General features: G+C 73.0%; 165 protein-coding genes, 1 tRNA gene and 9 pseudogenes (1 of these 175 only partly in view). 98 read left to right on the top strand and 77 right to left on the bottom strand.

Annotation, left to right across the window (positions count from 1 at the left end):
- Window positions 1-7018, bottom strand: a pseudogene (locus tag ACWDAS_RS16360) (hypothetical protein); the annotation flags it as partial.
- 182 nt (window positions 7019-7200) lie between these two features.
- Here ACWDAS_RS16360 and ACWDAS_RS16355 point away from each other — a divergent pair.
- Window positions 7201-8067 (top strand): hypothetical protein, encoded by an 867-nt coding sequence (locus ACWDAS_RS16355; protein WP_450390635.1) that lies wholly within the window; start codon window positions 7201-7203, stop codon window positions 8065-8067.
- 48 nt (window positions 8068-8115) lie between these two features.
- Window positions 8116-8415, top strand: a complete 300-nt coding sequence (locus tag ACWDAS_RS16350; protein WP_450390632.1) for a hypothetical protein — start codon at window positions 8116-8118, stop codon at window positions 8413-8415.
- Between the two features lie 106 nt (window positions 8416-8521).
- Here ACWDAS_RS16350 and ACWDAS_RS16345 read toward each other — a convergent pair whose 3' ends face one another.
- Genes ACWDAS_RS16345 through ACWDAS_RS16335 form a run of 3 tightly spaced genes read right to left on the bottom strand, consistent with a single transcriptional unit; the run spans window position 8522 to window position 14785 of the window.
- On the bottom strand, window positions 8522-13018 hold the full coding sequence (locus ACWDAS_RS16345) for an FtsK/SpoIIIE domain-containing protein (RefSeq protein ID WP_450390631.1): 4497 nt from the start codon (window positions 13016-13018) through the stop codon (window positions 8522-8524).
- Window positions 13019-13037: 19 nt separating this feature from the next.
- Complete coding sequence (locus ACWDAS_RS16340) at window positions 13038-14195, bottom strand: hypothetical protein (RefSeq protein ID WP_450390628.1); 1158 nt, start codon at window positions 14193-14195, stop codon at window positions 13038-13040.
- Window positions 14192-14785, bottom strand: a complete 594-nt coding sequence (locus ACWDAS_RS16335; RefSeq protein WP_450390625.1) for a sigma-70 family RNA polymerase sigma factor — start codon at window positions 14783-14785, stop codon at window positions 14192-14194. Before ACWDAS_RS16335 ends, ACWDAS_RS16340 begins: the two co-directional genes overlap by 4 nt.
- Before the next feature lie 172 nt (window positions 14786-14957).
- Between ACWDAS_RS16335 and ACWDAS_RS16330 the strand changes: the two genes are divergently transcribed.
- Window positions 14958-15905, top strand: a complete 948-nt coding sequence (locus ACWDAS_RS16330) for a ricin-type beta-trefoil lectin domain protein (RefSeq protein WP_450390623.1) — start codon at window positions 14958-14960, stop codon at window positions 15903-15905.
- A gap of 83 nt (window positions 15906-15988) precedes the next feature.
- On the opposite strand, the gene ACWDAS_RS16325 is transcribed toward ACWDAS_RS16330, so the two are convergent.
- Both ACWDAS_RS16325 and ACWDAS_RS16320 read right to left on the bottom strand, forming a co-directional pair.
- On the bottom strand, window positions 15989-16918 hold the full coding sequence (locus ACWDAS_RS16325; RefSeq protein ID WP_450390620.1) for an SIS domain-containing protein: 930 nt from the start codon (window positions 16916-16918) through the stop codon (window positions 15989-15991).
- A gap of 168 nt (window positions 16919-17086) precedes the next feature.
- Window positions 17087-17875, bottom strand: coding sequence for a DeoR/GlpR family DNA-binding transcription regulator (locus ACWDAS_RS16320; RefSeq protein WP_450390618.1), 789 nt, complete (start codon window positions 17873-17875; stop codon window positions 17087-17089).
- A 119-nt stretch (window positions 17876-17994) separates the two neighbouring features.
- Between ACWDAS_RS16320 and ACWDAS_RS16315 the strand changes: the two genes are divergently transcribed.
- Entirely contained in the window at window positions 17995-18828 is an 834-nt protein-coding gene (locus tag ACWDAS_RS16315; RefSeq protein WP_450390615.1) for a class II fructose-bisphosphate aldolase, read from the top strand.
- Window positions 18829-18850: 22 nt separating this feature from the next.
- On the opposite strand, the gene ACWDAS_RS16310 is transcribed toward ACWDAS_RS16315, so the two are convergent.
- From ACWDAS_RS16310 to ACWDAS_RS16300, 3 genes are all read right to left on the bottom strand, one after another.
- Complete coding sequence (locus tag ACWDAS_RS16310) at window positions 18851-19441, bottom strand: hypothetical protein (RefSeq protein ID WP_450390612.1); 591 nt, start codon at window positions 19439-19441, stop codon at window positions 18851-18853.
- Between the two features lie 248 nt (window positions 19442-19689).
- Window positions 19690-20403: an SDR family NAD(P)-dependent oxidoreductase gene (locus tag ACWDAS_RS16305; RefSeq protein WP_450390609.1), complete on the bottom strand. Its 714-nt coding sequence runs from the start codon at window positions 20401-20403 to the stop codon at window positions 19690-19692.
- Window positions 20404-20507: 104 nt separating this feature from the next.
- Window positions 20508-21422, bottom strand: coding sequence for a LysR family transcriptional regulator (locus ACWDAS_RS16300; protein ID WP_450390606.1), 915 nt, complete (start codon window positions 21420-21422; stop codon window positions 20508-20510).
- A gap of 292 nt (window positions 21423-21714) precedes the next feature.
- Here ACWDAS_RS16300 and ACWDAS_RS16295 point away from each other — a divergent pair, with 292 nt between their 5' ends.
- Complete coding sequence (locus tag ACWDAS_RS16295; protein WP_450390603.1) at window positions 21715-22335, top strand: TetR/AcrR family transcriptional regulator; 621 nt, start codon at window positions 21715-21717, stop codon at window positions 22333-22335.
- Window positions 22336-22437: 102 nt separating this feature from the next.
- Here ACWDAS_RS16295 and ACWDAS_RS16290 read toward each other — a convergent pair whose 3' ends face one another.
- The 6 genes from ACWDAS_RS16290 to ACWDAS_RS16265 form a co-directional block, all read right to left on the bottom strand.
- Window positions 22438-22881, bottom strand: a complete 444-nt coding sequence (locus ACWDAS_RS16290) for a VOC family protein (protein WP_450390601.1) — start codon at window positions 22879-22881, stop codon at window positions 22438-22440.
- Window positions 22882-23089: 208 nt separating this feature from the next.
- Entirely contained in the window at window positions 23090-23875 is a 786-nt protein-coding gene (locus tag ACWDAS_RS16285; protein ID WP_450390598.1) for an alpha/beta hydrolase, read from the bottom strand.
- Between the two features lie 68 nt (window positions 23876-23943).
- Entirely contained in the window at window positions 23944-24135 is a 192-nt protein-coding gene (locus tag ACWDAS_RS16280) for a hypothetical protein (RefSeq protein ID WP_450390595.1), read from the bottom strand.
- On the bottom strand, window positions 24135-24380 hold the full coding sequence (locus ACWDAS_RS16275; RefSeq protein ID WP_450390593.1) for a hypothetical protein: 246 nt from the start codon (window positions 24378-24380) through the stop codon (window positions 24135-24137). Before ACWDAS_RS16275 ends, ACWDAS_RS16280 begins: the two co-directional genes overlap by 1 nt.
- Window positions 24381-24606: 226 nt before the next feature.
- Window positions 24607-25944, bottom strand: a complete 1338-nt coding sequence (gene lysA, locus ACWDAS_RS16270) for a diaminopimelate decarboxylase (protein WP_450390590.1) — start codon at window positions 25942-25944, stop codon at window positions 24607-24609.
- 13 nt (window positions 25945-25957) lie between these two features.
- Window positions 25958-26248 carry an SAV_915 family protein gene (locus tag ACWDAS_RS16265; protein WP_450390588.1) on the bottom strand — a complete coding sequence of 97 codons (291 nt, stop codon included), beginning with the start codon at window positions 26246-26248 and terminating at the stop codon, window positions 25958-25960.
- A 350-nt stretch (window positions 26249-26598) separates the two neighbouring features.
- Between ACWDAS_RS16265 and ACWDAS_RS16260 the strand changes: the two genes are divergently transcribed.
- Window positions 26599-27129, top strand: coding sequence for a universal stress protein (locus ACWDAS_RS16260; RefSeq protein ID WP_450390586.1), 531 nt, complete (start codon window positions 26599-26601; stop codon window positions 27127-27129).
- On the opposite strand, the gene ACWDAS_RS16255 is transcribed toward ACWDAS_RS16260, so the two are convergent.
- Entirely contained in the window at window positions 27119-28690 is a 1572-nt protein-coding gene (locus tag ACWDAS_RS16255) for a Na+/H+ antiporter (RefSeq protein WP_450390584.1), read from the bottom strand. The two genes, ACWDAS_RS16260 and ACWDAS_RS16255, sit on opposite strands and share 11 nt — an antisense overlap.
- A 221-nt stretch (window positions 28691-28911) precedes the next feature.
- On the opposite strand from ACWDAS_RS16255, the gene ACWDAS_RS16250 reads away from it, so the two are divergent.
- The 6 genes from ACWDAS_RS16250 to ACWDAS_RS16225 all read left to right on the top strand — a co-directional run bounded on the left by ACWDAS_RS16250 (window position 28912) and on the right by ACWDAS_RS16225 (window position 33636).
- Window positions 28912-29568, top strand: a complete 657-nt coding sequence (locus ACWDAS_RS16250; RefSeq protein ID WP_450390583.1) for a DUF1707 SHOCT-like domain-containing protein — start codon at window positions 28912-28914, stop codon at window positions 29566-29568.
- 465 nt (window positions 29569-30033) lie between these two features.
- Window positions 30034-30435 carry a hypothetical protein gene (locus ACWDAS_RS16245; RefSeq protein ID WP_450390580.1) on the top strand — a complete coding sequence of 134 codons (402 nt, stop codon included), beginning with the start codon at window positions 30034-30036 and terminating at the stop codon, window positions 30433-30435.
- 110 nt (window positions 30436-30545) lie between these two features.
- Window positions 30546-31190, top strand: a complete 645-nt coding sequence (locus ACWDAS_RS16240; RefSeq protein WP_450390578.1) for a DUF3105 domain-containing protein — start codon at window positions 30546-30548, stop codon at window positions 31188-31190.
- The gene (locus ACWDAS_RS16235; protein WP_450390575.1) at window positions 31187-31828 is read left to right on the top strand and encodes a DUF305 domain-containing protein; all 642 of its coding nucleotides are present in this window, start codon (window positions 31187-31189) and stop codon (window positions 31826-31828) included. The genes ACWDAS_RS16240 and ACWDAS_RS16235 overlap by 4 nt, the downstream gene beginning before the upstream one ends.
- Before the next feature lie 269 nt (window positions 31829-32097).
- A complete protein-coding gene (locus ACWDAS_RS16230) occupies window positions 32098-32403 on the top strand; it encodes a hypothetical protein (protein ID WP_450390573.1) in 306 nt (101 codons plus the stop codon).
- A 216-nt stretch (window positions 32404-32619) separates the two neighbouring features.
- On the top strand, window positions 32620-33636 hold the full coding sequence (locus ACWDAS_RS16225; protein ID WP_450390570.1) for a cation diffusion facilitator family transporter: 1017 nt from the start codon (window positions 32620-32622) through the stop codon (window positions 33634-33636).
- 9 nt (window positions 33637-33645) lie between these two features.
- On the opposite strand, the pseudogene ACWDAS_RS16220 reads toward ACWDAS_RS16225, so the two are convergent.
- Window positions 33646-34047 (bottom strand): annotated as a pseudogene (locus ACWDAS_RS16220) (potassium-transporting ATPase subunit B); the annotation flags it as partial.
- Window positions 34048-34061: 14 nt separating this feature from the next.
- Here ACWDAS_RS16220 and ACWDAS_RS16215 point away from each other — a divergent pair.
- Window positions 34062-34409 (top strand): annotated as a pseudogene (locus tag ACWDAS_RS16215) (GNAT family N-acetyltransferase); the annotation flags it as partial.
- A gap of 6 nt (window positions 34410-34415) precedes the next feature.
- Here ACWDAS_RS16215 and ACWDAS_RS16210 read toward each other — a convergent pair.
- From ACWDAS_RS16210 to ACWDAS_RS16165, 10 genes are all read right to left on the bottom strand, one after another.
- Window positions 34416-35051 carry a maleylpyruvate isomerase N-terminal domain-containing protein gene (locus tag ACWDAS_RS16210; protein WP_450390568.1) on the bottom strand — a complete coding sequence of 212 codons (636 nt, stop codon included), beginning with the start codon at window positions 35049-35051 and terminating at the stop codon, window positions 34416-34418.
- A 117-nt stretch (window positions 35052-35168) separates the two neighbouring features.
- Window positions 35169-35852: a response regulator gene (locus ACWDAS_RS16205; protein ID WP_450390566.1), complete on the bottom strand. Its 684-nt coding sequence runs from the start codon at window positions 35850-35852 to the stop codon at window positions 35169-35171.
- A complete protein-coding gene (locus tag ACWDAS_RS16200) occupies window positions 35849-38308 on the bottom strand; it encodes an ATP-binding protein (protein WP_450390670.1) in 2460 nt (819 codons plus the stop codon). Before ACWDAS_RS16200 ends, ACWDAS_RS16205 begins: the two co-directional genes overlap by 4 nt.
- Before the next feature lie 205 nt (window positions 38309-38513).
- Complete coding sequence (gene kdpC / locus ACWDAS_RS16195) at window positions 38514-39137, bottom strand: potassium-transporting ATPase subunit KdpC (protein ID WP_450390563.1); 624 nt, start codon at window positions 39135-39137, stop codon at window positions 38514-38516.
- Between the two features lie 19 nt (window positions 39138-39156).
- Window positions 39157-41274 carry a potassium-transporting ATPase subunit KdpB gene (gene kdpB, locus ACWDAS_RS16190; protein WP_450390560.1) on the bottom strand — a complete coding sequence of 706 codons (2118 nt, stop codon included), beginning with the start codon at window positions 41272-41274 and terminating at the stop codon, window positions 39157-39159.
- The gene (gene kdpA, locus ACWDAS_RS16185; RefSeq protein ID WP_450390557.1) at window positions 41274-42938 is read right to left on the bottom strand and encodes a potassium-transporting ATPase subunit KdpA; all 1665 of its coding nucleotides are present in this window, start codon (window positions 42936-42938) and stop codon (window positions 41274-41276) included. Before kdpA ends, kdpB begins: the two co-directional genes overlap by 1 nt.
- Complete coding sequence (gene kdpF, locus ACWDAS_RS16180; RefSeq protein ID WP_450390555.1) at window positions 42938-43027, bottom strand: K(+)-transporting ATPase subunit F; 90 nt, start codon at window positions 43025-43027, stop codon at window positions 42938-42940. The genes kdpA and kdpF overlap by 1 nt, the downstream gene beginning before the upstream one ends.
- A gap of 649 nt (window positions 43028-43676) precedes the next feature.
- A complete protein-coding gene (locus tag ACWDAS_RS16175; protein ID WP_450390552.1) occupies window positions 43677-43835 on the bottom strand; it encodes a hypothetical protein in 159 nt (52 codons plus the stop codon).
- A gap of 109 nt (window positions 43836-43944) precedes the next feature.
- Entirely contained in the window at window positions 43945-44964 is a 1020-nt protein-coding gene (locus ACWDAS_RS16170; RefSeq protein ID WP_450390550.1) for a helix-turn-helix transcriptional regulator, read from the bottom strand.
- Between the two features lie 128 nt (window positions 44965-45092).
- Window positions 45093-47924, bottom strand: a complete 2832-nt coding sequence (locus ACWDAS_RS16165; protein ID WP_450390547.1) for a M4 family metallopeptidase — start codon at window positions 47922-47924, stop codon at window positions 45093-45095.
- 549 nt (window positions 47925-48473) lie between these two features.
- Between ACWDAS_RS16165 and ACWDAS_RS16160 the strand changes: the two genes are divergently transcribed.
- Together ACWDAS_RS16160 and ACWDAS_RS16155 are read left to right on the top strand one after the other, a co-directional pair.
- Window positions 48474-49226 (top strand): SDR family NAD(P)-dependent oxidoreductase, encoded by a 753-nt coding sequence (locus tag ACWDAS_RS16160; RefSeq protein WP_450390544.1) that lies wholly within the window; start codon window positions 48474-48476, stop codon window positions 49224-49226.
- Window positions 49227-49537: 311 nt separating this feature from the next.
- A complete protein-coding gene (locus tag ACWDAS_RS16155; protein WP_450390542.1) occupies window positions 49538-50287 on the top strand; it encodes a glucose 1-dehydrogenase in 750 nt (249 codons plus the stop codon).
- A gap of 588 nt (window positions 50288-50875) precedes the next feature.
- Here ACWDAS_RS16155 and ACWDAS_RS16150 read toward each other — a convergent pair.
- The 3 genes from ACWDAS_RS16150 to ACWDAS_RS16140 form a co-directional block, all read right to left on the bottom strand.
- Complete coding sequence (locus ACWDAS_RS16150) at window positions 50876-51310, bottom strand: Rrf2 family transcriptional regulator (RefSeq protein WP_450390539.1); 435 nt, start codon at window positions 51308-51310, stop codon at window positions 50876-50878.
- 86 nt (window positions 51311-51396) lie between these two features.
- Entirely contained in the window at window positions 51397-52035 is a 639-nt protein-coding gene (locus ACWDAS_RS16145; RefSeq protein WP_450390536.1) for a TetR/AcrR family transcriptional regulator, read from the bottom strand.
- 52 nt (window positions 52036-52087) lie between these two features.
- Window positions 52088-52675 carry a TetR/AcrR family transcriptional regulator gene (locus ACWDAS_RS16140; protein WP_450390533.1) on the bottom strand — a complete coding sequence of 196 codons (588 nt, stop codon included), beginning with the start codon at window positions 52673-52675 and terminating at the stop codon, window positions 52088-52090.
- Window positions 52676-52916: 241 nt separating this feature from the next.
- On the opposite strand from ACWDAS_RS16140, the gene ACWDAS_RS16135 reads away from it, so the two are divergent.
- The 3 genes from ACWDAS_RS16135 to ACWDAS_RS16125 are packed head-to-tail and all read left to right on the top strand — an operon-like array spanning window position 52917 to window position 55440.
- Window positions 52917-54581, top strand: a complete 1665-nt coding sequence (locus tag ACWDAS_RS16135) for a SulP family inorganic anion transporter (RefSeq protein ID WP_450390667.1) — start codon at window positions 52917-52919, stop codon at window positions 54579-54581.
- Window positions 54578-55024, top strand: coding sequence for a pyridoxamine 5'-phosphate oxidase family protein (locus ACWDAS_RS16130; protein ID WP_450390530.1), 447 nt, complete (start codon window positions 54578-54580; stop codon window positions 55022-55024). Before ACWDAS_RS16135 ends, ACWDAS_RS16130 begins: the two co-directional genes overlap by 4 nt.
- 11 nt (window positions 55025-55035) lie before the next feature.
- Window positions 55036-55440 carry an ATP-binding protein gene (locus ACWDAS_RS16125; RefSeq protein ID WP_450390527.1) on the top strand — a complete coding sequence of 135 codons (405 nt, stop codon included), beginning with the start codon at window positions 55036-55038 and terminating at the stop codon, window positions 55438-55440.
- A 14-nt stretch (window positions 55441-55454) separates the two neighbouring features.
- On the opposite strand, the gene ACWDAS_RS16120 is transcribed toward ACWDAS_RS16125, so the two are convergent.
- A complete protein-coding gene (locus tag ACWDAS_RS16120; RefSeq protein ID WP_450390525.1) occupies window positions 55455-55610 on the bottom strand; it encodes a DUF6126 family protein in 156 nt (51 codons plus the stop codon).
- The gene (locus ACWDAS_RS16115; RefSeq protein WP_450390664.1) at window positions 55607-55981 is read right to left on the bottom strand and encodes an ArsR/SmtB family transcription factor; all 375 of its coding nucleotides are present in this window, start codon (window positions 55979-55981) and stop codon (window positions 55607-55609) included. Before ACWDAS_RS16115 ends, ACWDAS_RS16120 begins: the two co-directional genes overlap by 4 nt.
- Window positions 55982-56132: 151 nt before the next feature.
- Here ACWDAS_RS16115 and ACWDAS_RS16110 point away from each other — a divergent pair, with 151 nt between their 5' ends.
- The gene (locus ACWDAS_RS16110; protein ID WP_450390662.1) at window positions 56133-56642 is read left to right on the top strand and encodes a DinB family protein; all 510 of its coding nucleotides are present in this window, start codon (window positions 56133-56135) and stop codon (window positions 56640-56642) included.
- 16 nt (window positions 56643-56658) lie between these two features.
- On the opposite strand, the gene ACWDAS_RS16105 is transcribed toward ACWDAS_RS16110, so the two are convergent.
- Window positions 56659-56805: a hypothetical protein gene (locus tag ACWDAS_RS16105; protein ID WP_450390522.1), complete on the bottom strand. Its 147-nt coding sequence runs from the start codon at window positions 56803-56805 to the stop codon at window positions 56659-56661.
- A 188-nt stretch (window positions 56806-56993) separates the two neighbouring features.
- Between ACWDAS_RS16105 and ACWDAS_RS16100 the strand changes: the two genes are divergently transcribed.
- From ACWDAS_RS16100 to ACWDAS_RS16065, 8 genes and pseudogenes are all read left to right on the top strand, one after another.
- The gene (locus ACWDAS_RS16100) at window positions 56994-57803 is read left to right on the top strand and encodes a DUF427 domain-containing protein (RefSeq protein WP_450390519.1); all 810 of its coding nucleotides are present in this window, start codon (window positions 56994-56996) and stop codon (window positions 57801-57803) included.
- A 119-nt stretch (window positions 57804-57922) separates the two neighbouring features.
- Window positions 57923-58435: a molybdenum cofactor biosysynthesis protein gene (locus ACWDAS_RS16095; protein WP_450390517.1), complete on the top strand. Its 513-nt coding sequence runs from the start codon at window positions 57923-57925 to the stop codon at window positions 58433-58435.
- 200 nt (window positions 58436-58635) lie between these two features.
- Window positions 58636-58758, top strand: a pseudogene (locus ACWDAS_RS16090) (endonuclease/exonuclease/phosphatase family protein); the annotation flags it as partial.
- A gap of 371 nt (window positions 58759-59129) precedes the next feature.
- Window positions 59130-60020 (top strand): LPXTG cell wall anchor domain-containing protein, encoded by an 891-nt coding sequence (locus ACWDAS_RS16085; RefSeq protein WP_450390514.1) that lies wholly within the window; start codon window positions 59130-59132, stop codon window positions 60018-60020.
- 205 nt (window positions 60021-60225) lie between these two features.
- Complete coding sequence (locus ACWDAS_RS16080; RefSeq protein ID WP_450390659.1) at window positions 60226-61806, top strand: alpha/beta hydrolase; 1581 nt, start codon at window positions 60226-60228, stop codon at window positions 61804-61806.
- A 132-nt stretch (window positions 61807-61938) separates the two neighbouring features.
- Window positions 61939-62823, top strand: coding sequence for a DMT family transporter (locus ACWDAS_RS16075; protein ID WP_450390511.1), 885 nt, complete (start codon window positions 61939-61941; stop codon window positions 62821-62823).
- Window positions 62824-62914: 91 nt separating this feature from the next.
- Window positions 62915-63118 (top strand): hypothetical protein, encoded by a 204-nt coding sequence (locus ACWDAS_RS16070; RefSeq protein ID WP_450390509.1) that lies wholly within the window; start codon window positions 62915-62917, stop codon window positions 63116-63118.
- A 145-nt stretch (window positions 63119-63263) separates the two neighbouring features.
- Window positions 63264-63473, top strand: coding sequence for a hypothetical protein (locus ACWDAS_RS16065; RefSeq protein WP_450390507.1), 210 nt, complete (start codon window positions 63264-63266; stop codon window positions 63471-63473).
- Window positions 63474-63510: 37 nt separating this feature from the next.
- On the opposite strand, the gene ACWDAS_RS16060 is transcribed toward ACWDAS_RS16065, so the two are convergent.
- Entirely contained in the window at window positions 63511-63726 is a 216-nt protein-coding gene (locus tag ACWDAS_RS16060; RefSeq protein ID WP_450390504.1) for a hypothetical protein, read from the bottom strand.
- A gap of 279 nt (window positions 63727-64005) precedes the next feature.
- Window positions 64006-64128 (bottom strand): hypothetical protein, encoded by a 123-nt coding sequence (locus ACWDAS_RS16055; protein WP_450390501.1) that lies wholly within the window; start codon window positions 64126-64128, stop codon window positions 64006-64008.
- 364 nt (window positions 64129-64492) lie between these two features.
- Here ACWDAS_RS16055 and ACWDAS_RS16050 point away from each other — a divergent pair, with 364 nt between their 5' ends.
- The 3 genes from ACWDAS_RS16050 to ACWDAS_RS16040 all read left to right on the top strand — a co-directional run bounded on the left by ACWDAS_RS16050 (window position 64493) and on the right by ACWDAS_RS16040 (window position 66118).
- The gene (locus ACWDAS_RS16050) at window positions 64493-64900 is read left to right on the top strand and encodes an ArsR/SmtB family transcription factor (protein ID WP_450390498.1); all 408 of its coding nucleotides are present in this window, start codon (window positions 64493-64495) and stop codon (window positions 64898-64900) included.
- On the top strand, window positions 64897-65538 hold the full coding sequence (locus ACWDAS_RS16045) for an SRPBCC family protein (RefSeq protein WP_450390495.1): 642 nt from the start codon (window positions 64897-64899) through the stop codon (window positions 65536-65538). The genes ACWDAS_RS16050 and ACWDAS_RS16045 overlap by 4 nt, the downstream gene beginning before the upstream one ends.
- Window positions 65539-65671: 133 nt before the next feature.
- A complete protein-coding gene (locus ACWDAS_RS16040; RefSeq protein ID WP_450390493.1) occupies window positions 65672-66118 on the top strand; it encodes a winged helix-turn-helix transcriptional regulator in 447 nt (148 codons plus the stop codon).
- A 166-nt stretch (window positions 66119-66284) separates the two neighbouring features.
- On the opposite strand, the gene ACWDAS_RS16035 is transcribed toward ACWDAS_RS16040, so the two are convergent.
- Window positions 66285-66731, bottom strand: a complete 447-nt coding sequence (locus ACWDAS_RS16035) for a nitroreductase family deazaflavin-dependent oxidoreductase (protein WP_450390490.1) — start codon at window positions 66729-66731, stop codon at window positions 66285-66287.
- Window positions 66732-66833: 102 nt separating this feature from the next.
- Here ACWDAS_RS16035 and ACWDAS_RS16030 point away from each other — a divergent pair.
- From ACWDAS_RS16030 to ACWDAS_RS16015, 4 genes and pseudogenes are all read left to right on the top strand, one after another.
- Window positions 66834-67636 (top strand): annotated as a pseudogene (locus ACWDAS_RS16030) (DNA glycosylase AlkZ-like family protein); the annotation flags it as partial.
- A gap of 134 nt (window positions 67637-67770) precedes the next feature.
- A complete protein-coding gene (locus tag ACWDAS_RS16025; RefSeq protein WP_018561957.1) occupies window positions 67771-67938 on the top strand; it encodes a hypothetical protein in 168 nt (55 codons plus the stop codon).
- A 333-nt stretch (window positions 67939-68271) separates the two neighbouring features.
- On the top strand, window positions 68272-68787 hold the full coding sequence (locus tag ACWDAS_RS16020) for a hypothetical protein (RefSeq protein ID WP_450390487.1): 516 nt from the start codon (window positions 68272-68274) through the stop codon (window positions 68785-68787).
- A 117-nt stretch (window positions 68788-68904) separates the two neighbouring features.
- Window positions 68905-70710, top strand: a complete 1806-nt coding sequence (locus ACWDAS_RS16015) for a S8 family serine peptidase (protein WP_450390484.1) — start codon at window positions 68905-68907, stop codon at window positions 70708-70710.
- 58 nt (window positions 70711-70768) lie between these two features.
- Here the strand turns inward: ACWDAS_RS16015 and ACWDAS_RS16010 are convergent, their stop codons facing one another.
- The 3 genes from ACWDAS_RS16010 to ACWDAS_RS16000 form a co-directional block, all read right to left on the bottom strand.
- The gene (locus ACWDAS_RS16010; RefSeq protein ID WP_450390481.1) at window positions 70769-71311 is read right to left on the bottom strand and encodes a hypothetical protein; all 543 of its coding nucleotides are present in this window, start codon (window positions 71309-71311) and stop codon (window positions 70769-70771) included.
- Between the two features lie 95 nt (window positions 71312-71406).
- On the bottom strand, window positions 71407-72537 hold the full coding sequence (locus tag ACWDAS_RS16005) for a PP2C family protein-serine/threonine phosphatase (protein WP_450390479.1): 1131 nt from the start codon (window positions 72535-72537) through the stop codon (window positions 71407-71409).
- 431 nt (window positions 72538-72968) lie between these two features.
- On the bottom strand, window positions 72969-73400 hold the full coding sequence (locus ACWDAS_RS16000) for an ATP-binding protein (RefSeq protein WP_450390476.1): 432 nt from the start codon (window positions 73398-73400) through the stop codon (window positions 72969-72971).
- A 795-nt stretch (window positions 73401-74195) separates the two neighbouring features.
- Here ACWDAS_RS16000 and ACWDAS_RS15995 point away from each other — a divergent pair.
- Window positions 74196-74960 carry a YqjF family protein gene (locus ACWDAS_RS15995; protein WP_450390473.1) on the top strand — a complete coding sequence of 255 codons (765 nt, stop codon included), beginning with the start codon at window positions 74196-74198 and terminating at the stop codon, window positions 74958-74960.
- Between the two features lie 45 nt (window positions 74961-75005).
- Here ACWDAS_RS15995 and ACWDAS_RS15990 read toward each other — a convergent pair whose 3' ends face one another.
- From ACWDAS_RS15990 to ACWDAS_RS15955, 8 genes are read right to left on the bottom strand one after another with little or no spacing between them, the layout of a single operon-like run.
- Entirely contained in the window at window positions 75006-75404 is a 399-nt protein-coding gene (locus ACWDAS_RS15990) for a gas vesicle protein K (RefSeq protein ID WP_450390470.1), read from the bottom strand.
- Window positions 75401-75616 carry a gas vesicle protein gene (locus ACWDAS_RS15985; protein WP_450390467.1) on the bottom strand — a complete coding sequence of 72 codons (216 nt, stop codon included), beginning with the start codon at window positions 75614-75616 and terminating at the stop codon, window positions 75401-75403. Before ACWDAS_RS15985 ends, ACWDAS_RS15990 begins: the two co-directional genes overlap by 4 nt.
- Window positions 75613-76419, bottom strand: a complete 807-nt coding sequence (locus tag ACWDAS_RS15980; RefSeq protein WP_450390464.1) for a GvpL/GvpF family gas vesicle protein — start codon at window positions 76417-76419, stop codon at window positions 75613-75615. The genes ACWDAS_RS15985 and ACWDAS_RS15980 overlap by 4 nt, the downstream gene beginning before the upstream one ends.
- Window positions 76412-76864 carry a gas vesicle protein gene (locus tag ACWDAS_RS15975; protein ID WP_450390461.1) on the bottom strand — a complete coding sequence of 151 codons (453 nt, stop codon included), beginning with the start codon at window positions 76862-76864 and terminating at the stop codon, window positions 76412-76414. The genes ACWDAS_RS15980 and ACWDAS_RS15975 overlap by 8 nt, the downstream gene beginning before the upstream one ends.
- A gap of 14 nt (window positions 76865-76878) precedes the next feature.
- Window positions 76879-77133, bottom strand: coding sequence for a gas vesicle protein GvpG (locus ACWDAS_RS15970; RefSeq protein ID WP_450390458.1), 255 nt, complete (start codon window positions 77131-77133; stop codon window positions 76879-76881).
- Between the two features lie 12 nt (window positions 77134-77145).
- Window positions 77146-77859 (bottom strand): GvpL/GvpF family gas vesicle protein, encoded by a 714-nt coding sequence (locus ACWDAS_RS15965; protein ID WP_450390656.1) that lies wholly within the window; start codon window positions 77857-77859, stop codon window positions 77146-77148.
- Window positions 77860-77864: 5 nt separating this feature from the next.
- Window positions 77865-78329: a gas vesicle structural protein GvpA gene (locus ACWDAS_RS15960; RefSeq protein ID WP_450390455.1), complete on the bottom strand. Its 465-nt coding sequence runs from the start codon at window positions 78327-78329 to the stop codon at window positions 77865-77867.
- A 27-nt stretch (window positions 78330-78356) separates the two neighbouring features.
- A complete protein-coding gene (locus ACWDAS_RS15955; RefSeq protein ID WP_450390452.1) occupies window positions 78357-78695 on the bottom strand; it encodes a gas vesicle protein GvpO in 339 nt (112 codons plus the stop codon).
- A 112-nt stretch (window positions 78696-78807) separates the two neighbouring features.
- Here ACWDAS_RS15955 and ACWDAS_RS15950 point away from each other — a divergent pair, with 112 nt between their 5' ends.
- Entirely contained in the window at window positions 78808-79545 is a 738-nt protein-coding gene (locus ACWDAS_RS15950) for a histone protein (RefSeq protein WP_450390450.1), read from the top strand.
- Between the two features lie 39 nt (window positions 79546-79584).
- Window positions 79585-80348, top strand: a pseudogene (locus ACWDAS_RS15945) (SRPBCC family protein); the annotation flags it as partial.
- Between the two features lie 87 nt (window positions 80349-80435).
- On the opposite strand, the gene ACWDAS_RS15940 reads toward ACWDAS_RS15945, so the two are convergent.
- The gene (locus ACWDAS_RS15940; protein ID WP_450390447.1) at window positions 80436-81104 is read right to left on the bottom strand and encodes a class I SAM-dependent methyltransferase; all 669 of its coding nucleotides are present in this window, start codon (window positions 81102-81104) and stop codon (window positions 80436-80438) included.
- A gap of 149 nt (window positions 81105-81253) precedes the next feature.
- On the opposite strand from ACWDAS_RS15940, the gene ACWDAS_RS15935 reads away from it, so the two are divergent.
- A complete protein-coding gene (locus ACWDAS_RS15935) occupies window positions 81254-82420 on the top strand; it encodes a MalY/PatB family protein (RefSeq protein WP_450390444.1) in 1167 nt (388 codons plus the stop codon).
- Between the two features lie 412 nt (window positions 82421-82832).
- Here the strand turns inward: ACWDAS_RS15935 and ACWDAS_RS15930 are convergent, their stop codons facing one another.
- Window positions 82833-83789, bottom strand: coding sequence for a YihY/virulence factor BrkB family protein (locus ACWDAS_RS15930; protein ID WP_450390441.1), 957 nt, complete (start codon window positions 83787-83789; stop codon window positions 82833-82835).
- A 104-nt stretch (window positions 83790-83893) separates the two neighbouring features.
- Window positions 83894-84415, bottom strand: a complete 522-nt coding sequence (locus tag ACWDAS_RS15925) for a hypothetical protein (RefSeq protein WP_450390438.1) — start codon at window positions 84413-84415, stop codon at window positions 83894-83896.
- Window positions 84416-84660: 245 nt separating this feature from the next.
- Here ACWDAS_RS15925 and ACWDAS_RS15920 point away from each other — a divergent pair, with 245 nt between their 5' ends.
- The 5 genes from ACWDAS_RS15920 (at window position 84661) to ACWDAS_RS15900 (ending at window position 89009) form a co-directional block, all read left to right on the top strand.
- Window positions 84661-86133 carry an AlkA N-terminal domain-containing protein gene (locus ACWDAS_RS15920; protein ID WP_450390435.1) on the top strand — a complete coding sequence of 491 codons (1473 nt, stop codon included), beginning with the start codon at window positions 84661-84663 and terminating at the stop codon, window positions 86131-86133.
- A 95-nt stretch (window positions 86134-86228) separates the two neighbouring features.
- Entirely contained in the window at window positions 86229-86744 is a 516-nt protein-coding gene (locus ACWDAS_RS15915; RefSeq protein WP_450390432.1) for a methylated-DNA--[protein]-cysteine S-methyltransferase, read from the top strand.
- An 11-nt stretch (window positions 86745-86755) separates the two neighbouring features.
- Window positions 86756-87493 (top strand): 2OG-Fe(II) oxygenase, encoded by a 738-nt coding sequence (locus ACWDAS_RS15910; RefSeq protein ID WP_450390429.1) that lies wholly within the window; start codon window positions 86756-86758, stop codon window positions 87491-87493.
- Window positions 87490-88326 carry an Ada metal-binding domain-containing protein gene (locus tag ACWDAS_RS15905; RefSeq protein ID WP_450390426.1) on the top strand — a complete coding sequence of 279 codons (837 nt, stop codon included), beginning with the start codon at window positions 87490-87492 and terminating at the stop codon, window positions 88324-88326. The genes ACWDAS_RS15910 and ACWDAS_RS15905 overlap by 4 nt, the downstream gene beginning before the upstream one ends.
- A complete protein-coding gene (locus ACWDAS_RS15900) occupies window positions 88323-89009 on the top strand; it encodes an alpha-ketoglutarate-dependent dioxygenase AlkB family protein (RefSeq protein ID WP_450390423.1) in 687 nt (228 codons plus the stop codon). Before ACWDAS_RS15905 ends, ACWDAS_RS15900 begins: the two co-directional genes overlap by 4 nt.
- On the opposite strand, the gene ACWDAS_RS15895 is transcribed toward ACWDAS_RS15900, so the two are convergent.
- Window positions 88963-90183 (bottom strand): MFS transporter, encoded by a 1221-nt coding sequence (locus tag ACWDAS_RS15895; protein WP_450390420.1) that lies wholly within the window; start codon window positions 90181-90183, stop codon window positions 88963-88965. The genes ACWDAS_RS15900 and ACWDAS_RS15895 overlap by 47 nt on opposite strands.
- Before the next feature lie 117 nt (window positions 90184-90300).
- On the opposite strand from ACWDAS_RS15895, the gene ACWDAS_RS15890 reads away from it, so the two are divergent.
- The 3 genes from ACWDAS_RS15890 to ddaH all read left to right on the top strand — a co-directional run bounded on the left by ACWDAS_RS15890 (window position 90301) and on the right by ddaH (window position 92779).
- Window positions 90301-91272, top strand: a complete 972-nt coding sequence (locus ACWDAS_RS15890) for a transcriptional regulator (RefSeq protein ID WP_450390417.1) — start codon at window positions 90301-90303, stop codon at window positions 91270-91272.
- A 44-nt stretch (window positions 91273-91316) separates the two neighbouring features.
- Entirely contained in the window at window positions 91317-91820 is a 504-nt protein-coding gene (locus tag ACWDAS_RS15885; protein WP_450390414.1) for an Lrp/AsnC family transcriptional regulator, read from the top strand.
- A 122-nt stretch (window positions 91821-91942) separates the two neighbouring features.
- On the top strand, window positions 91943-92779 hold the full coding sequence (gene ddaH, locus ACWDAS_RS15880) for a dimethylargininase (protein WP_450390412.1): 837 nt from the start codon (window positions 91943-91945) through the stop codon (window positions 92777-92779).
- 10 nt (window positions 92780-92789) lie between these two features.
- Here the strand turns inward: ddaH and ACWDAS_RS15875 are convergent, their stop codons facing one another.
- Together ACWDAS_RS15875 and ACWDAS_RS15870 are read right to left on the bottom strand one after the other, a co-directional pair.
- Window positions 92790-93209, bottom strand: coding sequence for a PaaI family thioesterase (locus tag ACWDAS_RS15875; protein ID WP_450390409.1), 420 nt, complete (start codon window positions 93207-93209; stop codon window positions 92790-92792).
- Between the two features lie 35 nt (window positions 93210-93244).
- Complete coding sequence (locus tag ACWDAS_RS15870) at window positions 93245-94834, bottom strand: MFS transporter (RefSeq protein ID WP_450390406.1); 1590 nt, start codon at window positions 94832-94834, stop codon at window positions 93245-93247.
- Window positions 94835-94934: 100 nt separating this feature from the next.
- On the opposite strand from ACWDAS_RS15870, the gene ACWDAS_RS15865 reads away from it, so the two are divergent.
- On the top strand, window positions 94935-95420 hold the full coding sequence (locus ACWDAS_RS15865) for a winged helix-turn-helix transcriptional regulator (RefSeq protein WP_450390404.1): 486 nt from the start codon (window positions 94935-94937) through the stop codon (window positions 95418-95420).
- A 501-nt stretch (window positions 95421-95921) separates the two neighbouring features.
- Here the strand turns inward: ACWDAS_RS15865 and ACWDAS_RS15860 are convergent.
- Window positions 95922-96268 (bottom strand): annotated as a pseudogene (locus ACWDAS_RS15860) (LacI family transcriptional regulator); the annotation flags it as partial.
- A gap of 507 nt (window positions 96269-96775) precedes the next feature.
- On the opposite strand from ACWDAS_RS15860, the pseudogene ACWDAS_RS15855 reads away from it, so the two are divergent.
- The 3 genes and pseudogenes from ACWDAS_RS15855 to ACWDAS_RS15845 all read left to right on the top strand — a co-directional run.
- Window positions 96776-97165, top strand: a pseudogene (locus ACWDAS_RS15855) (glycosyl hydrolase); the annotation flags it as partial.
- Window positions 97166-97331: 166 nt separating this feature from the next.
- Window positions 97332-98735: a Si-specific NAD(P)(+) transhydrogenase gene (gene sthA / locus ACWDAS_RS15850; protein WP_450390401.1), complete on the top strand. Its 1404-nt coding sequence runs from the start codon at window positions 97332-97334 to the stop codon at window positions 98733-98735.
- A 266-nt stretch (window positions 98736-99001) separates the two neighbouring features.
- Window positions 99002-99778: a class I SAM-dependent methyltransferase gene (locus tag ACWDAS_RS15845; protein WP_450390397.1), complete on the top strand. Its 777-nt coding sequence runs from the start codon at window positions 99002-99004 to the stop codon at window positions 99776-99778.
- 115 nt (window positions 99779-99893) lie between these two features.
- Here the strand turns inward: ACWDAS_RS15845 and ACWDAS_RS15840 are convergent, their stop codons facing one another.
- A complete protein-coding gene (locus tag ACWDAS_RS15840; protein WP_450390394.1) occupies window positions 99894-100154 on the bottom strand; it encodes a hypothetical protein in 261 nt (86 codons plus the stop codon).
- A gap of 188 nt (window positions 100155-100342) precedes the next feature.
- Here ACWDAS_RS15840 and ACWDAS_RS15835 point away from each other — a divergent pair, with 188 nt between their 5' ends.
- On the top strand, window positions 100343-101770 hold the full coding sequence (locus tag ACWDAS_RS15835) for an alpha/beta hydrolase family protein (protein WP_450390391.1): 1428 nt from the start codon (window positions 100343-100345) through the stop codon (window positions 101768-101770).
- A 22-nt stretch (window positions 101771-101792) separates the two neighbouring features.
- On the opposite strand, the gene ACWDAS_RS15830 is transcribed toward ACWDAS_RS15835, so the two are convergent.
- The gene (locus ACWDAS_RS15830) at window positions 101793-102725 is read right to left on the bottom strand and encodes a ketopantoate reductase family protein (RefSeq protein WP_450390389.1); all 933 of its coding nucleotides are present in this window, start codon (window positions 102723-102725) and stop codon (window positions 101793-101795) included.
- 122 nt (window positions 102726-102847) lie between these two features.
- On the opposite strand from ACWDAS_RS15830, the gene ACWDAS_RS15825 reads away from it, so the two are divergent.
- Window positions 102848-103468: a CGNR zinc finger domain-containing protein gene (locus ACWDAS_RS15825; RefSeq protein ID WP_450390386.1), complete on the top strand. Its 621-nt coding sequence runs from the start codon at window positions 102848-102850 to the stop codon at window positions 103466-103468.
- A gap of 57 nt (window positions 103469-103525) precedes the next feature.
- Window positions 103526-103876, top strand: a complete 351-nt coding sequence (locus ACWDAS_RS15820) for a hypothetical protein (protein ID WP_450390384.1) — start codon at window positions 103526-103528, stop codon at window positions 103874-103876.
- A gap of 60 nt (window positions 103877-103936) precedes the next feature.
- On the opposite strand, the gene ACWDAS_RS15815 is transcribed toward ACWDAS_RS15820, so the two are convergent.
- Window positions 103937-104398 carry an ATP-binding protein gene (locus ACWDAS_RS15815; protein ID WP_450390381.1) on the bottom strand — a complete coding sequence of 154 codons (462 nt, stop codon included), beginning with the start codon at window positions 104396-104398 and terminating at the stop codon, window positions 103937-103939.
- Window positions 104399-104570: 172 nt separating this feature from the next.
- On the opposite strand from ACWDAS_RS15815, the gene ACWDAS_RS15810 reads away from it, so the two are divergent.
- Complete coding sequence (locus tag ACWDAS_RS15810; protein WP_450390379.1) at window positions 104571-104807, top strand: DUF397 domain-containing protein; 237 nt, start codon at window positions 104571-104573, stop codon at window positions 104805-104807.
- Window positions 104808-104896: 89 nt separating this feature from the next.
- Window positions 104897-105805: a helix-turn-helix domain-containing protein gene (locus ACWDAS_RS15805; protein WP_450390377.1), complete on the top strand. Its 909-nt coding sequence runs from the start codon at window positions 104897-104899 to the stop codon at window positions 105803-105805.
- A 51-nt stretch (window positions 105806-105856) separates the two neighbouring features.
- Here the strand turns inward: ACWDAS_RS15805 and ACWDAS_RS15800 are convergent, their stop codons facing one another.
- A complete protein-coding gene (locus tag ACWDAS_RS15800; protein ID WP_450390375.1) occupies window positions 105857-106672 on the bottom strand; it encodes an SAM-dependent methyltransferase in 816 nt (271 codons plus the stop codon).
- Between the two features lie 229 nt (window positions 106673-106901).
- Between ACWDAS_RS15800 and ACWDAS_RS15795 the strand changes: the two genes are divergently transcribed.
- Complete coding sequence (locus ACWDAS_RS15795) at window positions 106902-107189, top strand: DUF1905 domain-containing protein (protein ID WP_450390373.1); 288 nt, start codon at window positions 106902-106904, stop codon at window positions 107187-107189.
- A gap of 290 nt (window positions 107190-107479) precedes the next feature.
- Here ACWDAS_RS15795 and ACWDAS_RS15790 read toward each other — a convergent pair whose 3' ends face one another.
- The 3 genes from ACWDAS_RS15790 to ACWDAS_RS15780 all read right to left on the bottom strand — a co-directional run bounded on the left by ACWDAS_RS15790 (window position 107480) and on the right by ACWDAS_RS15780 (window position 110669).
- Window positions 107480-109477, bottom strand: coding sequence for a LysM peptidoglycan-binding domain-containing protein (locus ACWDAS_RS15790; RefSeq protein ID WP_450390370.1), 1998 nt, complete (start codon window positions 109475-109477; stop codon window positions 107480-107482).
- Window positions 109478-109698: 221 nt separating this feature from the next.
- Window positions 109699-110223: a hypothetical protein gene (locus ACWDAS_RS15785; RefSeq protein WP_450390367.1), complete on the bottom strand. Its 525-nt coding sequence runs from the start codon at window positions 110221-110223 to the stop codon at window positions 109699-109701.
- Window positions 110224-110594: 371 nt separating this feature from the next.
- Window positions 110595-110669, bottom strand: a tRNA-Trp gene (locus tag ACWDAS_RS15780).
- A 576-nt stretch (window positions 110670-111245) separates the two neighbouring features.
- Here ACWDAS_RS15780 and ACWDAS_RS15775 point away from each other — a divergent pair.
- The 7 genes from ACWDAS_RS15775 to ACWDAS_RS15745 all read left to right on the top strand — a co-directional run bounded on the left by ACWDAS_RS15775 (window position 111246) and on the right by ACWDAS_RS15745 (window position 116296).
- The gene (locus ACWDAS_RS15775) at window positions 111246-111524 is read left to right on the top strand and encodes a DUF6510 family protein (protein WP_450390365.1); all 279 of its coding nucleotides are present in this window, start codon (window positions 111246-111248) and stop codon (window positions 111522-111524) included.
- Window positions 111525-111588: 64 nt separating this feature from the next.
- Entirely contained in the window at window positions 111589-112023 is a 435-nt protein-coding gene (locus tag ACWDAS_RS15770; protein WP_450390362.1) for a nuclear transport factor 2 family protein, read from the top strand.
- Window positions 112024-112095: 72 nt separating this feature from the next.
- A complete protein-coding gene (locus ACWDAS_RS15765; RefSeq protein WP_450390359.1) occupies window positions 112096-113292 on the top strand; it encodes a PP2C family protein-serine/threonine phosphatase in 1197 nt (398 codons plus the stop codon).
- 405 nt (window positions 113293-113697) lie between these two features.
- The gene (locus ACWDAS_RS15760) at window positions 113698-114417 is read left to right on the top strand and encodes a VanZ family protein (RefSeq protein ID WP_450390356.1); all 720 of its coding nucleotides are present in this window, start codon (window positions 113698-113700) and stop codon (window positions 114415-114417) included.
- 159 nt (window positions 114418-114576) lie between these two features.
- Window positions 114577-114843: a DUF6400 family protein gene (locus tag ACWDAS_RS15755; protein WP_450390354.1), complete on the top strand. Its 267-nt coding sequence runs from the start codon at window positions 114577-114579 to the stop codon at window positions 114841-114843.
- Complete coding sequence (locus ACWDAS_RS15750) at window positions 114830-115060, top strand: hypothetical protein (protein WP_450390654.1); 231 nt, start codon at window positions 114830-114832, stop codon at window positions 115058-115060. The genes ACWDAS_RS15755 and ACWDAS_RS15750 overlap by 14 nt, the downstream gene beginning before the upstream one ends.
- 114 nt (window positions 115061-115174) lie before the next feature.
- Window positions 115175-116296, top strand: coding sequence for a baeRF3 domain-containing protein (locus ACWDAS_RS15745; RefSeq protein WP_450390351.1), 1122 nt, complete (start codon window positions 115175-115177; stop codon window positions 116294-116296).
- A gap of 105 nt (window positions 116297-116401) precedes the next feature.
- On the opposite strand, the gene ACWDAS_RS15740 is transcribed toward ACWDAS_RS15745, so the two are convergent.
- Window positions 116402-116845 (bottom strand): SRPBCC family protein, encoded by a 444-nt coding sequence (locus tag ACWDAS_RS15740; protein ID WP_450390348.1) that lies wholly within the window; start codon window positions 116843-116845, stop codon window positions 116402-116404.
- 250 nt (window positions 116846-117095) lie between these two features.
- Between ACWDAS_RS15740 and ACWDAS_RS15735 the strand changes: the two genes are divergently transcribed.
- Both ACWDAS_RS15735 and ACWDAS_RS15730 read left to right on the top strand, forming a co-directional pair.
- Window positions 117096-118586 carry a S1 family peptidase gene (locus ACWDAS_RS15735; RefSeq protein ID WP_450390345.1) on the top strand — a complete coding sequence of 497 codons (1491 nt, stop codon included), beginning with the start codon at window positions 117096-117098 and terminating at the stop codon, window positions 118584-118586.
- Between the two features lie 71 nt (window positions 118587-118657).
- Window positions 118658-119388 (top strand): annotated as a pseudogene (locus ACWDAS_RS15730) (class I SAM-dependent methyltransferase).
- Here the strand turns inward: ACWDAS_RS15730 and ACWDAS_RS15725 are convergent.
- A complete protein-coding gene (locus tag ACWDAS_RS15725) occupies window positions 119355-120281 on the bottom strand; it encodes a DMT family transporter (RefSeq protein ID WP_450390344.1) in 927 nt (308 codons plus the stop codon). The pseudogene ACWDAS_RS15730 and the gene ACWDAS_RS15725 overlap by 34 nt on opposite strands.
- Window positions 120282-120352: 71 nt before the next feature.
- On the opposite strand from ACWDAS_RS15725, the gene ACWDAS_RS15720 reads away from it, so the two are divergent.
- Entirely contained in the window at window positions 120353-121300 is a 948-nt protein-coding gene (locus ACWDAS_RS15720) for a LysR family transcriptional regulator (RefSeq protein WP_450390342.1), read from the top strand.
- A 54-nt stretch (window positions 121301-121354) separates the two neighbouring features.
- Window positions 121355-121870, top strand: a complete 516-nt coding sequence (locus tag ACWDAS_RS15715; protein ID WP_450390339.1) for a mycothiol transferase — start codon at window positions 121355-121357, stop codon at window positions 121868-121870.
- Between the two features lie 6 nt (window positions 121871-121876).
- Here the strand turns inward: ACWDAS_RS15715 and ACWDAS_RS15710 are convergent, their stop codons facing one another.
- The 3 genes from ACWDAS_RS15710 to ACWDAS_RS15700 form a co-directional block, all read right to left on the bottom strand.
- Entirely contained in the window at window positions 121877-122458 is a 582-nt protein-coding gene (locus tag ACWDAS_RS15710; protein ID WP_450390336.1) for a dihydrofolate reductase family protein, read from the bottom strand.
- 68 nt (window positions 122459-122526) lie between these two features.
- On the bottom strand, window positions 122527-124026 hold the full coding sequence (locus tag ACWDAS_RS15705) for an MFS transporter (protein WP_450390334.1): 1500 nt from the start codon (window positions 124024-124026) through the stop codon (window positions 122527-122529).
- Window positions 124027-124150: 124 nt separating this feature from the next.
- Window positions 124151-125122, bottom strand: a complete 972-nt coding sequence (locus ACWDAS_RS15700; protein ID WP_450390331.1) for an aldo/keto reductase — start codon at window positions 125120-125122, stop codon at window positions 124151-124153.
- 272 nt (window positions 125123-125394) lie between these two features.
- On the opposite strand from ACWDAS_RS15700, the gene ACWDAS_RS15695 reads away from it, so the two are divergent.
- From ACWDAS_RS15695 to ACWDAS_RS15685, 3 genes are all read left to right on the top strand, one after another.
- Complete coding sequence (locus ACWDAS_RS15695) at window positions 125395-126039, top strand: peptidoglycan-binding domain-containing protein (protein ID WP_450390329.1); 645 nt, start codon at window positions 125395-125397, stop codon at window positions 126037-126039.
- A 95-nt stretch (window positions 126040-126134) separates the two neighbouring features.
- A complete protein-coding gene (locus ACWDAS_RS15690) occupies window positions 126135-127418 on the top strand; it encodes a PP2C family protein-serine/threonine phosphatase (protein ID WP_450390327.1) in 1284 nt (427 codons plus the stop codon).
- Between the two features lie 115 nt (window positions 127419-127533).
- Entirely contained in the window at window positions 127534-129732 is a 2199-nt protein-coding gene (locus ACWDAS_RS15685) for an FUSC family protein (RefSeq protein ID WP_450390324.1), read from the top strand.
- Here the strand turns inward: ACWDAS_RS15685 and ACWDAS_RS15680 are convergent.
- Both ACWDAS_RS15680 and ACWDAS_RS15675 read right to left on the bottom strand, forming a co-directional pair.
- The gene (locus ACWDAS_RS15680) at window positions 129680-130213 is read right to left on the bottom strand and encodes an HD domain-containing protein (RefSeq protein ID WP_450390321.1); all 534 of its coding nucleotides are present in this window, start codon (window positions 130211-130213) and stop codon (window positions 129680-129682) included. The two genes, ACWDAS_RS15685 and ACWDAS_RS15680, sit on opposite strands and share 53 nt — an antisense overlap.
- A gap of 44 nt (window positions 130214-130257) precedes the next feature.
- A complete protein-coding gene (locus ACWDAS_RS15675; protein ID WP_450390319.1) occupies window positions 130258-130953 on the bottom strand; it encodes a type 1 glutamine amidotransferase domain-containing protein in 696 nt (231 codons plus the stop codon).
- A gap of 106 nt (window positions 130954-131059) precedes the next feature.
- On the opposite strand from ACWDAS_RS15675, the gene ACWDAS_RS15670 reads away from it, so the two are divergent.
- Together ACWDAS_RS15670 and ACWDAS_RS15665 are read left to right on the top strand one after the other, a co-directional pair.
- Window positions 131060-132016, top strand: a complete 957-nt coding sequence (locus ACWDAS_RS15670) for a LysR family transcriptional regulator (protein WP_450390316.1) — start codon at window positions 131060-131062, stop codon at window positions 132014-132016.
- 97 nt (window positions 132017-132113) lie between these two features.
- On the top strand, window positions 132114-133049 hold the full coding sequence (locus tag ACWDAS_RS15665; RefSeq protein ID WP_450390313.1) for a MerR family transcriptional regulator: 936 nt from the start codon (window positions 132114-132116) through the stop codon (window positions 133047-133049).
- An 18-nt stretch (window positions 133050-133067) separates the two neighbouring features.
- On the opposite strand, the gene ACWDAS_RS15660 is transcribed toward ACWDAS_RS15665, so the two are convergent.
- Window positions 133068-133637: a PadR family transcriptional regulator gene (locus ACWDAS_RS15660; protein ID WP_450390310.1), complete on the bottom strand. Its 570-nt coding sequence runs from the start codon at window positions 133635-133637 to the stop codon at window positions 133068-133070.
- Window positions 133638-133767: 130 nt separating this feature from the next.
- On the opposite strand from ACWDAS_RS15660, the gene ACWDAS_RS15655 reads away from it, so the two are divergent.
- The gene (locus tag ACWDAS_RS15655) at window positions 133768-134202 is read left to right on the top strand and encodes a nuclear transport factor 2 family protein (protein WP_450390308.1); all 435 of its coding nucleotides are present in this window, start codon (window positions 133768-133770) and stop codon (window positions 134200-134202) included.
- Window positions 134203-134231: 29 nt separating this feature from the next.
- On the opposite strand, the gene ACWDAS_RS15650 is transcribed toward ACWDAS_RS15655, so the two are convergent.
- A complete protein-coding gene (locus tag ACWDAS_RS15650; RefSeq protein ID WP_450390305.1) occupies window positions 134232-134402 on the bottom strand; it encodes a hypothetical protein in 171 nt (56 codons plus the stop codon).
- A 30-nt stretch (window positions 134403-134432) separates the two neighbouring features.
- On the opposite strand from ACWDAS_RS15650, the gene ACWDAS_RS15645 reads away from it, so the two are divergent.
- A complete protein-coding gene (locus tag ACWDAS_RS15645; RefSeq protein WP_450390302.1) occupies window positions 134433-134585 on the top strand; it encodes a hypothetical protein in 153 nt (50 codons plus the stop codon).
- Window positions 134586-134595: 10 nt separating this feature from the next.
- Here the strand turns inward: ACWDAS_RS15645 and ACWDAS_RS15640 are convergent, their stop codons facing one another.
- Window positions 134596-135570 (bottom strand): lytic polysaccharide monooxygenase auxiliary activity family 9 protein, encoded by a 975-nt coding sequence (locus ACWDAS_RS15640; RefSeq protein ID WP_450390299.1) that lies wholly within the window; start codon window positions 135568-135570, stop codon window positions 134596-134598.
- A 185-nt stretch (window positions 135571-135755) separates the two neighbouring features.
- Here ACWDAS_RS15640 and ACWDAS_RS15635 point away from each other — a divergent pair, with 185 nt between their 5' ends.
- The 16 genes from ACWDAS_RS15635 to ACWDAS_RS15560 all read left to right on the top strand — a co-directional run bounded on the left by ACWDAS_RS15635 (window position 135756) and on the right by ACWDAS_RS15560 (window position 155823).
- On the top strand, window positions 135756-137375 hold the full coding sequence (locus ACWDAS_RS15635) for a serine/threonine-protein kinase (protein ID WP_450390296.1): 1620 nt from the start codon (window positions 135756-135758) through the stop codon (window positions 137373-137375).
- On the top strand, window positions 137372-138265 hold the full coding sequence (locus ACWDAS_RS15630) for a hypothetical protein (protein ID WP_450390293.1): 894 nt from the start codon (window positions 137372-137374) through the stop codon (window positions 138263-138265). The genes ACWDAS_RS15635 and ACWDAS_RS15630 overlap by 4 nt, the downstream gene beginning before the upstream one ends.
- Before the next feature lie 439 nt (window positions 138266-138704).
- On the top strand, window positions 138705-141296 hold the full coding sequence (locus ACWDAS_RS15625) for a Pls/PosA family non-ribosomal peptide synthetase (protein WP_450390651.1): 2592 nt from the start codon (window positions 138705-138707) through the stop codon (window positions 141294-141296).
- 31 nt (window positions 141297-141327) lie between these two features.
- Window positions 141328-144570: a non-ribosomal peptide synthetase gene (locus ACWDAS_RS15620; protein ID WP_450390291.1), complete on the top strand. Its 3243-nt coding sequence runs from the start codon at window positions 141328-141330 to the stop codon at window positions 144568-144570.
- Window positions 144567-145601, top strand: coding sequence for a TauD/TfdA family dioxygenase (locus tag ACWDAS_RS15615; RefSeq protein ID WP_450390288.1), 1035 nt, complete (start codon window positions 144567-144569; stop codon window positions 145599-145601). The genes ACWDAS_RS15620 and ACWDAS_RS15615 overlap by 4 nt, the downstream gene beginning before the upstream one ends.
- The gene (sbnB, locus tag ACWDAS_RS15610; protein WP_450390285.1) at window positions 145598-146668 is read left to right on the top strand and encodes a 2,3-diaminopropionate biosynthesis protein SbnB; all 1071 of its coding nucleotides are present in this window, start codon (window positions 145598-145600) and stop codon (window positions 146666-146668) included. The genes ACWDAS_RS15615 and sbnB overlap by 4 nt, the downstream gene beginning before the upstream one ends.
- A 223-nt stretch (window positions 146669-146891) precedes the next feature.
- Window positions 146892-147983, top strand: a complete 1092-nt coding sequence (gene sbnA / locus ACWDAS_RS15605; RefSeq protein WP_450390282.1) for a 2,3-diaminopropionate biosynthesis protein SbnA — start codon at window positions 146892-146894, stop codon at window positions 147981-147983.
- Between the two features lie 231 nt (window positions 147984-148214).
- Complete coding sequence (locus tag ACWDAS_RS15600; RefSeq protein WP_450390279.1) at window positions 148215-148409, top strand: hypothetical protein; 195 nt, start codon at window positions 148215-148217, stop codon at window positions 148407-148409.
- A 234-nt stretch (window positions 148410-148643) separates the two neighbouring features.
- Window positions 148644-150041, top strand: a complete 1398-nt coding sequence (locus ACWDAS_RS15595) for a phospholipase (RefSeq protein ID WP_450390277.1) — start codon at window positions 148644-148646, stop codon at window positions 150039-150041.
- Between the two features lie 2 nt (window positions 150042-150043).
- Window positions 150044-151975 (top strand): glycoside hydrolase family 5 protein, encoded by a 1932-nt coding sequence (locus tag ACWDAS_RS15590; RefSeq protein ID WP_450390275.1) that lies wholly within the window; start codon window positions 150044-150046, stop codon window positions 151973-151975.
- Window positions 151976-152082: 107 nt separating this feature from the next.
- The gene (locus tag ACWDAS_RS15585) at window positions 152083-152262 is read left to right on the top strand and encodes a hypothetical protein (RefSeq protein ID WP_450390273.1); all 180 of its coding nucleotides are present in this window, start codon (window positions 152083-152085) and stop codon (window positions 152260-152262) included.
- Window positions 152263-152361: 99 nt separating this feature from the next.
- Window positions 152362-152964: a DUF4328 domain-containing protein gene (locus ACWDAS_RS15580; RefSeq protein ID WP_450390270.1), complete on the top strand. Its 603-nt coding sequence runs from the start codon at window positions 152362-152364 to the stop codon at window positions 152962-152964.
- Window positions 152965-152978: 14 nt separating this feature from the next.
- Window positions 152979-153713 (top strand): PhzF family phenazine biosynthesis protein, encoded by a 735-nt coding sequence (locus ACWDAS_RS15575; RefSeq protein WP_450390268.1) that lies wholly within the window; start codon window positions 152979-152981, stop codon window positions 153711-153713.
- A gap of 74 nt (window positions 153714-153787) precedes the next feature.
- Complete coding sequence (locus ACWDAS_RS15570; RefSeq protein WP_450390265.1) at window positions 153788-154888, top strand: M20 family metallopeptidase; 1101 nt, start codon at window positions 153788-153790, stop codon at window positions 154886-154888.
- Window positions 154889-155009: 121 nt separating this feature from the next.
- Window positions 155010-155297: an ATP-dependent Clp protease adaptor ClpS gene (locus ACWDAS_RS15565; RefSeq protein ID WP_450390264.1), complete on the top strand. Its 288-nt coding sequence runs from the start codon at window positions 155010-155012 to the stop codon at window positions 155295-155297.
- Window positions 155290-155823 (top strand): hypothetical protein, encoded by a 534-nt coding sequence (locus ACWDAS_RS15560; RefSeq protein ID WP_450390261.1) that lies wholly within the window; start codon window positions 155290-155292, stop codon window positions 155821-155823. Before ACWDAS_RS15565 ends, ACWDAS_RS15560 begins: the two co-directional genes overlap by 8 nt.
- 22 nt (window positions 155824-155845) lie before the next feature.
- Here ACWDAS_RS15560 and ACWDAS_RS15555 read toward each other — a convergent pair whose 3' ends face one another.
- The 4 genes from ACWDAS_RS15555 to ACWDAS_RS15540 form a co-directional block, all read right to left on the bottom strand.
- Window positions 155846-156205 carry a nuclear transport factor 2 family protein gene (locus tag ACWDAS_RS15555; protein WP_450390258.1) on the bottom strand — a complete coding sequence of 120 codons (360 nt, stop codon included), beginning with the start codon at window positions 156203-156205 and terminating at the stop codon, window positions 155846-155848.
- Between the two features lie 77 nt (window positions 156206-156282).
- The gene (locus ACWDAS_RS15550) at window positions 156283-157926 is read right to left on the bottom strand and encodes a M4 family metallopeptidase (protein WP_450390255.1); all 1644 of its coding nucleotides are present in this window, start codon (window positions 157924-157926) and stop codon (window positions 156283-156285) included.
- 225 nt (window positions 157927-158151) lie between these two features.
- On the bottom strand, window positions 158152-158925 hold the full coding sequence (locus ACWDAS_RS15545; RefSeq protein WP_450390253.1) for a crotonase/enoyl-CoA hydratase family protein: 774 nt from the start codon (window positions 158923-158925) through the stop codon (window positions 158152-158154).
- Between the two features lie 36 nt (window positions 158926-158961).
- Window positions 158962-160158 carry an alginate lyase family protein gene (locus tag ACWDAS_RS15540; protein WP_450390250.1) on the bottom strand — a complete coding sequence of 399 codons (1197 nt, stop codon included), beginning with the start codon at window positions 160156-160158 and terminating at the stop codon, window positions 158962-158964.
- Window positions 160159-160439: 281 nt separating this feature from the next.
- Between ACWDAS_RS15540 and ACWDAS_RS15535 the strand changes: the two genes are divergently transcribed.
- Window positions 160440-161234, top strand: coding sequence for an SDR family NAD(P)-dependent oxidoreductase (locus ACWDAS_RS15535; RefSeq protein ID WP_450390248.1), 795 nt, complete (start codon window positions 160440-160442; stop codon window positions 161232-161234).
- A gap of 134 nt (window positions 161235-161368) precedes the next feature.
- On the opposite strand, the gene ACWDAS_RS15530 is transcribed toward ACWDAS_RS15535, so the two are convergent.
- Window positions 161369-161806, bottom strand: a complete 438-nt coding sequence (locus ACWDAS_RS15530; protein WP_450390245.1) for an SSI family serine proteinase inhibitor — start codon at window positions 161804-161806, stop codon at window positions 161369-161371.
- Window positions 161807-162135: 329 nt separating this feature from the next.
- On the bottom strand, window positions 162136-163704 hold the full coding sequence (locus ACWDAS_RS15525; RefSeq protein ID WP_450390243.1) for a cellulose binding domain-containing protein: 1569 nt from the start codon (window positions 163702-163704) through the stop codon (window positions 162136-162138).
- A gap of 319 nt (window positions 163705-164023) precedes the next feature.
- Here ACWDAS_RS15525 and ACWDAS_RS15520 point away from each other — a divergent pair, with 319 nt between their 5' ends.
- The 7 genes from ACWDAS_RS15520 to ACWDAS_RS15490 form a co-directional block, all read left to right on the top strand.
- Window positions 164024-165736 (top strand): hydrogenase maturation protein, encoded by a 1713-nt coding sequence (locus ACWDAS_RS15520; RefSeq protein ID WP_450390240.1) that lies wholly within the window; start codon window positions 164024-164026, stop codon window positions 165734-165736.
- Window positions 165737-165973: 237 nt separating this feature from the next.
- Window positions 165974-167038 (top strand): NADH-quinone oxidoreductase subunit B family protein, encoded by a 1065-nt coding sequence (locus ACWDAS_RS15515; protein ID WP_450390649.1) that lies wholly within the window; start codon window positions 165974-165976, stop codon window positions 167036-167038.
- Window positions 167039-167104: 66 nt separating this feature from the next.
- Window positions 167105-168889 (top strand): nickel-dependent hydrogenase large subunit, encoded by a 1785-nt coding sequence (locus ACWDAS_RS15510; RefSeq protein WP_450390237.1) that lies wholly within the window; start codon window positions 167105-167107, stop codon window positions 168887-168889.
- Entirely contained in the window at window positions 168886-169407 is a 522-nt protein-coding gene (locus tag ACWDAS_RS15505; protein WP_450390234.1) for a hypothetical protein, read from the top strand. The genes ACWDAS_RS15510 and ACWDAS_RS15505 overlap by 4 nt, the downstream gene beginning before the upstream one ends.
- Window positions 169404-170066 (top strand): DUF5947 family protein, encoded by a 663-nt coding sequence (locus ACWDAS_RS15500; RefSeq protein ID WP_450390232.1) that lies wholly within the window; start codon window positions 169404-169406, stop codon window positions 170064-170066. The genes ACWDAS_RS15505 and ACWDAS_RS15500 overlap by 4 nt, the downstream gene beginning before the upstream one ends.
- Window positions 170063-170713, top strand: a complete 651-nt coding sequence (locus tag ACWDAS_RS15495; RefSeq protein WP_450390229.1) for a DUF6084 family protein — start codon at window positions 170063-170065, stop codon at window positions 170711-170713. The genes ACWDAS_RS15500 and ACWDAS_RS15495 overlap by 4 nt, the downstream gene beginning before the upstream one ends.
- Window positions 170710-171705, top strand: the 5' portion of a protein-coding gene (locus tag ACWDAS_RS15490; protein WP_450390227.1) for a hypothetical protein. 366 nt of this gene lie beyond the right edge of the window; 996 of the gene's 1362 nt are visible here — the first part of the coding sequence; the start codon lies at window positions 170710-170712; its stop codon lies beyond the right edge, outside the window. Before ACWDAS_RS15495 ends, ACWDAS_RS15490 begins: the two co-directional genes overlap by 4 nt.

The following is a 171705-nucleotide window of genomic DNA, read 5'->3' as shown; positions in this document are numbered from 1 at the left end:
TCGGCGCCGCCGCACCACGCGCCGCATCCCAACCCGCGTCCAGCGTCAGATCCACCCGCCCGGCACCCGGACCCGCACCGTGCAGGACGTCACCCATCACACCGGCGGGCACCGGGACGGCGGGCGCCGACACACCCCCGGAGTCACCTCGGACGGGGAACGACTTGTCGCCCTGGAAGTGAACCCGCACGTCCTCCGCGCCGGAGCCGTGGACGACGGCGTGCCGCACGTCGTCCTGGAACCGGTGGAGCGTGTCCAGCAGTTCGCCCGGCGGGAACCGGTTGTCGAGCGCCTCGATGAGCTTCTGTTCCGAGACGCCGAGGGCCTGCGCGAGGTTCCTGGTGTTCCCCGGCCTGCTGTTCCAGCCGGACGACAGGGCGTTGCTCGGCCCCACGTGGATGGACTTCGACGCGGTGTCGCTGGAGGCACCGTGCAGGTCGATCAGGCTCTGGTCGGTGTGCGGCCGCGCGGTGAGGTGGAACTTGCTCCCCGTGATCGTGACTTCCGTCGTGTTCGCGACCTTCTTCCCCGCGACCGTCACGTCGGCCTCGTGGCCCGAGCTCAGCATCACGTTCAGGTGGACGGCCACCTGCGCTTCCGTCCCTCCGTCCTTGACCGTGACCACGATCGGCCGGGAAACGAGGTTCTTGCCGTTGTTGTTGCGGGTGCCCGCGCCGAACTCGAAACCGCCGAGCGTACGGCGTTCCTCGCCGCCGTTGCGCCCACCCGTGCCGATGACGACGTCCAGGATCTCGTCATCGGTCAGCTTCGCGGAGCCCCCCGAGGCGGACGGTGCCGCCGGGGAGACGAACGAGGCGTCGCCGGACCGTTCGATGCGCGCGGCCGTACCCGTGAAGAGGCCGTCGCGGGGCACGCCGTCGCGGTCGAGGAGCGAGGCGGTGAAGACGAGGTCGTCGTAGCTGTCGTGCACGCCGTCGACGGCCCCTCCGGCAGCGCCCTCACCGGGTGCCGAAGACGGTGCCGGTGCGTGCGCCGGCGAGGGACCGGGGCCCGGGACGTGGCCACCGCCGGACCCGGAGGGCGACGGCCCGGGGCCACCCGAGTGGGCTCCGCCGGATCCCGGCGGAGCCGGGTGCACGCCGGGGGCGCGGCCCGCGCCCAGTCGAGCGTCGTGGATCTCGACGGTGAAGGAGTGCCCGTTGGCCTGGGCGAACCGCTCGAGCTGCAGCTTCTGCGCCTGCAGCGCCGGATCGAACCCGTCGTCCACGAGCACGACGCGGTTGAGGTCGCCCCACTTCACGCCGCCGTGGATCTGGGCCTCGAAGTACCTGCCCAGTTTGTTCTCGAGCGTCCCGGCGTCCCGGAAGCCGCGGAAGGCGCTGTCGTACTGGAAGTCGGTCGCCTCGGCGAAGGCGAGCCGGACCAGGGGCTCGGGGCCGTGGTTGAGCAGCGGGAGCATGTTTCCGCGGCCGGTGACGCTCCGGGCCCCCTCCAGGCCCTCGATGAAGCTGTCCGCCGGCGTGAACGTGGCGCGCTGCATCACGTCGGGATTCAGGTGGAAGACCGCCCGCCCGTACATCCTCGCGCCGCCCGGCCGGTACTTGGACGTGAGGGCCGCGTAGTTCGGCAGGTCCGCGAGGTCGCCGGCTGTCGGGGCGAACGGCACGCCCTGCGGACCCGGGTAGATCCCGGACGCCTCCGTCGTCCGCTTCACGGACGCCGGCAGTCCGAGCGTCTCCTCCGTCTTGCCGCGTGTGACGTAGTACCCCGCGTTGGCGTTGTTGGTCTCCCACGCGTTGCGCAGCAGCTGCCCGTCCGAGGTCAGTGCGTCCAGCAGCCTCCCTCCGCCCGGTGTCATGTCACCGAGCTTGAGGTTCACCGTGAGTGAGAGGTCTTCCTGCAGGTGCCTGTGGACCTTCGCGATGAGGTCGTCGGCCTGCGCTCCGTCGAGCGGGTACTTCTTCGCCCACGTCCACTTGCCGCCGCGCAACTTGGTGGCCAGCAGGTCCGTGTCCGCCGCCAGCGTGCGCAGCGCGCGCCGTTCGGCCATGACGATCGCGGAGAGCTGCGGCATGCGCAGGTTCCGAAGCTCCGTACGGCCCTCGAGGGCGTGGAACAGCCGCACGTTCTCGTCGAACGACTTCTGCTGCTGCAGCAGCACCGACTTCAGCGCGTCGTCGTGCTCCGCGCCGGCCAGGCCCTTGGACAGGATGTCCTGGTGGGCCTTGAGGTCGCCCTCGTAGGCCTCCTTGCCCTGGCCCTTGGGCCAGCCGTGGGCCGACTGCGGTTCGCTCAGCCAGTGGGCCACCGTCAGGTCCTGGCCGCTGGGCACCAGGGCGTGGCTGAACTTGCCGCCCTCCAGCGGGGTGACGACGTGGGTCGCCGACGGGACGTGGTCCACGGACTGCAGGACTCCCTCGGGAGCCGGGGGCACCGACACCGCGTCGCCCCTGCCCTTGAGGTGCAGCAGCGAACGCAGCCCTTCCGGCAGGCGCGGCGCGCCGCCGCCGAGACCGTGGCCGGCGTAGGACTGCACCTCGGGGAGCGGAGCTCCGCCGGTCAGGTCGTTCCAGTGGGCCTCCGCCTGGGCCAGCGCGGCGTCGGCCTGCCTGACCTGCTGCCACGACTCGAGGTAGCGGACGCCGTCGGCCTCGGCCGAGGTGCCGACGCCATCCACGTAGCGGGTCTGCAGGTCGTCGAGGGCCGTCCGGGCGTTGATCACCTCGCGGCGGGCGTCGGTGATGGCCGCCGCAGCGTCGATCTCCGACAGGTCGTCCCCGAAGTCCCCGCGCACGCCGTCGGGGCCCGACCAGGTGCCGGTGGAGCCGGAGGTGTCGGCCGGCGCCTTGCCCTTGCCCTTGTCCACGGACGGGGCATGCGGCTCCCCACCGGGGGCGACGTGGACGTCGCCCTCGCCGGTCCCCGGGTGCACGGGCGACGGAGGCCCGGACGGCAGGTCGTCCAGCGACGTCCGGAACAGGCCCATCTCGTGCAGCATGTCGTCGATCTCGCCGAACATGTGCTGCACATCGGGCGCGTACTGCACCGGGGACTCCACCGGGGACTGCGGCAGGTGTCCGGCGGAGTCCTCCGCGGCCGACCCGCCGGGACTCGGCACCGGCTCCGGCTCCGGCACGCTGTCCACGGAGCCCCGCCCGATCCCCGGGAGGGAGTCGCCGCTGACGGACACGGTCACCGAGGGGCCCGGCAGATCGGACAGCCCCGGACGGAGCGTGCCGTACGTCTCGCCGAGCTGGCGCGACAACTGGCGTCCGGCGTCGTCACCCGAGGTGAGGATGGTGTGGGTGATCATCTTCTCGAACTGGTCGAGGATGAGAAGACGTTCCTTCTGCGGAGCCGTCGCGAGATTGCCGTCGATCAGGGGACGCTGGTGGTCGAAGAGCACGAAGGTCTTCGCCTGGTCGGTGGCGGCCTGGAACCGGCCCTGGTCGTGGATCCGCCAGTCCTCCACCTCGCCGAAGGCGTTCTGGTACCGGATCGTGTCGTCGGCGGTCAGCTTGGCCACGGGCGACGTGCCGTCCGCCCAGTGCCAGGCGCCGTCGCGGTGCAGCATCGTGTCTACCAGGCGGTACGGGGCCGCCACCCACAGGTCCGCCACGGACTTCCCGAGCGCGGCCGAGACGAAGCCCTCGGCGAACCGCACGCAGTTGTAGCGGAACAGGTCGTACACGGCACCGGAGTTGGCCATCGCGTACCGGTACGCGTCGAACAGCTGCGCCGCGGTGATCCGGTACGTGCCCAGTACGCGGACGTGCCCGGAGAGGAGGTATTCGGCGTCGTTGACGATGGCACCCGGGTTGCCGAAGAGGTGTCCGTCCTCGGGGTAGAAGCCGATCGTGAGCGGCTTGCGCTCACCCGGCAGCATGACGGACACCATGGCGTGGCCCACGTCGTCGGAGAACTCGCGCCAGGTCCGGCCTCCGGGGCTGGCCACGAGGGCCACCTCGATGTCCGCCGCGGGGTTGTCGAAGGCCCGTTCCACGTGCTGCCGCAGCGGGCGGATCAGGTCCACGAACTCGGAGAAGCCGTCGAGGTCCTCGGTCCCGTGCTCGCTGACCGGGGACCCCGGCAGCGAGTCGTCGTCCATGTCGAGGTGCGAGCGCATCGGTGCGCCGGTGTCGTCCAGGACCACGTCGTCGAGCCCGTCGAGCAGGCCGCTCTCCGGCCGCGGAGGCCTCGGCGGGACGGGCGGCGCATGGTGCCCGCCCGGCCCCGGGGTGACGGGCGCGTCGTCGGCGAGGTCCGCGTCCCTGACGCCGCCGGGGAGTTTCCCGCGTTCCGGGCCCGCGAGGTGCACGGCCAACTGGTCGGCCTGCGCCCGGACGTCGACCTTGGTGAAGGCGGCGCCGCGCAGGTCCTCCAGCACCTGGCGGGCGGCGGTGACGGTCTCCACGGTCACCGCGTCCGCGCCCATCTTGCCCAGCTTCAGGTTGACCTCGTGGAGCAGTTCCGTCTGGTGCGAGTGCACGCGCCCGCCGCCCGACGCCGCGGGCGACACCGGCGCGGGGTCCTGGCGCAGCGGCACCGCGACGTGCCCGTCGCCGGTGACGGCCACCTTGTCGTGCGTGGCCGGGGTGACGACCGCGTCGTCGGTGTTCCGCGCGGGTGCGCCGGCGAACGCGTGGCCCGCGTCGACGTCCACGGTCTTCCCGGCCCCGGCCCCGGCTCCGGTCCCGGGCGCGCCGGCGAAGGCCGGGCCGTCGACGGGACGGACGCCCCGGCCGTCGTCGAGGAGGTCGAGTGCGGAGCGGGCCGTGTCCTTGGGGGGCGTTCCGTGCACGCCGCCCTTGGGCAGGCCGGGAGCGGGTGCGCCGTGGGCGGCGGAACCGGGCGCGGTGTCGGTGACCACGGAGCCGGGACGGCCGCTGCCGGCGGGGCGCACGATCTCGTCGAGGGTCAGGTGGGCCTGGTGGGCGCGTGCGGCATCGGCGACGTTGTCGCCGAGGGCGGACCCTATGTGCGTGGGCACCGGGTTGCTCGGCGTGGCCTTGGGGCCTGCCGCCAGCAGGTCGAACGCCGAGCCTCCGGCGCCGGCGCCGTTCTGGTGCCCGGGGGCACCGTTGAGCGGGCCGTGTGCGCCGCCCGTTCCGCCGGGCGCCGCCAGGAGGTCGTGGGCCCCGGCCCCGCTCGGCGGGGCCTGGACGTCGGTCAGCGCGGTGTGCGCGGCGCCCGAGCCCGCGCCCGGGGTACCGGGGGCGGCGAGCAGGTCGTGGAGCGCCGTGGTGCCAGGAGCGGGCGCGGGCACCCCGGTGAGGGCGGTGTGCAGCGCGCCGGTGCCCCCGTGCGGTGCCGTCAGCAGGCCGATCGGGCCCTGGGAGAGCAGGCTCCCGTTGCCCTTGGCGGCCAGGGCGGTGATGTCGACGCCCTCCTGCACGGCCGGGGCGCCCGCGGACCCGGGCACGTACAGGCCCGAGGAGTGCGTCACGTGGCCGCCCGGGGCCGCCGCGCTCACGCCGAGTCCCCCGCTCATCTGACCGGGCGTCACGTCGAAGGCGTCGATCTTCATCCGGTTCAGCTGCGTACCGGCGATGTCGACCACGTCGTCCATGTGCCGGACGGCCCGGAAGCCCGCCGTCGAGCCGTCGACCACGGAGGTCGCCCCGTGCACCGAGACCGGGTTCATCGTGCCGACCCGCAGCCCGGACAGGTCGACGGTGTCGATCGGCGCCACGGAGAAGGAGGCCGGGCGGATGGACGTGTGCGCGTCGCCGAAGTTGCCGAGGCGTACGTCGGACAGATCCATCCGGGCCATGTTGATGTTGGCGTGCGCGACGTCGAAGTGCGGGGTCGCGCCGTGCGGGCCGATCGGCACGGCGCTCGCGGTGTGCGCCGCCGTGCCGCCCACCGGCAGGTCCCACACGCCACGGCCCATGACGCCGCGGTCCCAGAAGCCCATGCGCAGTGCGCCCTTGAGCCCGTACTCCGCGATGTCGGTGTGCGTCACGGGGAGGATCAGGCGCGTCCACTTGGCGCCGCCCATCTGGCTGCTCCAGGTCTCCTGGGCGAAGAGCCGGAAGTTCTGCCACGCCCCGGGGGCGCCGGCCCTTACCGCCGTCGTCCAGCCGCGGACCACGACGGGGATGGAGCGGACGCCCTGGACGACGACGAGCCCGTTCTTGACGAACACCGAGCCGGCGAGCGCGGGCAGGTTGTGGAAGTTCTGCATGACCCACAGGCCGCCCTGGCGCACCCAGGTCAGGCTGATCCGCGCGACGTCGCGGAGGCCGGTGAAGACGGTGGCGAACCGGAACCCGCTGATGATGTCCCGCAGGGACAGGATGCTGCCGCGGCCCCACTGGATGCCGGCGGTGACACCGCTCTTGATGAGCTTGCCGATGCTGAAGATCGGCAGCGCCTTGGTGGTGGGGGCGATGATGCCGAGCCCGGCGAGGAACAGGTCGAGGAAGCCGATGTCACCGCGGGCGAAGTCGATGGCCGCCTTCACGAACAGCGTCATGTTGACGCCGAAGGCGAGCAGGGCTACCGGACCGCCGAAGATCAGCGCCGGGACGATGAGGATGATCGCCAGGATCTGGAACATCTCCCAGAAGACCTGGCACTCCGAGATCGGCAGCCGGATGTCGGAGGCTTTGTTGATCACGCCGGCGACGGTGTTGCCGTGCTCACTGAGTTCCGCACCCGCGCTCTCGGCGGTCTGCCGGTGCACCTCGATCTGCGGGTCGTCCTTCGGCAGGCCGCGGGCGGCCGACAGGGCGCCGTCGGCCTTGCCCTGGGCCTCCTCGACCCAGTTCGCCCAGTCGCCCAGGGTGCGGGAGACCTCCTCGAAGGAGTCGGCCACGTCGTTGATGTGGTTGCGCAGCCGGTCGTCGATCTTGCCGCGCAGGGCGTCCGCGGTCTTCCCGGCGAAGACACTGCTGTCCGCGGTGTTCATCACCTGGTCGATGGCCGTCGCGATGAACCTCGCCTGCGAACCGATTGTGGCCAGGTCGGTGACCAGCTGACGGATCTGGACCGGGTCTCCGGGCGTCGGGTCCCCGTGGAGACCGACCACGTTCCAGTCGCTCGGGCGAGGCATGCGGGGGATCCCTCCCAGTTCGGAGCGGAGGAGCACGGCAGAGCTCTCCACGTGGACCACGCGCGGGGCACGCGAGTGGTTCATGTGACGTGCGTCAAACCTGCGCGCGGCGGTGAACCGGCGGGGGGCGTGGTGCGTGGTCGAGGTGACCGGATTCTCCAAGGGCCGTCCGGAGGTCCCCCGTGCCCGAGATCAAAATCGACTACGACGTCCTCAACGACGCCAAGCAGCGCCTGGAAGCCCTGGCGGGCGAGATCGACCCGCTCATCAAGAAGGGCATCTTCGGCCGGCTGAGCTCGGGCTACGGCGAGGCGCAGGCGGTCCTCGGCCATGAGGGCGTGGCCACCGCGATGTCCACCTTCCACACCAACGCCACCAGCACGATGGGGCGCGCGGACAAGGGCATCAAGGAGCTCGCCGCGGCCTTCGGCTCCGTGGGCGAGGCCTTCCGGGAGTTCGACTCCGAGCTGGGCGCCCAGATCGGTGTGATGAGCGCCAACCTGCACGTGCAGAACTGGAAGCAGCAGAAGGCCCAGTGGGAGTACAAGCAGCAGCACCTGAAGGAGTGCGAGGGGCCGGGCGAGCTGCCGGACTTCTGCTCCGCCACGGACCCCGGTGACACGCCGCCCAACTTCCACCTGGACACCAACCGCGGTCACATCGACTCGCACGTGGAGGTCGACAAGGACGGCAACGTCACCAAGGAGGTGACCACCGTCGAGTACGACGGCAAGAAGTACACCTCCACCACCACGTACAACGGCCCGAGCTACACGACGGACACCACGTATCCCGACGGCAGCACCGCCCACACGGTGGCGAACATCAACGGCGACGGCAGCGGCACCATGACCGTCACCAACAGCGACGGCGGCCACACCGAGTACACCCGCGGCCCCAAGGGCTCCGACGGCAAGACGCCGGAGTGGACGTGGTCCGGCGGCAACAAGCCGGGCGAGGACCCGAACAACCCGAAGAACCCCAACAACCCGGACACCCATCCGCAGAACCCGGGTACCCACGGCGGCACCAACCCGAAGATCGCCTGATCGGGGACACCACCCCCAGGCCAGTCATCAGTACAGAAAGGCGATGCAATGCCTGCGATTCACATCGTTCCCGAGGACGTCCGGCAGCGGGCCTCGGCGCACGCGTCCACCTGCAGCGAGTGGATGGCCCGCCTCGAGGGCCTCAAGGGCCAGGTCGAGAACATGCTCAACGACGAGCTGGTGCTGCCCCAGGCCAGCCCGGCCATCCGTGACGCCTACCAGCAGTTCACCGGCAGCCTGACCCAGGCCATCCACGGCCTGGAGAACTTCGGCGAGGCGTTCACCTCGATCGCCAAGGGCGCCGAGGACTTCGACACCCAGGTGGCGAACAACTTCAACAAGAAGTAGCCGCCGCACGCGAAGGGCCGGGCGGGACATCGTTCCCCGCCCGGCCCTTCGTCGTCGCCGGGGCGCGTTCCGTGGCCGGCACCCGGTGCCGGCCACGGAGCGGGCGTCACTCCGTGCGGAGCGAGGTCAGCGGCACCTGCAGCGCCATCACCTCGTTGCCCCGTCCGGCGGTCCAGCCGCGGCCGGCGTGGGGTGCCACCCGTGTGACGGCGTGCGGAAGCCGTACGCCGATCAGGTCTCCCTCGGTGATGCTCTTCGGCCCCAGCAGCAGGCCGCGGCGGGCCTTGCGGGCGCTGGACATCCAGCCGCTCATGCCGCCCTGGATGCCGTCGGCGGTCGCGGCGTAGACGAGGCCGAGGCCCTGGTCGCGGCCGGACACCGTGATCTCCTTGAGGAGTTTGTCGGCGCCGGACATCGCCAGCAGGTCGGCGTCGTCGACCATGACCACCCGCGGTCCGGGCAGCGCGGCGAGCGCCGAGCGCACCGCCTCCTCGGTCGGCTCGCTGTCGGTGATCACCCGCACGGTGGTGTGCCGGCTGAGCCCGCGCAGCGGGGACTCGCGCGGAGTGATGACGACCAGTGAGGTGCCGCCCGCGAGCAGCGAGACCGCCAGCGAGGCCAGGGTGTTGCTGCGCCCGGACCCGGTGGGGCCGATGACGCCGAACACCGCGGACGCGCCCGCGAGGTCCACGCCGACCGGTTCGCCCTCGTCGCCGCCGATGCCCAGCAGGCCCCACAGGGGCCGCCGCCGCTCGGCGGGCACCTTGTCGTAGACGTCGGCGAACTCCGCCGACCGCGGCAGCGAGGCCACCTTGAAGGGGCGCCGTGCCTGCGGCACCCGCGCGTCGCGCTTGAGCGCTGCGGCGCCGATCTTGCGGAGCGCCTCGACCTGCTCGGTGCCGCCGCCCGGGGCGAGCAGCGCGACCTGGGTCTCGGTGCCGGTCAGGACGTGCCAGCCGCGGCCGGGCGGGATGTCCGCCGGCAGCTTGCCGGGCTTCATGCCGATGGCCTGGACGTCGGAGCGGTCGCCGGGCCGCAGCAGCAGCCGGTGGTCGTTGTGGGCCGCCATGCGGCCGCCCAGCAGGGAGCGTTCGGAGGTGCCGACGAAGTGGATGCCGGCGCCCGCGCCTTCGCGTACCAGGCGGACCATGTCCTGGTACATGTGGCTGTACTCGTGCTCGTCGAGCATGGCGGACAGGGCGTCCCAGCCGTCGACCAGCAGCAGGATGTGCGCGGGGCGTTCCGCCTTCGGCAGCACCTTGCGCAGTTCGCCGATGCCGGTGGCGTTGTGCTGCTGCGCCAGCTCCTGGCGGTTGACGAGTTCCTGGTTGAGGCGGCGCAGCAGCCGTTCCAGGCGTTCGGTGTCGTGCCGGGGGACGACGGCGCCGCAGTGCGGGAGCGTGGTGAGCGCGGCCAGGCCGCCGCCGGCCGCGTCGATGCCGTAGAGGTGCACATCGGCGGTGCTCTGGTGGCGGGCGGCGGAGCCTGCCAGGGTGCGCAGCACCTGGGTGCGGCCGGACCGGGGTGCGCCGATGACGTACAGGTGGCCGAAGCTGCTGAGGTCGGCGGCGGCCACGTGGCGCCGCTGCAGCTGCGGCACGTCCTCCAGGGCGTACGGGATGAGCAGGCGTCCCTCGCGGACGGGGTTCATCGCGTCGAGGTCGTCGAGCAGGACCCGGCGCTCCAGCGCGGGAAGCCAGGGGCTGGGCTGCGGGGTGTAGTCCTCCAGCCGGTCCACGGCCGTGCGGATCTCGTCGACCAGGACCTGCAGGTCGGTCGGGGCGGGCGCCTGGGCGCTCTGGGTGAGGACGACTTCGGAGGCGGCCGGCGCCGCGGCACGTCCGAGCGCGTCCCAGGACAGTTCCGCCGCCACGACGGGCTTGCGGGCGCCGCTGTCGGCCTCGGTCTCCTCGTCGGTCCTCGGCCGCGGCCGCTCGGCGCCGACCCAGGCGGTCTGGAAGGGCTCCGCCGACTTCGGGCCGCGCCGCACCAGGGCGCGGCCGGGGGTGGTGGCGGAGATGTCGACGGCGTCCGTGACGTCGATGACGTCCTGGCTCTCGGACTGGTCGGTGACCCGCAGCGCGATCCGCAGGTTGGTGTTGGCCCGGATGTCGGCGGTCACCACACCGGCGGGACGCTGGGTGGCCAGGACCAGGTGGATGCCGAGCGACCGGCCGCGCTGGGCGATGCTGATGAGCCCGGGCACGAAGTCGGGTACCTCGCGTACCAGCGTGGCGAACTCGTCGATGACCAGCAGGAGCCGGGGAAGCGGCGCGAGCGTGGGGTCGGCGGCACGCTTGGCCTGGTACTCGGGGAGGTCCTTGGCGTTGGCGGCGGCGAGGACGTGCTCACGGCGCATCAGCTCGGCGCCCAGCGACTCCAGGGCGCGTTCGACCAGGTGGGCGTCGAGGTCGGTGACCATGCCGAGGGTGTGCGGCAGCTGCGCGCACTCCTTGAAGGCGCTGCCGCCCTTGTAGTCGACGAGGACGAAGGTCAGTTCGTCGGGCCGGTTGGCGGCGGCGAGGGAGGCGACGAAGGTCTGCAGCAGTTCGGACTTGCCGGAGCCGGTGGTCCCGGCGACCAGTCCGTGCGGGCCGTCCTGGACGAGGTCGAGGGAGAACGGGCCCTCGAAGCCGCTGCCGAGGACGAAGGACGTGGTGGAGGGCCGGGCTCGCCAGCCCGCCAGGATCGTGTCGGCGCTGGGCGGTTCCTGGTTCAGCAGGTCCAGCAGCTTCACGCGCTGCGGCAGTCCCGCGTCGTGCTCGGGGCTGACGTCGCGGACCGGCGCGACGGCGCGGGCGACCTGCTCGCACCACTCGGGCGTGACCTGGTCGGCGCGGACCGCCGGGACGTCGGGCGTGCCGGGGCGCTTGACGGTGAGCCGGCCGGCCTCGGCGAGCACCACTCCGGTGCTCTCCTCGGGCAGCAGCCGCTCCTGCTCGTCGAGGCACACGCTGAAGACGCGCGCGGCCGGGCCCTCGGTGAGGACCTGGACCATGCCGGGTACGTCGCGCAGCCGCCGGGCGCCGTCGGCGATCACCAGGATGTCGGGGCCGATGAGGGCGGCGTTGCGGTCGGAGGTCGTGGCCCGCTTGCGGACCTGGATCTGCGCGACCAGTTCCGAGACGCGGGCCGCGGTCGACTCGGGGTCGTTGCCGATGAGGACGAGCGGGCCGCCGGGCGCGGCGGGCCGCACGTGCGGGAGCCAGCGCACCCAGGCCCAGTCGTCGGCGCGCCCCGGCTCGGTGAGCAGCACGATCCGCAGGTCGCGGGGGCTGTGCAGCACCGCAGCCTGCACCGCCATCCAGCGGGCGAGCGGCTGCACCTCGGCCGCGGGGCCCGCCACGCCCACCACGCCGTGGCCGGTGAGGTCCATGCCGATCGGGGCGTCGGGGATGTTCCATCGGATGGTGCGGTGGTTCTCGTCGCGGGCGGGGTCCTCGAGTTCGCGCAGCGAGGGCTGGTCGGCGGTGCCCAGGCGCAGGACGAGGTGGTCGGGGTCGTGGCGGCGCCGCTCCCACAGCCGGCTTCCCGGGCCGGTGGCCATGAGGGCGACGGCGGCGGGGTCGGGGCCGGTGACGTGGCGTACCCGGCGCTCGCGGGCGACGGCCTCGCGGACCCCGTCCTCGACCGCGGTGCGGCGCCGGTTGTACTGCCGGTCCGCCTCCTCGAAGTCCTTGCGGGCTGTACGGCGGCCGGTGACCCAGTTGGAGACCATCATCATCGGGCCGAGCGCGATGAAGACGACGAAGTAGTACGACTTGAAGATGGCGATCATGAAGAAGCCCATGATCACCGGGGCGATCATCATGGCCGCGGGGAAGGGCCGCTTGCCCGGGGCCGAGGGCGGCGAGGGCAGCCGGACCCGCTCGCCGTCCAGGTGCGGGGCGATCCGGGGCGGGCGGTTGTAGTCGATGCCGAAACCGTCCGCGGACGCGGTGACGGCGGCGTCCGCCTCGACCGGCGCGCTCATCCTCAGCAGCACGGAGCCCACGGTCAGGTCCTCGCCGGGCGGCCACGGCACCGGCTGTCCCGGGGCTGCGGTCCGCTCGGTGGCGACCCGCTGCGGGCGGGTGCGGCGCAGCGCGGTGACGGCGTCGTCCGGCGGGGGCGCGGCGACCCGGCCGCGCACCTCGTCGCCGGGCGAGGTGCGGGTGCGGTGCCAGTGTGCGGAGCCGTCGGCGCCGACCGTCACCCACAGCCCGCCCTCGGGAACGCCGTGGCCTTCGAGGCGGATCGCGCACAGCGGTCCGGAGCCGACCTCGTGGCTGCCGAACCCGAGCCGCCAGGTGCGCCCGGCCTGCGGTCCGGAGACCACGTGGACCTCGGCGAGCACCGGCCCGGCGTCCGTCTCCGCGCCGACCCGCACCCGGTCGGGGTCCGTGCCGGCGGCGCCGAGGCCCAGGACGCCGCCTTCGCGCAGTCCCGCCGAGGCGACGGGCGCGTCCGGGTCGAGCCGGCGGCCGTCGAGGTAGAGGTCGCGGGTGCGCGTCCCGTCCACGGCCTCCGCGAGGTCCGCGACGGTGGTGCGCGCGGGCAACTCTACGAGGTGGTCGCGGCGCGCACCGTCCGCGCCGTCGACGGTGGTGATGGTGAGGTTCACGGTCTTCCCAGTTCGGGCGTCACGAGGACGAGGAGCGTGCGGTGGCGGCGGAGACGCCCGCCGGTCCGAATGCGGTCGGCTCGGCGAGGTCGTCGTCCTCGTCGCCGTGTTCGGGGGCGGCGGGGGCGGCGGGGGCCGGGGCGGGCTCCGGGCGGGGGGCGGTCGCGGACACGGCCATGGCGGTGGGCGGGAGCCCGGTCTCGACGAGGTCGTCGTCGGCTGACAGCGTGTCGAGCGACTTCGGCGGGTAGGGGCCGGCGCCTGCCTCGTCCGCGGGGACGGGCGGCAGGGTGCGCACCAGCCGGACGACGGCACGGGCCAGCGGCAGCGCGTCGACGGTGAGGGCGGGCGGGCCACCGTGCAGGCGCAGATGGCCGTCCCGGTCCGCTTCCAGGATCAGGGTGCTGTGGTGGGCCACGCCCAGGGTGAGCAGGCGCACACCGGCCGGCCGGTTGCGTTCCGGTGCCTCGGCGCTCACCGCGTAGCCGGTGCCCAACCGTTCGAAGACGTCGGTGGGGCCGTCGTGCCGGGGGTGCACTCCGGCGCCGACCACGACGTGACCCGCGGGGAGGCGGGCATCGAGCTGGGCGGCGAGGGCCTGGAGAACCGCGCGGGCGGTGCGCCGCTCGCCGGTGACGGAGACCGCCGGGGGAACGGCCGTCAGGTCGAGGAGCACCGCGTCGGTACCGGCCCTGCCGAGGCAGACGAGCACGGGGGCCTCGCCGCCGCGCCCGGTCTCCGGCGCGGAGCCGAGGTCGGCGCGGCCGATCCACCACAGGCGCGGTTCGGCCGCGTCGCGGGCCCACGGTTCGGGCAGCGCGCCCTCGCCGTGGGCGTGGGCGACGTACACGCCGACGACGTCGGTGCCGAGGAGCGCCGCGTAGGGCCGGGCGCCGGGCCGCTCGGCGGCGGCACGGCGCAGCGCGGTCGCGGCGTCCGTCCAGCCGGCGCCGTCGCGGAGCACGCGGGCGAGCACACGCAGGCCGCCGCGGTGCCGCAGTTGCGTGCGGACGGGCGTGGCGAAGGCGCGTGCGGCCGTCGTCAGTTCGCGCACGACGCGCCGGCGCAGTGCGCCCCAGCCCCCCTTGCGGCGGACGAGCCAGTGCGCCACCACGACGACAAGGATCAGCAGGCCGATGAGTCCGATGAGCCGGGTCCAGCCGGCGGGGACGTTCACGCGGCTACTCCGTCCACGCCACGGCGGGCGAGTTCGGCCCTCAGGGCCCGCACTCCGTGGTGGGTCCGGGACTTGACGGTGCCCCGCGGCACGCCCATCTCGGCGGCGGCGTCGGCCCCCGTCTGGTCCATGACGTGCACCCGGACCACGGCCTCGCGGTGCGCGGGCGGCAGGGCGCTCAGCGCGGCGAGGAGCACGGAACGGTCCTCGACGAGACCGGCGTGGTCACCGGCGTGCTCGAGCGCCGTGCCCGCGAAGTCCGCGGCGGTGATGCCGACCGGCACAGCGCGGTCGCGGCGGCGGTGGTCGACGACGAGGTTGCGGGCGACCCGGAAGAGCCACATGCGGACCGGACGCTCGTGCACGTCCAGCCGCCCGGCGCGCTGCAGGGCACGCAACAGGGTCTCCTGCAGCACGTCCTCCGCGGCGTGCACGTCGCGGCCCATGAGGCCGGTGACGAACCTCCGCAGGCTGTCCCGCTCGGCGATGATCAGGGTGGCGACAGCACTGTGTTCGTCCGCGCCGCCGGTGTCGTGGTCCGCGAGGATGCCCGCCTCGCCCTCACGACAGTCGGACTCGTTCACACACATGGCGTAAAGATTAAGCTGCTGAACGAGATGCTCCGAACGCAGTGTTGGCGCATATTCGATCATTCGCCGTCACACTTGGTGAAATCTTAAACTATTATTCACCTTGCCGAAATCGAAGGGCGGACGCGCGCCCTACGCTTCCGCGCAGATTCCCGAGCCGACAGGAGACCACGTGCCTCCCCATCCCGATCCACGGGACCCCGAGGTTCTCGACGGGGCCGCGCCCCGTTTCGCGGACACCTTCGCCCGACGCCCCTCCCTGCCGCACCGGCGGCTGCTGCCGGACCGGCGGGCGTGGAGCGTACTGGCGGCCACGTCGGCCGTCATCGGCTGCGCGGTGCTCGTCGTGCCCTTGATGGCGAGAATCGACGTGCTGCCCGACGGGAGCGGCAAGGGTGACCCGGTGGCGGCCGCCGCGCCCAGCGCTTCGCAGAGCGGCGTCCTGCCGGCCTCACCCGGCACGAACGGCTCCAAGAGCTCCCCCGCCGCGGGCGGCAACGTCCCGCCGGCCTCCGGGTCCCAGGGACGGCCCAACGGCGGCGGGTCGGCGGGCGGCACCGGCACCGGCGGCGGCCTGCCGGCCGTGGGCGGCGCACCCGGCAGTTCCGGAGGCAGCGGGAGCAGCGGCGGCGGCGGTTCGGCCACCGGCGGCTCCGGCGGCTCGTCGGCCTCCGGATCGGGCTCGTCGGCCTCCCAGCCCACGCCGAGCAAGACGCAGGAGACCGCCACCGTGCCCGGCGTGCGGATCCGCAGCTCGGCAAGCGGCCGCTGCATCGCGGTCAGCGGTGCCAAGGACAGTCCCGGCCGCGACGGCGCCCGGCTGCAGATCCAGACCTGCGACGACGGCGCCTGGCAGAAGTGGGACTTCCGCTCCGACGGGACGATACGCGCCTTCGGCATGTGCATGGACCTGGCCAACGCCGCGTTCACGGACGGGACGGTCGTGCAACTGGCCCGCTGCAACGGCGGCTGGGCGCAGCAGTTCAGGCTCAACACGTCCAACGACCTGACGAACAAGAACAAGTGCGTCGACGTGGTCGACAAGGGCACGGCCAGCGGCACCCCGCTCCAGCTGTGGACGTGCTATGGGACGAACAACCAGAAGTGGTACAAGTCCTGACAATCTTCGCGTGATGCCGTCCCCGCCCCGCCTCGGGGCGGGGACGGCATTCAGCTTCCTGCGTACGGGCCCCGGTCCGGCCGTCAGCTCCGGTCGTGCGCGAGGACCACCGAACGTGTGAGGTGGCGGGGCGCGTCCGGGTCGAGGCCCCGCGCGGCTCCGAGCGCGGCGGCCAGTCGCTGGACGACGACCAGGTCGGCGAGCGGGTCCCGGCCCAGGGCCACCAGGCGTCCGCCGGTGCGCTCGATCTCCCCTTCCAGCCCCGCCGGGAGATCCGCCGGATCACCGAACCACCACGCCACCCGGCCGGGCCCGGTGACGCTGATCGGGCCGTGCCGGTACTCCATCACCGGGTACGCCTCCGTCCAGGCGCCCGCCGCCTCCCGCATCTTGAGCGCCGCCTCCTGCGCGACGCCGTAGGCCCAGCCGCGGCCGAGGAAGGTGAACTGCTCGGTCTCCAGCGCTCCCTCGGGCAGCGGCGCGGCGAGCGCCGCCTCCGCCTCGGCGGGCAGCTCGGCCAGGTCCTCGCCCAGCAGGGCGCGCAGGAGGACGAGTTCGGTGGTGGCGAAGCGGGTCTGGACGACGGAGGTCTCGTCGGCGAAGTCCAGGACGACGGCCGCGTCGGCCAGTTCCATGACGGGGGTCGCCGGATCGGCGGTGACCGCCACGGTGGGTGTCGTGCCGCGCAGCCGGGCGAGCAGCGCCAGCACCTCGGTCGTGGTGCCGGAACGGGTGAGGGCGAGCACGCGGTCGTAGCGCCGGTCTGCCGGGAACTCCGAGGCGGCGAAGGCGTCGGTCTCCCCTTGCCCGGCGGTCTCGCGGAGCACCGCGTAGGCATGCGCCATGAACCAGGAGGTGCCGCAGCCGACGACGGCCACCCGCTCCCGGGGCCGGGGCATCGCGGCCCGCCACGGGGCCTCCGCGCCGGCCGCGAGGGCGATCGCGCGACGCCAGCAGTCGGGCTGGGTCGCTATCTCGGTCTCGGTCCGGCTCCGGTTCTCGCTCTGGCTCATCGATGGACTCCGTCCCTGTGCTGCGGCCCTTGACACCGAGCACGCCCGGTCGAGCATCATGTGTGAAGTTGCTCGACTCTAGCAATTTTCGCGCAGAAAGTTGCACGATGCTTCATGGGACGGCGGGACGGCGGAAGGAGGCGGTGGCCCGTGCGACGGCACGCCCGGTCAGGCGCGGACGACCTCCACACCGGCCGCCGCGAACGGCTCGGTGAGCGCGGCCGGGGCGTTCCCGTCCGTCACCAGGACGTCGATGTCCTCCACCGGGCAGATCCGCGCGAAGGCCCGCTTCGCCAGCTTGGACGCGTCGGCGACCACCACGACCCGCTGGGCGCGCCGGGCGAGCGCCCGGTTGATGCTCGCCTCGCCCTCGTGCCGGGCCGCCGCGCCATGGGGGACGTCGACGGCGTCCACGCCGAGGAAGACCAGGTCCAGGGTGATCTCCGCGAGCAGTTCCGCGGCCAGCGGGCCGATCAGCTCGTACGAGGCCGGCCGGGCGACACCTCCGGTCACCACCAGTTTGACGTGCCGGCGGACCGCCAGCTCACCGGCGATGTTCAGCGCGTTGGTGACGACGGTCAGCGCGGTCTCGGCACCGCTGTCGGCGAGGTCGGCGCGACCGGCGAGCGCCCGGGCGACCTCGGTGGTCGTGGTGCCGCCGTTGAGCCCCACCACCGCGCCGGGCTTCACCAGGGCCGCCGCGGCCTGGGCGATGCGCTCCTTCTCCGGGGCGTGACGGGCGGCCTTGTAGCGCAGCGGCAGGTCGTAGGCGATCGCGTTGATCACCGCGCCGCCGTGGGTGCGCGTGACCATGTTCTGCCGGGCCAGCTCGTCGAGGTCGCGCCGGATCGTCGCGGCGGAGACCGCCAGTTCGGCCGCTGCGGCCTCGACCTCGAGGCGTCCGTCGCGCGTCAGCATCTCCAGCAGCGCGCTCCATCGGGCCTGCGGTGCCGCCATCTCCTCGCCCCCTGTCGGTGGGTGTGCCGACCCATGCGCGATGACGCATTTTTCTGCGCCTTTTCAGGATCGAATCATCAAGTTCACGCAACATCATTCTATCGAGAGGTCGCCGCGTCATGCCGCTGGTCCCCACCGCCGAACTCGTCCGGGCGGCGTATTCCGACGGGCGCGGGATCGGCGCGTTCAACGTCATCACGCTGGAGCACGCCGAGGCGGTCGTCGCCGGGGCGGAGGCCGCGGGGCGGCCGGCGATATGCCAGATCAGCGAGAACGCGGTCCGTTTCCACGGCGGTTCCCTCGCCCCCCTCGCGGGTGCGACGGCCGCGGTGGCCGAGGCCGCCGCGGTCCCCGTGGGTCTCCACCTCGACCATGTCACCGACGACGCCCTGCTGCGCCGTGCGGCGGACTGCGGCTTCGGCTCGGTGATGTACGACGCGTCCGCCCTTCCCCACGACCGCAATGTCGCCGCCACCCGCGCCGCGGCGGACTGGGCGCACGAACGGGGTCTGTGGCTGGAGGCCGAACTCGGCGAGATCGGCGGCAAGGACGGCGTGCACGCCCCCGGCGCCCGCACCGATCCCGGGCAGGCCCGGGCCTTCGTTGCCGCCACCGGCATCGACGCCCTGGCCGTGGCCGTCGGCAGCTCGCACGCCATGACCACCCGTACCGCGCGGCTCGACCACGGACTGATCGCCCGCCTGCGCCAGGCCGTTCCCGTCCCGCTGGTCCTGCACGGCTCCACCGGCGTCCCCGACGACGAACTGCGGCGTGCCGTCTCCGGAGGCATGGTCAAGATCAATATCGGCACGGCGCTGAACATCGCCTTCACGGGCGCGGTCCGCGATTTCCTCGCGGCGGACGCCGGCACCGTCGACCCGCGCCGCTACCTGTCCACCGCGCGCACGCAGATGGCCTCGGCGGTCGAGAGCGCCCTGCGCGTCCTCGGCTGACACCGCGCCCGTCCCTGCCGGCTCAGCGCCGGCCCGCCGCCTGGAGCTGCCGCAGTGTCCATCCGCGCCCGTCCGGATCGAGCGGGCGCGTCGCGGCGGTGAACAGCTCGGCCGCACGGCGGTACGACAGCCGGCCGCGGCCGGTGCGGAACAGCGGCCCGTCGACACGTCCGAGCGTCAGCAGCGGAAGCAGCCGGGCAGCCCCCTCGCCCCAGCGCAGCGGTGTCCCCGAGCGCTCCCGCCTGCGACGGCCGGGCAGGTCGAGCTCGTCGACGTCGAGTGCGAGAAGCCGTTCGATGGGCGCCCCGGTCTCGTGGAGCAGATGCCAGAACGTCTGCTCCCGCAAGGGGACGGGCGGTCGGAGGACCCCGCGCACCCGTTCCGCGTCGAGCCCGGCCGGCGCCGCCCGCCCCTTGGGCACGGGCAGCGCGCGCAGGCCCTCCGTCGGGTCCCGGGACAGCCGGCCCTGCGCGCGCCACCAGGTCACGGCGCTGCACAGGACGGACAGTTCGCGGTTGGCGGTGCGGGCGCCGACGGCCGCCGACCGTGCCGCGAAGGCGTCACGGAGCCGCTGTGTGGCCTGCGGTGCGTCGAGCAGCGCCAGCGGGACCACGGGCGGCGCGGCGTTGCGGCGGCCCTCACCGACGGGCGGGGTGCGCTCGACGAGGCCCCAGGCCCAGGTGGTGAGGGCGATCCGGTAGACGCGACGCGAACCCGTACCCAGCCCCGTGGCGGCGAGGAAGCAGTCGACGGCGCGCGGGTCTCCACGGGATCCACGGGGCCTGCCGCCGGGGAGGGCACCACGTCCGGCTTCCTCCCCGGCGGCAGGCCCCGGCCCCCGGCGAGGGCGCGCCCCGCGGCTCAGCGGCCGGCGGACTGTCCTCCGTCGACGGGCAGGATCACACCGGTCACGAACGGGGCGTTCTCCAGATAGACCACCGCGTCGACGATGTCGTCGATCTCGCCCATCCGCCCCACCGGGTGCAGCCCGGCCAGCATCTCGTGGTACTCCACCGCGTGCATCGGCGTCTTGATCGTCCCCAGCGCCACCGCGTTCGCCCGGATCCCCCGCGACGCGTACTCGGTCGCCAGCGACTTCGTCGCCGACTGCAGACCACCCTTGGTCAGCGACGCCAGCACCGACGGCACCTTCGCGTCCGGCTGGTCAGCCAGGCTGGTGGTGATCTGCACGACATGGCCCCCGCCCTGCTCCAGCATCCGCTCCACCGCCAGCTGCGTGATCCGGAAGAAGCCGCCCACGTTCACCCCCAGCACCGCCGCGTAGTCCGCCTCGGTGTACTCGGTGAACGGCTTCCCCACGAAGATCCCCGCGTTGTTCACCAGCGTGTCGATCCGCCCGAACCGCTCCACACCCGCCGCGATCACCCGCTCCGCGGTGTCCCACTCGGCGATGTCCCCCTGCACCGTCACCACCCCCGGATCCGCCGACGGCGCGATCCCCCGCGACGTGGCGACCACGCCGTAACCCAGCTTCCGGTACGCCGCGACCAGCCCGGCGCCGATGCCCTGCGAAGCACCCGTGACGACCGCGACCTTCTGACCCTGACTGCTCATGACCTGCTCCCGATGAATGGGGTGGGGGTGACGGCCGGAAACTAGCCGACCGGTCACCTATAAGGCGGACGATCGGCCGACAATTCCCCGGAAAGCAGTCGAATCTATCCCTTGTACGGATCGCCGTCGGGCAGCCACGCGTCCGGGCCGTGAATGCCGAGGTCCCCCACGCCTTCGGTGAGCGCGTCGACCACGGCGAGCACCGTGGCCCGGACCTCGTCGCCGCGCCACACCAGCGACCAGGTCCAGTGGACCTCAGGCGCCAGGACCGGCCTCTTGACCAGGTCGGGCGGCAGCGGGGTGGTCTGCCCCTTGGGGCTGTTGAGGACCGGGCCGTTGCAGCGGCGGACGTGGTCGAAGAATCCGGTACCGGTGATCCCGCCGTCGGAGATGCGGACCGCACGCGCTCCCGTGTCGCGGGCGAGCTCCTCGGCGTAGAGATTCCACGACAGCCAGGAGGTGGTGTCGTCGTCGAGGAGGACGGCGGTGTCCTCGGCGCGGACGGCGCCGGTGTCGTCCCCGGTGGAGACCGCGTAGAGCCGGTCGGCCCCCAGGAGCCGGGCGCGCAGGCCGTACCGCTCCAGGTCCTGTGTCCGGACCCAGCACACCGCCAGGTCGAGACTGCCGTCGGCGACCCGGGCGGCCTGGGTGTGGGAGGGGGCGACCCACGCGTCGACGTGCACCTGCGCCACCGCGGACGCCCTGGCGGTCAGGTCGGCGGGGAACCAGTTGACGTAGCCGAGCCGCACCGCCTCGGAGCCGGCCAGCTGCTTCGCCCGGCGCCCCAGGTCCTCCGCGCGTTCCAGCAGCACCCGGGCGTCCGGGAGCAGGGCCGAGCCCGCGGGGGTGAGCGACACCGAGCGACGGTCGCGGTCGAACAACCGCACCCCCAGGTCGCGCTCGAGCGCCTTGATCTGCTGGGACAGGGAGGGCCCGGCGATCAGCAGCCGTTCGGCCGCCCGTCCGAAATTCAGCTCCTCGGCGACCGCAACGAAATACCTGAGTTGACGCAGCTCCACGCCGCCATGCTAGGCGCGGTGGGAGGCTGCGCCTGACAGCAGGGGGAAAGCCCGGTCGTGGCCGCCACACCGCCTGCGGGCCCAGGATGGGGCCCATGGACAACCCGCAGGACGCCAGGGGGCGAGACCGTTCCGCCAACGGCCGCGCCGCCCAGGTGAGTGCCGCCGCGACAGGCGCGACGAGGCCCGGGCCCCCGCCTCCCGTGTAGCCCGGGGCCTCGCCCGTCCAAGGCAGGAGACGGAAATCCAGCCGATCGACCACACAATAGTCGATCGGTCATATACTGCTGTCATGGGACGTACAAGTGACGCCAGGGAGAAGATCATCACCGCCGCGCAGACGCTCATCGAGCTGCGTGGCTACTCCGCCCTGGGCGTGGCCGAGATCTGCAAGGCGGCCGGGGTGCCCAAGGGCAGCTTCTACTACTTCTTCGAGTCCAAGGAAGCCCTCGCCCTGGCCGTCATCGACGAGCACTGGGCGGAGCAGAAGCGGGACTGGACCCGCATCCTGCACGGCGACGCGGCCCCCCTGGAACGGCTGCACATGCTGTTCGAGGCGACCGAGGCCACGCAGCAAGCGGGCCAGCAGACCTGCGGCACCGTCTCGGGCTGCATGTTCGGGAACCTGACCCTGGAGATGAGCAACCAGACGGAGTCCATCCGCCGGCGGCTGCAGGAGATCTTCGACGCTCAGGTCGACATGGTGGACGAGGTCGTCGCCGAGGCGCGCGAACGCGGCGAGGTCACCGTCGCCGACACGCACGCAGCCGCGGCGTCCGTGGTCGCCCAGCTGGAGGGCCAGGTGCTCTTCGCCAAGCTCTACAACGACACCGGGCGGCTCAGCCCGCTCTGGGCGAACTGCCTGGCCATCCTCGGCGTGCGCGTGCCCCAGGAGGCCGCGGCCACCGCGTGAGACGACCCGCGGTGCGCGCGGACGAAGTCCCCGGACGGCCCCGTGCCGCGGGTGCGGTGCCCGGGGTGCGGGGCCGTCCGGCGGCCAGGCCGGGGGCGGGGGTCAGCGGCCCGGGAGCCGCTGTGTGATCTCCTGCAGCACCCAGCCGTTCCCGTCCGGGTCGCTGAACGACGCGAACGAGCCGTAGCTCTGCCGCTCCGGGTCGGGGCCGGACACGCGTCCCTGCGTCCCGGCCCGGTGGAAGACCCCGCCGGCGTCGTGGAACACCTCGCTCACGTCGACCCCGCGGCCGACGAGCTCCTCGCGGGCCGCCTCGACGTCCGACACGATCAGGTGGAGGCCCTGGGCCGAGCCCGGCTCGGCCGCGCTGACCCCCGTCCCGAAGATGAGCGAGCACGCCGAGCCGGGCGGGGTCAGCTGGACGACACGGAAGTCGTCGCCGGCCGGGACGTCGGCGTCCAGCCGCCAGCCCAGCCCCTCGTAGAAGGCCCTGGCCCGGTCGACGTCGGCGACGGGCACCACCACGACCTCGAGTTTCATGTCCACAGCGATCGCTCCTCATCCCCTGCCCCGGCGGGTAGGCGGGGCACATCGGACGGCCTTGGTCCGCGGGATGATCCCTACCACACGTGCTGGCGAACGTTCGGCGCACGCGGGAACGGCCACCGCCTTGGCGGTGTGCCGGCCGAAGGCCCGGGAAGTGCCGGGCCCGGGGCACTACCCCCGGACCAGCGGAGAAACGGGCCGACAGACTCTAGCGAGCGAGGAACGGCAGCAGCGCCGCGGTCAGCTCGTCGGGGGCGTCCAGGGCGATGAGGTGGGCCGCGGTCGGGAACTCGACCAGGGTGGCGCCGGGGATGCCCGCGGCGTAGCGGCGGGCGATGTCCTGGAAGTCCGGGACGTCGAGCAGGCCGACTCCGACCAGGGTGGGGACGGGGATCGCGGCGATGTCGCCGTCCGCGCGACCGCGGGAGTACTCCTCCGCCGCCCCCTGGTTCGCCAGCGCCGTCCGCAGCGGCTCGCGCAGCCGGTCTGCCAGTCCGGCGGGGACCTCGTCCCAGCCCCGGGCGGGGCCGCGCAGCCACATGTCGAGGTTCACGCTCACGGCGGTCCCGAGATCGCCCGCCACGAGCGCCTCGGTCTCGGCCGCGTCATAGGCGATCATCTCCGGCGACCAGTCGTATCCCGGCCACGGCGGGGAGAACACGGCCAGCGAGTGGACCCGCCCGGGGTGGGTGAGTGCGAAGTCCACGGCCACGCGGCCGCCGAAGGAGGCGCCCACGACGCGGACGCGGTCGTGGCCGAGGTGGTCCAGGAGGCGGCACAGGTCGTCGTGTTCGCTGAACGGGCCGGTCGCCGGCGGGGACTGGCCGAAGCCGCGCATGTCGTAGCGGATGACGGTGTGGTGTTCTGCGAGGCCGGGTACGACCGCGTCCCACATACGGTGGTCGGCGACGCCGGCGTGCACGAGGACGACGGCCGGCCCCTCCCCAGTTACGGTGCAGGCCAGAGGGCCGAGTTCGTCGGCGAGTATGAGCATCCGCAGATACTGGCAGGGCGGCTCCGCGCGTGCCAGCGAATTGTGCGGGGCGGCGGGCGGTCCCGGTGTCAGCGCGTGGTGTACGCCGGATAGGCGAACCGGCCGACCTGCTCGACGCCGGCCGGCCGCAGCCGAGCCTTGGTCGGCCGCCGGGGCAGCAGCGGCGCGCCGGCGCCGAGGGGCACCGTGGCCACGCCGAGGATCAGCTCGTCCAGGAGTCCGTGGCCGGCGGAGCCGCCGACGGGTTCGCCGCCGCCCACTAGCCGAACACGGTCGGGTGGGCGATGGCGAGCCCGGTGGTCAGGGCGGCGCCGATCTCGGTGACGAACATGACCGGGTTGCGGAACAGCGTCACGGGGTTGAGCTTGCGCAACGCCTCGGGGACCGCGAGCCACAGCTGCTCGGGGTCCAGCAGACCGGCGCCGACACGGCGTTTCCCGGCCGGCTCGGGGGCAAAGACAGGGCTCTCGCGGTCCGGCCGGACCGGTGCGGGCGCGGTGGTCATCGGATGTGCTCCGCAACACTCAGGCCGACGGTGTGTTCCACACTCACCGGACTCTCTCTTCTCGTGGACCAATAGGGATGAAGGGGATATGACAGGACGGGCGTAGGCGCGTTGAGGGCATGACGCACCTCCGGGCAGGGGGACGCGGGGACGTCGCCTGCCCGGAGGGCGTTCATGGGAGGGGCGCCAGGACGCCCGCGGCTGAGCGGCCTCGGTGCGAGGGCGATCAGAGGCCGATGTCGCGGTTGCGGTAGTCGGCGAGCGACTCGCGGCGCACCAGCAGTCGGGCCCGCCCTTCGTGGACGGCGACCACGGGCGGGCGCCCCACCATGTTGTACGTGGAGGCCATCGACAGGTGGTAGGCCCCCGCGACCGGGACGGCCAGCAGGTCGCCCGGGCGGATGTCGGCGGGCAGCGGCACCGCGGAGGCGAGGATGTCACCGGCCTCGCAGTGCCGGCCGACGACCGTCATCAGGGCCGGCTCCTCCGTGGAGTGACGGCCGATCAGCCGCGGGGTGTAGCGCACCCCGTACAGCGCCGGGCGGGGGTTGTCGCTCATGCCGCCGTCGACGGCGACGAAGGTCTGGCCGCCGGTGCGCTTCACCGACAGCACGTGGTAGAGCGCCACTCCGGCGGGTCCGGCGATCGCGCGGCCCGGCTCCACCGTGAGCCGCGGCACGGCCAGGCCCGCGGCCGCGCAGCCCTCGGCCAGCTCCGCGCGGATCCGCGCGGCCAGCGTCGTCAGGTCCATCGCCGCCTCACCGGGCCGGTACGCGACGCCGTGGCCGCCGCCGAGGTCGAGCTCGGGCAGCATCACGCCGTGCTGCCGGCGGATGGCCGCGAGCAGGCCCACCAGGCGGCGCACCGCCGCGAGATACGGCTTGACGCTGCTGATCTGCGAGCCCAGGTGACAGTGCAGGCCCACCAGTTCGAGCCGGGGCTGGTCCAGCACGCGGGCGATGGCGTGCTGCGCGGAACCGTCGGCCAGGGACAGCCCGAACTTCTGGTCGTCGGTGCCGGTGCGCACCGCGTTGTGGTGCCCGGCGGCGATGCCCGGCACGATGCGCAGCAGCACCTTCTGCCGGTCGCCGGGCGGGACATAAGCGGCGAGCCGGGCGATCTCACCGGTGCTGTCGATGACGATCCGGCCCACGCCCAGCCGCAGTGCGGTGGCCAGGTCCTGCGGGCTCTTGGCGTTGCCGTGGAACACGATGCGCTCCGCGGGGAAACCGGTGACCACGGCGAGCTCCAGCTCCCCGGCCGAGCACACGTCGAGGCCCAGGCCCTCCTCCTCGATCCAGTGCACCATGGCACGGCACAGGAAGGCCTTCGCCGCGTACAGGACGTCGGCGTCGGGGAAGGCCGCGCGGTAGGCCCGGCAGCGGTCCCGTACCTCGCCCTCGTCGAGGAGGTACGCGGGGGTCCCGAAACGCTCGGCGATCTCCGACAGTGCCACTCCGCCCACCGTGACCTGCCCGTGCGGGGCGGCCGTGGCGGACGCGGGCCACACCGACAGGTCGGCGTCGGGGGAGGCGGTCTCCAAGTGCTCGGTGACGAGAGTCATGACGGCGCTCCTTTCAGCCGATCCACAGGGCCAGGGCGTCGACCAGCGCCACCGCGCCGGTGACCCGCAGGACCCCGAGAGTCTGGGGGTCGAGTCGGCGGCCGGTGTCCGGCGCGTCCGACACGGCGGGGGCGGCGAGCTGCGGGTCCACGGTCAGCGCGGTGACGCCGAGCGGCCGGGCCAGCGCCCGCAGGCCGTGTTCCGACAGGGTGATCCACCGCTGGTCGGAGCCGAGCGTCTCGGCGAGCCGCTCGGGGGTGGTGAAGCCGACGGCCGTACGGCCGCCCAGAGGGGTGCGGAACATGCGTGCGACACACCCCACGGGTCCCGACCGGACAGGGACGTACAGCGTCTCCCGGTGTCCGGCCGGGGACGGATCCGAAGGTTCCGGGTCGTCCCCGTACATGAGTTCCGACATGGCTTCCTCCTGGTGCGAGACCTGGTGCGAAAGATGAGGCGCCCCGGCCGGGGCCGGCGGTCCGGGACGCACCAGGGACGCTATGCCCGCCGTCAGGGGGGAGGGGGGCATCCCTGACGCGACGTTGACGGCGGGCGGGCAAACGTTAACGGCGCAGCTCACGGGGGTGGTGCGGGCGGCGTCAGGATCGCGGCAAGGCCCCCTGGTCCGGGCCCTTCCAGGCGTTTCATGGAGCCATGGACGAGGTCGGCGAAGAGTGCGTCGTGGTGGGCGTCAGCGGCTCCCCCGGGAGCCTGGCGGCACTGCGCCGGGCCGCCGCGGAGGCGCGGCGCCGGCGGGCCGTGCTGACGGTGGTGACGGCCTGGGAGGCCACCGCCGTCGAAGGCGTCGCCCAGCCGGTGGCCGCCGGCCCCGCCCGGGCCGGACCGGTGGCGCAGCCTCGCCCGCCGCCGATTGCTCACCGCCCTGGACGACGCCTTCGACGGCGATCTCCCTCTGGACCCGCCTCTGCGGCCGGTCCTCGCACTCGGCCGGGCGGGGCCCGCGCTGGTCGAGGCCGCCGGCACCGAGGCGGGCCTGCTCGTGGTTCCGGCGGCGTGCTGCGCCGCGTCCTCGGGCCGTCCGTCGCGGACCACTGCTTCGCGCACGCCAAGTGCCCCGTCCTGGGCGTACCGCCGGAGCCGGGGGAGCCGGGTGCGGCACGAGGCCGCGGCGCCGGCCGGCGGTCCGGTGCCCGCCGGCGTCCGCCCGGCTTCGTCACCCCATGAGCCCGGCCTCCTCGAGGTCCAGGGCCCGCTGGATGCTGCGGCGGGTGGCGTCACTGACCTGGTTGCCCTCGTAGAGCCTGCGCAGTTCGCGGCTCTGCACCCCTATCAGGGCGCGCCGCAGGTCACTGTGGGCGGCGACGAGTTCGGCGGGGTCCTGGGGCCGGCCCGGGCTCGCCTCGTCCTCCACCCGGTCGAGCCCCGCCTCCAGGTGGCGGCGCAACTGCACGATCACGGAGGCGGGCACCGCCTCCAGTTCGTCGAGCTGGTCGAGGTAGCGCAGTCCGGCCCGGGACAGCGCGTCCCGGGCGCGGGCCTCCTCGCGGACGGTGTGCTCGGGTTCCAGCGCGATGCCCGAACGCCGCACCACGGGCGCGAGCGTGAAGCCCTGCACCACCAGGGTCAGGACGACCACGCCGGTGGTGAGGCTGAGCGCGAGCGAGCGGTGCGGCAGCGGTGCCCCGCCCGCCGTGGCCAGCGGGATGGAGAGCGCGGCGGCCAGCGGCATGACACCGCGGGTGCCCGCCCAGGAGGCCACCAGCGGCACCCGCCAGGAGACCGGACCGTCCTTGCGCCGGTACTGCATCACGGCGGACAGCGGGAACACCCACAGCAGCCGTACGACGACGACCGTCGCGGCCACCGCCACGACTCCGGCCACCAGCGGCCATCCCCGCTCGGCAGGGTCGAGTTCGCGTACGAGGGTGGGCAGTTGCAGACCGATGAGCGCGAAGACCACGCTCTCCAGGAGGAACACGACCGTCGCGTAAACGGCGTGGACCTGGAGCCGGATCGGCGCGTTGGTGAGCCGGTGACCGGTGCTGCCCATGACGACGCCGGCCACGACGACGGCCGTGACGCCCGAGGTGTGCAGGTCCTCGGCGAGCACGTAGGCGGCGTACGGGGTCACGAGGGAGACGACCGTCTCCAGGACGGGGTCCTCGGTCCGCCTGCGTATGAGTGCGACGAGCCCGGCGACCGCGGCGCCGACGAGCGCGCCGCCACCGCCGAGTTCGGCGAACCGGCCCGCCGCGGCGGGCACGGCGAAGGCGCCCGCGGCGACCGCGGTCCCCACGGCCACCTTGAACAGCACCAGGCTCGTCGCGTCGTTGAACAGGCTCTCCGACTGCACCAGGACGCGCACCCGGGCCGGCAGTGCCAGCCGCCGGCCGAGCGCCGTCACCGCGACGGGGTCCGTGCTGGCCAGGACCGCGCCCAGGACCAGCGCCATCGGCGCGCCCAGCGGGGTCAGACGGGCCGCCACCGCCGCGACCGCGGCGGCCGATGCCAGGACGAGGCCGAACGCGAGAACGGTGACCGGACGCCACACGCGCCGCAGTTCCCGCCAGGAGATCTCCTCGGCGGAGGCGTAGAGCAGCGGCGGCAGGACGACGACGCTGATCACCTCGGGCGCGACATGCACCGCCGGGACCCAGGGCAGCAGTCCCACGGCGAGCCCGGCGACCACGAGCAGCGACGGCGCGGGGACCCGCCAGTGCCTGGCACCGGTGGCCACCGCGGTGGCGAGTGCCACGAGGAGGAGGACGGCGGTCAGGACGGTCATGTGAGGGTCCCCACGAGAAGAGCCGGCAAGGCTGACGATGTGCACTTTCCGCCGACCAGACTTCCCGGCACTCCACTGGGGAATTTACACGATCCTGACGGCGGCCCGAGCGCGTTGCGGCGGGTGCGGGCTTGGCCTGCGGCCATAACGCGATATAGCGTTAGTTCGCGAATCGTGTATCGCGTGTCACCGAAAGCCGCCAACCCGAACGGGGTGAGGACATGCCGGGAGAGATCTCGCCCGCCGGTGGACCGTCCGGAGCGGGCGCGCCGCCCGCGCTGCGCGCCTCGCACGCGGACCGGGACCGGGTCGTGGACATCCTGACCGCCGCCGCGGGCGACGGGAGGCTGACCGCCGCCGAGCTGGACGAGCGCCTGGAGGCCGCCCTGTCCGCCCGGACCCTCGAGGAACTGGCCCCGCTCACCGCCGACCTCCCGGTGTCCCCCGCGGCACCGGGCGTGGCCGCGGGGGACGTCAAGGAGGTGGTCCGGGTGGACCACCGCGGCGGCTCGTTCCGCCGCGTCGACCGCTGGGTCGTGCCGCGGCGTATGGAGATCGAGTCGGAGTGGGGCGAGGTCGTGCTCGACTTCACCCGCGCGGTGATCACACAGGACGCCCTCCGCATCGACATGGACGTTCGCGGCGGCTCCCTGGTCCTGGTCACCCGGCCGGGCATCGTGGTGGACACCGACGCGCTGGCGGTCCGCTACGGCAAGGTCGACATCCGGCCCGCCGCCTCGGCCGGCACACCGGTCGCGCTGCGGGTGGAACTGGTCGGCGACATCGAGTTCGGCAAGGTCGTGGCACGCCCGCCCCGGCGGACGTTCCGGCAGTGGCTGCTCCGCCGCCCCGCCGCGCTCCCGGCGCCCACCGGCTGACCCACCCGGCGCACGGGCGCGGTGCGAGCGCCCCCGTACCGGCCGACTCGGCCCGCGACGGGTCCGGACCCGCGATACTGACCGGCGACGAGCCTCCCGCCCCCGGACGCCCGGTCCCGCAGCATGCCCGGCGTGCCCCGGCGCCGGGGCCCGTGACCTGCGGTCGCAGCCCGAACCGAAGCCGACGTCCGGAGCCCCGCATGCCTCCCCTCACCCTCCTCCGGCTGTACGGCGCGCCGACCGCTCGGCGAACTGCTCTTCTCGGCCGAGACCGTGGCCCTGTGCGTCGTCGCGGCCCTGCTCGTCGTCTTCCTCGTGACCGACCTGAGGTCCGGCGGGCGGCGGGCCCGCCATCGCCGCTGACACCGCGACGTACAGCCGGCCGAACCCTCACGCGGATGTGCCCGGGGGAGTCCGTGCACCCACCGGCGGTGTACGTCACGAAGGCCGGTACGATCTGCAGCGATGCGCAGTGACGGACGAACCGGCCGAGGCGGTGCGATACCCGCCCGCCTGAGCGGTGTCGTCCTCGTCCTGTTCGGACTGCTCGCCGTGCTGGGGGTATGCGGCCACGCCGGGACCCCGGACGAGCGGCACGGACCGCCGCGGACCGTCGTCTCCTCCCCGGTCGCGTCCGTCGCCGCCGAGGTGTGCACGGACGCCCACGACCCCGCCGAGCGGGGCAACGGCTGCTCCCCCGCCGAGCACACACCCGTGACGCTGGGTCCCGCTCCGCTCCCCCATCTCGCGGGCGCCGGGCTGCCGTCGGGGTGGCCCCCCGCGGCCGCCGCCGCGGGACTCAACGCGCCGTCCCCCGGGACCGTGCGCTCTCTCGACCTGCACATGCTCCAGGTTCAGCGGACGTAGAAGGATCACCCGCACCGGCGCCAGCCGCCGGTGCGCACCGTGACATCACCCCACCTTCACCTCCACCACCACCGCCGCGTCGCCGACGCGGCGGGGAATCAGGACATGCCATGGGTTCCGCCGATTCCAAGGCCAGGACCGCCGACCGCCGTGCCCGCGTCGAGGAGAGCCGCCGCCAGGAGCAGGCCCGCGAACGCCGCAACCGGATCATCACCATCACCGCCTGCACCGCGATCCTCGCCGGACTGGTGGGCGGCGGCGTCTACCTCGTGAACTCCGCAGGCGGCGGCAGCGACGACAAGACCGCCGCCGCGGGCTCCATCAACGGCGAGAAGACCTGGTCCGGCCTCACCCAGAACCACGTCACCAAGAACGTCGACTACCCCATGAGCCCGCCGGCCGGCGGCGACCACAACCCCGTGTGGCAGAACTGCAACGGCGACGTCTACGACAAGCCGGTCACCGACGAGAACGCCGTCCACTCGCTGGAGCACGGGGCGGTGTGGGTCACGTACACCGCCAAGGCGACGGACGCCGACCTCAAGACGCTCAGCGCCCGTGTCTCCAGGACCCCGTACTCCCTGATGAGCCCCTACGCGGACCAGGCCTCGCCGATCACGCTCACGGCGTGGGGCCACCAGCTCGGCGTCACCAAGGCCGAGGACCCGCGCGTGGCGCGGTTCTTCGACACCTATGTGCAGGGCGACCAGACCCCGGAGCCGGGTGCCCCCTGCACCGGGGGCAAGGCGTCATGACCACGCTTCGGGGCACGGGCAAGCCGCTGCTCGCGCTCGGCGGCGCCATGGTGCTGGTCGTCCTCGCCGCCCTCGCCTTCTCCCTGCTCACGGCCAGGCATGGCGGCGGCAGCGGGACCCCGGGCACGGACTCGGCGGACGCCAGCTTCGCGCGGGACATGGCGATCCACCACCAGCAGGCGGTGGAGATGTCCCTCGTCGTCCGCGACCGCACCGACGACGAGGACGTCCGCAGGCTGGCGTACGACGTGATCAACACCCAGGCCAACCAGCGGGGCATGCTGCTCGGCTGGCTGGAGGTCTGGGGGCTGCCCAAGTCCTCGTCGAAGCCGCCCATGACGTGGATGGGCCACGACATGGCCTACACACCGCACGACGGCTCGCTGATGCCGGGCATGGCCACGAACACCGAACTGGCCCGGCTGAGCGCGGCGAAGGGCGAGGCCGCCGCAGTCCTCTACCTCCAACTGCTCACCGCCCATCACAAGGGCGGCGTGGCGATGGCGGCGTCGGCCGCGGACCTGGCCCGCACCGAGGAGGTGAAACGCCTCGCGGCGGGCATGGTCCGGGGCCAGGATGCGGAGATCGAACTGATGGCCGACATGCTCGCGGCGCGCGGCGCGAGCGCCACGGCCTGACGACCCGTCCGGGGTGCCGGGGGGCCGTCCTCCTCGCTGCACCCCGGGGACGGCCGCGGACGGTGCTCCTTTCCGCGCCCGGACGTGATCACACCGGCCGACGCCCGCTGTAGCATCGACCGCCCGCGCGACAGGGCGGCCGAACGCCGGGCCGGGAGTGGCGAATCCGTGCGCACTTCGGACGTACCGCACTCCGCTGCAGGGAGGAAGGCCGAGTACAGCGCCGCCGCCTGGCTGATCGGGTGGGCGGTCTCCTGGGCTCGGGGCTGGTGACCTCGGTGCTGCTGCTCGGCTCCTGGGCGGACTGTCATCTCGGTCGTGATGCCGCCTACCAGTTCATCTGGCCGGCGGTGGCGGCGACCGGTGCGGCGACGCTCTCGACCGTGCTGTGGGCCGTGATGCGCAAGGCGACCGGGCGCCGGAGGCTGTTGCCGCCGCTGGCGTTGACCGTACTCGCCACGACGGTGATGCTATGGCCGGAACTGGCACTGTGGTACGTCTCGCCGGGCCACCCGGCCGGCGCGTGCGAGCAGGGCGGCGCGCCGCCGTGGTGGCCGGGTGGGCTGCCTCTGTGACAGCGGCGTGGACCGGCACGGGAGCGTGCCGCGGCTCCCGCGGGCGATACCAAGGCTCGCCGGGGCCGTTCCGGACGCTTTTGATCCCCCGCGCGTCGCCGCAGGTCACTGCCGTCTTATCGAAGTTGACAACGGTCACCGGTGCAGTCTTTGCCGATCGGCGTGCCCGTGTGTTTCCCTGCCGTTGTCGTACCTGATCGGGGAGGTCGCCGCACCATGAACGCACACGGCCACGGCCACGAGCACGGCCACGGGCAGCACCAGGGGCATGGGCACGGGGTGGCCGAGGACGCGGACCGACGGTGGCTCGGGCTGGCGCTGGGCCTGATCGCCGGATTCATGGCCGTCGAGGTCGTCGTCGGTTTGCTGGTGGGGTCCCTCGCGCTGCTCTCCGACGCCGCGCACATGCTCACCGACGCCGCCTCGATCGTGCTGGCGCTGGTGGCCATGCGGCTGGCGGCGCGGCCCGCGCGGGGCGGTTTCACGTACGGGCTCAAGCGGGCCGAGATCCTCTCGGCGCAGGCGAACGGCATCACCCTGCTGCTGCTCGCGGTGTGGCTGGCCTACGAGGCCGTACGGCGGCTCGTCTCGCCCCCGGACGTGGCGGGCGGCCCGGTCCTGGTCACCGCGCTGGCCGGGGTGGTCGTCAACATCGGCGCGGCCTGGTGCCTGTCGAGGGCCAATCGCAGCTCGCTCAACGTCGAGGGTGCCTTCCAGCACGTCCTGAACGATCTGTACGCGTTCATCGGCACCGCGGTGGCGGGGCTGGTGGTCCTGCTCACCGGCTTCGTCCGCGCGGACGCCATCGCGACGCTCGTCGTGGTCGGCCTGATGCTCAAGGCTGGTTGCGGGCTGGTCCGCGAGTCCGGGCGGATCTTCCTGGAGGCCGCTCCGGCCGGCCTCGACCCGGACGAGGTCGGCGACCGGCTGGCCGCGCACGACGCCGTCACCGAGGTCCACGACCTGCACATCTGGGCCATCACCTCCGGCCAGCCGGCGCTGTCCGCGCACGTCCTCGTCCAGCCGGGCGGGGACTGCCACGCGGTCCGCCGCGACCTGGAGCACCTGCTCGACGCGGACTACGGCCTCAGCCACACCACCCTCCAGGTCGACCACGCCCCGGCCGAACTCCTCACCGTGGGCGGCGGTCCGGCCGACGGGGGCCATACGGCGGCGGGCCACTGCGGCGAGTCCCACGGCCCGGTGCACCACGCCGGGCCGCACGGGCACTGACCGGCCCGCTCATCCGATGCCGGGCACGAACTGCACCACGGCCATGTCGATCAGCTTGATCCCGAGGAACGGCAGGATCAGCCCGCCGAGGCCGTACACCAGCAGACTGCGCCGCAGCAGGTCGCCGGCCGAGGACGGGGTGTAGCGCACGCCGCGCAGCGCCAGCGGGATCAGCGCCACGATGATGAGGGCGTTGAAGATGATCGCCGAGGTGATCGCCGACGTCGGGCTGTGCAGCCGCATGATGTTGAGCCCGCACAGCCCGGGATAGGACACCGCGAACATCGCGGGGATGATCGCGAAGTACTTCGCCACGTCGTTGACGATGGAGAAGGTCGTCAGGGCACCCCGGGCGATGAGCAGCTGCTTGCCGACCTCCACGATCTCGATCAGCTTGGTGGGGTTGGAGTTGGGGCGACGCGGACGAACTCGCCGCCTCGGGGCACGCCTGGGGTGCGTTCCGCTCGGGGCGTCTGGTCTCGCTCGCGTGCACCTATTTCCTCGGCGGCGACTACGAGGACCTCGCCGTCGTCACCCTGCGGGACCACCGCCGGGAGGGCCTGGCGCTCGCGTGCCTGGCGGGACTGTGCGACGACGTCGCCGCGCGCGGTCGTACGCCCAGCTGGACGTGTTCCCGCGGCAACCGGCCCAGCCGGCGGCTGGCGTGGACGGCGGGCTTCCGCCTGTTCGGCGAGTATGTCCACTACGCCGTCGGCCGTCCCGCCGGGTGGGGTCACCCGGGAGGGATGACGCGCGCCCTCAGAGCGCGTTGACGCCCCTCAGAGCGCGTTGACCGCCGACGGGGCGCGCTCGGCACGGGCCAGCGCCCGCAGCAGGGCCGCCTGGCCGTGCCTGCGGGCGGAGAGCCGTACGAGCAGCGTGAGCACGGAGTCGAAGGCGGCGTCGGGGAGTTCGGGACCGGGCACGCCGACGCTGACGGCGAGGTCGTCCATGTGGACGGCGAGCTCCATCATCCGCGTGACCAGGAAGTCGTCCAGGCTCAGCGCCCACCCCGTCTGGGGCAGGTACACGCCTCGGTCCCCGCTGAGCGCGGGAAGCCCGTCCCGCTGCTCGGCGAGGGCGTCCCACGCGCGGTCCAGCACGGCCGCGGCCCCCGCGGAGGCGATCCCTTCGCCCTTCGCCCGGATGCCCGCGTTGACCTCGGTGTCGTGCGGCGCGCCGAGCCAGGCGGCACGTGCGTAGTGCTCCAGCAGGGGGATCGGTGCCTCCTCCGAGGCCGGCTCCCGCAGCACGGGACCGACACTGAGGATCTGGTACGCAAGGTGCCCGGCCAGGCCGCCGGTCGTCATCTCCGGCAGGGCGCTGGGCCCGTTCCATGACGCGGCTACCTCCGGGGCGCCGAGCAGTGCCACCGCCCGGGCCGCCGTGTCCAGGTAGGCAGGGCTGAGACTCATCGGACCCCCGTGATCGGCGAGCTCTCATTGTGCGCCACCGTGGGACGCGGGGGGAACAGCCCGCGCGCTCCGTCCGGTGCGGCCGGCGGGCGGGCGGGCGGGCGGGGTGACGACCGCTCAGGGTTCGAAGCGGTAGCCCATGCCGGGGACGGTGATCAGGTGGCGGGGGTGGGCGGGGTCGGGTTCCAGCTTGTGCCGGAGGGTGGCGAGGTACACGCGCAGGTAGTTGGTGCGCTTCTCGTTGCCGGGACCCCACACGTCCCGCAGCAGCCGGCGTCCGGTGACCAGCCGGCCGGGGTTGCGCAGCAGCGGGGCGAGCAGCCGCCACTCGGTGGGCGTGAGCCGTGGAACCTCGCCCTTGCCGGAGCGGCGCACGACGGTGAACGCGCCCAGGTCGACGCGGTAGTCCGCGATGGTGACCGTCTCCGGCTCCTCCAGGACGGGTGGCCGGCGCAGCACGGCGCGCAGGCGGGCCGCCAGCTCGTCCATGGAGAAGGGCTTGGTGACGAAGTCGTCGGCTCCGGCGTCGAGGGCCTCGACCTTCTCCTTCGGGTCGGTCCGACCGGACAGCACGATGATCGGCAGCGGGCTCCAGGCCCGTACGCCGTGGATGATGTCGGTGCCGGCCATGTCCGGCAGTCCGAGGTCGAGGATGATCGCGTCGGGCGGCCGGCGGGACACCAGCAACAGGGCCGTGGTCGCGTCGGGGGCGGTGGCGACCGCGTAGTGACGTGCCGTCAGGTTGATGTCGAGCGCCTTGAGGATCTGCGGCTCGTCGTCGACGATCAGGACGCGCCTCATGTCAGCGCCTCCTTCTCGCCGGCGGGCGCGGCGGGCACCTCGGCCGCACCGCGGGCGGCGGGCAGGGACAGGACCATGGTGAGACCTCCGCCGGGGGTGTCCTCGGGGGTGAGGGTTCCGCCCATTGCCTCGGTCAGGCCACGGGAGAGGGCGAGGCCGAGACCGAGGCCGGTGGTGTTGTCGGTGTCGCCGAGCCGCTGGAAGGGCTCGAAGACCCTGTCCCGGTCGGCGGGCTGGAGGCCCGGACCCCGGTCGGCGACACGGAGTTCGATGCGCGGGCCGAGGGCGCTCGCGCTGAGCAGGACCGCCGTGCCCTCGGGGGCGTACCGCTGGGCGTTGGTCACCAGGTTGGCGATGACGCGCTCCAGGAGCGGCGGGTCGGCCAGGGCTTCCGGTATGTCCTCCAGTCCCTGGGTGATGACGGGGATCGGGCTCTCCGCGAGGCTGTCGAGGGCGAGCGAGGCCACCTCGGCGACGGAGGCCGGTTCGAGGGCCAGGCTGAGCGCCCCGGCCTGCAGCCGGCTCATGTCGAGCAGGTTGTCCACCAGCCGGTTGAGCCGGTCCAGGGACACCTCGGCGGTGGCCAGCAGCTCCTCCTGGTCCTCCGCGGAGAACTCGACCTCGCGGCTGCGCAGCGAACTGACGGCCGCCCACGCACCGGCCAGGGGCGTGCGCAGGTCGTGGCTGACCGCCGCGAGCAGGGCCGTCCGCAGGCGGTCGGCCGCCTTGACCGGCTCGATCTCCGCGGCGGCCTCCGCGAGCCGGGCCCGCTCGAGCGCGGAGGCCACGTGTCCCGCGAAGGCGATGAGCACGCGCCGCTCGGAGGCGGCGAGCCGGCGGCCGCGCAGGACCAGTACGTCCTCCGGCCCCACGGGCACCGCCACCACCCCGTCCGACGCGTCGGCCGGTGTCCCCGCGGTGTCGGCGGTGCCGTGGACGAGTTCGGCGGAGTCCATGCCGAACGCCTCGCGCGTACGCTCCAGCAGCGCGTCCACGGCCTGGTCGCCGCGCAGGATGCTCCCGGCGAGGGAGGACAGCGTCTCGGCCTCGGCCGTGGCGTTGGCGGCGCGTCTGGTCAGGCGCAGGGAGCGGTCCACGATCGTCGCGACGGTGACGGCGACGACCGCGAAGACGGCGAGCGCCAGCACGTTGTTGGTCTCTCCGATGGTGAACCGGCCGATGGGCGGTATGAAGTACCAGTTGAGCAGCAGCGACGCCGTGACGGAGGCCAGCAGCGCGGAGACGACGCCGCCGATGCAGGCGACGCCGACGACGGTGAGCAGGAAGAGCAGGGCCTCACTGGTGAGGTTCAGATGCCCGCGGGAGTTCGCGAGCACCGTGGTGAGCAGCACGGGGAGGACGAATCCCGCGACCGGTCCGGCCACCTTGCGCGACAGCGGCAGGCTGCTGCCCGTCGTGGGCAGCAGGCGGCCGCGTCCGGCGCGTTCGTGGGTGACCATGTGGACGTCGATGTCGCCGGAGCGTTCCACGATGGTCTCTCCGACGCCGCGTCCGGTGAGGAACTGCGCGAGCCGGCCCCGCCGGCTGGTGCCCATCACCAGCTGGGTGGCGCTCTCGGCCCGCGCGAAGTCCAGCAGCGCTTCGGGGACGTGGTCGCCGACGACGGAGTGGAAAGTGCCGCCGAGGCTCTCGACCAGGGCCCGCTGCCGGGCGAGGGCGGCGGGCGAGGCGTCCACGAGACCGTCGCTGCGCGCGATGTGGACGGCGAGCAGGTCGCCGCCGGCCGAGCGGTCGGCGATGCGGGCCGCCCGGCGGATGAGGGTCTCGCCCTCGGGGCCGCCGGTCACGGCGACCACGACGCGTTCCCGGGTCTCCCAGACGCGTCCGATGCCGTGTTCGGAACGGTACTTCTGCAGTGCCTCGTCCACGCGTCCGGCGACCCAGAGCAGGGCGAGTTCACGCAGCGCGGTGAGGTTGCCGACGCGGAAGTAGTTCGACAGGGCGGCGTCGACCTTCTCCGGCGCGTAGACGTTGCCGTGGGCCATGCGGCGGCGCAGGGCCTCGGCGGGCATGTCGACCAGCTCGATCTGGTCGGCGCGGCGGACGACCTCGTCCGGGACGGTCTCCCGCTGCGGCACTCCGGTGATCTTCTCGACGACGTCGTTGAGCGACTCCAGGTGCTGGATGTTGACCGCGGTGATGACGTCGATCCCGGCCTTGAGCAGCACGTCGATGTCCTGCCAGCGCTTGGCGTGGCGTCCGCCGGGGATGTTGGTGTGGGCCATCTCGTCGACGAGCGCGACCTGCGGTGCGCGGGCCAGGACCGCGTCGAGGTCCATCTCGGTGAAGGCGGTGCCCCGGTATTCGCGTTCGGCGCGGGGCACGGTCTCCAGGCCGTCGAGCATCTCCTCGGTGCGCGGCCGCTTGTGGCACTCGACGTAGCCCACGACGACGTCCGTCCCGCGCGCGGCCCTGCGCCGGGCCTCGTCGAGCATGCGGTACGTCTTGCCGACTCCGGGGGCCGCCCCGAGGAAGACCTTGAGTCTCCCGGGCCGTCCGCGGGGGGTGCCGGCCGAGGCCGGGACGACTGGCTGCGTCACCGGGAGTCCCTCCTTGTACGGGTGTTACGCCGCCCGGCGACGCAGGGGGTCCCTGCGCCGCCGGGCGGCGTGGTGCGAGCGGTAGGGCCGTGACGCAAGGTCACTTCAGTTCGGTCAGCGCGTGGTTGAGTTCCACCACGTTGACCCGCTCCTCGCCGAGGAAGCCGAGTACCCGGCCCTGGACGTGGTCGTCGACCAGCTTGCGCACGGCGGCGCCGTCCAGGCCGCGGGCCTTGGCGACCCGGTCGGCCTGCTCACGGGCGTACTCCGGCGAGATGTGGGGGTCCAGGCCGGAGCCGGAGGCCGTGACGGCGTCGACCGGCACGTCCTCGGGGGCGACGCCGTCGAACTCGGCGACCGCGGCCCGGCGCTCCTTGATGGTCTTCACCAGTTCCTCGTCGTTCGGGCCGAGGTTGGAGGCACCGGTGACGAGCGGGTCGTAGCCGCCGGGCCGCGGCTGGAACCACTTCGGGTCCGGCTGGGCGACCTCGTCGGCGTCGTCCGGGTTCTTCTTGGGCAGGTTGAAGCTCTGGCCGATGAGGCTGGAGCCGACGGTCTTGCCGTCCTGGGTGATCGTGGAGCCGTTGGCCTGGTCGGAGAACGCCGCCTGGGCGACGCCGGTGACCGCCAGCGGATAGACGATGCCGGCGATCACGGTGAACACCAGCAGCATCCGCAGCGCGGCCACGTGGTTGCGTACCACGGTGGGCAGGGAGCCGAACATGATGGATTGCCTTCTTCTGTCAGCTGAGGCCGGGGATGAACTGGATGATCAGGTCGATCACCTTGATGCCGACGAACGGCAGCACGAGACCGCCCAGGCCGTAGACCCAGATGTTCCGGGTCAGCAGCGCAGAGGCCGATGACGGCCGGTAGCGGACGCCGCGCAGCGCCAGCGGGATCAGCACGACGATGATCAGGGCGTTGAAGATGATCGCCGAGGAGATCGCCGACGTCGGGCTGTGCAGCTGCATGATGTTGAGCTTGTCCAGGCCCGGGTAGGCGATCGCGAACATCGCGGGGATGATCGCGAAGTACTTCGCCACGTCGTTGGCGATGGAGAAGGTGGTCAGGGCGCCGCGGGTGATGAGCAGCTGCTTGCCGATCTCCACGATCTCGATCAGTTTGGTGGGGTTGGAGTCCAGGTCCACCATGTTCCCGGCCTCCTTGGCGGCCGAGGTACCGGTGTTCATGGCCACGCCCACATCGGCCTGGGCCAGCGCCGGGGCGTCGTTGGTGCCGTCGCCGGTCATCGCGACGAGCTTGCCGCCCGCCTGCTCCCGCTTGATCAGCGCCATCTTGTCCTCGGGCGTCGCCTCCGCCAGGAAGTCGTCGACCCCCGCCTCCTCGGCGATCGCCTTGGCGGTCAGCGGGTTGTCACCCGTGATCATCACCGTGCGGATGCCCATCCGCCGCAGCTCGTCGAACCGCTCCCGCATGCCCTGCTTGACGACGTCCTTCAGGTGGATGACACCGAGGACCCGGGCCGCGCTGTTCTCCTTGACGGCGACGACCAGCGGCGTGCCGCCCGACTGCGAGATGCGGTCGACCAGCGACTGCACCTCCTCGCCGGCCCGGCCGCCGTTCTCGGCGACCCACGCGGTCACCGCGGACGCGGCGCCCTTGCGGACCTGGCGGCCGTCGACGTCGACGCCGGACATGCGGGTCTGGGCGGTGAAGGGCACGAACTCGGCGTGCCCGAGCTCGCCCTCGTGCCGGGCCCGCAGGCCGTACTTCTCCTTGGCCAGCACGACGATCGAGCGGCCCTCGGGCGTCTCGTCGGCCAGCGACGACAGCTGCGCCGCGTCGGCGAGCTCCGCGTCCCCGATGCCGCCGACCGGGAGGAACTCCGCGGCCTGGCGGTTGCCCAGGGTGATGGTGCCGGTCTTGTCCAGCAGCAGGGTGTTCACGTCGCCGGCGGCCTCGACCGCGCGGCCGGACATGGCGAGCACATTGCGCTGGACCAGGCGGTCCATGCCCGCGATGCCGATGGCCGACAGCAGCCCGCCGATGGTCGTCGGGATGAGCGCGACGACGAGGGCGGCGAGGATGACGATGCTCTGCTCGGCGCCCGCGTAGATCGCGAACGGCTGCAGGGTGACGACCGCCAGCAGGAAGACGATGGTCAGCGAGGCCAGCAGGATGTTGAGCGCGATCTCGTTGGGCGTCTTCTGCCGGGAGGCACCCTCGACCAGGGCGATCATGCGGTCGATGAAGGTCTCGCCCGGCTTGGACGTGATGCGGACGACGATCCGGTCCGACAGCACCTTGGTGCCGCCGGTGACCGCCGACCGGTCACCGCCGGACTCCCGGATGACCGGGGCCGACTCACCGGTGATCGCCGACTCGTCGACCGACGCGACGCCTTCGACGACATCGCCGTCACCGGGGATGATCTGCCCGGCCTCGACGACCACGTGGTCGCCGAGCCTCAGCCCGGAGGCCGCGACCTCCTCCTCGCGGGGCGAGCCGGCGCCCGGCCGCCAGTCGGTCAGGCGGCGGGCGACCGTGTCGGTCTTGGTCCGGCGCAGGGTCTCGGCCTGCGCCTTGCCGCGGCCCTCGGCCACGGCCTCGGACAGGTTGGCGAAGACCACGGTCAGCCAGAGCCACACGGTGATGACCCAGGCGAAGACACTCGGGTCCTTGATCGCCGAGAGGGTGGTCAGGACCGCGCCGACCTCGACCACGAACATGACCGGGTTCTTGATCATGACCCGCGGGTCGAGCTTCCTGACCGCGTCGGGCAGCGCCTTCAGGAGCTGCTTCGGGTCCAGCATGCCGCCGGAGACCCGGTGCGGCTGCTGCGGCCCGGTCGGTGCGTCCCCCGGCGAGGCGGGGGGTTCGAGGGTGGTCAGGGACATCAGGACAGACCTTCCGCGAGCGGACCCAGCGCGAGGGCCGGGAAGTAGGTGAGGCCGACGACGATCAGGATCACGGCCGTCAGCAGGCCGACGAACTGCGGCCGGTGGGTGGGCAGCGTGCCCGCCGTGGCCGGCACCGGCTGCTGCCGGGCCAGGGAGCCGGCCAGCGCCAGGACGAACACGATCGGCAGGAAGCGGCCGAACAGCATGGCCAGGCCGAGCGCGGTGTTGTACCAGTCGGTGTTGACGGTCAGACCCGCGAAGGCCGAGCCGTTGTTGTTGGCCGCCGAGGTGAACGCGTAGAGCACCTCGGAGAAGCCGTGCGCACCGCTGTTGAGCATGCCGGCGCGCTCACCCGGCAGGGCCATGGCCAGGCCCGCGCCGACCAGCACGATCGCCGGGGTGGTGAGGATGTAGAGGGAGGCGAACTTCATCTCCCGGCCGCCGAGCTTCTTGCCCAGGTACTCCGGGGTGCGGCCGACCATCAGACCGGCCACGAAGACCGCGATGATCGCCAGGATGAGGATGCCGTAGAGGCCGGAACCGGTACCACCGGGGGCGATCTCACCGAGCATCATGTTGAAGATCGTCATCCCGCCGCCGATCGGCGAGAACGAGTCGTGGAAGGAGTTGACGGCGCCGCATGACGTGAGCGTGGTCGAGACCGCGAACAGCGCCGAGGCCCAGATGCCGAATCTCTGCTCCTTGCCCTCCATCATGCCGCCCGCCGCGTGACCGGCCTGGCTGCTCACGCTGTGCAGCTCGTTCGCGGTCACGATGCCGACCGAGGCGATCCAGATCACGGCCATCACGGCGACGATCGCGTAGCCCTGGCGGTTGTCGCCGACCATACGGCCGAAGGTGCGCGGCAGGGAGAAGGAGATCACCAGCAGGAGGTAGATCTCCAGCCAGTTGGTGAAGGCGTTGGGGTTCTCGAAGGGGTGGGCGGAGTTGGCGTTGTAGAAGCCGCCGCCGTTGGTGCCGAGCTCCTTGATGACCTCCTGGGAGGCGACCGGGCCACCGGTCAGGCTCTGGTGGTCACCGACGAGGGTCGAGATGGACTCCACGCCGTGGAAGTTCTGGACGACGCCACCGGCGACCAGCACGATCGCGAAGACGAAGGCCAGCGGGAGCAGCACCCGTACCACGATCCGCGTGAGGTCCACCCAGAAGTTGCCGATGCGGTCGGTCTTCTTGCGGGTGAAGCCCCGGATGAGAGCGGCCACGACGGCGATGCCGACGGCGGCCGAGACGAAGTTCTGCACCGCCAGACCGGACATCTGCACCAGGTGGCCCATGGTGGACTCACCGGAGTAGGACTGCCAGTTGGTGTTGGTGACGAATGAGGCGGCCGTGTTGAACGACACGCCGGGCGTCACGGCGGGCATGCCTATGGACAGCAGCAGGTGGTTCTGCAGCCGCATGAAGCCGTAGAGGAACAGGACGGAGACGGCCGAGAAGGCGAGCACGCTCCGCAGGTAGACGGACCACTTCTGGTCCGCGTCGCCGTCGACCCCGCCGAGCCGGTACGCGAGGCGCTCGACTCTCAGGTGCTTGGCGGAGGTGAGGACGTGGGCCATGTAGTCGCCCAGCGGCCGGAAGGTCAGGGCCAGCGCGCCGACGAGCGCGAGGATCTGGAGCCAGCCCGCGAGGGTGTCGTTCACTAGAACTTCTCCGGGTAAATCAGCGCCAGCACCAGGTAACCGACCAGGGCAACGGCGACGACGAGTCCGACGACGTTTTCGGCGCTCACAGCCGCTCCGCCCCCTTGGCCACGAGGCCGAGTACGGCGAAGACGACGACGGTGAGGACGATGAAGGCCAGATCTGGCATGCGGAGGCACCCCGGTAGTCGAATGGGGACAGGCCGCGCGCCCGGTCGGGCTCACGGCGCCGGCGAAGCACCGGCCTCTGTAGCGAATCGCCCCGCGGTTCTCCTGACGAGGTCTGTTAGCGGGTTCCTGACGCGGCCCCCGAGCGGCTTGACGGCACCTTGACGTCGGCCGGGCCGAACGGGGGACAGGGTGGGAGAGGTCTTCCCGTGCCGCCGGCAGGGCTCAGAGCCCGGGCACCAGCTCCCCGGGCGGGGGCGGGGGACTGCGGCGGACCCCCGGACGTTGACGCGCGCGAGAGGGAACGCCCTGCCGTCGCTCGGCGCCGCCTCCCGGGGCCGGTTCCCGGCGGGGTGCCGCGCACCGCGCCGGATGTCCGGCCCGTCCTCGCCATGGGCGGTCTCACCTGCGGCATCGGCCGCCACGCACTGCCGGGCAGCCCGTCCGGGCCGTCGCTCCCGCCGGACACGCTGCCCGCCACGACCGACGCCGTCGGGCCCGGGCACAACGGTGATCGCCGCTGCTCCGCGCCGCACGACGGCGGTGCTCCCGTACTCCCCGGAGCCGGGGCTCAGTGGCCCGCCGTGGCCTCGCCGACGGGCTGGTCGAGTACCCGCAGGCCGGCGGCGAGGTGCGTGCTCACCGCGATGGCGGCGAGGACCCCGCCGAACGCGAGCGTCGCCGCCGTCGGGACGTGGCCGGTGACCACCACGACCACGACGGTGCTCACCGCGGCCGTCGATCGGCGTGGGCATGGATCCACACAAGTCCGGGAACGGTCACGGCCGGCCCGCCGGGCGACGGCCCACCTGACACCTGCGGCAGCGCGCGAAGTGCGGTCAGCCGTCCAGCCAGCCGCGTTCGTGGGCGAGGAGCGCGATCTGGAACCGCGTCCGGGCGCCGAGGGCGGTGCCCGCCTCGCTGACGTGCTTCTGCACCGTCCGGCGGCTCACTCCGAGCACCCTGGCGATTGCGTCGTCCTTCATCCCCGTGGCCATGAGGTGCAGGATCTCCCGCGTCCGTTCGTCGGTCTCGACCGCCTCACGCTCGCGCCGCGGGACGGGCCAGTCCTGCCGGCTCTCCAGCGATACCGGTGTCGCGCGTTCCCAGAGGCTCTCGAAGAGTGCGACGAACACCTCGATCAGGGCCGGGGAGTGCACCACCAGTGATCCCGCCGAGGGCCGGTCGCCGTGGAGCGGGAGGAGGGCGGCGGTCCGGTCGAAGAGGGCCAGCTTGACGGGGAGCCGGGTGCCGAGGCGGAACTCACCGCCCACCGCGGTGCCGCGGATCGCGGTCTCCAGGGAGACCTCGTCGGTGAAGCCGTCGGCCTCGTACACCGACCGCAGCCGCACTCCCGGGGCGACGGCGGTGCGGTCGGGGTCCCGGTGCCCCGAGTCGTCCTCGGTGCCGGTCACGTAGGGCGGCTTCGCCAGGTGCAGCACCTCGCTCCTGCTGCCCTTCAGCAGGTGCGCGTAGCGCGCGGCTACCTCGTCGCCGTGTTCCAGGACCTCCACCAGGTTCGGCGCGCCGGGGCGCGCGACGGAGTGGTAGAGCTCGTCGAGCTGTTCCATGAACAGCTCCGTACGGGCCAGTTCGCTCCGCCGGCGCGCGAGCAGGGAACCCAGCGAGGAACGCGGCGGGCCGGCCTTCCAGCGCGGGGACCCGCCGGGGATACGGATGACCAGGAGCTCGTCCTCCAGGGACCGCAGCACCCGTTCGGCCTCGCCGGCGGTCGTGCCGGCCGCATCGGCCACCGCGGCGGCGTCCGCCGAGGGGTGGCCCACCAGGTATTCCAGGATCCGGCCGCCCAGGGGGTCCAGCCCCGTCCCCGCCCAAGGACCGCCCGATGAGACACCCATGCAGCCTGCCACCCCTGTACGTCCGCGCCCCGCTTGATGATCGTACGCCTCGCGGAACGGCCGGCGGGGGCCCGGTCCGGCGTGTGCCGGTCCAGGCCCCCGTCGGGGTGGTGCGGTGTCGCGGCCGCTCAGCGGCAGGTGCCCGCGGGGCGGGCGCGGGTCACCAGGTCGGTGTCCGTGGTGGTGGTGTCCATCCACAGGACGCGGCTGCCGGTCCCGGCGGCGGCGTTCGACTGCTGGCCCTTGCTGCAGGAGACCCGGCCCAGCGGGGTGCCCTGCGGGGTGAACTGCCAGAGCTTGGCCAGCGAGTCGTTGTAGTCGTCGAAGACCTGCGAGAACGAGGCGTACACGGTCAGCGTGACCGCGGTGTCCGACGCCGTGAGGCCGAACGCCCGGACGGGGCGCGGGCCCTTCTCCGCGATGAGGTCGGTGACGGCGGAACCGTCGAGGGACGCCCGGCGCAGGGTGGTGAAGTCGTCGTCGGTGTAGTCGGTGTCGATCAGCCAGTACACACCGGCCGCGGTGATCACCGGCGTGCTGATCCACTCCGGCTGCGAGGGCGCGCCGAGGGTCGTGGTCTTCCCGGTCCCGGTGTCGAAGACCTCCACGGCGACCCCGTAGGTGCCGTCGAACATCCCGTCGTGGATGTACGCGATGCGCCCGTCCTTGACGGCGGGCTCGACGGCCTGGTTGTAGTCCCGGCCGAGCGGCACCTGCCGCGGGGTGGTGTCGCCGCCCTTCAGGTACAGGACCCGCTGCAGCGAGGTCGCCTCGTCGCGGCGGGACCAGGCGACCGTGTCGCCGTCGACGCTCAGACCGCTGATCTCCGAGGTGGTGCTGTACAGCGTCTTGACGGCGCCGCCGCCCACGGGCGCGGACAGGATGTCGTAGGTGTGCACCCAGGGGTCGTCCCCGGGGACGTCGCCGACGGCCACCCACACCACGCGCTTGCCGTCGGTCACCGGGCTGAGGTGCGAGCGCCCGTCGACCGGGGAGATCCGGTGGGCCTTGCCCTTGCCGTCGGTGCGGCCGGTCCAGACGGCGTAGGGCTCGGTGCCGTCGGCGCTGGACTTGGGCGCCGCCCACCAGTCGCCGCCCGCGGCGGGGCTGTTGCCGGTGCCGACGTACGACATCAGGGTGCCGAGCCGGCCGAGCAGGACGTCGCTGTCCAGGCCGAGGTTCCGCTCCCAGCCGGGGACGATGCCGTGGGCGTCGAAGGCCTTCTTCACCTCGGCCATGCGGTCGCCCTTGACGTGCAGGGACTTGGCGGCGGCGATGACCGCGTCACGGCCCTCGTCGAAGCCGTCGAGGGGCGTGATGTAGGAGGTGAGGGCCTTGTAGACGATCTTGTCGGCCAGGTCGCCGCCCAGGCTCTCGCGGATGTCCCAGAGCGCGCCGCTGAAGATCGTGGAGTTGACGTGCACGCCGCCGTTGTCGTAGGCCGAGCCGAGGGGCAGGCCGAGGAAGCCCTTCGTGGTGGCGCCGTCGTTGAGGTCGCGGAAGGCGCAGTCCTTCGGCGCCCGGGTCCGGCAGAGGTCGCCGCCGATCAGGCCGGCCTCGGGGTCGGTCATGGAGGTGTGGTTGACGGTGACGTCGATGACGTTGCCGAAGTAGTCGGCTATCGCCTCGTTCATGGCGCCGGACTGGCCCGCGTAGACGAGGTCCGCGGTGTGCTCGACGACGCCGTGGGTCATCTCGTGGCCGACGACGTCGAGGTCGGAGGCGAGCGACCGGTACTCGTCGTCGCCCGTGCCGTAGACCATCTTGGTGTGGTCCCAGAAGGCGTTGACGAACGGCGAGCCGAAGTCCGTCACGCCGACCAGCGAGTTGACGGCCATGCCCTCGCCGTCGAGGCTGTCGCGCTCGAAGGACTGGCGGTAGAAGTCGTAGACCTTGCCCGCCGCCCAGTGCGCGTCGACCGCGCCGGTGTCGGTCAGCTCCTGACCGGCCTTCGGGGTGGGAATGGCGAACGGCACGATGCCCTCGGGCCATTGGCCGGCGACGTCCTGGTACCAGACGCTGGATGCGTCCCAGGTCTGGATGACGTTGTGCTGCTTGCTGTCCGCCATGTGCGCCGAGTCGCGCAGCAGGTACTGGCCGGTGGCGGCGTCCTTGGTCAGGTACAGCGGCACCGTCGTGCCGTTGAGGAGGGTGCCGCTGCCGGTGACGCCCGCCGGGCCGGTGGCGGGTGAACCCGGCTTGCCCGACGTGCCGGTCGACCTCATCGAAGTGCCGCTGCGGTGTGCGGCGGCGCCCTGCGCCGGGGCCGCCGGCGCGAAGGTGGGCAGCCCGCCGTACTCGAAGAGCGCGACACCGGTGGCGGCGTCGACGTAGACCTCCTGGACCACGGGGGCGCCGGTGGACGGGTCTGTGCCGCGCACGGTGACGTGGCGGGTCAGCACGCCCTTGCCGGTGGGCAGCACGGTCAACCCGCGGTCGGTGCCGGACAGGGTGTCCGCCCCGCTCTTCGCGTGGGCGGGGCGGTAGCCGCCCCTGGCCAGTTCGGTGCGGACCTGCCGGACCGCGGCCTCCACGGCCCGGCCGGCGGGGAGCTTCGCCTTGGCGGTGTCGACGTCGAGCGCGGTGAAGTAGGAGCCCGAGGTGCCGGTGACGGTCCGCTTGCCGTCCTTGTGGCTCATGCGGACCACGTACTGGGCGCCGAGTACGGGCACGCCGCGGTACTTCTGGCCCAGGCGCACCGTCTCGGTGCCGTCGGCCTCCGTGTCCACGGAGTCGGTGACCAGGTCGCGGTCGGGCGACGGGATGCGGTAGCGGTCCTTGTGACCGGCCAGGTGGGTCCGGGCCGCGGTCGCGGCCGGCACGGATGCGTCGACCGGGTCGGTCAGCCCCTCCACCAGGGCGGGAGTGCCGGTGGACGGCTCGGGGTCCGCGACCGGCACGGCCGGTTCGGCGGCGTGCGCCGGGGCGGACAGTCCGGTGACGCCCAAGGCGGCGGTCACGGCCAGGAGGACGGACAGACCGGCGCGGCCTGGCCCATGAACCGGCCTACGCCGTATGCGTGATGACATGAACAAGTGCCTCCGACGGCCCGGCACAGCCGGGCTCGGTAGTGGGACATCAGACGTTCGGCGCACCATCGCGCCCGCGGCTCGCCCTGCACCCTCGCCGCCGCACGGACGGATGACAAGACGAAATCCGGGGGGAGTACGCGCAGTTGCGCACATGAGAAGCCTTCGCGGAGCGCACCGCACACAGGCCGTATGCGGTGGGCGATGCCGTTGCCGCCCGGTCGGTCCCCGCGCACGAGCGGACGGCGGCCGGTGACCGGGCCGCCCGGCGGACGCGTACGAGCAGAGCGTTCACACCGGGGCGCCGGCCGTTCCCGGCCCCGCCCTGAGGCCGGGAACGGTGACGAGGACGTGTTCGAGGACGGGCACGCCGAGGTACACGCCCCGGAACCCCTCGTCGGCCGCCCCCGGCCGGCCCCGCCCGCCGTGCGCCGGCGGCCCGGCCGCCGGATACTTCAGACGGGAACGCGGGAGGTCGGTATGGGCCGTTTCGATGGGAAGACCGCGGTGGTCACCGGTGGCACGAGCGGCATCGGCCTGGCGGCCGTCGAACGCCTCGCGGCGGAGGGTGCGCACGTGTTCGTCACCGGCCGCCGGGAGCCGGAACTGCGGGACGTGGTCGCGGCGGTGGGCGCGGACAAGGTCACGGGAGTGCGCGGCGACGTCGCGGTCCCGGCCGAGCTGGACCGGCTGTTCGCGCGGATCGCGGAGGCCGGACGGCGGATCGACATCCTCTTCGCCAACGCGGGCGGGGGCGAGTTCGCCCGCCTGGAGGACGTGACGGAGCGGCACTTCGACGACACGTTCGGGGCGAACGTGAAGGGCCTGCTCTTCACCGTGCAGAAGGCGCTCCCGCTCCTCAACGACGGCGCCTCGGTCATCCTCACCGGTTCGACGGCGGGCAGCGGCGGGGTCGAGGCGTTCGGCGTCTACAGCGCCTCGAAAGCCGCGGTGCGCTCCTTCGCCCGGACCTGGGCCAACGAGCTCAAGGACCGCGCCATCCGGGTCAACACCATCAGCCCGGGGCCGATCGAGACCCCGGGGATCAACAGCCTGGCCCCCGACCCCGAGCAGAACCGCCGCCTCTTGGACACCCTGGTCGCCAGTGTGCCGCTCGGCCGCATGGGGCGGCCCGAGGAGGTCGCAGACGCGGTAGCTTTCCTCGCCTCCGACCAGAGCACCTTCGTCACCGGTGTGGAGCTCTTCGTCGACGGCGGCCAGAACCAGGTGTGACGCCGTTGACCGCGCCCTCCGCGGGGGGACGCACGCAGGTTATGGACTTTGTGGTACAAAATAAGAGTTCCGTACCGCGCGGTCAAAATCCTCGAGAGGGTGCGCCGTGGAGACCGGCCGAGGGGCGCGCTTGACACGGCACCCTGGGCGACCTAATTTCATATCGACCACTACATAACTCACCACCGCCTCCCTCGCAGCCCCCCACGGGCGGCACGCGAGACGCCGAGGGCATCCCTGCCGAGTAATGTAATAAAACTTGTTACATCGGCTGGGCGCGGTGGTCACCCATTGCGATTCGGAGAAACACCATGGGACAGCTTGACGGCAAGACGGCCATCGTCACCGGCGGCACCAGCGGCATCGGCCTGGCCACCGCGCAGCGGTTCGCCGCCGAGGGCGCGCACGTGTTCGTCACCGGCCGCCGCCAGGACGCGCTCGACGCCGCCGTGGCCGGGATCGGCCCGCGTGCCACCGGCATCCTCGGCGACGTCTCCGACCTGGCCGACCTCGACCGGCTCTACGACGCCGTCGCCCAGCAGGGCCGCCGCGTCGACGTGCTGTTCGGCAACGCCGGCGGCGGCAGCTTCGCCTCCCTGGAGCAGGTCACGGAGGAGCACTTCGACCAGACCTTCGGCAGCAACGTCAAGGGCCTGCTCTTCACCGTCCAGAAGGCGCTGCCGCTGCTGAACGACGGCGCGTCGATCATCCTCACCGGCTCCACCGCCGGGTCCGTCGGCAACGAGGCCTTCGGGGTGTACGGCGCGTCCAAGGCCGCGGTGCGCTCCCTCGCCCGGACCTGGGCCAACGAGCTCAAGGGCCGCGCCATCCGCGTCAACACCATCAGCCCCGGCCCGATCGACACCCCCGGCATCGACGGCCTCGCCGCCGACGCCGAGCAGAGGGCACAGCTGAAGGGCTTCCTCGCGGGCCAGGTGCCGCTCGGCCGGATGGGCCGCCCCGACGAGGTCGCCTCCGCGGCCGTCTTCCTCGCGTCGGACCAGAGCACCTTCATCACCGGCATCGAGCTCTTCGTCGACGGCGGCGTCAACCAGGTCTGACCGTCCGCGGTCTCCCCGCCTCGGGGCGGGGCGCGGGGGACGGCAGGGGGGCCGGTCCGGCAGGCGTCGGTTGCTGCCGGACCGGCCCCCCTTCCCGCAGTACAGCCGTCGGCTCGAACCCGAAGCGCCGGCGGAACCAACACGGACCGGACGTATGCCATGGACTCGGGACGGACGGGAATCCGGGGCATCGAACTGCCGACCGCCGCTCCCGGAGCGATCCGGCACGCCGCGGCCGAACTCGATGCGATGGGCTGGGGGGAGCCCTGTGGATCCCGGGACTCGGCGGCGGCGAGATCCTCGGCGACCCGGAACGGCTGCTCCGCACCACCCGCACCGCGAAGGTCGCCGGTCGGCGTGCTGAGCATCTGGTGCCACCAGGCGGCCGAATGCGGCCCGGCCCCGCTGGTGGCCGCCTCCCATATCGCGCCGGCGGCGGGCTCTCTTCGGCGGGGCCGTCGTCGACGCCTACGGCTCCGGGCCCACGTTCGCCCTGGGTGCCGCCCTCGCGGCACCGCCCAGCGCCGGCACCGCGCATCGCGCATCCGAGTAGCGCGTCCGGCGCACGGGGCCCGCCCAGCGGGCGGCTCAGCGCTGCCGGGCGAGGGTGTCCCGGAGCACGTCGGCGATGGTGGTGGCGGCCAGTTCCCGCTCGATCCGCTCGTGGAGCCCGTCGTAGACCTGCTGCAGGGCGGGGCCGACGCCGAAGCCCACGGGGCAGTCCGCGTTCGGGACGCCGGGGTGCAGGCGGAACAGCGTGCCGTCCTCGACCGCCCGGTAGACGGCCAGCAAGGTGATCTCCTCGGGTTCGCGTACGAGGTTCCAGCCCGCTCCCGCGCCGCGTCTGGACTCGACCAGTCCCGCCCGGCGCAGGTCCCCCAGGCAGCGCCGGATGACCACGGGATTGGTGTTGACGCTGCCCGCGATCCGGTCCGACGTGGCCGGCGGCCCGTCGTTGCGCCGGTCCAGGGCCATCCACGTGAGGACGTGCACGGCGATGGTCAGCCTGCTGTTGGCGCTCACGGCCCACCTACCTCCTCACGGGCAACACGGCTCGCCCGTCCCACAAGGTCGATCCCACACCCATCGTAGGCGGCCGGGACGGGCCGTCAGCCGGCCGCCGACTCCGCGGACTCAGCAGACGGAGCGGACTCCGGGGGTGCCACCGGCCAGGCCCCCAGGGCGAGATCGACGACCCGGTGCAGTTCCTCGCGGCTCGCGCCGCCCGCGGCCTGGACGGCGACACCCTGGTACACGGTGATGAAGTAGCGGGCGAGATCGGCGGGATCGGCCCCGTCGGGGAGTTCCCCGTCGGCCCGGGCCTTCTCCAGTCGCAGGCGCAGCGCCGCCTCGCCGGCCGCCCGGCGTGCGGTGAGTTCGTCGCGCACCGCCTCGGCCCCGGGAGAGGAGGCGAGCCCGCCCTGTACGGTGAGGCAGCCCGGAGGGCACTCGGGCCTGGTCGTGGCATCGGCGGCGCCGTGCAGCAGGCGTTCGACGACGCGGCGCGCGTCACTCTCGGCGAACGCCTCCCGGATGTACCGGGCGGGGCCGTCGGCGTAGTGGTCGAGGACCCGCTTGAACAGCTCCTCCTTGTTGCCGAAGGCGCCGTACAGGCTGGGCGGGTTGATGCCCATGGCCCGGGTCAGGTCCGAGATCCCGGTGCCCTCGTAACCCTGACGCCAGAACACCTCGAGCGCCCGGTCGAGCACCTCGTCGACGTCGAAGGCACGTGGCCGTCCTCCCGCCATCCTGGCCTCCTACTCCCAAAAATCTGTAGCGTCCACTATAATATCGCGCCGGTCAGGGGCGGGGGAGGCGGGCCAGCGCGGCCCGGCCGATCTGCAGCAGCGCCGGGGCGTCCATGCGCGTCTTGGCGAGGAACTCCATCCCCTGCAGGACGGCCAGCAGCAGCCGGCCGAGTTCCTGCGGGTCGGCCCCCGGATCGAGGTCGCCCTCCCGTTGCGCCTCCTTCACACACCCCGCCAGGAGGTCCTCCACCTCCCGGTAGGTCGCGCGGGAGCGCTCGACCACGTCCGGTTCCTGACCGTGGAGCTCGGACGTGCTGTTGACCAGGAAGCAACCGCGCCGCCGGACGTCCGACCCGTATCCCTCGGCGGCGCCCTCCAGCAGACGGTTCAGCCGCCCGATCGCCGGGCCCGGCCCGCTCAGCGTTTCCCGGACCGAGGCGAGCTGCTCGGCGCGGTAGTCGTCCAGCACATGGAGGAACAGCCGCCGCTTGTCACCGAACGCCCCGTACAGGCTGCCCTTGCCCAGCCCGGTGGCGCTCGTCAGGTCCTCCAGCGAGGTGGCGGCGTATCCGCGGTCCCAGAACACCTCGCGGGCAGCCCGCAGCACCTGCCGCTCATCGAAACTCCGGGGACGTGCCATGCGCCGATGATACGGATTCTTGACCTAACGGTCCATTTTCGTCCCGGCCCGCCGAACCTCCACGGCGCACTCATCCACAAATTGCAAAAATCTTCAATTCGCTACATGATGATGTCGCTGTGCCACGGCCGGACGTGTCGGGCACAGCGACAGGCCGCCCCTGGCAACCGGCCGGGGCGATGGACGACGGGGCCGGGGTCGGCGCACGGTGAGTTGGCTGGCACAGCGGGTGCGGGGCCGGATGCGGGAACTCCTTCCCGCGCGAGCGGATCTGGCGGTGATGCGGCGGCAGCCGCGCCGGGACCTGCTCGCCGGGCTGACCGTGGCGGTCGTGGCCCTGCCGCTCGCGCTCGGCTTCGGGGTGTCCTCCGGGCTCGGGGCGGAGGCCGGGCTGGCCACGGCGGTGGTCGCGGGGACGCTGGCGGCCCTGTTCGGGGGGTCCCAGGTGCAGGTCTCGGGTCCGACCGGGGCGATGACCGTGGTGCTGGTCCCGATCGTCGCCCGGTACGGCCCCGCAGGGGTGCTGACCGTCGGCCTGATGGCAGGCGTGCTGCTGATCGGGCTGGCGCTGCTGCGGGCCGGACGGTACATGCGCTACGTGCCGGCGCCGGTGGTGGAGGGCTTCACGCTCGGGATCGCGTGCGTGATCGGCCTGCAGCAGGTGCCCGCGGCGCTCGGGGTGCCCACGCCGGACGGCGAGAGGGTCGTGGCGGTGGCCTTCCGGGCGGTGCGGGAGTTCCTGGCCCATCCGCACTGGACGGCCCTCGCGGTCTCCGCCGGGGTGGCCGGGGTGATGCTGGTGGGTGCCCGGTGGCGTCCGACCCTGCCGTTCTCCCTGCTGGCCGTCGCCGCCGCCACGATCGTGGCCGAAGCCGCGGACCTCCGACTGGCGCGCATCGGGCACCTGCCGTCCGGGCTGCCCGCGCCCTCTCTGGGCTTCCTCGACCCGGCCGCGGTCTCCTCGCTGCTCGCGCCGGCCGTGGCGGTGGCCGTACTGGCCGCGCTGGAGTCGCTGCTGTCGGCGACCGTCGCGGACGGGATGACGGTGGGGCAGCGCCACGATCCGGACCGCGAACTGTTCGGGCAGGGCCTGGCGAATCTGGCCGTCCCGCTGTTCGGCGGAGTGCCGGCGACCGCGGCCATCGCCCGCACCGCGGTCAACGTCCGTACCGGGGCGGGATCGCGGCTGGCCGCGCTGACCCATGCCGCGGTCCTCGCGGTGATCGTCTTCGTCGCCGCGCCGCTGGTGGGCAGGATCCCGCTGGCCGCGCTGGCGGGGGTGCTGCTGGCCACCGCGATCCGGATGGTCGAGGTCGGTTCGCTGCGGGCGATGGCCCGGGCGACCCGTGCCGACGGTGCGGTGCTGGTCCTGACCGCGGGCGCCACGCTCGTCCTCGACCTGGTGTACGCGGTCATCATCGGGCTCCTCGTGGCCGGAGCGCTGGCGCTCCGCGCGGTGGCCCTGCACGCGCGGCTGGACCAGGTGCCGCTCCACGAGGACCTGCCGGGCGAGCACAGCGCCGAGGAACACGCCCTGCTCGCCGAGCACATCGTGGCCTACCGCATCGACGGGCCGCTGTTCTTCGCCGCCGCACACCGCTTCCTGCTGGAGCTCACCGAGGTGGCCGACGTGTCGGTGGTCATCCTGCGGCTCTCCCGCGTCACCCACATCGACGCCACCGGCGCCCTGGTCCTGAAGGACGCGATCGACAGGCTGGACCACCGCGGCATCACCGTCCTGGCGTCCGGCCTCCGGCCCGGACAGCGGCAGGCGCTGGACTCGCTGGGGGTGCTGGACGCACTGCGGGCCGCGGGACGGGTGTACTCGACCACCCCGGAGGCCATCGAGGCCGCGCGCGACCGGTTGCGCCGCGCGGGAGTGCTGCACGGGGAGGCCGCCCGATGACCCCCGCGTACCGCATGACCGACCTGTCCGGAGCCGAGGCCCTGTGGCTGCTGGAAGGGGCCCGCGACGGCCGCCTGGTCTATGTGCTGCGCGGCACCGCGACCGTCCGCCCCGCCGCCCTCGTCCTGGAGTACGGCGCACTCGTCGTACGCGCTCCGGTCCCGCTCGCGGTGGTCACCCAGGGCGGCGAAGTGACGTACCACTGCGACCGGTTCCACCGCACCACGGGGACGGGCTGGTCGGTCACGGCCACCGGGCCCGTCCAGGCGCTCACGAACACGCACGAGGCCGCCCACTACCTCCGTACGCTCACCGGCTGGGTCCACGGACCGCACGACGCCCTGCTCCGGATCCACCCCCTCACCATCCAGGGGCACCGGCTCGGCGGACCGCTCGGCGCGGGCGCCCGCGCCGGCGACGACGGCAGGCCCGGCACCCGGTGACCGGTCGTGCGATGCTGCAACACCGCCATGTGCTGACGCTGCCGACCGCGCCCCTGTCCGTGACCCTGGCCCGCAGGACGGCCGAGTACGTCTACGCCTCATGGGGCGTCAACCCGGCCGACCCCGTGCTCGGGCGGGCCCTGCTGATCCTCAGTGAACTGGTCACGAACAGCGTCCGGCACACCGCCGGCGTCCCCCCCAGCCTGGACGTCGTCTACGCGACGGGAGGCGGCGTACTCGCCTTCGCCGTCTACGACCGGCATCCCCACCGGCCTGATCTGCTCCGCGCCGCCTCGGCGGGCGGTGGGCTGGGCATGGTCGCCGAGGTGACCGCCGAGTGCGGCGGCACCGCGACCGTCCGCCCCGACCCCGGCACCGGCGGCAAGAGCATCTGGGTCACCCTGCCGCTGCGGTGAGCCCGGCGGGGCGCTCACTTGGGGGCGTGCTGCCCCAGGTAGAACAACAGGGTGATGAAACCGGCGATGAAGTGGGTGACGAAGACGTAGACGAGGACGCGCAACAGCACCGCCCGCTGCTTGTACTTCTCCGCCCCCGTGTCCTTGCCGCCGCCGGCCGCGGTGCTCACGCGGCGCCGCCCGCCGTGCCGGGCGCGGGCACCGCGGCCCCCTCGTCGGTCTGCCGCAGCTCGGCCAGCAGGTCCTGCTGGCCGGTGAGCAGTTCCGTGAGGATCCGGCGGGCGGCCCGCAGCAGTTCCGCGACATCACCGCCGGCCAGCTCGTACACCACGGTGGAGCCGCTGCGCGTGGCGGTCACGATGCCGGAGCGGCGCAGCACGGCGAGCTGCTGGGAGAGGCTCGAGGGTTCGATCTCGATCGCGTTGAGCAGGTCCCGCACCGGCTTGGGGCCGTCCTGCAGGAGCTCCAGGACGCGGATGCGCACAGGATGCCCGAGCATGCGGAAGAACTCCGCCTTGGCCTGGTAGAGCGGCACCTGCACTCCGACCACCCCACCTTCTGAAGAGACTTGCAAAATGAAGAACTCTTCAATCCTAGTCCACGGCGGGCCCACGGCCGCCGGCTGGCCGGAGGAGCCGGAGGCCGGGATGAGAGGCTTTCACCCGCAGTTCGCCACGGACGAGGAGCAATCAGTGATCGACGACGACCGCGTGGGCCCGCCCCTTCTCGGCGGCGAGCGCGAGACCCTCCGGGCCTTCCTCGACTACCATCGCGCCACGCTGGCCATGAAGTGCGAGGGACTCACGGACGAGGAACTGCGGCAGCGCTCGATGCCCCCGTCCACGCTGTCGCTGCTCGGCCTCGTCCGGCACATGGCGGAGGTCGAACGCGCCTGGTTCCGCCGGGTGTTCGAGGATCACGACGCGCCCATGGTCTGGTCCGACAGGATCGACTTCCAGGCGGCCTACGACGCGAGCGCGTCCACCCGCGCCGAGGCATTCGCGGCGTGGGAGGCCGAGGTGGAGAACTCCCGGCGCATCGAGAGGGAGGCCGGGTCACTGGACCTGGCCGGGCACCAGCCGCGCTGGGGCGAGGACGTGTCCCTGCGGATGGTCATGGTGCACGTGCTGCTGGAGTACGGCCGCCACAACGGGCACGCGGACTTCCTGCGCGAGGGCGTCGACGGCACCGTGGGCGCCTGACCGGCGGGGCACGCCGTCAGGGCACGGGCCGCATGCCCGCGCCGTACGCGGTGCGGTGGCCGGGGACGACGACCCGCGCCGCCGGGGACTCGCGGCGGACCTGGGCGGCGTGCGGCACGCCTCCGGCCCCGAGTTCCTGCCGGACCTGGTCGCGGCGGGCCACGGCATCGCCTTCGGCCAGGGGCCGGCGGCCCGCGAGGCGCACGGGCCACCCCGTCCGTGGCCGGTGGTGTTCGAGCGAGGGGGCGGGCACCCGCGGCCCGGGCGGGGTGGCCGTTCGAGCGGACGCCGGAGAAGCTGGGCGTGGGGGAAGAGCGCGAACGCGGGGCGAGTGGACCGAGGTGATCACCGATGGCGGACGAGAGCGTGAACTACCCGGGTCCGATCGTCCCGGTCGGGCACGTCGAGCCCGTCCCGCGGCGCATCCGGGCGCTGGTCGGCGGCCGTCCCGTCTTCGACACCCGGCACGCCCTGTACGTGTGGGAGTGGCCCGGCTACCCGCAGTACAGCATCCCGCTGCGGGACCTGGCCGACGGCGTGCTGACCGACGACGGCCGGATCGGCCGACTGGGCCCCGGGCCAGCGCGGCGCCATTCGCTGCGCGTCGGGTCCGAGGTCCGGGAGGGCGTGGCATGGGTCTGGGACGAAGGGGCCCCGGAGCCGCTCCTGGGCACGGCCCGCTTCCGCTGGGAGGCGCTCGACGCCTGGTACGAGGAGGACGAGCAGGTCTTCGTGCACCCGAGGAGCCCCTACACCCGGGTGGACGCGCTGCGCTCCTCCAGCAGCGTCCGCGTGGAGGTGGACGGCACAGTCCTGGCGGACGCGCCGACCTGCGTGACGCTGTTCGAGACCGGTCTGCCGACCCGCTACTACGTCTCCCGGGTGCACGTGGACTGGACCCGGCTGCGCCCCACCGACACGGTGACGCGCTGCCCGTACAAGGGAACGACCAGCGGCTACTGGTCGTTCGGCAGCGAGGTCACCACCCACGCCGACCTCGCATGGACGTACGACTTCCCGACGGTGGCGTGCGCCCCCATCGCGGGCATGGTCGCGTTCTACAACGAGCACGTCGACCTGTACGTCGACGGATCGCCGCTCCCGCGGCCCACCGCCCTGTCGCGCGCCGTGTGGGACAGGCAGCGCCGCGCCCGCCCCTGAGGCCCCGCCGCGCCGCGCCGCGTCCCGCCCGGGGCGGGCGTGGCCTGCCCGGGGCGGGCGTGGCCTGCCCGGGGCGGGCGTGGCCTGCCGGGCCGGGCCGCCGGATTAGGCTGTTGCGCATGACCGTGGTGGTGGAAGTGGTGCAGCTCCTGGTGTCGCCCGCGCACCGGTACATGGGGCGGCCGTCCGAGGGGCCGTCCGCGGCGCACGAGGGCGAGCTGGTGCGGAGCGCCGAGGTGCGCAAGGGCCTGGGGATCGTGGGCGACCGCTACTACGCGCGGCCGGCCCATCGCGACGCCGCGATCACCCTCATGGCGGCGGAGAGTCTGCCACTGGACATCAACCCCGCGACGGACCTCCGGCACACCCGCCGCAACGTCCTGCTCCGCGGTGTCGACATCGATGCGTACGTGGGCTCGACCGTGTCGCTGGACACGGGCGCCGGGCCCGTCCTGCTGGCCGTGCGGCGCCCCGCCAGACCGTGCGCCTGGATGGACGCCGTCATCGGGCCCGGCGCGCAGCGCGCGTTGCGGGGCAAGGGCGGGGTGCGGTGCACGCCCCTCACCGACGGCGTACTGACGCTGGGGACGGCGGAGTTCGCGGTCGTCGCGGACGAACGGAAGGCCTCGTAACGGGGGCGTGTGGTCGGGCCCTCCGGGGTCGCGGCGGTGGGACCGCGTCCCGGTGGCACTCTCCGCCCTCCCGGCCCTGCTGCTCACCCGACACTCGGCGGTGCCGAACGCAGCCGGACGCCGGGGAAGCCTGCTGGAGACGTTCCTGCCGTGGCTCGGGCTGGGCGTTCCGGCTCTGCTGTGCACCGCCCTGCTGTGCCGCGCGGTTCCCGACGGCCCGGATCGACCAGATCATGGTCCGGTCCGCCACCGTCATCGACGTGCGTCCACTGCCCGCGACCGGGAGCGATCATCTGCCCGTCGCCGCCCGCATTCACTTCTGACGGTACGTCAGCAGGTATGTAAAGCCATGACCGAACCCATGTCGGCGCACGGGGCGGTGAACTGACGATCCATCAGCTTTGCCCCTCCAGGCGGGCGAGCTCACCGGTGCCTGCTGAAGCAAGATTAGCTGATGCTTCGTCACCCGGTTGGACATCTCTTCACATTTTTCTTATGCGCCCCTACCCATTGCCTCTGACCTGCGGAAATGCATCGAGCGATGCCACGGCCCCTCCCCATTCGGCCGTACACCACCGCCGGTCTCGGGGTGCGGAGCGGCTGCGGATGATCGCCATATAGGTCTCGAGGACGCGGTAGCAGTCGTGCCGGGGGCCACATCCCGCCTGCCCCGTCCACAAGGAGGTTCAGCTCCATGCGTGGTGCTCGCATCCTGGCGATGGCGACGATGACCGCTGCGGCGGTCGTCCTTCCGAACTCGCAGGCCTTCGCCGTGGTCGACGTCAACGTCGCCCAGAACGGACGATCCGTCACCGTCACCGCCAGCTCCGAGGTTTGCCAAGCGCCCGGCGCGATGGTGAACGCCAACGCCTTCCCCTCCGGCCTGCTGCGCAACGCCCTGTCCCTGAACGCGACCACCCCGGGCGGTCCGCTGACGGGCACGTTCACCATCCCCGACGACGCTCCGGCGAACACGTACACCATCACCGTCAGCTGCATGATCGGCCCGAAATCCGACCAGGGCAGCGTCGGCACCCTCACCGTGCCCGCCGGAAGCAGCACGACCGGTGACCGCGACGGCGGCACGACGACCGACAACCCCAGCACCGTCCCGGACGACGGCCACGACAACGGAGACGACGAGTACGGCGACGACTACGAGGACGACTACGGCAACTACGGCCGCGGCCGGGACAAGTGCTCCTGGTGGGGCGGCGGGCACGGGCGCGGCGGCCACGGCCGCGGTGACGACCGGGGCGACCGCGGGGACCGCGGCGACGACCAAGGCGACGACCACGGGCGCGGCGGCTACGGGGACCGGGGTGGCTACGGCGACCACGGCGGTTACGGCGACCGGAACCGCGACCACGGCCGCAAGTGCTACAAGCGCCACCACGGCCGCGGCTACGGCCGCGACTACGACCGCGACAACGACCGCGACTACGGCTCGCCCGACACGGGCCTCGGCGGCTCCACCGGGATGAACGTCACCGAGAGCCTCACCGGTGCGTCCCTCCTCGTCACCGCGGCCGCCGGCGGCGTGTACTTCCTGCGCCGGCGTCGCGAGAACCGCGGCGAGGCCTGATCGACCCCGCATCACCCCGTACGGCACTCCGCCCCGGGCCCGGACACGGGCCCGGGGCGGGCCGCTGTCCGCCCCCCTCCCGGACCCTGACGCAACCCGCTCGGTGCCCGGCGCGGTTCACTCCTCCGGCCTAAGCGGACCGTCCGGCCGGACACGCTGCGTGGTGCACTGATCACGCACCGCAAGGTGAACGAGAGGCGTGGTGATGAAGGCAGAGCGCTCCCCCGGCCGAATATCCCGCACGTCCCGCCGCAGGTTCCACGGGGCACTCGCCGTGCTCGGCACCTGCGCGATGCTGCTGACCGCCTGTACGGCCACGCACCCGCGGCGGACCGCCGCGCAGGCTCCCGCCGGAGCGGCGGGCACCGCCGCCGCGGCCGTGCCGCCCGGTCCGGCCCGCCACTACCGGCAGAAGCTCGCCTGGAAGCGCTGCGCGGACAAGCCGTCGTTCCAGTGCACCACCCTCAGCGCCCCGCTGGACTACGCCCACCCGGAAGCGGGCGACATCCGCCTGGCCGCCACCCGGCTGAAGTCCACGGGAAGCGGCGCGGAACGCATCGGCTCCCTGCTCTTCAACCCCGGTGGCCCCGGCGCCCCGGCCATCACCTCGCTCTGGTCCTACGCCGGCGCCTTCTCGCCCGCCGTGCGCGCCGCCTACGACCTCGTCGCGGTCGACCCGCGCGGGGTCGGCGGCAGCACCCCGGTGGACTGCGGCACCGGCGCGGCCGGCAGCCCGCTGGGGCTGCGCGCGCCGCGCGCGCTCCGCGCGGACGACGCGCCGCACTTCCTGGCGGCGGACGAGGCGGCCCGGGACACCGCCGCCGCGTGCGAGCGGCACGCCGGGCGCCTGCTGCCCCACGTCGGCACGCTCGACACGGCCCGTGACATGGAGCTGCTCCGCGTCCTGCTCGGCGACGAACAGCTGCACTTCCTCGGCTTCTCCTACGGCTCCTACCTCGGCGCGAGCTACGCCGGCCTCTTCCCGTCCCACGTGGGCCGCATGGTGCTCGACGGGGCCGTGGACCCCACCCTCGACGGCTACCACAGCCTCCTGGACCAGGCGCGGGGCTACCAGATCGCATGGGACGCCTTCGCGTCCGACTGCGCCGCTCGCCGCGGCTGCCCGGTCGGAGACTCCCCGAGGGCGGCGGGACACCTCCTGGACGACCTGGTGGACGCCCTGGACCGCACTCCGCTGCGGCAGGGCAAGGACGTCGTCGTCACCGGCGCCGACCTCCTCAACGCGGTCATCACGGGGCTCATGGCGCCGGAGTGGAAGACGCTGCGTGCCGCGCTGCGCGAGGTGCGGTCCGGCGAGAGCACCGCCGTGCGGCGACTCACCGGAGCCGAGGAGGACAACGGGCCGAGCGGCGACGCGTTCGTCGCGATCAGCTGCCTCAGCGGCACGCTCGGATCGCGCGCCACCCCCGCGCGGGCGCGGGGGTGGCTCCCCGAATTCGTCCGCGAGTCGCCCCAGTTCGGCGAGGTCTTCGCGGAACAGCTGTCGTCCTGCGCCCACTGGCCGGTCCCCGTGGACCAGCCGGCACGGCCGATCACCGCACCCGGCGCCGCCCCGATCCTGGTCGTCGGCACCACCCGCGACCCGGCGACCCCCTACGCCGAGGCCGAGGCGCTGGCCCGCCGGCTCTCCTCGGGCCACCTCCTCACCTACGACGGCGACGGGCACGCCGCCTACCTCAGGGCCGCCGACGACTGCGTCGACACCGCCGTCGGCCGCTATCTGACCAGCGGCCGGCTCCCGCCGGCCGGCAAGGTCTGCGCCTGACATCCCCGACAAGGGCTGGGGGGCGGTTCGGGGTGGACCCTGATGCCGTGGGGGCGGCACACACGATGTGCTGGAGGTCCTCGCCATCCCCGCATCCAGGAGGAGCCCCATGCCCGTACCGAGGGCGATCGCATGAGCGGCGGAGCGCTGTCCCTTGCGGCGGCCCTGCTGTCGGCGGTGTGCTACGCGACGGCGGCGGTCGCGCAGGAGCGGACGGCGGCCGCCGGGCGGACCCCGTCCGGCGCGCTGTGGACGCTGGCGGTGACGCTCCAGGCGGCCGGGGCGGGGCTGCACGCGGTCGCGCTGCGGTACGGCACCCTGACGGTGGTGCAGGCGCTGGGCGCCCTGACGTTGGTGCTCGCGCTGCCGCTGCACGCGGCGGTCGGCCGGCGCAGGGTGCGGTCACGGGAATGGCGCGGGGCGGGGATGACCGTACTGGGACTGCTGGCGCTCCTGCTGTCGACCGCGCCGCCCGGTGCGCAACGGGCGCTGGGAGGAGCCGAGTTGACACTGCTGGCCGCGGTGACCGGGGCGGGGGCCGTGGCACTGGTCCGGGCGCCGTGGGGGACCGGCCGACCCGTACTGCGCGGACTGCGGTTCGCCACGGCGGCGGGGGCGGCGTTCGGGATCGCCTCATGCCTGACCCAGAGCCTGACGGTGCACCTCGCCGAGCACGGGCTCGGCGCCGTCGTCACCGACCCGATGCTCGTGCCCGCGGCCGCGTGCACCGGCGCGCTGGCGATCGCCGGGATGGTGTGGTCGCAGGAGGCGTACCGCGGCGGGCTGGGTGCCGCGCTGGCCACGGTCACCCTCGCCAACCCCGTCGTCGCGGGATGCGTGGGCGTCCTGCTGCTCGGCGACGGCTTCCGGGGCGGTGCCGTGGGCCTCGCGGTGGCGCTCGCGGGGGCCGTGGCGGCCGTCCGGGGCGTGGTCGCCCTGTCCCGGCCGGCGCCCGCCGCGGCCCGTCGGCACCGGGTGCCCGCGCCCCGGACGGCATCGCCCGCGGTGGCGGAGTAGCCGATACCCCGGCGCGGCGGGGCCCGGCGGGTGCGGCATGTGCGCGGTCCGGTCGGGTCCGGGGCCGCGCGCCTCGTCCGAGGAGGGTCCCATGATGCTCCGCACCTGTGCCGCCGCACTGCCGCCCCGCCACCGCCCGTGCGCGCACACCCTCCCCCGGCTCGCCGCCACCGCGCTGATGGTCCTCGCCGTCCTCGCCTCCGTCTGCGTGGCGTTCGCCGTGCACCGGGCGGAGCGCGCGCACGCGCCGGCGGAACGGGACCACCGCCGCCTCGTCGAGGGCACCGCGCGCTGACCGCGACCGGAACGGTCCTCCAGGACCACGGCTTCCGGTCCACGCCCCCGGTACGCGCCGCGTGGGAGTACCCGCGCGGCCGTGCGCGCACCGGCGAGGTGCCGCCCGCGCGGCCCGTCGAGGCGGGCGAGCGGAGACGGACCGGGTGGACGACCGGGGCTCGCTCGCGCCCCGCACCACGGCGGGAGCGCGCGGCGCGGCCCTCGTGCTGGGTGTCGTGTGCTTCCTGCTCTGCTCCGGGGCTGCCTGGGGCGCGCACCACGCCGTCGCCGCCGTCCTGATGCGCGTCCGTCTGCGGACGTGGGAGCGGGAGTGGGCACGCGTCGAACCGGTGTGGTCCGGCAGGGCGGGCTGACCGGCCACTCGTCACCGCGCACGGCGGGTGACCGGCGTCAGTGGAACAGGCGAAGGACCCGCAGGCCGCGCTCGTGTTCCTCGCCCGGACCCGCCTTGAGTTCCTCCGGGGGCTTCCAGTCGGCGTGCAGGGCCGTCCAGAAGTCGGTCCACGCCTGGGTCTCCGTCGGCCCGCGGCCGACCGCGTCGGTCCCCGGGCAGGTGACGACGTAGCCGTCGCCGTCCTGCCGGATGGTCACCGCTGGCTCGACCACAGTCCACCTCGCGTTCCGGTGCACCCGAATCACGTCAAGGGTCACCCGGTCGGCGCCGGCGCGCAACACCGCTCCGCGTGGGCCGTCCGGGGGACCTCGGAGCAGGTCGGAGGCGGGTGAGCCAGGCCGTCACGGACGACACCCGGACCGCGGCCTCCTGTCCCCCGAAGAGGAGGACGAGGGCCGCCGCGGGCGCCAGCACCATCGCGGCGGCCGCCCGGGGACTCCTGGGGCCGGAGGGCGGCTCGCCTGCCGTGTCGTCCCGCTCCACCGGCTCCGTCACCCGGCCAGGGCCGCGCGGCGGAATCCGCCGGCGAGGTAGCGCAGGCGCCTGACCATGTAGGAGAAGACCGGGCGGAAGGCCGGGACGGTGCTCCCGGGCCGGTGGGTCGTGTCGCTCATCTCGGGGCGACCCTTCTGGACGTGCACGGTGTGCGTCGGGGTTGGCGTCAGTAGGGCAGGGGCTTTCCGGACGGGGTCCGCAGATCGATCGGAGGGCGTGACGGCGCCGGCTTCCTCGGTCGCTGTACGCGGATGCGGCGCATGGTCATCACTCCTTCGGAACCGCGGCCGTTTCCGGCCGGACGCTTCAGTCCTACGCCGGGGACCCTGGGGCCCGCGTCAGGGAACGCCCCTGAAGCCACCCCTATGCCCGGTTCCTCCCTCGTCTCTTGGAGTGACCGCGAGGTGTGCGGGAGTAGTCGCCGCTCAGGCGGCCCGCGCCAGCCTTTCTAAGTCGTTGCTTATATAAGTAGCTGGTGAGACAGTGGGGGACGTGCACGCATTCGACGTACTCGGGGATCCGGTGCGACGCCGCATATTGGAGCTCCTCGCCTCCGGGGAGCAGCCGTCCGGTGCGATCACGGAGGTGATCCGGGAGGAATTCGGCATCTCGCAGCCCGCCGTGTCCCAGCACCTGCGGGTGCTGCGGGAGAACGGCTTCGCCGTCGTACGGGCGGAGGGGACCCGGCGGCTCTACGCCGTCCAGGCCTCGCCGCTGCGCGAGGTGGACGCGTGGCTGGAGCGCTTCCGCGGTTTCTGGGAACAGCGGCTGGACGCGCTCGGCACGGAGCTCGCCCGCGGGCGCCGGGAGCGGCGCCTCGCACAGGAACAGCAGCGACCGGGGACGGGACAGGCCCAGGGCTCCGGGAAGGAACAGGAAGAGACGCCATGAAGGACATCGTCGACGAGATCAACGCCATCCACCGCGAGGTCGGCCGCAGGGAGGTCTCCGGCGAGGAGGCGCGCACGGTGCTCCTGCGCCGCACGTACGACGCCGCCGCCGAGGACGTGTGGGACGCCTGCACCACCGCGGAGCGGATCGGGCGCTGGTTCCTGCCGGTCAGCGGCGATCTGCGGCTCGGCGGCCGCTACCAGCTGCACGGCAACGCCGGCGGCGAGATCCTGCGCTGCGAGCCCCCGAAGCTGCTCCGGGTCAGCTGGGTCATGGGCGAGGCACCGGGGTTCAGCGAGGTGGAGGTGCGGCTGACCTCGCAGGGCGAGGAGCGGACGGTCCTGGAGCTGGAGCACGTCGCCGTGGTGCCGCCCGGGATGTGGGACCAGTTCGGGCCCGGCGCGGTCGGCGTCGGCTGGGATCTCGTCCTGCTCGGCCTCGGCATGCACCTGGCCGGGGGCGGGATCAGCCCCGAGCAGGCGGAGCAGTGGCAGTTCACGGACGAGGCACGAGAGTTCATGACCCGCAGCAGCCGGGCCTGGGGCGCGGCGTACGCCGCCTCGGGCGCCTCGGAGGAGACCGCGGCCGCCGCGGTGACCGCCACGACCGGATTCTACGTCCCGCCCCGTCCCGAGTAGGCCCCTTTGGCGGGCCCCTCCTCCGGATCGCTCCGCGCCGGACCCGGGCCCGCCCGGATGTTCGCCCCGGGTGGCTGTCCGGAGTGCTTGCCCCGCCCGCCCTCTCGGTTTAATGTTGCAACCGGGAGACGACATGCAGAAGAAGGACTTCAGTGACGGAGCGTGCCCGGTCGCACGCACCCTGGGCGTCGTGGGCGACTGGTGGTCGCTGCTGATCGTCAGGGACGCCCTGAACGGGGTGCGCCGGTTCAACGACTTCCAGCGCAGCCTGGGCTGCGCGAAGAACATCCTGAGCGCCCGCCTCGCCAAACTCGTGGAGCACGGGGTGCTGCGCACCGTGCCCGCCGCGGACGGAAGCCCGTACCGGGAGTACGAGCCCACCGAGGAGGGCAAGGGCCTGCGGCTGATCCTGCTCGCCCTGCGCCAGTGGGGCGAGGCCAACCTCTTCGAGCCCGGGGAGGAGCGGATGGGCATGGTCGACAAGGCGACCGGGCGACCGGTGGCCCCGCTGGAGGTGCGCGACGCCGACGGCCGCAGGCTCGGGCTCGACGACATCGAGATGCAGAGACTGCCCGGCTGACCGGTGCACCGCCCCGGTCCGGCGGCGAGCCGGGGGTGCCGGACCGCGACGGGGGAAACGCGGTCCGGCACCCACACCGCACGTCTGACCGCGACGGCGCGGTTCATGCACATCGGCACCCGTCGATCCGAGCCCTGCGAGCCGCCCGGACGCGGGACGCCCGCGGTCAGTGGCCGCCGGCCGCCGGTTCCAGGACGAAGACCGGGATCTCGCGCTCGGTCTTCTTCTGGTAGTCCGCGTAGTCGGGCCAGGCCTCGACCGCGCGGTCCCACCACTGGGCCTTCTCCTCGCCGAAGACCTCACGCGCCGTCATGTCCCAGCGCTCGGGGCCGTCCTGGAGCTCGACCCGGGGGTCGGCGACGACGTTGTGGTACCAGACCGGGTGCTTGGGGGCGCCGCCCAGCGAGGCGACCACGGCGTAGCGGCCGTCGTGCTCCACCCGCATCAGGGGGGACTTGCGGATCTTGCCGCTCTTCGCGCCGCGGGTCGTCAGGATGATCACGGGCTTGCCCCGCAGTGTGGTCCCGTCAGTGCCCCCGGAGCTCTCGTACCGCTCGACCTGCTCGCGCACCCAGCTCTCCGGGCTCGGTTCGTACTCGCCCACCAATGGCACGGGATCCTCCTCCGTCTCGGTCGTACTGTCGTTGCACATCCTCGCCTGCCCACGGTCGCGCGGCGACTCACCCCTTGGCGGCCGCGCGCACGCACCGGCACAATCCGGGGCGAGGAGATCACCGCGCGGGAACTCAACCGGGCCACGCTCAGCCGTCAGCTGCTGTTGCGACGCGAGTCGCTGGGCGTCGCCGAGGCGGTCCGCCGCGTGGTCGCCCTGCAGGCGCAGACCCCCGCGTCGCCGTATCTCGCGCTGTGGAACCGGCTCACCGCCTTCGAGCCGGCGGAGCTGGACGCGGCCTTCGCCGGCGGCGAGGTCGTCAAGGCGACGCAGATGCGGATCACGATGCACGCCGTGCACGCCGAGGACCATGGGGTCTTCCGCTCGGCGATGCAGCCGACGCTCTACATGGCACGGCCCGGCCACCGTTTCGCGGCGGCCGGGCACCCCCGCGGACGCCGGTCCGCGCGGTGCTGCGCGCGCTGGACGGCGCGGTGGAGCAGCTCAAGGGACCCGACGGCACGGCGCTGTTCGACGTCCCAGGCGCCCCGCGGCCGCCCGCGGACACGCCGGCCCCGCCCCGGCTGATGGCCATGTGGGACAGCGTCCTGCGGGCCCGTGCCGACCGCGGCCGGGTGATCCCCCCGGCCCTCCGCCCGCTGGTGACCCGAGCCAACGGGGACGTGCTGCCGACGCTGCTCGTCGACGGCTACGTCGCCGGCGTGTGGCGCCCGGCCGACGGCGGCGTCGCGGCGACGGCCTTCCACGACCTGGCGCCGGACGTGTGGGACGGACTCACCGCGGAGGCCCGCTCCCTGACGGCACTGCCGGCCGGCCGTAGACCCGCGGGTCTACAGCGCTACGACCACTGGTGGGCGAAACTCCCCCGCGCGCGGGTGCGGATCTCCCGGGCTTGGGCGTGCGGCCGGGCCGGGACACGGTCACCTCCGCGCCGGCGGAGCCGCGCTCGATCGCGGGAGAACGGGTGACGCATAGTGACGGCGAGGCAGGGCACACGCGGAGTCAGGAGGTTGACGACATGGTTCCCTTGCTCCTTGTCCTGCTGCTGGCCCTGATCCTCTTCGGGGCGGGCTTCGCCCTCAAGGCCCTGTGGTGGATCGCGATCATCGTGCTGGTGGTCTGGCTGCTCGGTTTCGTGTTCCGGGCGGCCGAGGGTGGCGGACGCCGCCGCTGGTACCGATGGTGACCTGACGCTCCATCGCGGTCCCCGGTGGGGTTCCGGCCGTGAACGGCGGCCGGGACCCCACCTTTCGCATGCCCGCCGGCGCGCTCGCCTCACCGACCCGTCGCGGTCCGCGTCCCGGTCATCGGGCGCCCCCGTCGTTGAGCCGTACGGGTGAGGGGGCCACACGGAGGTTTCCAGCTCGGACACCACACACCCTCTGGTGGCGGTATGTCATGGGAAGCGGTTTTTGTCCGGTGGTGGTTTGCTGCGCATGGCGGCGGACCGGTTCTGGGAGCCCCCTCCGCGGTGCCGCCGTCCGAACCCCTTACCCGCCACAGCTCAAGGAGGAGCTTGATGTCGGTCTACACCCCCCAGCAGTACGGTCAGCAGCTGCAGCAGCCGCAGTGGCAGCAGTTCGGGCAGCAGCAGTCGCAGCCGTGGGCAGGCCAGCAGGGCTACGGCCAGCCGTTCGCGGGCCTGCAGGGCTACGGGCAGCAGCAGCACATCGGCCAGCCCGGCATCGGGCAGGGCCAGCAGCAGCTGCCGCTGCTGGTGACCGAGCTGTCGCTGCGATGTGCGGCCACGGCGGTCAACGCCATGGTCGAGCAGGTTCGCATCGACCCGCAGATCATGATGGGCATCCAGGCGCAGGGCCAGATCCCGCCGCACGCCTGGAGCAGCGTTCTCACCGAGTGCGCCCGCCGTATCGCGCCGGTGGTGCACAGCGCGCTGAGCCAGATCGCCCAGGGGCAGATGCACAACGGCCAGTACGCCCAGCAGTACGGCCAGTACGGCCAGTTCCCGGGCCAGTTCCAGGGCGGCCAGTCGCAGTACGGGCAGCACTTCGGTCAGATGCCGCTCGGCATCTGACCAGTCTCCCGGTCGGCCGGGGCGGCCCTCGTGGCGGCCCCGGCCGGCCGGGCCGTTCGGCCACGGCAGCGGCGCTGTGTGGTGAATCGCAAGGTGATGGGTGAAGGCGGAAGCGTGATGAGTGAGCAGCAGGGCAACGGCGGCATGGCGGCGAAGGGCCACGGCGGTGCGAAGGGCGGCCGCAAGCCCGGCGCCGGAGCAGATGCGGGCGGGGCGTACGGAGCGGCCGCCGGACCGGGCGGGAAGCAGGGCCAGGAACAGTTCGCGGGGCAGGACGGGAAACGGCCCGGGCACCCGGTGCGCGCCGGGTGGGGACGGTACCTGGTGGCCCCGCGGCCGGCGGCCTGGCTGACCGCGGGCGTACCGCCGGTCGAGGCCTCGGCACTGTTCACCCTGCTGGAGGAGGACCCGGACGTGGAGGTGGTCGCGCAGGTGCGCCCCTCCCGCTCACGTGGTCTGGAGGCGATCGCCGAACCGCACCCGGTCTGCCCCCGGGTGGCCGTCGTGACGATGCCCCACGAACGCGCCCGGGCGCTGGCCGCCAACCCCCAGGTGGTCGTCGAGGCCGACCAGCCGCTCGCCTACACACCGGCGCCGTCGACGCGGCCCGCCTTCCCGGCCGTGGACCCCGCGCTGGAGGTCAGCCTCCAGCAGCCGCCCAGCATCACGGTGCGGGTGACCAGTCGCGGGCAGGCCGTGCCGGACGCGCAGATCTGGGCGACGGGCACCGGTTCGACGGCGTACGCGGTCACCGGCGCCGACGGCCGGGCCACCCTGGTCCTGCCGGCCGACACCCCGGCCACCGTCCGGTCCCTCTACGTGCGCCCGTCGGGCGACCACTGGCCGGTGCGTACGGGCCGGCCCTTCCCGGACGACGACACCCTCTCCGGCGCCGAGGTGGAGGTGGTGGTCCGCTCCCTCGCCGAGACGTTCGAGGGCTTCCCGGACCGGCCGCTGACCGCCTGGGGCTGGCAGGCGATGCGCCTGCACGAGATCCCCCCGACCTACCGCGGCCACGGCGTCTCCGTCGCCCTGCTGGACTCCGGGGTCGACACCGCGCACCCGGACCTGAAGGACACCGTCCGCGCCGGGGCCGACTTCACGCCCGCCGCCGACGAGGGCAGCTGGCGGACCGACGCGACCGGGCACGGCACCCGCTGCGCGGGGATCGTCGCCGCCGCCGACAACCGCACCGGGGTCACCGGCATCGCCGCGGACGCCACGGTGCACGCCCTCAAGCTCTTCCCCGGCGGCCGCGTCAGCGACCTGCTGCGCGCCGTCGACCACTGCATCTCCCATGACATCGACGTCGCGCAGATCAACGTCACCTACGACCAGCCCTCGCAGCTGGCGGCGTGGAAACTGATGGACGCCCACGCGGCCGGGATCGCCGTCATCGCCCCCGCGGGCGACACCGCCGGCACGCTGAGCCCGCTCGCGGCCCTGCCCACCGTGCTGGCCGCCGGAGCCCTCGCGCACACCGGCACCTATCCGCCGGACAGCCCGGCGGCCGCGACCCAGCCCCCATGGCCCGGCCCCTACCCGGCGCCCTTCACGCCCACCGGCCCCGGGGTCGATCTCACCGCGCCCGGAGCTGCGGTCGTCACCACGGCGCTCGGCGCCACCTACACCGTCTCGGAGGGCACCGCGATCGCGGCGGCCCATCTCACCGGTCTGGCCGCGCTGGTGCTCGCCCACCACGATCAGCTGCGCGCCACGCCCCATACCCGCAGCGCCGCCCGCACGGACCACCTGATGGCCCTGCTCCGCGGCGCGAGCCGCCCACTGCCCGTCACCGAACCGCTCCGCATCGGCGCCGGGCTGCCGGACGCCCCGACCGCGCTGGGGCTGGGCGCTTCGGCGGCCGCGATGTTCGATGCCGGCGCCGACCCCATGTCGGCGGGGTCGCCCTCACCGAACTGAGGCGCGCACACCGCGGACCGGCGGTGGTCCGGGTCCCATCTCCCGGACCACCGCCCGCTCACCTCCCGCCGGCCGTACCGGCGCCGGTCGCGAGTGCGTCGGCGTGCGCCAGCAGGGCCCGGTCGAGTTCCTCGAGCAGGTCCCGGTCCTCGCGGTGGATGGATCCGAGCAGCCGGGAGCCGGCCGTGTCACCCGCGGTGCGGGCGATCTGCTCGCCGGCCCGGCTCGCGGCCAAGGCGTAGGCGGTGACGGCGTACTCCTCCTCGGTGTGCCGCAGCAGCTGCCGCTGCGCGGCGGCGGTCCTGCTCCGCACGGCGGCCGGCACGGCCATCGCCGTGTTCAGGGGCAGGCGTGCGGCCTGGCGGGTCAGGTGCCAGGCGTCACCGAGGATCTGGGTGAGCCCGGGGGGCTGCAGTGCGTTCATGTGCTCGTCGAGGCGCCGGATGTGGGTGCGGGCCTCACCGATGCGGCGTTCCAGGGCCATCCGGTCGTCGCCCGCGGGGGTCACCACGGCGTGCGCCCTGAGCCGGTCGGCGACCGCGGCCTCGGCCTCACGGGCCTCGCGCAGCGCCGGTACGAGCACCTGCGTCGTCTGGGGCATCATGCTTCCCTGTCGCTGGCATGTGCGATTGTCGCCCCTCTCCCACTGTGCGCCCGGCCGCGGGCCGGTGCATCCGCTCCCGTACGCGGAATCGGTCACAGCTCCCGGCCGGCGTGCCGGAAGCCCCGGTCAGGGGCGTCGGCTTCCGCATGGGCCCGGGCATGCGGCGGTCGTGCCCCCGGAGCGTCCCGCACGACCGCGACCACGGCCATGTCGTCCTCCAGCGGGGCCGCGACGTACGCCAGCAGGTCGTCGGTCATCTCCCGCACGAGCTGCTCCGGACCCCGGTCGCCCCATGCCGCGGCCCGCTCCAGGAGCGGGTAGAAGTCGCCGTCGCGGTTGCGGGCCTCGGTGACGCCGTCGGTGTAGAGCAGAAGCCGGTCGCCGGGGGCGAACGTGAAGGTGGTGGGGGTGTAGGCGCTCTCCGTGAGACCGCCGAGGCCCAGCGGGGGCGCGGGCTCGGGGACGTCGAGGGCGGTGGCCGTTCCGTCGTGGAGGAGGACCGGCGGCAGGTGCCCGCAGCTGACCACACGCACGTACGGCTCGTCGTCGGGGATCTCGACGACGGCTGCGGTCACGAAGCGCTCGCCGACGTCGATGTCGCACGCCGAGCCGTCGCACGAGTGCGTCAGCTCCCAGCGGACGCTGCCCTCCAGGGACGCCATCAGCTCGGGCAGCGGCGCCTGCCGGTGGGCGGCGGCGCGGAAGGACCCGAGGACGGTCTCGGTGTCGCCGATGGAGCGGAGCCCCTTGCCGCGCACATCGCCGATGAGGAACCGGGTGGCGTGCGCGGTACGGGCGACCGCGTACAGGTCGCCGCCGATGCGGGCCCCGTCGTCCGCGCTGCGGTACGCCGAGGCGATGGACACCGGACCGGCGTGCGCGGGCAGTGGGCGCAGCACCACTCCCTGGGTCGCCTCCGACACCTCGCGCAGTTCGGCGAGCTCACGTCTGCGGCGCTCGCGCAGCGCGCTGATGAGCACGAGCAGGACGGAGAGCAGCACCAGGGAACCGAGCTGGACGAGCACGTTCTCGGTGGTGAGGGAGTGCCGCTCGGCGCCCGCGGCGACGAGGGCGAGCACGGCGGCGAGGGCCGTCGCGGCACCCCGTACGGCTCCGGCGAAGGCCGAGGCGAGCGCGACGGGAACGACGAGCAGGTGGGCCAGGTGGATGTCGGCCGGCAGGAAGAGGTCCGCGACCGGCACCGCAGCGATGATCGCGATCATCACGGTGAGAAACCCCTTGCACCCCGTTCGGCTGGGATCCTGCAGCGCCGAGAGTCGGGGCCTGAGGTCCATGCGGCCGTCTCCCTTCCCGCACCCGGACCGGGTGCGATGCCGAGAATCCCCGTACTGCGGGTTCCAACATATGGCCTATTCGTTTTCTTCCGGACAAAATTCGCACATGGCTCCCGTCCCGCGATGTGCCGCCGCCACCCTCATGGCCGACTCCCTTGCGCGGGCGTGCCGGCCGGCACGCGGCAACCCGGGCGCGCGGCCGAGCGACGATTCCACAAGAAAAGGACGGGCGGCGCGGCACCACCGGATGCCGGGCGGGACCGGCCCTCGGGTGCGGTGCGCGGCATCACGGGCCGGGCGCGTGTCCCACGGCCGGCGGGTGCGGCTGCCCCGGCGACTGCCGGTTCGGTGATCCGGGCTCAGGCGGCGATCAGATCCGCCCAGCGCCCGCCACCGCGGCTTCGGCCGCCGATGCCGGTACCGACGCCGAGGCTGTCGACGATGCGGGCCCCGCGGCCGTGCTCGTCGGGGCCGCAGCTCGCGATCCACGGACCCTGCCGCGGTGCGGGGCCGCCGTCCGTCACCTCGACGCGGATGATCGCGGTGCCGTCGGCCTCACCTCGGTACAGGCGCAGCGCGACCGGCGGCAGCGCGTGCTCCACGGCGTTGGTGACCAGTTCGGAGACGACGAGGACGGCGTCGTGGACGACCCCGTCGGGCACGGCCCAGCCGGTCAGCACGGTGCGGGCGGTGCGCCGCGCGACAGCGACCGCCACGGCACGGTGCTCGATCTGGCACACGTACACGTCGGTACGGAGAGCCTCCGTCGAGGCGGCTGACCAGTGCGTCATCTCCATCGCTTTCCCGGGGGCCGGAGGTGCCGGGTCATCGGTTCCCGGCCGTCCGCTCCACCGCGTCGCCCGCATGGGGGAAAGGACCAGTCCGTCCCCGTGCGGCTGCGGGTACCCCGGCACCCGCACCCAGGGGTGTACCCCGGCGGGATCACCCGAACCCCACCCGTCACAGGAGTGGCGACCATTCTCCACGGCATCACGGTGGCCCCGGGGGCTCACCGTCCGTGCTCGCCGCACGGAACCAGGCCGTCACGGCGCGGGGAACGCGATCCGGACGTCGTAGCCCCGCTCCAGGCGGCGCAGGGCGGGCACCAGGGGTGGTGCGCAGCGCGCGGATCCCTGCGGCGGGCCGGTGCTGCACCGGGAGCACCCCACGGTGGCCCGCGACCTCTGTCTGCGCGGCCGCGGGCTGCCGCTGGTGCCCTCGCACCTGTGCCGGCCGCACGGCAGTGCCGCCGGCCGACCCCCGGCCGCCGCCGGTGCCGGTGTACCCGCTGCACCGCGCGCTGCGGCGCGGCGCCACCGAGAAGGACGCGGCGGCCGCCCCGCTGGACGCGCTCATCGGACGCACCCGCACGATGGCCCTGCGCTGCGTCGCGTACGGCGCGACCACCGGCGGACCGGCCCGCGCGGTGGGCGTCTCCGCGTCCTGCGCCGGCCGGCACACCTCCGTCCTGCGCGACAGCGGCCTGATCGTGAACCGCCGGCACACGGGGGGGGACGCTCCACACCCTCACCCCGCTCGGCGCGACCCCCCTCCGGCGCCCCTGACCGGTCTGCGATCCTGGTCCCGTGCCGCCCTCGCCGATCGCCCCGGAACCGATAACCGCCGACCCGCCCCACGCGACCGACAGTCCGCTGCTCACGCAGTCGTGGCTCGACCTGGCCTTCCTGCACTGGGCGGCCGATCCCGCGGACGTCGCGCCCCTCCTGCCCGCCGGCACCGTCCCCGACACCCTCGACGGACTCACCTACGTCGGCCTCGTCGCCTTCCGCATGCACCGCGTCGGCTGGTTCCGCCTCCCCGGCATCCCGTACCTCGGCACCTTCCCCGAGACGAACGTCCGGCTGTACTCCGTGGACGCCCACGGGCGGCGCGGTGTCGTCTTCCGCTCACTCGACGCGTCCCGGCTGATCCCGGTGGCGGTCGCGCGCGCCGCCTTCCGCCTGCCGTACCTGTGGTCGCGGATGGGGATCCGCCGCGACGGCGACACCCTCACGTACACCAGCACCCGTCGCTGGCCCGGCCCGCGCGGGGCGCACTCCAGGATCACCGTGCGCGTCGGCGAGCCCGTCGAGGAGCCCACCGAGCTGGAGCACTTCCTGACCGCCCGCTGGGGCCTGCACAACACCTTCTTCGAGCGCCAGATGTACCTGCCGAACTCCCACCCCCGCTGGCCCCTCCACCGCGCCGAACTGCTCCACTGCGACGAGACCCTCGTCACCGCGGCCGGCCTCTCCCGGCCCTCCGGCGCCCCGGTCAGCGTCCTGTACTCCCCCGGCGTGCCCGTCCGGTTCGGCCGCCCGGCCCGGCCCGGGGGCATCCCGACGCCCTGAACGGAGCCGGCTGCGGCACCCGCTCCGCCGGGACCGCGGGCGGGGTCACTCCGGCGGGAGCAGGGTGCCCAGGGGGCCGAGGTCGAGGTTGAGATCGGACATGGACAGGCCGTACTGGTCGCAGAGGCCCGCCATCCGGTCGTGGAGGATCATCAGGGTGGCACCGAGGCGTTCTTCCTCCTCCTCGGTGAGGTCGCCCGCGTCGACGCGGTGCAGGGCCTGGCGTTCCATGAGCTGGCGGAGGAGTTCGACCAGGGTCAGGACGAGCTTCATCAGGTCGCGTTCGACCGTGTCGGGGTCGGTGCTGATGCGGCGCGCGGGGCGGGGGGACGGGGCGTCGCGGGGGACGGCGGGGAGGAGGCGGAAGGCGCGGTCGGCGGCGTCCGCGACCTCGCCGAGGCGGTCCGGGGGCTGGTCGTCGCCGGGGGGTGCGGGGGATGTCATGGGCCGGGCCCCGGGCCCCACGGGGAGGGGGCGCGTTCGCTGATGGAGACGATCAGCGCGCGCAGGGAGATGCGGACGAGGTCGATGTCGGCGATGGACAGCACCACGTCGCCGGTGAGGACGACTCCGCCGCTGAGCAGGCGGTCGAGCAGGTCGACGAGGGCCACCTGACGTTCGGCCAGGGGTTCGGGGGCCCGGTCGGACGCGGTCATGGCGCCGCGTCCGCCGGGTCCGCCTCGGGCCGGGTGGTACCGGGGAGGACGGCGAAGGAGTACGGAGCCCAGGGGCCGGTGACGTCGACGCGCACCCCGGGGAGTCCTTCGCCGGCGGCGAGGGCGCGGGTGCGGAAGGCCTCGGCCTGTGCGTCCGCGACGAGGAAGGCGTCGTTCAGGACGTTCTCCCCCGCACCGGCGGCGAGTTGGCCCTGCTGCACGCGGTGCCGGGCGTGTCCGGCGGCCAGTTCGCGGCCGATCGACTCGACGCGCACGGCGGCTTCCTCCGCCGCGTGGTAGGCCTCGTCGCGGGAGTGCCGCTGGGCGCGGCGGGCCCGCAGGTAGGCGCGGCCGGGGCTGAGGTCCTCGGCGGCGGCGGGTTCGGTGGCCGCCGCCGGGGCGTCCACGTAGATCTTGACGCCCCATTCGAGGTGGCCGGTCAGCCGATCCAGGACCTCCGTGAACCCCGCGTCGTCGTCCCTCAGCACCTGGCGGACGCGCTCGTCGTCCAGGTAGACCGTGGCCAGGCGGAGCGGCAGCACGGTGGTGTGCGCGGAGAGTGCCTCGATGACGGTGTGGTGGGCGCGGGCGACGGCCTCCAGCCAGTCCAGGTCCTCCAGGTGCCGGCGGAGGGCGTCCTCCTGGAAGTCCGTGGCGGGCACCGGGCTGACGGCGGCGGCCAGCGGACCGGACGTCACGAGCCGTACGGGGGCCCCGGCGACGCCGGCCAGCGCCTCCAGGGCGCCGTCCGGCACGCCACCGACACGCAGCACGGCGTACGCGTAGCTGACCCGGTCATTCATCGTCGTCCGTCCCGGTACCGCGGCGGCGGCGGTGCGTCGCCGAGGAGGACCGCGTGCGGTGGCGGGAGGCCACGCTGCCGCGTGGTGTGTCCGTCAGCTCCCGTCCCTCCTTCAGCGCCTCGATCTCCTCGCGCAACCGCCGGTTCTCCTCCGCGAGCGAACTCTCCCCGTGGGCGCGCGAGGACAGCGACGGGTCGTGTTCCCACCAGTCGATGCCCATCTCCTTGGCCTTGTCGACGGAGGCCACCAGGAGCCGCAGCTTGATGGTGAGCAGTTCGATGTCGAGCAGGTTGATCTGGATGTCGCCGGCGATGACGATGCCCTTGTCCAGGACGCGCTCCAGGATGTCCGCCAGGTTGGCCGACGACCCCTGTCCGTAGGGGGACGGCTGGGGAGCGGCCCTCGTGGGGTACGAACCGAGCCGGCCGGCCGGGGAATCCGTCACAGCGTCACCTCGTCTCAGGGCGCGGCGTCGCCGCGCCTGAAGGCCGCGATCTCGTCCAGGCGGTCGAGCAGTTCCTCCTCGCGTGCCTCGAAGGTCTCTTCGTCGATCCGTCCGGCGAGCAGCTCCCGCTCCAGCGCGGCGAGTTCGCGTTCGACGGGCTCGGGGTCGTAGTACTCCTGCTCGGCCGCGTCCAGCACGCGCTCGACCACCCAGCCCACGCCGCGCACCGGCGCCAGCGGGAGGGTGACGATCTGGGTGAACAGCCCCATGACCACGCCTCCTCACACGAAGCTGTACGGGGGCAGCGGGCCGAACAGCCGGAAGTCGCATTCCTCGCCGACCTGGTTGGCCAGACTTAGCTGGGTGGCGAGGAACATCTCCTCCTTGCTGTCGTCCACCAGGAAGGAGACGCTGAGGAAGTCCTGTCCCGCCGGCGCGGAGGCCACGTCGTTGCGGGCGAAGGGGCGCAGCGCCTCGACGATGCCCGCGCCGAGGGCCTGCTGGCGGGCCTGCACCTCGGAGGAGATCAGCTCGCCCAGCACGAGCGGCTGGTCGGGGGAGGCGGTCCCGCCGCGGATCTCCTCGTTCAGCCGGCGGGCCTCGTCGTTCTCCTCGAGGATCCGGCGCAGCAGCGAGTCCTCGTCCCAGGAGACCTTCAGGTGGTACTCGGCGCAGCCCTCCAGGTTCTTCAGCTGCTCCCGGTACTCCCCCGCGCGGTCCTCCAGCACGCCGCGCACGGCCTCCTCGTCGGGCGCGGTGAAGCCGAAGCGCAGCGGGAGCACGGCACCGTCGGCCATCAGCCGTTCCTGGACCTCCTGATGGGCGAGCACGTCCCTGCGCCGGGGACGCAGGTCCTCGGGCGCTTCGCTCACGACCGCGGACAGTTCACCGGTCGTCACCGTGCGCAGCGGCTCGTCCGATCCTCCGACGGCGGTGAGGCCGTCGAGGCGCATCGGGTGGTCCTTCGAGGTGATGGAGTAGACGTAGACGGCCATGGTCATCACCTCTCCCGCCGGGAGGTTCGCCCGGCGCTCCGGCGCCGCTCCCGGGGCTCCTCCTCGTACTCCGCTTCCTCCTCCTCTTCCGGCTCTTCCTCGTACTCCTCCTCCTCGTCATCGCCCTTCAGGGCGCCGGTCACGGCCTCCACCGCGCCGGACAGCGCGCCCTTGGACTTGCCCTTGGCCCCGCTCTCGGTGATCTCGCCGACGAGGTCGGTGAGCTGGGCGGGCTGCTTGCGGCCGGATTCGAGGTCGAGGCGGTTGCACGCCTCGGCGAACCGCAGATAGGTGTCGACGCTGGCCACGACGATGCGGGCATCGATCTTCAGGATCTCGATGCCCACCAGGGACACGCGGATGAAGACGTCGATGACGAGTCCTTTGTCCAGGATCAGCTCGAGGACGTCGTACAGGCTTCCCGTTCCGCCTCGCGACATACTGCCGCCGCCCTGCGGCACCACGGTCATGGCGCCTCCTTTCAGCGCCTCGTCGTCTCAGACGCGACGGTCGATCTGCCCCCGCGCGTAACGGCGGGTGCGTTCGTACGCCACCAGGTCCCCCTCTTCGTCGAGCGTCACGTGGTAGGTGGCCATCACGCTGGTGGTCTCGGGCACGCGCTCCAACTCCAGCACCTCGACATCGGCTTCCCACCCGTCGTCCACCGGCTTGATTGCCGACACCGACTCCGGCCTGCGGCCCAGGAGTTCGAAAAGCTGCTCGGCCGCGGAGCGCATGGCCCACGCGGCGGAGCGTTTGCGCGGCCGCCTGGCCCGCTCTCCGTCCCGGCTTCGCCCCGTACCCTCACGCCGGGCGTTCCTGTCGCTTGCGGCCATCCATTTCTCCGGTTCCGAAGCGGCGCTACCCCTATGAAGAAACGTACTATTTAAGCATATACACCCCTGCAAAAATGCGCGGCGACGGGTCGCTTTCCGAAGGGAACGGCTGATGAAGGACACGACCAAGATCGCTCTTGCCGCCGCAGTCGCCGGTGGCTACGTGCTCGGTCGCGCCAAGAAGGGGCGGCTCGCCTTCGCGATGGCGACCTTTCTCGCCGGTCGCCGCGTCGGACTCGATCCGCAACAACTGGTCACCGAGGGTATTCGCAGGCTCCAGGAAGTACCGCAGTTCGCGGAGCTCAAAGAGCAGGTGGGCGGCGAACTGATGGACGCCGGCCGCAAGGCCGTCGCGGCTGCCGCCGACCGCAAGCTGGCGGATCTGGCGGGCTCTTTGCGCGACCGCACGGCCCGGATCGGCGCCGAGAAGGGCAAGCGCGAGGACGAGGAACCGGAGGAGGAGTACGAGCCGGAGGGCGAGGAGGAACCCGAAGAGGAGGAACCCGAAGAGGAGCCCGAGGAGAAGCCCAGCTCGAGGCGGCGGCGCGCCGTCCGCGAGGAAGAGCCGGAGGAAGAGGAGGAAGAGGAGGAGGAAGAGGAGGAACCCGAGGCGGAGGAGCGTCCACGACGGCGCCGCACCGCCGAACGGCAGCCCCCGCAGCGCAAGCCCGCGGCGAAGAGGGCACCGGCCAAGAAGGCGCAGCCCGCGAAGAAGGCCGCCGCCAAGAAGAGCGCGGCACCGGCCGAGCGCACGGCGAAAAAGGCCCCGGCGCCCGCCAAGAAGAGCGTGGCGCGCAAGGCTCCGGCGAAGAAGACGGCGGCCAAGAAGACATCCACACGGCGGAGGTAGCCCGATGGCCAGGACACCGGTAACGGTAAGGCCTCCGGCCTGGACCAACTGCGCGGCGAGCTTGTCCACTTCGTCGGTGCCCAAGTGGAAAACCCGGCCGACAAGGCGGGTGACGGGGTCTCGGACCTCACCGACCAGCTGATGAACGTGGCCGAGAACGGCGGCGTGCTCCCCAAGGCGGGCCTGCGCATCCCCAAGGGGGACTTGCCGCTCAAGGCGAACGGCGGCGGCAAGGGCAAGGACCGCAAGTCCGGCACACAGAAGGTCATGAACATCGTCGAGGTCCTGGACGTCGGCATCCCGATCCGGAACGCCTACGACCACTGGACCCAGTACGAGGAGTTCAGCGGCTTCACCAAGGGCGTCCGCAGCGTCTCCAAAGGTGACGACACCTCAAGCGACTGGAAGGTCAAGGTCGGTCCGTCCACCCGCGGCTGGAAGGCCGCGGTCGTGGAGCAGATCCCCGACGAGCGCATCATCTGGAGATCCGAGGCGCCAAGGGCACTGCACGCGGCTGCGTCAGCTTCCACGAGTTCACCCCCACCCTGACCCGCATCCTCGTCGTCGAGTACTGCGCCTCGGGTTTCTTCGAGAAGACCGGCAACCTGTGGCGCGCCCAAGGGCGCCGCCTGCGGGTCGGCTTCAAGCACTTCCAGCGGTACGTCTCCCTCACCAACGAGGAGCCCGAGGGCTGGCGCGGCGAGATCCGCGACGGCGAGTTCGTCCGCACCCACGAGGAGGCCCTGGAGGCCGAGGAGGACGAGGAGTACGAGGAGTACGAGGAGTACGAGGAGTACGAGGACGCGCGGCGATGACGATTCGTCGCATCCCCCGGAGGGCCCGGCCCCCGGACGACGTACCGACAAGGCCGGCCGGGGGCGCACACCACGTCACCCCACCAGGCGGCGGATCTCCAGCGTGTTGTCCAGACGCGTCGTGGGCTGTCCGTCCGGGCCGTTCTGGACCCGCTCGTGCTCGTCGGTGAGCAGCACCTCCCACTCCCCCTCGGGCAGTTCCAGGCTCTCCAGCACCTCCGCCGGAGTGGGGAAGTGCATCTCCGGGTGCGGGTTCGTCTCCCAGGCGGGGAAACCGGCGTGGCCGACCACGAGGAGCACGCCCCCGGGCGCCACGGCCGCCGCCGCGGCGCGCAGGATGCGCTCGCGGGGCATGTCGTTCGGCGAGTGCAGGAACTGCGCGGAGACGAGGTCGTAGGTGCCGTCGGGGAACGACTCCCCCAGGTCGTGCCGCTGCCAGTCGATGAGCCCGTCGGCGATGCCCTCGGCCGCCGCGTGCGCGGCCGCGCGGTCCAGGGCCACGCGCGAGATGTCCACGGCGGTGACGCGCCACCCCTGCCGGGCCAGCCAGACCGCGTCGGCGCCCTCCCCGCAGCCCAGGTCGAGTGCCGTACCGGGCTTCAGGCGACCGACCTCGCGGACCAGGACGCCGTTGGGGTTGCCGCTCCAGACGCGGTCGCTCCCGGCGTACCGTGCGTCCCAGAACTCCGCCTCCGACGCGGCGTCGGCGGTGCCGGTCGTCGTGCTGGTCGTGCCGTCTGTCATGGGTGCTGTCTCCTTCGTGCGTGGACGTGGATGTGCCTCCGACCATGCGGGTCCGCTCCGCCCCCGGGCAAGCTTTCTTGCCGGTTCGGCAAAACGTCCGGGTGTCCGTCCCCTGCCGCGACAGGCGATCCACACCTATGTTTGGTGTCATGGACACCACGTCGCCGGTCGACCACCCGCTGCGCCGCCTGACGCTCGACGAGCTCCGGCTCCGCACGAGCATGAAGTGGCGCGTCCATCCGGAGGACGTGCTGCCCCTGTGGGTCGCCGAGATGGACGTGCCGCTCGCCGAGCCGGTGGCGCGCGCGCTCACGGAGGCGATCGCGCTCGGCGACACGGGATATCCGGCGGGCACCGCCTACGCGGAGGCCCTGGCGGCCTTCGCCCGTGAGCGCTGGGGCTGGGAGGGCCTGGCCGTGGAGCGCGCGGCCATCGTGCCCGACGTCATGCTGGGCGTCGTCGAGATGCTCAAGCTGGTCACGGGGCCCGGTGACCCGGTGATCGTCAACTGCCCGGTGTACCCGCCGTTCTACCACTTCGTGACGCACATGGACCGCCGCGTGGTGGAGGCACCGCTCGGCCCCGATCTGCGGCTGGACCTCGCGGCGCTGAAGGAGGCCTTCGCGCGGTGCGCGGCCGGCGGTGGACGGGCCGCCTACCTGCTGTGCAGCCCGCACAATCCGACGGGCACCGTGCACAGCGCCGAGGAGCTCACCGCGGTCGCCGCGCTGGCCGGGTCGTACGGGGTGCGGGTCGTCGTGGACGAGATCCACGCGCCGCTCGTGGCCGCCGGGGCGGCCTTCGTGCCGTACCTGGCGGTGCCCGGCGGCGAGAACGGCCTGTCGCTGATGTCGGCGTCGAAGGCGTGGAACCTCGCCGGCCTGAAGGCCGCGCTCGCCCTCGCCGGGCCCGCCGCGGCGGAGGATCTGGCGCGGATGCCGGAGGAGGTCAGCCACGGACCCAGCCACCTGGGCGTCATCGCGCACACGGCTGCGCTGCGCGACGGCGGGCCGTGGCTGGACGCCGTACTCGACGACCTCGACCACAACCGGCGGCTGCTCGCCGGCCTGCTGGCCCAGCACCTGCCGGCCGTGGGCTACCGCCCGGCGCCGGGCACGTACCTGGCCTGGCTGGACTGCCGGAAGCTGGGGCTGGGTGACGACCCGGCAGCCGCCTTCCTCGCCCGCGGCCGGGTCGCCCTCAGCGCGGGGCCCGACTTCGGCACGGGCGGCCACGGGCACGTACGGCTCAACCTCGCGACGACGCCCGAGGTGATCACGGAGGCGGTGCGCCGGATGGCCGCGGCGCTCGACTGAGGCTCACGGCCCGAGGTCCGTATCGCCCCGCCCGGAGACCGGGGCAGGCGGGCGACGGGGGGCCCACGGGACGCCGGCTCGCGGGGCGTCAGGCGCCCGGCAGGCAAGGCGGCGGGCGGGCATGGGCGCGAAAGCCCGCGCCGTCGCGTGCCCGTCGCGACGTGCCGCCGTACGGCCGACGGCCGTGCCCCGGCCCATCGCGGCAGGCCCCGGGCACCCCGGCGGCCACAGGGAGGCGAGCAACGTGACCCACGCCCCCGCACCCGGCGACGGGCGCGCCCTGCGCGTCGTCGCGCAGGGGTGACCGGCAATGTCGGCATCAGCCTGGTCCGGACCCTCGGCGAGGACCCGGCGGGGCCGGTGGCCGGGTGCACGGGGTCGCCACCGGCACCGGCCCCCGGCCGTGACGGCGTCATGAAGCCGGCCGGTGGTCACCGCGGAGCCTCCCGGTGTCCCGGGGCTCGGCATACTCCGCGTCCTCGGGCCGGCCGCCCCGCATCGACCGGGCCCGTTCGAGTTCGGCGTTGAATTCCAGGCCGAGGAGTACGGCGATGTTCGAGAGCCACAGCCAGATCAGGAAGACGATGATCGCCGCCAGGCTGCCGTAGAGCCGGTTGTAGTTGCCGAAGTTCGACACGTACAGGCTGAACAGCGCCGAGGCGGCGGCCCAGACGACGACGGCCACGAGACTGCCGGGGCTCACCCAGCGGAAGCCGTGCTTCACGTTGGGGGCGACCCAGTACAGCAGGGCCAGGATCAGGCTGAACAGGATCAGCATGACCGGCCACTTGGCGATGCCCCAGACCCTGAGCGCGGCGTCACCGGCCCCCAGCACCTGCCCCGTCCGGCCGGCCAGGGCACCGGTGAACACCACGCCGATCGCGATGAGGGCCGTGACCACGAACATCACCACGGGGATGACGAACCTGGTGGTCAGGGTCTTCCACAGGGGCCTGCCCTCGCCGATGTCGTAGACCGCGTTGGCGGCCCGCATGAAGGTCCCGACGTAGTTCGACGAGGACCAGACGGCGACCGCGATCCCGACGGCGAGGGCGAGACCCCCTCGGCCGAGGCCGCTCTGCAACTGGCTCAGCACGCTGTTCAGCGTGTCGCGGACCGGCCCGGGGGCGAGTCCGCTCACGTTGACGATCAGTGGTTTGACGCTGGGGCCGCCCAGCAGGCCGACGGCCGAGACGACGACGAGGAGGGCGGGGAAGACGGACAGCACGCTGTAATAGGTCAGCGCCGCCGCCCAGTCGGTCAGATGGTCCGCCCAGAACTCCTTCACGGTACGCCTGAGCACCGCGCGCCAGGATTCCTGGGGGAGTTCGGTCGGCTTGCGGGCACCGGTTTCCGTGTGGCGAGCCATGCGCGTTCACCGCCTCGGAACGCACCTGCCCCGGATGAATCACCACAAACCAGCACACAGGACACCGCCGTGATGTCCGCACGTCCGCCCCGGCACGGTTCCGGTCAGTGCTGGAGCGCAACCTTCGCCGCCACGATCACCAGGCCCAGCAGCAGGTTGACGACGCCCACGGACACCACCGCCCACCACGACGCGCCGACCCGCACGACCGCGGCACCGGCCCAGCCGACCTGCTGGGCGACGGCGATGCCGAGGGCCAACCACGCGGCCCCCTCAAGCCCGAGCCCGAGCAGCGGGCTGACCGCGACGGCGGCGGCCGGCAGCACGGCCGCCTGCACGATCGGCCACTCGCGGACGCAGACGTGGCGGATCTCGCGCCAGGTCACCTTCTCCTGCCGAAGCCGGTCCCCGACGAACCCGGCGTAGACGTGGGCGGCCCAGAACACCAGCCCGGTACAGAGCAGGAGCAGCACGAGTTCGAGCCGCGGGTACGGGCCCGCAGAGCCGGCCCCGGCCACCACCGAGGCGGCGAGGAGCGAGCCGTAGACGGCGCCGCCGTAGTTGGCACGGCCCGTGCCGGGCGCTTCCCGGGCGGTGGTCTCCCGCGGTGAGGAGCTGGCTGTCACCCCTTCAGGATCAGCGAGGCCGCCGGGTCGCGCACGACCGCGAAGGGGCCGGGTGGAGGCCGGTCCGGAGGGGCGCCCGCCGTACCGCCCCCGCGGCGAGTCGGGCCGTCCGTGACCGAGCGTCGCCGAATCGTCCGGACAGCGCCCATGACGACGACTCGCCGAGGCGCCGCCGGAGCCGATGCGGCGGCAGCTCGGCCGATGGGAGTGTGACGTCCGAATCCCGCCAGCGCCGGGCTGGCGCGATGCCGCACAGTGGAGGGGTGACGACCGACGAGGACAGCAGATACGAGGCGGTGTGCAGCCGCGACGCGCGCTTCGACGGCGAGTTCTTCTTCGCGGTGACCACGACGGGGATCTACTGCCGTCCCAGCTGCCCGGCGGTCACCCCCAAGCGGCGGAACGTGCGCTTCTACCGCACGGCGGCGGCCGCCCAGGGCTCGGGCTTCCGGGCCTGCCGGCGCTGCCGTCCGGACGCGGTGCCCGGGTCCGCGGCGTGGAACGCGCGGGCCGATGTGGTCGGCCGCGCGATGCGGCTGATCGGCGACGGCATCGTGGACCGCGAGGGGGTCGCCGGGCTGGCCTCGCGACTCGGCTACAGCGCGCGGCAGGTCCAGCGGCAGCTCAATGCCGAGGTCGGGGCGGGGCCGGTCGCGCTGGCGCGGGCGCAGCGGGCGCACACCGCGCGGATCCTGCTGCAGACCACGGACATGCAGGCCGCGGAGATCGCCTTCGCGGCCGGTTTCGCGAGCGTGCGGCAGTTCAACGACACGATCCGCGAGGTGTACGCCCTCACGCCGACCGGGCTGCGCCAGGCGCGCCCCGCCCGGCACGCCACGGCCGACGCGGCGGCCGGGGTGCCGCTGCGGCTGGCGTACCGCGGGCCGTACGACGCCGGGCAGGTCTTCGACTACCTGGAGCGGCGCGCGATCGTGGGCGTCGAGGAACTCATCGGCACCCGCGGCCGGCGGGTCTACCGGCGGACACTGCGGCTGCCGCACGGACCCGCGGTCGCGGAGGTGGAGGAGGCGGCGCCCGGCGGGGACGGCGGCTGGCTGGAGGGCCGGCTGCACCTGGCCGGGCTGCGCGACCTGACCACGGCGACACAGCGGATTCGGCACCTCTTCGACCTGGACGCCGATCCGTACGCGGTCACCGAACGGCTGTCCGCCGACCCGTCGATGGGCGCCCTGGCGCGGGGGCGCCCCGGGCTGCGCGCTCCGGGGGCGGCGGATCCGCACGAGCTGGCCGTCCGCGCGGTGCTGGGCCAGCAGGTCTCCGTGGCGGCGGGACGGCGGCTCGGCGAGGCGCTGGTCGCCGCCCACGGCGAGCCGCTTGCGGCGCCGAGCGGCGGGCTGACGCATGTGTTCCCCGACGCGGACACGCTGGCGGGGGCGTCGCTGGAGGCGGTCGGCATGCCGGACGCCCGCCGGGAGACCCTGCGGGGTCTGGCCCGCGCGCTCGCCGGCGGCACGGTGGTACTGGACCCCGGCGTGGACCGGGACGGAGCGGAGAAGTCGCTGCTGGCGCTGCACGGCGTCGGCCCGTGGACGGCCGGATACATCCGGATGCGCGCCCTGGGCGATCCCGACGTGCTGCTGGAGGGCGATGCCGCCGTACGCGCCGGGGCCCGCCGGGCCGGCGTCCCGCTGGAGGACGCCGAGGCCTGGCGGCCGTGGCGCACCTACGCGACGCACCTGCTGTGGACCGCGCGATGAGCGGGAATGCGACGTCCGAATCCCGCCGGACATACACCGCGAAAGACCGCAAACTCATGAATGTCACTGAGTGTTGCGAGGAAAGGGAAGGACCGATGACGGTCTACACGACGCTCGACAGCCCGCTGGGCGAACTGCTGCTGGTCGGCGAGGAGTCGCCGACCGCGAGGGGCGGCACCGCGCTCGCCTCACTGTCCGTACCGGGCCAGAAGGGCGGGGTCGTCACGGACGACCTGGCGGACGGCGCGCGTGCGGACGCCGCCGCCTTCACCGAGGTCATCCGCCAGCTCAGGGCGTACTTCGCCGGTGAACTGACCGACTTCGACATCGAGTTCACCAGCGCGGGCACCGCGTTCCAGCAGCAGGTGTGGAAGGCGCTGGAGACCATCGGCTACGGCACGACGCTGACCTACGCGGACGTCGCCGACGTGATGGGGATCCCGCGGACCTCGTCGCGGGCCGTGGGCGCCGCGATCGGCCGCAATCCGCTGCTCGTCGTCCGTCCCTGCCACCGTGTGGTCGGCAGCAAGGGCGCGATGACCGGGTACGCGGGGGGTCTGGAGCGCAAGCGACTGCTGCTGGAGCTCGAGGCCGGGCGCGGGACGGCGTGAGGACGGCGACCATGACCACCACCGCCGTGCAGCCCACGACGCCCCTGTCCGAACGGGTCGACGCCGTCGGCTGGCCCGCGCTCACCGCCGAACTCGAGGCATACGGAAGCGCCCTGAGCCCCCGTCCGGTCCTCTCCCCCGCCGAGTGCCGTGCCGTCGCCGCGCTCTACGACGAACCGGAACGCTTCCGCTCGACGGTCGACATGGCGCGGCACCGCTTCGGTTCGGGCCGGTACCGCTACTTCGCGTACCCCGTCCCCGAGCCCGTCGGAGCCCTGCGGGAGGCCTTCTACCCGCATCTGCTGCCGGTCGCCCGCGACTGGGCGGCCAGGCTGCGGCAGCCCGCGCCGTGGCCCGACACGCTCGGCGAATGGCTCGCCATGTGCCACGCGGCGGGCCAGAGCCGGCCGACCCCGATCCTGCTCCGCTACGGCGCGGGCGACTGGAACGCCCTCCACCGCGACCTGTACGGGGACCTCGTCTTCCCGCTGCAGGTGGTGATCGGTCTCGACGTCCCCGGCCAGGACTACACCGGCGGCGAGTTCCTGACGACGGAGCAGCGGCCGCGTGCCCAGTCGCGGGGCTCGGCCACGACCCTGCTCCAGGGCCACGCGCTGGTCTTCACCACGCGCGACCGGCCGGTGCGCTCGGCGCGCGGCTGGTCGGCCGGACCGATGCGGCACGGTGTCAGCACGGTGCGCGGCGGCCGCCGCCACACGCTGGGCCTGGTCTTCCACGACGCCGCATGACGTACTACGTGCTGACCGGCCCGGACGGGACGCCCGAGCGCAGCGCCGTACCGGGGACGCTCGGCGGGCACCGGCGCGGGCGGGTCTACGGGCGCCTGGACTGCCCTGCGGCCCTGCGGGCGCTGGCGCGCGGCGGCTACGCTCGGGAGCGGGTGTTCTTCGTCGACGAGGCGACGGCGGTCGCCGCCGGCTACCGGCCCTGCGCCCGCTGCCTGCCCCAGCGGTACCGGCGATGGAAGGCGACATTGATGGAGCGGACCGCCGTGCCGGTCCACGACGTACCCGCGGCGGCCCCGGCCTCGCCGCTGGTCCCGCCGGAGGTGCTCGCCGCGCTCGGCGGCGTGCCATGGCCGCAGCCGCACTCGGGGGCCGAACTCGCCGCCCTGCTCGGGCTGCTCGGAGCCGCCCGCCCCCGGGTGCGCGCCGTCGCCGTCGGCCACAGCCGCGACGCCGCCTCCCGGGCCGCCGCGGGTGCCTTCGTCACCGCCTGGCGGGCGGCGGGCGGCACCGTGGTGGCCGTCGTGGACTGGCCCGAGCGGGCCGCGTCCTGGTTGCGGGCCGCCCGCAGGCTGACCGGTCCGGCGCCGGACGCCTGGGTGGTCGCCGCGGCCCCGGCCGGATGGGCGCAGCTCTCGCGCCGGCTGCGCCACAGCACGGCCTGGGACCCGGCCCGTACGTACGGCTTCGGCTCCCTCGGCGACGCGCGGGTGGTCGCCGCCGCCGGGGCGGGGACCGTCCAGGGCCTGCGCGGTGCGACCGCCGGTGGCGGGACCTGGCAGGTCGATCGTGGCTGGGTGACCGCGACCGCACCGGGAGAGGGGAGTTCCCGGTGAGCGCGCTCATCCCCCGGCCCCGGCTGACGGTCGCGCCCGGCGCGGTCCACGTCCCCGGCTGGCTCACCCTCGACGAGCAGCGGGAGCTGGTCACCGCCTGCCGCGCGTGGGCCATGGGCCCGGTCCCGATCCGGCACACCCGCCTGCCGCGTGGCGGGGTGATGTCGGTGCGCACGGTCTGCGTCGGCTGGCACTGGCAGCCGTATCGCTACACCCGTACCGCGGACGACGTGAACGGCGCGCGAGTGGCCCCCTTCCCGGACTGGATGGTGGACCTGGGCCGCCGCGCGCTCGTCGAGGCCTACGAGGACCCGGCGGCGGGCGACGGCTACACGCCCGACACCGCTCTGATCAACTTCTACGACGGCGAGGCGAAGCTGGGCATGCACCAGGACAAGGACGAGCGCTGCGACGCGCCGGTGGTGTCGCTGACCGTCGGCGACACCTGCGTCTTCCGCTTCGGCAACACCGACAACCGCAACCGCCCCTACACGGACCTGGAGCTGGCCTCGGGCGACCTGTTCGTCTTCGGCGGTCCGTCGCGCTTCGCGTACCACGGTGTGCCGAGGATCCTTCCCGGCACCGGCGATCCCGCCACCGGCCTCGCCTCGGGCCGCCTGAACATCACCATGCGCGTCACGGGACTGGACGACGGGTCCCGGGGGCCGGGGCGGCGGGCGTGACGGCGAGCGGGCCGGGCGTGCCCGGCCGCAGGCCCGGTGCCAGCAGCAGCGTGACGGTGACGGAGACGGCGGCCATCACGGCCATCGCGGTCGCCGGCGAGGTGTGCTGGGCGACGGCGCCCGCGAGGGCGGCGCCCAGGCCCTGCCAGGCGAGCATGCCCGAGGAGTGCAGTCCGAGGGCGTGACCGCTGAGTTCGTCCGGGGTGAGGGCCATCAGCCGTTCCTGCAGCAGCAGGCTCGCCGCGTAACCCACCGAGGCGAGGGCGACGACGGCCGCCGCGAGGGGCAGCGCCGGGTGGAGGGCGAAGACCAGGTAGGGGGCGGCGAGCAGGAGCCGCAGCGCGGCGCCCGCCCGCTCCCGCCACCGCGGCGGCACGAACCGGCCGGCCGTCGTGTCGCCGGCGAGCATGCCGCAGGCCGCGGAGGCGAGGAGCAGCCCCGCGTGGTCGGGCGCGTAGGGCACGAAGAGCGACTCGCAGCCGACGATCAGGCCGTTGGGCACCCAGAGCGCGAGGTACACGTAGCGGCGGGGCCGGGCGGACCACAGCAGCACGTTGGTCCGCCAGGTCTCGGCGGCCGAGGGACGGCCGGTCGCGCGGGGCGGCCTGGCGCCCAGACCGAGGCGGGCGACGGTCGCGGCGGCCAGGTACAGGGCGGCCCCGGCGAGCAGGACACCGCGCGGCGACAGTGCGGACAGCAGCAGACCGCCGGCGGCGAAGCCGCAGATCTGCATGGTGCCGGTCGACATGTTCAGCACGGAACGTCCCAGCAGGAAACCGCCCTTGGGCAGGATCTCGTGGAGCAGCCCGTAGCGCACTCCGCCGCCCAGGGAGGCCACCAGGCCCTGGGCGGACAGGATGACGAAGACGGCCCACACCGGCAGACCGGGGAGGGCCAGGGCGCCGGTGCCGAGGGCGAAGAGCAGGGTCACGGCGGTGAGGGCGGCCCGCGGCGGGAGGCGGTCCGCCGCCGACAGCAGGGTCGTCGCCCCCACCACCTGCGCGAGGGACGGCCCGAACATGGCGAGGGCGGACAGCAGCGGTGAGCCGGTCGCGTCGTAGACCAGGGTGCTCAGGGCCAGTCCGCTCACCGTCTGCGCCGCCACCTGGCCGGTGGCGATCAGGAACAGCGGGGTGAACTCCGGCGTGCGGAAGAGCTCTTGGTAGGTGCGCATGGACGGGAGTCTCGGGGGCGCGCGACCGGGCGGTTAATGTTTCGCGCGGGCGCGAAACGACGCGGGCGCGGAACCACGCCGGCGCAGAACCACGCGGCACGGCAGGAGGACGGTGGCATGGGCCTGTGGGTGGTCGACACGGAGACGCTGGTGGGCAGCCGGTTCGTCGTCTCCCCGCTGGCCGAGGCCATCGCGGCCCTCAAGCTCCTCGACCGGGGCACCGCCGCGCACCCCGGCGAGCAGGCGTGGCTCGGCGCCCACCTGCCCGCCTACCGGGAGCGGCTGGCCGGCGACCCGGTGACCGGACTGCTGGTCCGCGCCGCCCTGGGGCGCGCCTGGAACGCGGACTTCCTCACCCCCACGCCCGCCGGCGAGGGCAGCCCCGGCTTCGAGGAGGAGCTGTCCCGGATCCGGGAGACCCCGCCGGACAGCGCCCTCGAGCATCTGGCCGTGTCGCTCGGCGGCCCGCTCCCCGGCCGGCTGCGCCGCCCGGACCTCCCGCAGCGCGCGGCGGACATCGTCGCGTGGGTGTGGACGCACACGGTGCTCCCCGACTGGCCGCGGCGCCGGCGGATCATCGAGGCCGATGTCGTCGCGCGTACCGCGCAGTTGAGCCGGGGTGGCTGGGCGCGGGCGCTGGACGACATGCGTCCGGGAATGCGGTGGCTCGGCGGGGGCCGGCTGCAGATCAACACGCGTGACCACCCGCCGCGCGACCTGTCCGGCGGCCGGCTGATGTTCGTCCCCGTCACGCCGCGCGCCGGCTGGGTCTCCTGGGACGAGCCGGAGCGGTACGCGGTGGTGTACCCGTGCTCGGGGGCGCTGGCCGAGGCGGGACGTCAGCAGGTGCCCCGGGCGCTGGGCGCGCTGCTCGGTCCGGCACGGGCCGCGGTCCTCGTCCTGCTCGCCACCCCCAAGAGCACGACGCAACTGGTCGCCCTCACCGGCCAGGGGCTGGGGTCGGTGGGGCGCCATCTGAAGGTGCTGCTCGACGCCCGTCTGGTGCGGCGGCGGCGCGCCGGGCGTTCCGTGCTCTACTACCGGACGGAGACCGGCGACGCCCTGGTCGGGGTCGAGCAGGACGGCTGAGGGGCCGGGGCCCGGCAGGACGGCTGAGGGAAGGAGCACGGGGCATGGTCCACAGATCCGTGCCGTTCGACGACCTGGACCGCAAGATCGTCGCGGCCCTGATCGCGAACGCCAGGACGAGTTTCGCGGAGATCGGCGCGGACATCGGCCTGTCCGCGACCGCCGTCAAGCGCCGGGTCGACCGGCTGCGCGAGACCGGGATCATCACCGGCTTCACCGCCACGGTCCGGCCCGCCGCCCTGGGCTGGCGGACGGAGGCGTACGTGGAGGTGTACTGCGAGGGCGCGGCGCCGCCCCGTCGGCTGGCCGAGGTCGTCCGCAACCACCCCGAGATCACGGCGGCCATGACGGTGACCGGCGGCGCGGACGCCCTGCTGCACGTCAGGGCCACCGACGTCGAGCACTTCGAAGAGGTGCTGGAACGGATCAGGACCGAGCCGTTCATCCGGAAGACGATCAGTTACATGGTGCTGTCGCACCTGCTGCCGGAGAGCCCCGAGGCGGGGGCGGGGCGGCCCGCCGCGGAAGGCGCAACAGACCTGCGCTGAAGCGCCCTTCGACGCAGCATCGTTGCGCCTGCGCGCAGCGCCCGGATCTTGTCGCGCGCGCTCCCCGCTTCCTACCGTTGAGGCATCCCAGGACCGTCCCGCAGAAAGCGGAGGAATTCGCCGTGCCCGAGAACCGTGTGGCTCGCCCCCGGCGCTATCTGGTCTGCCCGCCGGAGCATTTCGACGTGCGCTACGCGATCAACCCGTGGATGCGGGAGGGCGTGCGGGTCGACACCGCGCGCGCCCGGGTGCAGTGGGCCGCGCTGGTGCGGGCCTACCGGGAGCACGGCCACACGGTGGAGTCCGTCGAGCCGGTCCCGGGGCTGCCCGACATGGTGTTCGCCGCCAACTCCGCGCTCGTGGTGGAGGGCCGGGTGTTCGGCTCGTCCTTCCACGCGCCCGAGCGGCGCCCGGAGGCCGACGAGTACGCGGCCTGGTTCAAGGCGGCCGGATTCGACGTGCACCGCCCGGTGTCGGTCTGCGAGGGCGAGGGCGACCTCGTCCCGGTCGGCGGGTTCGTCCTGGCCGGTACGGGCTTCCGCACGGTCCGGGCGGCCCACCACGAGGTGCAGGAGTTCTTCGGCGTGCCGACGATCGGCCTGCAGCTCGTGGACCCTCGCTTCTACCACCTGGACACCGCGCTGTTCGTCCTCGACGACGGGGCCGGCGGCGGCCCCGGGAACATCGTCTACTACCCGGAGGCCTTCTCGCCCGGGAGCCGTGAGGTGCTGCGGCGGATGTTCCCCGACGCGGTGACCGCCACGTCGGGCGACGCGATGGCGTTCGGCCTCAACTCCGTGTCGGACGGGCGGCACGTCTTCGTGGCGCCCGCCGCGACCGGGCTGATCGAGCGGCTCACCGTGCTCGGGTACGTGCCCGTCCCCGTCGACCTCACGGAGTTCCACAAGGCCGGCGGGGGCATCAAGTGCTGCACGCAGGAGCTGCGTCCGGCGGGCTGACGGCCCCGGTTCAGCGCCCGGGCAGGGACCGGTTGAAGAGCCGGACCTGCCCGCGGGCGATCGCCCGGCCGTCCGCGTCGGAGATCTCCACCAGCCAGAGCTGGAGGCTGCCGCCCTGCTGGATGGCCGTGCCGCGGACGTCCAGGCGGCCCTTGACGTGCGGCCGCAGGAAGTCCGTCTGGTTGCCGACACCCACCGCGAAGCGACCGTCGTCGCGCACCGCGTACGAGGCGCCGACGCTGGCGACGCTCTCGACGACGGTGGTGTAAAGGCCGCCGTGGGTGATCCCCCACGGGGTGTGGTGCTCTTCGCCGACCTCCAGGTGGGCGGTGACCTCCTGCGCGGTGATCGAGTCGAAGCGCAGGCCGACTGCCTTCAGGAACGCGCCCGCGCGCTCCGGGTCGAGGACGGGGTCGGGGGCTTCCGGCATCGTGGCTCCTGTTCGTCTGTCGTGCCCGGTCGGGGTCAGTGGGCCTGCGGGGCGGGGCGGTTGCCGATGAGGAGGACGGCCGCGACGGCGGCTGCCGCCAGGCCGACGCCCGGGATGAGCACGGCCAGGTGCAGGGCTCCGGTGAAGGCGTCACCGACGGACGCGGTGACGGTCTCGCGCAGCGCGGCCGGCAGCGCGGACCCCTGCGCGCCGCTGCCGACGGCCTGGGTCACCCGCTCGGCCACGTCGGACGGGACGCCGCGGTCGCCGAGTTCCCCGGGCAGCCGGGAGACGAGTCCACTGGTGAGGACGGTGCCCGTGACGGTCGCCCCGAGCGTGCCGCCGACCTGCCGGAAGAGGTTGACGGTGCCGCTGGCCATGCCGCCGTCGGTGTGCGGGACGCTGATGACGGCCACCGCCGTGCTCGGCGGCAGGACGAGACCCGCGCCGGTCCCGAACATCGCCATCAGCACCGCGATCACGGGTATCGACGAGGTGGCGGTCTGGGTGGTCATCAGCAGCACCCCGGCCGCGGCCAGCAGCGCGCCCGCGCCAAGGGTCGCCTTGAAGCCGATCCGGCGCGCGATCGCCGCCGCCACATAGCTGACCAGCACGTAGGAGCCCATGATCGGCAGCAGCAGCAGTCCGGCGTGGAGGATCGACTCGTGCCGGATCCGCTCGAAGTACAGCACCTGGGCGAAGGCGGTGGCCACGAAGCCGTACTGGGCGATCATCGCGACGACGTTGGCCGTGGTGAAGGACCGGCCGCGGAAGAGGCGCAGCTTCAGCATGGGTGTGCGGGTGCGCGCCTCGTGCATGACGAAGACGGCAAGCGACGCGGCGGCGACGGTGAACGCCGTGATCGACTTGGTGGAGCCGAAGCCGGTGTGACCGCCCTCGATGAGGCCGTAGTTCAGCGCGCCGATGGCCGCGACGCCGAGCACCAGGCCCGGCGGGTCGAGGTGACGGCCGGGCTGCCGGCTCTCGGTGACGAAGCGGGGCGTGAGCAGCAGCACCAGCACGACCAGCGCCACATTGACCAGGAACACCGCGTGCCAGGACCAGCGCTCCAGGATCAGCCCGGCGGCCACCGGGCCGAAGGCGAGGCCGACACCGGAGACGGCGACCCAGATGCCGACGGCCCGGGTGCGGGCGTGCGGGTCGGCGAACATGTGCGTCACCAGGGACAGGCTGTTCGGCAGGATCGCCGCGCCGCCGATGCCCATCAGGGCCTCGCCGACGATGACTCCCGTGGCGCCGGTGGCCAGGGACGTGACGAGGCTGCCCACGCCGAGCAGCAGCATGCCGAGGGCGAAGACGCGGCGCCGGCCGTAGCGGTCGCCGATGGTGCCCGCGGAGAGCACGAAGCTGGCCACCATCATCGAGTAGATGCCGGCGATCCAGACGAACGCCGCGCCCGACACGTGCAGGTCCTGCTGGAGCGGGGCGAGGACGGCGGCGGTCTGGGTGATGTTCACGAACATCGCCATCTGGCCGAGGCTCGCGACGACGAAGCCGATCCAGCGCCTCCTCACCTCCCGCGGATCGGGTGTCCTCGCGGTGCTCCCTGTGACGGTCGCACCCACGGTCGTGGCCTTGGCCGTGGCGGCGCTCAGGCTCGTCATGAGCTGTTCCCTCCAGCGCTGAGTCCGACTTTCGAACTTAGCTACGGAGAGCACGCTACCATGCCTGAGTTCTACTGGCGAACTCAGTTAGGATCTGGTCATGGAATACCTCAACCAGGACGTCTCCAACTGCTCCGTCGGGCGCGCCGTGGGCCTCGTCGGCGACTCCTGGGTGCTGCTGATCCTTCGCGAGGTCACCCGGGGGGTCACCCGCTTCGGAGAGATCCAGGAGCACCTCGGCGTGTCCCGCTCGGTCCTCAGCGACCGGCTGAACGGCCTGGTCGCCCAGGGCCTCCTCGAACTGCACACGTACCAGGAGCCCGGTGCCCGGCGCCGCTCCGAGTACGTGCTCACCGAGAAGAGCCGCGACCTGTACCCGCTGCTCACCGCGCTGCGGCAGTGGGGCGACAAGTACCTCGCCGACCCCGAGGGCCCCTCCCTCCTGGCCACCCACCACACCTGCGGCGCGCCCGTGCGGGCCCGGCTGGTCTGCGACGAGGGCCACGTGCTCACCTCCGCCGACGAGGTCGACCGCACCCCCGGGCCCAGCGCCCGCCCCCGCCCCACCGCGGGCGCGACGGCCTGAGCCACCGGGGGCTGCCGGCGCTGCGGGACTTCCGGCCTTCTCCCGGCCGGATCGCCCGGGGCGACGGCATGGTGGGACACGCCGTCGGTGCGTTCGATCGCGGCCTCGCCGAGGCGTCCCGCGATGTCGCAGCCCTCGCAGTACAGGCCGCTCATGGCCGACCGGCCGCGGGACCGTGGCCGGTCGGACCGTCGTCGCGGCACCCGGCCGCGGGGCCCGATCCCAGGACCGGCGGGGTTTGCCCGCCGCCGCGATCCAGCCCGTCGTGATCATCCCGTCCCGGGAGAGAGAAGCGACGCGCGGCGTCGTCGACCGACGACGCTCGCGAGCGCCGACGCCAGGGCACACGACACCGCGGAGATCCGTCAGGCAGACCCTGACCACCGGGGGCGACCGCGAGCCCCCCGGCGGGGCCTGCTGCGGCACCGTACCCGAAGCCGAGCCGTCACGGGACGGGCCCCTGCGGCGCGCAGTCCGCGTCGCGGCCGCCGACCACCACCGCGGCAGGCCGAGGGAGTCCAGGAGCCCGGGCCGGGGATCGCCGAGCAGCGGGTCACCACCTGCGGTAGACCGCGCACTCGTCCGCGGTGTCGGCCACCACCCTGAAGAGCAGACCGAGGTGACGGCCCGACAGCACTTCCTGGATGCCGGAGACCAGCTGCAGGAAGAACGACTCGATGCCCAGCGAACCCGCCGGGCGGGCCGGCACCAGCCCCACGGTCGCGGCGCCCTCCCCGGACAGGGCCCGCGCGGCCGTACTGGCCTGCCGGCCGAGCTGGTCGGCGACCTGGCGCACCCGCGCGTGGGTGGTCTCGGAGACCCCGGCCCGCCGGGGCGATGTCCTTCATCGTGGGACGCCGGGCGGCAACACGCCGGCCGGTCCGGGCAGGGGGCGGCGGCTCCACCGGTGGCTCGTGCGCCGCGATCGTGGGCCCCTCGCCTCGTCCTCGTGTCCCGTACGCGTCGGGCCCCGGGCGGCGCGGCGCGGGGACCAGCATCCCCCAGCCGAGGCGGGACGTGCACTGACGCGCTTGAGCAGAGGCGCTAAAGCGCATTAGTGCTGACGCCCGAATTCCCTTCACATGCCCGTTGACCTGCTGCTTCCCGACCCCAAAGCACAACGTCACGGCGCGAGTTGACTTTCCCCGGGCACGGATGCCACCTTGTCGTGGGCGCCGGCGGCGACTCCCCCGCCGAGCCGTTCACGGGACGGACGTCCCCCGACCGCCCCGCGACAGCCGGTACGCCGCCGCGCGCCCGTCCCCGCTCGTACGACAACGGGACCTGCCATGAGACCGCGTTTCGGCGTCAACTACACGCCCAGCCAGGGCTGGTTCCACCACTGGCTCGACTTCGACGTGTGGGGCGTCGCCTGGTGGTGCTCGCACGACGTCGCCCGGTCCCTGGCCGACTTCCCCGAACTCGAGTACACCCTCGGACTCCTCACCAACGACCGCGAGGTCAAGCCCTCGGGCGCCGCCGTCGCCCGCGCCGTCGCGGACCTGCGCGACCGCGGGTACGCGCCGCGGCCCCGGACGACCGCACTCGTCGTCGACGTCGGCGACAGCGTGACGGCACCCCACCGGGCCTGCTGCGCCGCCGGCGGCGAGGTCTTCGAGGCGTGGGCGGCACTGACCGCCCAAGGCGTGCGGCCCGCCCTGGTGCTCGCCGACCGGGCCGAGGACGCGGCCCACCTGACCGCACGCGGCATCACGGAGGTCGTGACGGCCGCTGAGGCACGCTGACCCACAGGCCCGTCCCCCGGCGGACCCCCGGGCACGGGTCACGCACCCGTGCCCGGGCGGCTCCGGGGCGCCGCAGGAGCTCCGCCGGGGTGTGTCAGTTGGAGCGCCCTGCCCACATCACCGGCAGCCCTTTCCCGGGGGCGTCGTGGCCTGACAGACTCGTCGGGTGACCGAATTCGACCTGCTCGTCATCGGATCCGGCCCGGGCGGCCAGAAGGCCGCCATCGCCGCGGCCAAGCTCGGCCGCCGGGTCGCCGTCGTCGACCGCCCCGACATGGTCGGCGGGGTCTCCATCCACACCGGCACCATCCCGTCGAAGACGCTTCGCGAGGCCGTGCTCTACCTGACCGGGCTCACCCAGCGGGATCTGTACGGCCAGAGTTACCGCCTCAAGGAGGACATCACCATCGCGGACCTCACCGCGCGCACCCAGCACGTGGTGAGCCGCGAGGTGGATGTGATCCGCAATCAGCTCTCCCGCAACCGCGTCGCCATGCTCACCGGCACCGGCCGCTTCGCGGACGACCACACCGTCGCCGTGGAGGACGCGACCGGCCGGGAGGTGCTGGTCACCGCCGAGAACATCGTCATCGCCACGGGGACCCGGCCCGCCCGCCCGTCGACCGTGGAGTTCGACGACCGCACGGTGATGGACTCCGACAGCGTGCTCAATCTGGACCGGGTGCCGCGCTCCATGGTCATCGTCGGCGCCGGGGTCATCGGCATCGAGTACGCCTCGATGTTCGCCGCGCTGGGCAGCAAGGTGACGGTGGTCGAACAGCGCGAGGGGATGCTGGACTTCTGCGACGTCGAGGTGGTCGAGGCGCTCAAGTACCACCTGCGGGACCTCGCCGTCACCTTCCGCTTCGGGGAGACGGTGGCGGCCGTGGAGCGGCACCCCACGGGCGCGCTCACCGTCCTGCAGAGCGGGAAGAAGATCCCCGCTGACGCGGTCATGTACTCGGCCGGACGGCAGGGTCTCACCGAAAGCCTCGACCTCGGCAAGGCGGGTCTCGCCGCGGACAAGCGCGGCCGCATATCCGTCGACGAGCACTACCGCACCGCCGTGCCGCACATCTACGCCGTCGGTGACGTCATCGGTTTCCCGGCGCTCGCCGCCACCTCCATGGAACAGGGCAGGCTCGCCGCGTACCACGCCTGCGGCGAACCGGTGAACGCGATGGACGGCCTGCAGCCGATCGGCATCTACACCATCCCGGAGATCAGCTTCGTCGGCCGTACGGAGGACCAGCTCACCGATGACAACGTGCCCTTCGAGGTGGGCATCTCGCGCTACCGCGAGCTGGCCCGGGGCCAGATCATCGGCGACTCGCACGGCATGCTGAAGCTGCTGGTCTCGACGGAGGACCGCAAGCTGCTCGGCGTCCACTGCTTCGGCACGGGCGCGACCGAGCTGCTGCACATCGGCCAGGCGGTGATGGGCTGCGGCGGCACGGTCGACTACCTGGTCGACGCGGTGTTCAACTACCCGACCCTCGCCGAGTCGTACAAGGTCGCCGCGCTGGACGCCACAAACAAGCTCCGCCAGATCAACCGCCTCACCGGCTGAGCCGCCGGTCCGCGTGGGGCGCCCCGGCCGGGGTGCCCCACGCGTCGGCGCCGCCACGGCCACAGGTGCGTGGCGTCAGCACGAGCCCGCCCGCCCGAGTCGCCGTGCCGCGCGTGCTCGCACGCACGTGCGGGTCGGAGCCCCGTCGGGCGGGTCGGCGGCGCCCACCACCCGTTCGGAGGGGGAGGGACGCGGGCGCTGCGTGGCAGCCTCCCGGGAGGGGACGAAAGACGCGTGCCCCGTGACCCTCCGAGGGAGCACCCGCCATGGCCACCAGGAAGAACCTCCGGGTCGACCGGACAAGCCTCACGCACAAGGTCGGCTACGCCCTCCGGCACCCCACGCGTGTCGCCGCGTACGCCCGCCGCGCCGCCCGCGACCTCCGGCTCGCCCACCGGCACCGCGACCACGTGGCGTACTACCGCGCCGTCATGGCCAGTGACACCGCCAGGGATCCTGAGGCCGCCGTGGGCAGCCGCAGCCACGAGCGCTGGCTCGCGCTGGGCGAGATGCAGTTCGACTATCTGCGGGAGCACGGCCTGACGCCCCGGCACCGGCTGCTCGACATCGGGTGCGGCAACCTGCGCGCGGGCTGGCGCCTGATCGAGTACCTCGACACCGGGCACTACTACGGCATCGACATCTCACCCGACATCCTGATCGCCGCCAAACGCACCCTTACCACGCAGGGCCTGCAGCACAAGCTCCCCCACCTCACCCTCACCCAGGACCTGACCTTCGACTTCCTGCCCGACCGCCACTTCGACGTGGTCCACGCGCACAGCGTCTTCTCCCACTCGCCGCTGGAGGTCATCGACGAGTGCCTCGCCCATGTGGGGCGGATCCTGGCCCCGGGCGGGTGGTTCGACTTCACGTTCGACCGCACCGAGGGAGCGGAACACCAGGTACTGCGCGAGGACTTCTACTACCGCACCGAGACCCTGGTGGAGCTCGCGGCCCGGCACGAGTTGCGCGCGTGCTTCATGGAGGACTGGGAGCGCCGCGACCACGGGCAGTCGAAGATCCGCGTCCACGCGGGCTGACCTCGGCGCGGGAACGTCCCGGCACGCGGAAGACGGGTCCGGCGCTGGGGACGGGCTCTTCCACTCCCGTCCGACGCCCTGAAGCACGCGGAGGCCGGCCTGCGGTCCTCGGCCGTCAGCGCGCCTCGGCGTCCTCCTGCTCGGCGCGCTTGCCGGTCACGTGTTCGACGAGGTCGCACACGGTGCCCATCCGCTCGACCTCGTCGGCGAGCAGCATCACGCCGACCTCGCGCTCGACGGCGTCGGCGGCGCGCTGCTTCGCGTGATCGCCCAGACGCAGGTGGACGAACGTGGTGTCCGGCCCGATCTCCTCCGGCGTCACGCCCGCGCATCCGGCGACCACCCTGCGCACGATCCCGGCGACGTCCTCGGTCATGTTCCGCTCCGTCCTCATCCCCTCCGGCGACTGCTCGATGCGTATACCCCACCGGCGCCGGATACTCCGGGGAACCCCGCGCCCGCCTCCCGAGCGGCCGTGCCGGGCGCGCCTGTCCCGGTCCGTTCGGGGGAACGGCCGGTGTCGTGGGGCGGGGCGCCGGGCGGCGGCTCGTACGTTCGGCTGGCATGACGCACGTTTCCCGTGACCGCGCTCCCGTGCCCACCCGTCGTACCGCGCTGGCCGGGCTCGCGGCGGGCGCCGGGGCCCTGCTCGCGGCCGGATGCACGCCCTCGGACGCCTCCCCCGCGGGCTCCCCCTCGCCCGCCGGCTCCCGCCCCTCCCCCACGGCGTCGGCTTCGGGCCCGGAGGGTGGCCCCACGCCCGGGGTGATGACGCTCTTCGACGACCCGGGGTTCGACTTCAACGCGCTCCTCGCCCTCGGCGGATCCGGTTTCGGCTCCGCGGAGGTGGGTGAGGTGCTCACCGCCGTGAACGCGATCAACAAGGCCGGTCTGTCCGCGCAGACGTACACCCGCGTCTTCAGGGAGCTGGGCGACCGGTTGCTGACGACACCCAAGGGCAGCCCGCCCGGACGCCAGACCGCGCGGTTCCGGGCGCTGCGGGCGGCGCAGTACTACGGGCAGGCGCTGTTCTTCGTCCTCGGCTCCGACGACCCCGGCGGCGAGTTGCAGCTCTACCGTGCCGGGCGCCGGGCCTGGGACGCCTTCTGCGAGCGCTGCGACCCGGCCCCGGTGACGACAGGAGTGCCGTACGGGAGGACGCTGATGCCCGTGTGGTTCTTCCGGCCGGACGGGGCGGACCGGCGGCGGCCCACCGTGATCCTCACCAACGGCAGCGACGGACAGAACGTCGACATGTGGACTTACGGCGTGTCGGCCGCCATGGACCGCGGCTGGAACGCGCTCGTGTACGACGGCCCGGGCCAGGGCCAGTTGCTCTTCGTGAACCAGGTGGTCTTCACACCTCGCTGGGAGAAGGTCGTCACCCCGCTCGTCGACTGGCTGGCCGCCCGCTCCGACGTGGACACCGGCAGGATCGCCCTCACCGGGCTGAGCATGGGCGGGGACCTGGCGCCACGGGCGGCCGCATTCGAGCACCGGATCGCCGCCCTGGTGGCGATGCCCGGCACGGTGTCGCCGTGGCGGGGGTTCCCGCCGGAGATCCGGGCGATCCTCACTCCGGACAAGGACCGGACCAACACCGTCTGGAACAAGGAGGTCGTGCCGGCGCTCGGCCCGTCCGACGCGGCGACGCTGAAGAAGCGCTTCGAGCCCTTCTCCGTCCAGGCGATGACCGAGGCGCGGGAGGGCAGGATGTTCACCGACTTCTGGACCCCCGCCCGGCTCATCGCGTCCTTGGACATCGGCGATGTGGTGGGCCGGATCAAGGCGCCCACGCTGGTCCTGGACTACGAGTTCGAGCAGTTCTACCCGGGCCAGCCGCGCCAGATGTACGACGGGCTCACGGCGGCCAAGGACTACGTGCGGCTGACGGCGGCCACCGGGGCGCAGCTGCACTGCTCCCCGATGGCCCCTCAGGAGCACTGCGAGGTGGTCTTCGACTGGCTGCAGGAGAAGCTCTCGGTGCGCTGACCGAGACCCGCGCGGGCGCCGTTCACCGCCCGTGCGGCCGGCCGAGCACGTAGGGGGCGAGGATGTCGGCCACGGTGCGGTTGCGGGGCGTGGGAACGCCCAGCTCGCGGCCGAGGTCGGCGACGCCGCCGCTCAGCCAGGGCAGTTCGAGGCGGTTGCCCTGCTCCAGGTCGTTGTGCATGGAGGAGGTCATCGTGGTGGGGAGCGTGTCGCAGAAGGCCAGTTGCCCGTCGACGAAGGACTCGTCGAGGCGTACGCCGGAGGCCCGTCCGACGGCGACGACCTCCGCCATGACGTCGCGCAGCAGGGCGCGCGTCGCGGGGTTGCCGCGGACGACGCCGATCGGCCCGCGCACGGCCGAGGTGGTGCCGGACAGGCCCGTGAGGAACACGAACTTCTCCCACACGACCCGCGCGATGTCAGCGCTGACCTCCGCGTCGAGGCCCGCCTTCTCGCACACCCCGCGGAACTCCTCCGCCCGGGTGGTCCCCTCCTCGCCGTAGGGTCCGAAGACCAGCTTCTGCATCGTGCCCCGGTGGGAGACGACGCCGGGTTCCCCGATGACGGCGGAGATGTAGCAGACCCCGCCCCACACGGCCTCGGGCGGCAGGTGCTCGCGCAGGACGGTGTCCTTGTGCACGCCGTTCTGCAGGGAGATCACCCGTGCCCCGGCGGTGGCGAGGCCGCGCAGCTGGGCGGCGACGGCCTCGGTGTCCCACAGCTTCACCGCGACCAGCACCACGTCGGCGGGGCCCAGGTCGCCGATGGCCGGAACGAACCGGTCGGACGGCGCCCGGAACTCCCCCAGCGGGCTGCGGACGACCAGACCGCCGTTGGCGCGGATGGCCTCCAAGTGCCGCCCGCGGGCGACGAAGGTCACCTCGTTGCCCGCCTCCGCGAGACGGGTGCCGAAGTAGCCCCCGACCCCGCCCGCTCCCACGACCGCTATGCGCATGACGCGTTTCCTTCCCGGTTCGGCGAGGCCGGCGAGGCGGGTGGCCGCGGACGCCGCCATGCGTGTCCGGCCCCGCCTCGCGTCAGGTTCTTAGTAACCGTCTTTAAGGTTACTATGGTCACATGAGCGAGCGTACCCCGGCCACTCCCCGCACCCGTGTCACGGCCAAGGTCCGTGAACTGCGCTTCGACGCGGGCTCGCTGTCGCTCGACCTCGTCGCCACGGTCGGCCGCCGTCCCGGCACCCCCGTCGAGCGGCTCGGTGACACCGACCGGCTCCGTACCTGGTGCCGGGGCGTGGGCCTGACCCTGCGGGACGGGGAGGACGAGACGGCGCTGCTCGCCGCGCTGCACGAGCTGCGAGGCGCCGCCTACGACGTCCTCGTCGCGGTCCTCGACGGCCGCGCACCGCTCCCGGGGTCCGTGCCGTTCCTCAACGACATCGCCCGCGTCGAGCCGCCCACGCCGCTGCTCTGCGTCGACGCCGAGGGACGCCCCGGTGGCGGGCCGGGAGCACGGCTGTCGGCCGCCCAGCTGCTCTCCGCGGTGGCCCGCGACCTGATCACGCTGGTGACCCGGCCGCACCTGCGCGAGCGGCTGCGCACCTGCGACGCGGAGATCTGCCGCATGGTCTACCTCGATCCCGGGCACGGCAAGCCGCGCAAGTGGTGCTCCATGGAGCGGTGCGGCAACAACGCGAAGGCCGCCCGGCGCCGGCGCCGAACGTCCGCGTCGGCACCGTAGGCCCGGCAGCCGGGAAGCCGGACCGGCTACGGTGACGCGGGCCAGCCGAATGCGGCGATGAAGTGGCCGAGGTCGCGCCGGCGCGAACTGGCCGGCCACACCGCCCAGGTCCTGCGCATCAGGGCATTCCCCCACCAGGGGCGACGACACGACCTCAACGCCGCGTTCGCCCTCGCCACCCTGGTCTGGGGCGTCCTGTCCGACCGAATCGGCTACAGGGCCACCTTCGTCCTCGGCTCCGCCCTCATGGTGGCCGCGTCCGCCGTCAGCGCCGTCGCCCCGAACCTGGCGACGCTCGACAAGACGTCGCGGCCGGACCCCTGCAGCAGGACACCATGGCGTCCGTCCGACCGCGGACCGTGCGGCCGCGGCGGGGCATCCCCCCGGTGCCCCGCCGCGGCGTCCTGATCCCCCGTTCCTCACACCGCGCGCGGCACCCGGCCCTTCGGAACGCCGCGGCGCGCCACGTCACATGGGCCCGGAGATCAGCGCCCAGACGGACTTGCCCGCCTCGTCCGGCGGGGTCCAGCCCCAGGACTCGCTGAGCGAGTCGATGATGTGCAGCCCCCGTCCGGTCTCCGCGAGCCAGTCGGGCTCCTTCACCACCGGAATGCCCGTGCCGGGGTCGGCGACCGTGCAGAGCACGGACTCGCCGCGGCGGAGCAGGCCCAGCCAGACCGGCCGGCCGGACAGCGGCGCGTAGGCCGGGTCGTCCAGGCCGTAGCGGACGGCGTTGGTCAGCATCTCCGACACCACGACCGAGGCGGTGTCGACGATCGCGAGCATGCCCCAGTTGCTCAGGGTCACGCGGGTGAACTGCCGCGCCGCGCCTGCCGCGAGAAGGTCACCGCTCAGGCCGCAGGCGGCGAAGCGTGACCCGGAGTCCTCGGTCAGGCCGTAGTCGAGGGGGATCGCCGGATGCGTGGTCATCGGGAACTCCGCAGAGCTGTCGGGCGGGGGCGCGTTGCTGTCTGCGCGATCCACTATCCCCGCCGGATCCCTACCCGTGCAAGCACATCTGCAATTACAGTCGTAAGTGCAAGGGTAAGTACATCTGCACGTGCAGCTGCACGTGCAGATGGGCCGTCAAGGAGGCGTTGCCATGCGGGAGTTCGACAACGGCGTACCGGCCACCGACATCGAGGGCGCGGTCTGGAGGAAGAGCGGCCGCAGCAACCCGAGCGGCAACTGCGTCGAACTCGCGGCACTGCCCGGTGGGGCGTTCGCGGTGCGCAACTCCCGCCACCCCGGAGGACCTGCGCTCATCTACACACGCGCGGAGATCGAGGCCTTCCTCGGCGGCGTCAAGGACGGGGACTTCGACGACATGGCCGGCTGACAAACCGTCGGCATGCCATGGGATGCGGCTGTATTCGGACGCCACTCGGTGAGACACTGGCTGTCCGCCCAGTCACCACGGGAGCCGGCATGACCGCGATGCGGCCGAGCAACGAACCGTCGATAAGGCAGTACTTGGAGCACCCGCGCGGTGGTCCGACCGTGCTGCGTATCGTGCTCGGCACCCAGTTGCGAAGGCTGAGGGAGTCCCGGAAGATCACCCGCGAGGAGGCCGGTGAGGCGATCCGCGGCTCCCATGCCAAGATCAGCCGTCTGGAACTGGGCCGCGTCGGCTACAAGGAACGCGATGTCGCCGATCTGCTCTCCCTCTACGGGGTGACCGACGAGACCGAGCGCGCCGATTTCCTGAAGCTCGCCCGGCAGGCCAGCACACCCGGCTGGTGGCACCGGTACGCCGACGTCCTGCCCGGCTGGTTCGAGACGCTGGTGGGCCTGGAGGAGGCCGCCTCCGTCATCCGTACCTACGAGGTGCAGTTCATCCCCGGTCTGCTGCAGACCGAGGAGTACGCGCGTGCCGTCATCCGGCTGGGCCACCCCCGCGCGTCCGGGGTCGAGGTCGAGCGCCGGGTCGCGCTGCGCATGGAACGCCAGCATCTGCTGACCGCGCCCAACGCTCCCCGGCTGTGGGCGGTCGTGGACGAGGCGGCTCTGCGCCGCCCCATGGGCGGCGTCGACGCGATGTCCCGCCAGCTGGAGCGGCTGATCGAGGTGGCCGCCCTGCCGAACGTGACACTGCAGATCGCGCCGTTCAGTGTCGGCGGGCTGGCCACCGCGGGCGGGCCCGTCACGATCCTGCGTTTCCTGGAGCCGGATCTGCCGGACATCGTCTACCTGGAGCAGCTGACCAGCTCGCTCTACCTGGACAAGCAGGAAGACGTCGACAACTACCTGGCCGTCATGGACCGGCTGAGCGCGGAGGCCGAGCCGCCCGTCCGGACGCCGGGATTCCTGCGCGATCTCCTGGAGCAGTTGTCGTGAAGTGACGCGGGTCCCGGGCCGGCACGACCGGCCCGGGCACCCCGCGCGGGCTCAGGACTTCCGGCCGACGCCGCCGAACTCGATCCACTCCTGCGTGGCCTGGCGCGGCGCCAGGTCGGTGTCGGGACGCCAGGTGGACACCTCCACCAGACCCGGCTCCAGGATCGCCAGGCCGTCGAGGAAGCCGTGGACGTCGCTCTCCTGGCGCACCCGGCCCCAGTTCCCCTGAGTGCTGGCGTCCATGAACTCGGTGACGAAGTCGCGCACCGCCTTGTCCTCGCTGACCAGCTGGCACACCACGAGGAAGCTGCCCGGCGCCAGCCGCTCCGCGACACGCTTGACCAGGCCCGCCGGGTCGTCCTCGTCGGGGATGCAGTGCATCACCGAGACGAACAGGGCCGCGACCGGCTCGCTGAAGTCGATCAGCCGCTCGACCTCCGGGTGGCCGAAGATGCCGTCGGTGTCGCGGAAGTCGGCCTGGATGACGGCGGTGTTCTCGTTCTCCTCGAGGAGCGCGCGGCCGTGGGCCAGCACGATCGGGTCGTTGTCGACGTACACGACACGGGAGGCCGGGTCGACACGCTGGGCGACCTGGTGGACGTTGTCCTGCGTCGGCAGGCCGGAACCGTGGTCGAGGAACTGCCGGATCCCGTACTCGCGGGCCAGCACGCCCACGACGCGCTGGAGGAACCGGCGGTTGTTGACGGCGAGTTCCTTCGTGCTCGGGACGACCTTCAGCAGCTCCTCGGAGGCCTCGCGGTCGACTGCGTAGTTGTCCTTGCCGCCGAGCAGGAAGTCGTACATCCGAGCGACGCTGGGAATCCCGGTGTCGATCGCGGTCGGCAGCGGCTCTCGGTCCTGGCTCATCCGGCCCCTCACAGTCCTGCCCCACGCCCTTGACGCGGGGTGATCGCGGAACTCCCAGTCTAGGCGCAAGTCACCTTGTCGCCGGGGGGTTTCACTCATGGGAAGTCAATTCATCGACCCGCGGTTTGAGTACTGAAACCCCATCAGGTAGCCCCCAACCGGGCTTTTCCGCCGTCCGGTCCGGGTACGCTGAGGCGCACGCCCCTCCTCCAGCAACGGGACTGGTCCCATGGAACTCGTCTTCGCCGGCCGCGTGATCGAATGGCGTGGGCCGTCGCCGTACTACTTCGCCGCCGTGCCCGACGAGGAGTCCGCCCACATCCGAGAGGTGGCCGCGATGGCCAGCTACGGCTGGGGCGTGATTCCCGTCGAGGCCCGGATCGGTGGGATCGCCTTCACGACCTCGCTCTTCCCCAGGGACGGCGGCTACCTCCTGCCGCTCAAGAACGCCGTGCGCGATCCGCAGGGCCTCGCGGCCGGTGACGAGGTGGCCGTGGAGATGACGGTGCGCCTCTAGCTAGCTGGGGACGCGGAGCTCCGGTCCGGGAACACCTGCGGTAGATGTTGCAGCCATGGGCTGGAGCTGCATTGAATCGCTCGCTGCTCTCTGATCGTCACCCCCGAAGGGTAGCCGCGGATATTCGGCAGCTACCTGACCGAACCCCGCCCGGCCAACTGTCGTGCGCGCTCCGGTCGAAGACAAGGACGAGCCCTCCCCGCCTCATCGTTCGCGGATGAGACTCGGATCCAACAAGGGCTTCGTCGTCCTGTCAGTTCAACGTCTCCATGCCTCTGAGACTTGGCAGGTCAGCCGAGGGTGATGGTCTGACCTGGGAAGATCAGGTCGGGGTCGGGCCCGAGGACGTTTCTGTTCTTCCGGTACAGCCTCGGCCAGGATTGGCCGTGTGCCCGGCCGATGCTGCTGAGGGTGTCTCCCCTGCGGATGATGTAGTGACCGGTGCGGTCCTTCTCTGCGGTGCTGCCGAGGGGTGGGCTGGCTGCGGAGGGCTGCTTGCTGCACCCGTTGGCCGAGGGCCGTTCAGGCAGGGGCGTCAGGGGGGTGCACACTGGACTGGCGAGGCCGATGAGTTCGACCAGGCCCACACCGCCGGTGGGCGGGATGACCTTGGACCAGTTGTTGGTCAGCCAGAGGTTGCCCGAGGAGTCGATCTGCACCGCCGTGGGGTGCTGAAGCGCCTCGTTCCGGAAGCCTGTTTTCGGGGACAGGATGGTCCCCGTGGACGCACCGCGTGGGCAGGCCGTGGTGTTCACCCCGCACAGCAGTGACACCGACTTGTCGCCGAAGCCGGCAACCCAGACGCGGTCCAGGCCATCGACGGCGGTCGACCAGGGGAAGGTCCTCTTGGGCAGCCGGTACACGCCGTCGATGGTCCCGTTGCGCCGGATCCGGGTGACCGTGCTGTTGATGAAGCTCGCCACCCAGGCATTGCCGTGGGAGTCGAAGGCGAAGGACAGGGGCCCTTGCAGAGAGCTGCCGTGGATGGCGGCGACAGGTTTGAAGTCCGGGCCGATGACCGTGACGCTCCCGCCGAGCCTCCCGAACGAACCGGTCTGCCGTGTCTGGAAGAGCTGGCCGAAGGACATGTGGCTGTTGGTGATCCAGGCCCGGCCGCGGTCGTCGATCTGGACACCGAAGGGGTGATTGAAACCGTCGGCGCCGATGGTGAACGCCTTGGCGGGATCGCCGTGCGGGTAGACGACGACGCTGCCCAGACCCGGAGTGCCCCTGAGGCCATAGGAGTTGGTGACCCACAGGTTGCCCCGCTGGTCCACGGCGACGCCCTGGGGCGCGACGAGCCCGCCGTTCAAGAACCCGGTGGCGGGCGAGAGCGGGACGCCCGCGGGTGAGTACTTCACCATGGCGTTGCTGCCGTAGCTGGGTGCCCACACGAAGCCCTGGGGATCGATCGTGATGCCCCAGGCACCTCCCTTCATGCCGCCCCCGCTGATGGGGCTGCCCAGGGCCGGGCGGCCGACCGGATCGAGGACGGTGACGAAGGGGCTGGCGGTCCGCGTTCCCGGCAGCCAGTTGTTGCTCGCCCAGACGTTGCCGTGGGCATCGAAGGCGATGCGGCCCGCGGAGTACAGGCCGTTGGCGGTGTAGCGCACCGCCAGGACCCAGGTATCAGGGGCAGCGTCGAGTGCGGGAGCGAAGACGTGTTCCGTGCCGGCCAGGACGGACAGCCCGGCTCTCGACAGCGTCGGGTGGTGGACGAGGTTGAGGAGTGCCTGCACCGTGTCTTCCGCGGGAGCGGCCCCGGGCGGTGTGGCCAGGCGCAGCACCCGGTCGCATCGTGCGCTGTTCACCGCGCACAGCGACGTGAGGTTGGCGAGCGTGTTGAGGGTGGCCAGGGTCTGGTGGTTGGCGTTGTCCGCGGTGACGACGGCGCCCGGCGTGCCGGTGCCCGGATCGGCGAGGTTCCACGCGGTGGCCGCAGCGTTCTGCAGCCCCGGGCTGGGCCCGGTGATGCCGCGCTTGTCGGCGAACTGCGCCAAGGCGTAGGTGGTGGCGACGGTGGTGAGTTCGTTGACCACGACCGTGTCCATGGTTCGCTGCGGTACACCGCCGCCCTGCCCGATGCCGACCACGGAACGCAGCAGCAGCTTCCGGTCCCCCGTCGCTGCCGCCTCGACGTACAGCATGCTGTCGGCCGGCTTGGCGTAGGCGATCTCGAACGAGCCTGTGGCGTCCGTACTCGCCGATCCCAGCTTCCTGACGCCCTCATGCGACCCGGCGTAGAGGGTCACCGCCGCGCCGCGCAGCGGCTTGCCGGCCCCGGTCACCCTGCCCTGGAGTGAGTTTCCCGAGGCTCCGAGAGCGGCGGCCGGGACACCGCCCAGGTTCAGCGCCAGCAGGGCCGAGGCTGTCGCTGCGGCCGTGGAAGCGGCGGAAAAGGCCCGGACCGTGGTTCGAGCCTGGCTGGCTCCCCCGGTCGCCGGTCCGCGGACACGCATGTATGACACCGCCATCGGAAGGAACCTCCCATCCGTCGCAGCCGACCTGGTTACACGCCCGTGGTCTGCCGTTGCTTCGGTTGCTTCCTCGTCTCCGGTGCCGCCGCAGCGCCCGCTGCCGGCTCACCGGCTGTCACAAGTCCCGGTGTCCTGAGGGTGAACCAGCCGATCCGGCGGCCGCACAGCCAGATCGCCCCCAGGTACAGCCCTGGTCCCACCTGACGGATCTCGTCACGGATACAACCGACGATGTAGGAGGTCTGGGAGTAGTCGATGACGATGCACGGCTCGTTGTCCATCAGGCTCGGGCCTGGATAGACCAGTGCCGCGATCGCGGGAACGTCCAGCAGCGTGAACCTGTTGATCAGTGAGCGGCCGTCGGACGCGAAGAGCTTGCCTTGCCACAGAGTGAGGCGCAGCCAGACGGCGAACGCCCGGCCCAGGCGGGTGCCCGGGAAGAGGATGCCGATGCCCTCCATCGGGCCGGTGGGAACCTCGCCAGCCGGGCTCGCCCGGAACAGCTCTTCCAGGTGATCATCGCCGGACTTCAGCAGATCCTTGTCTCGGAAGTTCATCTCACCCTCCGTGCGACGGTTTCAGCGCGACTCCCATCACCATCGGTCGGGCAAAGATCGATCACCACCGCTGTTAAGCCATGCGGCGGCTTCACCAGCGCAAGGGGGTCGGGTGGGGTTGCCCGACCGGTGCCGGATAACCCGACAGCACCGCAGCGGTCTCACCACGACGGCTCGTCGGCGCGCCTGGACGAGGACCTGCCGCAGGGGATGCCCGAGCGCGTCCCTGACGGAGGCCGCTTCCGCGCCGGTCAGCCATGACCGGTTCGGATACAGGACCTCGATCCTGAACCCCGCGAACCCCCACGGCACGATCCGCCGCGTCGCGACCTGGCTGCCGGAACAGTCAGGATCGGCGGTGCCGGGTCTTGCAGGGGCGACAGGATTCGAACCTGCGGCGTGCGGGTTTGGAGTCCGCTGCTCTGGCCGGGCTGAGCTACACCCCTTCGGTGGCTTCACCTTGGCACGAGCGGCGGCGGACGGGCCACGCAATTTCCGATGGAGCAGGCCGTGGCGGCGGGGCGGGGTCAGACGCGCGGGCGGTCGTAGCAGTCGTAGTTCCGCTGGGCGGTGATCCTGCCGTCCCGGCATTCGAGGAAGGTCGCGATGTGGGCGCGCAGTGCCCGGCGGGCAGGTCGCCGGGCGGGCGGGCGAGCGTGCCGGTCCCGATGGCCTCCAGACCGACCTGGTCGCCTGCCGCGGCCCGCCCCGGGGGACGCCCGGGTCCGGCTCGCACGGCTGCCCGCGCGAGGACGCGAGGCCGTCGCCGCGGCGCGGCGCGCCCGGGCCGCGCCGGAGGAACGGCTGCGCGAGCGCTGCGGGGCGGACCGGCTTGCGGAGGGCCGGGGGCTGCTCGCGGTCCTGCTGGACGAGCTGGACGGCACCGCCGGCGCGCGGCGCCGCGACGCTCGGCCGCCCCGCTGACCGCCGTCGCCGCGGCCACCGCGCCCCACCCGGGCGGTTCGGGCCGCGGCTGCGTAGGGTGGATCGCGCCGGGCCGGCCGGGCGTACGGGAGGCTGAGATGAACACACAGGGCACGGACGCGTACACCGACGGCAACGCGCTGGCCGGGCCGCTCCGGGAGATCTTCGCGGTGGACATGACGGCTGCCGAGGGCCGCTGCGCGGGCTGCGGGCGCACCGGGCCGGTCGCCGCCCTGCGGGTCTACGACCACGCACCGGGGCTGGTGGCGCGCTGCCCAGGCTGCGACGCCGTCATGCTGCGGGTGGTCCGCGGCCCCTCCGCCGCCTGGCTGGACCTGCGGGGCTCCGTCAGCATGCGCATCCCGCTGCCCGACTGACCACGCCGCGGCCAACCGCCGCACGTGTCTTGGCTCTTCGCGCCGCATGGCCAACACTGTGCCGATGACGACGCGAGCGGACTGGGAGACCCTGCTGGACCGGCTGGCCGTCGACGAGCTGATCAGCGGTTACGCCGCGGCCGTCGACGACGGCGACTGGACGGCGTACACCGCGCTCTTCACCCCGGACGGCCGGGCGGACTACGGCTCCGCGGGCGGCATCGCGGGCCCCGCCACCGAGGTGGCCGAGTGGCTCGCCGCCACGATGCGCCTGTTCCCCGTGCGCCAGCATCTGATCGTCAACCGCCGGATCACCCTCGACCCGCCGGCCGCCATGGCGCACGCCGACTACGTCAACCCCATGCGGCTGGGCGACGACGGGCCGGGCCCGGCGGCCCCGAACTTCGTCTGCGGCGGCCGCTACACCTTCACCCTGCGGCGCACACCGGCGGGCTGGCGCATCCAGGAGGTGCTGGTCCGGGAGAAGTGGCGCACCTGACGCGGGGGCGGAACGGCGGGCGGCGGCACGGGCGGGCGGGCGGGGCCACGGACGCGGGTGTATCCAAGAGTCATGGACGTTGCGCGGCGCCTGGGACACTGGGGGCGGTCGTGGCGGCCCGGGCACCTGCTGGTGGTCACCATGCTCGCGCTGATCCTGGTGATCACCGTCGTCGACATCCTGTCGCCGCCCGACGTCCACCTGGGGCCGTTCCTGGTCGCCCCGCCCGCGATCACGGCGTCCTTCGCGGGGCCCCGCACGACCGCGATGGTCGGCGGGGTCGCGGTGGTCGCGCAGATCGTGGTGGCCGGTGCGCGCACGACGCCGCTGGACCTCAACCACTCGGCGCAGATCGCCACGCTGGCCCTGATGTCCGTCCTGGCGACCTTCTTCTCCCATCTGCGCGAGAAGCACGAGACACAGGTGACCCGGCTGCGCTCGGTGGCCGAGACGGCCCAGCGGGTGCTGCTGCGGCCGATCCCCCGGCGCATCGGCCCGCTGCGCATCGCCTCGGTCTACCTCGCCGCGGAGGCCGAGGCCCAGATCGGCGGCGACCTGTACGCGGCCGTGCGCACCGACAGCGGCACCCGGCTCATCGTGGGCGACGTACGCGGCAAGGGCCTGGAGGCGGTGAAGGAGGCCGCCCTGACGTTGGGCGCCTTCCGCGCCGTCGCCCACCGGCAGGCGAAACTGCCCGACCTGGTCGCCTGGCTTGAACAGGCGATCTCCTCCGAGCTCACCGCCCCCGCCGAGGCGACGCCCCCGGCCGAGGAGGCCGAGTCGTTCGTCACCGCGGTCGTCGCCGACATCCCGGACGACGAGCCGGTGGTCCGCCTGGTCACCTGCGGTCATCCCCCGCCGCTGCTGCTCCGCGACGGCCGGGTGACCGCGCTGGAGATGCCGGAGCCCGCGCCTCCGCTGGGGCTGACGCATCTGGCCGGCGGGGAGCTCGCCGTGGGCCTGTTCGCGTTCGCCCCGGGCGACACGCTGCTGCTGTACACCGACGGGGTCATCGAGGCACGCGACGCGGCCGGGACGTTCTACCCCCTGACCGGGCGGCTCGCCGGGCAGCCGTCCGGGGACCCCGACGCCCTGGTGGAGCGTCTGTGCACCGATCTCCTGGCGTACGCGGGCGGCTGTCTCGGCGACGACGCCGCCTTTCTGGCGATCAGCCGTTCACCGGCCCCGGTGACGGCGACCGGTCGGGCAGACGCTCGCCGGCCGTCGGCACCGCCTCCCCCTCCGCAGCAGGCGGCGCCTCCGGGATGAACGACACGGCGCGCAGCGACTGGTCGCCGGTCTGGTGCGGGAAGCCGGTGCCGAGCATCGGCCGGCCGGCGCCGTAGGGGTCGGCGGCGGCGCGCAGCGCCGGGGCGTGGCCGTGGGCCACGGTGTCGCACCACATGCGCCGCACGGCCGAAGCGGGCGTCGAATCCCCGGGGGCCGTCACGGGCGCCGGGGTCGCGCCGGGTCGCGGTGTCGTCACGCCGTGGGACTCCGGGAGCTCCGGGTGGCCCTCGGTCCACGGGTGCGCGTGCGCATCGGTCCACACCCCGTCTCCGGATTCCCCTCGGCCCGGTGCGGCGGCCACCCGGCATCCTCGGGGCCGCGCAGGGTATCCGCTCTGTGACACGGGGACCAGGACCGGAACAGACCAGCAGGAGGGGGAAGTCCGTGGCTCGTTCGGCGCTGCGCGGGCGTACGTCGGAGGCATCGGGAGAGGAGCGGCGATCACCACTGGCCTCGGTGGCGCGATGGGCGGCGATGGCGCTCGCCTTCGTCGCGATGGTGGCGTTCGGGGCGGTGCTGGCCCGCGCGACCCTGATGCCGTCCTACGCCTCGGAGGGGCTCGCGCACGCGAATCTGCATCCCGGGGCCTCGTTGCGCCAGTACTACGAGCGCTACACGGTGGCGGGCGCCGTACGGCAGGTCGGGGGGAACGTGCTGCTGGGCATGCCCTTCGGGGTGCTGCTCCCGGTACTGGCGCCGAAGGCCCGCGGGATACTGCGCGTGGTGGTGACGACCGGCGTGGTGATGGTCCTGGTGGAGCTGGCGCAGGGTGCGGTGGTGCAGGGCCGCGCCTTCGACGTCGATGACGTGATCATGAACACCACCGGTGCCCTGCTCGGCTATCTGCTCTTCGGGCGCCGCCTCGGCCGCGCCGTGCACACCGTGCGCCCGGCGCCGGCGCCCGCCGCGAAGACTTCGGGCGGCACGCGGACGGGGCGGATCACGCAGGCGGTCAGGACCCGCGGGAGCGGGAAGACCGCGAAGAGCACGAAGGGCGCGAAGCCCACCAGGACGGCGAAGGGCGGCAAGGCCGCGCAGGCCGCTCCCCGCAGGCCGTTCCTGTCCTTCGGGACGGTCCGGCGCAAGGCCGCCCGGCGCTCCTGAGCACCGCCCGGCGCTCCGCCGCCCCGCCGCCGGCCCCTCCCTGGCCGGTGGCGGAGCGGCATGGAGTTCATCACACAATGGCCGGAAAAGCTTCCCCCCAAGCATGACATTTTGTTACACACAATGGACTCATCCCCGAGTGCGCCGGGAGCGGGCGACATGAACGACAACGACACCCCGGACGGCCTCCACGCGTTCGAGCTGGACTTCACCGACCACGAGACCCGCCGCCGGGCGGAGGTCCTCGCCGCACTCGGCGACGACTGGGACCCCGTGGCGGTGCTCCACGAGGAGGAGGCGGCGTACCGGCTGCTCTATTCCGGCCTCGACGAGGAGCAGCAGGCGCTGTACCGCACGCTCGTCGCGGCCGGTGTGCTGCCGGCCCGCGAGGAGACCGGGGAGGACCACGGTGCTGCTTCCGATTGATCCCACGGCCGACCCCGGCCGGCGGGCGTGGGTGCCCTGCCCGCGCTGTGCGGACCACCGGGAGTGCGCCACCTGCGCCGCGGGCCGCAACTGCCCCGACCACTGGCGCTACTTGCTGTCGAACAAGGGGCCCGTCGTGCACCTCCAGTGCCCCGGCTGCACCCACATGTGGGCCTGGGACTCCGGTTTCGGCGCGCACCACCGCAACGGCGCCTGAGCGCCGCCCGGCCCGGCCGCCCCGGCAGGCGGCCGCCCGGGTGTTGTGCGACGCTCGGGGTGTGGGCTGCCCCCGTCCGCGGGGAGCAACCGCGGACCTCTCAGGGAGGCAACCATGGAAACCGATGCCCTGACGGCCGGAACCCTGCGAGACCTACGCGCGACCAGGCCCTATCCGGCGGTGTCGCTGACCATGCCGACACATCGGCGCGAACCGGACAACGCCCAGGACGCCGTACGGCTGCGCAATCTGCTCGCCGAGGCCGAGCGCCGGATCGAGCACGATCCCGAGGCCTCCCGCCGGGCCAGGATGGCCATCAAGACCCAGCTCAAGGCCGCGGCCGCCGAGGTCGACCTGCGCTACTCGCTGGACGGACTCGTCATGTACGCCACGGAGCGGGACCACCAGATCTGGACCCTGCCCCGGGCCGTACCCGAGCGCGTGGTGCTCGGCGACAGCTTCCTCACCCGCAACCTGGTCGCCGCCAAGGCCAGGGCCCGCCCGTTCTGGGTGCTGGCGGTGGCGGCCGACCGCGCCACGCTGTGGGGCGGCACCGGCCAGTCGCTCCACCCCCACGAGGCCCAGGGGTTCCCGGTGGAGCCGGATCCCGTGCAGTGGGACCCCGAACGGCAGGAACAGGTCGGCGACCACCCGAGCACCTTCCGGGACGAGGAGACGCGGCGCTTCCTGCGGTCCGTCGACAGCGCCCTCGCCTCGCTCCTGGCCACCGACAGCCGGCCGCTGTACGTGGTCGGCCTGCCCGACGCGGTCAGCCTGCTGAAGGAGGTCGGCACGGCGGCCGACGCCGCGGTGGCCACCGTGCTCAAGGGCGGCCTGGCCGGTGGTCCGGCGCAGGTGCTGCTCCAGGAACTCGCCCCGGCGCAGAAGGAGTTCGCCGAGCGGGAGACCGAACGCATCGGCCGCAGGCTGGTCGACGCCCGCAGCCGCAGGACCTTCGCGGCAGGGCTGGACGAGGTCTGGGAGTCCGTGCGCGAGGGCCGCGCCGAACTCATCGCCGTCGAGGAGGACTTCCAGCGCACGGTGCGCCTGAACGACGGTCATCTCGCCCCGCTGGACGGCGACGGCCCGGAGGCGGGCGGCTTCGAGAACGGCGTCCGCGAGGACATCGTGGACGAGCTGGTGGAGACCGCCCTCGACAAGGGCGCCGAAGTCCACTTCGTGGCGCCGGACAGCCTCGCCGAGCACGACCGGATCGCGGCGGTGCTGCGCTACTGAACCGGTGCGAGGACGTCACCCGGGCCCGCTGTCGGCGGCGGACCCGGGTGACCTGTGCGTGCGGTGCCGGGGCGTGGGGCCCGCCGGGCCCGGGTGCGGCTTCGCTCAGGACGCCTCGACGGCGGCCTTGATCCGCTGCCCGAACGCCGGGGCGTCCTTGCGCGCGGCGCTCAGGGCCACACCCACCAGGAGCTTCCCGAGGCCGTGCCCTTCCAGGTGGTTGAAGATCCGTACCCGCGTGGTGGTCTCGGAGACCGGCTGCAGGTCGTAACCGCCCTCGGCCGTGACCAGGTTCTTCGACTGCTCGGTCCAGCGGATCCGGTTGGGCGGGTCGAACTCGGTGATCCGGAACTCCCGGTGGCTCTTCATCCCGGCGTCCTTGACGGTGCTGGTGAACACCGTGCCCACCGCGGTCGGGCCGTCGGGCGTCCGTACGATCTCCTGCACCCGGGGGCTGAACTTGGGGTCGTTGCGCCCGTCGGCGAGGAAGGCGAAGACCTCCGCGACGGGCCGGGCGACCTCGACGACCGACTCGAACTGACCGCCCATATCGCTCCTTGATGGCTCGATGGCTCGCCGGCTCGCGCCCCCGGCGGCGGGAAACCGCCGTCTCCTCCGCCGACCCTGCCGCAACGATAGAGCCCTTCGCCGCGCCGGGCACACCCGCGCGTTCCGCATGCGTGCCGCGCGCGATGAGCGCTAGGGCTCCCCCGCACGTATGGAAGGCCGGGTTCCTTCCCGGACCCGCGGCAGTGAATGCCGGTGACCTGCAGGTACGGAAGCGGATGTAGGGGGCACGGTGAGGCGCACACGGCGTCAGGTGCAGCGCGCGCTGCGGCTCGTGGCCGTCGCGGGGATCGTCTGCGGCGGAGTGATGATGTCGCAGGCCTTCGGGGCGGCACCCGGCGGCACGCAGGCCAGGGGAGGCAGCCAGGTGCTGGACGCCCCGGACGGCGCGCGGGGCGCCACGGACGCGGCGGGCCTCGCCAGAGACCTGGCGGCGCGGCTCGGGGACACCCGTACCGCCGGGAGCTGGGTGGACCCCGAGGGCCACCCGGTGGTCGCCGTGACCGACGAGGACACGGCGGCGGAGGTCGGCGAGGCGGGCGCCCGGGCGAAGGTCGTCCGCTACAGCATGCGCGAGCTGCAGACCGCGGCCGGCGAGCTCCGCGACGCTCCGCGCGTGCCCGGCACGGCCTGGTCGGTCGACCCGGTCTCCAACGAGGTCGTGGTGCTCGCCGACAGCACGGTCTCCGCCGACGAGTGGGCGGGGCTGCAGTCGGTGGCGCGGGACATCGGCGGGCAGGTGCGCGTGGAGCGCACCGAGGCGGAGTTCACCACCAGGACCGCGGGCGCCGCCCCGATCCTGACCCGCGGCAGCCGCTGCTCCGCGGGCTTCAACGTCACCAACGGCACGACCGACTTCCTCCTGACGGCCGGGCACTGCGGCCCGCCGGGCACCAGCTGGTTCGCCGACAACCAGGGGACCAAGCCCGTCGGCACCACCGTCTCGACCTCCTTCCCCGGCGGCGACTTCTCGCTCGTCCAGTACCAGAACGACGCCTCGGACCACAGCAGCGTCGTCGGGATCGGCGGCGGCCGCGTGGTCCGGATCACCGGCGCCGCAGACCCGTTCGTGGGCCAGGAGGTCTTCCGCAGCGGCAGCACGTCGGGGCTGCACTCGGGACAGGTCACCGGGCTCAACGCGACGGTCAACTACCCCGAGGGGACGGTCAACGGCCTCATACAGACCTCCGTGTGCGCCGAGCCCGGTGACAGCGGCGGCCCGCTGTTCGCCCGGGGCTTCGCGCTCGGCGTCACCTCCGGCGGCAGCGGCGACTGCACCGCCGGCGGGATCACCTTCTTCCAGCCGGTGACCACCGCCATGCAGACGCTCGGCGTCAGCCTGCCCCGGGCCACCGACAGCGGCGGCGCCCCCGCTCCCGCCGCCGGAGCCGATACACCCGGCTCGGCTCCCTCCGCGTCTGCGGGCGCGCCCACCGGTGGCGCGGGCCAGGGCGGGGGCGGGGGCGCGGGCGGCGGTTCCGGCACCGGTTCCGGCGCGCAGCAGGCGGCACCGGGGGCACCCGGTGGAGCCCCGCCGGCCGCGGGTGGCGGGGCTCCGGTCTACCCGGGCACCGCGAGCGACCCGACGTCGCTCGGCACGATCGGCAGCGGCAGGGGCATCGGGCCCGGTCTGCTGATCGTCGCCGTCAGCCTCCTCGCGTTGCTGGCCACCCGGTGGATCCGGCCCGCCGCGGGATCGGGCTACGGATACGCACGCGGCTGAGACCGGCGGACGCGGCGGACCGGGCGGCCGGTCCCGGGGCGCGGGGGGGGGGAGCGGAGGATCATGGGGACATGACCAGTTCACCCCGCGCCCGCTCCTTCGACCGGGCCGCCGGCCGTTACGCCGCGAACCGCCCCTCGTACCCCCCGGCTCTCCTCGACGCCGTGGAGGAACTGGCGGGGTGCCGGCTGCGCGGTGCCCGGGTCGCGGACGTCGGCGCCGGGACGGGCATCGCCACCGCGCTGCTGCACGCCCGCGGCGCCCGGATGGTGGCCGTCGAACCCGGTGACGGGATGGCCGCGGAGCTCCGGCGCGAGCTCCCCGGCGTCGGCCTCGTACGCGGGGACGGCGACCGGCTGCCGCTGGCCTCCGGATCCTTCGACTTCGTGACGTACGCCCAGGCCTGGCACTGGACCGATCCCGGCCGGTCGGTGCCGGAGGCGCTGCGGGTGGTGCGGCCCGGGGGCGCCTTCGCTCTGTGGCGCAACGACCCCGATGCCTCGGTTCCGTGGATCGCAGCCCAGGAGGAGCGGCTGCACGGTTTCTTCGGGGCGCTGTCCCGCCCCCGCTCCGGCCGGCTGCCGGGCGGGCGGACTTCGCCGAGCGCCGCCTGCCGTGGTCCCGGCGGGTGCCCGTCGAGGTGCACCTGGCCAACATCGGTACCCAGTCGGCGTTCCTGGTGCTCGGGCAGGAGCGCGCGGACGCCTTCCTCGCCGCCGAGCGGGAGCGCCTGACCGGGCTCTTCCCGGACGGCGTGATGGAGGAGCGTTACGTCGTGACCTTGGTGCTCGCGATCCGCTGACGCGCCGGCCCGGTGGTGCCGGACGCCGCGGGCCGCCCGCGGTTGATGAGGACGACGCCCGCGATGCCGATGGCGCCGCCGACGATCTCGGCCGGCCGGGGGAGCTCGCCGAGCCACACGAACGCCACGGCGATGGCCACCGGCGGTACGAGGTACAGGGCCGCCGTGGAGGTGGCGAGGCTGAGCCGGGCGACCGCGTACCCCCAGATCACGAAGCCCAGCGCGGACGGCAGCAGCCCGAGATAGACCGCCGAGGCGAGGGCCGAGCCGGGTGCGCGGGCCATCGCCGCGAGGGTGCCGGGGGCGAGCGGCAGCAGCATCAGCGTGCCGGCCCACATCGCGTAGCAGGCCACCTCGAGCCCCGTGTAGCGGCGCAGCAGCGGCTTGGTGGCGGCGTGGTACGTGCCCTGGACGACCGCCGCGCCGAGGACGACGAGCGCCCCGGCGGTGAAGTGCGCGCCACCACGGGCGAGGGCGATGACGGCGGCCCCGCCGATCGCCACCAGGCTGCCCAGGACGACGGTGCGGGTCAGGCGCTCGCCGAGGAACGCCGTGGCGAGCAGCACGCTGAAGGCGGGGGCGATGGCCACCAGCAGACTCGCCGTCCCGGCGGGGACGTGCACCTCGCCCCAGTTGAGCAGTAGCTGGTACGCGGCCATGCCGGTCAGGCCGCACAGCCCGACGAGCGGCAGGTCGCGCCGCCGCGGCGGGCGCACGCCGAGCAGGGGGGCGGCCACGGCGAGTGCGGCCGAGGCCACGGCCAGCCGCAGGAACGACAGGTTGGCCACCCCCAGCCCTTCCAGGCCGACGCGGATGGCGGGGAACGCCGAGGCCCACAGCACGACGGTGCCGGCCAGGGCGAGCACACGGGGGGACGGAACGGGACTCTTCACGCGTTCCACTGTCCCGGCTAGGATAATAAAGATCCAGTTACTCTTTCTATGGCAAATGAGAAGGTTTCCTAATGCTAGACGTCCGCCGGCTGAGCCTGCTGCGGGCCTTCTCGGTGCACGGCACGGTCGCGGCCACAGCCGAGGCCCTGCATCTGACCGGCCCGGCCGTCTCCCAGCAACTGGCCGCCCTGGAACGGGAGACCGGGGTCCCGGTCCTGGAGAAGCAGGGCCGTACGCTGCGGCTGACCGCGGCCGGGCGGCTGCTGGTCGAACACGCGGAGGTGATCCTCGGTGATCTGGCCTCCGCCGAGGCCGCGTTGGAGAACCTGCGCGGGGGCGCGGGCGGCCCGGTGCGCGTGGCCGCCTTCCCGTCGGCGGCGCGCACCCTGCTGCCGGCGGTGTGGCGTCTCCTCGCCGGGGAGGCAAAAAGTGGGGAGGACGCGGGCGATGCGGGCGGTGCGGCGCCCGCGCTCCGGATCGGCGAGCACGAGCCGGACGCCGCCGTGGAGTTGCTGCGGCGCCGCGGGACCGACATCGCCGTCGTCCATGCGTACAGCCTGCTCCCGCGCGAGGTGCCCGCGGGATGCGAGCAGCACCATCTGCTGGAGGACCCGGTGTTGCTCGCCCTGCCCCCCGCGCTCGCCGCCGAGCACGGTCTCGCCCCGGGCCGGCCCGTCGACCTGGCGCTCCTCGCCGGGCAGGACTGGCTCATGCCCGGGCAGGAGACCTCCTGCCACGAACTGACCCGGCGGGCCTGCGGCGCCGCCGGCTTCGTGCCCCGGCCGGTGGCGCTGGCCAGCGACTTCTCCGTCATCACCGCCCTCGTCGCGGCCGGTGCCGGGGTCGCCCTCGTCCCGCGGCTGGCCCTGCCCGCGTCCCTCGACGGCGTCAGCCTCCACCCGCCGGCCCGCCCGGTGACCCGTACGGTCTCGGCGCTGCTGGCCGCCGGTACCGCCGGGCAGCCGCCGCTGCGCCGGGTGCTGGAGTGTCTGGTGGCAGCGGCCGGGGAGCACGCCTAGCTTGGGCGGAGCGGCTCGGGCGGACCGCCCGCGACAGGGAACGAGGAGGCACATGTGAAGAGCGCCGAACTGCTCGCCGACGCCTTCGGCAGGATCCGGGAGACCGTGCACGAGGCCGTGGACGGGTTGTCCGCGCAGAGCCTGCACGCGCGGCCCGACGACGGGGCCAACCCGATCGCCTGGCTCGTCTGGCATCTGACCCGCATTCAGGACGATCACGTGGCCGGCGTCGCGGGCAGCGAGCAGTTGTGGACCGCCGACGGCTGGGCCGACCGCTTCGGTCTGCCCTTCGCGCCGTACGACACCGGCTACGGCCACCGGCCCAAGGACGTCGCCGCGCTGCGCGTGGAGTCGGGAGAGCTGCTGACCGGCTATCACGACGCCGTCCACGACAACACGCTGCGGTATCTGCGGACGCTGCGGGAGACGGACTTCCCGCGTGTCGTCGACACCTCCTGGGATCCGCCGGTGACGCTCGCGGTGCGGCTGGTCAGCGTCGTGTCGGACGACCTGCAGCACGCCGGGCAGGCCGCCTACCTGCGGGGCTGCGTGGAACGCGGCGCGCTGTAGCCCGGCTCACGTCCGCGGGGAACCGGCCTCGGCGCGCTCGTACCGGAGCAGCACGACCCCGTTGCCGAAGGCCTGCGTCCCGGTGCGCCGGAGGGCGGTCCTGGTGTCCGTGTCGGGGAAGGGCGACCTGCCCCGGCCGATGAGAACCGGGTGAACGTAGATCCGGTACTCGTCGACCAGCCCGGCCCGCATGAAGGAGGCGGCCAGGTCGCCGCCGCTGAGGACGAGGTCGCCGCCCGGCTTCGCCTTGAGCGCCATGACCTCGTCGACGACGACGTCCCGCACGATCGTGGTGTTCCAGTCGGCCCGCTCCAGGGTCCGCGAATACACGAACTTCGGCATGTCGCGCCAGATCCCGGCGAACTCCGCCTCGGCCGGGGTGCTCTCCAAATCGGCGTCGGCCGTCGGCCAGTACCCGGCCATGAGCTCGTGGGTGACACGGCCGCTGAGGAAGCCGCCCATCGCCTTCAGTTGCTCGTTCATGTGGAGGTGCAGTTCCTCGTCGACCAGGTGCCAGTCGATGTCGCGGCCGGGTCCCTCGAAGAAGCCGTCGAGGGACACCGACGTCTGCAGGATGATCTTTCGCATGGCGGTCCTCACCGGGGTTGCGGACGACCCACCGGACGATACGCCCCCTCCGTCGCCCGGGGCGTGCTCTAGCCCCGCGCGGCCGCCGCGCCGGAGTCAGCAGCGGGCTCCTCGACCGCGCCGAGCGGGGCGGCCAGGGACTCCAGGCTGCGCCGCTCGGCCCGTACGCCGATCGCCGCCTCGACCAGGCCCGCGAGGGTCATCAGGGCGGCGCCCAGGCAGAAGGCGAGGGTGGTGTCGGCGGTCTCGCCACTGCCGACCAGGCCGTTGAAGAGCAGCGGGCCGCTGATGCCGCCGATGGCCGTGCCCACCGCGTAGAAGAACGCGATGCACAGCGCGCGGGTCTCCAACGGGAAGATCTCACTGACCGTCAAATAGGCCGCGCCGGCGCCCGCGGAGGCGAGGAACAGCACCGCGGTCCAGCAGGCCGTCATCGTCACCGCGCTCAGGGCGCCCTGCTGGAACAGGCAGGCCGTGCCGAAGAGCAGCAGGCCCGAGCCGACGTAGGTACCCGTGATCATCGGCTTGCGGCCGACCGAGTCGAAGAGGTGGCCGAGCAGCAGCGGGCCGAGGAAGTTGCCGACGGCGATGACGGCGAAGTAGTAGCCGGTGTCGCCGTTCGGCACGTCGAAGAAGGTGGTGAGGATGACCGCGTAGCCGAAGGTGACGGCGTTGTAGAGGAATGCCTGGCCGGAGAAGAGCGCCAGACCGAGCAGCGTCCGCCGGGGGTACTCGCGGGTGACGGTACGGGCGATGGTGAGAAAGCCCAGCTCGCCGCGGGGACGGATGAGGATGCTCTCGCCGGGCTCGGGCAGGGGTTCGCCGCTCTCCTCGGCCACGGTGCGCTCGACGCCGGCGACCAGGCGCTCGGCCTCCTCGGCCCGGCCGTGGGTGAACAGCCAGCGCGGGCTCTCCGGCACATGGCGACGCACCAGCAGGATGACCAGGCCCAGGACGACGCCGATGCCGAACGCGAGCCGCCAGCCGACGTCGGTGGCGAACAGCGAGGTGTCGAGGAGGGCGATGGAGGCGAACGCGCCCACGGCGGCGCCGATCCAGAAGCTTCCGTTGATGATCAGGTCGATGCGGCCGCGCACGCGGGCCGGGATGAGCTCGTCGATCGCCGAGTTGATCGCCGCGTACTCCCCGCCGATGCCGAAGCCGGTGAAGAAGCGGCACAGGATGAAGAACCAGGCCGACCACGACAGGGCGGTGACCGCAGTGGCCGCGAGATAGACGGCCAGGGTGACCATGAACAGCTTCTTGCGGCCGAGCCGGTCGGTGAGCCGCCCGAAGAACAGGGCGCCCAGGCACGCCCCCGCGACGTACACCGCGGCCGCCAGCGTGGTGACCTGGGCGGTGCTGATGTCGATGCCGCTGCCCTTCTCGGCCAGGCGTCCCGCCATGTTGCCGACGATGGTCACCTCGAGGCCGTCGAGAATCCAGACGGTGCCGAGCCCGATGACGATGCGCCAGTGCCAGCGGGTCCAGGGCAACCGGTCCAGCCGCGCGGGCACATCGGTCCGCATCACTCCCGGCGGGTCGGCGTGAGCCCTCGACGCTGCCATGGCCACCTCCCTGAACGAGCCGTTCTGTCCGGGAGCGCGCCTTCCCCCGGCCCGGTCGTTCATGCTCCAACCGTCACACGACGGCCCGCGGTGGTGCGCACCGGCGAGGTCCTCCTCACGCCCCTCAGCTGTAGAAGTTGCGCTGCCAGCGGTGCCGTGCCAGCACGGCGAGTTGTTCCGGCGTCAGCACGCGTCCGTCGCTCAGCGCGGTGTTGCGCTCGACGTTGCGCACGGAGCGCATGCCGGGGATGACGGTGGAGACCGCAGGGGAGCTCAGGACGAACCGCAGCGCGGTCTCGGCCATCTCCTCGCGGCCGATGCCGAGGTCCGCGGCGATGGCGTCCACGCGCCGTTCGACCTGTGCCGGGCGGTCGTCGCGGAAGTACCGGTTGCGGAAGTCGCCCTCGGGGAAGGTCGTGCCGGCGGTGACACGGCCGGTCAGGCCGCCCTCGTCGAGGGCCACCCGGACGATGACGCCGACGCCGTGCTCCTGGCAGGCCGGCAGCAGCGCGTCCGCGGGCGCCTGGTCGAAGATGTTGTAGATCACCTGCACCGTGTCCACCACCCCGCTGCGGACCAGGGCGAGGGCGCTGTCCGGCTGGTGGTCGTTGACGGAGACGCCGAAGAGGCGGATCCTGCCCTGCTTCTTCAGGTCGGCGACGGTCTCCGCCCAGTCCCCGCGGCCGACCCAATCGTCGCTCCAGACGTGGAACTGGAGCACGTCGAAGTGGTCCAGCCCGCTCGCCCGCAGACTGGTCTCCAGGCTCTCGCGGATGTGGTCGCCGGGGAACGCCTCCGCGGGGTCGACGCCGTCGGGCGCGGGCCACAGGCGGTTCCTCGGCGGCACCTTGGTCGCCACGAGGATCTCGTCCCCGGCCCGGGCCCGCTCGCGGACGACCTGTCCGACGATGCGTTCGCTCTCGCCGTAGCCGCGGGCGGTGTCGATGAGGTTCACGCCGAGGTCGACGGCCCGGTTCAGGGCCCGTACGGACTCGTCCTCGGTGGCGCCCACCCACGCGGACTCGCCGATCCCCCAGGCGCCGTAGCCGATCTCCGACACCCGCAGCCCACTGCGTCCCAGGTCCCGGTCGCGCACTCTCGTCCTCCACTCGGTGCCGTCGCCGGCGGAGCGATCTCCGCCGCCACGGCGATAGGCGACCGGCCCGCGAAAGGTCATCGGGGTTCCGGGGCGTGCCGTCGGCGGGGCGGCCCGCATACCCCAACCCGGTTGGCGTTGCGACGGATTCGGCGATTCCGCCCATACGGGTGCGGGCGGGTCCTAGCGTGGTCGGCCCAGCACGGATCACGGGGGGAGACAGGGGGATCGCTGTGCCGAACCCGTCCGCCCAAGGGCCGTCGCGGCGCCGCATGATCGAACCGACACGGGTCATCCCCGCGCGGGAGGCGGCCGGCCCCGACGAGCCGTGGGAGGACTCCCTCGGCCTCTTCCGCCCCGACACCGGTTCGGCGCCGCACCGGGAGGACGGTCCCGACACCCAGCCGCTCCCCCGCACCGAACCGCCCCCACGGAGGGTCGGGCCGCACGGCGCCGGGCCCCAACCCGCCGGGCCGCCCCGGACGGAGGGCCGGGCGACCCGCCCCCGGCGCTCCACGCGCGCCCTGCGCATCGCCGCCCTCACCGGCACCGGCGGCGCCGTCGGCTTCGCGCTCGCCTTCGCCCTGCTCTCCCCCGGCCCGGGCCCCGGCACCCCGAGGGACGCCGCCCCCGCGGCACCGGGCACACCCACGGCCGCCGCCCCCGCCGCGCCCGCCACCGGGATCCTGCGCGAGGGCGACAGCGGCCCGGCTGTCAGCGAGCTGCAGGCCCGCCTGCTGAGGATCCCCGACGTCTACGCGGGAGGCGCAGTGGACGGCCGCTTCGACGGGCGCCTCGCCGCGGCCGTCGCCCGTTTCCAGGTCTGGTACGGCGTCCGCGGCGACGAGAGCGGCGAGTACGGCGACGCCACCCGCCGGGACCTGGAGTCGCGTACGTCGGGCCTCGCCTCGGGCTGAGTCCGCGGGTGCCCCGACCGGTGGCCGTCGGGCGGCGGCCCGGGGGGCGTCCGTCGCGACAGGTGCGGTCGCCGAACGCCTTATAGATTGGATGCGTGGCCCTGTCGGACACGGGGGACGACCAGCACGCCGTCGCGACACCGCGGATCGACTACGCGGCGCTGTTCGCGGCGACGCCGAGCCCGTACCTGGTGCTGGACGCGTCGCTGGTGATCGTCGGCGTCAACCGGGCGTACCTGGAGGCGACCGGGCGGACCGGGGACGACCTGATCGGGCAGCACATCTTCGACGCGTTCCCCGACAATCCCGCTGATCCGCGGGCCGACGGGGTGCGCAATCTCAGCGCCTCCCTGCACCGGGTCCTGACCTACCGCGAGCCCGACACCATGGCGGTGCAGAAGTACGACATCCCGGTGATGACCCGGCCGGGGACGTTCGAGGAGCGCTGGTGGAGCCCGATCAACACCCCGGTCCTCGGGCCGGACGGCACCGTGGCGTGGATCATCCACCGAGTGGAGGACGTGACCGCCTTCGTCCAGGCCCGCCGGCACCGGCACACGCTGCAGGGCGCGGACCTGAGCGAGCGGGAACAGGCGATGGAGGCCGAGCTGTACGCGCGGGCCCGGGAGCTGCAGCGCCTGAACGAGCAGCTGCGCGAGGCCCACGCCCGCGAGCGCCAGGTCGCCCTCACGCTCCAGGAGGCCATGCTCCACTCGCCCGACCTCGCCCTGCACGAGGACATCGCGGTGCGCTACCTGCCCGCCGCGGGCTCACTCAACGTGTGCGGCGACTGGTACGACGTGGTCAACCTCTCGGCGAACTGCTTCGCGGTGGCGGTCGGCGACGTGGTCGGCCACGGCCTGGAGGCCGCCAGCGTCATGGGCATGCTGCGCAGCGCGCTGAGCGCGGCGATGCGGACCGTCGACGGTCCGGCCAAGGCCCTGGAGGTCGTCGGCCTCTACGCCCGCTGCGTCGACGGCGCGCTGGCCACCACCGCCGTGAGCGCCCTGATCGACAGGAGCCGGCACACGATCAGCTACAGCAGCGCCGGGCACCCACCGCCGGTCCTGCTCCATGCCGACGGCCGCTGCGAGTTGCTGGACCAGGCCACCGACCCGCCCCTGGGCGCACGCCCCACCCACGTCGCCCGCCCGCAGGCCGGACTGTCGTACCGTCCCGGGGACACGCTGGTGCTCTACACCGACGGGCTCATCGAGCGCCGTGACGAGGACATCGACATCGGCCTGGCCCGTCTGACCGCCACGCTCGGCGAGCAGCCCGCCCTCGGCGCGGAGGAGCTGGCCGACACCCTGCTGGCACGTCTCGGCCTCGCCGGCGGCGCGTCGGACGACATCGCTCTGGTCACCGTCCGCCTGTGACGGGCGGGCACCCCACCGGTGTGGCGGTCCTCGCGCGGTGGCCGGGCGGTCGGGCCCGGCCTACCGTGATCTGAAGGGTGGGGGGTCGTGGACCTGAGGAGCGAGGAGGCCGCGGGTGCCCCGTCGCGGTGGGCTGGAGTGGCTGCGGACCCGTGACCCGGAGTTGCGGGCGGTACGCCGTTCCGCGCGGGTGGCGCTCGTGGCGTGCCTGAGTTTCTATGTCGCGCGCTACGGCTTCGGGGATCCCGTCGTCGCGATCTACGCGCTCTTCGGCGCGGTCGCCTCCGGTGCCCTGTCCTATGTCCCCGGTACGCCGCGCGAGCGTGCCCGGACGCTGCTGGCCGCGCTGCCGGTCGCCGCGCTGCTGGTCACCTTGGGCACGGCGCTGGCCGTGAGCGACTGGACGGCGGCGCTGGGCATGCTCGGGGTCGGCTTCGCGGTGACGTACTCGGGGGTGGGCGGGCCGAAGCTGGTGGGGCTCGCGAACGGCCTGCAGCTGTTCTACATCCTGCCGTGCTTCCCGCCCTACCAGCCGGAGACGCTGGGGCTGCGCCTGTCGGGGCTGGTGGTCGGCGTGCTGCTGATGGCGGCTGCCGAGACCTGGGTGTTGCCCGATCCGCCGCCCGGCCGCTACCAGGACCGGCTCGCCCAGGCCTGCCGGACCGCCGCCGACGCGCTGCAGTCGCTGGCGCAGGAGCCGCCGGTGGCGTGCGACCGGCCGGAGGTGCTGGTGGAGACGGCGCAGCGGCTGCGCATGAGCCATGTGCCGAAGGACGAGCGTCCGGCGTCGGCGGGGGCACGCGACCGGGCGCTGTGCCAGGGTGCCGCGTATCTGCGGCACCTGCTGGCGCAGACCCGGCAGTTGGCCGACGACGCCCGGGAGCGGTCGCCCGCGCCCGACCCCGCCCGGTCGCGGATGCTGCTGGCCTCGGCCACCGCGTGCCACAGCGCCGCCCGGGCCCTGGCGGGGGAGGCGCCGCCGCCCGTCGTCGCCCCGTGCGCGGCCGCCGCGGCGGCCTTCGAGGAGCACCGGGCCCGCCCGCCGGTGCCGGGCACGAACTCCCCCACGACGGTGCGGGACGGGGCGATGGCCCTCGACATCGCGTACACGGCCGCCTTCCTGGTCACGTCGGTGCGGATCGCGCTCGGTGCCCCTGTCCCGCCTGACATGACGCCGCACGGCGAGCGGCCGGGTCCGTTCTGGTATGCGGGGCAGTCGTTCACCTCGCTGTACGGGCACCGGATGCGGGCCCACCTCACACCGCGCTCGGTCTACTTCCAGAACGCGGTGCGCATCGCGCTCGCCCTCGCCGCGGCCCGGCTGATCGCGGGCGGGCTCGGCCTGTCGCACGGCTTCTGGGCACTGCTGACCACGCTGACCGTGATGCGCACCAGTGCCGCGGGCACCCGTACGACCGTGGTCCCCGCGGTGCGCGGCACGCTCGTGGGGGCCGGGGTGGCCGCGGCGATGCTGGTGCTCGTGGGGGACCATGCCCTCGTGTACGCCGTCGTGATGCCGCCCGTGTTCTTCCTGGCGTTCACGGCGGGGCCGCTGCTCGGGCTGGGCTGGGGCCAGGCGTTCTTCACGGTCGCGGTGGCCACCGCCTTCACACAGATCGCCCCCGCGGGCCCGGAACTGGCCGCGTTCCGGATCGCCGACGTGGTGACCGGTGCCCTGACCGGGATCCTCGTCGGGCTGCTGGCCTGGCCGCGGGGCGGTACCGGGGAGCTGGGGCGGGCCTGTTCCCGGCTGCTGGACCAGGGCACCCGCGCGGTCACCCAGATCACCGAGTGCATCACCGGGACCGGATCGGTGGGCGACGCCCTGCCCAGGGCCCGGCTCGCCCAGCTGATCGCAGAGGCGAGCTACGCCCAGTACGCCACCGAGCGCGACGCCCCCGGCGTCGAGCCCGCCTCGGCGACCGACTTCCAGGCGATCATGCTGGCCGGGAACCGCGTCCTGACCATGGGGCAGACCCTGGTGGACCACTGCCCACCGGGGGCCCTGGCGGCGTGGCCGCTCAGCGCCGCGCACCTGCGGGACGCCGCGCACCACCTGCGGCTGACCGCGCTGCCGCTCACATACGACCTGCGCTCCGGCACCCGGCGCCCGGCCCCCGTCGAGCCCGCGGACCGGCGGGTGCCGACGGACCGCACCGTCATCGCGGACGTGTGTGCCGCCTCGGGCGGCCGGGCACCGGACCCGCTGCTGTACTACGCCGTCGACGCCGCGATCTGGCTCTCCAGCCTGCAGCGGGTGGTCACCGCGATCGTCCGTCCGCCGGCGGAAGGTCGGACAGCAGTGCCGGGTTGACGACCGCGAGGATGGCGGCGACGTCCTCGCGGGGCACCACGGGCCAGAGCACGGCGCGGGCGCCCCGGTACTTGGCGGCCAGCCGCAGCCGCTGCTCCTGCGAGAGCCGCGCGGCCCGGTCCGGGTGGCTGTTGTGGGCGTTGTCGGCGATCTTCACCAGGGCCGCGTCCCGGCCGGCCGCGATCCGCCGCAACGTGTCCTCGTACCGCACGTCCGGGCGGTTGGTGACCTGCTCGACGATGCCGACGACGCGGTCCGGGACGCCGGCGGCGCGCAGCCGCTCGGCGGTCCAGGGGGTGTCCTCGATGACGTCGTGCAGAAGCCCGGCCATCTGCAGTTCGGGGCCGAAGGCGGCGAGCCCCGCCGCGACGGCGCGGACGTGCTCGATGTAGGGCACGCCGATGCGGTCGGTCTGGCCCTCGTGCGCCAGGCGGGCCAGGGCCTCGGCATCGGCGACGCTGTTCACCTTCACGGCCCCCATCCTCGGGGCCACCGGGCGGTCCGGTCCAGCGCCCGGCCCGGCCCTCAGCCCAGCGACGCGAGCAGGCGCTCGGCCAGCGGGCCGGAGGAGGCCGGGTTCTGACCGGTGGTCAGGTTGCGGTCGGTCACCACGTGGGGCGCCCAGGGATCGCCCTCCTGGAAGTCGGCCCCGAGGGCGACCAGTCGGTCCTGCAGGAGCCAGGGGGCACGGTCGGCGAGGCCGGCCTGGGTCTCCTCGGCGTTGGTGAAGGCGGTCATCCGGTAGCCCGCGAAGGGCCAGGATCCGTCGGGGCGTTCGGCGGCGAGCAGGGCCGCGGGGCCGTGGCAGACGACGCCGAGCGGCTTGCCCGAGTCGAGGGCCGCCGTGAGGAGCCGGCCGGAGGTTCCGTCGACGGCGAGGTCCTCCATCGGGCCGTGCCCGCCGGGGTAGAACACGGCGGCGTAGTCGTCGAGGTCGGCCTCCTCCAGCTTGATCGGCCGCCGCAGCGCCGTCATTGTCTCCAGCTCGTCGGCGACGGCCCGCGCGCCCTCCTCCCCGCCGTTGACCTCGGCGGCCAGACTGCCCCGGTCCACGGTGGGGACGACGCCGCCCGGGGTGGCGACCACGACCTCGTGCCCCGCGGCGGTGATAACGCGGTGGGGGGTGACCGCCTCCTCGGCCCAGAAGCCGGTCGGGTGCTCGGTGCCGTCGGCCAGCGTCCAGGACGTGGCGCCGGTCAGGACGAAAAGGATCTTCGCCATGTCAGGTCTCCTTGGGTGCTCGGTTGCGGCCGGCCCGCGTCGGGCGCGGACCGGACAGCTCGAAGGTAGGGCGGACATCCCATTGGATTCCAATAGGATCGCCGCCATGAGCCATACGGAATCCAATGGGTCGGCGGGAATGGGCCCCGGGCGCGCGAGCGGGGGCCCCGCGTCGCTGGACCTGGCGCTGCTGCGCACCTTCCTGGCCGTGCACCGCGCCGGTTCCTTCACCGCGGCCGCACGGCTGCTGGGGCTCTCCCAGCCGACGGTGACCACCCAGATCCGGACGCTGGAGGGGCAGCTGGACCGCGAGCTCTTCGACCGCCTGCCCCGCGGGGTCGCCGCCACGCCCTTCGCGGACGAACTCGCCGGCCGGGTGGCCGGGCCGCTGGACGCCCTCGCCGCCGTGGCCGACCGGGGCCGTGCCGACACGGAGCTGCCCGCCGAACCGGTCCGCCTCGGCGGGCCCGCGGAGCTGCTGTGCGAGCGGGTGCTGCCCGCGCTCGCGCCGCTCGTCGAGCGCGGCGTGCGGCTGCGGATCGGCACCGGGCTCACCGACGACCTGCTGGAGGGGCTGCGGGCCGGACAGCACGACCTGGTGATCTCCACGCACCGCCCGCGCGGCCGCCTCCTCAGCGCCGTCCCGCTGATGGACGAGGAGTTCGTCCTGGTCGCCGCCCCCTCCCGGGCGGCCCGGCTGGACGTGGCCGCCGACGGGCCCGGCGCGCTGAGCGGCGTCCCGCTCGTCTCGTACGCCGAGGACCTGCCGATCGCCCGGCGTTACTGGCGCCATGTCTTCGACCGCCGCCTCACGGGACAGCCCGCCGTGACCGTCCCGGACCTGCGCGGCGTCCTGGCGGCCGTCGCCGCGGGCGCGGGCTTCGCCGTGCTCCCCCGCTACCTCTGCGCCGGCGCCCTGGCGGCGGGCACCCTCGTTCCGCTCCTCGACCCCGACGACCCGCCCATCAACACCGCCTATCTCGTCCAGCGTCCCGGCGCCGCCCACCACCCGCACCTTGGCCGGGTGCGCGACCTGCTGCTGCGCGAGGCCCGCGCCTGGTGAGCGGTACGGCCCGGCGGCGAGGGAAGCCGCCCGTTCCGGGCGGCGGCAGGGGCGCGTGCTTGAGTCTCCTCCGGCGGGAGACCCGAGGATGGCGGACATGGACGACGGCACCCTCCACACCATCGGCGACCTGTCCCGGCTGACCGGTCTGACCGTGAAGACCATCCGCTACTGGTCGGACGCCGGAGTGGTGCCGCCGACCGATCGGACACCCGCCGGCTACCGGCTCTACGACCGGGCCGCGCTGGACCGGCTGGGACTCGTGCGCACACTGCGCGACCTCGGCATCGGTCTCGCGGCCATCCACTCCATCCTGAGCAGCAGGATCACCGTCGCCGAGGTCGCCGCGGCCCACGCGGAGGCGCTGGAGGTGCAGATCCGCACCCTGCGGATCCGGCAGGCGGTGCTGCGGACGGTCGCGGGGCGCGGGGCCTCACCTCAGGAGACGGAACTGATGCACAGGCTCGCCACCCTCTCGGACCGTGAACGCCGCCGCCTCGTCGACGAGTTCGTCGACCACATCGTGCGCGGCATCGATGTCGACCCCGTTTTCGCGGCCATGATGCGCGCCGCGGCGCCCGAACTCCCCGACGACGCCACCCCGGAACAGGTCGGCGCCTGGGTGGAACTGGCGGAGCTGATCCAGGACGAGGGCTTCCGGACCGGCATCCGCCGCGCCGTCGCCGACCAGAGCCGCTCGCTCGGGGAGGGCGGAGGACCGGACCCGGAGGCCGCCCGGCGGACGGCCGTGTTGCTGCGCGAGCGGGCGGGCGGCGCCCTGGCGGCGGGGATCGACCCCGCCTCCCCGGCCGCCCGGCCGGTCGTGGACGACATCGTCGGCGCCTACGCGGAGCTGTCCGGCCGCGCGGACGGACCGGAGTTCCGGGACTGGCTGGCGGAACGGCTGGAGGTCTCCCACGACTCCCGTTACGAGCGCTACTGGCAGTTGCTCGCCGCGATCAACGGCCAGGAGGCAACGCCCGCGCTCTCCCCGGCCGTGGCGTGGCTGACCGCCGCCCTGCGCGCGGGCTGAACCGGGCCGGGCGGGCCGTCAGCGCTCCTCGGCGCCGGCGGCCCGCTGCCGCAGGACCTCCGCGGCCCGCCGGCACCAGTCCCGGTTGCCCTCCTCGAAGGCGAGGCCGCGCAGACAGGTGAGGTAGGGGCCGACGCGGCGGCCGCGGCTGAGGAACTCCTCCTCGCTGCGACCGCCCCGCATCCGGGCGAGGAGCCTGCCGAACAGCTCGATCCGCGCGTCGGCGAAGGCGGCGCGCTCGCCGAGCCGGGCGATCAGTTCGCCGGCGTCGACATGGTCGGCCGCCTGCACCTTCACCAGCAGGTCGTCGCGGATGAAGGAGGGTTTGCTCACGGCCGTCGCGAACCGCTCCAGCTCGGCGAGCCCGGCGTCGGTGACCTGGAAGAGCCGCTTGTTGGGCCGGGTGTCCTGGACGACCTCACGGCCCGCGATCAGCCCCTCCTTCTCGAGCTTGGCCAGCTCTGCGTAGAGCTGCTGCGGCAGGGCGTGCCAGAAGTTCGCCACCCCCATGTCGAACGCCTTCGTCAGCTCGTAGCCGCTGAGTTCCTCGTCCAGGAGGGCGGCCAGCACCGCGTGCCGCAGGGCCATCGGGACTCCCCTTCCGCTCGCTTCCTCGTCACTGCCTCTTCCATGGGTCCGCTCCTCATGATACTCAAGAAAATGACTAATCAATTTTCTGACTATCGAGAACCCCCGAACCGGACGACCAGGAGGAGCCATGACAGCCGCCGACCGCTTCCGTGCCGCCGTGGAGAGCCGCGATCTCGCCGCGCTGGGCGAGCTGTTCCACGAGGACATCCGCCTCAACAGCCCCGTGAAGTTCACGCCCTTCGAGGGCAAGCCCATGGTGCTGGGACTCTTCGGCGTCCTGCTGCGGACCTTCGAGGACTTCCGCTACGTCGGGACCCTGGAGGGCATGGCGGAGTCCGGCGCGGACGGCACCGAGGCGCCGTCCGTGGTGCTCGTGTTCCGCGCCACGGCGGGCGGCAGGAGCATCCACGGCATCGACCTGCTCCACTTCGACGAGGCCGGTCTCATCAAGGAGTTCACGGTGATGGTCCGCCCGCAGTCCGCGGTGCACGCGCTCGGCGAGGCGGTCCTCGCCGGCCTCGTCGCCGACGGCCTCGCCCCGGCCCCGTCCGGCGGCCGCTGAGCGGCCCGGGAGCGGCCCCGGCGCCGCCGTCACCGGCCCGCGAGCAGTCCGCGGTACCAGGCGACGGTGGCGTCGAGGACCTCGCCGCCGGTCGGCGCTCCGGGGAACGCGGCCCCGCCGAGGGTGGTGGAGTTGAGCACGCCGGGACCGACGAAGTCGCCCGCCGTGACGACGCGCTCACGGCCTGGGTCACCGCGCACGCCGGGGAGCGCGCCGCGGGAGCCCCCGGCGTGCCGCTGGCGGGCGCCGTCCTGGCCTGGTCGCACCTGCACGGCGCCGTCGGCCTGGAGGCGGCCGGCCGGTTCCGGGGCACGGGCCACGACGGCGCCACGCTGCCGGCCGCCCAGATCGACTCCCTGGCCGACTCCTTCGGCCTGGCCTGAGCCCTCGGCGCTACCTGCGCCGGGTGCCCGGCGAGCGGCGCAGCCGGAAGAGCAGGGCGATCGCCGCCATACCGCCCAGCAGTGTGGCGCTGCCGAGGGCCAGCAGCATGCGTCCCGACCCGTCGCTCTCGGCCGCCAAGGGCTGCGTGGCGGGCGTCCGGACCGCCTCCCGGGGGGACGGGGACGCGGCGGCGCCGGAATCGGCGGCGGGGCCGCCGGAGGCGGACGCGCCGCCCCGGGAGGCCCGGGCGTCCGGGGCTCCGGCGGTCGCGGCGGCCGACGGCCCGGCGGTCCCGGCGGGCTTCGACGGCTTCGCGGGCCTGGCCGGCGACTTCGCGGCGGCGGCCGGGAAGACGACGTCGGAGCAGGAGTAATACGTGTCCGGGGTCGAGGAGTTCTGCCAGATCGTGAAGAGGACGTGCCGCCCGGTGCGGTCCGAGGGCAGCCGTCCGCTGATGCGGTAGGCGCCGCCGGACACCGGCGGGTCGGTGACCTTGATGAACGCGTCGCTCGCCAGCGACGACCAGGTCAGCGGCCGGGACGGGTCGTAGCCCTGCTTGGTGAGGTAGAGCCGGAACGTGCCCTGGTGCGGGATGGTCGTCCCGTACGCCATCGTGAAGGCGGCTCCCGGGGTCAGCCTGGTGGCCGGCCAGTCCGTCCGCGGCAGGTCCAGGCCGCGGAAGGCGGCCAGCCCGCCGCTGCACAGCCTGCCGTCCGGGATCACCTGGCGGTCCCGGCCCGCGACACCGGCGACGCGGAGGTTGTCCCAGTCCGCGAAGGGCCGGCTGCCGCCGTTGGCGGCGGCGGCCGCACGGCAGGCGGCCGTCCCCACGTACTGTCCGCTTCCGGACGCGCACGCGGCGGCACGGCTGACCGGGGACACCGGCGCGCCGTGGGCCGCTGCCGGGCCCGCCGCCAGGGCGAGCAGCGGCCATACGGCCGTGCCTGCGACGACGGAGCTGAGCACGTGGCGCGATGGGGCCATGCCGGCCGCCTCCCCTGTTGCCGTTCGGTGGATCGGAACGCACGTCCCCCCGTACTACGGACGGTCGGCGGGGGGTGTTCAGCCGGGTGGGGGGTTCCCGGGAACCGGCCGTGAAGGAATCGTGTCTGGAGAGGAAAAGTCGACGCGGTCGCCGGCACCGCGCCATGCGCAGGGGGGACAAGTGAATGAGCGGCTGGAGGGCTTCCGGATACACCGAGTCCAGGGAGCTGGGCTCGGGCGGCGGCGGTCGCGTGGTGCTCGCGTTCCATGACGCCACGTCAACGCCTGTCGCGATCAAGTACCTGAGCGACGAACTGCGCGCCGACCCGGAGTTCCTGCAGGAGTTCCGCGGCGAGGCGCAGCTGTTGGGAGGTCTCGACACACCGTATGTCGTCAGTCTGTACGAGTACGTGGAGGGTCCCGGCGGCGCTGCCATCGTCATGGAACTGGTCGACGGCATAGCGCTGCGGGCACTGCTCCGCCAGGAAGGGGCCACCGGGCCGGAGGCGGCGCTGGTGGTACTGAAGGGGTCGTTGCTCGGCCTCGCCGCCGCCCACCGCACCGGTGTGGTGCATCGCGACTACAAACCGGAGAACGTCCTGGTCGCGGCGGACGGCTCGTCGAAGCTCGTCGACTTCGGCATCGCGTTGCGCAGCGGAACCCAGGGTGCCGTGGCGGGTACGCCCGCCTACATGGCGCCCGAGCAGTGGAACGGACGGTCCGCCTCGCCCGCGGCCGATGTGTACGCGGCGACGGCCACGTTCTACGAGTGCCTGACCGGCAGCAAGCCCTTCCGGGGCGAGAACTTCGCCGAGCTGGCCGTACAGCACATCGAGGCCCCGGTGCCCGTCGAGCAGGCGCCGGAACCGGTGCGGGAGCTGATCCTGCGCGGGATGGCGAAGGACCCCGCGGAGCGTCCGGCGGACGCCGAGGCGTTCGTCGCGGAACTGGAGGTGATCGCGGGAGCGGCCTACGGAGACGACTGGGAGGAGCGCGGGCAGCGCAGGCTCGCCGCACTGGCGGCGTTGTTGCCGCTGTTCTTCCCCTCGGCGGGACCGGCGGCCGGGCAGGTCGACCTGGCCACGACCCTGGTCCGCCCCGGCGGCCGGCGCCTGACGCGTCAGGGCGTGCTCGCCGCGGTGGGTGGTCTGATCATCGCCGGCCTGCTGACATTCGCCGCGGTGGCGTCCGGGGAGGGCCCGCGGCAGACCACCGCCAACTGGACAGGGGAAACGACGAGAGCGACCCCGCGCGGCGGCTCCGACGCGCCGGGGACGGCGGCACCACCGGGCAGTCCCTCGCCCGGCACCAGTCCGTCGCCCTCGGAGTCTGTGACCGCCTCGGCCTCGCCCGGGGCGACGGCCGTCACCATCACGCCGATCGCGCCGACGCCGACCACGACGGCTTCGGCCTCCGCTTCCGCGTCCGTGACGACGACCACGCCCACGGTGTCGCCCTCGACGTCCACGACTCCGCCGGTGAGCGTGAGCGACGTCTCCATCACCTCGCTCACCCAGACGGGTGTATTCGGCGCCTCGGCCACGATCCAGGTGAGTGCCAGTGACGGCCGGCCGGTGACCGTCACGGTGAGCTGGTACGTGAGCAACGCGAAGGGAGAGCTCGGCACCGCGGACGGCGCCCAGACCTTCACGCGCAACGGCTCGACGTCGTACACGTTCTCCGCCGACCACACGTTCCCCCGGGGGAGCGGCTGCTACTACAGCGCGGTCGCCACCACCCGCCCGGCGGCGGGCAACGGGCAGTCCTGGCAGCAGATCCTCACCCGTCAGTGCGGCATCACGTGAGCGGGCCGCGCGACCTCCCGCCGGAGGACACCGAGAGCACCTTCCGCCTGGGCAGCCCGCCCGAGGACACGCCGCCCGCACCGCCACAGGACGCGGAACCACAGGACGCGCCGCCGCAGGACGCGCCGCCGCGGGACGCGGAACCACAGGACGCGGAACCACAGGACGCGCCGAAGGATGTGCCGTCCACCGGGGCGGCCGCAGCCGCGCCGATCACCGTCGTGGACAGCGCCGCGCACGACTACAGCGCCACCGTCCTCGCCGAGCACTGGGCCCCCGCGACACTGCCGACGGCGCGACCGCAGCCCACGGGGACGACGGACGGTCCGGCGCCCACGGTGAAGGCGGGCCCGACCGTCGTTCTCCCGGACCGCGTCGACGGCGAGGTCATGCGCTTCGGGCCGGGCGTCACCCCGGCCGCGGCGGCCCGCGCCGACATCGCCGCCGCGGTGTGGCGGGGCGTGATCACGCCCCCCGCCCCGCCGGCGCCGCGACGCCGCGGATGGGGGCGGCGCTACGCACTGGCCGCCGCCGTCCTGGTGGCGGTGCTGCTCTTCCTCGCCTGGCAGCGCTTCGGGCCGGGCCTGCAGGTGAAGCAGGTAGCAGTGAGCGCGGTCCCGGCGACGCCCGCCTGCGACACCACCGTGGACCTCGTCGCCGTCGTCACTACCAACGGCCGTCCGGGCACGATCAGTTACCGCTGGCTGCGCAACGACGGCACCACCTCCGACATGCTGTACGAGGAGGTCCCGCGCGGCCGCCACGAAGTGCGGCTGCATCTGCTGTGGACCTTCCGCGGCCACGGCACGTACACGGCGCGGGCCGAGCTGCGCCTGACCACCCCGGGCCACCGTCCCGTCACCACGGGTTTCACCTACGACTGCCCGTGACCCCCGAGCCCGCCCGCGCGCCGTATGCGCGGGCGGGCTCCGCCATATGACGCGGCCTCAGCACATGGCCGCCCCTTTAACCCGGCTTGACCGGGACGGCCACTCTCGGTAGCGCTTATCGCATCCCCGCGCCCTTTTCGCAACATCGCGAATCGGTGGTTTTTTCCGGTTTCCGGAACGGTACTCGTCGATTCATCGCGACATAGCGAGCATTTGCGCAGCCCAGTGCCGCGATGGGCTACTTCGATCATCTTCGAGTGGCAGTCCCAACGAGGACGGCGGAGACTACGAGGAGCGACATATGGTTGTATGGCGAGAGAAGAGCTCACGACCGCATGGCTTCCGGATTGCTCGCTCCGGCCCATAGCCGGAGCGCGAGGGACACCGGGTACCGGCCTTAACCGGCCGCCCGTGGTCGACTTTTCCTCAAGGAGCTCACATCGTGGAAAAATCTGCAGAGGCCCTGGCGTCGGATCCCGCTTCGGATCCCGATGAATCTTCAACAACCGGGCGTCCCTACGCCGCCCCGGCCGACGGCACGGAGAGGATTCTCGCCGAAATTCTGTCGGACGTCGTGCACGCCGACCGGGTGTCGGTCGACAGCCACTTCTTCACGGAATTGGGTGCCGACTCGATGGTGATGGCCCACTTTTGCGCCCGCGTGAGGAAGCAGCAGGACCTGCCGTCCGTGTCGATGAAGGACATCTACCGGCATCCGACGATCAGAAGTCTCGCGACGGCCATGGCGGACGCTCCGCCGGCCGCCCAGGCCCCCGCTGCGGCGCTCCCCCTGGCCGACGCGCCGGTCGCGGAGCCGATCGCGGTGGCGGCCCCGAGGGGCACACCGCGCTATGCACTGTGCGGCGCGCTGCAACTCCTGTTCTTCGTGGGGTACTCGTACCTCGCCGCGCTCATAGTGACGCGCGGGGCGGAGTGGATATCCGCCGCCTCGGGTCCCCTCGACACCTACCTGCGGTCGGTCGAGTTCGGCGGAGCGGCCTTCACCGGCGTCTGCGTCCTTCCCATCGCGGGCAAGTGGCTGCTCGTCGGGCGCTGGAAGCCGCAGGAGATCCGCATCTGGAGCCTGGCGTACTTCAGGTTCTGGTGCGTGCGGACCCTGATCCGGGCGAATCCCATGGTGCTGTTCGTGGGTTCGCCGCTGTACGTGCTGTACCTGCGGGCGCTGGGCGCGCGCATAGGCCGCGGCGTGGCCATCTTCTCCAAGCACGTACCGGTCTGCGCCGATCTGCTGACCATCGGCGACGGCACGGTGATCCGCAAGGACTCCTACTTCTCCTGCTACCGCGGCCATTCCGCGGCGATCCAGACCGGCCCGGTCACCCTCGGCAAGGACGTGCTGATCGGCGAGGTGACGGTGCTCGACATCGGCACCTCCATGGACGACGGCGCCCAACTCGGCCACGCCTCCTCCCTCCACACCGGCCAGGCCGTCCCCGCCGGCGAACGCTGGCACGGCTCCCCGGCACAGCCGGGCGCGGCGGACTACCGGGTGGTGGCGCCCGCGCCGTGCGGCATGCGGCGCCGGATCACCTACTGCCTGATGCAACTGCTGATCCTGCTGGGCGTCTGGATCCCGCTGGCCGTCGGCGGGGTGGCGATCCTGCTCGCCGTGGTCCCGCGACTGGACGTGCTGCTGGAGCCGGGGCCGGTGGCCCTGACGACGTGGACCTTCTACGCCGACGCCCTGGCCGCGTCCTTCGTCCTCTTCTGCGGGGCCGTGCTGCTCGGCCTGCTCCTCGTGGCCACCGTGCCGCGGGTGCTGCACCTGTTCGTGAAGCCCGACACGGTCCATCCGCTCTACGGATTCCGCTACGGGATCCACCGGAGCATCGGCTTCCTCACCAACCGGAAGTTCTTCCGCGTCCTGTTCGGTGACAGTTCCGGCATCGTGCACTATCTGCGCGCCATCGGATACGACCTGTCGCCGGTGGAACAGACCGGCTCGAATTTCGGCACCGAGGTGAAGCACGAGAACCCGTTCCTGAGCAAGGTCGGCAGCGGGACCATGGTCGCCGACGGCCTGTCCATCATGAATGCGGACTATTCGAGCACCTCTTTCCGCGTCACACGGACGGCGATCGGCCCGCACAATTTTCTCGGAAATCACATCGCCTATCCCTCGCAGGGCAGGACGGGAGACAACTGCCTGCTCGCGACGAAGGTCATGGTCCCCATGGAAGGACCGGTGCGGGAGAACGTCGGACTGCTGGGCTCGCCCAGCTTCGAGATCCCCCGCACGGTCGACCGGGACAGCAAATTCGACCACCTGAAGAACGGCGACGAGTTCCGCCGCCGACTGTCCGCGAAGAACAGGCACAACGCCGCCACGGCGGCGCTGCACCTGCTGCTGCAGTGGACGCTGCTGTTCGCGGTGGCCCTGATCGCATCGTGCGCCGCGGACCTCTATCCCTCGTACGGCGTGTGGGCGGTCGCCCTGGCGAACGTGGCGACGCTGGTGTTCACCGTCACCTACATCGTGCTCGGCGAGCGCATCGTCACGAGGTTCCGCGGTCTGAGGCCGCTGTACTGCTCGATCTACGACCCCGACTTCTGGCGGCACGAACGCTACTGGAAGGTGACGGCCGCGACCGAGTACCTCAACGTCCTCAACGGCACCCCGTTCAAGAACGTCGTCTGGCGGCTGCTGGGCGTGCGGATCGGGCGCCGGGTCTTCGACGACGGCCTCTTCCTCCCGGAGCGCTCCCTGGCCGCCATCGGCGACGACTGCACCCTCAACGCGGGCACCGTCATCCAGAGCCACTCCCAGGAGGACGGCGCCTTCAAGTCCGACCACAGCGCGCTGGGTGCCGGCTGCACCCTCGGGGTCGGCGCCCTCGTCCACTACGGCGTGACCGTCGGCGAGGGTGCGGTGATCGCCCCGGACGCCTTCGTGATGAAGGGCGAGGAACTCCCCCGGCACGCCCGCTGGGGAGGCAACCCCGCCCGGGAGATGCCCGAGAACCCGACCAGCGGCGGCGAACTGGCCACCGCGCTGACCAGCGGTGCGTAGCCCCGTGGAAAAGGCAAGTGGAGGCGACTCGATGGACATGGCAGCGCACACCGGACGGGAGTTCTGGCGCGGAGTGCTCGTCAAGGGCGGGTTCACCGCGATCCCCCGCTGGACCCGCGAACCGGTCACCGGCGCGGCCGAGCACGTGGTGGCGGTCCCCGACGGCCTCACGGCGTCCGTGCGCCGGGTGGCGGACGAGGTCGCGGTGCCGCTGGGCTCGGTGCTGCTGGCCGCGCACGCCAAGGTGCTGTCCGTCCTGTCCGGCGAGGGCGAGGTCGTGACCGGGTACGTCGCCGCGGGCGGCGTGGTGCTGCCGTGCCGGCTGTCGGCCGGCCCCGGCTCGTGGCGGGCCCTGCTGCTCGACGCGCACGGTGCCCAGTCACAACTGCTGGCGTTCCAGGACTTCCCGGTCGACGCGCTCCGCAAGGAGCTGGACGTGGCGGAGCCCCTGTTCGAGACGGTCCTCGACCTCTCCGGCGGTGCCATCTACCCGGCCCCCGGCACCGTGCTGTGGGTGAGCGTGTCGGACCGAGACGGCAGGCTCGCGCTGCGGCTGCGGTACCGCACCGACGTGCTGGACGAGGACGCCGCCGCGCGTCTGGCCGGTTACCACCTGGCCGCGCTGGCGCGGATCGCCGCGGACCTGGACGCCGAGCACACCCGCAAGGGTCTGCTGTCGGCGGAGGAGACCCGGCTGCAGCTGAAGGGGATGGCCGGACCGCACCGGAAGCTGCCGGACCGGCGGATGCACGAGCTGTTCGAGGAGCGGGCACGGGCGCATCCGGAGGCGGTCGCGGCCGTCCACGGGGACCGCCAGTGGACCTACGGGGACCTCAACGCCCGCGCCAACCGCCTGGCCCACGCCCTGCTGGCGCGCGGCCTGGAGCGCGAGGGCGTGGTCGCGGTGGTCACCGGGCGGAACCTGGACTGGCTGGCGGCCGTGCTGGCGGTCCTCAAGGCCGGCGGTGCCTATCTGCCGATCGAACCGCACTTCCCGGCGGGCCGGATCAGCAACATCCTGACCCGGGCCGAGTGCCGCCTGGTGCTGACCGAGCGCGGCAGCACCGCCACGCTGGACCGGGCCCTGTCCGCGCTCCCCGAGGTGCAGCGGCTGCCGGTCGAGGACGCCTACGCCGAGGACCACCCGAGCGACGACCCGCGGGTGCCCGTCGCCCGCGACCAGCTCGCGTACATCTACTTCACCTCCGGCTCGACCGGTGAGCCCAAGGGCGCGATGTGCGAGCACGCGGGCTTCCTCAACCACCTCTACGCCAAGATCGACGACCTCGGCATCGCCGAGGGCCACGTGGTCGCCCAGACCGCCCCGCAGTGCTTCGACATCTCGCTGTGGCAGCTGGTCTCGGCGCTGCTCGTGGGCGGGCGGACCCTGCTGGTGGAGCAGGAGACGATCCTGGACGCCGACCGCTTCCTCGACAGGATCGTGGAGGGCCGGGTCAACGTACTGCAGATCGTGCCCTCGTACCTGGACGTCGTCCTGTCCGGTCTGGAACGCCAGCCGCGCGAACTGCCGGACCTGCGGTGCGTGTCGGTGACCGGCGAGGCCCTGAAGAAGGACCTCATCGAGCGCTGGTTCGCGGCGCAGCCCCGCATCAAGCTGGTCAACGCCTACGGGCTGACCGAGACCAGCGACGACACCAACCACGCGGTGATGGACCGCGTCCCGGACACCGACTGGGTCCCGCTGGGCCGGCCGGTCAACAACGTGCGGATCTACGTCGTCGACGAGCACCTGTCCCCGGTGCCCCTGGGCGCGCCCGGTCTGATCGTGTTCTCCGGGGTCTGCGTCGGCCGCGGCTACATCAACGACGCCGAACGCACCCGGCAGGCGTATCTGACCGATCCGCACCACGCCGGCGAGCGGCTGTACCGGGGCGGCGACTACGGCCGCTGGCACCCGGACGGCACGCTGGAGTTCCTCGGCCGCAAGGACCACCAGGTCAAGATCCGCGGGTTCCGCATCGAGATCGGCGAGATCGAGAACACGCTGGTCCGCACGCCCGGGGTCCGCGACGGCGCGGTCGTCGTCACGGACGACGGCAGCCAGCTGGTGGCCTTCTACTCGGGCCCCGCGCCCCTGGATGCGGACGTGCTGCGCGGCCACCTGGCCGCGTCCCTGCCCTCCTACATGGTGCCCGCGGCCTTCCACTGGAAGGACGCTCTGCCGCTGACCGCCAACAGCAAGATCGACCGGAAGGCGCTGGCGGCGCTCGCCGCGGAGGCGGCCTCCGCCGAGCCGGACCGCCAGGCGCCGGGCACCCCCGCCGAACGGCGGCTGGCGATCGCGTGGTCGACGGTGCTCGGCATCCCGGAGGAGCGGATCGGGCGCCTGGACCACTTCTTCGACCGCGGCGGCACCTCCCTGTCCGCCGTGCGGCTGGCGATCCTGCTGGACCGCGCCATCTCCTTGAAGGACGTCACCGCCCACCCCGTCCTCGCCGAGCTGGCCGAGGTGGTCGACGGCAGGTCGCCGGACCGGCCCGGGCTGCTGCAGGCCCTGTCGGAACCCGACGGCGAGCCGCACGGCGCCCTGGTGTGCTTCCCGTACGCGGGCGGCAACGCGGTGAACTTCCGGCCGATGGCCGAGGCCCTGCGCCCGGCCGGGTGCGCGGTGTACGCCGTCGAACTGCCCGGCCACGACCCGGCCGCCCGCAGCGAGCCCTTCGCCCCGATGGCGGAGGTGGTCGACGCGGTCGTCGAGGAGATCACCGGCCGCGGCCTGACCCGGATCCTGCTGTGGGGCCACTCCGCGGGCACCGCCCTCGCGGTGGAGACCGCACGGCGGCTGCAGGAACGGGGCGTGGAGGTCCAGCGCGTATTCCTCGGCGCGCAGTTGCCCGGCGACGCCGCCGGGCGGCGCGCCGCGGCCACCGCGCTGACCGGGCGCAGCGACGCCGAGCTCGCGGCGGAGCTGAGCGGCGACAGCGGCTACAGCCAGCTCGGCGAGCTGGACCCGCTGCGCGCCGAACATGTGGCCGCCGCCTACCGCCACGACTGCGTGGCGGCCCACCGGTACTTCGCCGACGCCCTGGACTCCGCACCGCCCGTGCGGCTGTCGGCGCCGGTCACCGTGGTCGTCGCCGCCGACGACCCGCACACGGCGGACCACTCCCGCCGCTACCGCGAGTGGCAGCAGTTGGCCGAGCACGTCGACCTGTACGAGCTCGCCCGCGGCGGCCACCACTTCCCCCGTACCTGCCCGGACGAGGCGGCGCTGGCGGTACTTCGCGCCGCCGAACTCCTGGCCTCCCCATGAACGGCATCCGAGAGGAGACAGAGTTGTCGACCTCAGCTACCCCTCCGTCCCTGCTCGACCTCGAGCTGCGGCCCGGATCACCCCCGATCCTGCGGGCCGGAACCGTCGAGGACCCGGCGGGCTGGGCGGACGGGCACCGCGACGCACTGCGCGCCGTCGTCGCCGAGCACGGCTCGGTCCTGATCCGCGGTCTCGGCCTGGCCGACGCGGACACGGCCGGCGGCGTCGTACGGCGACTGGCCGGCCGCCTGACGGCCGAGAAGGAGGCCTTCGCGTCCCGGCGGACCTACGCCGAGGGCGTGTACTCCTCCTCGAACTGGCCGCCCAACCAGCCCATGTGCATGCACCACGAACTGAGCTACCGGCTCGAGTTCCCCGGCATGATGATGTTCGCCTGCCTGACCGCACCGGAGAAGGGCGGGGCGACGGCGGTGGCCGACGCGCCGACCGTGCTCGCGGCACTGCCACCGGAACTGGTGGAGCGGTTCGAGCGGGAGGGCTGGCTGCTCACCCGCAGCTACAACGACGAGATCGGGGCGACCGTCGCCGAGGCCTTCGGCACGGACGACCGGTCCGCCGTCGAGGACTACTGCCGCGCCAACGCCATCGCGTTCGAGTGGCAGCCCGACGGCAGCCTGCGCACCCGCCAGCGGCGCAGCGCAGTCGTGCGCCACCCGGTCACGGGCCGGCGCTGCTGGTTCAACCAGATCGCGTTCCTCAACGAATGGACGATGGACCCCGAGGTGCACGAGTACCTCGTGGACTTCTACGGCGCCGACGGCCTGCCGTTCAACACCCGCTTCGGCAACGGCGACCCCATCGGCGCGGACGTCGTCCAGCTGCTCAACTCCGTCTACGAGGCGCACACCGCCCGCGAGCCGTGGCAGGCCGGCGACCTGATGCTCGTCGACAACATCCGCACCGCGCACAGCCGGGAGTCCTACGAGGGGCCCCGTGAAGTGCTGGTGGCCATGGCCGACGCGGTGCACCTGGCCGACTGCTCCCCGACCGTCGAGGTGACCACGGGATGACCGCCAACCGCCCAGCCGCCCAGGGTTCCGCGCCGTCCGGGCCGCTCACCGTACCGCCGTTCGCGGTGGTACCCGGTGTCCAGGTCCAGCGCGCGCTGCAAGGGCGCGAGAAGCAGATCACGGAGCTGGTGGAGACCACCTACCGGCTGCACTCGGCCGGTGACTCGGTGAACCCGCCGTCGTACTTCCTGCGGTTCCCCGACCGTCCCACCGCGCGGATCATCGCCCTGCCCGCCTCCATCGGCGGCGAGGTGCGCGTGGACGGCCTGAAGTGGATCTCCAGCTTCCCGGAGAACGTGGCGGAGGGAATCCCCAGGGCCTCGGCCGTGCTGATCCTCAACGACCACGACACCGGATACCCGTTCGCCTGCCTGGAGAGCTCGATCATCAGCGCCACCAGGACGGCGGCGATGGCGGCGCTGGCGGCCGACCGCCTCAGCCGCCCCGACCGGCGCCCCAAGCGCGTCGGATTCATCGGGACGGGGCTCATCGCCCGGTACATCCACACCTTCCTGGCCGGCAACGGCTGGTCCTTCGACGAGATCGGCGTGCACGACCTGTCCGCCGAGAGCGCCAAGGGTTTCCGCGGCTACCTTGAACAATCGGGCGCCTCCGGACGTATCACTCTGTACGACGACCCCGGGCAGGCCATCCGCACCAGCGATCTGGTGGTCTTCGCGACCGTCGCCGGGCAGCCGCACGTGAAGGACCTGTCCTGGTTCGGGCACAACCCGCTCGTGCTGCACATGTCGCTGCGCGACCTCACGCCGGAGATCGTGCTCGCGTCGGCGAACATCGTCGACGACGTCGAGCACTGCCTGAAGGCGGACACGTCGCCGCACCTGGCGGAGCAGCAAACGGGCAACCGCGACTTCCTGGCGGGCACGCTGGACGACGTGATCGCCGGACGGGTGGCGGTACGGGACGACCGGCCCGTGGTGTTCTCGCCGTTCGGCCTCGGGGTCCTCGACCTGGCGGTCGGCAAGTACGTCTACGACGAGGTGGTGCGCTCCGGCGAGTTGCGCGTCATCGACGACTTCTTCCACGAACTGCGCCGGTACGGATGAAACGCCGCGACCCCGCCCCCGCGACTCCAGGCCCCCGGACCTGGGCCCGGGCCCCCGACGGCCGGGCGGACACGGCACCGGACAACGAGGAGACCCATGCGGCAGTACCTCCGGGAGAGACCCACCGTCCAGCCAACCGAGCTCATCAGTGCAGGACACAGCGGCCGCTGACGCGGCGCTCCCCCTACTGGACGGGAGCTCCGCTGCAGATGAGGAGGCCATCGTGACAGTCATATCCGTTCCCCAGGCCTTCAACGAGGAAGAGCTCTTCGTCGACCTCCGGTCGATCTTCGGGCACCCGCTCTTCCTCAAGTGCGAGGGCTTCAACTTCGCCGGTTCGATCAAGCTCAAAGCCGCGACCGAGATGGTGGAGACCGCCGAGCGGGAGGGGATCCTGACTCCGGAGTCGATCCTGGTCGAGTCCTCGTCCGGCAACCTGGGCGTGGCACTGAGCATGATCGCCGCCAGCAAGGGCTACCGGTTCCTGTGCGTCACCGACGCGCGCTGCAACCTGTCGACCCGGTTGCTGATGAAGGCCCTGGGCAGCCAGGTGCACATCATCTCCGGTCCGGACGCCCACGGCGGCTACCTCGGCGCGCGGCTGGACTTCGTTCGCGCGCTGTGCGCCTCCGACGACCGGTACGTGTGGCTGAGCCAGTACACCAACCCGGGCAACTGGCGGGCGCACTACCGTACGACCGCGCCGGAGATCGCCAAGCAGTTCCCCGAGCTGGACGTCCTGTTCGTCGGGGCCGGCACCACGGGAACGCTGATGGGCTGCGCCCGCTGGTTCCGCGAGTGGTCGCGGCCGGTGCGGGTCGTCGCGGTGGACAGCGTCGGGTCGGTGACCTTCGGCGGCGCGCCGGGTCGACGGATGATCCCCGGGCTGGGCATGAGCGTCCACCCGCCGCTGCTCGACGAGTCCTTCGTGGACGAGGTGGTCCTCGTCGAGGAGGCGGACACCATCCGTGCCTGCCACCGCCTGGCCCGCCGCGGTTTCCTCTTCGGCGGCTCCACGGGCACCGTGGTCAGCGGCGCGATGGACTGGCTGGAGGAGAACGGCTCCCCCGACCTCACGGCGGTGGCGATCGCGCCGGACCTCGGCGAGCGCTACCTCGACACCATCTACCAGAGCAACTGGCTGCAGGACCTGTACGGCGAGGACATCCTCGAACCCGACGAGCGGGCCGACACGTCCTGGGCCGACCCCGCGTGGGCGGCGGCGGCCGAAGCCGCCTGGGCGACCGCGCCCGCGGCGCCCCCCGCCGAACCCGCGGCGACGCCGTCGGGCTCCCCGGACGGCCAACTGCACTGACGCGCCGACGGCAGTGCCGTGCGCGTCGATCACCTGCTGCTGCGGCGGTCCCCGACCGCCGCAGCAGCACGTCCGCGGGGGGGGCCGGGTCCGCAAGAGGCATTCGGGTCACGTGCACTGAGTAGATCCGCAGCGCGGATATGAGCACGCGTGCTCATCCCCCGACCCGGGCACCTCCGTAGCTCGTGAGCACGTTCGGTAACGCCACCTGGGACTCAGGGGGAACCTGCGATGACCCGCCGCGCCGCCACCGCTCTGGCACTGTCCGCCGCCACTCTGCTGATCGCCGCGGGGGCCGTTCCCGCCACCGGCCCGCAGTCCGAAGCCTCGACCGAAGCCTGGGTCGGACCCGGCGTCGCCGAGACCTGGGCCGGCCCCGGAGCCACCACCGAGGCCTGGGTCGGACCCGGCGTCGTCCGAGCCTGAGCAAGCCCGGCGTGACGGCGGTGGGCCGGCGTCGGACCTCGACGCCGGCCCCGGGTTCAAGTCCGAACCCGGCGTGCACGGAGTGCCGGAGCCCTGGCGGTTCGGCCGGTACCGGGACGGGACCCGGGCACCGCGCTCCCGGGTCCCGCTGACGCTCGTCACTGCCCGCCTGCGCCCCCCTCCCCGCCCAACTCGCCCTTTCACGGCAAGCGTTACCGGTGGTATGTCATGCCCATGACTACCGATCGCACCCGCTTCGTCTCCCTCCCCCGCGCCGGCGCGGTGGCGGCCGCCGTCCTGGCGGTGACCGTGCCCGCGCTGCCCCCCGCGGCCGGCGCACCCGCCGGCGCCGCCGCCGCGCCCGGCGGCACGTTCTACGTACAGAGCGCCGTCAACGGCCTCAACGCCTCGGACAGCGGCGGTTCCGTGGCCCTGCACCGCCCCAAGGGTAACGAGGACCGCCAGCAGTGGACGGCCGTCGCCGTGTCCGGGGGCCAGGAGCTGCGCAGCGCCGACGACACGAACCACTGCCTGGGGCGCTCCGGTGCCGAGGCCGCGATCGTGGCGTGCGGCGGCACGAACGCGGCGTGGGAGGTCACGGCGGCCGGCGACGGCACCTACGCCCTGACCGTGCCGGGCAGCGCGGACCGCCTGACGCTGGCCGACGCGCCGAGCGGGGGCGTGTATCCCGATGGCCCGCGCGTCGGCGCCGCGGGCCCGCTTTCCCGCTGGTACCTCACGCCCGCCCCGCTCCCCCGCGCCGCCATGCCGCCCGCCGACCGGCGCACCCTGGACCAGGTCACCTTCCTGACCGCCCACAACGCCTACGCAAACGGCGTCGACGGCGGCTTCGCCCCGCCCTTCGTGAACTTCTTCCCGAACCAGTCGCGCGGCATCGTGCAGCAACTGAACGACGGCGTCCGGGGCTTCATGATGGACATCCACCAGACCCCGGACGGCGCGATCCTCTGCCACAACAGCTGCACGCTCGTCAGCCGCCCTGTCGCGCTCTGGGTGGACCTGCAGCGGATGGTCGACTTCCTCAAGCAGCACCCTGGGCAGTTCGTCACCGTCTTCCTGGAGGACTACGTCTCCCCCGAGGTGCTGCGCTCCGAACTCGCCCGGGTGAACGGCCTGTACGACGTGCTCTACCGCCCCGACCAGGAGGGCGTGCGTGAGCACGGCTGGCCCGCCATGGCCGACCTCGCGGCGCGCGGCAAGCAGCTGATGATCTTCAGCGACAGGACCCGCGGCTCGGACGCCGATCTGAAGCGCGACAGTTTCGGCGTGATGTACCAGCAGGAATGGACCGTGGAGAACTACTGGTCCATGGGCTCCGGCGCGAGCACCTCCGACTGGTCCTGCTACAGCCGCTGGTACGGCGCCGGGGTCAACGTCCCGCTCACCCGCGAGGAGCCCGGCTTCCGGCCGCTCTACGTCATGAACCACTTCCGTGACGCGACCATCGCCGGCACCGCCGCCACCGACAACGGCAAGCTGCTCAACCGCGTCCAGAACTTCTGCGAGCCCGCCGCCCGGAAGAAGCCGACGTACGTGGCCGTGGACCGCTACGACCTGGGCTCGCCCCAGACCGCGGTCGACCAGCTCAACGGCTACACGGTGGTGCCGTAGCCATGGCGACCTTATCGAGCCGGCCCCTGACGGCCGTGGCCGCCGCGTTCCTCACCCTCCTCGGCCTGCTCACCCCCGCGTCCGCGGCCGCCCGGGACCCCGAGCCCTCGGCCTCCGCCGCTCCCGCCACCGCCCTCGCCGCGTCCTGGGCCCCGCCGCTCAGCACCCGCGGACGGTACATCGTCGATGCCGACGGCAACCGCTTCAAACTGAAGTCCGGCAACTGGCACGGTGCCAGCGGCACCTGGAACGGCTCCGGCGACACCGCGGACCCCGCCAACCACCACGCGGGCGAGGACTCCGGCCGCATGCCGCTCGGCCTGGACCGGGCACCGATCGCCGAGATCCTCTCAGGCTTCGCCGAGCTCGGCATCAACAGCGTCCGGCTGCCGTTCTCCAACGAGATGATCCACGACACGGTCCCCGTCACCGACGCGGCGGTCGCCGCCAATCCGCGGCTGCGCGGCAGGACCCCGCTGCAGGTGTACGACGCCGTGGTCGCCGCCCTCACGGACGCGGGCTTCGCCGTCATCCTCAACAACCACACCAACACCACCCGCTGGTGCTGCGGTGTGGACGGCAACGAACGCTGGAACGCCTCTCAGAGCACGGCCGCCTGGGAGTCGGACTGGCTGTTCATGGTGCGGCGCTACCAGGACAACAAGCGCGTCGTCGGCGCCGACCTCTACAACGAGGTGCGCCGCTCCGTCTGGGACGACCCCAACTGGGGCCTCGGCGACGACCACGACTGGTTCGCCGCCTCGCAGCACCTGGGGGACCGCATCCTCCAGGAGGCCAACCCCGATCTGCTGATCATCGTCGAGGGCATCAACTGGACCGGCCTCCCCATCGACGGTTTCGCCCACGACCGCCCAACCCTCGAGCCCGTGCAGCGCCTGTCCCACACCCTCGTGCGATCCGGGAAACTCGTGTACTCCGCGCACTTCTACGGCTACACCGGCCCCCGTCACAGCGGCGCCACCGGAATCGGCGAGACCCACGACCCGCGCTACAGCGACCTGAGCCGCGACGAGCTGTACGCGGAGCTGCGCCGGCAGGCCTTCTACGTGTCCTCGGACAGCGGACGGCACTACACCGCGCCGCTGTGGATCAGCGAGTTCGGCGTCGGCGGCCGGGACGAGACGAACGAGAAGTCCCGTGCGTGGTTCGCGAACTTCACGGACTTCCTGATCCAGACCGACACCGACTTCGCCTACTGGCCGCTGGTCGGCTGGCACGAGAACCGTCACGGCAACGGCTGGGCGCTCCTGCACTGGGACGCCGCCGGCCACCGGATGGGCCTCTACGACGGTGACGACTGGCGGGCGGAAGCCTGGACCCGGCTCGTCGGCGCCACCGGACGCACCGGGTACGTCGCCCCCGTCGCCCGCTGGTCGATGCTCAGCCCGGACCACGGCGACTTCGTCCAGAGCCTGCGCATGCGCGCCCGCCCGGACTGGGACCCCGGCGCCCGCAAGGCCGCCTGCCCGGACGGGCAGCGGCTGATCGGACTGGCCCACACCGGCAACCGCGGTCTGTGCACCGACACCGGCACCGGCGACCTGTGGGCCTCCTCGGGCGCGTACCAGGTCGTCACGGACGAGCGCTACGTCCCCTCCGGCGGCGACTGGGCCTCGGGGTACACCAAGCTCCAGTGCCCGGCCGGCTCGTTCCTGTCCGGCTACGCCGTCCGCGGCGCGGCCGTGTCCAGCGCCCTGTGCGCCACCGCGGGCACGGCCCTGGGCGGCGCCGGGCGCACGGTGTGGTTCGACCGCGGCGACAACCGCCCCGCGTCGGGCGGCGGCGGTGACTTCGCGTACGGCAGTTACAAGGGCCAGTGCGCGGACGGCGAGTACGCGGCGGGCATCGCCTACACCGGCCGCCTCGGCTCGTCCCGTACGCCGGACGCGCTCTACTGCCGGTCGCTCCCGTAGCGGCGAGCGGGCCGTGCCGCCGCCCACCGCGCCCCTGTGGCGGTGGGCGGCGGCACGGGGTCCTGTCAGGCGCCGGGGACGGTGTCCCCGGCCGCCCCGTGGAGTACGTGCACTCCCTGTATCGCGGTGACCGCTACCGCATCGTCCCGCGGCTGTCGCGCGCGGGGGCCGCACCGGCCGGCCTCCCCGTCCCGGCCGGGCACCACCCGGGCATGCCACCGGACGAGCGCGCCGCTCCGGCCGGCACGCTCGCCCACGTGGTGGGGGACGTACAGCCCCGCGGATGAGCACCCCAAAGGCGTACACACGTGCGGCGGTCAGACCCTATGATCACTCCGCCCCGGTGTCCGCCGGGGCCGCGCACGACCCGAGACAGGCCATCCACGATGTCCAGCAAGCCCCCCAAATCCCCCTTGTTGCTCGCCCGCTGCGCGCAGGCGGCGATAGGCGCGGCCGCCGTCCTGGACGTGTTCCGGGCGATCTATCTGCGGAACCGCTTCCTGCATCCCATGGACGCGGACCGGCACACCTCGGCCGTCCTGTCCCAGATCTTCATCTATGCGATCGACCTCGCGATCGTGTTCTTCCTCGTCTGGCTCGCCCGGGCACGGCACAACGCGCAGGCGCTGTCCCCCCAGGCCCAGGTCCCGACCCGGGGCTGGACGATCGGCGCGTGGTTCGTCCCACTGGTCAACCTCTTCGTCCCGCGGCGATTCCTCCTCGACATCGGGCGCGCGAGCTCGACGGCATGGCGGGAGTCGCAGGGCAGGACGCTGGTGAACCTCTGGTGGGCGGCATGGCTCGGGCACCTGCTCGCGCTTCTGGTGACCGGCAGTCTGGTACCGGGGTCGCTGGCCCTCCTCCTCGTTGCGGAGACGTGCATGATCGCCGCTGCCGTGCTGCTGTGCATCCTCATCGAGCGCATTACCACGCTCCAGAGCGCCGCGCTCGGTGCCTCGGTTCCCCTCTCCCCCCTCGCGCAGTCATGAGGCAGGCTGCATCCATGACCGGCTACGACATAGTGCGGGTCTTCTGCGGACCCGACGGCGTCCACGGCGACCGGCTCGCCGTGGTGCGTGACGGAAGCGCCGTCACCGACGAGCAGGACCGCGTCGCGTTCGCCCGGCGATCGGGCTTCGCCGAGACCGTGTTCGTCGACGACCCCGAGCGGGGCATCATCGACATCCGCTCCGCGGACGGGCGGCTGCCCTTCGCCGGCTCCCCCTGCATGGGCACCGCCTGGCTGCTGGACGCTCCGGAACTGATCACCCCCGCCGGCGTCGTGGGCGTGCGCCTCGACGGCGAGTTCACCTGGCTCGAGGCGAGCCCCGCCTGGGCGCCGCCCCGCACGCTGCGCCAGTACGACTCGCCCGAGGAGGTGGACGCGCTGCCCGTCCCGCCGCCCGGCGAGTGGCTCTACGCGTGGGCCTGGGAGGACGAGCCCGCCGGACGGATCAGGGCCCGCGGCTTCCCGGGCCGCGGCGACGGCGTCGACGAGGTCGACGCGACCGGCTCGGCGGCGCTGCTGCTCACCGACCGCCTCGACCGCGCCCTCAACATCGCCCAGGGCCGCGGCTCCCAGATCCTGACCGCCCCCGCACCGGACGGCCTGATCGAACTCGGCGGCCGCGTCCACCTGGAGCGCGCCGTCCCGGGCACCCCCACGAGGTCCCGCCCGCCGATCACCCTCGGCACCACGGTCTCGTCCCGCCGCCGCATCCATCTGCTGGACCTCTGACCGCGCACCCCGCCCGCGGCGATACGAGGCGGGGGCGCTCCCTGTCGGCACGGCGTACTCGCTACCTTGGCGGCATGACGATGCACAGGACCCGCCCCGTGAGTGTCGACGCGATGATCGAGGACCTCAGGACACTCGTCGAAGTCGAGTCCCCGTCACGTGACGCCGACGCCCTGACGGCGTCGGCGAAAGCCGTCGCCGCCGTCATCGAGCAGCGCCTTGGCGGGCAGGCCGTGCTGATCGAGAGCGAGGCCGGGCCGCACGTCCACTGGTCCGGCGGCGGCAGCCCCAAGGTGCTGCTCCTCGGGCACCACGACACGGTGTTCCCGCTCGGCACCCTCGAACGCCGCCCGTTCACGGTCGACGACGGGCACGCCACCGGACCCGGGGTCTTCGACATGCTGGGCGGTCTGGTGCAGGCCGTCCACGGCGTGGCGCTGCTCGGCGACCGGTCGGGCGTCGAGATCCTGGTGACCTCCGACGAGGAGGTCGGCTCCCGTTCCTCGCGGGCCCTGGTCGAGGAACGGGCGCTCGCGTGCGGCGCCGTACTCGTCTTCGAGGGCGCGGCCGAGGACGGGGCCTTGAAGACGGCCCGGAAGGGCTGCGGCACGTTCGAGGTCACCGTCACGGGCCTGGCGTCGCACGCGGGCCTGGAACCCGACGCGGGGGTCAACGCCCTGATCGAAGCCTCGTACCAGGTGCTGGACATCGCGGCACTCGGACGACCCGGCATCGGGACGACCGTCACTCCGACCGTGGCGTCGGCGGGCACCCTGGACAACGTCGTTCCCGCCGAGGCCACCATCGTCGTCGACGTCCGTGTCGAGACGGCCGACGAGAAGGAGCGCGTCGAATCCGCGTTCAGGGCTCTGGCCCCGCACCTCGACGGGGCGGATATCTCGGTCCGGGGAGGCGTCAACCGGCCCCCGATGCCGGAATCGTCCTCCGCCGAGCTCTTCAAGGTGGCGAAGCGGCTGTGCCCCGGTCTCGAAGGCAGGGCGGTCGGCGGCGGAAGCGACGGCAACTTCACCGCCGCCCTCGGGGTGCCGACGCTCGACGGCCTGGGAGCGGTCGGCGGCGGTGCGCACGCCGACCACGAGTACCTCGTGATCGGCACGATGGCCGAGCGGGCGAACCTCGTCGCCGGCCTGGTGGACGCGATCCGCAACGCGTAGGAGACCCATGGCCGGCGCGGGGGCGCCGACGAGGGCACCCCCGGTCACGCCACGGGGCGTGCCCGCGCGATGATGTCCTCCGCCCGTACCCCCTGGGCCCCTTCACCACTGAGAGGACACCGTGGCCACCCCGGTCCAAGCCGCCCCCATCGCAGACGAGCACACCGACATCGTGACGCCCTCCGCCTGGGCGGTCCTCCTCTGGAACGATCCGGTCAACCTGATGTCGTACGTGGTGCGGACCCTCGTCCGCGTCCTGTCGGTCAGCGAGGACGAGGCTGAACGCCTCATGCTGCTGGCCCACACGCACGGGAAGACCGCCGTCTTCAGCGGCGGCCGCGAGGAATGCGAGGTCATCGCCACGCGGCTGATGTCGGCGAGCCTGTGGGCCACAGTGCGCCATGGGTGACGCCGAACTCACCGTCGACGGCGACACCGTCGTCGTCCGACTGCGGGACCCGTTGCGGCGCGTACTGCTGGAACTGGCCGACCTGCTCGGCGCCGAGGCGGCGCCCGTCCACGGCGGCCCCGAAGGCGTGGTGGAGTTGACGGAGGAGGCGGCCGGCGATCCCCTGCGGCGCTGGGAGGCCGACTCGGCGGCGCAGTCCATCCGCGACCGCCTTGCCGGCCGGATCGCCGATGCCGATGCCGCCGTCCGGGACGCGCTGACCCCGCCCGGGCCGGTTCAGGTGCGGCTCGGACATGAGACGGCGGAGCTGTGGCTGGAGTGGCTCAACCGCCTGTACGTCGCGGTCCGGGCCCATGAGCTGGGTTCCCTCGAGGTGGGCGGGGGCCAGCGCCTGGTCATCAGGGGCAGTGGGCTGCGGGAGCCCGGCGCCGGCCTTCCGGAGGGCTTCGGTCCTGCCGGTGCGGCCGTGGGCCGGCTCCTGACGCGGCTGATGGACGCCCTCGACGAGCGGGACCGCGGCCGGTAGGCCACCGGCACGACCCGCGGTCTCAGGAGATGTCGGCGCTGCCCTCGCGGTAGACCTTCGCCGAGGCGATCCGGCCGCCGTGGAGCTCGTAGAAGGCGGCGATGGGGTAGGTCCGCACCTCGCCGTCGTACGTCAGGGTCTCGGTCATCTGGCAGGCGGCGCGGCTGCCTTCGGCGATGAGGTCCCTGACCTCCAACGTGGGCAGCAGCCCGCGCATGGCCTCGTCGAAGAGCTCGGTCAGCGCGGCGCGGCCGCGCACCGTGGTCGTGCCGGTGCTCCACACGGCGTCCTCGGTGAAGCCGGCCAGGAGCGCGTCCAGGTCGCGGGCGTTGAAGGCCCGTATGTGCTCACGCACGGCCGCTGCCGCGTCGGTCGCTGTCACGGCGCCAGTGTGCCAGGGCCCCGCCGGGGCCGACCTGGCGGGGTCGGCCCCGGCGGGGCGGGCGAGGGGCGCCGCGGTCAGTTGACGCTGACGGCGGACCAGGCGGCGGCCACGGCGGCGTATTCGGCGCTGGACGCGCCGTAGAGGTCGGTGGCTGCCTTGAGGGTGGCGGTGCGGGCGCCCGCGTAGTTGGTGCCGGAAGTCATGTAGACGGTGAGGGCGCGGTACCAGATCTTGCCCAGCTTGTCGCGTCCGATGCCGCCCACGGTGGAACCGTTGCAGGTGGGGCTGTTGTAGCTGACGCCGTTGATGGTCTTGGCGCCGCTGCCCTCGGCGAGCAGGTAGGCGAAGTGGTTGGCCACACCGGAGGAGTAGTGGACGTCCAGATTGCCGACGCCCGAGCTCCAGCAGTCGGCGGAACTGCCGTCCTTGGAGGGCTTGTCCATGAAGCGCAGCGCGGGCTTGCCGAAGCCGGACTTCACGATGCGCTCGCCGATGAGGTAGTCGCCGGTGTCGGAGGTGTTGCCCGCGTACCACTCGACCAGCGTGCCGAAGATGTCCGAGGTGGCCTCGTTGAGGCCGCCGGACTCGCCGGAGTAGGTGAGGTTGGCGGTGCGCGAGGTGACGCCGTGCGACATCTCGTGTCCGGCGACGTCGAGGGCGACCAGCGGGCCGAAGGTGCTGCCGTCACCGTCGCCGTAGGTCATGCAGAAGCAGCTGTCGTCCCAGAAGGCGTTGTTGTAGTTGCTGCCGTAGTGGACGCGGTTGTACGAGCCCTTGCCGTCTCCGGCGATGCCGTTGCGGCCGTGGACGGTCTTGTAGTAGTCCCAGGTCTCGTCGGTGCCGTACTGGGCGTCGACGGCGGCCGTCGCCCGGTCGGCGGTGGTGCCGGTGCCCCAGTGGTTGTCGGCGTCGGTGAAGAGGACCGCGGGGGCGCGGGAGAAGCAGATGCCGAAGATGCACGCGTCGGTCTTGTTCTGCGCGTCGCCGGTGTAGGTGTTGCCCCGGGTCGGGTCCTTCAGCTGGTACGTGCTGCCGCTGAGGGTGGTCTCCAGGGACACGGTGCCGCCGTAGAGGGACTGGCCGTCGCCCGTGGCGGTCTCCAGGGCGTCCCAGGCGTCGATGCGGGCTCCGGTGCGGGCGTCCGTGACGACGACGCGGGCGGCGGGGTTGCCCAGGCTGTCCAGGCCGACGGCGGTGGTCCGCCAGGCCAGGCGCGGGGTGCCGTGCAGGGCGTCCACGACGAGCCGGGGCTTGGCCTTGGCCTGCCGGAAGGCGGTTCCTCGGTGGGCGGAACGCAGCGCCGCCAGGCCCTTGTCGGCGGCGGTGGCGGCCTTGACGGCGGGAGTGGTGCTCGGCACGGCCAGGTCGGAGCGGGTGGCCCGCTCGGCGCCCTCGTACGCCCCGCCCGGCGCGAGGTGGACGACGAGGTCGCCGCCGAGCACCGGCAGTCCGCGGTAGGTCCGGTCGTACCGCACGTGCTGGGCGCCGTCCGCGTCGGTGACGACGTCGCGTACGGTGCGGCCCTGCGCGGAGGTGATCGCGAGCCGGGCCGCGTTCGCGGTGACGGCGGCGTCGGCGCGGGCGACGCCGGTGGCCCGGGAGGGAAGGTCACGGCCGAGCGCGGACACCGCGGACGGGGTCAGCAGGGCGGTGATGAGTGCGGTCGCGGCCGTCGCCGCGGATATGACGGTCGCGGCGCGTCTGGTACTGGGCTGCATCGTGCTCCTCCGGTGGGGGCGTGCGCGGTCCCCGCACCGGTGTCCGGCCGCGGCGGGGCGGGCCAGGGTGCGGAGATGATGCGGAGCCAGATTTAAGTGCCCATGACATCCGGATGTCCAGAGCGCACCCACAGTCCACACACAGGAATCAGCCAAAGCACACGTGCCGCGCACGCGGCGGGCGCGGGCGGCACCCCCGTACCGCCCGCGCCCTGCCCCCGCAGGTCAGCTCCCGCCGAACGCCCCGTGCCGCCCCGCCCCCGCCGAGAAGCGCGCGGCGCCCTCCCCCGCCTCGGCGAGGGAGATCCGGCCGTGCCGCAACTCCGCCTCCAGCGCCGCCGTCTCGTCCTGACCCTCGGCCTCCAGCACCGCGAGCCGGTCGTGCCGAACGCACGTCTGCGGGAAGGCCGCGATCTCCGCGGCGAGCCGTTCGGCGGCGGCACGCGCCTCCCCCGTCGGCACGACCCGGTTGACCAGCCCGATGGCGTAGGCCTCGGCCGCGTCGACCGGACGCCCCGTCAGGACCAGGTCCATCGCGCGCGACGTGCCGATCAGCCGCGGCAGCCGCACCGTCCCGCCGTCGATCAGGGGCACGCCCCAGCGCCGGCAGAACACCCCGAGCACGGCGTCCTCCTCTGCGACCCGCAGGTCGCACCAGAGGGCCAGCTCCAGGCCGCCGGCCACCGCGTGACCCGAGATCGCGGCGATGACCGGCTTGCCCAGCCGCATGCGGGTGGGCCCCATGGGGCCGTCCCCGCCGCCCGTCACCTCGGTCACCTCGTTGCCGCGCGGGGTGCCGATGGCCTTGAGGTCGGCACCCGCGCAGAAGGTACCGCCCTCGCCCCACAGCACGGCGACCGAGGCGCCGGGGTCCTCGTCGAACTCGCGGAAGGCATCGGCCAGTTCGCGTGCGGTCGGGCCGTCGACGGCATTGCGCGCCCGGGGGCGCGAGAGCACCACCGTGGTGACGGGTCCGCTGCGCTCGACGCGTACGGGCATGGCCTGTTCCCTCCGCCGTTGATCACCTCTGCCGGTTCAGGAGAGGTTATCGCCGTGGGTCAGGGTCTCCCAGGCGACGAAGAGGTTGTTGCTCCCGGCCGGGCGCTGCGCCTCGGTCAGGGCCTGGGTGTTGGTCATGGCGTAGCCGAGCCGGTTGTGCATCGCGTTGTATCCGACCTCGGTGACCGGTCCGAGGCCCAGGTTGAGGCTGCCGCCGCACAGCCATGACGGCACCGCCTCGCCACGCTGGTACTTGGACTGGAAGCCCAGCGCCTGCCGCAGCCGCTCGCCGACCTGCGGGTAGAGGTCCTCACCCTGGATGCGGCTGGTCTCGGCGACGTGCGAGATCGCGGAGATGCCGTATCCGGTGTGCGTGAAGTCGCGGCAGGTCTCCTGGGTCAGTCCGGTCACGAAGGTGGACTGGCCCTGCCAGTAGCCGACGATCTCGTCCCGGGTGTCGAGACCGCTGCCGGGCACGGTCTTCGGCAGCGCGCCGTCGCTGTCCAGGTAGACGTACGCCGCGACGCGGTTGAGGTAGCGCGTGACGGCCTTGTCGTAGGAGGCGCGGTCGTCGAGGAAGACGGAGATGCCGACGGCGGCCTCCATCATGCTCAGTTCCCAGTTGCCGTTGCTCTTGGAGCCGTTGATGACCTCGGGAAGGTAGACGTCGCGCAACATGGTGGCGAAGCGGTTCACGTTCGGCCAGCTGGTGTACGTGTAGCGGATGATCTCCGCCGCACGCGGCCACACCGAGCCCGCCCAGCCGGTCTGCAGCGGGGCGTTGCTGTTGGTGTGGTCGGTGATCGTGGCCGACCAGGCGTCCATCAGCTGGATCGCCTTCTGCGCGTACGTGGCGTCACGGGTGATGTACCAGGCCAGCGCGTTGGTGTAGGCCGCGATCGCGTCCTCGCGCTCGTCGGTGCAGCCGTAGTTGGGGTTGGAGTAGGAGCCGCACTCGACGACCGCGCGCGGCTTGGGAGTGCGCGACTGCGAGGCGTACGCCGACGCCATCATCTGGTCGTACGCGGCCTTCCAGGGCTGCGCCCCCGCCTGCACCTTGCCCCGCACGAAGTCGAGTTGGGCACGGCTGACCAGGACGCCGGGGTGGGTGAAGGCGGTCGGCGCGGCACTGGCGCGACCGCTGCCGGACAGTGCGGACAGGAGGGCGGCGACCAGCGCCGCGATGAGGGCGAAGATGCCCTTGGAGAGGAGACCTTGCGATCTGTGGGACATGGGGGGACGCCTTCCCAGGAGACGGCACGTTCACATGGATGAACTATGAATGCACCCGTGAACACTGCGATTGACGGAAGACGGTAGGACTAGACCAATACGCCGTCAAGTCCCTTGACTGGCAAGGCTGATACCTGTCACGTCGCCGCGCGCGGCCAAGGGGCCGGGACGAGCCCGACGGGCACGTATCTGACCACCCCTCATCCGGCGGCGCTCCGCTGGCGGCGTCGCCCCCCTTCCCCCAGGCTCGATACGCACTCGCCCATCCCGAAGGGGTCCCCATGGAACTGCACCTCCAGGACAAGGTCGCGGTGGTCACCGGAGCGGGCCGGGGCATCGGTCTGGCGGTGACGGAGGCACTCGCGCGCGAGGGCGTCCGCGTCGTCGCGGGCAGCCGCAGCGCCACCCCCGAGACGGAGGCGCTCCGCGACGCCTACGAGGTGACCCCCGTGGCCGTCGACCTCTCCACCCCGGACGGCCCCGCCGCGCTCGTGCAACAGGCCGCGGAGCGCTACGGAGCCGTCGACATCCTGGTCAACAACGTGGGCGCCGGGATCTCCCGCGGCGGGTTCCTGGAGGTGGACGACGCGGAATGGCAGCGCGTCTTCGAGATCTCCTTCTTCAGCGCGGTCCGCACCGCCCGGGCCGCGCTCCCCCACATGCTGGAGGCGGGCGGCGGCGCGATCGTGAACATCACGTCCGTCAACGCCCGCCTCCCCTTCCCCATGGTCGTGGACTACTCGGCCGCCAAGGCCGCGCTGGCGAACCTGACGAAGTCGCTGTCCGAGGAGTTCGCCCCGCGGGGCGTCCGCGTCAACGCGGTCGCCCCCGGCCCGGTCCGTACGCCCTTCTGGACCGCCCCGGGCGCCTTCGCCGACCAGACGGCCGCGGCGGCCGGGACCACGGCGCAGGAGGCCCTGGACGAGGTCGTGCCGCGCAGCATGGGCATCTCCACCGGGCGGGTCACCGAGCCCGAGGAGGTCGCCGCCCTGGTCGTCTTCCTCGCCTCCCCCGTCGCCGGCAACGTCACGGGCGCCGAGTTCACCATCGACGGCGGCCAGATCAAGACGACCTGACGCCGCGGCAGAGGATCAGCGGGACGGGGAAACGGAGAATACGGGGGCGGCCGACCCCGTCCCACGAGTCGGCCGCCCCCTCACAGGGCTCTCCCCCACGGTGAACCCCGTGGCCTTTGGTCACGGCATCGGCGTCAGAAGGCGAAGACGCCGGCCGTGTCGCTGCCGCGCAGCATGCACGGGTTGCCGAAGGCGCGGGCGAAGGTGACGCGCCGGCCCTCCCACACCCCGTCGGCGGTGACCACGACCGGGTCCCAGACCCGGGTGCACGCCACGCCCGCCGCGTCGCCGATCAGGGCCGCGAAGTCCCCTTGGGCCGCGACGAGTTCCGCGCAGGCGGCCGCGGGGTCCGGGTGGTCGCCGTACGCTGTCGGCTTGCACCGCAGCACCACCGCGCGCTGTATCGTCGCCGTCGCGGGGTCCTCTCCCTTCCCCACGGACAGGACGAGCGCGGACGGCGCGTACAGACTCGTCGTTCCGGTCGGCCGGGCTTCCGCCGAGCCGGCCGCGGCTCCCGCCGAACACACCGCCGCCACCAGGGCCAGGCAGGTCCCCACCGCACTGAACCGCATAGCGAACACTCCTTCGGCACTCGATCCGGATATCGGACGTCGAGGAGTCTTGTGCATCGAACGCCCGCTCGTCACATCGCTCCGCGACTTTCGGTCACCGGTTGTTCACAGTGTGTACTATCCGTTGTGTCGCACTTGCGGGGGGCTGGGCGTCCGGGTGAATGGACTCATCGGAGCCGAGGGCTCCGTGAAAGCGCCTTCACGCATCGACACACCGCCTCCACATCGGCCGGAAAGCGGCGGGCCGCCGCCGTGTTCTGCATACGGCGGCGGCCCGTCCGGAGAGTGCCGGAGGGGTGCCCAGGGGTCTGCGGGGCGCCCGCGGGGCGTCAGCCGGTGTAGCCCGCGAAGATCCGCGAGAACTCGTAGGGCGACTGCGGGATGTTGGTGCACATGTACAGCGCGCCCGTGCACGCGTTGCGGTCCCGCGTGGTCTCCCAGAAGGCGAGCATGCCGAGGTGCTTGCCCTGGGCGAAGCCCACCAGCTGGCGGGCGTCGGACTGGTCGTAGATGTGGCCGTCGTCGTTCTGGCCGAGCATCGGCGTCACGCCGACCATGGCCCACACCTGGGCGTCGGTCTTGTTCGGGTACAGGGACTTGAGCTGGGCGAAGGTGCTGTTGGCCGCCTGGACCGCCGCGTCGCCGTAGTCGGCGCTGCGGTAGTAGTCCATGGCCATGATGTTGACGACGTCGAGGTTGACCCCGGCGTCCCGGGCCGACCGCACGACGGCCAGTCCGTCCGCCGTCAGGCCCTCCGGCAGGACGGGGAGGGTGAGCGAGATCCGCAGCCCCGGATGGGCCTGCTGGAGCCGGGCCAGGGCCTGGGACCGGCGGCCGACGGACGCCGGGTCCGCGGTGGCGGCGCCCTCGATGTCGAAGTCGGCGTATGTCAGCCCGTAGGCGTTGACCACCGCGTTGTACTCGGCGTACAGCGCGTCGACGGTGCCGCAGGCCTGGGCGAGTTCGATGCCGGAGGCGCCGCCGAAGGAGATCTTGACGTCACCGCCGGCCGCGCGGATCGCGTCGATCTGGTCCTTGCCCCACGCGTCGCGCGGGTCGTAGGCGTTGAACCACATCGCCTTGCAGGACGAGGCGGTGATGAAGGCCATGGTGAAGCTCTTCAGTCCGCTCGCCGAGGACAGCGTGGTCAGACTCGGCGTCGGCCAGGCGCCCATGTCGACGTACGGCGCGGTCCGCACACCGTCCGGGGGCGGGTTGGTGCCGCCGGAGGTGGTCGTCCCGCCGGCGGCGGCGCTGTACGCGGAGGTGTTGCCCGCCGCGTCCTTGGCGCGGACGCGGAAGGAGTACGCCGTGCTCGCCGCGAGCCCGGTGGCGGTGAACGAGGTGCCGGTCACGGCGACGGGCGTGCCGCCGTCCCGGGAGACCTCGTAACCGGCGACGCTGCCGGAGTCGTCGGTGGAGGCCGTCCAGCGCACGGTGAGGGACGAGGAGGTGGCCGAGCCGACGGTCACCCCGCCGGGGACGCTGGGCGCGGTGGTGTCGGAGCCGCCGCCGCTGCCCGTGCAGGAGCCGCCGTTGAGCTTGCAACCGGTGGGCGAACCGCTGCCGGAGGAGACCCAGCCGAAGGCGGCGGTGGCGCCGGGTGCGAGAGTGCCGTTGTACTCGCGGTTCTTGAAGGTGTAGTGGCTGCCGCTCTGCGTGAGCAGGGCGTCCCAGTACGAGCCGACGCTCGTCCCTGACGGCAGGTCGAACTCCACGGTCCACCCGCTGAGGGTCGTGGTGCCGCGGTTGGTGATCGTGTACTGCCCCTGGTAGCCGGTGTCCCAGGTGGACGTCTTGACGAAGGCCGCGGTCGGGGCGGCCGCGGCGGCGGGCGGGGCGAGGAGCAGGACGAGCGCTCCGACGAGCGCGGTGACCAGGGCCAGAGTTCTTCGCATCCGGGCCTCCCGTGGGGGGAACACGCGGTTGGTCTGTACCAAACGCATCTGGTATAGACCTATCGATTTGATGCGTCCGCGTCAATACAGCGAACGCTTCCACCGGACCGCCCAAATCGTGGACGGCGACGGGCGGACGGCACCGCCGGATCGGCGCCGCATCCTCCCCGCGCCCGGCGCCGCGACGGCCCGCCCGGCGGCGATCGGGTGAACCGGCGGCCGGGCCGCACCCTTGTACGCCCGGGGGGAAGGCATCATCGCTGAAGGCCGGGGCCGGTGCTCCCCCTCCCCGATCGTGCCGGGCGGCCCGGAGGTCGTCATGCACATCCTGCTCGTGGCGTCGGCGTTCAACAGCCTGACGCAGCGTGTGTACGCGGAACTCGGCGAGCTGGGCCACACCGTCGCCGTGGAGGTGACACCGGACGGCGACGCCATGCGTGCGGCGGTCGCCCGCCACGAGCCGGAACTCGTCGTCGCCCCCATGCTCAAGGCGGCCGTCCCCCCGGACGTCCGGTCCGCCCGCACCTGCCTGATCGTGCACCCGGGGCCACCCGGCGACCGCGGACCCGCCTCACTGGACCGGGCCGTGCAGGAGGGCGTCGCCGAATGGGGTGTGACGGTCCTTCAGGCCGAGGAGGAGATGGACGCGGGCCCGGTCTGGGCCTCGGTGCGCTGCGCCGTGCCCCCGGTCGGCAAGAGCGACCTGTACCGGGGCGAGATCTCCGACGCGGCGATGGAGGCCGTCCTGCTGGCGGTCGAACGGGTCGCCTCGGGCGCGTACGTCCCCCGCCGGCAGAGCGATCCGGCCCTGGGCGCGGTCGTCCGCGCCCGCCCCGCCGTCACCCAGGAGGAGCGGCGCATCGACTGGTCGGCGGACCCCACCGCGACGGTGCTGCGCAAACTGCGCGCCGCCGACTCCCGTCCCGGCGTCCTGGACGAACTCCTCGGCGCGCGCTGGTTCCTGCACGGCGGCCACCCCGAGGACCGGCTGCGCGGCGAGCCGGGCCGGCTGCTGGCCACTCGCGCGGGCGCGGTCTGCCGGGCGACCCGCGACGGCGCGGTCTGGATCCCCCGGCTGCGCCCCCGCCCCGCGCCCGGCGGTCCGCCCACCTTCGCGCTGCCCGCCGCCACCGCCCTCGGCCCGCTGCTGCCGCCACTGCCGGAGGACCCGGTGCCGCCGGACCTCGCCGGCGACCGGGACACCTGGTCCGACATCCGCTACCGCGAGGACGGCGCGGCCGGCATCCTGTCGTTCTCTTTCGCCGGGGGCGCGATGTCCACCACCGACTGCCGCCGGCTCCTCGCGGCGTACCGCCACGCCTGCGGCCGACCCACCTCGGTGCTGGTGCTGGGCGGTGCCCGCGACGTCTTCTCCAACGGCATGGACCTCAAGGCCATCGAGGCCGCCGCGGACCCGGCCGCCGAGTCCTGGGCCAACATCAACGCCATCGACGACCTGGTCGAGGCGGTCCTCACCACCACCGACCGCCTGGTGGTCGCCGCACTCGGCGGCAACGCGGGCGCCGGCGGCGTGATGCTCGCCCTCGCCGCGGACGAGGTCTGGTGCCGCCAGGGCGCCGTGCTCAACCCGCACTACCGCCTGATGGGCCTGTACGGCTCCGAATACTGGACGTACACCCTGCCCCGCCGGGTCGGCCACGCCATGGCCGCACGCCTGACGGACCGGGCCCTCCCGGTCGGCGTGGCCGCCGCCCTGCGGATCGGCCTGGTGGACCGGCTGCTCATGTGCGGCCCGCAGGAGTTCGGCGCCGACGTCGTGCGCCTCGCGGCCCGTCTGGCCCGCACCGCCGGGACGCAGCCCCGGATCGCCGCCAAGAAGGCGGACGCCGAGCGGCGCGAGGCGGAGCGCCCGCTCGCCGCCCACCGCGCCGCGGAGCTGGCCCGCATGCGGGCGGCCTTCTTCGACCCCCACGCCCCGTACCACGCCCTCCGCTCGGCCTTCGTCCACCACCGCGCCCCGGCCGGAACCCCGCCGCACCTGCGCGAAGCACCCGCCGCCACCTGCCCCTGAGCCCAATCCCGCCATGACCCCGGGCACGGCGCTCGCCCCGTCCCCGCCGGACGGCCCCTGGCCATGGCTCGTGGCCGTTTCGCTGGGCGCACCGCGCGCGCCACCGGCGGATCACCGGATTGGCCCCCTTCGACGTCCCCTTGCGGCGAGCCACTCGATATCAAGGGGGATAGATGCCGTTATGTGGCATTTGTCGCTCGATGAGGAGGCATCCCGATGGATGCGACTGCTTCGACCATGAACGACGCCGCCCGCACCCCGGCGGCCGGAGACGACCAGGCTCCGATCCACATTCTCTGGATCAACGCCGGGCTGAGTTGCGACGGCGACTCGGTGTCGCTGACCGCGGCGACGCTGCCCAGCATCGAGGAGATCGTCCTGGGCGGCCTCCCCGGGCTCCCCAAGATCGAGGTGCACTGGCCGCTGATCGACTTCGAATGCGGGCCGGTCGGGGGCGCCGACACCTTCATCGAGTGGTTCTTCAAGGCCGAACGCGGCGAACTCGAGCCGTTCGTCCTGGTCGTCGAGGGGTCCATCCCCAATGAGGCGATCAAGGCCGAGGGCTACTGGTGCGGCTTCGGCGACAACCCCGAGACCGGTCAGCCCGTCACCACCAGCGAGTGGATCGACCGGCTGGCGCCCAAGGCCCTGGCCGTGGTGGCCATCGGCACCTGTGCCACCTACGGCGGCATCCACGCCATGGAGGGCAACCCCACCGGCGCCATGGGCGTGCCGGACTACCTGGGCTGGGAGTGGAAGTCCAAGGCGGGCATCCCGATCGTCTGCGTGCCCGGCTGTCCGATCCAGCCGGACAACTTCGCCGAGACGCTGACGTACCTGCTCTACCAGGCGGCCGGTTCCGCGCCGATGATCCCGCTCGACGACAAGCTGCGCCCGGCGTGGCTGTTCGGCGCGACGGTGCACGAGGGCTGCGACCGGGCCGGCTACTACGAGCAGGGCCAGTTCGCCGACCGCTACGACTCGCCGCAGTGCCTGGTGAAGATCGGCTGCTGGGGCCCGGTCGTCAAGTGCAACGTCCCCAAGCGCGGCTGGATGGACGGCATCGGCGGCTGCCCCAACGTCGGCGGCATCTGCATCGCCTGCACCATGCCGGGCTTCCCGGACATGTTCATGCCGTTCATGGACGAGCCGCCCGGTGCGCGGCTGTCCAGCACGGCCAGCGGCATGTACGGCGCCGCGATCCGCCGGCTGCGCTCCATCACGGCCAAGACGGTGGACCACGAGCCCAAGTGGCGCCGCACCGGCCGCAAGCTCACCACCGGCTACAAGGCGCCGTGGTGACCCCACCGCACAGCCCCGGCCACTGACCACCCACCTCCCCCGCTTGACGAAGGGCACGCACACACCATGGCTCCGAAGACGAAGACGGCCGGAGACGGCAGTGGCCTGATGGAGATGTCCTGGGATCCGATCACCCGGATCGTGGGCAGCCTCGGCATCCACACGAAGATCGACTTCAAGCAGAAGCGCGTCGCGGAGTGCTACAGCACCTCGTCGGTCTTCCGCGGCTACAGCGTCTTCATGCGGGGCAAGGATCCCCGCGACGCGCACTTCATCACCAGCCGCATCTGCGGGATCTGCGGCGACAACCACGCCACCTGTTCGGTCTACACGCAGAACATGGCGTACGGCGTCAAGCCGCCGAACCTCGGCGAGTGGATCATCAACCTCGGCGAGTCCGCCGAGTACATGTTCGACCACAACATCTTCCAGGAGAACCTGGTCGGGGTCGACTACTGCGAGAAGATGGTCCGCGAGACCAACCCGGGCGTCATGGAGCAGGCCAACCGCACCGAGGCCCCGCACGCCGCCGAGCACGGCTACCGCACCATCGGCGACATCATGCGCTCGCTCAACCCGCTCGAGGGCGAGTTCTACCGCGAGGCACTGCAGGTCAGCCGCTACACCCGCGAGATGTTCTGCCTGATGGAGGGCCGGCACGTCCACCCCTCCACGCTCTACGCGGGCGGCGTCGGCACCATCGCGTCGGTGCAGCTGTTCACCGACTACCTCACCCGGCTCATGCGGTACGTGGAGTTCATGAAGCGCGTCGTCCCGCTCCACGACGACCTCTTCGACTTCTTCTACGAGGCCATGCCCGGTTACGAGGAGGTCGGCCGCCGCCGTGTGCTGCTCGGCTGCTGGGGCGCCCTCAACGACCCGGACCACTGCGACTTCACGTACGCCAACATGACCGACTGGGGACGGAGGATGTTCGTCTCCCCCGGCATCGTGGTGGACGGGAAGCTGGTCACCAACGACCTCACGCAGATCAACCTGGGCATCCGCATCCTCCTGGGCAGCTCCTACTACCAGGACTGGGAGGGCCAGGAGCAGTTCGTCACCCACGACCCGCTCGGCAACCCGGTCGACCCGCGGCACCCGTGGAACCAGCACACCATCCCCGCGCCGCAGAAGCGCGACTTCGACGACAAGTACAGCTGGGTGATGTCCCCGCGCTGGTTCGACGGCAAGGAGCACCTGGCGCTGGACACCGGCGGCGGCCCGCTCGCCCGGCTGTGGTCCACCGCGCTCAACGGGCTGGTCGACATGGGCTACGTGAAGGCCACCGGGCACAGCGTGGTGATCAACCTGCCCAAGACGCTCACCAAGCCGGAGACCACCTTCGAGTGGAAGATCCCGCAGTGGAGCAACGCCATCGAGCGCAACCGGGCGCGCACCTACTTCCAGGCCTACTCCGCCGCCTGCGCCCTCCACTTCTGCGAGAAGGCGCTGGAGGAGGTCCGCGCGGGCCGCACCCAGACGTGGGAGAAGTTCGAGGTCCCCGACGAGAGCATCGGCGTGGGCTTCACCGAGGCGGTGCGCGGCGTGCTCTCGCACCACCTCGTCATCCGCGACGGCAAGATCGCCAACTACCACCCGTACCCGCCGACCCCGTGGAACGCCAGCGTGCGCGACACCTACGGCACCCCCGGCCCGTACGAGGACGCGGTGCAGAACACCCCGATCTTCGAGGAGAACACCCCGGAGAACTTCAAGGGCATCGACATCATGCGCGCCGTGCGCAGCTTCGACCCCTGCCTGCCGTGCGGCGTCCACATGTACGTCGGCGGCGGGCGGACCGTCGATAAGATCCACGTCCCCACCGGCCTGAGCGGTATGGCCGGATGAGCGCCGAGCAGACGGCCCGGCGCGTCGAGGAGATCCTCAACGCGTTCGCGACCTCCGGCGACGGCGAGACGGCCGCCGCGGCGGAGGAGCTGGTGCGCACGCTCATGGAGTTCTACGGCGCGGGCCTGGCCCGCGTCGTCACGCTCCTGAAGAACGGGGCCGCCGATCCGCTCGCCGCGCTGCTGGCCGACGAGATGGTGGCGGGCCTGCTCACGCTGCACGACCTGCACCCCGAGGACACCCTGACCCGGGCCGGCCGGGCGGTGGACGCCGCCCACGCCGGCGCGACGGTGGGCATCGAGCACTTCGACGCCGAGACCGGCACGCTGCGGCTGGTCGCCCGCGAGGACGGCGGCTGCGGCTGTCCCAGCACCATGGACGCCACCCGGCAGCGCATCGAGGCGTCGCTGTCCTGCTACGCCCCGGAGGTGACGGCGGTCGAGATGCCCCGCTCCGGCCCCGCCGCGGGCGAGCCGGCGCTGCTGCAGATCGGCAACCGCCCGCCGGGGGCGCCGTGAGCGCGGGCACCGCGGGGGCCGGGCTGCGCCGCTTCGTGGCACCCCGGCCGCCCGCCGCCGAGCGGTGCGAACTGTGCGGGGTGGAGCTGACGGGCGGTCACCGGCATCTGGTCGACACCGACAAGCGCGCGCTGGCCTGCGCCTGCGTGCCGTGCGCGCTGCTCCTCGAGCGGCCCGGCGCGGGCGGCGGCCGCTTCGCCTCCGTGCCCGACCGGCTGCTGAGCGACCCGGCCTCGGTGCCCGACGCGACCGCCTGGCAGCGGCTGCGGATCCCGGTCTCGGTCGCCTTCTTCTTCCACAACTCGGCCCTGGACCGGCCCGTTGTCCTCTACCCCAGCCCGGCCGGCGCGACCGAGAGCGAGGTCGACGCCGACACCTGGCGGGCCGTGTTCGGCGGCTCCCCGCTGGCCGGCGCCCTGCGGCCGGACGTGGAGGCGCTGCTGGTCCGCCGCGACTCCCGCGGCGAGGGCGGCGAGGGCGGCGAGGGCGGCGAGTGCTTCCTCGTCCCGGTCGACCGGGCCTACGAGCTGGTGGGCCGACTGCGCCTGAACTGGCAGGGATTCGACGGCGGTTCCGGCGCCCGCGCCGAGCTGGCCGCCTTCTTCGACGACGTACGACGGCGGGCCGTACCGGTGCCGCGGGAGGGGTTGCCGACGTGACCGAGCTGGGCTTCAGCTGCACGGGCGTACGGGCCGATCCGTACGCGGCCGGACCGACGCTGGTCTTCCGGCTGCGGATCACCGCCTCCGGAGGGGAGCGCGTGCACGCCGTGGCGCTGCGCTGCCAGTTGCGCATCGAGCCGGCGCAGCGGGCGTACGGCGACGCGGAGGCCGAGGGCCTCGGCGACCTGTTCGGCGAGCGGGAGCGATGGGGCAGCACCCTGCAGCCGCTGCAGTTCGCACAGGTGTCGCTGATGGTGCCGGGCTTCACCGGCGAGACCGAGGTGGACCTGCCGGTGCCGTGCACCTACGACATGGACGTCGCCTCGACGAAGTACTTCGAGGCCCTGGAGGACGGCGAGGCACCGCTGCTGCTGCTCTTCTCCGGCACCGCCTTCCTCGGCCCCGGCGGCTTCCAGGTGCAGCCGGTGCCCTGGGACCAGGAGGCCGCGTGCCGCATGCCGGTCGCGGTGTGGCGCGAGACGATCGACGCCCACTTCCCCGGGTGCGGCTGGATCCGGCTGCCCCGCACGGCGATGAACGCGCTGCGGTCCTTCCGCAGCAGTCGCGCGCTGCCCTCCTGGGAGGCGACCGTCGAGGCCCTGCTCGACGGCGTCTCCGCCCCGGCCGGGGGAGCCGCGCGATGACGGCCGTCGTGGAACGCTTCGCGACGGCCCGGCAGGCCGCCGACGCCGTGCTGTTCGAGGGTTATGTGCTCTACCCGTACCGGGCGTCCTCGGCGAAGAACCGGTTGCGCTGGCAGTTCGGGGTGCTGGTGCCCCCGGCGTGGGCGGCCGCGTCCGGCGAGCCCGTCCTGCAGCGCACCCAGATCCTGATGGAGCCGCGCGCGGATGCCGTGCTCCACACGGAGCTGCGCTTCCTGCACGCCCAGCGCCGTACTGTGGAACGCGCCCTGGACGACGGGGGGTTCGAGCCGGCCGAGGCACTGGAGCTGCCCGACCGGGTGCTCGTTCCCTGGGACGAGGGCGTGGCGGAACGCGTCGAGGTGTCCGTCGGCATCGCGTCGCTCACCGGCGAGGACCTCGTCCTCCCCTTCACCGTGCCCGCGACGGAGGAGACCGAGATCGTCACCGGCGCCGACGGCACCCCCACGGGACGGGTCGTCCGCCGCCGGGAACGGCTCGAGGGCCTCCTGCGGATCGCCGCGGAGGAGCTGCCCGGCCCCTACCAGGTGCTGCGGCTGACCGCCGTGGTGGAGAACACCGGGCGCGCCCCGGCCGCGAACCGGGACGAGGCGCTGCCGCACGCGCTGGTCTCGGCCCATCTGATGCTGGGTCTGTCGGCCGGTTCCTTCATGTCGATGACCGACCCGCCGGAGTGGGCGAGGGCCGCCGTCGCCGAGTGCCGCAACGAGCACACCTGGCCCGTTCTGGCGGGTGACGACGGTGCCCCGGACGTGGTGCTGTCCTCGCCCATCATCCTGGAGGACCATCCGCGGATCGCCCCGGAGAGCCCGGGCGCGCTCTACGACGCCACCGAGATCGACGAGATCCTGGCGCTGCGCACCGCCGCCCTCACCGACGACGAGAAGCGGCAGGCGCGCGGCACGGACGACCGGGCGGCCGCCGTGATCGACCTGGCCGACTCCATGCCGCCCGAGGTGATGGAGCGCCTGCAC

Source organism: Streptomyces sp. NPDC001070 (assembly GCF_053598835.1).
Note: the sequence above shows the minus strand (reverse complement) of the source record. Positions and strands in the feature narration are given on the sequence as shown.

Excerpts from the sequence above, each read along its gene's own strand:
- kdpC (WP_450390563.1), bottom strand. The coding sequence starts at position 39,137 with ATGTTCGGCTCCCTGCCCACCGTGGTACGCAACCACGTGGCCGCGCTG.
- ACWDAS_RS15675 (WP_450390319.1), bottom strand. The coding sequence starts at position 130,953 with ATGGCGAAGATCCTTTTCGTCCTGACCGGCGCCACGTCCTGGACGCTG.
- ACWDAS_RS16040 (WP_450390493.1), top strand. The coding sequence starts at position 65,672 with ATGCAGAAGAAGGACTTCAGTGACGGAGCGTGCCCGGTCGCACGCACC.
- ACWDAS_RS16160 (WP_450390544.1), top strand. The coding sequence starts at position 48,474 with ATGGGCCGTTTCGATGGGAAGACCGCGGTGGTCACCGGTGGCACGAGC.
- ACWDAS_RS15570 (WP_450390265.1), top strand. The coding sequence starts at position 153,788 with ATGACGATGCACAGGACCCGCCCCGTGAGTGTCGACGCGATGATCGAG.
- ACWDAS_RS15825 (WP_450390386.1), top strand. The coding sequence starts at position 102,848 with ATGAGCGAGCGTACCCCGGCCACTCCCCGCACCCGTGTCACGGCCAAG.
- ACWDAS_RS15660 (WP_450390310.1), bottom strand. The coding sequence starts at position 133,637 with ATGGCCCTGCGGCACGCGGTGCTGGCCGCCCTCCTGGACGAGGAACTC.
- ACWDAS_RS15595 (WP_450390277.1), top strand. The coding sequence starts at position 148,644 with ATGACTACCGATCGCACCCGCTTCGTCTCCCTCCCCCGCGCCGGCGCG.
- ACWDAS_RS16145 (WP_450390536.1), bottom strand. The coding sequence starts at position 52,035 with ATGGCGGGAGGACGGCCACGTGCCTTCGACGTCGACGAGGTGCTCGAC.
- ACWDAS_RS16045 (WP_450390495.1), top strand. The coding sequence starts at position 64,897 with ATGAAGGACATCGTCGACGAGATCAACGCCATCCACCGCGAGGTCGGC.
- ACWDAS_RS16305 (WP_450390609.1), bottom strand. The coding sequence starts at position 20,403 with ATGAGCAGTCAGGGTCAGAAGGTCGCGGTCGTCACGGGTGCTTCGCAG.
- ACWDAS_RS16205 (WP_450390566.1), bottom strand. The coding sequence starts at position 35,852 with ATGAGGCGCGTCCTGATCGTCGACGACGAGCCGCAGATCCTCAAGGCG.
- ACWDAS_RS15545 (WP_450390253.1), bottom strand. The coding sequence starts at position 158,925 with ATGCCCGTACGCGTCGAGCGCAGCGGACCCGTCACCACGGTGGTGCTC.
- ACWDAS_RS16350 (WP_450390632.1), top strand. The coding sequence starts at position 8,116 with ATGCCTGCGATTCACATCGTTCCCGAGGACGTCCGGCAGCGGGCCTCG.
- ACWDAS_RS15885 (WP_450390414.1), top strand. The coding sequence starts at position 91,317 with ATGGTCCACAGATCCGTGCCGTTCGACGACCTGGACCGCAAGATCGTC.
- ACWDAS_RS16245 (WP_450390580.1), top strand. The coding sequence starts at position 30,034 with ATGCGCAGTGACGGACGAACCGGCCGAGGCGGTGCGATACCCGCCCGC.
- ACWDAS_RS15505 (WP_450390234.1), top strand. The coding sequence starts at position 168,886 with ATGAGCGCCGAGCAGACGGCCCGGCGCGTCGAGGAGATCCTCAACGCG.
- ACWDAS_RS16250 (WP_450390583.1), top strand. The coding sequence starts at position 28,912 with ATGCCGGGAGAGATCTCGCCCGCCGGTGGACCGTCCGGAGCGGGCGCG.
- ACWDAS_RS15620 (WP_450390291.1), top strand. The coding sequence starts at position 141,328 with ATGGACATGGCAGCGCACACCGGACGGGAGTTCTGGCGCGGAGTGCTC.
- ACWDAS_RS15575 (WP_450390268.1), top strand. The coding sequence starts at position 152,979 with ATGACCGGCTACGACATAGTGCGGGTCTTCTGCGGACCCGACGGCGTC.
- kdpB (WP_450390560.1), bottom strand. The coding sequence starts at position 41,274 with ATGTCCCTGACCACCCTCGAACCCCCCGCCTCGCCGGGGGACGCACCG.
- ACWDAS_RS15920 (WP_450390435.1), top strand. The coding sequence starts at position 84,661 with ATGCCGCACAGTGGAGGGGTGACGACCGACGAGGACAGCAGATACGAG.
- ACWDAS_RS15665 (WP_450390313.1), top strand. The coding sequence starts at position 132,114 with ATGGACGACGGCACCCTCCACACCATCGGCGACCTGTCCCGGCTGACC.
- ACWDAS_RS16055 (WP_450390501.1), bottom strand. The coding sequence starts at position 64,128 with ATGAGCGACACGACCCACCGGCCCGGGAGCACCGTCCCGGCCTTCCGC.
- ACWDAS_RS16000 (WP_450390476.1), bottom strand. The coding sequence starts at position 73,400 with ATGACGCACTGGTCAGCCGCCTCGACGGAGGCTCTCCGTACCGACGTG.
- ACWDAS_RS16285 (WP_450390598.1), bottom strand. The coding sequence starts at position 23,875 with ATGCTCATACTCGCCGACGAACTCGGCCCTCTGGCCTGCACCGTAACT.
- ACWDAS_RS15550 (WP_450390255.1), bottom strand. The coding sequence starts at position 157,926 with ATGCAGCCCAGTACCAGACGCGCCGCGACCGTCATATCCGCGGCGACG.
- ACWDAS_RS16275 (WP_450390593.1), bottom strand. The coding sequence starts at position 24,380 with ATGACCACCGCGCCCGCACCGGTCCGGCCGGACCGCGAGAGCCCTGTC.
- ACWDAS_RS16255 (WP_450390584.1), bottom strand. The coding sequence starts at position 28,690 with ATGACCGTCCTGACCGCCGTCCTCCTCCTCGTGGCACTCGCCACCGCG.
- ACWDAS_RS16265 (WP_450390588.1), bottom strand. The coding sequence starts at position 26,248 with ATGTTCCGCACCCCTCTGGGCGGCCGTACGGCCGTCGGCTTCACCACC.
- ACWDAS_RS16075 (WP_450390511.1), top strand. The coding sequence starts at position 61,939 with ATGAGCGGCGGAGCGCTGTCCCTTGCGGCGGCCCTGCTGTCGGCGGTG.
- ACWDAS_RS15940 (WP_450390447.1), bottom strand. The coding sequence starts at position 81,104 with ATGACAGACGGCACGACCAGCACGACGACCGGCACCGCCGACGCCGCG.
- ACWDAS_RS16320 (WP_450390618.1), bottom strand. The coding sequence starts at position 17,875 with ATGGCGGCACCGCAGGCCCGATGGAGCGCGCTGCTGGAGATGCTGACG.
- ACWDAS_RS15845 (WP_450390397.1), top strand. The coding sequence starts at position 99,002 with ATGGCCACCAGGAAGAACCTCCGGGTCGACCGGACAAGCCTCACGCAC.
- ACWDAS_RS16200 (WP_450390670.1), bottom strand. The coding sequence starts at position 38,308 with ATGCTCGACGAGGCCCGGCGCAGGGCCGCGCGCGGGACGGACGTCGTC.
- ACWDAS_RS15530 (WP_450390245.1), bottom strand. The coding sequence starts at position 161,806 with ATGCGGTTCAGTGCGGTGGGGACCTGCCTGGCCCTGGTGGCGGCGGTG.
- ACWDAS_RS15800 (WP_450390375.1), bottom strand. The coding sequence starts at position 106,672 with ATGAGCCAGGACCGAGAGCCGCTGCCGACCGCGATCGACACCGGGATT.
- ACWDAS_RS15755 (WP_450390354.1), top strand. The coding sequence starts at position 114,577 with ATGAACGACAACGACACCCCGGACGGCCTCCACGCGTTCGAGCTGGAC.
- ACWDAS_RS15865 (WP_450390404.1), top strand. The coding sequence starts at position 94,935 with ATGGAATACCTCAACCAGGACGTCTCCAACTGCTCCGTCGGGCGCGCC.
- ACWDAS_RS15870 (WP_450390406.1), bottom strand. The coding sequence starts at position 94,834 with ATGACGAGCCTGAGCGCCGCCACGGCCAAGGCCACGACCGTGGGTGCG.
- ACWDAS_RS15840 (WP_450390394.1), bottom strand. The coding sequence starts at position 100,154 with ATGACCGAGGACGTCGCCGGGATCGTGCGCAGGGTGGTCGCCGGATGC.
- ACWDAS_RS16295 (WP_450390603.1), top strand. The coding sequence starts at position 21,715 with ATGGGACGTACAAGTGACGCCAGGGAGAAGATCATCACCGCCGCGCAG.
- ACWDAS_RS16225 (WP_450390570.1), top strand. The coding sequence starts at position 32,620 with ATGAACGCACACGGCCACGGCCACGAGCACGGCCACGGGCAGCACCAG.
- ACWDAS_RS16135 (WP_450390667.1), top strand. The coding sequence starts at position 52,917 with ATGCGGGAACTCCTTCCCGCGCGAGCGGATCTGGCGGTGATGCGGCGG.
- ACWDAS_RS16085 (WP_450390514.1), top strand. The coding sequence starts at position 59,130 with ATGCGTGGTGCTCGCATCCTGGCGATGGCGACGATGACCGCTGCGGCG.
- ACWDAS_RS15720 (WP_450390342.1), top strand. The coding sequence starts at position 120,353 with ATGCTAGACGTCCGCCGGCTGAGCCTGCTGCGGGCCTTCTCGGTGCAC.
- ACWDAS_RS15525 (WP_450390243.1), bottom strand. The coding sequence starts at position 163,704 with ATGCGAAGAACTCTGGCCCTGGTCACCGCGCTCGTCGGAGCGCTCGTC.
- ACWDAS_RS15680 (WP_450390321.1), bottom strand. The coding sequence starts at position 130,213 with ATGGGGGCCGTGAAGGTGAACAGCGTCGCCGATGCCGAGGCCCTGGCC.
- ACWDAS_RS15695 (WP_450390329.1), top strand. The coding sequence starts at position 125,395 with ATGATCGAACCGACACGGGTCATCCCCGCGCGGGAGGCGGCCGGCCCC.
- ACWDAS_RS15980 (WP_450390464.1), bottom strand. The coding sequence starts at position 76,419 with ATGAATGACCGGGTCAGCTACGCGTACGCCGTGCTGCGTGTCGGTGGC.
- ACWDAS_RS15510 (WP_450390237.1), top strand. The coding sequence starts at position 167,105 with ATGGCTCCGAAGACGAAGACGGCCGGAGACGGCAGTGGCCTGATGGAG.
- ACWDAS_RS16070 (WP_450390509.1), top strand. The coding sequence starts at position 62,915 with ATGATGCTCCGCACCTGTGCCGCCGCACTGCCGCCCCGCCACCGCCCG.
- ACWDAS_RS15740 (WP_450390348.1), bottom strand. The coding sequence starts at position 116,845 with ATGGGCGGTCAGTTCGAGTCGGTCGTCGAGGTCGCCCGGCCCGTCGCG.
- ACWDAS_RS15930 (WP_450390441.1), bottom strand. The coding sequence starts at position 83,789 with ATGGCTCGCCACACGGAAACCGGTGCCCGCAAGCCGACCGAACTCCCC.
- ACWDAS_RS15905 (WP_450390426.1), top strand. The coding sequence starts at position 87,490 with ATGACGTACTACGTGCTGACCGGCCCGGACGGGACGCCCGAGCGCAGC.
- ACWDAS_RS16315 (WP_450390615.1), top strand. The coding sequence starts at position 17,995 with ATGCCGCTGGTCCCCACCGCCGAACTCGTCCGGGCGGCGTATTCCGAC.
- ACWDAS_RS15765 (WP_450390359.1), top strand. The coding sequence starts at position 112,096 with ATGGACGTTGCGCGGCGCCTGGGACACTGGGGGCGGTCGTGGCGGCCC.
- ACWDAS_RS15965 (WP_450390656.1), bottom strand. The coding sequence starts at position 77,859 with ATGGCCGTCTACGTCTACTCCATCACCTCGAAGGACCACCCGATGCGC.
- ACWDAS_RS16025 (WP_018561957.1), top strand. The coding sequence starts at position 67,771 with ATGGTTCCCTTGCTCCTTGTCCTGCTGCTGGCCCTGATCCTCTTCGGG.
- ACWDAS_RS15805 (WP_450390377.1), top strand. The coding sequence starts at position 104,897 with ATGACCGCGATGCGGCCGAGCAACGAACCGTCGATAAGGCAGTACTTG.
- ACWDAS_RS15745 (WP_450390351.1), top strand. The coding sequence starts at position 115,175 with ATGGAAACCGATGCCCTGACGGCCGGAACCCTGCGAGACCTACGCGCG.
- ACWDAS_RS15705 (WP_450390334.1), bottom strand. The coding sequence starts at position 124,026 with ATGGCAGCGTCGAGGGCTCACGCCGACCCGCCGGGAGTGATGCGGACC.
- ACWDAS_RS15890 (WP_450390417.1), top strand. The coding sequence starts at position 90,301 with ATGGGCCTGTGGGTGGTCGACACGGAGACGCTGGTGGGCAGCCGGTTC.
- ACWDAS_RS15535 (WP_450390248.1), top strand. The coding sequence starts at position 160,440 with ATGGAACTGCACCTCCAGGACAAGGTCGCGGTGGTCACCGGAGCGGGC.
- ACWDAS_RS15560 (WP_450390261.1), top strand. The coding sequence starts at position 155,290 with ATGGGTGACGCCGAACTCACCGTCGACGGCGACACCGTCGTCGTCCGA.
- ACWDAS_RS16020 (WP_450390487.1), top strand. The coding sequence starts at position 68,272 with ATGTCGGTCTACACCCCCCAGCAGTACGGTCAGCAGCTGCAGCAGCCG.
- ACWDAS_RS15580 (WP_450390270.1), top strand. The coding sequence starts at position 152,362 with ATGTCCAGCAAGCCCCCCAAATCCCCCTTGTTGCTCGCCCGCTGCGCG.
- ACWDAS_RS16155 (WP_450390542.1), top strand. The coding sequence starts at position 49,538 with ATGGGACAGCTTGACGGCAAGACGGCCATCGTCACCGGCGGCACCAGC.
- ACWDAS_RS15985 (WP_450390467.1), bottom strand. The coding sequence starts at position 75,616 with ATGACCGCGTCCGACCGGGCCCCCGAACCCCTGGCCGAACGTCAGGTG.
- ACWDAS_RS16080 (WP_450390659.1), top strand. The coding sequence starts at position 60,226 with ATGAAGGCAGAGCGCTCCCCCGGCCGAATATCCCGCACGTCCCGCCGC.
- ACWDAS_RS16140 (WP_450390533.1), bottom strand. The coding sequence starts at position 52,675 with ATGGCACGTCCCCGGAGTTTCGATGAGCGGCAGGTGCTGCGGGCTGCC.
- ACWDAS_RS15895 (WP_450390420.1), bottom strand. The coding sequence starts at position 90,183 with ATGCGCACCTACCAAGAGCTCTTCCGCACGCCGGAGTTCACCCCGCTG.
- ACWDAS_RS16015 (WP_450390484.1), top strand. The coding sequence starts at position 68,905 with ATGAGTGAGCAGCAGGGCAACGGCGGCATGGCGGCGAAGGGCCACGGC.
- ACWDAS_RS15810 (WP_450390379.1), top strand. The coding sequence starts at position 104,571 with ATGCGGGAGTTCGACAACGGCGTACCGGCCACCGACATCGAGGGCGCG.
- ACWDAS_RS15515 (WP_450390649.1), top strand. The coding sequence starts at position 165,974 with ATGAACGACGCCGCCCGCACCCCGGCGGCCGGAGACGACCAGGCTCCG.
- ACWDAS_RS15815 (WP_450390381.1), bottom strand. The coding sequence starts at position 104,398 with ATGACCACGCATCCGGCGATCCCCCTCGACTACGGCCTGACCGAGGAC.
- lysA (WP_450390590.1), bottom strand. The coding sequence starts at position 25,944 with ATGACTCTCGTCACCGAGCACTTGGAGACCGCCTCCCCCGACGCCGAC.
- ACWDAS_RS15770 (WP_450390362.1), top strand. The coding sequence starts at position 111,589 with ATGACGACGCGAGCGGACTGGGAGACCCTGCTGGACCGGCTGGCCGTC.
- ACWDAS_RS15960 (WP_450390455.1), bottom strand. The coding sequence starts at position 78,329 with ATGACCGTGGTGCCGCAGGGCGGCGGCAGTATGTCGCGAGGCGGAACG.
- ACWDAS_RS15670 (WP_450390316.1), top strand. The coding sequence starts at position 131,060 with ATGAGCCATACGGAATCCAATGGGTCGGCGGGAATGGGCCCCGGGCGC.
- ACWDAS_RS15935 (WP_450390444.1), top strand. The coding sequence starts at position 81,254 with ATGGACACCACGTCGCCGGTCGACCACCCGCTGCGCCGCCTGACGCTC.
- ACWDAS_RS15785 (WP_450390367.1), bottom strand. The coding sequence starts at position 110,223 with ATGAACTTCCGAGACAAGGATCTGCTGAAGTCCGGCGATGATCACCTG.
- ACWDAS_RS15970 (WP_450390458.1), bottom strand. The coding sequence starts at position 77,133 with ATGGGGCTGTTCACCCAGATCGTCACCCTCCCGCTGGCGCCGGTGCGC.
- ACWDAS_RS15875 (WP_450390409.1), bottom strand. The coding sequence starts at position 93,209 with ATGCCGGAAGCCCCCGACCCCGTCCTCGACCCGGAGCGCGCGGGCGCG.
- ACWDAS_RS16010 (WP_450390481.1), bottom strand. The coding sequence starts at position 71,311 with ATGCCCCAGACGACGCAGGTGCTCGTACCGGCGCTGCGCGAGGCCCGT.
- ACWDAS_RS16210 (WP_450390568.1), bottom strand. The coding sequence starts at position 35,051 with ATGAGTCTCAGCCCTGCCTACCTGGACACGGCGGCCCGGGCGGTGGCA.
- ACWDAS_RS15590 (WP_450390275.1), top strand. The coding sequence starts at position 150,044 with ATGGCGACCTTATCGAGCCGGCCCCTGACGGCCGTGGCCGCCGCGTTC.
- ACWDAS_RS15950 (WP_450390450.1), top strand. The coding sequence starts at position 78,808 with ATGAAGGACACGACCAAGATCGCTCTTGCCGCCGCAGTCGCCGGTGGC.
- ACWDAS_RS15910 (WP_450390429.1), top strand. The coding sequence starts at position 86,756 with ATGACCACCACCGCCGTGCAGCCCACGACGCCCCTGTCCGAACGGGTC.
- ACWDAS_RS16240 (WP_450390578.1), top strand. The coding sequence starts at position 30,546 with ATGGGTTCCGCCGATTCCAAGGCCAGGACCGCCGACCGCCGTGCCCGC.
- ACWDAS_RS15655 (WP_450390308.1), top strand. The coding sequence starts at position 133,768 with ATGACAGCCGCCGACCGCTTCCGTGCCGCCGTGGAGAGCCGCGATCTC.
- ACWDAS_RS15795 (WP_450390373.1), top strand. The coding sequence starts at position 106,902 with ATGGAACTCGTCTTCGCCGGCCGCGTGATCGAATGGCGTGGGCCGTCG.
- ACWDAS_RS15990 (WP_450390470.1), bottom strand. The coding sequence starts at position 75,404 with ATGACATCCCCCGCACCCCCCGGCGACGACCAGCCCCCGGACCGCCTC.
- ACWDAS_RS15600 (WP_450390279.1), top strand. The coding sequence starts at position 148,215 with ATGACCCGCCGCGCCGCCACCGCTCTGGCACTGTCCGCCGCCACTCTG.
- ACWDAS_RS15820 (WP_450390384.1), top strand. The coding sequence starts at position 103,526 with ATGAAGTGGCCGAGGTCGCGCCGGCGCGAACTGGCCGGCCACACCGCC.
- ACWDAS_RS15775 (WP_450390365.1), top strand. The coding sequence starts at position 111,246 with ATGAACACACAGGGCACGGACGCGTACACCGACGGCAACGCGCTGGCC.
- ACWDAS_RS16335 (WP_450390625.1), bottom strand. The coding sequence starts at position 14,785 with ATGTGTGTGAACGAGTCCGACTGTCGTGAGGGCGAGGCGGGCATCCTC.
- ACWDAS_RS16130 (WP_450390530.1), top strand. The coding sequence starts at position 54,578 with ATGACCCCCGCGTACCGCATGACCGACCTGTCCGGAGCCGAGGCCCTG.
- ACWDAS_RS15915 (WP_450390432.1), top strand. The coding sequence starts at position 86,229 with ATGACGGTCTACACGACGCTCGACAGCCCGCTGGGCGAACTGCTGCTG.
- ACWDAS_RS16170 (WP_450390550.1), bottom strand. The coding sequence starts at position 44,964 with ATGGGTGTCTCATCGGGCGGTCCTTGGGCGGGGACGGGGCTGGACCCC.
- ACWDAS_RS15710 (WP_450390336.1), bottom strand. The coding sequence starts at position 122,458 with ATGCGAAAGATCATCCTGCAGACGTCGGTGTCCCTCGACGGCTTCTTC.
- ACWDAS_RS15540 (WP_450390250.1), bottom strand. The coding sequence starts at position 160,158 with ATGTCCCACAGATCGCAAGGTCTCCTCTCCAAGGGCATCTTCGCCCTC.
- ACWDAS_RS16235 (WP_450390575.1), top strand. The coding sequence starts at position 31,187 with ATGACCACGCTTCGGGGCACGGGCAAGCCGCTGCTCGCGCTCGGCGGC.
- ACWDAS_RS15640 (WP_450390299.1), bottom strand. The coding sequence starts at position 135,570 with ATGGCCCCATCGCGCCACGTGCTCAGCTCCGTCGTCGCAGGCACGGCC.
- ACWDAS_RS16325 (WP_450390620.1), bottom strand. The coding sequence starts at position 16,918 with ATGAGCCAGAGCGAGAACCGGAGCCGGACCGAGACCGAGATAGCGACC.
- ACWDAS_RS16125 (WP_450390527.1), top strand. The coding sequence starts at position 55,036 with ATGCTGCAACACCGCCATGTGCTGACGCTGCCGACCGCGCCCCTGTCC.
- ACWDAS_RS15830 (WP_450390389.1), bottom strand. The coding sequence starts at position 102,725 with ATGCGCATAGCGGTCGTGGGAGCGGGCGGGGTCGGGGGCTACTTCGGC.
- ACWDAS_RS16100 (WP_450390519.1), top strand. The coding sequence starts at position 56,994 with ATGGCGGACGAGAGCGTGAACTACCCGGGTCCGATCGTCCCGGTCGGG.
- ACWDAS_RS15955 (WP_450390452.1), bottom strand. The coding sequence starts at position 78,695 with ATGGCCGCAAGCGACAGGAACGCCCGGCGTGAGGGTACGGGGCGAAGC.
- ACWDAS_RS15835 (WP_450390391.1), top strand. The coding sequence starts at position 100,343 with ATGACGCACGTTTCCCGTGACCGCGCTCCCGTGCCCACCCGTCGTACC.
- ACWDAS_RS16005 (WP_450390479.1), bottom strand. The coding sequence starts at position 72,537 with ATGATCGCGATCATCGCTGCGGTGCCGGTCGCGGACCTCTTCCTGCCG.
- ACWDAS_RS16095 (WP_450390517.1), top strand. The coding sequence starts at position 57,923 with ATGACCGTGGTGGTGGAAGTGGTGCAGCTCCTGGTGTCGCCCGCGCAC.
- ACWDAS_RS15635 (WP_450390296.1), top strand. The coding sequence starts at position 135,756 with ATGAGCGGCTGGAGGGCTTCCGGATACACCGAGTCCAGGGAGCTGGGC.
- sbnB (WP_450390285.1), top strand. The coding sequence starts at position 145,598 with ATGACCGCCAACCGCCCAGCCGCCCAGGGTTCCGCGCCGTCCGGGCCG.
- ACWDAS_RS15615 (WP_450390288.1), top strand. The coding sequence starts at position 144,567 with ATGAACGGCATCCGAGAGGAGACAGAGTTGTCGACCTCAGCTACCCCT.
- ACWDAS_RS16260 (WP_450390586.1), top strand. The coding sequence starts at position 26,599 with ATGGACGAGGTCGGCGAAGAGTGCGTCGTGGTGGGCGTCAGCGGCTCC.
- ACWDAS_RS15520 (WP_450390240.1), top strand. The coding sequence starts at position 164,024 with ATGCACATCCTGCTCGTGGCGTCGGCGTTCAACAGCCTGACGCAGCGT.